The sequence below is a fragment of the Desulfobotulus pelophilus genome (assembly GCF_026155325.1).
GTDB lineage: Bacteria > Desulfobacterota > Desulfobacteria > Desulfobacterales > ASO4-4 > Desulfobotulus > Desulfobotulus pelophilus.
This window is the reverse complement of sequence record NZ_JAPFPW010000006.1, coordinates 1-174,465: the sequence shown is the minus strand read 5'-3', so window position 1 is coordinate 174,465 and position 174,465 is coordinate 1. Positions and strand designations below refer to the sequence as shown.

At 50.1% G+C, this 174,465-nt stretch carries 145 protein-coding genes, 4 tRNA genes and 1 pseudogene; 72 read left to right on the top strand and 78 right to left on the bottom strand.

Features of this window, described 5'->3' with window-relative positions; translation table 11 throughout:
* Nucleotides 1-623 precede the first annotated feature (623 nt).
* From OOT00_RS07345 to OOT00_RS07315, 7 genes are all read right to left on the bottom strand, one after another.
* Nucleotides 624-1,118 carry a hypothetical protein gene (locus OOT00_RS07345; protein WP_265424662.1) on the bottom strand — a complete coding sequence of 165 codons (495 nt, stop codon included), beginning with the start codon at nt 1,116-1,118 and terminating at the stop codon, nt 624-626.
* The gene (locus OOT00_RS07340; RefSeq protein WP_265424661.1) at nt 1,084-1,338 is read right to left on the bottom strand and encodes a hypothetical protein; all 255 of its coding nucleotides are present in this window, start codon (nt 1,336-1,338) and stop codon (nt 1,084-1,086) included. The genes OOT00_RS07345 and OOT00_RS07340 overlap by 35 nt, the downstream gene beginning before the upstream one ends.
* Nucleotides 1,339-1,900: 562 nt before the next feature.
* Complete coding sequence (locus tag OOT00_RS07335; protein ID WP_265424660.1) at nt 1,901-3,490, bottom strand: ABC transporter ATP-binding protein; 1,590 nt, start codon at nt 3,488-3,490, stop codon at nt 1,901-1,903.
* Between the two features lie 12 nt (nt 3,491-3,502).
* Complete coding sequence (locus OOT00_RS07330) at nt 3,503-4,522, bottom strand: ABC transporter permease (protein WP_265424659.1); 1,020 nt, start codon at nt 4,520-4,522, stop codon at nt 3,503-3,505.
* Nucleotides 4,519-5,625, bottom strand: coding sequence for a microcin C ABC transporter permease YejB (locus tag OOT00_RS07325; RefSeq protein ID WP_265424658.1), 1,107 nt, complete (start codon nt 5,623-5,625; stop codon nt 4,519-4,521). Before OOT00_RS07325 ends, OOT00_RS07330 begins: the two co-directional genes overlap by 4 nt.
* A complete protein-coding gene (locus tag OOT00_RS07320) occupies nt 5,622-7,466 on the bottom strand; it encodes an extracellular solute-binding protein (protein WP_265424657.1) in 1,845 nt (614 codons plus the stop codon). Before OOT00_RS07320 ends, OOT00_RS07325 begins: the two co-directional genes overlap by 4 nt.
* Nucleotides 7,466-10,327 carry a M16 family metallopeptidase gene (locus tag OOT00_RS07315; RefSeq protein WP_265424656.1) on the bottom strand — a complete coding sequence of 954 codons (2,862 nt, stop codon included), beginning with the start codon at nt 10,325-10,327 and terminating at the stop codon, nt 7,466-7,468. The genes OOT00_RS07320 and OOT00_RS07315 overlap by 1 nt, the downstream gene beginning before the upstream one ends.
* A gap of 290 nt (nt 10,328-10,617) precedes the next feature.
* Between OOT00_RS07315 and OOT00_RS07310 the strand changes: the two genes are divergently transcribed.
* From OOT00_RS07310 to OOT00_RS07275, 8 genes are all read left to right on the top strand, one after another.
* Complete coding sequence (locus OOT00_RS07310) at nt 10,618-13,944, top strand: hypothetical protein (RefSeq protein WP_265424655.1); 3,327 nt, start codon at nt 10,618-10,620, stop codon at nt 13,942-13,944.
* 110 nt (nt 13,945-14,054) lie between these two features.
* Complete coding sequence (locus tag OOT00_RS07305; protein ID WP_265424654.1) at nt 14,055-16,520, top strand: TonB-dependent receptor plug domain-containing protein; 2,466 nt, start codon at nt 14,055-14,057, stop codon at nt 16,518-16,520.
* Nucleotides 16,521-16,573: 53 nt separating this feature from the next.
* Nucleotides 16,574-17,461 (top strand): ABC transporter ATP-binding protein, encoded by an 888-nt coding sequence (locus OOT00_RS07300; RefSeq protein WP_265424653.1) that lies wholly within the window; start codon nt 16,574-16,576, stop codon nt 17,459-17,461.
* 30 nt (nt 17,462-17,491) lie between these two features.
* Nucleotides 17,492-18,163, top strand: a complete 672-nt coding sequence (locus OOT00_RS07295; protein WP_265424652.1) for a hypothetical protein — start codon at nt 17,492-17,494, stop codon at nt 18,161-18,163.
* The gene (locus tag OOT00_RS07290; RefSeq protein ID WP_265424651.1) at nt 18,160-19,434 is read left to right on the top strand and encodes a DUF4857 domain-containing protein; all 1,275 of its coding nucleotides are present in this window, start codon (nt 18,160-18,162) and stop codon (nt 19,432-19,434) included. Before OOT00_RS07295 ends, OOT00_RS07290 begins: the two co-directional genes overlap by 4 nt.
* On the top strand, nt 19,431-20,099 hold the full coding sequence (locus OOT00_RS07285; protein WP_265424650.1) for a hypothetical protein: 669 nt from the start codon (nt 19,431-19,433) through the stop codon (nt 20,097-20,099). The genes OOT00_RS07290 and OOT00_RS07285 overlap by 4 nt, the downstream gene beginning before the upstream one ends.
* Nucleotides 20,096-21,382: a DUF4857 domain-containing protein gene (locus OOT00_RS07280; RefSeq protein ID WP_265424649.1), complete on the top strand. Its 1,287-nt coding sequence runs from the start codon at nt 20,096-20,098 to the stop codon at nt 21,380-21,382. Before OOT00_RS07285 ends, OOT00_RS07280 begins: the two co-directional genes overlap by 4 nt.
* Before the next feature lie 215 nt (nt 21,383-21,597).
* A complete protein-coding gene (locus tag OOT00_RS07275) occupies nt 21,598-23,124 on the top strand; it encodes a PAS domain-containing protein (protein ID WP_265424648.1) in 1,527 nt (508 codons plus the stop codon).
* 62 nt (nt 23,125-23,186) lie between these two features.
* On the opposite strand, the gene OOT00_RS07270 is transcribed toward OOT00_RS07275, so the two are convergent.
* The 5 genes from OOT00_RS07270 to OOT00_RS07250 all read right to left on the bottom strand — a co-directional run bounded on the left by OOT00_RS07270 (nt 23,187) and on the right by OOT00_RS07250 (nt 29,295).
* Nucleotides 23,187-23,555, bottom strand: coding sequence for a hypothetical protein (locus OOT00_RS07270; RefSeq protein ID WP_265424647.1), 369 nt, complete (start codon nt 23,553-23,555; stop codon nt 23,187-23,189).
* A 316-nt stretch (nt 23,556-23,871) separates the two neighbouring features.
* Nucleotides 23,872-25,014, bottom strand: coding sequence for an acyl-CoA dehydrogenase family protein (locus OOT00_RS07265; protein WP_265424646.1), 1,143 nt, complete (start codon nt 25,012-25,014; stop codon nt 23,872-23,874).
* A complete protein-coding gene (locus OOT00_RS07260) occupies nt 25,011-26,423 on the bottom strand; it encodes a VWA domain-containing protein (protein ID WP_265424645.1) in 1,413 nt (470 codons plus the stop codon). Before OOT00_RS07260 ends, OOT00_RS07265 begins: the two co-directional genes overlap by 4 nt.
* 21 nt (nt 26,424-26,444) lie before the next feature.
* Nucleotides 26,445-27,353 carry an AAA family ATPase gene (locus OOT00_RS07255; protein ID WP_265424644.1) on the bottom strand — a complete coding sequence of 303 codons (909 nt, stop codon included), beginning with the start codon at nt 27,351-27,353 and terminating at the stop codon, nt 26,445-26,447.
* A 289-nt stretch (nt 27,354-27,642) separates the two neighbouring features.
* Entirely contained in the window at nt 27,643-29,295 is a 1,653-nt protein-coding gene (locus tag OOT00_RS07250) for a PAS domain-containing sensor histidine kinase (RefSeq protein WP_265424643.1), read from the bottom strand.
* 230 nt (nt 29,296-29,525) lie between these two features.
* Here OOT00_RS07250 and coaBC point away from each other — a divergent pair, with 230 nt between their 5' ends.
* The 20 genes from coaBC to OOT00_RS07155 all read left to right on the top strand — a co-directional run bounded on the left by coaBC (nt 29,526) and on the right by OOT00_RS07155 (nt 49,021).
* Complete coding sequence (gene coaBC, locus OOT00_RS07245; RefSeq protein ID WP_265424642.1) at nt 29,526-30,731, top strand: bifunctional phosphopantothenoylcysteine decarboxylase/phosphopantothenate--cysteine ligase CoaBC; 1,206 nt, start codon at nt 29,526-29,528, stop codon at nt 30,729-30,731.
* The gene (locus OOT00_RS07240) at nt 30,724-31,449 is read left to right on the top strand and encodes a uracil-DNA glycosylase (RefSeq protein ID WP_265424641.1); all 726 of its coding nucleotides are present in this window, start codon (nt 30,724-30,726) and stop codon (nt 31,447-31,449) included. Before coaBC ends, OOT00_RS07240 begins: the two co-directional genes overlap by 8 nt.
* 449 nt (nt 31,450-31,898) lie before the next feature.
* Complete coding sequence (locus tag OOT00_RS07235; RefSeq protein ID WP_265424640.1) at nt 31,899-32,258, top strand: DsrE family protein; 360 nt, start codon at nt 31,899-31,901, stop codon at nt 32,256-32,258.
* 120 nt (nt 32,259-32,378) lie between these two features.
* On the top strand, nt 32,379-32,975 hold the full coding sequence (locus tag OOT00_RS07230; RefSeq protein WP_265424639.1) for a 5' nucleotidase, NT5C type: 597 nt from the start codon (nt 32,379-32,381) through the stop codon (nt 32,973-32,975).
* Nucleotides 32,972-33,910, top strand: a complete 939-nt coding sequence (locus OOT00_RS07225) for a tyrosine recombinase XerC (RefSeq protein WP_265424638.1) — start codon at nt 32,972-32,974, stop codon at nt 33,908-33,910. Before OOT00_RS07230 ends, OOT00_RS07225 begins: the two co-directional genes overlap by 4 nt.
* Before the next feature lie 2 nt (nt 33,911-33,912).
* Nucleotides 33,913-34,452: an ATP-dependent protease subunit HslV gene (gene hslV, locus OOT00_RS07220; RefSeq protein WP_265424637.1), complete on the top strand. Its 540-nt coding sequence runs from the start codon at nt 33,913-33,915 to the stop codon at nt 34,450-34,452.
* Nucleotides 34,449-35,855 (top strand): ATP-dependent protease ATPase subunit HslU, encoded by a 1,407-nt coding sequence (gene hslU, locus OOT00_RS07215; RefSeq protein WP_265424636.1) that lies wholly within the window; start codon nt 34,449-34,451, stop codon nt 35,853-35,855. Before hslV ends, hslU begins: the two co-directional genes overlap by 4 nt.
* A 530-nt stretch (nt 35,856-36,385) precedes the next feature.
* A complete protein-coding gene (gene argB, locus OOT00_RS07210; RefSeq protein WP_265424635.1) occupies nt 36,386-37,264 on the top strand; it encodes an acetylglutamate kinase in 879 nt (292 codons plus the stop codon).
* On the top strand, nt 37,261-38,445 hold the full coding sequence (locus OOT00_RS07205) for an acetylornithine transaminase (RefSeq protein WP_265424634.1): 1,185 nt from the start codon (nt 37,261-37,263) through the stop codon (nt 38,443-38,445). The genes argB and OOT00_RS07205 overlap by 4 nt, the downstream gene beginning before the upstream one ends.
* Before the next feature lie 224 nt (nt 38,446-38,669).
* On the top strand, nt 38,670-39,590 hold the full coding sequence (argF, locus tag OOT00_RS07200; RefSeq protein WP_265424633.1) for an ornithine carbamoyltransferase: 921 nt from the start codon (nt 38,670-38,672) through the stop codon (nt 39,588-39,590).
* A gap of 428 nt (nt 39,591-40,018) precedes the next feature.
* Complete coding sequence (locus OOT00_RS07195) at nt 40,019-41,218, top strand: argininosuccinate synthase (protein ID WP_265424632.1); 1,200 nt, start codon at nt 40,019-40,021, stop codon at nt 41,216-41,218.
* Nucleotides 41,219-41,354: 136 nt separating this feature from the next.
* A complete protein-coding gene (gene argH / locus OOT00_RS07190; protein WP_265424631.1) occupies nt 41,355-42,740 on the top strand; it encodes an argininosuccinate lyase in 1,386 nt (461 codons plus the stop codon).
* Between the two features lie 134 nt (nt 42,741-42,874).
* Nucleotides 42,875-44,101 (top strand): L-lactate MFS transporter, encoded by a 1,227-nt coding sequence (locus tag OOT00_RS07185; protein WP_265424630.1) that lies wholly within the window; start codon nt 42,875-42,877, stop codon nt 44,099-44,101.
* Between the two features lie 101 nt (nt 44,102-44,202).
* A complete protein-coding gene (locus OOT00_RS07180; RefSeq protein ID WP_265424629.1) occupies nt 44,203-44,637 on the top strand; it encodes a hypothetical protein in 435 nt (144 codons plus the stop codon).
* The gene (folK, locus tag OOT00_RS07175) at nt 44,634-45,146 is read left to right on the top strand and encodes a 2-amino-4-hydroxy-6-hydroxymethyldihydropteridine diphosphokinase (RefSeq protein ID WP_265424628.1); all 513 of its coding nucleotides are present in this window, start codon (nt 44,634-44,636) and stop codon (nt 45,144-45,146) included. Before OOT00_RS07180 ends, folK begins: the two co-directional genes overlap by 4 nt.
* Complete coding sequence (locus OOT00_RS16410) at nt 45,122-45,352, top strand: YHS domain-containing protein (RefSeq protein WP_368407581.1); 231 nt, start codon at nt 45,122-45,124, stop codon at nt 45,350-45,352. The genes folK and OOT00_RS16410 overlap by 25 nt, the downstream gene beginning before the upstream one ends.
* Nucleotides 45,353-45,541: 189 nt before the next feature.
* A complete protein-coding gene (locus tag OOT00_RS07170) occupies nt 45,542-46,300 on the top strand; it encodes a PaaI family thioesterase (RefSeq protein ID WP_265424627.1) in 759 nt (252 codons plus the stop codon).
* Nucleotides 46,301-46,458: 158 nt separating this feature from the next.
* Nucleotides 46,459-47,322 (top strand): hypothetical protein, encoded by an 864-nt coding sequence (locus OOT00_RS07165; RefSeq protein WP_265424626.1) that lies wholly within the window; start codon nt 46,459-46,461, stop codon nt 47,320-47,322.
* A 29-nt stretch (nt 47,323-47,351) separates the two neighbouring features.
* On the top strand, nt 47,352-48,338 hold the full coding sequence (locus tag OOT00_RS07160) for an amidoligase family protein (protein WP_265424625.1): 987 nt from the start codon (nt 47,352-47,354) through the stop codon (nt 48,336-48,338).
* A gap of 20 nt (nt 48,339-48,358) precedes the next feature.
* On the top strand, nt 48,359-49,021 hold the full coding sequence (locus OOT00_RS07155; protein ID WP_265424624.1) for a gamma-glutamyl-gamma-aminobutyrate hydrolase family protein: 663 nt from the start codon (nt 48,359-48,361) through the stop codon (nt 49,019-49,021).
* Here OOT00_RS07155 and OOT00_RS07150 read toward each other — a convergent pair.
* On the bottom strand, nt 49,018-49,857 hold the full coding sequence (locus tag OOT00_RS07150; protein WP_265424623.1) for a CvfB family protein: 840 nt from the start codon (nt 49,855-49,857) through the stop codon (nt 49,018-49,020). The two genes, OOT00_RS07155 and OOT00_RS07150, sit on opposite strands and share 4 nt — an antisense overlap.
* Before the next feature lie 259 nt (nt 49,858-50,116).
* On the opposite strand from OOT00_RS07150, the gene htpX reads away from it, so the two are divergent.
* Together htpX and OOT00_RS07140 are read left to right on the top strand one after the other, a co-directional pair.
* A complete protein-coding gene (gene htpX, locus OOT00_RS07145; protein WP_265424622.1) occupies nt 50,117-50,968 on the top strand; it encodes a zinc metalloprotease HtpX in 852 nt (283 codons plus the stop codon).
* 136 nt (nt 50,969-51,104) lie between these two features.
* Nucleotides 51,105-52,055 (top strand): annotated as a pseudogene (locus OOT00_RS07140) (IS630 family transposase); the annotation flags it as partial.
* Nucleotides 52,056-52,219: 164 nt separating this feature from the next.
* Here the strand turns inward: OOT00_RS07140 and mqnB are convergent.
* The 10 genes from mqnB to OOT00_RS07090 all read right to left on the bottom strand — a co-directional run bounded on the left by mqnB (nt 52,220) and on the right by OOT00_RS07090 (nt 60,919).
* Nucleotides 52,220-52,939 (bottom strand): futalosine hydrolase, encoded by a 720-nt coding sequence (gene mqnB / locus OOT00_RS07135; protein WP_265424621.1) that lies wholly within the window; start codon nt 52,937-52,939, stop codon nt 52,220-52,222.
* Nucleotides 52,936-53,574 (bottom strand): TetR/AcrR family transcriptional regulator, encoded by a 639-nt coding sequence (locus tag OOT00_RS07130; RefSeq protein WP_265424620.1) that lies wholly within the window; start codon nt 53,572-53,574, stop codon nt 52,936-52,938. Before OOT00_RS07130 ends, mqnB begins: the two co-directional genes overlap by 4 nt.
* The gene (aroQ, locus tag OOT00_RS07125; RefSeq protein WP_368407580.1) at nt 53,571-54,026 is read right to left on the bottom strand and encodes a type II 3-dehydroquinate dehydratase; all 456 of its coding nucleotides are present in this window, start codon (nt 54,024-54,026) and stop codon (nt 53,571-53,573) included. The genes OOT00_RS07130 and aroQ overlap by 4 nt, the downstream gene beginning before the upstream one ends.
* Nucleotides 54,023-54,703: a ribulose-phosphate 3-epimerase gene (gene rpe, locus OOT00_RS07120; RefSeq protein ID WP_265424619.1), complete on the bottom strand. Its 681-nt coding sequence runs from the start codon at nt 54,701-54,703 to the stop codon at nt 54,023-54,025. The genes aroQ and rpe overlap by 4 nt, the downstream gene beginning before the upstream one ends.
* Complete coding sequence (locus OOT00_RS07115) at nt 54,700-55,806, bottom strand: PASTA domain-containing protein (RefSeq protein WP_265424618.1); 1,107 nt, start codon at nt 55,804-55,806, stop codon at nt 54,700-54,702. Before OOT00_RS07115 ends, rpe begins: the two co-directional genes overlap by 4 nt.
* Nucleotides 55,807-55,814: 8 nt before the next feature.
* Entirely contained in the window at nt 55,815-57,197 is a 1,383-nt protein-coding gene (rsmB, locus tag OOT00_RS07110; RefSeq protein ID WP_265424617.1) for a 16S rRNA (cytosine(967)-C(5))-methyltransferase RsmB, read from the bottom strand.
* Nucleotides 57,198-57,220: 23 nt separating this feature from the next.
* Nucleotides 57,221-58,156 (bottom strand): methionyl-tRNA formyltransferase, encoded by a 936-nt coding sequence (fmt, locus tag OOT00_RS07105; protein ID WP_265424616.1) that lies wholly within the window; start codon nt 58,154-58,156, stop codon nt 57,221-57,223.
* Complete coding sequence (def, locus tag OOT00_RS07100; RefSeq protein WP_265424615.1) at nt 58,156-58,671, bottom strand: peptide deformylase; 516 nt, start codon at nt 58,669-58,671, stop codon at nt 58,156-58,158. The genes fmt and def overlap by 1 nt, the downstream gene beginning before the upstream one ends.
* 185 nt (nt 58,672-58,856) lie before the next feature.
* Nucleotides 58,857-59,966: a lysylphosphatidylglycerol synthase transmembrane domain-containing protein gene (locus OOT00_RS07095; protein ID WP_265424614.1), complete on the bottom strand. Its 1,110-nt coding sequence runs from the start codon at nt 59,964-59,966 to the stop codon at nt 58,857-58,859.
* The gene (locus tag OOT00_RS07090; RefSeq protein WP_265424613.1) at nt 59,963-60,919 is read right to left on the bottom strand and encodes a bifunctional riboflavin kinase/FAD synthetase; all 957 of its coding nucleotides are present in this window, start codon (nt 60,917-60,919) and stop codon (nt 59,963-59,965) included. Before OOT00_RS07090 ends, OOT00_RS07095 begins: the two co-directional genes overlap by 4 nt.
* A 180-nt stretch (nt 60,920-61,099) precedes the next feature.
* On the opposite strand from OOT00_RS07090, the gene OOT00_RS07085 reads away from it, so the two are divergent.
* Both OOT00_RS07085 and OOT00_RS07080 read left to right on the top strand, forming a co-directional pair.
* A tRNA-Leu gene (locus OOT00_RS07085) sits at nt 61,100-61,186 on the top strand.
* 65 nt (nt 61,187-61,251) lie between these two features.
* Nucleotides 61,252-61,338 (top strand) — tRNA-Leu (locus OOT00_RS07080).
* 501 nt (nt 61,339-61,839) lie between these two features.
* Here OOT00_RS07080 and OOT00_RS07075 read toward each other — a convergent pair.
* From OOT00_RS07075 to OOT00_RS07060, 4 genes are read right to left on the bottom strand one after another with little or no spacing between them, the layout of a single operon-like run.
* Nucleotides 61,840-63,132: a TRAP transporter large permease gene (locus tag OOT00_RS07075; RefSeq protein ID WP_265424612.1), complete on the bottom strand. Its 1,293-nt coding sequence runs from the start codon at nt 63,130-63,132 to the stop codon at nt 61,840-61,842.
* On the bottom strand, nt 63,129-63,629 hold the full coding sequence (locus tag OOT00_RS07070) for a TRAP transporter small permease (RefSeq protein WP_265424611.1): 501 nt from the start codon (nt 63,627-63,629) through the stop codon (nt 63,129-63,131). Before OOT00_RS07070 ends, OOT00_RS07075 begins: the two co-directional genes overlap by 4 nt.
* The gene (locus tag OOT00_RS07065) at nt 63,626-64,696 is read right to left on the bottom strand and encodes a TRAP transporter substrate-binding protein (RefSeq protein WP_265424610.1); all 1,071 of its coding nucleotides are present in this window, start codon (nt 64,694-64,696) and stop codon (nt 63,626-63,628) included. The genes OOT00_RS07070 and OOT00_RS07065 overlap by 4 nt, the downstream gene beginning before the upstream one ends.
* 14 nt (nt 64,697-64,710) lie before the next feature.
* A complete protein-coding gene (locus OOT00_RS07060) occupies nt 64,711-65,322 on the bottom strand; it encodes a TetR/AcrR family transcriptional regulator (RefSeq protein ID WP_265424609.1) in 612 nt (203 codons plus the stop codon).
* Between the two features lie 301 nt (nt 65,323-65,623).
* Here OOT00_RS07060 and OOT00_RS07055 point away from each other — a divergent pair, with 301 nt between their 5' ends.
* Together OOT00_RS07055 and OOT00_RS07050 are read left to right on the top strand one after the other, a co-directional pair.
* Complete coding sequence (locus tag OOT00_RS07055; protein ID WP_265424608.1) at nt 65,624-67,792, top strand: DUF3141 domain-containing protein; 2,169 nt, start codon at nt 65,624-65,626, stop codon at nt 67,790-67,792.
* Between the two features lie 92 nt (nt 67,793-67,884).
* Nucleotides 67,885-68,415: a hypothetical protein gene (locus OOT00_RS07050; RefSeq protein WP_265424607.1), complete on the top strand. Its 531-nt coding sequence runs from the start codon at nt 67,885-67,887 to the stop codon at nt 68,413-68,415.
* Between the two features lie 37 nt (nt 68,416-68,452).
* On the opposite strand, the gene OOT00_RS07045 is transcribed toward OOT00_RS07050, so the two are convergent.
* From OOT00_RS07045 to OOT00_RS07035, 3 genes are all read right to left on the bottom strand, one after another.
* Nucleotides 68,453-70,114, bottom strand: a complete 1,662-nt coding sequence (locus OOT00_RS07045; RefSeq protein ID WP_265424606.1) for a COG3014 family protein — start codon at nt 70,112-70,114, stop codon at nt 68,453-68,455.
* A gap of 111 nt (nt 70,115-70,225) precedes the next feature.
* The gene (locus tag OOT00_RS07040) at nt 70,226-71,263 is read right to left on the bottom strand and encodes an LPP20 family lipoprotein (RefSeq protein ID WP_265424605.1); all 1,038 of its coding nucleotides are present in this window, start codon (nt 71,261-71,263) and stop codon (nt 70,226-70,228) included.
* A gap of 109 nt (nt 71,264-71,372) precedes the next feature.
* Nucleotides 71,373-71,987 (bottom strand): penicillin-binding protein activator LpoB, encoded by a 615-nt coding sequence (locus OOT00_RS07035; protein WP_265424604.1) that lies wholly within the window; start codon nt 71,985-71,987, stop codon nt 71,373-71,375.
* A gap of 526 nt (nt 71,988-72,513) precedes the next feature.
* Between OOT00_RS07035 and OOT00_RS07030 the strand changes: the two genes are divergently transcribed.
* Together OOT00_RS07030 and OOT00_RS07025 are read left to right on the top strand one after the other, a co-directional pair.
* A tRNA-Leu gene (locus tag OOT00_RS07030) sits at nt 72,514-72,598 on the top strand.
* 368 nt (nt 72,599-72,966) lie between these two features.
* Entirely contained in the window at nt 72,967-73,182 is a 216-nt protein-coding gene (locus OOT00_RS07025; RefSeq protein ID WP_265424603.1) for a hypothetical protein, read from the top strand.
* A gap of 111 nt (nt 73,183-73,293) precedes the next feature.
* On the opposite strand, the gene typA is transcribed toward OOT00_RS07025, so the two are convergent.
* Complete coding sequence (gene typA / locus OOT00_RS07020; protein ID WP_265424602.1) at nt 73,294-75,120, bottom strand: translational GTPase TypA; 1,827 nt, start codon at nt 75,118-75,120, stop codon at nt 73,294-73,296.
* Between the two features lie 493 nt (nt 75,121-75,613).
* On the opposite strand from typA, the gene OOT00_RS07015 reads away from it, so the two are divergent.
* Nucleotides 75,614-76,216, top strand: a complete 603-nt coding sequence (locus OOT00_RS07015) for a recombinase family protein (protein WP_265424601.1) — start codon at nt 75,614-75,616, stop codon at nt 76,214-76,216.
* A gap of 55 nt (nt 76,217-76,271) precedes the next feature.
* A complete protein-coding gene (locus tag OOT00_RS07010) occupies nt 76,272-76,844 on the top strand; it encodes a VOC family protein (protein WP_265424600.1) in 573 nt (190 codons plus the stop codon).
* 111 nt (nt 76,845-76,955) lie between these two features.
* On the opposite strand, the gene OOT00_RS07005 is transcribed toward OOT00_RS07010, so the two are convergent.
* Complete coding sequence (locus tag OOT00_RS07005) at nt 76,956-78,155, bottom strand: aminopeptidase (RefSeq protein WP_265424599.1); 1,200 nt, start codon at nt 78,153-78,155, stop codon at nt 76,956-76,958.
* A 34-nt stretch (nt 78,156-78,189) separates the two neighbouring features.
* A complete protein-coding gene (locus OOT00_RS07000) occupies nt 78,190-78,456 on the bottom strand; it encodes a cytoplasmic protein (RefSeq protein ID WP_265424598.1) in 267 nt (88 codons plus the stop codon).
* A gap of 266 nt (nt 78,457-78,722) precedes the next feature.
* Here OOT00_RS07000 and OOT00_RS06995 point away from each other — a divergent pair, with 266 nt between their 5' ends.
* A complete protein-coding gene (locus OOT00_RS06995; RefSeq protein ID WP_265424597.1) occupies nt 78,723-79,667 on the top strand; it encodes an alpha/beta fold hydrolase in 945 nt (314 codons plus the stop codon).
* Here the strand turns inward: OOT00_RS06995 and OOT00_RS06990 are convergent.
* Nucleotides 79,654-80,508, bottom strand: a complete 855-nt coding sequence (locus OOT00_RS06990) for a formylglycine-generating enzyme family protein (RefSeq protein WP_265424596.1) — start codon at nt 80,506-80,508, stop codon at nt 79,654-79,656. The genes OOT00_RS06995 and OOT00_RS06990 overlap by 14 nt on opposite strands.
* A gap of 241 nt (nt 80,509-80,749) precedes the next feature.
* Here OOT00_RS06990 and OOT00_RS06985 point away from each other — a divergent pair, with 241 nt between their 5' ends.
* Nucleotides 80,750-81,421, top strand: coding sequence for a LysM peptidoglycan-binding domain-containing protein (locus tag OOT00_RS06985; RefSeq protein ID WP_265424595.1), 672 nt, complete (start codon nt 80,750-80,752; stop codon nt 81,419-81,421).
* Between the two features lie 177 nt (nt 81,422-81,598).
* Here the strand turns inward: OOT00_RS06985 and OOT00_RS06980 are convergent, their stop codons facing one another.
* On the bottom strand, nt 81,599-82,960 hold the full coding sequence (locus OOT00_RS06980) for a protein kinase domain-containing protein (protein WP_265424594.1): 1,362 nt from the start codon (nt 82,958-82,960) through the stop codon (nt 81,599-81,601).
* Nucleotides 82,961-82,968: 8 nt separating this feature from the next.
* The gene (locus OOT00_RS06975; RefSeq protein WP_265424593.1) at nt 82,969-83,700 is read right to left on the bottom strand and encodes a metallophosphoesterase family protein; all 732 of its coding nucleotides are present in this window, start codon (nt 83,698-83,700) and stop codon (nt 82,969-82,971) included.
* A 448-nt stretch (nt 83,701-84,148) separates the two neighbouring features.
* Here OOT00_RS06975 and OOT00_RS06970 point away from each other — a divergent pair, with 448 nt between their 5' ends.
* From OOT00_RS06970 to OOT00_RS06960, 3 genes are all read left to right on the top strand, one after another.
* Nucleotides 84,149-85,048: a poly(R)-hydroxyalkanoic acid synthase subunit PhaE gene (locus OOT00_RS06970; RefSeq protein ID WP_265424592.1), complete on the top strand. Its 900-nt coding sequence runs from the start codon at nt 84,149-84,151 to the stop codon at nt 85,046-85,048.
* A 91-nt stretch (nt 85,049-85,139) separates the two neighbouring features.
* Nucleotides 85,140-86,402: a class III poly(R)-hydroxyalkanoic acid synthase subunit PhaC gene (gene phaC / locus OOT00_RS06965; protein ID WP_265424591.1), complete on the top strand. Its 1,263-nt coding sequence runs from the start codon at nt 85,140-85,142 to the stop codon at nt 86,400-86,402.
* Nucleotides 86,403-86,481: 79 nt separating this feature from the next.
* Complete coding sequence (locus OOT00_RS06960; protein ID WP_265424590.1) at nt 86,482-86,901, top strand: MaoC family dehydratase; 420 nt, start codon at nt 86,482-86,484, stop codon at nt 86,899-86,901.
* Between the two features lie 94 nt (nt 86,902-86,995).
* Here the strand turns inward: OOT00_RS06960 and ppdK are convergent, their stop codons facing one another.
* Nucleotides 86,996-89,713: a pyruvate, phosphate dikinase gene (ppdK, locus tag OOT00_RS06955; RefSeq protein WP_265424589.1), complete on the bottom strand. Its 2,718-nt coding sequence runs from the start codon at nt 89,711-89,713 to the stop codon at nt 86,996-86,998.
* Nucleotides 89,714-90,347: 634 nt separating this feature from the next.
* On the opposite strand from ppdK, the gene OOT00_RS06950 reads away from it, so the two are divergent.
* From OOT00_RS06950 to OOT00_RS06940, 3 genes are all read left to right on the top strand, one after another.
* Nucleotides 90,348-92,228 carry an ABC-F family ATP-binding cassette domain-containing protein gene (locus OOT00_RS06950; protein WP_265424588.1) on the top strand — a complete coding sequence of 627 codons (1,881 nt, stop codon included), beginning with the start codon at nt 90,348-90,350 and terminating at the stop codon, nt 92,226-92,228.
* 52 nt (nt 92,229-92,280) lie between these two features.
* Nucleotides 92,281-92,505 carry a hypothetical protein gene (locus tag OOT00_RS06945; RefSeq protein ID WP_265424587.1) on the top strand — a complete coding sequence of 75 codons (225 nt, stop codon included), beginning with the start codon at nt 92,281-92,283 and terminating at the stop codon, nt 92,503-92,505.
* 118 nt (nt 92,506-92,623) lie between these two features.
* Nucleotides 92,624-94,921, top strand: a complete 2,298-nt coding sequence (locus OOT00_RS06940; RefSeq protein WP_265424586.1) for a GspE/PulE family protein — start codon at nt 92,624-92,626, stop codon at nt 94,919-94,921.
* Between the two features lies 1 nt (nt 94,922).
* Here the strand turns inward: OOT00_RS06940 and OOT00_RS06935 are convergent, their stop codons facing one another.
* The 7 genes from OOT00_RS06935 to OOT00_RS16215 form a co-directional block, all read right to left on the bottom strand.
* Nucleotides 94,923-96,782: a M48 family metallopeptidase gene (locus OOT00_RS06935; protein WP_265424585.1), complete on the bottom strand. Its 1,860-nt coding sequence runs from the start codon at nt 96,780-96,782 to the stop codon at nt 94,923-94,925.
* Between the two features lie 24 nt (nt 96,783-96,806).
* Complete coding sequence (locus tag OOT00_RS06930; protein WP_265424584.1) at nt 96,807-97,361, bottom strand: epoxyqueuosine reductase QueH; 555 nt, start codon at nt 97,359-97,361, stop codon at nt 96,807-96,809.
* Nucleotides 97,358-98,056: a YggS family pyridoxal phosphate-dependent enzyme gene (locus OOT00_RS06925; RefSeq protein ID WP_265424583.1), complete on the bottom strand. Its 699-nt coding sequence runs from the start codon at nt 98,054-98,056 to the stop codon at nt 97,358-97,360. The genes OOT00_RS06930 and OOT00_RS06925 overlap by 4 nt, the downstream gene beginning before the upstream one ends.
* Nucleotides 98,053-98,679 carry a Maf family protein gene (locus OOT00_RS06920; RefSeq protein WP_265424582.1) on the bottom strand — a complete coding sequence of 209 codons (627 nt, stop codon included), beginning with the start codon at nt 98,677-98,679 and terminating at the stop codon, nt 98,053-98,055. The genes OOT00_RS06925 and OOT00_RS06920 overlap by 4 nt, the downstream gene beginning before the upstream one ends.
* 144 nt (nt 98,680-98,823) lie before the next feature.
* Nucleotides 98,824-100,380, bottom strand: a complete 1,557-nt coding sequence (locus OOT00_RS06915; RefSeq protein ID WP_265424581.1) for a hypothetical protein — start codon at nt 100,378-100,380, stop codon at nt 98,824-98,826.
* Between the two features lie 176 nt (nt 100,381-100,556).
* A complete protein-coding gene (kdsB, locus tag OOT00_RS06910; protein WP_265424580.1) occupies nt 100,557-101,285 on the bottom strand; it encodes a 3-deoxy-manno-octulosonate cytidylyltransferase in 729 nt (242 codons plus the stop codon).
* Nucleotides 101,286-101,678: 393 nt separating this feature from the next.
* Complete coding sequence (locus OOT00_RS16215; RefSeq protein ID WP_303649905.1) at nt 101,679-102,815, bottom strand: A/G-specific adenine glycosylase; 1,137 nt, start codon at nt 102,813-102,815, stop codon at nt 101,679-101,681.
* A gap of 202 nt (nt 102,816-103,017) precedes the next feature.
* Here OOT00_RS16215 and OOT00_RS06895 point away from each other — a divergent pair, with 202 nt between their 5' ends.
* Together OOT00_RS06895 and OOT00_RS06890 are read left to right on the top strand one after the other, a co-directional pair.
* Nucleotides 103,018-103,374, top strand: coding sequence for a DsrE family protein (locus tag OOT00_RS06895; protein WP_265424579.1), 357 nt, complete (start codon nt 103,018-103,020; stop codon nt 103,372-103,374).
* A complete protein-coding gene (locus OOT00_RS06890) occupies nt 103,355-103,963 on the top strand; it encodes a class I SAM-dependent methyltransferase (protein WP_265424578.1) in 609 nt (202 codons plus the stop codon). Before OOT00_RS06895 ends, OOT00_RS06890 begins: the two co-directional genes overlap by 20 nt.
* Before the next feature lie 87 nt (nt 103,964-104,050).
* Here the strand turns inward: OOT00_RS06890 and OOT00_RS06885 are convergent.
* A tRNA-Ala gene (locus OOT00_RS06885) sits at nt 104,051-104,126 on the bottom strand.
* A gap of 221 nt (nt 104,127-104,347) precedes the next feature.
* On the opposite strand from OOT00_RS06885, the gene OOT00_RS06880 reads away from it, so the two are divergent.
* Entirely contained in the window at nt 104,348-106,225 is a 1,878-nt protein-coding gene (locus OOT00_RS06880) for a peptidylprolyl isomerase (protein WP_265424577.1), read from the top strand.
* A gap of 81 nt (nt 106,226-106,306) precedes the next feature.
* On the opposite strand, the gene OOT00_RS06875 is transcribed toward OOT00_RS06880, so the two are convergent.
* Nucleotides 106,307-106,975: a hypothetical protein gene (locus OOT00_RS06875; RefSeq protein ID WP_265424576.1), complete on the bottom strand. Its 669-nt coding sequence runs from the start codon at nt 106,973-106,975 to the stop codon at nt 106,307-106,309.
* 335 nt (nt 106,976-107,310) lie between these two features.
* On the opposite strand from OOT00_RS06875, the gene OOT00_RS06870 reads away from it, so the two are divergent.
* Nucleotides 107,311-108,966 (top strand): Na/Pi cotransporter family protein, encoded by a 1,656-nt coding sequence (locus OOT00_RS06870; protein WP_265424575.1) that lies wholly within the window; start codon nt 107,311-107,313, stop codon nt 108,964-108,966.
* 106 nt (nt 108,967-109,072) lie between these two features.
* On the opposite strand, the gene OOT00_RS06865 is transcribed toward OOT00_RS06870, so the two are convergent.
* Together OOT00_RS06865 and OOT00_RS06860 are read right to left on the bottom strand one after the other, a co-directional pair.
* Nucleotides 109,073-109,597, bottom strand: coding sequence for a peptidylprolyl isomerase (locus OOT00_RS06865; protein WP_265424574.1), 525 nt, complete (start codon nt 109,595-109,597; stop codon nt 109,073-109,075).
* A gap of 158 nt (nt 109,598-109,755) precedes the next feature.
* Entirely contained in the window at nt 109,756-111,468 is a 1,713-nt protein-coding gene (locus OOT00_RS06860; protein ID WP_265424573.1) for an acyl-CoA dehydrogenase family protein, read from the bottom strand.
* A 416-nt stretch (nt 111,469-111,884) separates the two neighbouring features.
* Between OOT00_RS06860 and OOT00_RS06855 the strand changes: the two genes are divergently transcribed.
* From OOT00_RS06855 to OOT00_RS06845, 3 genes are read left to right on the top strand one after another with little or no spacing between them, the layout of a single operon-like run.
* Nucleotides 111,885-112,928 (top strand): tRNA dihydrouridine synthase, encoded by a 1,044-nt coding sequence (locus tag OOT00_RS06855; RefSeq protein WP_265424572.1) that lies wholly within the window; start codon nt 111,885-111,887, stop codon nt 112,926-112,928.
* Complete coding sequence (locus OOT00_RS06850; RefSeq protein ID WP_265424571.1) at nt 112,909-113,565, top strand: lactate utilization protein; 657 nt, start codon at nt 112,909-112,911, stop codon at nt 113,563-113,565. The genes OOT00_RS06855 and OOT00_RS06850 overlap by 20 nt, the downstream gene beginning before the upstream one ends.
* A 39-nt stretch (nt 113,566-113,604) precedes the next feature.
* Nucleotides 113,605-115,305 (top strand): potassium channel family protein, encoded by a 1,701-nt coding sequence (locus tag OOT00_RS06845; RefSeq protein ID WP_265424570.1) that lies wholly within the window; start codon nt 113,605-113,607, stop codon nt 115,303-115,305.
* Between the two features lie 19 nt (nt 115,306-115,324).
* On the opposite strand, the gene OOT00_RS06840 is transcribed toward OOT00_RS06845, so the two are convergent.
* The 4 genes from OOT00_RS06840 to OOT00_RS06825 are packed head-to-tail and all read right to left on the bottom strand — an operon-like array spanning nt 115,325 to nt 120,858.
* Nucleotides 115,325-117,004: an FAD-binding oxidoreductase gene (locus OOT00_RS06840; protein ID WP_265424569.1), complete on the bottom strand. Its 1,680-nt coding sequence runs from the start codon at nt 117,002-117,004 to the stop codon at nt 115,325-115,327.
* Nucleotides 117,005-117,017: 13 nt separating this feature from the next.
* Complete coding sequence (locus OOT00_RS06835) at nt 117,018-118,577, bottom strand: FGGY-family carbohydrate kinase (RefSeq protein ID WP_265424568.1); 1,560 nt, start codon at nt 118,575-118,577, stop codon at nt 117,018-117,020.
* The gene (locus tag OOT00_RS06830; protein WP_265424567.1) at nt 118,574-120,112 is read right to left on the bottom strand and encodes a glycerol-3-phosphate dehydrogenase/oxidase; all 1,539 of its coding nucleotides are present in this window, start codon (nt 120,110-120,112) and stop codon (nt 118,574-118,576) included. The genes OOT00_RS06835 and OOT00_RS06830 overlap by 4 nt, the downstream gene beginning before the upstream one ends.
* Nucleotides 120,113-120,120: 8 nt before the next feature.
* The gene (locus OOT00_RS06825; RefSeq protein WP_265424566.1) at nt 120,121-120,858 is read right to left on the bottom strand and encodes a GntR family transcriptional regulator; all 738 of its coding nucleotides are present in this window, start codon (nt 120,856-120,858) and stop codon (nt 120,121-120,123) included.
* Nucleotides 120,859-121,791: 933 nt separating this feature from the next.
* Here OOT00_RS06825 and OOT00_RS06820 point away from each other — a divergent pair.
* From OOT00_RS06820 to OOT00_RS06810, 3 genes are all read left to right on the top strand, one after another.
* Nucleotides 121,792-122,778, top strand: coding sequence for a type I phosphoribosyltransferase (locus OOT00_RS06820; RefSeq protein WP_265424565.1), 987 nt, complete (start codon nt 121,792-121,794; stop codon nt 122,776-122,778).
* A 65-nt stretch (nt 122,779-122,843) separates the two neighbouring features.
* On the top strand, nt 122,844-124,103 hold the full coding sequence (codB, locus tag OOT00_RS06815) for a cytosine permease (RefSeq protein WP_265424564.1): 1,260 nt from the start codon (nt 122,844-122,846) through the stop codon (nt 124,101-124,103).
* 10 nt (nt 124,104-124,113) lie between these two features.
* The gene (locus OOT00_RS06810) at nt 124,114-125,886 is read left to right on the top strand and encodes an ARMT1-like domain-containing protein (RefSeq protein ID WP_265424563.1); all 1,773 of its coding nucleotides are present in this window, start codon (nt 124,114-124,116) and stop codon (nt 125,884-125,886) included.
* 7 nt (nt 125,887-125,893) lie between these two features.
* On the opposite strand, the gene OOT00_RS06805 is transcribed toward OOT00_RS06810, so the two are convergent.
* Nucleotides 125,894-126,571 (bottom strand): response regulator, encoded by a 678-nt coding sequence (locus OOT00_RS06805; protein ID WP_265424562.1) that lies wholly within the window; start codon nt 126,569-126,571, stop codon nt 125,894-125,896.
* Between the two features lie 420 nt (nt 126,572-126,991).
* Here OOT00_RS06805 and OOT00_RS06800 point away from each other — a divergent pair, with 420 nt between their 5' ends.
* The 5 genes from OOT00_RS06800 to uvrC all read left to right on the top strand — a co-directional run bounded on the left by OOT00_RS06800 (nt 126,992) and on the right by uvrC (nt 133,361).
* Nucleotides 126,992-127,270, top strand: a complete 279-nt coding sequence (locus tag OOT00_RS06800) for a hypothetical protein (protein ID WP_265424561.1) — start codon at nt 126,992-126,994, stop codon at nt 127,268-127,270.
* 167 nt (nt 127,271-127,437) lie between these two features.
* Complete coding sequence (gene ispF, locus OOT00_RS06795; protein ID WP_265424560.1) at nt 127,438-127,953, top strand: 2-C-methyl-D-erythritol 2,4-cyclodiphosphate synthase; 516 nt, start codon at nt 127,438-127,440, stop codon at nt 127,951-127,953.
* Nucleotides 127,954-128,027: 74 nt separating this feature from the next.
* Nucleotides 128,028-129,443: a cysteine--tRNA ligase gene (gene cysS / locus OOT00_RS06790; RefSeq protein WP_265424559.1), complete on the top strand. Its 1,416-nt coding sequence runs from the start codon at nt 128,028-128,030 to the stop codon at nt 129,441-129,443.
* Complete coding sequence (uvrB, locus tag OOT00_RS06785) at nt 129,440-131,470, top strand: excinuclease ABC subunit UvrB (protein WP_265424558.1); 2,031 nt, start codon at nt 129,440-129,442, stop codon at nt 131,468-131,470. Before cysS ends, uvrB begins: the two co-directional genes overlap by 4 nt.
* Before the next feature lie 13 nt (nt 131,471-131,483).
* Nucleotides 131,484-133,361, top strand: coding sequence for an excinuclease ABC subunit UvrC (gene uvrC / locus OOT00_RS06780; RefSeq protein ID WP_265424557.1), 1,878 nt, complete (start codon nt 131,484-131,486; stop codon nt 133,359-133,361).
* 134 nt (nt 133,362-133,495) lie between these two features.
* Here the strand turns inward: uvrC and OOT00_RS06775 are convergent, their stop codons facing one another.
* From OOT00_RS06775 to OOT00_RS06755, 5 genes are read right to left on the bottom strand one after another with little or no spacing between them, the layout of a single operon-like run.
* Nucleotides 133,496-134,257 carry an SDR family oxidoreductase gene (locus OOT00_RS06775; RefSeq protein ID WP_265424556.1) on the bottom strand — a complete coding sequence of 254 codons (762 nt, stop codon included), beginning with the start codon at nt 134,255-134,257 and terminating at the stop codon, nt 133,496-133,498.
* A 58-nt stretch (nt 134,258-134,315) separates the two neighbouring features.
* Nucleotides 134,316-135,380 (bottom strand): phosphotransferase family protein, encoded by a 1,065-nt coding sequence (locus tag OOT00_RS06770; protein ID WP_265424555.1) that lies wholly within the window; start codon nt 135,378-135,380, stop codon nt 134,316-134,318.
* Nucleotides 135,377-136,132 (bottom strand): TetR/AcrR family transcriptional regulator, encoded by a 756-nt coding sequence (locus OOT00_RS06765; RefSeq protein WP_265424554.1) that lies wholly within the window; start codon nt 136,130-136,132, stop codon nt 135,377-135,379. The genes OOT00_RS06770 and OOT00_RS06765 overlap by 4 nt, the downstream gene beginning before the upstream one ends.
* Nucleotides 136,125-137,318 (bottom strand): acyl-CoA dehydrogenase family protein, encoded by a 1,194-nt coding sequence (locus OOT00_RS06760; protein WP_265424553.1) that lies wholly within the window; start codon nt 137,316-137,318, stop codon nt 136,125-136,127. Before OOT00_RS06760 ends, OOT00_RS06765 begins: the two co-directional genes overlap by 8 nt.
* A gap of 45 nt (nt 137,319-137,363) precedes the next feature.
* Nucleotides 137,364-138,065, bottom strand: a complete 702-nt coding sequence (locus tag OOT00_RS06755) for a histidine phosphatase family protein (RefSeq protein ID WP_265424552.1) — start codon at nt 138,063-138,065, stop codon at nt 137,364-137,366.
* Nucleotides 138,066-138,377: 312 nt separating this feature from the next.
* Between OOT00_RS06755 and OOT00_RS06750 the strand changes: the two genes are divergently transcribed.
* From OOT00_RS06750 to OOT00_RS06740, 3 genes are all read left to right on the top strand, one after another.
* Complete coding sequence (locus OOT00_RS06750) at nt 138,378-138,737, top strand: flagellar brake protein (RefSeq protein ID WP_265424551.1); 360 nt, start codon at nt 138,378-138,380, stop codon at nt 138,735-138,737.
* 153 nt (nt 138,738-138,890) lie between these two features.
* Nucleotides 138,891-139,664, top strand: a complete 774-nt coding sequence (locus tag OOT00_RS06745; RefSeq protein WP_265424550.1) for an electron transfer flavoprotein subunit beta/FixA family protein — start codon at nt 138,891-138,893, stop codon at nt 139,662-139,664.
* Nucleotides 139,661-140,614 (top strand): electron transfer flavoprotein subunit alpha/FixB family protein, encoded by a 954-nt coding sequence (locus OOT00_RS06740; protein ID WP_265424549.1) that lies wholly within the window; start codon nt 139,661-139,663, stop codon nt 140,612-140,614. Before OOT00_RS06745 ends, OOT00_RS06740 begins: the two co-directional genes overlap by 4 nt.
* A 52-nt stretch (nt 140,615-140,666) precedes the next feature.
* On the opposite strand, the gene OOT00_RS06735 is transcribed toward OOT00_RS06740, so the two are convergent.
* From OOT00_RS06735 to OOT00_RS06655, 17 genes are all read right to left on the bottom strand, one after another.
* Entirely contained in the window at nt 140,667-141,338 is a 672-nt protein-coding gene (locus OOT00_RS06735; RefSeq protein WP_265424548.1) for a protein phosphatase CheZ, read from the bottom strand.
* Between the two features lie 121 nt (nt 141,339-141,459).
* Entirely contained in the window at nt 141,460-142,311 is an 852-nt protein-coding gene (locus tag OOT00_RS06730; RefSeq protein WP_303649901.1) for a GGDEF domain-containing protein, read from the bottom strand.
* Nucleotides 142,312-142,333: 22 nt separating this feature from the next.
* Complete coding sequence (locus OOT00_RS06725; protein WP_265424547.1) at nt 142,334-142,657, bottom strand: hypothetical protein; 324 nt, start codon at nt 142,655-142,657, stop codon at nt 142,334-142,336.
* 78 nt (nt 142,658-142,735) lie between these two features.
* Nucleotides 142,736-143,563, bottom strand: a complete 828-nt coding sequence (locus OOT00_RS06720) for a transporter substrate-binding domain-containing protein (RefSeq protein WP_265424546.1) — start codon at nt 143,561-143,563, stop codon at nt 142,736-142,738.
* Nucleotides 143,564-143,718: 155 nt separating this feature from the next.
* On the bottom strand, nt 143,719-147,447 hold the full coding sequence (locus OOT00_RS06715) for an SIS domain-containing protein (RefSeq protein WP_265424545.1): 3,729 nt from the start codon (nt 147,445-147,447) through the stop codon (nt 143,719-143,721).
* A gap of 190 nt (nt 147,448-147,637) precedes the next feature.
* On the bottom strand, nt 147,638-148,717 hold the full coding sequence (locus tag OOT00_RS06710) for an iron-containing alcohol dehydrogenase family protein (RefSeq protein WP_265424544.1): 1,080 nt from the start codon (nt 148,715-148,717) through the stop codon (nt 147,638-147,640).
* Between the two features lie 120 nt (nt 148,718-148,837).
* On the bottom strand, nt 148,838-150,028 hold the full coding sequence (locus tag OOT00_RS06705) for a DegT/DnrJ/EryC1/StrS family aminotransferase (RefSeq protein WP_265424543.1): 1,191 nt from the start codon (nt 150,026-150,028) through the stop codon (nt 148,838-148,840).
* A gap of 80 nt (nt 150,029-150,108) precedes the next feature.
* Nucleotides 150,109-151,479: a penicillin-binding transpeptidase domain-containing protein gene (locus OOT00_RS06700; protein WP_265424542.1), complete on the bottom strand. Its 1,371-nt coding sequence runs from the start codon at nt 151,477-151,479 to the stop codon at nt 150,109-150,111.
* A 148-nt stretch (nt 151,480-151,627) separates the two neighbouring features.
* Nucleotides 151,628-153,544 (bottom strand): methionine--tRNA ligase, encoded by a 1,917-nt coding sequence (gene metG, locus OOT00_RS06695; protein ID WP_265424541.1) that lies wholly within the window; start codon nt 153,542-153,544, stop codon nt 151,628-151,630.
* A gap of 91 nt (nt 153,545-153,635) precedes the next feature.
* A complete protein-coding gene (locus OOT00_RS06690; RefSeq protein WP_265424540.1) occupies nt 153,636-154,508 on the bottom strand; it encodes a PSP1 domain-containing protein in 873 nt (290 codons plus the stop codon).
* An 87-nt stretch (nt 154,509-154,595) separates the two neighbouring features.
* Nucleotides 154,596-155,618, bottom strand: a complete 1,023-nt coding sequence (gene holB, locus OOT00_RS06685; protein ID WP_265424539.1) for a DNA polymerase III subunit delta' — start codon at nt 155,616-155,618, stop codon at nt 154,596-154,598.
* Between the two features lie 6 nt (nt 155,619-155,624).
* Complete coding sequence (locus OOT00_RS06680; protein WP_265424538.1) at nt 155,625-155,924, bottom strand: HU family DNA-binding protein; 300 nt, start codon at nt 155,922-155,924, stop codon at nt 155,625-155,627.
* 257 nt (nt 155,925-156,181) lie between these two features.
* On the bottom strand, nt 156,182-156,760 hold the full coding sequence (locus OOT00_RS06675) for a D-sedoheptulose-7-phosphate isomerase (protein ID WP_265424537.1): 579 nt from the start codon (nt 156,758-156,760) through the stop codon (nt 156,182-156,184).
* Between the two features lie 9 nt (nt 156,761-156,769).
* Nucleotides 156,770-157,489 carry a nucleotidyltransferase family protein gene (locus tag OOT00_RS06670; RefSeq protein ID WP_265424536.1) on the bottom strand — a complete coding sequence of 240 codons (720 nt, stop codon included), beginning with the start codon at nt 157,487-157,489 and terminating at the stop codon, nt 156,770-156,772.
* Complete coding sequence (locus OOT00_RS06665; protein ID WP_265424535.1) at nt 157,486-158,607, bottom strand: NAD-dependent epimerase/dehydratase family protein; 1,122 nt, start codon at nt 158,605-158,607, stop codon at nt 157,486-157,488. The genes OOT00_RS06670 and OOT00_RS06665 overlap by 4 nt, the downstream gene beginning before the upstream one ends.
* Nucleotides 158,608-158,625: 18 nt before the next feature.
* The gene (locus tag OOT00_RS06660) at nt 158,626-159,621 is read right to left on the bottom strand and encodes a GHMP family kinase ATP-binding protein (RefSeq protein WP_265424534.1); all 996 of its coding nucleotides are present in this window, start codon (nt 159,619-159,621) and stop codon (nt 158,626-158,628) included.
* Between the two features lie 57 nt (nt 159,622-159,678).
* A complete protein-coding gene (locus OOT00_RS06655) occupies nt 159,679-161,826 on the bottom strand; it encodes an LPS-assembly protein LptD (protein WP_265424533.1) in 2,148 nt (715 codons plus the stop codon).
* Nucleotides 161,827-161,983: 157 nt separating this feature from the next.
* On the opposite strand from OOT00_RS06655, the gene tmk reads away from it, so the two are divergent.
* From tmk to OOT00_RS06625, 6 genes are all read left to right on the top strand, one after another.
* Nucleotides 161,984-162,628 (top strand): dTMP kinase, encoded by a 645-nt coding sequence (gene tmk, locus OOT00_RS06650; RefSeq protein WP_265424532.1) that lies wholly within the window; start codon nt 161,984-161,986, stop codon nt 162,626-162,628.
* An 80-nt stretch (nt 162,629-162,708) separates the two neighbouring features.
* The gene (locus OOT00_RS06645; RefSeq protein ID WP_265424531.1) at nt 162,709-162,987 is read left to right on the top strand and encodes a hypothetical protein; all 279 of its coding nucleotides are present in this window, start codon (nt 162,709-162,711) and stop codon (nt 162,985-162,987) included.
* Between the two features lies 1 nt (nt 162,988).
* Complete coding sequence (locus OOT00_RS06640) at nt 162,989-164,386, top strand: deoxyribodipyrimidine photo-lyase (RefSeq protein ID WP_265424530.1); 1,398 nt, start codon at nt 162,989-162,991, stop codon at nt 164,384-164,386.
* A 40-nt stretch (nt 164,387-164,426) separates the two neighbouring features.
* Nucleotides 164,427-166,703, top strand: coding sequence for a cysteine synthase (locus tag OOT00_RS06635; RefSeq protein WP_265424529.1), 2,277 nt, complete (start codon nt 164,427-164,429; stop codon nt 166,701-166,703).
* A gap of 88 nt (nt 166,704-166,791) precedes the next feature.
* The gene (locus tag OOT00_RS06630; RefSeq protein ID WP_265424528.1) at nt 166,792-167,616 is read left to right on the top strand and encodes a hypothetical protein; all 825 of its coding nucleotides are present in this window, start codon (nt 166,792-166,794) and stop codon (nt 167,614-167,616) included.
* Between the two features lie 440 nt (nt 167,617-168,056).
* Complete coding sequence (locus tag OOT00_RS06625; RefSeq protein WP_265424527.1) at nt 168,057-168,248, top strand: 4Fe-4S binding protein; 192 nt, start codon at nt 168,057-168,059, stop codon at nt 168,246-168,248.
* Between the two features lie 107 nt (nt 168,249-168,355).
* On the opposite strand, the gene OOT00_RS06620 is transcribed toward OOT00_RS06625, so the two are convergent.
* The gene (locus OOT00_RS06620; RefSeq protein WP_265424526.1) at nt 168,356-169,552 is read right to left on the bottom strand and encodes an RtcB family protein; all 1,197 of its coding nucleotides are present in this window, start codon (nt 169,550-169,552) and stop codon (nt 168,356-168,358) included.
* Nucleotides 169,553-169,610: 58 nt separating this feature from the next.
* Nucleotides 169,611-170,480, bottom strand: a complete 870-nt coding sequence (locus OOT00_RS06615) for an HD domain-containing protein (RefSeq protein WP_265424525.1) — start codon at nt 170,478-170,480, stop codon at nt 169,611-169,613.
* Nucleotides 170,481-170,703: 223 nt separating this feature from the next.
* On the opposite strand from OOT00_RS06615, the gene OOT00_RS06610 reads away from it, so the two are divergent.
* Nucleotides 170,704-172,176 (top strand): DUF2868 domain-containing protein, encoded by a 1,473-nt coding sequence (locus OOT00_RS06610; protein ID WP_265424524.1) that lies wholly within the window; start codon nt 170,704-170,706, stop codon nt 172,174-172,176.
* On the top strand, nt 172,163-173,572 hold the full coding sequence (locus tag OOT00_RS06605) for a GTPase/DUF3482 domain-containing protein (protein WP_265424523.1): 1,410 nt from the start codon (nt 172,163-172,165) through the stop codon (nt 173,570-173,572). The genes OOT00_RS06610 and OOT00_RS06605 overlap by 14 nt, the downstream gene beginning before the upstream one ends.
* On the opposite strand, the gene OOT00_RS06600 is transcribed toward OOT00_RS06605, so the two are convergent.
* Nucleotides 173,557-174,450, bottom strand: coding sequence for a sulfite exporter TauE/SafE family protein (locus OOT00_RS06600; RefSeq protein ID WP_303649900.1), 894 nt, complete (start codon nt 174,448-174,450; stop codon nt 173,557-173,559). The genes OOT00_RS06605 and OOT00_RS06600 overlap by 16 nt on opposite strands.
* Between the last annotated feature and the right edge of the window lie 15 nt (nt 174,451-174,465).

The following is a 174,465-nucleotide window of genomic DNA, read 5'->3' as shown; positions in this document are numbered from 1 at the left end:
GTAAAAAACTGCGCATGGAAAACCCCGTTGATGAAGAATAAATAAATAAGGTATATTTTTCATACCATTCTTGTCAGAATGTTGGCTCTATACTAATTCATTTTCAGAGGGTTTCAAGGTCTTTTTAGCTTGAAAACAATGTTAATTTTTATATTCGCTGGATTGTTTTTTGCTGTCATGTTGTTGATATTGTAAATTCGTTTTTATTTGTTTGATTGTGTTCTCATTAATCGAACGCGGGTCCGGCCTGAAACGGGTGCCCGCCAGAGGAATGTGGGTTTTTGCAGTGTGAACGACCGTCTGCCTGTACGGGGAGACTGTTTGCCTGTGTTTTCGATCCCATGGTCTAAAACACAGAAAGTCGAACAGAAGGGGATAAAGGTGGCTGTCTGGTTTGAGCAAGATTCCGAAGTTGGTACTGTCTGTAAGGGGATTCGATCGCGTTTATGCACGGACGCTGCGAGTGCAGGTGCAGCCCGCAGGTTAAAGATTCAGGGACAGGGGGTCTTCATACAATCCATGAGGCACACGGACAGAGCGTTTTCCTTTTTTGGCTAATTTTTTGCAGAGCTCTACCGTAAGCACCCATCCAGGTTGTCCGGCTTGGCAAAAACATAATCTGCTCAGTTGCTCAGTGTCGTCATCCCATATTGATCAATGGCCTGACGACATCCACTCTTTGAACAGCTAAAAGCCAAACGCACCCAAGCGGTGCCTTTAAAACCTTCGAGACTTATTCCGGTCTTTGATTGAGCTATTGTGAAGATGAAGTTGCCGGGAAGGGATTCGATCTTGGCCCCAGTCTCCGGACGTGTGGTCATGCCCATTTGATTGAGAGCCTGAGGAGTGCCATTAACAGCCTTGGTAAGGTTCAATTTTTGCCATGCGCATCCGTCTTTACACGTAAGCTGGATCTTTTTATCTGTTGTTTCGATGACAATAGTGAATGAGGAGAGTTCTGCTCCAGTATTTTGAGCGGTACTTAGGTCTGAAAAGATACCTGTGGAAACCAGGAGTACAAAAAGCATGCGGCTGAAATGAAAAGTTTTCTCATTTTTGTTTTTTATGGTTATGTATCCGATTTCACAGGAAAATAGTGGTGGGTAATTCGCAGGCATCCTTGCCGTGCCATCCCATTACTTCGCTGGTACGTATAATCCTCATTTTTATTTTGAATCCGATAATACAGAACCGCTCAACAAGAATTGTTCCAGCCAGAGAATCCGTAATGGGGCATGGTAATCTGACAACCCCGTATCTTGGATTCTCAGTTCCTGTAAGGACGTTTCTTCCAAAAATTCTGGATCCAACGGCAGCCCAAAATGATTTTGTTTTCATAGGCTGTCCAGCTCCTTATGGCAAGTTTTTTTGCCTCAGTATTCAAAACTGTGTTCATTACCGTATGTATTTGATCTGGCGCAGTGACAATCTTGGATATCAGGAGATTTTTGTTTGTAGATTACAGCGTATCTGGGTCAGGCAGCCATTGCCCGGAGGCCGGTGTCTTCCCAAAAAAGAACGCTCATCAGGTAGTCAAATGATTTCGTTTTCATATGATACCCCGTGCATTATTGCCAGTCCTATGACAGTTATTTTGCCATGCTCAGTACGACAATCCTGCGACCGTAGCAGCCGATGTAACATCTGTTCCTCCATCCATAACCATCCCGTTTCCCCCGTTTCTGGTCGTCATTTTTATGAAAGTGCGACGTAGTATGGACTGGAGAGGGGGAAAGGGGCTGGGTATGGGATTTTTACTCGCTTTAGCCCTCACCCCGGCACTAGGCAACGTTGTACCGGGATTAAACAGGAGGTTTATAGTCTGTGTGCCGGGCAGGCCCCGGTCCCTCGTTTCGAAAGCCTCCGCTACCTCCCCTGAGGGAGAGGAAAGAGACCTTTTTCATGCTGCCAGGGCGGCGGCAAGAAGTTCTCTGGTGTAGGGATGCTCAGGCCTTGTAAAGAGCTGTTCTGCAGGTCCGGTTTCTACAATATCTCCGTCCTTCATTACGGCGATTCTGTGGCTGATGCGTCGTACAACGGCAAGATCATGGCTGATGAAAAGATAGCTCAGTCCCCGTTCTTCCTGGAGATGCCGCAGAAGCTCCAGAACCTGGAACTGTACGGAACGGTCCAGCGAAGAGGTGGGTTCATCCAGCACGAGGAGATCTGGCTTGAGGATCAGTGCCCTTGCTATGGCAATGCGCTGGCGTTGCCCGCCGGAAAACTCGTGGGGATAGCGGTCCGCCATGGATGGATCCATGCCCACGGCCTCAAGGCTTTGGGCAATCTGTACGTCCCTTTCTTTTGTTTTCATATGGGAGTGCACCTCAAGGCCCTCTCCTACAATTTCGCCCACGGTCATTCTGGGGCTTAAGCTGTCAAAGGGATCCTGAAACACCATCTGCATTCTGGGGCGTAATTTGCGGAATTCCCCGGAAGAAAGCCCGTCTATGCGCTTATTGTCGAGGAGAATTTCTCCTTCTGTATGAATCAGGCGTAAAAGGGCATGGGCGAGGCTGGTTTTGCCGGAGCCGGATTCCCCCACCACACCCAGGGTTTCTCCTTTACGGATCACAAGATCCGCCCCCCGCACCGCATGAACATGCCCTTTGACCCTCTGGAGAAGGCCCTCTTTGATGGGAAAGCGTACCGCCAGCCCCCTTGTCAGTAAGAGGGCCGGATTTTCTGTGGGGGCGCGGGGAGGAGGGGGCTGGGTTGTCCGGACGAGTTCTCTGGTCCAGGGATGAACAGGATGGGTAAACAGGGTGTCTTTGGCTGCGGTTTCGAGAATGCGGCCGTCCTTCATGACGGCAATGCGGTCCGCCATGCGTCGCACCACGCCGAGGTCGTGGGTGATGAAGAGCATGGCCATGTTCCGTTCCCTGCGAAGATCTTCCAGCAGGCGCAGTATTTTGTCCTGCACGGTCACATCCAGGGCTGTAGTGGGTTCGTCTGCAATGAGAAGATCCGGATTGTTGGCAATGGCCATGGCAATCATTACACGCTGGCGCTGACCTCCGGAAAGTTCATGGGGATAGGATTTTCTGCGACGGCTGGCATCGGGAATGCCTACCCGGTCCAGAAGGGCTGTCACTTCCTTTTCCGAACGGTGCAGGGGAAGGCCCTGATGCAGATAGAGGGCTTCTGCTATCTGTTTGCCCACGGGGTGCAGGGGGTTCAGAGCGGAAAGGGGCTCCTGAAAAATCATGGCAATACGTCCGCCCCGCAGTTTTCTTAGTCTGCTTTCCTCCATGCTGGTTATTTCCATGCCGTTGAAGGCAATGCTGCCGTCAATGTGGCATCCCGAAGGAAGGATCCGCAGGAGGCTTTTGGCGGTTACGGATTTACCGGAGCCGGATTCTCCCACAAGGGCAAGGCACTCTCCGGCATGAATATGAAAATCAATGCCATGGACCACCGGAGAAAGGGCTCCGCCGGTTTTGGAAAAGGCAATGGACAGCTTGCTAACGGTGACAAGAGGTGCATGCATGTCAAAAATCCTTTACAGACCTTCCAGTCTGGGATCAAAGGCGTCCCGCACAGCCTCTCCCACAAAGATGAGGAGGGTGAGCATGATGGAAAGAACGCAGAAAGCGGTAATCCCCAGCCAGGGGGCGTGGAGGTTGGTTTTACCCTGGGAGAGCAGTTCTCCGAGGGAAGGAGAGCCCGGTGGAAGGCCGAATCCCAGAAAATCAAGGGCCGTAAGTGTTGTGATGGCACCATTGAGAATGAAGGGAAAAAAGGTGAGGGCCGCCACCATGGCATTGGGCAGAATATGCCGGAACATGATGCGCCTGTCTGTCATGCCCATGACCCTTGCGGCCTTGACATAGCCGAGGTTGCGTCCCCTCAGAAATTCAGCCCTGACAACGCCTACCAGGGACATCCACCCGAAAAGGAGCATGAGCCCGAGAAGCCAGAAAAAACTGGGTGTCACCACACTGGAGAGGATCATGATGAGGTAGAGCACCGGCAATCCGGACCAGATTTCCATGAAACGCTGGCCGACAAGATCCACCTTGCCCCCGTAATAACCCTGCAGGGCTCCGGCAAAGGTACCGATCACAGCACCTCCGAAGGCAAGGCAGAGTCCGAAGAGAACCGAGACCCGGTAGCCGTAGATAACCCGTGCCAGAACATCCCTGCCCTGATCGTCCGTGCCGAGCAGGTTGGTTCTGTCCGGACGGGAAGGTGCCGGTTCGGGGAGATCCATACGAATGGTGTTGTAGGAAAAACGGATGGGTGGCCAGATCATGAATCCATGGGCATCCACATTTTCACGGATATAAGGATCTCTGTAATCACAGAGCGTTGCAAAGTCTCCGCCGAAAACAGTTTCATTATAATCTTTGAGTACGGGAAAATAGGTTTCTCCCTGATACCGGATCATAAGGGGCCTGTCATTGGCAATGAATTCCGCAAAAAGACTTACGAAAAAAAGTATGATGAAGAGGATGAGGGAGATGAGGCCCTTGCGGTTGGCAAGGAATCGTTCCCATCTGCGTCGGGTGGCAGCTTTCATGACCCCTCCCTTGTACCGAAATGAATGCGGGGATCCACAAATGTATAGGTGAGATCACTGATAATACTGAGCAGAAGTCCCATGAGGGTAAAAATGTAAAGGGTTGCGAACATCACCGGATAGTCCCGGCCCATGGTGGCCTCAAAGCCGAGAAGTCCCAGGCCATCAAGGGAGAAGATCACCTCAATGAGCAGGGATCCTGTGAAGAACATGGAAACAAAGGCGGAAGGAAAACCTGCAATGACAATGAGCATGGCATTGCGGAACACATGGCCGAAAAGAACCCGCTTTTCATCCGCTCCCTTGGCTCTGGCGGTTTCCACATACTGTTTGTGAATTTCATCCAGAAAGCTGTTGCGGGTAAGCATGGTGAGGGAGGCAAAGCCGCCGATGACCATGGCTGTGATGGGAAGAGCCAGATGGTGAAAATAATCCAGAATTTTTCCAGCCGTGGAAAGCTGTTCAAACCCCGGAGAAGTAAGGCCCCGCAGTGGGAACCACTGAAAATAGGAGCCTCCCGCAAAGAGAATGACAAGGGCAATGGCAAACAGGAAGACCGGTATGGCGTGGGCCACACTGATGACGGTGGTGGTCCATCCGTCAAAACGGGTTCCATGATGTACCGCCTTGCGGATGCCAAGGGGAATGCAGACCATATAAATGATGAGGGTGGACCAGAGGCCTAAGGAAATGGATACGGGCATTTTCTGGGCAATGAGGGAAAGAACGGTTTCATTTTTATAGAAGCTTTCACCAAAATCCCAGAAAAAATAATCTTTGAGGAGTTTGAAGTAGCGTTCGTGCATGGGACGGTCAAAACCGAACATTTTTTCCAGTTCCGCTATGAACTCTGGATCAAGGCCCTCTGCACCCCTGTAGCGGATACCGGCTTCGCTTTCCATGGCGTTGTCGTTTTCAAAAAAATCGTCAGCACCGGAGCCGGAAATCCGTTCTGTCAGATCTCCGCTGGTTCCGGAAATTCGGGCTATCATCTGCTCAACGGGGCCCCCCGGAGCGGCCTGAATGACAAAAAAGTTTACCGTGAGAATTCCCAGCAAGGTGGGAACAATCAAAAGAAGGCGGCGCAGCAGGTAGGCACTCATTTTTTATCTTCTCCCGGGTCTGTGTGCATGAGGGCTCCGGGTGTGAGGCGAGCTTCGGCTTCGGTGTCAATCCACCAGGTATAAATGCCAAGGCCATGCTCAGGCGATTTTTCCGGATGGCGGAGTTTGTCCCAGTAGGCGATGCGGTAGCTGGCATTGAACCATTGGGGAATCACATAGTGGCTGGCCCGAAGTACCCTGTCCAGCGCCCTGCATGCGGTAATGAGTTCTTCTCTGTTTTCTGCATTGAGAATGTGTTCCACAAGGGCATCCACCACTGGGTCTGCAATGCCGATGGTATTGCGGCCTCCGGGTACGGATGCCGCTTCTGAGCCCCAGAAATCCCTCTGCTCGGAGCCGGGGGAGTGGCTTTGACGGAAATTCCCCACGATCATGTCATAGTTGAAATCCTGCAGCTGACGCACATAGCGGGTGCGGTCCACCACGCGGACCGAGGCATCCACGCCCAGCCGGGCAAGATTCTGGCGAAAGGGCATGGCAATGCGCTGAAAGGAAGGCGATGCCAGAAGAATTTCAAAGGAAAGGGGGCGTCCCGTTTCTTTGTGAATGCGTTTTCCACCCTTGAGAATCCATCCGGCTTCATTGAGAATGCGGTCCGCCTCCCTGAGCAGGGGCCGGATATTGCCCGATCCGTCCATGACAGGCGGTACTATGGCAGTACCGAAGGCAGATTCCGGCAGGAGATGGCGAAAGGGTTCCAGCAGGACAAGTTCTTCTTCCGAAGGAAGCCCTTCGGCTGCCATGGGGGAGTTTTGGAAAAAACTGTGAGTGCGGCTATATTGGCCATAAAAGAGGTGGGTGTTGGCCCATTCAAAATCAAAAACCTGAGACAGGGCTTTACGTACCGCCCTGTCCCGGAAAACGGGTTTGCGGATATTGAAAACAAAACCCTGCATGCCCTGAGGACGTTCATGGGGTATGGTTTCCTTACGGATGCGCCCGTCCCGGAAGGCCGGACCTTCGTAGAGGGTCGCCCATGTTTTGGCGGTGTTTTCCAGTCTGTAGTCAAAAACCCCGGCTTTGAAGGCTTCCAGACTGACCGTGTCATCCCGGAAGTACTCCCACGAGATAAAATCAAAGTTAAAATGTCCCTGATTCACAGGAAGATGCCTACCCCAGTAATCCGGATCTCGTATATAGGTGATTCGTCTGCCTGTATCAAAGGAATGGATGCGGTAGGGGCCGGAACCCACGGGCGTTTCCAGAGAAGAGCGGGAAAATTCCCTCTCCTTCCATACATGGGCGGGAAGAACGGGGAGCTGTCCTACTATATACGGTGTTTCCATGGCAGAACCGGGCCGGATATCAAAGCGCACGGTATGTTCGTCCGGGGCATGCACTCCGGTGATATCTTCGTAATATTTACGATAGTGGGGAGAGCCTTCCCGGATAAGAATCTGAAAGGAAAAAACCACATCTTCCGCCCGTACGGGGTGACCGTCATGAAAGCGTGCTTCCGGTCTCAGCCGGAACGTTACGGAAGTACGGTCTTCCGACACGCTAACAGACCCGGCAATGAGTCCATAGCTGGAAGAGGGTTCGTCAAGGGAGGCAGTCATGAGGGTTTCATAAAGAAGTCCCACCCCTGCCGCTGCTGTTCCCCGGATGGTGAAGGGGTGAAAGCTGTCAAAGCTTCCTGTGGCGGCCATGCGCAGATGTCCGCCTTTGGGTGCGTCCGGTCTGGCATAGGCAAAATGGGTGAAATCAGGGCCATACTGCGGCTCTCCCCACAGGGCGATGCCGTGGGAAGGAGCCGCCAGTACCGGTGTGATGAAGTACAGCCCCTGTATCAGCAGCATACATATCAGATTCAGGCGCATTACAGTCCTTCTTCTCCAACGGGCAGTATGGTGATCGAAGAGGCTCTGTACGGCTGGAGCCATTTCTCAGCCAGTCTGGTCAGGTCCTTTGCCGTAATCTCCAGATAACCGCTTTCAAGGGTACGTACCCGATCCAGCTGGCGGGGATCTTCCACAGATCCTGCCATCACCCCGGCAAGCCAGAAGTTATTGTTCCGGAACCTCTCCTTCAGGCCGGTCATGAGCGGGTCTCTGGCTCTGCGGAGTTCCTCCTCAGAGACACCTTCCTTTTTCAGTTTTCCGGCAACATCCATCAGAGCCTTACGCACCATGGCGGCCTGATCCGGCCTTGCGCCGGTCTGCATGTAAAGTCCGCCGTAATCCTTGTATACGGAACTGGCCTGATGGAAGCTCCGGGGCGAATAGGCAAGTCCTTGTTTTTCTCTGATTTCTGTACGTAATCGGTCCGACAGCACCCGGGCCAGAAGCGTCAGTCCTCTGGACTCTTCCATCGGCTCAAGTCCCGTTGTGGGAAAGCCTATGCGGATCTGGGCAGAGGGAATTTGTGTTCCCACCCAGTAGGTGGCTCTGGCCCCCTGATTAAAATCCAGAGGCCGTATGGTTTTTTCTTTACGGCTGCTGCGGGCAAGATCTCCGAAATAACGTCCCACTTCCTCAATGACAAGGTCAGGATTCACATTACCCACTACGGTAATTTCAAGGGCGGCATTTTTGAAGGCAGGTGCCAGCCAGTTTTCGGCGGCAAGTCTCATGGCTTCATTCATTGCAGAGGCTTTGGGCCTTGAAAATCTCGGGTCAAAGGAGGCAAAGAAAGAAGGGGCCAGGTGTTGCATGGTGGTACTGATGTCAGAATCCATACGCCTGTCCTCCTGCTCTGCCCATCTGCGGGCAAGATCCCAGGCTTCCGTCCGGAAAGCTGGATCCAGCAGACGATGACGCAGAAGGTTCATCAGTTCAGAAAAATCTTCCGGTCTTGCGGATGCGGAGAAACGGAAATTTTCCTGGGCCACGGAGAATTCTACGCTCATTCCTTTACCGGCAAGGGCCCTCGCCAGGGCGGGTCGGTCCAGAGTACCGGTTCCTGATAAATTGACAAGGGCCGGAGCTGCAAGGGAAAGGCCGGGCCAGTCTTCGGGTTCGTGGGCTCTGCCGGGACCAAAGGTAAGAAGAACCCGGACGGTGTCCGCCTCAAAATCCGTCTGCTTTACATGGAGGGTGATGTGGTTGGCAAAACGGGCGGTGAAAAATTCCAGATCATCGATGGAGATCACCTCAAGGGGCTGGACGGTCCTTTCCGGTTCCGGGAGATAGGGGAAGATAGCGGCTTCTGCCATGTCCGGAGCCGTAACGGGTATGGCGGCACTTTTTTCCCACACGGACCGCATACGGGAAAGGGCGGTGTGATCGTCAAGGCCCGTATTGCCCGTGATGGCAATAAGCCTGTGGTCATCCCCCCAGGCCTTCCTCATGACCTCCAGAACAGCATCTGCTTGAATTTCCTCTATGAAACCGGCAAAAAGAGCTTTGTCATCCTCCGGGGAGGTGAAGACCCGGGGGGTATTCATGGCCTGAATGATCTCATCGGCGATTTTACGGCTGGGTGTGGTGGAAAAGCCCGCAATACGCCGGTCAAGGTAGGAGAGGGTCTCCCTGCGAACCCTGTCCATTTCCTCTTCGCTGAAGCCATGGGTCATTGCTTTACGCAGCTCCTGTTCCATGGATGAAAGGGATGCTTCCCATTTATCCTGAGGAGCGATGGCCACAAGGCGGGTGGATAAAATGGTTTCATGCTGGATGTCTGCCATGGCCACAGCCCGGGTATAGGGAGTATCCGGCTCACTGAGTCTGTCGGAAAGGCGGTGACGGAGAAGCATGCTGCCCAGCTGCAGGGTGAGGCTTTCTTTCCGGCTTTCCATACTGTCTTTTCGGGGAGAGACCATGCGGGATGTGGCCATGATAACGGATACATCTCCGGATTCGGGTTCTGCGTAATGAAAAAAGGCATTCCCTTTATGCTGAAACTCTCCCATTTCCGGAACCTGTCGTTCTGGGGATCTGGCTTTGATGGGGGCAAAGTGTTTGGCTATCAGGGATTCTGCTTCAACCGGTTCTACGTCTCCTACGAGAATGACCATCATGCGTTCGGGCCGGTACCAGGTATTGTAATAGTCCAGAAGCTCGGCTCTGTCTCCCTTTTCGATTACTGCTTTTTTTCCGATGGGGGTTCGCTCGTTGCTGCGTATGCCGGGGAGAAGAAAACGGCGCAGGGCCTGCCCGGTGCGGTACCGCGCGGAATCTCTGGCCCTTTTTTCAGCCAGGATCACACCTTTTTCCCTTTCTATTTCATTTTCATTAAAGAGAAGGCCATGGGCATAGTCCGAAAGGACCAGAAGTCCTTTTTCAAGCCCCTGAGCGTCAGCCTGGGGAAGGAGAATATGGTAGACCGTTTCGCCAAGGCCTGTATGGGCATTGGTATCGCCACCAAAACTCATACCGATGCTTTGAAAATAATGGATCAGCGTACCCGGAGGAAAGTGGGTGGAACCGTTGAAGGCCATGTGTTCCACAAAATGGGCTAGACCCTGTTGGGAATCGGTTTCATGGAAGGAGCCTGCCTGTACATTGAGGTGAAGACTGGCCCGGTTTCGTGGGGTATGGTGGGGCAGAATCACATAACGAAGTCCGTTGTCAAGGGTTCCCGTGATCAGTTCCGGATGAAGGGGAAGGTCGCTTTTTTCATGAATCCAGCCCCGTGTGTCCGGAAGGGCGAAAAGGTTGCCCGCAAAAAGAAAGAGGCAGGTCACTGCTATGACAGGAATACGGCTTAGCCGGACTCTGGAACCAATACCATGGTAAGACATGCAAATTCCTTTCGGTGCATTTCCCCCGGTCTATGGAAAGACGGGGTGGAAGCTGGTGAACATTACGCTTTGGCTGCTGACTCTGATTGTATGAAATCGAAGCCGCTTTGGGAATGCCTTGTAGTCGGCAATGGTTTGAGTGTCAATATTTTTTAGCAATAGCAAACTATGTATGGTTTTGTTTTTTTGTTTGATACAGCTTAAAAGCTGTTGACAAGTCGTATTGGCAGGCTGTAGGAAGCTAAACATTTTTTCGGCTTGTCAAAGTATGGATCGGATGGAGGTTTTCAATGAAGGTAGAAAGAGTAATAGGGCTCATGGGTGCTGGACTTGGCTTGTTGTTTTTACTGCCAGGATGCTGGGATCTGTCTTCCAGCACATGGGAGACGGGCTCCACCACGCCTGGGGTTTCCACTCAAGCTCTTGCCGGCTACGTGGAAGATCCTGGTATTCAAGGGGCCAGAGTTGAGCTCTGGGACAGAAACGGTGCCATGCGCGAGTGCGGAACTTCAGGACGGGATCTCTGCCGAACCGTATCGGAACATGACGGATATTTTCGTTTCTATACCAGCCGCGAGAGTCGGAGTGGGCTTCGGGTGGTGGCTGCGGGTGGTCGGGATGTGGAAACGGGAACCAGCTTCGGAGATCTTGAACTGCAAGCCTTTGCCGAAGGAACTTTTTCACGGAACAGCCTGGCCGTGACCCCTGTTACGACCCTTGTGGTTCGTATGTATGATACGGGAAAAAATGTACAGGAGGCAGAAGAAGCCGTACGGATTTTCCTTGGACTGGATACGGCAGCCGATCTTTCACTGCGGCCCATGGGGCCTGGAGGCGGGCAGCTTCTTCAGCGCAGTATGGTGATTACAAAAATTATTACGGATCTTGTCTCTGCCGGTGAAGAGAATCCTTTTGCTAAGCTGGTACATTTGATGGCATCCGGACAGAAGCTGATTCATCAGGGAAATATGGATGAAACAACTTTACAGAATACGGGCCTTTCGCCTGACAGCATAAGGGAAGTTCGTGCCTTGCATGCAGCTGTCCGTTCGGCGGATGGACAGAGTCCGGAAGATATTGTTGCAGAGGCCAAAAAGTCTCTGCTGGCAGATTCTTTACTGAAAAGCATGGAACGTCTGTTTGCGGATGCTGATGGAGATTTTGAGGCACATCGCGATTTTTACAGGCAAAATGCGGCTGTTCTTTCGGAAAACCTCCTGCACCACAGAGAGATGCCCGTCAGGGGATTGCCCGTGGAACGAATTTTTCGGTATCTGATTGATGCCTATGATCTTGTGGATATGGAACTGAATCAGGAAGGAACAGCCTATGTGGTAACGGGAAAGCTGGTAAGCGTTCTGTTGCAGCCCCAGGACCTCATAAAAGATGGCGTTGCCCTTTCCGCAGATCCCAGGATACGGGAACTCTCAGGGGCAGCTTATATATATGATGTGGCGGAGGCTCTGCTTCCGGGTGAGCTCCCGGGCAATGACAATGCCAAACGGATTCACTATTACTATCATTCCAATGTTTCCCGTTTGTATAAAGCCGAAACCATGCTGGATACGGTACTGGATGATACGGTAAATGATACCATCCGGGCAGAGATTGTACGAGGCAAGGCCAAGGTGGGTTTTTTTGACGAAGCCAAATCCATTATCCGGGAGCAGATGTATCTGGATTCCCAGAAGGCCAGTGCCTGGGTGGCGGTTGCCGAGAATTATGTCCCCTTCGCCATGTTTAGCGAAGCGAAAGATTGTCTGGATGAAGCTTTCCGGATTCAGAAGTCGCTTCTTGCGGCTAAGGGATATCACAATCTTACATCGGCCGATACGGGGCTTCTGCAGACCATTGCCAAGTGGTACAGAAAAGCGCAGCACCCGGATGAGGCAGGGGAAGTTGCAAGATATATGCATGAAGAGCTGGGTCCCCATCTTCCTGCAGGATCCTATGCCCGTATTCTGCAGGCCATGCGGGATCTGGCCGATGATTTTCTGTCCATGGATGAGCCGGATCAGAGGGATGCTGCTGCTGCGAGGTCAGCTCTGGATGGTCTGTACCGCTATGCTCAGGATTGCCCACCCACGGAGCTGGCCAATGGCAGAAAGCACTATATGCTGAAGGTTATGTATCTGGCGGATGCCGCATTGCGCTATGCATGGCTGGGAGACGGGCCAAGGGCCTTTGCTGTTGTGCAGGAAGTAGAGGCAATCCGGGCCAATGACGGCCTTCTTTCCTTTTCACCGCCGAATCAACAGTACGGCAATTTTACGGGGGAGCTTACATGGGTGTATGTGCCGACAATGGTGGAGGCCCTTTCCCTGTCTGGCTACAGGGATGAATCCGAAAATCTGCTGAAAACTCTGCCACCGGCTCGTGCAACCCAGAAGGCCAGAGCCTATGGTGATTTTGCCGCAGGCCTTGCCCGCCACGGCGCCATGGCTCAGGATATCATAGATGAGCTGGAAGGTCTGGTTGATGGCCGGAATGCTTCGGAAACGGCGGAAATGCACATACGGGCCCTGACCTATTTTAACGAAGCCGTGCCCCATGCGGGCATGGTGATGATTGAGGAAGGAAGATACCAGGAAGCGGCACTTCTGGCGGATCAGGCACTGAAATACATCAATGCCATCCACAAGCCCGGTGCGGCTCCTAAGGATATCAGTTTGTCAAAGGTTTTTCAGGGATACCTACGTTGTGCCAGAATTTATAACAGGGCAGGTTATGACAGTGATGCCACAAAGGCTATGGAGCTGGCGGAAACCGTTCTTTTCGGGGGGGGATTTTCCGCCGAAAAAATAGATACGCAGGGCCGTCTCGTCCGGGATGCCTCCGGAAATTATGATAGGGAATGGGTTGAGTATGGCAGGATGCAGGATAATGAACAGCTTCTGTTTGGTATCGGTTACATTGCCCTCATGTGGAAGGAGATCGGTGATGCCACCCGCAGCCGTGATTTTCTGGAGAGGGGCAGGAATCATCTCCGTGACATTTCCCAGACCGCCGGCAATGTTTTTGTTGCCAAAGAATACAATAAACTGATCCGGCGTGCTCTGGATAGTGATGACAGAGAGATGGCCCTTTTTCTGATCCATGAGGGTGAGGTTGTTGCGGAAATGATTCATACGGCTGGTATCCCCGAAAATCAGAGGGAGAAAGCCTTGCAGGATGAATCACAGCAGCTTCGGGGGCTGGGTGAACAGGCCTGGGATGCCGCGGCCCTTTCCCTTGCGGACAGACTTTTTCGCAAGGCTTATGCCGCAGCAGAAATGTTGGCCAGTCTGAAGAATAAATCCACAGAAATGGGGAATATCGCCCAGTCTGCGGGCGATGCCGGGCTGGTGGATTTTGCCATGGAGACAGCCCTTGCCATTCCCCTGATTTCGGACAGGTATGGGATTATCGGTAAGGTGTCTGAGAGAGTAGCCAAGTACGATGCATTCAAAGGTATTTCCATAGCATGGGTGGATACGGACAGGGATGGACGGCCGGATTTCTTCCACCCACTGGCGACTCAGGAGATGATTGACGCTTCCGGGCTTGTTCTGGATGATGACTGCAATGGCAATGGTATTCCTGACACAGAGGATCCAAGACCCCTGTACATGCCCTGAAAACAGTGCCTTTGTCCTGTACATGAAAATGGCCAAGCGGCGGCACCGGGTTCAGGTGCCGCCCGTTTTTTCGTTCAGAAATGAGAACACTTATGAATCAGGAATCTTCCATGTATAAAAAAATAATGACTGTACTGGTCATGGGATGTGCTGGGTTCATCATTCCGGCTCTGTCCGTGGCTGAAAAGGCAGATCAGGACTCCGTTTATCTCATGCAGGAAATACTGGTGAAAGATACGGCGGATATCAGGGCTACGGGCCAGTCTGTCATTTCCGGAACGGTGCTGGAAAATTTGCCCGCAGGCAATGCTACCCTCACGGATATGCTGAAGGTGCTTCCGGGCGTTCAGTTCGATGAAGCCTATGGATCGGCGGCCACAGGCGGAGAGATTCTGCCCCCTGAGGTGTCCATTTCCGGTGGTCGTTTTTACGATAATTACTTTTCCGTGGATGGCACGGGGAACAACAGTTTTCTGGATCCAACCCAGAAGTCAGCCAACAGCCTGCATGAAGTTCCGGGGCATTCCATGGAACTGAGTCCTTCTCCCGATGTGCTGGAATCCCTGACGGTGTATGACAGCAACGTGCCTGCCAGCTACGGTGGATTTACGGGCGGTGTGGTGGATGCGAAAACCCGGTTGCCGGATTCGGAGTTTTCCGGTTCTGTTTTTTACCGAACTACCCGGGATTCATGGACGCGTTTTCACCTGAATGCGGAAGAAGAACACCAGATGCAGCATTCCACGTCCTCAAGGTGGCAGCCGAAATTCCGTAAGGAAAATTACGGGCTCAGGCTGGATGTACCTGTTACGGATACCACAGGTGTTCTGATTTCTTTCCGGGAAGACCGGTCCACCATTCCTCTTAACAACCTTGGGGGTACCCGGGATCAGACACGTAGGGGCCAGCATTTTTTCATGAAGGGCAGTGCTCTTGTATCGGATTCGGACTCGCTGGATATTTCCTTTACTCATGCGCCTTATGAAGGAGAATATTTTCATAGTGATGCCATCAATAATGCCTATAGGATTGAGGGAGGAGGCTCTGCTCTCAGGGCCAGGCATCTGAGGGAAAAGGGATGGGGGAGTCTTGATACCAGCCTTTCATGGCGCTACAGTGAAAACAATCGTTATTCCCAAAGGGCCACTTGGTATCGCTGGGCTATTACGGACTCCAGAGACTGGGGAAATGCCAGTCGTGTCGGCTCCTCCAGCATGGAGGGGGGCTATGGGAACCTCGAAAGGGAGCAGGATACTCTGGAAGCCAACACCTCTCTCACCCTGTCTCCTTTTTTCCTGGCAGGCATGACCCATACCATTGAAACGGGTGTTTCTTTTTCAAGGGTGAAGGGCAGGGAAAAAAGGCCTGAGGATGTGCTGATCTATACCTCACCTGTAACAGATAATCCTAATTTTACATCAGATCCCAATGACTTCTCCCTGGTGCCGGGTGAACAGTATTTTGCCAGACGGCAGGTGCTTTCAGCCTATGACACGGAGGCTGAAATTCAGTCTGCTGCTCTCTATCTTTCCAATACCATGAACTGGAAACGACTTACTCTCCGTCCTGGACTGCGTATAAGCCGGGATGATTATCTGGAGAATACGGATGTCGCTCCCCGTTTTTCTGCGGACTATGACCTTCTGGGAACGGGCGCAACGGTCCTGACCGGTGGTCTGAACCGGTACTACGGTCATGCCTTTCTCAGCCATAAACTCAAAGAAGGCAGGGGAACAGGCACCCGTTATGAGTGGCGTACTACCTACAGAAATCATGTGACCGAATGGCGTGACGCCGGGGGAAGTGAAACGGCCTGGCGGTTTTCCGATCTGGACACCCCCTATAGCGACGAGTGGACAGTGGGGCTGGATCAGCGTCTGATGGGAGGGCGGCTGACCCTGCGCTATGTGGAACGGGAAAACAAAAATGAGTTTGCCCGGGAAAGGGGCAGTTATGAGCTGGATGGCGTACGCTACGATACCTTTACCAATAAAGGGGAAAGTGACTATCGGTCCGTCCGTGCCAGCTGGGGAAGACGCTGGGAGGACACGGAGGTACTGGCCAACATCAGCTGGCAGGAAAGCCATACCCGAGCCGTAGACTTTAACGATATCCTGGGAGATGAAGCCAATGCCAGCCGGGTCTGGTATCAGAACAGGCTTTATTATCTGGATGAACTTCCCAAGGGTAATTATGCCAGACCCTGGGTGGGCAACCTGACCGTGATTCAGAAGCTGCCATGGAACCTTTCGGCTACGGCCTTTCTTTCCTGGAAATCGGATTTTGATGAAATCCGTGACAGCAAGGAAGACATGGAACTCCCTGAGAGTGAAAAGGAAAGGGATCCCGTTACAGGAGAAGTGTTGCAGGAAAGCGTTCCCATCTATGAGAAGGTGGTTCGTAAGGCATTCTGGCAGCTGGATCTGCGACTGAAAGGAAAGGTCCCTTTCGGAAGCCGTTTTGCCGCAACCTGGGATCTGGAGGTCATGAACCTTTTTGATACGGAGATCCGTACTTCCGATGATACGCCCCTCATGGGCCGGCAGTTCTGGGCAGGGATTTCCCTTGAGTTCTGAATGAATACCAGCTGCTGAAATATGCGCTGTCCGTACTTTTGAAAGGAAACTTCATGTCTTATGCGATTGAATGCCGGAATCTCTGTCACAGTTACGGCAGAAAAGAAGTTCTCCGGAATTTGAATTTCACGGTGGAACCGGGGCGGATTTTTGGACTTCTGGGTAAAAACGGAGTTGGCAAAAGTACCACCATCAATATCCTGATGGGTTTTCTTCAGCCAACCTCGGGGGAATGTAGAATTTTGGGAGAGCCTTCCCATGCCATTCGTCCGGCTACCCGCCGGAGGATCGGTCTTCTCCACGAAGGCCATCTGCAATATGGCTACATGAGTATCGAAGAGGTGGAAAAGTTTTATTCTGCTTTTTACCCGAAATGGAAGCGGGAACTGTATTACGATCTCATGGACAGGCTGGGGCTGCCCTATACCCACCGGATTTTCCGAATGAGCTGTGGCCAGCGATCCCAGGTGACCCTCGGCCTGATTCTGGCTCAGGATGCGGACCTCATGATCCTTGACGATTATTCTCTGGGGCTGGATGCCAACTACCGGAGGCTTTTTATTGATTTTTTGAAAGATTATGTGGATCGCAGGGAGAAGACTATCCTTGTCACTTCCCACATAGTGCAGGATCTGGAGCGTTTTGTAGATGATATCATCATCCTCGACCGGTGCGGTGTTATATGTCAGTCCACCCTGAAAGGATTCATGGATAAAGTGAAATGTTTCCGGTTCAGGGGGGCTGATGCCGCCGCCATGCTGCGCAGGGAAGGTGCCATTGTTCACTTTGATGTTGTGGGAGAAAGGGCGGACATCTTTACCTTCGAAGACAGGGATGCGGTGATGGCAAGTCTTTCCGCGCTGGGGCTGGAGGACCTGAAACCCCAAGAGGTGCCCATGAGCCTTGAAGATGCCTTTATAGGGGTTACGGGAAAGTACTGAAGAACCACGATGTTGGAAAAAGGAGAAAAAATGCTGCGCGCATTGTTTTATAAAGAATGGATCAAGCTCCGGTGGCCCGTTGCCGTTCTTGGTCTGCTGGGGCTTGCATCCCTTCTACAGGCGGGGCTCAGTCTCCGTTACCTTGCAACCATGAGGGAAGGTGTTGATCTCTGGGAAGGTCTTATTCTCAAGCAGCAGATGCCCTATGGAGGGCATCTGGTTTTTCCCATGGTTTGCGGTCTGGTAATGGGGGCTTTTCAGTGGTTTCCGGAAACACGCAAACGAAGACTCCGGCTGCTTCTCCATCTTCCGCTGGCGGAAACGGTTCTGATTCCAGTCGTTGTGGCAACGGGTCTGCTGTTTGTTTTTTTCGTAGCCGGGCTGCATGGCCTGGGGCTTATGATGGTCTACGCGCTGCGGTTCCCCCATGAAATTGTTGCGGGCCTTGCCTGGGCATGGTTGCCCCATATGCTGGCGGGTATGGTTTTTTACTGTGGTGCTGCCATGGTGCTGATGGAAACGTCATGGTGGCGGAGAATCATGGGCGCATGTCTGGTTTACGGTTTGGTTACCATGCTGACATCAGGGACCCAGCCGGCAGCCTATGCTCAGTCTGCCGGAGCCTATGTTTTGGTGACCCTCACCCTTGCGCTTATGCTGTTTCTTCCTGTCATGAGGGCAAAACGGGGAGGGGGGGTATGACAGTGCTTTCGCGGTATGCGGCTGTGGTGTTTGCCGTGCTGATTCTTTCCACCTTTCTGCCTCGTTTTTTCTGGCAGGCCATGGAGGGGCAGCGAAACCGGGTAGATATGTTCTACAGTCCTGTCAATGGAGAGTTTCTGTTTCAGGAACAGGATCGCTATGGTCGGGTCTTTTATCGTACAGAGCATGGGCAGGAGCTGGATCAGAAGGCATTTGCTCTCCTTCTTCCCTTCCGCTATGCCAGAGACCTGATGCGCTGGGGTGAAATGCCCGGAGAGCTGCACGGCGTTGCCATTGATGCGGATCAGTTGCAGCGGGATGTGCAGCAGGTTCGCATGCGACCGACCAGCATGGATGGACCTGAGATACCCCTGTACTTTGTTATGGAGGCGGCATCGGGTTTTGTAGATCTGGAAATGCCCGATGAGGTGATGCGGATTTCGGGCAGTCGGGCGGAGTTTGTCCGGGTACCGGACAACACCATCCATGAAGAAAAATCACTGTTGTTTACCGAATCCCTTGCCAAGGCAGGGTTTCGTTTCCCGGCAGAAAGAGCCTGGGCCAATACATCAACCCGCAAACCCTTTGACTGGGGCTGGTTTCTTCTGGACGCAGAAGGTACGCTCTTTCACCTCATGCAGGTGCGGGGACAGGCAAGGGTACGGCCTGTCCGGAAGGATTTTACCCCGGGTGTTCGGTATGTGCAGGTGGAAGAACATCCGGGCCGCCATGTCTTCGGCCTTCTGGTGGACAGAGAGGGGAGGGCCTATCGCATGAATTTCCCGGATTATGACCTCAGGCCCCTTCCCATGCAGGATTTCAACCCCTCAACCATGCGGTTGACCTGGAGGAGGGATCCTCTGGTGCACCAGTACACGGTGGAGGAAAAAGATGCGCTGACCATGACCATTACGGACCATGAGGATCGGGTTATACGGCATATGCGCATGGATCTTTCTCCCCTGCGAAGCGGGTTTGCCCGTCAGAGTGAAGCCTTTTTCTTCCCTTTCCGGGTTTTTCAGAGTGTTCCTGATTCTTCTTATCTGACCCTGCGTATGGTCTGGAATAATGATTTTCTGATGGCACGGATCATGGGCGTTCTGGTGGGACTTGGCTTTTTTGTCCTGTGGCGCTGGAGACAGGGAATAGCGTGGTCCAACAGTCCCGTTGACTGGCTTGTCATAATCGCCTGTGGTTTTCCGGGACTGATGGCCCTGATCTGGGCTGGTTCTGTTCCGGGTCAGGTGAAAAGACCAGGGAGGGCTGTATGATCCGGGCTCTTATGTTCAAAGAATGGCTGAAACTTCGCTGGGCTTTTCTGGGACTCGTTTTGACAGGAGGTGCCCTTCTTTTCCTCATGAACCATGGCCTCTACAGAGAGTTCAGTGCAGGGCCCGCCGTACCGGTATGGCAGAATCTTGTGGAACGCCAGACCATGTTTTTTTCCGGTCTCAAATATTTTGGGCTGCTCGCAGGCCTGGTAACGGCACTGGTTCAGTGGCTGCCGGATACACCGAAGAGAGGGTTGAGACTTCAGTTTCATCTTCCCTTTCCCCAGATGCAGGGTATGGGTGTTTCTGTCATCTGCGGCAGTCTGGTTGTGGTGGGGGTCTGTGGTCTTGTGGCATCCATGCTTGTTTTCATTGCACAAATCTATTTTCCGTGGCCCGTGGTGCGCGCTGTCTGGTTTACGGTTCTGCCATGGTTGCTGGCCGGTCTGCCTGTTTATGCCATGACGAGTGCGGCCCTGATTGAGCCTGGCAATGTGCGCAAGATTGTTTACGGACTGATCGGATGGCAGGCAGCCTCATTTTATCTTGCCGGTTGTGGATACGCTGGTTTTGAGGATGTGATAGCCGGATATGGTCTGATGGCAGTGCTGATGCTCTTTGCACCTTTTATTCCTGCGGAACGTTTTAAGAGAGGAAGGCCATGACTTTGGAAACTACATTACAAACTCTTTCCCGCTGGGTACTCTGCCTGTCTGCCCTGCTGGTGATGGCTTCCGTTTTGCCCCGCATGTTTGATCTCGCTTTTCGGCAGGCAACTCCGGTTCCTTTTGTACTCTTTAGTCCTGTGGATAACCTGTTTTTCATGTCGGGTACACTGGCGGACGGGCAGAGGATTTACCGGGATGAAACAGGAAGAGAGTACGACAGAAAAACATTTATGGCAAAGACGCCCCTGTTCTGGTTCAGGGATGTTTTTGCCTGGGGTATGATGCCCCGGTTGATAGAGGATGTTCCCATTACAAGGAAAACGGTGGAAGAGGGCTCGCAGATATTCCGGTATCGGCCGGGAGACCTGCCGAGTGTATCCATTCCGCTGTGGCCGCTTCTGGAGTCGGCTTCGGATTTTTCCAATCTCAGACTCCCGGAAACCATGTTCTGGAATGACGGCGCCCTTGTTTTTGAAAATGGTATTACCCGTAAGAGAGATGAGTCCATGACCCGGAAGGTCGGTCAGTCTTTATCCGATGCGGGTTTTAGCTTTCCCGTACAGGCGGTATGGGGCAATCCAACAACAAGAAAATCCCATGATGACGGTTATTTTTTGAAAGATGGAAAGGGGAGGCTCTTTCATCTTCAGCAGATAAAAGGCGAGCCTGTTTGTCTGGATACGGGTGTCTCAGGGATCGGGGCCATACGGTATCTGGTTGTCAGTGAGGATGAGCGCAGGGAGCTCTATGGTTATTTTATAACGGATGACGGCAGGTTCCATCTTCTGATGCAGGAAGATTACCGGGTTATAAGCCCTGATCTTATGTCTTTTGACCCGGAGACCATGGGCCTTCTGTTTATGGCCGATATGCTTGGGCGAACCGTTGTCTATGGGAATGCGGAGCAGTGGTATGCCCTGCGCCTCTCCCTGGATTATGACATTCTTCACAGTTATGGTGAAAAGGTGGCTCCGGCCCTTTCGCCTTCCATACGTTTTTTTAAAACCACGCTTTTTCCCTTTATTTTTCAGACAAAGGCAGAGTATGGCAAAGGCGCGGCCTTGTCCATTCAGTTTTCTGGTTTAGCAGCCATGTATGGGACTCTGTTTTTTTCTTCCCTGTTTCTGGCAATCCGAAAACGGGTAACGGGATCTTTTCGTGTACGCCTTTATGAAGCGGTACTGCTTCTCAGTTGCGGGCTTTATGGATTTGTCGTTTTATTCATGGAAAAAAGTTCTTCAGTAATTCCTGCACCTGCAAAGAAAGAACCTGAGTTCTGACAACCGGAAGAGTGAAGCCGGGTAACAGGAATGGCTACGTACATTTTGGAGTGATAACTCCAGTTATCAATGGGCAGCGGCGTTGCGGTATATCCGTTCCGCCGCTGTTTCTTTTTCCCTTTCCCAATTGACATAATCTTTATTTGAACTGAATATGGTCCCCATACGGTACAATAAAAAATGCAGTAGAACAGGGCAGCTGACAGGAGGAAGGAATGCCGTTTTATCAAAAAAGCAGGGACGAACTCATGGAAGAGCTGCGTCTTGCCCGTGAGGAAGTGGCGGCACTCAAACTCTCTGAATCTGCATGGAAAGAGCGGAGCCTTCTTCTGGATGCCAGCCAGTCCATGGCAAAAATAGGTGGCTGGCAATGGGATAATGAACGAAGGGTTATGTTGTGGACAAGGGAGGTGTACCGGATTCATGGCATGGACCCGGATGCCGTTTCTGCCGGTTCTCAGGAGTTTGTGGAGCAAGGTTTTGATTGTTATGCGGAGAAAGACAGGGGGCGTATCCGGTCTCTTTTTGACCGGTGTGTACAGCATGGTGAAGCCTATGACGAGATTTTTCCATTCACACCCTTGAACGGAGGTTTCATATGGATTCGGACTACAGCCGTGCCGGTAGTGAAAAAAGGTCGGATTGTCAGGGTGCTTGGCAATATTATGGATGTGAGCGATCTGAAGAAAATGGAGATGGAACTTCAGAAAATGCAGCGTTCCGTAGAAGACAGTCCGGTCAGTATTGTTATTACGGATACCCATGGGACCATTGAGTATGTGAATCCTGCTTTTACGGACGTAACGGGTTATTCCTTTTCAGAAGCTGTGGGGCAGAATCCGCGCATCATGAAGTCAGGAATGCATGATACGCACTTTTATACGGAATTGTGGAATACCCTCGTGCGGGGGGATATCTGGAAAGGAGAGATCTGTAACCGTAGAAAAGATGGGGCTTTATTCTGGGAGCAGGTTTCCATAGCGCCTGTTAAAAGTCCGGAAGGTGACATTACCCATTTTCTGGGTGTTAAAGATGATATCAGTGATAAAAAAGAGCTGGATCGTATCAAGGAAGACATGGAAAGGGTGATGCATCATGATTTGAAAACACCCTTGAATGGTATTATCGGTTTACCCCAGATTCTTCTTATGGATGACAATCTAACTGAAGAGCAGACTGAAATTATTCGTCTTATAGAGGATTCAGGCAGAAAGATGCTGGATTTTATTGATCAGTCTATGGATTTTTATAAAATGGAAACCGGTACCTATGTCTGCAATAAATGTGCTGTGGATGCTTTTTTACTCATGCGGCAGCTGGTACGGAAGCAGGCGAGGATTCTGGAACAGAAAAAACTGATGATTTCCCTGCTTGTGGATGGAAAAAAGGGCGGGAAAGAAGACCGGTTTGTAGTGGAGGCAGAAGAAAAATTACTGTATTTTCTCTTCTCCAATCTTTTCATGAACGCTGTCGAAGCCTCACCGGAAGGCGAATCCATTGAGATTGATTTTATCAGCACCCGTCCAAAGTGTATTGCCATGTGCAATAAGGGTGAGGTCCCCAGAGAAATCCGGGACTTTTTTTTTGAAAAATATAAGACCTATGGAAAAACCAGAGGTACGGGACTGGGGACCTATTCCGCATGGCTGATGGCAAGGGCCATGGGATATGGTATTGATATGCACACATCGGATGAAAAACAGAATACCCGTATTCGAATCCTGATTCCATGTGAAATCTGACATTATTCGGTTCCCCCTTAGGGCAGACAAATGGCCGGCATGGACCAGCACAGGCGTTTCAGCTACAGGGCATCAAGCCTGATTTCTGCTTCTTCAGGGCTTTGAACCGGTATAATCTCGTAACCCGGCCAGACCGCTGATTTTTTTTCAAAAAGGAAGTGTCCTTTGCACTGGCTGATGGGGCTGATCCGAGCTACGGCCTTGACTCCGCTATCCCATAGAATTTCCTGTATTTCCTGCATGAAATTGTCGTTGAGATTTTCTTTCATACAGAACTGGCGGAGATCACTGACACAGGTGAAACCCTGGCGAAGTCGTTTGACATGCTGCAGGACGCTGACTTCAATGGTCTGTATTTCATCTTTGCTGGTGATGGGACCAAGGGTAAGGTAAAGACGATTTTTTGGAGTATCAATGCGAATCCGATGCACCCCGTCTCCTCTCCGGTCTCTGGTTTTTTGTCAGAAAAAGGGAAATGGTATTTCGGCACCTTATGCCGTGGCAGACGCCGGAATCAGTGATGAGACATTTGTTCACAGATCAAAAAAAAGAATAGTCCTGCTTGTGACGGATTTTTGACCCTTTGTCAAAGGCAGGACTGAACTTTAGTTGTCTTTTGATATTTTATTGTAAAAAAAGCAGGTGTTTATTTTTTTAAAAAAGAGAGAATAAAGACACAAAAACGGGCTTATGGCTGAAAAAGGTCTTATGGCAGGCCTTGTGGATATGCGGTGTCAGCCTTGGGGGTCATGAAAATTGAAAAAGTCGTTCTCCAGCCTGATGCTGGCGGACGGCTGCTGCGCCCGCTGCAATAGTTCCGGATTTTTCCAGATCCATAAAAAGGGTTTTTGTGTCCTGACGGAGGGTACGGTCTTTGGTGATTGTACGAAGATCTTCAAGGATTCGCCGGGAAAGGTCCCGGATCGCCCGGTTTATCCGTTCGGATATGGCCGAAGGCGGAGAAGATGCGGCGGCTCTGGAGGCAAGGGAGGCTAGGGCAGCAATTCGGGCTTCGTTCAAGCCTGCGATGTCAGTTGTACCGGGAAAATCTGCAGGGTCCTTTCCTATATCACGACAGCATCGCTGAAGCAGGGCCGCCAGTCCTCCAGCCACAGCTCCGGCCATCAGAGCGTCTTCAAGGCCGCGGAAAGGTTTGGCCATATCATTGAGAGCGTAACCCGGTTTGCCCAGTAAAGCGGAGTCGGAAACGGATACAGCCCCAAGGGAGATTTCTCCATGGGGGGCAGGCCGCAAAAAGGGAAGCGGACCCATATCTTTTACACAGAGGCCCTTGCTTTGTCGGGGAATCAGGAAAGTTGAAAATTCTTTCCTGCCCTTGTTTTCGCCCGTAATGACCATCACTGCAAACAGATCGGCCAGGGCTGCATTGGTGATGAAGGTTTTATTTCCGGAAATCTGCCATCCCTCAGGTGTTTTTTCTGCAAGACTGCGGATACCTTTGGGGCTGGCTCCGGTACCGGGCTCGGAAATGGCCAGGGAAATGCATATTTCTCCCCTTGCCATGGGTGGCAACAGAGTCTGCTGCTGCTTTTTTGTGCCGAAATCCTTGATGATAAAGGCACCGATCATGTGGTGCAGGAGTATGGAAAGGGCGAGGCCGGGGCATGCAGCAGAAAAACTGATTTCAGCAGCTGCCGCACTGATGTCATGGAAACTACCGCCCTGACCGCCGAAAATTGTTGGCAGGCCGATTCCCAAAATGCCTTTTTCTCCGGCATTTTTCCAGACTTCACGGGGGAAGGGATGGGAAGAGGCAATATCCGGAAAAGCCTTGAGGGTTTCTTTGCCAAAGTCGGCTGCCATATGACGGATTTGGGGAAGGGTTTCCGGAAAATCCAGCAGGGTATGAAAGGGATCCTGTTGGCTCACAGCACAAGCTCCTCAATAAAGGTAACAAGCTGATTTAAATTTCTGCAGGGCCGGATTTCATTGCAGTGGGCTCTGTAGGTGAACATTTCAGAATCACCGCTGTTCCAGGTGTTCATGGGTTCGGGATTGAGCCAAATTACTCTGCGGCAGCGATCCCGCATTTCTTCAAGAATTTCCTGATGGGGGTTCTGATAATTGCTTCGGGCATCACCGATGATGAGCAGGGTTGTTTTGGTGGAAAGTTCCTGCATATGGCGTTCCCGGAAGCGGACAAAACTGGAGCCATAATCCGTGAGCATGCGGGTATCAATGCCCGATTCTGAGAAAACCTTTTCAATGGCATCGTTCACCGGGTTATCCCTGAAAAGAGGAGTGATTTCTGCCACATCAGAAACAAAGGCAAAGCTTTTAATGCCATTGAAACATTCCTGAAGCGAATACAGAATGGCCAGCATGAAGCGGGCTACGGACCAGACGGAACCGGAAACATCGCAGAGGGCTACGATTTTACCTTTGCGCAGGGGTTTGTTTTTGAAATGCAGTTCCAGGGGAACACCTTGAAAGCGTCCGGCCCTTCGCAGGGTTTTTCGGATATCCAGAACACCTTTGTTTCTGGCAGCATAACGTCTTGTGGCAAGATCCTTGAGCTTCCGCACCAGACGGTCCGTTACCTCTTTTGTTCTTTCCATTTCAAAGGGAGTAAGGGTGGCAAAGGGCTTCTCGCCGATATCGAGAAAGCGGGGGTCCGTACGGGATACTTCTTTTAATGCCACATTGTCCGGCCTTTTATCCCGGGTCAGAAGATCAAAGGATCTGTCCAGCATGGTACCGAAATAGGCTTCAATCTCCTTGCGGGTAAAGGTATCTCCCGGTGCATCCAGTTCTCCTGCGAGCTGAAGAGCCTTCTGTCGGATCTGGTTAATTTTGAGCATAACGGAAAGACGGTTGGAAAGCTGCCCCATATTCGATTTTACTTTGATGGCAAGGGAGCGCTGTTCCACCATATTGTGAATTTCCTGCACTTCGCTGAGGAAGTCTTCCGGGTCTCCACCCAGATAATCGAGAAGATTGTCGAGTGCTTCGGCTTCCATTCCCAGATCTTCCCGGATTCTTTCGATGATTTCCTTTACTCTTTTCTGCTTCGGAGTATCAGGGTCGTCGGTGGTTTCTTCGTTGTGATCCTGAAAACTGGTCCGGAGCTCATGAAAGAAGAGCTTGTAGATTTCGAGAAATCTTGGCTGGTCCCTGCGGCTTTTTACGAAATTAGCCATGAGCAGTGTGCGGAAAGCAGCCTCGTCTGTGGCATCAACATGACGCAGCTGGGACATGCAGTCAATGACCTCAAGGGGAGAGACCTTAAGCCCCGCAGCTTTGCAGCAGGCGGAAAATTTGGTGATCATGTCAAGCATGGCGGCAGCCCTTTTCTCTGATCATGCAATGATCGTTTCGAGGCGTTCTTTCACCAGTTCGGCGTCACTTTTAAATTTGATTAGCATATTCAGTGTCGATGCCAGCAGCGCCGGTGTAATGCTGTCTGCCTGCAGCACCATAAGGGATTGAGCCCAGTCCAGGGTCTCGGAGATGCAGGGGCGTTTTTTCAGGTCCAGTGCCCTCATGTTGGATACGGTGCGTACGAGTTTGTCTAGAAGAGCCTCTTCAATACCGGGTATTTTCAGGCGAACAATTTCTTTTTCCGTCTCAATGGCGGGGTAGTCTATATAAAGATGAATGCAGCGCCGTTTCAGTGCATCACTCATGTCACGGTAGTTGTTGGATGTCAGCAGGACAAAAGGAATGGTTTTTGCCTTGATGGTGCCAATTTCCGGAATGGAAACCTGAAAGTCACTTAAGAGTTCCAGAAGAAAGGCTTCAAACTCCGGGTCGGATTTGTCTACTTCGTCGATGAGGAGCACGACGGGTTTTTCCGATTGTATGGCTTTCAGCAGGGGACGCGGCTGGAGAAAACGCTCGGAAAAAAAAGCATCCTCCTGTTCGGATATTTTTTCAACGGCTTCAGAGAGGGTATCCGCCGAATCCACAACGGAATGAATTTTATCCCGTACCATCTGGGTGTACAGAAGCTGCTTGGCGTATTCCCACTCATAAAGTGCCTTTGCTTCATCAAGACCTTCGTAGCACTGCATGCGGATGAGGGGCCTGTCCATACAAAGAGAAATGGATTTGGCAAGTTCCGTTTTCCCGACACCCGCCGGACCTTCCACAAGGATGGGTTTCTGGGTAACGGCCGCAAGATACACCACGGTAGCAATTTCCGTGGAAGGAATGTAGCGGGATGCGGATAATGCCTCAATAACGTGTTCGACGTTGCGGAATTCCATGAAGCTTCCTTCTGTAGAGGTTCAGAGGGTATATAGGTTGGCGGAGCGGGATAAACACAATCCGTTTCCCGAACAGCCTTTATTTCAGGCAAAGGCATTTCATAGCAGGGGAGAGACAAAAGGGCAAGGATACCGGAAAGATTGGCACTTTTTTCAAGGTCATGGAAAATGGGCATAGTATTTTTGGCAACGGGTATTCTCTGTGCTGTACATCTCGCTTGCGGCAAGGGGACTCTGTGGTGCTGCACAGTGGGCAGGTGTGGGTGCGGGGCTGTGGTGAAAAGAATGGTCAGGGGAGAGGGAGATAAACCATAATCTGGGCGCCTTTTGCCCCTTCTTTCTGAGGCCGTGCAACAATGTGCCCTCCGTGCTGTTTGATTACAGCATAGGCAAGGGAAAGACCCAGCCCGGTCCCCTTGCGGGAATCCCTTGTTTTGGTGGAAAAATAGGGGTCAAAGATACGATGAAGATGGCTTTCCTGAATCCCGGTGCCCGTATCCCTGAAAATGATGGAAAGATAATCTCCGGTTCCGAGAACACCCTGAGGAGCCGGATTGTTTGCATCTACACGAAAACAGATGACTTCAATGAAAAGCCGACCTTCCTTTGGCATGGCATCCAGGCTGTTTTCCATGATGGAGGCAAAGGCTTCGGAAAGCCCTTTTTTGTCCATGGGCAGCGCTGGAAGAATGACAGGGACATTCATGTCCACCCGAATTCCCGGAGGTATGGGCTTCAGCATCTCCCAGGCCTGGTCCAGACAGGAACGGACTTGACCGGATACCCTGAGCCCGGTATCCGCATCCGCAAGAATCAACATTTTCCGGGTAATGTTTTTCAGATGGGCGGTTGCCGTCTCTATACGATTCAGGATAGTAGCTATGCCGGGAGGCAGCTCCTGTTCAAAGCCAGCCAGAGAAAGATTGCCTGTAATAACGGAAAGCATATTGTTCACATCATGTACGAGGCCCCCTGCCAAGGTTTTGATCATGTCAAATTTTTCTGATTTGCTGCGTTCTGCCTCCAGCTGCTTCTGAACGGATATATCACGGACAACGGCCTGAATCATGGGCAGGCCTGTGCTGAAGACCGGCCTTGCATTGATATCCACATTCAGCGTTTGATCCTGTTTTTTTAGAAAAGTTTCTACGCGAATGTTTTTACCCGCATCCATATGCTCTCGGATTGAAAGAATTTCTGCCTGTTGTCCTGAAGAGAAAAGATCGCAGGCCCGTTTACCTGTCAGGGTATCCTGAGAAAGGCCGGTGAGTTCTTCGGCTCTGTGGTTGGCCTTGATGATGCGTCCGTTCGCATGGAGAAGAAGGATGGCGTCATTGCTCTGATCAAAAAGATCCCTGAACTGTTTTTCGCTCTGGCTTAAGGCTTTTTCTGCCTTGCGGAGTGCCTCTTCCGCTGTCATTTCGCGGGAAACGGGAGTGAGCACTCCGATGGACAGGGTGATGCTGTCCTGGTGGAATATTTCAAGGCGGGCCTGGTCCTTGAGCCATATGGATGAGGTGTCCGGCAGGCGGATTTTATAAATAGCTTCAGAGGTTCCATCTGCTGTACTTCGGTTCCTGAGGAGCTGGCGTTCCAGATTCAGGGCTGGAGCCTCCATCATGTGCACATGTTCCGGATCATGCTTATCTTCCAGAGGGTAGACTTTTTGTTCCAGAACAGACCGCCGGAAAACACCGGCCAGATTATGGGGGTCGGTTTTCAGCAGATGGCAGAAACGCGGGTCGGCAAATTCATACCATATGTCAGTTTTACTGTCCTTCCATGCAGCAACATAATGAAGAACAGGCAATGCCAGTGAAACCATCATGGAAGTCGTGTCAAGGAGGGCGTTGAGGCGATCCCTGAGCTCACGGGAACATGGCTGATGGAGAATTCTGCCCGCATAGAAGCCAGCTGTGTTTTCCGATGGATGCATGGTCATGGGGGGCTCCTGTGCCTGAAGAGGACTTTACAGCTGAGCAGGATGGCAGTCTACCATAGGGTGACAGATATGCCTGTTTTTCTGGCTGATTTAACTATAGTGCAAGGATTTCCGGAGGGCAAGAAATCTTCCTTTCTGTTTTTACGTAAAAGCTTCAGGGGCAAGGTCATTGACATCCAAAGACCCATCCCATAGAACCCTGTGAGACTGTTTTTTAACATGGAGGCCGTATGGGAGTTCTTCAAAATAAAAAAATATTGCTGGGTGTAACGGGCGGTATTGCTGCCTATAAATCAGTGGAGCTGTTGCGTCTCCTGCAGAAGGCCGGTGCCTTTGTCCGGGTGGTGATGACGGATAAGGCTGCAGCGTTTGTGGGCCCCCTGACTTTTCGGGCCATTTCCGGTTTTCCTGTTTATATGGATGTAATGGAGGAGAATGAGGGAGGGGGCATTCGCCACATTGACTGGGCGGAATGGGCCGATGCCGTAGTCATCGCACCGGCAACGGCTAATTGTGTAGCCAAGCTAGCCCATGGTTTTGCCGATGATGCCCTTTCAACCCTGATGTTGGCCGTTCGCGCTCCGGTTCTGATCTGCCCTGCCATGAATACCCATATGTATGAATCCCTTGCTGTGCAGCGTAACCTTGACCTTTTGGAAACGTCGGGTATGACAGTGCTGGAGCCGGACTGCGGTGATTTGGCCTGTGGAGTAACGGGGCCTGGGCGTTTGCCGGATCCTTCTTTTATTGCAGACCGGTTGGAAAAGTTGCTCCGCCCGAAAGATTTAAAGGGGCTGCGTGTTCTCATGACGGCAGGTCCTACGGTGGAAGCCATTGATCCTGTAAGATATATTTCCAATCATTCTTCCGGTAAAATGGGCTATGCCATTGCCAGGGCGGCGGAATACAGGGGGGCTGAGGTCTGTCTGGTGACCGGGCCCGTAAACCTGCCCCTTCCCCACGGGGTGGAAGGAATTGCTGTGCAATCCGCAAAAGAAATGCTGGTGGCCATGACGGATCGCATGGATAGTTTTGATATTATTATTAAAGTTGCTGCTGTGGCGGATTTCTGTGTTCGGAATACTTCCGACCATAAGATTAAGAAAAACGAAAGCACACCTGTTATAGAGCTTGCACATAACCCGGATATTCTGGCAAGCCTGGGACAGAGAAAAAGGCAACAGTTTCTGGTGGGTTTTGCGGCAGAAACAAAGGATCTTGCCCGTTACGCAAAAGACAAAATGGCAAGGAAAAATCTTGATATGATTGTGGGGAATCTTGTGGCAGGTACGGAATCTGCTTTTGGTTCGGATCAGAATAAGGTTACTTTTTTTTATCCCGACGGTAACGAAGATGCACTGGAAGCCATGCCCAAAGATAAGGTGGCGGATCAGCTCCTGGATGCCATTCTCCTAAGGAGAGCTTCCCATGTCTGAGGTGGATTCCTCTGCCGTAGCAAGGCGTCAAGCCCTGTATACCCTGCTTCGCTCAGGGCTGGATCAGGTGAGGGGCATGGTGGAGGATCTGCGTAGCCTGGGCCTTGATGGTGTGTATGCTTCACCCGAAAGTCTTGAGACTATGAATAGCTGGGGAAGTGAAGACCCCATAGTTTATTTTGAGGAACTGATCAGAAAAGTGGCAGACTGCAGACACTGCGGTTTTTCTCCATCGGTGAAGGGCAGACTGCTGAACCCGCCACCTGGAAAAGTTCGTCTGCTTTTTGTAGACGAGATGCCGGATCGTACGGCGCTGAGAGAAGGCAGTGCCATGGGCGGAGAAGCCGGAGCACTGCTCTGGAAAATTGTAGGTGCCATGAAATTGAGGCCGGATGCGGTTTATGTTACCCATACACGGATGTGTCGTGTTGCACCGGGCCAGTCTTCCCAGCCATTTGCCGCCTTACCCTGCCGATCTCACATGGAAGATGCTGTCCGTCTTCTCCGGCCAGAAATGATCTGTGCCCTTGGGGAAAGGACGGCCCAGCTGCTTACCGGTGAGAAGGCAGCTCTTCATGGGCTGCGGGGTCGTTTTTTTTCTTTCATGTCCCTGCCTCTGATGGTCACCCACCATCCTTCGGATATGCTGAAAGATCCGGGGCTGAAGCGGGAGACATGGGAGGATGTGCGTAAGGTGATGGAAAAACTGGATCTTTAGAGCTTGTCCGGAAAACAGTACTTTCACCCAATAACACGCAATAACGAGCTGTCATTGGTTGAAGGCCGGACAGAGTATTGGGTATCCGGTTGTTTTAACAGAGATCTTCGGATAGCCATCTTTAAGACGGTCTGATGATCCGGTTTTTCAGCCATACGAACCTGAGTCAGATAAGTTTCCGGGCCTTTTTCTGGGCCCCCGTGAAGGGTACCCCGGCAACTCAGGTCTGTGAAAAGGTTTCGCAGGGCAGGTCTTGCGCTTGCCCGCATCCATGCCTCTGGTTCGCTCATGGTCTGACAACAACCGGTCCAGAAAATGGCGGCTGAGCCAGGGTAGTAATCGGATTTGGTTTTATGTCTGCAACTATGCACCAGTCTGGCAGGTATCCCCGGTACCAGGCGAAAGTGGTACGGAACAGTTACCTGCATTGTCCCACCAAGGAGGTTTTTATGTCAGAAAAAGTCCTGATTGTTATTTCATGCGGCCTCGACAACCCTAACCGTGCCACCCGAGGCCTGCATCTGGCCACCGTAGCGCAGAAAAAAGGCAAGGATGTGGCTGTTTTTTTGCTGGATGATGCTGTTTTTATCGCCAAAGAAGGCCTTGCGGACAACCTGAGGGCTGCTACCGGTGACATTGCCCAGGATCTCATTGCCCATCTTCAGGCCTTTGAGGTTCCTATTCTGGCGTGCACGCCATGCGCCAAAGCCCGCCGTATCGGTGAGGATGAACTCATTGAGGGTGCCCGTTACGCCACAGCCATGGAGCTTATAGACCTTTCCTGTGAAAGTGCGGTGATCAGTCTTTAGCGTGCAATTGGAAAAAAGTCAGTTCTGATCACACGGGCTATTTTTTGGCCTTTATTGACAGCCTTTCTTTGTCTGGGATAAAGTTCCAGCTTGTTTTTTATGGGATCGGGGAGGATGTCCATGGTGGTGTCGTTAAATAAAAAGTCATACATTGCAAATCAGTCTTTTGCCTTTGATTTTGACGGAGTTGTGGCTGATACCATGAGTCTGTTTACCGCCATTGGCAGGGAAGAGTTCGGATTGACAGATTTTTATCCGGAAAAGATAACCGATTATGATCTGACCCGATGTCTGGATGTGGAACTGGATACCCTGATGCAGATAGTTACCCGTGTGGTCAGCACGAAGTATAATCATCGCCTTGAGCCCATGCCCGGTGCCGGAGAGATTCTTCAGAAACTTGCACAAATAAGCGGTCCCCTTCTTTTCGTAACGGCCCGTCCCGATGCAGAGTCCGTGGAAGACTGGCTGAAAGACACTTTGGACATGGGGAAAGATTCCTGTGAAGTGATTGCCACGGGAAGCTTTGATGCCAAGGCTGGAGTCCTGCAGAGCCGTGGAAAGAAAGTTTTTGTGGAAGACAGGCTGGAAACCTGTTTTTATTTGAAGGAGGCGGGCATTGAGCCTGTTCTCTTTGTTCAGCCCTGGAACCGCAGACCCCATTCCTTTCACGAAGTCAGAGGCTGGTCGGACCTGGCGGATTTTTTTGGTGTATGACCATGGAAAATAGACTCTTAAGGGATATACTGCCTGTTTTTCTGGAAAGCCTGAAGGCCGAACGCAATGCAAGTACCCATACCCTTACCGCCTATGAAGGGGATATTTCGGATTTTCTCAATGTCCTGGAGAAAAAAAGAAACAATCAGCTTGCCATTGTCGAGCTGGATAAAGACATGGTACGGCTCTGGCTTACCGATCTTTTTCGGAGGAAAATGGCCAGAACCACCATGGGCAGACGGCTTTCGGCACTACGCAGTTTCTGTGCCTGGCTGATCCGCCAGAATTTGCGTGAAACGGACCCAACGGCAGGCATTGCCACGCCGAAAATGGAAAAGCACCTGCCCCGATGGCTTACGGTGGATGAAACGTTTCAGTTGCTGGATGGTCTTCCCGCATCGGACTGGAAGGATCTGCGCAACCGGGCTCTTTTTGAAACTCTTTACAGTACAGGATTGAGGGTTTCCGAACTGGCCGGGCTGGATGATTCGGACATTGATGAAGAACGGGAGCTGGTGCGGGTCCGGTCCGGGAAGGGGAAAAAGGACAGGCTGGTGCCTCTTGGGATTCCTGCGTTGAAGGCCCTTACGGCTTACCGGGAAGCCCTTTCGGGGATAGCTGCCTTCCGTTTGCTGGACGAAGAGCGGGGGCCATTATTCCGCAATACACGCATGGGAAGGCTCGGTGTACGCAGTATCCGCACAGTATTGGAAAAGGCGGCCCGCGGTACGGGACTGGCTTCTCGGGTTTCTCCCCATGATATCCGGCACAGTTTTGCCACGCACATGCTGGATGGTGGTGCCGATCTCCGATCCGTGCAGGAGCTTTTAGGCCATGAAAGCCTTTCCACAACCCAGCGTTACACACACATGACCCTTGACAGGATGATGGCGGTTTATGACAAGGCCCATCCGAGAAGCGGTACAAAGGATTGATTATGGAAAATTTTCACGGCACAACCATTATCGCCGTATGCCGGGACAAAAAAACTGTGGTGGCCGGAGATGGTCAGGTTACCCTTGGCAGTGCAGTGGTGAAACACGGAGCCCGTAAGGTCCGACGTATTTATAAAAATAAAATTGTAGTGGGTTTTGCCGGGGCCACCGCCGATGCCCTCACCCTGTCGGAAAAGCTGGAGGCCAAGCTGGAATCCTATGGCGGTAATCTGACACGTGCCGCGGTTGAGCTGGCCCGTGACTGGCGTACGGACCGTATGTTGCGTCGCCTGGAGGCCATGATGATTGCCGCTTCTGATGAGAACATTTACCTCCTTTCCGGTACTGGGGATATCATTGAGCCAGACAGCGGCGTCATTGCCATTGGTTCCGGGTCCGTAGCGGCTCAGGCAGCCGGAGAAGCGCTTTTCCGCCATACGGATAAAAGCGCCAGAGAGATTGCCGAAGGAGCCATGGAAATTGCATCCGGCCTTTGCGTTTATACAAACTCCCAGTTTACCATAGAGGAGATCGGGTCATGATAAACGAGATTGCCCTCACAGAAGAAAAAAATCCGGGCATCACAGGCACGGACAATCTGACACCGGCGCGTATCGTTGAGGCGCTGGATGCCTATATCATCGGTCAGAAGGCAGCCAAGCGTTCCGTAGCCATTGCCATGCGCAACCGCTGGCGCAGGCAGCAGGTCCCCGAACACTTAAGGGATGAGATCGCACCTAAAAATATTATTCTTATCGGCCCCACCGGTGTGGGTAAAACAGAAATTTCCCGCAGACTGGCCAAGCTTGCGGATGCCCCGTTTATTAAAGTGGAGGCTTCCAAGTTTACGGAGGTTGGTTATGTGGGCCGGGACGTAGAATCCATGATCCGGGATTTGACAGAAATTGCCGTTTCCATGGTTAAGGTGAAGGAGGAAGAAGCCGTGGCGGAAAAGGCTCTCCGCCTTGCTGAAGAGCGGGTGCTTGATGCCCTGCTGCCGCCGGGCCGTACCTCCAGTCCGGTTCTGGACGGTAGCATTGACATGGTAGGCTCCGGTGATGCGGGCAGTACGCGGGAAAAACTGCGCACCCTTCTGCGCAAGGGGAAGCTCGATAAGCGGGAGGTGGAAATTGAAATGACGGAAAAGCCCAAAGGCATGGTCATGGACATGTTTTCCGGCACTGGCATGGAAGATGTGGGGAATAACTTCAGAGATATGATGGCAGCTTTTATTCCCAAACAGACCCGTCGCAGAAAAATGACCGTCAAGGAGGCCCTTGAGGCCATGGCCACGGAAGAGGCCCAGCGCCTTGTGGACATGGAAAGGGTGGGGCGTTCAGCGGTCAGCCTTGTGGAAAATTCAGGTATTGTTTTTCTGGATGAAATCGATAAAGTAGCTGCCCGCAGTGGCGGAAAAGGACCGGATGTGTCCCGGGAAGGAGTACAGCGGGATCTTCTTCCCATTGTGGAAGGAAGTACGGTCAATACCAAATACGGGCCGGTAAAAACCGACCATATTCTTTTCATTGCAGCGGGTGCCTTTCACATCTGCCGACCTTCGGATCTCATACCGGAGCTGCAGGGCCGTTTTCCCATACGGGTTACCCTGGACAGCCTTGAAAAGGAAGATTTTATCCGTATTCTGACGGAACCCCAGAACCGGCTTCCTCTGCAGTACGCGGCCCTTTTGGAGACCGAGGGACTTGCCCTTGAATTTACGGAAGATGCCATTGAAGAGATTGCTTCCATTGCGGAAGATGTAAATCGCAGAACGGAGAATATCGGAGCCCGCAGACTGCATACCCTGATGGAACGACTGCTGGAGGATCCGCTTTTTGATGGCCCCGATGTGAAGGAAAAAAATATTTTTGTGGATGCGGCGTATGTGCGGGAAAAACTCTCAGAGCTGAAATCCGATGAGGACCTGAGCCGGTTCATTCTCTGATTTTTTTACTTATTCAGAATCGTTTTTATTTGGTAACAGCTTATGCCTGCCAGACTGGTTCACAGGCAGTTTGCCCGTGGCGCAATCCGGCCTCAAGTTGAAAAACTCAAGCCCATTACGGGAGCCAAAGTGCCTATGGATCTTGAGTGCCGGATTCGGGAGTTTCCTTTTTTTTGCGGAAGCGGTAAAAACTCTTCGTCACCCAAGCGAAAAGTATGGTTGTTACCGTAGCAGGCTTGATTGGCAGCTTGAGTGAAGGATCAGGCAGTTTGCCGTTTCTTTTGAGCACTCCGCACTCAAGCCTGCCAAAGCACATGGTTTTCATCACAGGCTTTGGGTTTATGGTTTGAGTGCCAGAATCCGAAGAGATGGCAACGTCACTTGCAAACAGCCGGGGTGCTTTGCACTGTAAAACAGGACGCAGAATTTATGGCACTGAAATATCAGAATAAATTTGCTGAAAAAATACATTTTTTCTGAATGTTGCGGTACAGCTTATTCGACACTTTACTATTTGCGGACAAAACACCATGCCATCACAGAACGTAGCCGATATTCTCATTGAGGCCCTGCCCTATATCCGCCAGTTTGCCGGAAGCACCATCGTTGTGAAATATGGTGGCCATGCCATGGTGGACGAGCAGCTTAAAATGGATTTTGCCAGAGATATAACCCTTCTTAAATACATAGGTATCAATCCTGTGGTGGTGCATGGCGGTGGCCCTCAGATCAATGAGGTCATGGACCGCATGGGGATAAAAACCCAGTTTGTGCGGGGCATGCGCCTTACGGATGCCGATACCATGGATGTGGTGGAAATGGTTCTGGGCGGCAAGGTCAATAAGTCCATTGTGGCCCAGATTGCTCAGGCAGGGGGTCGAGCCGTGGGTATCACGGGCAAGGACGGAGGCATGGTCTCTGCACGGAAAATGACCATCATGAAGGAGGGAGTAGGGGACGCACCTCCTGAAATCATTGATCCGGGTCTTGTGGGAGAAGTGACCCATGTAAATCCCGATATTCTGAAAACCCTCACGGACAGAGGTTTCATCCCTGTGGTGGCACCCATTGGTGTTGGGGTAAACGGGGAAACCTACAATATCAATGCCGATGTGGTGGCCTGCCGCATTGCAGCGGCTCTGAGCGCTTTCCGCCTGATTCTTCTCACCGATGTGGATGGTGTGCTGGACAGGGATAAAAAGCTGATTCATTCCATTGATACAGTAGAAGTTCGGCGTATGATCAGCGATGAAAGCATTGTGGGCGGGATGATTCCCAAGCTTGAGTATGCCCTTTCCGCCCTTTCCGGTGGTGTGGGCAAATGTCATATCATCAATGGAACCCGGCGGCATTCTCTGCTGCTGGAACTGTTTACGGACCAGGGAATTGGAACGGAAGTGCTTCTATGACGGATAATTTGCAGGAAAGGGCCGATGCGGTCATGGCCCATACCTATGCCCGCTACCCTCTGACCCTTATGAAGGGGAAGGGAACACGGCTCTGGGATGAAGCGGGCCGTGAGTATATTGATTTCATCAGCGGCATTGCCGTCTGCAGCCTTGGCCACAGCCATCCTGCTCTGGTAAAGGCCATGGCAGCACAGGCAGCAGAGCTTGTGCATGTGTCCAACCTTTTTTATACAGAGCCTCAGGTGAAGCTGGCCGAATGGCTGACCGCCAGAAGCTTTGCCGACAAGGTCTTTTTCTGTAATTCCGGTGCCGAGGCCAACGAGGCCGCCATCAAGCTGGCCCGCAGATATGGCCACCAGCACAAAGGGGCAGACTGCCACCGCATCATCGCCATGGATAAATCCTTCCACGGCCGTACCATGGCCACCCTTTCGGCCACGGGGCAGGAAAAAATCCGGGAGGGTTTTGCCCCTGTCCTTGAAGGTTTTGACCATATACCCTATGGCGACCTCATAAGCCTTGAAAAGACGATCACGGATCAGACCTGTGCCATTATGCTGGAGCCTGTTCAGGGAGAAGGCGGTGTGCGCGTACCGGAGGCTGGCTATCTCGAGGCTGTTCGCCGCATCTGCGATGAGTTGGGGCTTCTTCTGATATTTGATGAAATCCAGACGGGTATCGGGCGTACGGGAACTCTCTTTGCCTATGAGCACAGCGGTGTCAGACCCGATATCATGACTCTTGCCAAAGCCCTTGGCAACGGCCTGCCCATTGGTGCCATGCTGGCAGAAGACAGGGTGATGGCCAGCTTCACGCCCGGTTCCCATGGCAGTACCTTTGGAGGCACACCCCTTGTGACCGCCGGTGCTCTGGCTGTGCTGGAGACGCTGGAACAGGAAAATCTGGTGCACCGCTGTTTTGAGACGGGGCAGTATTTTAAGAAAAAACTGGAAGGGCTGCTTTCCTTCGCCGTGGCAAAGGAGGTCCGGGGGCTGGGTCTTCTTCTGGGCATTGAGCTTGAGTGTGAGGGGGCTCCTCTGGTGAAAGCCATGATGGAAAAAGGGTTTATTATCAATTGTGTGCAGGGCAACACCCTTCGTTTTGCACCGCCCTTTATCATTGCAAGGGAAGAAATTAATGAAATGACAGAGGCTCTGGCGGGGCTGTTGTCTGAAATTTGAAATTTCAATATTGTTATTGCCGTGATTTATTTTCGATATAAGGCACCTTGGCTGTTTGCAAGTGACATTGCAATGGTTTCGTCACGGGTAAACAGCCTGGGTGTTTATGAATCAGCATAACAAGTACAGTTACCAACGGAATGGATACCGAATATTTACATGTGACATTTTTATACGGCAGCATTTTTTTCACTGTGCTGCTTTTCTAGGGAGGAACAGGACTGGTGAAAAAGGATCTGCTGCATCTTGGAGAACTGAGCCGGGAAGATTTCCGCATGCTCATGGACAGAGCTTTGGAAATGAAGGCCCGCAGGCGTCTGGGTATCATTGACAGACCCTTTGCCGGTAAGGTTATGGGGATGGTCTTTGACAAGGCTTCCACCCGGACAAGGGTTTCCTTTGAATCCGCCTGGGCCCGTCTGGGGGGGCATCCCATGTTCCTGTCCACCGGAGCCACACAGATGAGCAGATCCGAGCCTGTGAAAGATACGGCACGGGTTCTGTCCCGCTATATAGATGTTCTGGTGATCCGTACCTATGCTCAGGATCTTATAGAAGAGTTTGCCAAATGGTCTTCCATTCCCGTAATAAACGCCCTGAGCGACCGCTTTCATCCCTGCCAGATCTTAAGCGATCTGCTGACGGTGGTGGAGCTGAAGGGGGGCTTTGATAAACTTGTGGATCTGAAATTTGCCTGGGTGGGAGACGGTAACAATGTGGCCCAGTCCTGGATCAATGCCGCAGGTGTTCTGGGTTTTTCTCTCATGCTGGCCTGTCCCGAAGGCTATGACCCCGATGGGGATGTACTGGCTCTGGCGGAAGAAAGATTTCCCGGCCGGGTCAAGGTGGTGCGAAGCCCCGAGGAGGCCATGGATGGGGCAGATGTGGTTTACACGGATGTTTGGGCCAGCATGGGGCAGGAAGAAGAACAGAAAAAACGGGAAAATGATTTTAAAGGTTTCTGTGTGGATGAGACCCGCATGAAACTGGCGGCAAAGGATGCCCTTGTGCTGCATTGTCTGCCTGCCCACAGGGGGGAGGAAATTTCGGACGGGGTGATGGAATCCCATCCTGAACTATGGGATCAGGCGGAAAACAAGATGCACATGCATGCGGCTCTGCTGGATTGCTTAGTAAATAAATAAATGTAATTATTTAGCACAATTTTACTTTGGTAAATCGAATGCCTATAATCAGGTGCATAGACAACCGGACCATTTGTTCGTGACCCAATCTTATTCGTAGAGCTTCTTGCCCTGTTCGGAAGCGGCACAAACTCCCCGCCACAGGCAGGATAAGCTTTTTTATTACCATGGCAGGCGTAAGCACGCTGCCTTTATGGCGGTTCAGACGGTTTTCCGTTTCTTTCGCACAGGCCTTCAAAGCTCTGATCCGAAACGATTGCAATGTCACTTACAAACAGCCCGATTGTCTTTTGCTGGAACCAATGCTTTGAAATTAAAGCACCATCTTGCATGAAAAAATGTTCTGAATAGTTACCAAATAAATAAAGATAATTTCATAAACCATCAGGCATCCAAGGGGCCTGTATCCGATGGGGGAGAAACAATTTATGAGTGGTGTTAAAAAGGTGGTACTTGCCTATTCCGGTGGTCTGGATACTTCCGTTATCCTTAAATGGCTGATTGAAACCTATGGCTGTGAGGTGATAGCATTTTCTGCCGATGTGGGGCAGGAGGAAGAACTGGATTTCATTGAGCCGAAGGCTCTGAAAACCGGTGCATCCAAGGTCTACATAGATGATCTGCGGGAGGAGTTTGTACGGGATTATGTTTTTCCGGCATTTCGGGCCAATGCCATGTATGAGGGAGAATATCTTCTGGGAACCTCCCTGGCACGGCCCCTTATTGCCAAACGTCAGATGGAAATTGCCAAGCTTGAAGGGGCGGATGCCGTCAGCCACGGAGCCACGGGTAAGGGCAATGATCAGGTACGATTTGAGCTGAGCTATTTCTCCATTGATCCCCACATCCGTATCATAGCACCCTGGCGGGAATGGGATCTCACATCCCGCACGGCCCTCATGGAGTTTGCCGGAAAGCATGATATCTCTGTGCCCAATACTCCTAAAAAACCCTACAGTACAGATCGCAACATGCTGCATATCAGCTATGAAGGCGGTGTGCTGGAAGACCCATGGCAGGAAGCCACGGATGAGATGTACACCATGAGTGTGGCTCCGGAAAAAGCACCGGATACACCTGAAATCATAGAAATCACCTTCCGTGCCGGAAATCCGGTGGCGGTCAATGGTGAGGAGCTGAGCCCCGCCCGTATGCTGAAAATCCTGAACACTCTGGGTGGGCGCAACGGTATTGGCCGCATTGACCTTGTGGAAAATCGTTTTGTCGGCATGAAGTCCAGAGGGGTTTATGAAACACCCGGCGGCACGGTACTGCGCAAGGCCCACATGGCCATGGAATCCATAACTTTGGACAGGGAAGTGGCCCATCTGCGTGACAGCCTTATCCCCAAATATGCGGAGCTGGTTTATAACGGCTTCTGGTTTTCTCCGGAAATGCGTCTTTTGCAGCATATGATTGACGAAACCCAGACCGTGGTAAATGGTGTAGTCCGGCTCAAACTGTACAAGGGCCAATGCTATGTGCTGGGCCGGAAGTCCGATAACTCCATTTACTCCGAAGCCTTTGCCACCTTTGAAGATGACAGTGTATACCAGCAGCGGGATGCGGAAGGCTTTATCCGGCTCAATGCCCTGCGCCTACGTATTCAGCGGCTGATGCAGAAATAAAGCCAGCTCCTGGAATGAAGATATCTTTTGCCCTTCTCCCTCCTGGTGTTGGCTGAGGCTTTCGAAGCGAGGAGCGGGGTGATGGTTCAATTTTCGGGTACATTTAATCTCGGAAGTAGCCTAAGGAAAAATAATCATGGCGGAAAAATTATGGGACGGGCGTTTTGATATCCCCACGGACAAGAGCGTGGAGCGCTTTACCTCGTCCATTGCCACGGATTCCCGTCTGTACCGGGAAGATATAGAAGGCTCCATTGCCCATTCCCGCATGCTGGTTTCTGCGGGTATTCTTTCATCCGAAGAAGCCGATGCCATTGAAAAGGGCTTACAGGAAATTGAAAGAGACATCGAAGAGGGCCGTTTTGTGCACGATGACAGTCTTGAAGACATCCACATGCACATCGAGTCGGCCCTTACGGGAAAAATAGGGGATACGGCAAGAAAACTCCATACGGCCCGCAGCCGTAACGATCAGGTGGCACTGGATGTCAGGCTCTGGCTGCGCAGGGAAACAGACGAGATCATCACAGGGCTGCATACCCTGCGCAGGGCCTTTGTGGATCTGGCCGAAACCCATATGGGAGTACCCATGCCGGGGTACACCCATATGCAGCGGGCACAGCCCGTGCTTTTTTCCCACCACATGATGGCTTATTATGAGATGTTCACAAGGGATGCGGAACGCTTTCAGGATGCCCTGAAGCGCATCAATATTCTGCCTCTGGGAGCTGCCGCACTGGCAGGGACTCCCCATCCCATAGACAGGGATATGACGCGTAAGCTATTAAATTTCCCTCGAGTATCCGCTAATAGCATGGACACGGTGGCGGACCGTGATTTTGTGGCGGAGTTTCTAGCCTGTGCTTCCATCTGCATGATGCATTTTTCAAGGATTTCCGAAGAGCTGATTTTATGGTCATCTTCGGAATTCGCCTTTATTCAGCTTTCCGATTCCTTCACCACCGGCTCTTCCATCATGCCCCAGAAAAAAAATCCCGATATCCCTGAATTGGTGCGAGGCAAAACGGGCAGGGTTTATGGGCATCTGATGAATATTCTCACCCTAATGAAGTCCCTGCCCATGGCCTACAACCGGGATATGCAGGAAGACAAATTCCCCCTCTTTGACGGCGTGGATACCCTGAAGTCCGTCGTGGATATCTATATCCGTATGCTGCCCAACATGAAGGTGCTTTCGGAACGGATGCGGACTTCCTGTGAAAAGGGCTTTCTTAATGCAACGGATATGGCAGATTACCTTGTGGCCAAAGGGCTGCCCTTTAGAAAATGTCACAGCGTTGTGGGTAAGGCCGTTGCCTATGCCCTTTCCCTCGGAAAGGAACTTCAGGATCTCTCTCTGGAAGAGCTGAAGGGTTTTTCCGGGCTTGTGGAAGAGGATCTTTTTGAGGCTCTTTCCGTAGAAAACATGATTAATCGAAGAAAATCTGCAGGAGGAACGGCCATGGACAATGTCAATGAGGCCATAGATATGGCGAAAAAAGTTCTTCTGAAAGAAAAATAGCTTTGTATTATTTTGTCTGTACGGATTCAGAAGTCCATGGGAAAATTTGACGGGGGCCTTTTTTGAGGAAAATCAAAAGGCCGTGGCATCCGATAAAGACTTACCAGATATACCGTGCCTGAGGAGGGCACCCCATGACCGTGTCGTCTGCTGATAAGAAGATCCCCAACCGCTGGTTTGTTGTGGCTGGCTCCCTGTTAATGCAGCTCAGCCTGGGTGCCATCTATACCTGGAGTCTTTTCAATCAGCCATTGGTAGATACCTTCGGATGGTCCCCGGGAGATACGGTTTTTACCTTTTCTCTGACCCTTGCTTTTTTTTCCGTTGCCGTAATTGTGGCAGGAAGAATTCAGGACAGGGTCGGACCCCGGAAAGTTGCCATTGCAGGTGGAATCCTAACGGGAACGGGTGTGGCTATGGCGAGTTTTGCCACCAGCATCTACACCCTGTATCTCACCTATGGGGTGCTGGCTGGTCTGGGCATAGGGGCCGCCTATGTTACGCCTCTGGCTACCTGCTCCAAGTGGTTCCCGGATAAAAGGGGAATGGTCACTGGTCTGATTCTGGCAGCCCTTGGGGTCGGGGGGATGCTGTTTAAGCCAATCATTCTCTATTTTATTGAAAACGCAGGTGTTTCCCAGGCTTTTCTCTATCTTGGAATTATGTACGGTTCTTTGTTGTTGATCGGTTCCATGGCACTGATTGCACCACCTGAGGGCTACACTCCAGAGGGATGGGAACCTGCCCCTGCCCAGGGAAAGGGTACTGCGTTGTCCATAAGGAATTACACAACCCTGCAAGCTATGGCCACTCCGCAGTTTTATATGCTGGTTATCTGGATGTTTTTCGGGGTTTCTGCAGGGCTGATGGTAATCAGTGTGGCCGCAGGTATGGGAAGGGATATGGTGGGACTCACCCTCAGGGAAGCCGGCAATGCCGTTGTCACCATCTCTCTTTTTAATGCCTTCGGTCGTTTGGCATGGGGATGGATTTCCGATCACTATGGAAGAAAGTTTTCCTTGACGGGTATTTTTACCCTGTTCAGCCTGTCCATGTTTTATATGGCCCTTGTACCCATGGGGTATGTAGGATTTCTTATGGCAACCTGCATTGTGGGTGTTAGTTTTGGTGGACTCGCCGCCATGATGCCCACCCTCACCGCCGAATGGTTCGGGCTCGGAAATATAGGCAATAACTATGGAGCTGTTTTTATTTTCTATGGGCTTGCTGCTCTGGTAGCCCCGGGATTTGCCATTGCCATCGGTTTTGAAAAAGCCCTGCTTGTTGCAGGCTGTGCCTGTGTGGGAGGTGTTTTTCTGGTGTTGTTTGCCAAGCCGCCAACGGGTGTTGGCACAGACTGAAAGATTGACCTTCTTCGGGAGTGCCCCTTCTGTTTTGTCTTGCGGGATTGATTCTGACTAACTTCCGGCAGAATGACGATCTGCTTTCTAAAAAGAGGTATATGAACTTGAAAGACATGGTTTCCTGCAAGGAAAAGATCATTTCCCTGCTCCTGTACCTGATGGTTTGTGTTCTGGGGCTGACAGCATGTGGACTGAAAGGCCCCCCCGTCCCTCCGGGCAAAAGCCTGCCCAGCATGCCTCTGTCCTTTGAGGCACGGCCTGAAACCAATGGGTTTGTTCTGGCGTGGGAGGTGGAAGGCGAAAAACCTGCTGGGTTTCGCATTTACCGGGCTTCTTTTGGAGAGGGTGCCTGCACTGATTGTCCCCTTTCTTTTACGCTTCTTGCCGTTCTGGGGTCGGAAGCCCGGACTTACAGAGACCGAATTGATCCCCTGCGCTCCTTAGTCTATGAAATAAGACCCTTTATAAAGGGTGGGGCGGAAGGCCCTCCCGCACGAGTGACAACATGGGATGCTGGAGAAGGTGTCCATTGAAACGAGCGTGGATATCCATGGGGGCCAACCTTGGGAACCCTGAAAAAAGTCTGACCAGGGTGCTTGAAAAGCTGCATATGGTTCCGGATATCATTCTGGAGGCCGTTTCTCCCTTTTACCGGACCGCCCCTGTTGATTACGAAAACCAGCCGTTTTTTGTGAACGCAGCTGTTCGTGTTCGCACCACCCTTATTCCGGAAGATCTTCTGGCCTGCCTTCTCCGTCTGCAGGCAGAAGCTGGCCAGAAGGAAAAGGTTTTCCGATATGGCCCTCGTATGCTGGATCTGGATCTGCTTCTCTATGAAAGCAGTGTCCATTGTTCGGATACACTGATATTGCCCCACCCGCGGTTTCATCGGAGACGTTTTGTTCTGAGGCCCCTTTGTGATATAGATCCGGATATGATCCATCCCTTGCTTCATGAAAGCATGCAGGAACTTTTGCAACAACTTCCGGCGAACTCCCAGTGGGTGGAAAGGATACTATGCCCGGCATCATTGTTACCCTGATTCTGATTTATATTTTATGGCGGCTTATTGTTGGGCCATCCCGAAAAGCCGGAAATGAAATTCATGAAGAGCTTGTTCAGGATCCTGTATGCGGCCTGTATATTCCCAAAAGTGAAGCTCTGAAAGGCTTGAGAGAAGGCCAGGAATTGTATTTTTGTAGTGAAAAGTGTAAAGATACATATTTCTTGGAAGATAAAAGCGTGTAACGGCAGCTTCGCTGCTAGATTCTGCTGCAGATCCTATCGGTTTTTCTTCTGTGTTCAATCCTCCGTGTTCCCCTGCAGGTGCCTGCGCAGTTTGTAAGAAGTTGGTTTTTTACCCATAGTAAAATCCATGAACAAAGCATACGGCAGGCAGGTTTTCTGAAAAACTACACGAAAAGGAAAGGAAACCGGATGATAAGGGAAACCCTCACCATTCTGCCACGCTTCTGTGGTCCGTCAAATTCAGGTAACGGAGGATATGTATGCGGCTGCATTGCCCGGCATATTCCGGGAGTCACGTCCGTCCGTTTACGCATGCCTCCCCCTTTGAATGTTCCCCTGCAACTGGAATCCCATGACACGGGGGCCAGATTATTTTTCGGAGATAAGCTTGTGGGAGAAGGCAGGCCAGCATTATTGGAAATGGAGAAGCCGGAATTTATTTCTTTCGACAGAGCCATGGACGCTGCCAGGTCTTATGCGGGTTTTCGTTATCACAGTTTTCCAAGGTGTTTTGTTTGCGGCCCTTTACGTGAAAAAGGGGATGGACTTCAAATCTTTGCAGGCCCTGTTTGTCAGGAAAGTGTGGTTGCCTCTCCATGGGTTGTGGATGCCTCCCTTGCCCGTGATGGTGTTGTGCCGGACGCTTTTTTATGGGCAGCTCTCGACTGCCCGGGAGCTTTTGCTGTGGCTCCCTCTGTCGGAAAGGGCATGACCGTGGTACTGGGAGAGCTTACCGCCAGCATAAATGGAAAAGTCAAGCCCGGCGACCGCTGTGTTGCCATGGGCTGGCCCCTTGAAACAGATGGCAGAAGGCATGCAGCTGGAACGGCGGTTTTTTCTGAATCCGGGAAGCTTATCGGACTCGCTCGGGCCACATGGGTTGAAATATCTGAGAACCTGTTTCCTCCTGAAAATCCTAAACAGAATTCCCATACATCCACTGTTTGATTTGCTGTTATTTGGCGAAGAAGACTCTGCCATGGGAACCGGCAATGAGAACGAGGTGCAGCTTCGTATGCCTATGACAGGCAGATTACGTCATCCACGGTGGAGAAGTCGGGGGCGTTTGTCGGGTTGTACCCACCCCTTTTTATGATGGAGGTTACATGAAGATTCCGCCTTATTGGGTAAAAACCCGGTACGAAGGACAGGATGATCGTGGACAGACGCATCGCATTGTTGCTTCGGGCTGGTCCTTTGTGTCTCTGAATGAGGCCAGAGAAGAGGCAGTGGCAAGGGCAAAGAGGATTTTTGAACGTCTGATGGGGGGCGAAAGACTGGATCGTTATGAATACCATGATGTGCCCGTAAAAGAAGAAATTCTGCGCCAGATTACCCATGATGGGAAGACCATTGCCCTTATTACAAGGAACCGGTACGGTGCTGAAGTGCTGAACTGTAATCAGGTTCTTTTTGTGGATGTGGATTTTCCCAAGGCGAGGCCGCTTGGCTTTTGGGCCGCCTTAGGGGGCTTATTCCGAAAACAGAAAAACCGGAATTCCCATGATGCCCTGATTCATGAAACCACTCAGGGTGTTATCTCCTGGTCTGATCGAAATTCTGATCACGGTTTTCGTCTTTACCGGACAAAGGAAGGTTTGCGTCTTCTGTTTACGGACAGACTGCATGATCCCATATCTCCCCAGACCGAAGCCCTTTTGAAGGAGTTGCATGCCGATCCTCTTTATGGTGTTTTAACCCGGAAGCAGCAATGTTTTCGGGCGCGTCTTACTTCCAAGCCATGGCGTTGTAACTGTCCTAATCCTCCTTCCGCCTTCCCCTGGGAGGATAAGGAGAAGGAAAAGGAGTACAGAGACTGGCAGTTAATTTATGAGAAAAAAAACACCGGTTTCAGGACCTGCGAGTTTGTGGGAGAATTTGGGAAAAAAAATATGGTTTCCCAAGCCCGCAGTATTATGGAAATCCATGACCGGGAAACAGGGGTAAGAAAGAAGTGTCCTCTGGCCTGACCCCAAACCTGTTTGCAGAGGGAAAGCTCATGAAAACCCTGACACCTCCCATTTCCCGTACCGCAAAGGGGCATTTGAGAAAGGTGGGAGTAGAAATTGAGTTGGCAGGTATGGCAAGTTTGGATGCCGCTCGCATTGTGGCACAGGTTTTTGATGGCATACCGGCACGTGTCAGTGCACACAGAGCAGAGGTGACCCGCACAAAGTGGGGAACTTTCCGCGTGGAGCTGGATACCCAGTATGCCCATCCGGAAAAAAAGGGTGGGGCTGGACCGGAAGGGGAGCCGGGCAGTGTTAGTATCAGCCTGGAAACCAAGGCCAGAGAATGGATCGGGGATGTTGCCATGGCTGTGGTTCCAACGGAAATTACCTGTCCTCCTGTCCCATGGGATGAACTGCACCAGCTGGATCGGCTTGTGAAGGCTTTGCGGGATGCCGGTGCTAAAGGTACCGGAGACAGTGTTTTTTACGGGTTTGGTCTCCATCTCAACCCTGAGGTGCCGGATTTTAGCCTGAGGAGCATATGTAATCATATGAAGGCCTATCTGCTTCTGTCGGACTGGCTTCGCGAAAAGTCCATGCGGGATAGTACAAGAGAGATTCTGCCCCATGCCAATCCATTCCCTGAATCTTACCGGAAGAAGGTCTTACATCCTGGCTATTATCCAGAACTGAACCGGATGATTGCTGATTATATTCTGGACAATCCATCCCGCAACAGGGAGTTGGATTGTTATCCTCTCTTTGCCCATCTTTGTCCCGACTATCCCCATGAAATTTTTCGAAGCCGTCTGATCCGGCCCCGGCCTGCGTTCCATTACCGTTTGCCGGACGCGAACCTGTCTGATCCGGAATGGCGTATTGTGAGGGAATGGCAGCGCTGGCTGCTTGTGGAGCACCTTGCTGCTGATGAAAAAAAACTTGCCCGTATATCTTCCGAATATCTGCAGAGGGCATCCTCTGGAAGGATGGACCGATGGATGGAGCACTTCCGTACCTGGATGCGTGACCTGTAAAGAAAGGAAGACGCTGTGCAATGGCACGTCCTCTGATTGGTATCACGACATCGGACGATAAGAGTCAGCTTTCCTGGTTTTTTGACTGGTTTGCTGTATGGAGACAGGGGGGCCAGCCCCTACGTCTTTCTCCGTCCCGGTCTTTTCCGGTGCGGCTGGATGGCCTGATCATCGGGGGGGGCGATGATATCCATGCCTCCCTTTACGGCGGTGATGTTGTCCCTGATGTCCGGCTGGACCCGGCAAGGGACAGGCTTGAGCTGGCTCTCCTCCAGCAGTTCATACCCCGAAATTGTCCTGTGCTTGGAATCTGCCGGGGAGCTCAGATGATCAATGTCTTTTTCGGGGGAACGCTGTATGGAGATATCTATATCAGCCATGAAGGATTGATACCGAGACGGACCGTGCTGCCCCGTAAGTATGTGGGCATTTGTTCGGGCAGCAGACTGCGCAGGATTCTGGGTGTTACCTGGTGCCGGGTGAACAGTCTGCATCATCAGGCGGTTCAGGAAACAGGGCGGGGCATTGCTGTTGTCGCCCGTGATCGGCACGGGCTGGTGCAGGCCATTGAGTCACTGGATCACCAGTTTATCCTGGGAGTACAGTGGCATCCGGAATGGCTGGTTTGGAACCGGCCCCAGCAACGCCTGATCCGTGCCCTCATCCGCGCTTCATCCTCTTAAGATGGAGGTGTTTTCAGTGAGATACCTTTATCCGTCATAAGGATTTTTCCGGTTTTAAGAAGATTGCCAGCCGCACGTTTGAATTCTTTTTTACTCATGGAGAAAAAATTATATATTTCTTCTGGCACCGTTTTGTCCGTGCAGGGCATGAATCCACCTGCGTTTTCGAGAGCTGTGATAATTTTTTCCGCTGACACGGAAATGGACGTGTATCCTGGTTTTTTCAGGACAAGGTCAATTTTACCGTCCTCACGTATTTTAGAAATGTAACCGGTAATTTGATCACCAATGGTAATCTCCGTGAAGATTTCGTTTTTATGCACCATCCCGTCGTAGCACTGGTTGATTACCGCCTGATAGCCCAGCCTGGTAATATTATAAATCAGCAGATGCACTTCCTGACCGGGAAGGAGTTCGTTGGTGTGTTGTTTACAAGAACGGCTGATACGGGTGGTGCCGTAAACCCGCCGTGTTGTTTCATCCAGACAGAGCCGGACCACATGCCTCTGTCCGATGGCCATGTTGTGGCGCTGCTGATTCAGGGGAACCAGCAGATCCTTTTCCAGCCCCCAGTCAAAAAATGTACCAAAATCCGTGACATCTTTTACCTTCAGCAAGGCATAGTCTCCCACCATGGCCTTTGGCGTAAGGGTTGTGGCAAGGAGCCGGTCTTCAGAATCCGTGTACACAAAAACCCGGATGGAATCTCCGATACTAAGATCTCCCGGTACATATTTATTGGGAAGGAGAACTTCTTCTTCACCGCAGGTGAGGTAAAATCCGAATTCAAGACGCCGTTCGGCTACCAGTTCGTTCATTTCTCCGATTTTCAGCATGGTCTGCCTTTGCACATGTCAGGTGGATGAAATAGGATCCTTAATGAATCCGGACGGGCCAGCCATATGGACCCAGCAGCTCATTTACCATGACCTGCTGCTGCTGGGAAGCAGCCTTTTCAGATGAATCTTTATTCATATCTTGACTTGTATGGAATATTTCTTATTTTTTCCATTACATTATGATCAAATCTTCTTTCGTATTCAGTATAATACCGAAAAAACAAGCTTTACATAAGGAAAAGAGACGGAGGTTTCCATGAACAGTCTGAAAACCGGGTTTTTGCTCACTTTGTTAACCCTCCTGATGGTGGGTATGGGCAGTGCCATAGGAGGCAGTTCCGGTGCAATGATTGCTTTTGCCATAGCAGCGGGGATGAATTTTTTCACCTACTGGAACTCCGATAAAATTGTGCTTCGTATGTACAAGGCGGAAGAGGCAGAGCCTGGAACGGCACTCTATGAAATTGTGGAAAAACTCGCCCGGAGGGGAGGCCTGCCCATGCCGAAGGTGTATGTGATCCCATCGGACAGCCCCAATGCCTTTGCCACAGGCAGAAATCCGGAGAATGCAGCTGTGGCCGCCACAAGGGGTATCCTCAACCTGCTTTCCCGGGAAGAACTGGAAGGGGTGATGGCCCATGAACTTGCCCATGTTGCCAATCGGGATACTCTGGTGGGTACCGTGGCCGCAACCTTTGCAGGAGCTATTTCAATGATAGCCAGCATGATGCAGTGGGCGGCCATTTTCGGTGGACGGGGTGGCGATGGTCAAAGGGGTAATGTGGTTGGAGGTTTGCTGATAGCTTTTCTTGCGCCTGTGGCCGCAAGTCTGATACAGATGGCAGTCTCAAGGTCCCGTGAGTTCATGGCGGATGCAAAGGGGGCTGAGCTCTGTGGCAATCCCCTGTCTCTTGCCGGTGCGCTGAATAAGCTGCAGCAGGGCGTTGCAAGAAGACCCATGGATGATGCAAGGCCAGCTACGGCTCATATGTTTATTGTCAATCCGCTTTCCGGAGGCTCTTCCATGGCAAAGCTTTTCTCCACCCATCCTCCCATGGAAGAGCGTATTGCCAGACTGAGGAATATGGCAGGCAGGCAAAGGGGTTGACCTGAACGGAGCCGTTACCCGTTCTTGAATTCTGCCGACCTGTGGTTTTCCTGTTGCAGGCACAGGTCCTTCTATGGAACAGGTTTCTCTTACTAAAAAGTTCAAAACCCACTCGACATGATGTATATTGCTGCTTATGAAAAAACAAGACGCTAGAAAACTCGATCATAAGACCCGTGAGGCTATCCGCATACGCGCCGTGCAGCAGATCGAATCGGGTGAAAGCCCAGAGGTTATCGCCAGGGCTCTGGGTTACCATCGATCCGCAATTTACCAGTGGATAGCCAAATACCGCAAAGGCGGCCTTGACGCTTTAAAGACGAAACCGATCTCAGGTCGGCCCGTTAAGTTCCAGACCAAAGATTTTGATGAGCTTTTCTGGAAGATAGCGGATAAAAATCCTATGGACTACGGATTCCCATTTGCGCTGTGGACCCGTGAAATGATTCGGGAGTTTATCAAAAAGGAGTTCGATGTTTCCATAAGTAATGCCACTGTCGGTCGTCTTTTGAAAAAAGTTGGTTTTTCGCCGCAGAAGCCTTTAAAAAAAGCCTGGCAGAGGGACGAAGACCGGGTAAAGGAATGGGTTCAAAACAAATTCCCGGAAATCAAGAAGCAAGCTGAAAAAGAGAATGCAAAAATCTTTTTTGCCGATGAATCAACCGTAAGATCAGACTACCACAGTGGGACGACCTGGGCTCCCACAGGAGTCACCCCCGTCGTTGAAAAAACGGGGGCTCGCTTTGGTATCAACATGGTTTCGGCTATCACTCCCTCGGGGGAACTCCGGTTCATGACCATTGATGGAAAAATGGATTCCGATAAGTTCATCTCATTTTTGAAACGTCTGATTTACAAAGCTGATTCTCCTGTCTTTCTCATTGTGGACGGGCATCCCGTCCATAAATCAGGCAAGGTCAATAAATTTGTTGAAGAAACGGCTGGAAGGCTCCGTTTATTCTTCCTGCCTCCATACTCACCCCATTTGAACCCGGATGAAATGGTATGGGGATACCTGAAACATCACAAGATTGGAAAGATGGTTGTTTCAGGACCGGAAGATCTCAAAAAAAAGGCCTTTTCTATATTGAGATCATTGCAAAAGCAAACCATAAAAGTTGCCAGTTTTTTAGAGAACAAGACACTCAGTATATTTTGGCTTAATGTCGAGTGCGTTATGAGCCAATTAGTATGTGTAATAAGAGAAACCTGTGGCCTGATCTGGCGGCGAAAAATTCCAAGCCAACCCCTTCAGGGCTGGATAGCCGCTTTAAGGAGAGAGCCAACTCCTTCTGCTGCCCTGAGAAAGGCCGTTTTCAGATCCCAGTCTTCTTTTCTGCGTGTCCCAGCGGGATTGCTGACACTGCGGAGCTCCAGAATGGGAATATGATACAGGGCGGCTGTATGAAATGCAGCCGCTCCCTCCATGTTTTCGATGATGGCACCCGTTTCTTCCCTTATGGCAGTGGCCCTTTCTCCCGATGTACTGACACAGCTCAGTGTGACAAAAGGTCCGGAGACCGGGTTCAGGTTCTCGTTACGGAGAATAGCCATGGCAGATCGCACAAGGCTTTCGTGCGCAGGATAGAGCCCGGGGCGGTGAGGGCCGTTATCCAGAAGAGAAAAGGGCAGGGGAGAGGGGAGTACGGATGGGCTTTCCAGTCCTGTATGAAGATCAAGCTCCATGGTTGCCACTGCCAGGCCACCCATGACAAGACCGCTGCCGGGGTACATGCCTCCGCAACCAGCCTGGAGTATCAGTTTCGGGTGTATGCGGGAAAGGAGTACAGAAAGTCTGGCGGCTGTATTGAAGGTGCCAGGACCGGAAGTGAAGAGGTAGACCCTTTGGCCCGCGCAGTAACCCCGGATTACGGGAAGGCCGGCCACTTGCATGCTCTTCGTACCATACAGCAGGCTCTGTATGGGGCGGGCTTCGCCATCAACAGCTGTGAGTATGAGAATGGGTTTCATGGTTTTTCCGGGGCCATTCCATGCCGGAGGATGCGGATGAAGCCCCGAACCCGGTCTTTTGGCGAACTTTCGTGAAGGAAGTCTGACTCCAGACAGGGCATCACCGTTGCCATCAGAAAACGGTCCATCACGGCCTCCAGCAGAAAGAGTGCTTCATCCATGGGGAGATCGGATCGGATTTCTCCTCTCTCCATGGCGGCCTGAAGGATTTCTCCTAGAAAAAATTTGCCTTCACTGCGGAGGCTCGATAAAAGTAGGTCCCTCTGGGGGATATCCGAAGCCGTGATCAGATGGGTGTACAGCCTGTACACAAGGGGGTGATTTTGAGTAAAAGCTAGGCCTGTGTGAAAAACTCGTTCGATCCGGTTAAAAATATCCGTATCATCCGCATCATCCCGAATTCTTCTCAGCGCGTTTTTTACTTGATGGAGACTGTGGCTGAAAACCGCTGCGAATATGCCTTCTTTGTCTCCGAAATACTGGAATACAGATCCTTTGGCTATACCAGCCCTTTCCACCATACGATTGATGCTGGCTCCACCATAGCCATGCTGGGCAAATTCATGCAGAGCTGCCTCCAGAACGCGTTCCTTTTTTGCCAGCGGCAGCCGCTCAAAGGTCTTTCTGGGGCTCACTTCAGAGAATCCTCCTTGGAAAGTATGGACATTATGGCGGAGAGGGCAAGGATATATCCCCTTGCGCCCAGGCCCACAATCTGACCTGTGGCAATATCCGAAACAAAGGAGTGCCTTCGGAATTCTTCGCGTTTATGAATATTGGAGATGTGAACTTCAATGATAGGCAGATTCAGAATAAGAAGTGCATCCCGTATGGCGACACTGGTGTGGGTAAAGGCGCCGGGATTGATGATCAGACCGTCTGTATGACCAAAGGCTTTCTGGATGCGGTCCACCAGCTCTCCTTCATGGTTGGATTGAAAGGATTCAAGGAGGAAGCCCTCCTGATTCGCCTTTTCCATGAGAGCTGCGTTAATATCATCAAGGGAGAGACTTCCGTAAATATGCGGTTCCCTCTTACCAAGCATGTTCAGATTCGGACCATGGATGACAAGAATGCTTCCCATCATTCTTCGATCCTTTCGGGGCCTTGCTGGGCAACATTGCGAAGCTGCTGGATGGTTCGGCCATAATCTCCGGTCCCGAAAACAGCGGAACCCGCAACGAGAATATCCGCTCCGGCCATGGTAACCTGGCGGATGGTTTTCTGATTGATGCCTCCGTCTACCTGCAGATGAATGGTCCGCCCGCTTCGGACTATCCTTTCACGGATACGGGCAATTTTGTCCAGACACTGGGGAATAAACTGCTGACCCCCGAAACCCGGATTGACGGTCATCACAAGGATGAAGTCAACATCATCTATCACATAATCCAGTACATCCGGTGGGGTACCCGGGTTGAGCGCAACACCGGCCTTTGCACCCAGGCTGCGGATCAGCTGCAGGCTGCGATGCAGATGGGGGCAGGCTTCCGCATGTACGGAAATCCATGAGGCACCAGCCTTGACAAAGGCCGGAATCATGGAATCGGGTTCCACAATCATCAGATGCACGTCAAGGGGAAGAGTTGTGCATTTTCTGGCAGCTTCAACGATGATGGGACCATAGCTGATGTTCGGTACAAAACGGCCATCCATGACATCAACATGAATCCAGTCTGCTCCGGCAGTTTCCACAGCCCGTATTTCATCTCCAAGGCGTGTGAAATCAGCGGAGAGAATGGAAGGAGCAATAAGGGTTTTCATGGCGTTACGCTTTCATCGGAATTTTCGGTTACTGGCTTTCTGTCTTTGTAAAGAAAAGAGGGAGGGATCAGGGACATCCCATACTGTCCTGCATCGTAAAGAATCTGTGATCGGGTGCTAAAGGGATCCAGTCTGGCTTCATAAACCGGAAAACCATTTTCTTCAATCCGGATATGGGCCTCCGTTGTACCGGGTATGAGTAAGGAGATTTCCCTGTTTCCATCAAAGACATCATTTACAAAATCAAATTCGGTACCCCAAGCAGAGATCGTTCCACGGATATGGGAGCGAATAAGGGTGTGGGGAAGACGATAACGGATGAGTCTCATTCCTGACAGGATATCAAGACTGTCGCGCTTATGGTCCGGGTCACGGTTAATGTATACGGTGATACCGGATCTGGCGGTGACCTGTGTCCCGGGAGTCGGGTGCTGATCCATTACCCGGTTCAGCGGCATATCCGGCACCCAGGTACTCTGGATGTCCGTAATCCGGAGGAGACTTTTTTCCACGATGGCCAGCATTTCGTCGGCATGCATACCGCCGAGATCCGGCATGCGGATCATTACGGGCCGTTTACCGGAACTCACAAGAAGATGGATGGATGTTCCGTTTGCAGCAAGGCTTCCCGACGGAGGGTCGCTTGCAACCACATGACCCTGAGGCAGGGCCTCATGAAAGACTGTTGTGATATGTCCGGGTTGAAAATGCATGTTTCTGAAACGACTCAGAGCTTCTTCCTTCCGGAGTCCACGGGTATCCGGTATGGCAAATTTCTGTACCCCCCTTGAAAGAAATACCCGTACTTCTCTGCCTTCCTTGAGAACATGGCCGGGAAGAGGATCCTGGCGGAGTACATAGTTCTGGGGAAGAGCACCAGAAAATTCAAAACCTGCAACCCGCACGCCGATACGGGCTGCTTCCATGCGTTCCAGAACCTCTACGATGTCTTTTTCCCTAAGGTCCGGCACCACTATTTCTGAAGTGCTGCGAAGCAGAAACGAAAGGCTGAAATAGGCACCCAAAGCTGCAAGGCCGCAGAACAGCATCAGTCCTGTCAGCCCTTTTGCAATTTTTATTACAGTGGCAGATTTTTTCATCATCGGGGCCTTCAGGATGTGACAACCTTGCGGCGTCCGGATTTACGGAACGCTGTGGCAAAAAAACCATCCAGCTCAAAGGTTTCCTGCCATGGCATAAAATCATTCTGCTCCGTAATGAGAGCTCGTGCTTCCTGGGGAAATTTAGTTCCGGGAGCCTCTTTTTTCATCTCAGGGTGGCGCTCAAGAAAGGCATTCACCACCTCTGTGGTTTCTTCCGGTTCCGTGGAACATACGGCATACACCATAAGCCCCCCCGGTTTGAGAAGACCTGCTAGGGTATCCAGCAATTCGGCCTGGCGGCGGGAAAAATGTTCAAGGCTTTTTTCATCCCGGTTCCATTTGATATCCGGATTTCTACGGATGACGCCCATACCGGAACATGGTGCATCCAGAAGGATACGGTCGAAACGGCCAAGATTCATGGCGGCATCGCCGCGGGTGAGGTCAAGGGTCCGGGTTTTGACAATATGAACTCCCAGCCGTTCCATTTCATGGGAAAGACGCATGAGCTTGGAGCCGTTGATGTCTGCAGCGGTAATGTCACCTTTATTTTGCATGAGCAGAGCCATATGACCAGTTTTCCCGCCATATCCGGCACAGGCATCAAGAATGCGCTCTCCCGGCCTTGGGGCAAGCATGAAGGTGGCAAGCTGAGCTGCCGCATCCTGAATCTGAAAAAAGCCGTCCTTGAATCCGGGAAGCCGGTCAATGGAACCTTCAGGATGGGAAAAATCAAGGGCATCGGGAACCCAGGGGTTCGGTGTGATTTCCTTAACCTTGTCATCAAGCAGAGCCTTGAGACTTTCCGTATCCGTACGCAGACGGTTCACCCGGAGCGTCATGGCAGGAATGCGGTTGACGTACTGGGAAAGGAGGGCTGTTTTTGTTTCGCCAAAGCGTGCGGTCCAACGTAGCAGCATCCATTCCGGAATGGCATGTTTCCAGGCCATGCGCGCAGTAAATGGCTCGTTTTCTGGTGGATCGTAAACTTCTTTCCAGCTTTTCTGCGCGTTGCGCAGAACTCCGTTTACAAAACCCGGTGCCCCCCTGGTTGTGCTGATATGTTTTGTGAGTTCAACCGCAGTATGAATAGCAGCCGATTCGGGGACTCTGTCAAGATAGATCAGCTGAAATATGGCAATACGCAGGATATCTCGTATTTTGGGCTCAATTTTTTGGATGGGAGTGCGTGAGCTTGCTCCTATGACCCGGTCCAGGCGGCTGCGCCATCGAAGCACGCCATAGACAATGGCGTTCATGAGACGCCTGTCTTTGGGGTCCATCGCGTTGATGGTAGACTGAAAATCTTCGATTACAAGATCCAGCGGCAGGTGTTTGGCCTGGATTTTAATCAGAACCTGCAGGGCAGTTTTTCTGGCGTCGCTTTGCATGGAAGTCCTTGGTTTGAAAAAGATTATGAAAAAAGAGTGCCTGCGGTAATGGGTTTTCCCCGGAGATAGTCGCTGGTTGCCATCCGTTTGCCTGATGATCCCTGCAGAACGGTGATGGCAATGGCATTCTCTCCCGCGGCCACGATCAGGCTTTCCTTGGGAGATGGCAGGACGGTTCCCGGTACCTGTGTATGGTGCAGCGCCAGAGGTTGTGTTTCAAAAATTTTCAGGTGGCTGTTGTCGTACAGGGTATAGGCACCCGGCCATGGTGTCATGCCCCTTACATGGGAACAGATGGCTTCCGCAGAAAGCGACCAGTTGATATGTCCATGTGATTTTTTCAGAAGAGGGGCGTAGGAGGCTTCTTCCTCCTTCTGAGGTACGGGAGTGATATGGCCGTTATCAAGTCCGGAGAGCGTTTCTGTGATCATAGCTGCTCCGAGAAGGGAAAGTCTGTCATGCATATCGGCGGCCGTATCTCTTTTCCCGATGGGAAGGCTTCGCTGAAGCAGAATGGCACCTGTATCCATCCCGGCATCCATGAGCATGGTGGTGATGCCGGTATGACTTTCCCCCTGCGCAACAGCCCATTGAATGGGAGCCGCACCCCGATAGCGGGGCAGAAGGGAGGCATGGATGTTCACTGGTCCGAGACGGGGGATGGCCAGAATCCGTGGAGGGAGAATATGTCCATAGGCCACAACCACAAAAGCATCGGGCCTGAGAGCGGACAGCTCCTGATATACTCCATCCTGCTTCATGGATAAGGGTTGATGGACAGGCAGACCCAGGCGAAGGGCAGCTTCCTTGACGGGCGGGGCCTGAATTGTTTTCCCCCGGCCTTTGGGTTTGTCCGGCTGGGTATACACGGCCAGTATTTTGTGCCCGGCATCCACAAGGGCATGGAGGGGGGGCAGAGCAAATTCAGGCGTTCCCATGAAAACCAGATTCAACGGCATCAGGCTGTCTCCCTGCGAAGCTGTTTCGCCACACGACGTGTGTACAGGTTGCGTTTGAGCGGGCTGATGCGGTCAATGAAAAGAAGGCCGTGAAGGTGGTCCATTTCATGTTGCACTATAACGGCTGGGAAGCCTTCGAGGTCAAGGCATATGGGTTCACCATTTTCATTTTTGGCCTCAACCCTGATTCGGTTATATCGTTTTACCGTAGCCCTGAAGTCCGGCACGCTGAGGCATCCCTCGTCTTCGGAAATAAAGGTGCCGTCACTTTCAATAATTACTGGATTGGCAAGCACCCTGTAATTTCGTTTTTCAGGATCCGGATCGGGGTCGAATATGAGGATACTTGCATTGACTCCTATTTGATTGGCGGCAAGGCCAACCCCCGGAGCTTCATACATGGTATCGGCCATGTCGCTAAGAAGTCGCTGGAGACTGTCACCAAAATTTTTAACTGCAGATGCCGGTTGTTTTAAAAAAGGATCCGGATATGTGAGAATGGAACGTAGGGCCATGGTATGCCTTCCTGAAAAAACGGCTCTAGCGGCAAAAGTCCACCGCTATGGAGATTGTTGCTGTATGAAAAAATAAAATGCAGGCGTCCTGCAGGCATTCGCCCACCCCTCGAACCATTTCAGGAGTGAGAGCAAACAGTAATTATAGTGAATGCACGGTAAATGGGAAGAAAAAGTTGCTCTCTTCAGCGTTTTTTGAGGTTGTCACAATCGTTCAGATCTTTCTGGCAGGCCTCCGGATCATGGTTGGCCGAAAAACGAAATCCTGTAAGAAGGGCGGAACCCAGTCCCACAAAGATTACTGGAAACATGAGGACAGCATGGGTAAGCAGTGCGTAGCCTGCGGCATCGGCTCCCCGTATACCAAAGAGAGCCAGGCTGAAAACAATACCTGCTTCCCATATTCCCCAGAATCCCGGAACAGAAGGGATGGCTATGAAAAAGTTTACCAGTACCATGACGGCTGTCAGCTGAACCATGGTGGCCGGGATCCCTGTCCCTGCCTGTGCAAGGAACCAGAATGGCAGCACTTGTATCAGCCATACCCCAAGGGAAAACACCAGGCAGAGGAGAAGTCTTGACGGCTTCCGGAGGCCATCAAAACCGGAGGCAATCTGATCCAGCAGTTTTTCCATTGACGGAAGAACTCGGTTTTCCATGGTTTTCCGATTTCCTGCAGACAGGCCGGGGAGATGGGAAACCAATTTGCGGAGTATGGCTTTTCCATGATTTCTGAGGGTGTTGATCTGAAGGCAGATGATAATGCCTATAAGGGCCAGGCAGAGCAAGGCCATGTTTTTTGCTATAAGAGCAAGGGTATCCGTGCTTAATCTGTAATCCCCGAAAGAGTGAACCTCAGCGGAAGTCATGTCGGCGAAACCAAAAATCAGTGCGAGGAGGCTGAGAAGAATCGCAAGGTCGAGAACACGCTCTGCCGCAATGGTGGAAAAAGCTGTGGGAAAGGGAATCTTTTCCTTTCTGGCCAGAAGTGCCGGTCGGACTACTTCCCCTACACGGCCGGGAAGGATGCTGTTGAGCATAAAACCGATCATCATGGGATGAAAGGCCGGGAGAAACCGCAGTTGCCTTTTATGCCGAAGCAGCAGTTGCCAGCGCAATGCTCGGAGCACATAGCCCAAAAGACAGAAAAGGATGGCGGGCAGCAGCCAGACGTAGTTCAGGCTGGTGAAGTAAGCAGTCAGCTCCACCATGGGTACATGGCGGAAGGCGAGATACAGAGCTCCCAAGGAAAGGGGAAGTGCTATGATCATGCCCGTTTGCTGTGCTTTATTCATGGTTTTTCTTTCAGTTCTTTTTGGTTGAATATTTCCCTGGCTTTCTCAATATCATAGTGAATCTGCTGAGACAGAGCCTCTATACCGGAAAATTTTTTTTCTCCCCTTAATCTCTGAATAAAGTTGATCCTGATTTGTTTTCCGTAAATATTTTCTGAAAAATCCAGAATGTGAACTTCCACGGTAAAGATGTTGTCATCAAAAGTAGGGCTGTATCCGATATTGGCAACGCCAAGATGGGTACCCTGATGGGTCTCTGCGGTAACGGCATAGACACCGGCGGCAGGGCAGAGTTCGTCCTGAAGCCCTATATTTGCCGTTGGGAAGCCCAGAAGTCGTCCGCCTCTCTGCCGTCCGCTCTCAACCCGGCCCCGTACCTGATAGTAGCGGCCCAGCATGGGAACGGCAGCTTCTACATTCCCCAGGGCTACAACCTCCCGAATTTTTGTGCTGCTGATCCGCTCATGTCTGTTTTCGGATGTGATCCACTGGGGAACGGTAACATCAAAATCAAGTTCTGCTCCCAGCCTTTCAAGAAGCTCAATGCTTCCTTCGCGATTGCGGCCAAAGGCGTAGTCCGGTCCCACTATAATACCCTGCATTCCTATGGTCTGGATCAGAAATTTCCGGATGAAATCTTCTGCAGGTATGGTAGCAAATTTTTTGTCAAAAGGCAGCACCAGCAGAACGTCCAGCATCCCTGTTGCGGTGATGAGTTCAATTTTCTGTTCTTTCATGGTAATGAGGGGAGGTCTGTGATCGGGCCGGATCACCACAAGAGGGTGGGGGTCAAAGGTGATACCGATGGCTGTTCCGCCAATGGCATCTGCCTTTTCGCGGACCCTCTGGAAAAGAGCTGTGTGACCTTTATGGACACCATCAAAATTGCCGATGCTGACAACAGCCTTATGAAAAGGTTGCAGGATTTCTGAAATATGCTCAATGACTTGCATGATCTGACTGTTTCCTGTTCTGAAAGTATCCACGGGCAGGCAAGGTATTTTTCTACCCGGATACCGGTTTAAGATTTTTTTCTTCTTGACACCACAGGCTGCGGGCTATATAAAACTTCGCGTTGCTGAGGTCAATAGTCTTTAATTTTTCTCAAAAGCTCTTGAAAATTTTAGCAATATGCCGAAGTGGTGGAATTGGTAGACACGCTAGGTTCAGGGTCTAGTGGACTTACGTCCGTGGGAGTTCGAGTCTCCCCTTCGGTACCATAGGAAAAAGAGTTGACAAGACACTGGGAAGCATGTAGTTGCTGAAAAATAATTGTTGTTTTTGTGCCGAAGTGGTGGAATTGGTAGACACGCTAGGTTCAGGGTCTAGTGGACTTACGTCCGTGGGAGTTCGAGTCTCCCCTTCGGTACCACCCCCTTTAATGAAGGGGTACAGGCTGGCATTGGTTTTGGATCATTCAGGTCAGGTGCTCAGGCATCACTTGGGTTCATTTCTATGAATTCGAAAGACTTGTTTTTGACATAAGCCAACCGGCTTTTGTTATGAAAATTTGGAACGAACAAACAACCTGTTTTTTCAGGCCAATGTCCGGGCCAGGAAGTTGATATGAAAGCAAAATCATCATCACCCACATTGCATCGTACACGGCACTATCCTTGGACTCCTTTTTTATTCCCGACATGCAACAGCTGCAGCACATCCTTCCGCATTCCCAGAAATTCTGCTAAATCCCTAACCGGGCTTCGGGAGTACGGCTCCAGGCACAGTAAATGGGATGCGCCTGATTTCCCATTGCCTTATTTCTGCTGGTAGGCTGCAACCGTTTATCCTGTCAGGGTGAATGGCAGATGGCGACATGGATTGTATGGCACAGTAGTAAAGGTTTTCTCCACTATGGAGAAAACCTTTTTTTTTACGGAATATAACCCAGCAGCCGGGGCAGCCAGAGTACCACGCTGGGAACATAAGTGAGAAAAAGAAGCACAATAATCTGTATGATCAGAAAAGGCATGACAGCCTTTGACATGAAAAGAAGGTTTTTACGAGCCACGGAGCCTGTAATGAACAGACTGACTCCCACGGGGGGGGTGCAGTATCCCAGTGCCAGATTGATGGTGAGAATAAGTCCGAAATGCATGGGATCAATGCCGTAATGGATGATAATGGGTACGAGAACTGGGCCAAGGATGAGTGTGGCGGAAATAATATCCATGAACATGCCCACACAAAGAAGCATTATGTTTAACAGGAGAAGCAGCATTTCCGGAGAGCTGACCCCCGTAAGAACAGCGTCCGTAATACGACCGGGTATGTTCTGCAGGGTCATGTACCGGCCAAAAACCGTAGCTCCTGCCACAATAATCAAGAGGCTTGCCGACGTAATGGCAGAATCCACCACTACTTCTTTCAGCCGTTTGAGGCCCATGGACTTGTGGATAAGCATTTCTACAAGAATGGCATAGAGCGAAGCCACCACAGCAGCCTCGTTAGCTGTAAAAATCCCAGAAAAAATACCTCCAAAAATGATTACGGGCAGAAGAAGTGCCCATACGCCATCCTTTATGGAAGCCAGCATTTCCTTTCCGTTCAGCTGGGTGGTATGCAGGTCTTTGTTGTTACGGAATATCCATGCCGTATAGAGACAAGTGGCAAGGACAATGAGTATTCCGGGAATAAATCCCGTGAGAAACAGTCCTTCCAGCGACACATTGCTGATCATACTGTAAAGGATCATGCCGATGCTGGGAGGAATGATGACTCCCAGATTGGGTGCTGTGGTCATAACTCCTGCGGCATAGCTTTCCGGGTAGCCGTGGGCTTTTAATGCGGGAATCATAAATCCGCCTATGGCCACAACCGTAGCGACTGTGGATCCTGAAATGGCACCGAAAAAGGCACAGGCAAGCACGCCAGCCATTCCAAGGCCTCCGGGCAGAAAACCAACAAAAGCCTGGGCGACCCGTATGAGTTTTTCCACTATTTTCCCGGAAGTCATGACGTTGCCGCAGAGTATGAAAAATAAAACAACCACCAGGGCAAAGTTATCAAGACTGCGAAGCAATGTCTGGAATACCAGCAGAACGGGCATATCCGTAAACAGCAGAAATCCTGCAAGGCCAGTGAAGACAAGACAGATAAAAACGGGAATATACGCTGCCATTGCGCCAAGAAGAATAAGAAGAAGGATCATATCGGGTGTTGTCATGGGGCTTCCCGTTCCCGGTCAGGGCTGTTTGGACGCTGGCACAGCAGTTTCCATAGCTCTTCAGCCGTTCGTATGGCCATCAGTACGCCGGAAACGGGAAGGATGGCGTACAGAATCCATAGGGGCATATTCCATATGATGGTGTTCTGGCCGGTCTGATGCATCATGATGACGAGCTCCATACCAAAACGGATGAGCAGACCGGCAAATAACATGACCGCGCCCTGACTGATCAGGGTGAGTATGAAACGAAGACCCGGAAACAGCTGAGCCATGGCATCGACACGGATAAGCCTGTCTTTCCGGATGGCTGCGGAAAGGCCGATGAAGGTGGTAAGAATAATGGTATTGCGTACCAGCTCATCGGCACCGGCAAAGGTAATATGGAAGCAGTATCTCAGCACAACGGATACAAAAAGACCAAGAAGAGCCGTCATTACAGCGATAAAAAGAGTCCATTCCTCGATGCGGCGGACCATGAGAAAAAGAATTTTCACGGCACATAGTCCAAAAGGTTCTGCATTTCGAGCAGATAATTTTCCGGCCTGTATTCATCATGTCTGTAGAGGCGGTTGATCTGATTTCTGTAGCGGTCGTGCACCCTGACGGACCGGGCCCTCAATTCACTCATGTCCGCATCGGAAAGCCTGTGGAATGTCACGCCGGCTTCTTTAGCCTTTCTGATCTCATCTTCTTCCTGATCCTTTGCCTGTTGCCGTATTTCTGAAGCAACTTCGCGCACTGTTTCCTGAAAAAGCACTTTCAGGTCATCGGGAAGACTGTCCAGCCATGCTTTGTTGAAAATCCAGATAAAGAGTCCCTGAGCATAGTTCACCTCTGTGAAGTGACGGGCAACCTCAAATTTCCGGGTGATGTTGCACACAGTGGGTGTATGGTCCAGGCTGTTGATGACACCCTGACGGAGGGCTACGGGAACATCAGGCCACGGCATAACCACAGGCCGGAGACCCCATTCACGGTAGATGAGTTGATTGACTGCTGCCTCCGCTATGCGAAGTCTCATGGTACGGGCTTCTGCAAGACTTTGAATAGGCTGGGTGCTGGCCCATCCGTAGTTTCCGTAGGCAGTTATATCCAGACCGATGATGCCCTGATGCTCCATTGCTCTGAGAAAATGGTCGAAAAGGGGGCCGGAATTAACAAAACGTTCGAGCTTGTCAAAGGAATCTACCAGGAAGGGCAGGTTGACAACACCGAAGCGGGGTCCAAGGTTGGTGGCGGCTACGGAGCTGACTCCCATTCCTTGTATGGCGCCCATCTGAAGAAGATTCAGCACTTCCACTTCGCCGCCGAGCATGGACAGAGGCTTGAAGTCCACGTAGATTTGACCATTGCTTTTTTCCCATATCCGGTCACGGAGAACAAAACCGGCAGAAACGCCTTGAATGACCGGATGAGAGACATTGGAAACTATGCAGCGATAAGGGGCCTCGGATGAATCAAAATCAGCGGTAAAGGCTTCCAGGGCATTGTTGGCCATGGCAGCCGTACAGAGCAGCAGCAAGGGGAACAGGTAAATTGTTCCTCGCAGAAAACAGGGCATGCAACCTCCCGGGATTAAGACCGCCTGGGTTTTTCAGGCGGTGGATAAAAAAGAGGGCGACCCAGTTCGAGGATGGCTGCACGAAGATCTCTCTGGTCGAGAACCGTGCTGCCCATCCGGCGCTGAATCAGGTAGCCCTCAAAAAGAGCGGTAACCAGTGCCCCAAGTTTCCGGAGCTTTTCGTAATCTTTTGCATATGGCAGCAATATATCAGCAAAGAGCTCGCTGGAAAGCCGATATATGTGGGTATTGAGTTTCTCCCGGACTTCCTGGTCTCCTGAAGCCTGCACAGTGAATTCCAGAAAAATTTTTGGCCATTCATCATCGGCTATCAGGGCTTCCAGAAAATCTACCAGTACGGCCAGAGCTTCTTCTCCTGTGGAGGCAGCTTTCAGTGGCAGTTTTCTTTCTTCTCTGTGGAGCTGCATTCTTGCCTGCATGATATCAAGAAAGAGTTCATCTTTACTTTTCCAGTATCTGTAGAAATTTCCTTTGGCATAACCGGCTGCTTCCGTAATTTCGGCTATGGTTGCAGCTGTATAGCCTTTTTTACCGAAAACGAGGATGGCGGCTGCCATCAGTTCTTCCTGGGTCTGTCTGGATTTAAGCTGTTGTTTTGTGATCATTCTGACCCCTGTTCATTCTTTGACCATTGGTCATTAATCGACCGCAAATAGCACCTTTATCATGCATTTGTCAACGAATCTGCAATAGTGATAGGAATAAAGATCCTTATTTATGCTGTGTTTTTAATTTTTTTCTTTAAAAAACAAATTGTTTACCTTAAAAAAAGTTGCAATGCAAAAAAAACAGCCTATAGTTCTACGTGCTAAGGAAAGTTTCTGTAGAGCTATCTATACAATAGAAATGAAGAGGAAAAAAATGAAAATTTCTTCGTATTTCACTCCCGGACAAGGAACCCAAGTCATGGAGGATTTTGCCGCCTATATAACGGATTCCATGCAGCGGCAGGTTCTTTTCTGGGATATTTTGCGAAAGCGGGGCAATATTTATCTTGAACATCTTGAAGAAGGACAGCCCCCTGTGCTGGTTTTCGATTATGAGATGGTTCTCGATGGACGAAAGTTTGAAAGACCGGTTAACTTTTCTCTGGTCCGGATTCTGGAAAGGCGGGAAGCTAATGCAGATCCTCTGCCGGATAAACAGGAACGGAGAGAAGATGCGGAGACAGCACCAAGAAAGGAAAGACCCCGAAGGCCCATTCTTATCATTGATCCCCGAGCCGGTCATGGTCCGGGTATAGGCGGATCCAAGCAGGATTCAGAGATAGGCATGGCCTTGAAAAATGGCCATCCTGTTTACTTCATGCTTTTTTATACGGAACCGTTTAAAGGGCAGACTCTTGTGGATGTGCAGCAGGCTCAGGTCCGCTTTCTCGAAGAGGTACGGCGCAGGCACCCGGACACGGAAAAGCCGGCCATTATCGGTAACTGCCAGGCTGGCTGGGCTGCGGCTCTTGTTGCCGCAGACAGGCCGGATGTTGCAGGACCTCTGGTACTCAATGGTTCTCCCCTTTCTTATTGGTCCGGTGTGGAGGGAGCCAATCCCATGCGGTATAAGGGGGGCATTCTCGGGGGGGTATGGATCAATTCTCTTTTAAGCGATCTGGGTAACGGTCTCTTTGATGGCGCCAATCTGGTGTCCAATTTTGAGAACCTTAATCCGTCGAATACCTACTGGACCAAATTGTACAACGTATACGACAAGGTCGATACGGAAGAACACCGTTTTTTGGATTTTGAAAAGTGGTGGGGTGGTTTTTTCATGATGACCCGTGATGAAATTCATTTCATTGTCGAAAATCTTTTTGTGGGCAACCGATTGGAACGGGGCAAGCTGTGGCTGCAGGAAGGCCAGGTGCTGGACCTTAAAAAACTGGAGGATCCCATTGTCATATTTGCTTCCAGTGGTGACAATATCACGCCTCCTCAGCAGGCTTTAAACTGGATTCCACGGGTCTATGAAACAACGGAGGACCTGAAGCGGCATAAGCAGGTTATTATCTATATTGTGCATGAGGATATCGGTCATCTGGGAATTTTTGTTTCCGCCAAGGTTGCCCAAAAGGAGCATAACCAGATTATCGGATCTGTGGAGATGATACCCTATCTGGCACCGGGTCTTTATGAGATGGTGATAGAAGAAGAGCCCTCCAAACCCTGGATGAATGATTATAAGGTGAGTTTTGTGGAGCGTACCGTTGAACAGATACAGGAATATGATGACGGTATAGAGGATGAAGAGGCATTTGTTCCGGTTTCCACCTTTTCCCAGGCCAATGATGCCGCCTATAAAATTTTTGTCAGTCCTTTTATTCAAAAAATAACAAACCGGTACACGGCGGAAATTCTAAAGCAGCTCCATCCTTTGCGGGTTCAGCGTTATGCTATATCCGATCTGAACCCTTTCATGCTGCCTTTCAAAACCATGGGCAGGTTTGTGCGTAAAAACCGGAAACCCATTGACAGAAACACCAATTTTTTTGCAAAAATAGAAAAAAATCTGTCCTCACTTATAGAAGAAAGTCTTGACCTGAAAAGAGATATGAATGACAGGAAAGACGAGTTCGTTTTCAAGCTGATTTATGATAATCCGGTCACTAAATATTTCTTTACACCGGCCATTGAAGGGCTTGTCTACGGGAAAAAACCTGAGGAAGAGATTCTGGCGAAGGAAGAACGAAGAAAAACGGATAGGGAGTTATGGCTTTCCCGAATGGAAGAGGGGGGCTTTGAGGAAGGACTGGCGCGGATCATGGTTGCCATGATGAATGCAGATGCCATTCTGGACCGTAGTGAACTGATCATGGCACAACAGATTATCCGGGAGCATCCAAGGTTACGAACCATGGAGCCGTCTCAGCTGAGAAAACTGGCCGTGGAGCAATCCCGTATTTTGCAGGTGGACAGGGAGCAGGCTCTGAATGCGCTGCCTAAACTGATTCATCTGAAAAAAGACAGGGAAGAAGCTTTAAAAATAGCTGAGCGCATTGCCCGTGCGGATGAACAGATTCAGGATCCTGAACGCATTCTTCTGGACAGATTGCGTTCAGCCATGAATATTGCCGATTTGTAAGGTTACTGTCGCAATAACGCCTGCCGGAATTTTCAGGCAGATATCAGAACGTCGGGTGGCAGACATCCGGCGTTTTTTCATAGGGGGCAACCGTGTTTCTTGCGGGTGTGCAGGAGGATGCAGACAGCGGGCTATGGGTCTGTATCATGGAGATGAACCGCCGGAGTGTGGTCAAAAAGTATGGTTTACAAAAGCTCTATGGGGTTTTGAATCAGGGAGATAGCCGGTTTCGTCTGCATACGGTCAGTCAGATTTACCGGAACCCGGAATATAGAACTATAAAAAAACAGTTCAGCCAGATCGGTAGGCCTCCCAAGTTCAAACAGGTAATGCCCCGCATTCTTTTCAGGCCTTCCGGAGGCAGGTTCTGCAAGGATCACAAAACTTCTCTGTTCCCGGGTCATGCGGATATTCCTCTGGTTCTTGTTGGTGAGTCAGGCCCTGATTCTTTTGAAATCATAGCTGAAACAGCTCTGAAAGAACTGGTGGTACAGGTAATAGCGGAGGAGAGAATAAAAGGCGTGAATGGCTTGGCGAATGAAAATACTTCAGCCCTTCTGAGCGTAGGGCTGGCTTTGTGGGGCGGTGAAAAGATGTGGCGAATGGTCCGTTACGGAGGCTGAACCAAGAGAGCCCCCATCATAAGGGGGCTCTCTTGGTTCAGGGTTTATAAACACTGCGCTTGCGGATGATCCTGATTTCTCCCGAATGAAGATCCGTACGGCTTTCATCCCGGTGCAGCCAGCCGTTGTTGCGGTTGACGATTTGTATCTGGTAGCTCCCTTCCGGCAGTGCCACCCGCTGTATGCGGATGGTGTGGGGCAGGGTAAGCCAGGATCGGGTGTCTGCCATGCAGGTGGCGGCAGCGGTAAGGGAACAGGCATAAGAAGGCATGCCCGTCAGCAGGCAGGAGGAAAGACGCAGAGCTTCCACAGCCATGGCCTGTGTGAGCTCACCCTGGGCACGTACAAGGGTGTTGGCCATATTCAGCCCTGCTATGCTATCGGCATCCAGCATGGGACCGATTTTTTTACCATCAATTTCAAGATGGCTGGTAAAGGGAGGATCATCGTAATAGAAGAGGGGAACGGCAAGTCTCACACCGGTTTCCAGTGCCTGGATAAGGCCTGGAATTTCTTCCATAACAGACCTCAAAGGGGTCATATTGATGGTTTTTGGTCTCACCTCGTTGGGATTATAGTAACTTTCCTGCTGGATACGTTGTATGGCATTGATGATGCCCTTGGGAGCATATAGGTAGTAAAACCAGGAAAGCTGATAGATTTGCTCTTCGCGGGAACCGATGAGTAATGGCTTGATCTCCAGCAGATTGGTTTCCGAATTCAGGGTCATAATCAGGTTCAGTTCCCCTTTGGAAGAGGTGAGATCTACCTCCTGAATCACGAGAAGGTCCGCATTTTGACCGGCCCTGTACTCATTCAGCTGACGTTTTAGATCCTGACTGCGGATATTCATACCCACTCGTTGCCATCTCTGGTCTCTTTGTATTTTTAAAATACGGGCAGCATCAAAACGTGCCTGATCCACCATGGCAGGACTCAGCCCGTATTGTTTGACATACCCCTTGTCATAAATATTGGCAGCCCTTTCGTAGCTGATACGGGCATTGTCCAGCTCGCCGTATTTTTCATACATGACGGCCATAATATAATGCATGAAGGCATTATCTCGGAATGTCAGTTCTCTGGGATTAATGACTTCACCATTCAGTTTGGCAAAAAAACCCATTAACTGGTTGAGCAGTTTTTCCTTCTCTTCTTCCGCTTCCTCATAGGTCCCAGTCCGGAAAACATGATCGTCTAGAATAATCTGTGCCCTTCGGCCCTCTATGCGGACAGCATCGAGCAGCTGATATTTTTCTTCTGGCGAGATATCGGACTGAGCCATATAAATGTAGTTCAGCATTTTATAGTAGTGAATGTAAATTTTTTCAAATACCTCGCTTTTATAGGGAAGCATACCCGCATTGGTGCTGGCCCGTGTCATGAGTTCCCGGATACTGGTTCCGTAATACCCTTCTGCCATGTGGTAGGCCTGTTCAAAAAACTCGTTGCTTGCCCTGTAATCACCCTGTTCATGACGTATGGTACCCAGTTCCATATGCCGGAGCAGGCTGTTACGCTCTGCCTTCAGCACTTCCTGAATTTTCTGCTCGGCCGTCGGATAATCTCCGTCCCGGAAGGCCAGTGTAGCCTCGTCAATTTTTTTGGAGTAACTGGCACAGCCCGTTATGAGGAGTAAGAGAGCACCCAGAAAAAAACATAGAACCTGTTGGCTTGTTCGTTTCAACCGTGTTGGCATACAATCTCCCCATTCTTGAATCAGCTTGCAGGTGTACAGGAATTAGAAAGCCTGCAGGAATCGTTGTTTGAAAAGCATCTGCGGGATGCCTGGATGTTTTGTGATTTTTTTTTAAAGATGCTGAAAAAGGCCGGAAGCCAGTGCATCCGCAAGTTTCAGAGCCATGTCTTCAACGGCCTTGTTCCGCGCAATCTGCGGATCACTGGAAGATGAACGGCCTGATTCACGCAGGGCGTAGAGGGTTCTCCCTTCGGGTGTCTGGACCTGACCTTCTGCCTGGGTGACCACATGAAAAATCTGATTCCGACTCACTGGCGTCATGGAAATGGAAAGGCGGATGCGAAGATCTGCACCTTCATCATGGAGGTTAAACCCCATGCGGGTAAGGGTCTGCGCCATAATTCCCAGCATTTTTATGGCGTCGTCGTTCTGGGGTTCAAGACGGATGGTAAGGCTTGCCAGCAGATTTCGTATTTCTGCCTGTAAGGCATCCACACGGCGGCCTTTTTCCCTGTCAGGGATCTGGCTGCCTGCGGCAAGGAAGGTAAGCTGGTTGAGGATCTGCCTCCGCTCCTCAAGGTCCGTAAGACTCGGTATGATGTGACGGATACGGTCCAGGGTGCTGCCGGTTCCCGTTCCCCGATTCAAGAGGGTATCTTCCAGATCTTCCAGGCCAAATAGAAGTTCACTCTCCGTCTTTGCCCTGTTGAGTCTTGCCAGTGCCCAGGCTTCGGTTTCGGCAGGGTTCAGCCAGGTCTCTGTTATTTCAATACCCGTCATTTCAATTTCCTGCACACGGGAGCTGGTTTCCTGCTGTACCACTTTGTGGATACTGGCGAATCTTTCATCATCGCCTTCGACACGTATGCTGGTCTGCATAGTGCCGCTGACCGTTACCCTCAGCTGGGATAAAAGATCAACTCTGGCTGCTTCCTGGGCCCGCTGAATGGCCGTTCGTGCGTTGCCATAGGTTTCCACACTGCCGACGCCAAAAATATATCCTGCCTGCCGCGGAGGTTCCGTCGTCCACTTAGGCCGGGGAGCGTCGGTTTTGTGGGAGGAATGAACACCCGTTCCTGTCGTTCCCATGCAGGCGGTGAGCAGAAAAATTCCAAGTACAGCTAGCATTCTGTTGTTTAGGCTGAACATGGGAAGGTCTCCTTGTTTCTGTAGATGGGGAGCGGCCCTGATTTGGAAGGTATGCCGCTCCCCATTTTTGGGATTTTCTCAGCGGGCATGAACCGTATTCATACCTGATTTAGAATCTCAGGCGACTTTTCTGCTGGAATTTCTGAATTTTTTTCTGGCCGGACCAGACCTCACGATTGGTCGTCATGTCAATAAGCCGGAGGTCTATCTGGTAGCTTGTTACTCTGCGACCATCCACCTGATCTACGAAAGAGTCAATGGAACCGGATAGGGCAAAGTTGGCACCAGTTTCCTGGGCGATGGCTGCCGCTGTTTCCGGCGTTGCCTGGAATTCCTGGTCCAGTCTTTCCGCACGAATGGCATCACGCATGTCTCCTCCGGCAACAAAATCGACTTTTCCGGAACGGATCATGGCGCGACGGAGGTCGTTGACAAAGGTGTCTACGGCAATGTGCTCATGGGAACGGTTGCGTACGCCCATCACAAGAACAGTAGGCTGTGGATTTCTCGGGTTTCCGGTTTGCCACCTAGAAATCCATGGGAAGGAGAGCATGTCATCAATCATTTCTTCGGAAACAAGGCGTGAGTCTGTTGCATTCCAGCGGTCGGTCAGGGCAATTTCTTCGGTGGGATCAACCCGCTGAACAGTTGTGCCGGCGCAGCCCGCAGTAAAAAGCGCCCATGCCACAAGAAGGGTTACGGGAAAAAAAAACGAACGGATCATCAGATACCTCCTTCACAAACATTTGAGTGGAATACATAAAAATGGAGCATTGTCACAGGGTGACGGTAAGAATATGGTTATCGTAAGTCCGGCAGAAGGAGAAAAAGCGGGTGCTTGATGCTCCGAAGCCTATGCCACTTTTTTTCCTTACCCGTACATGAAGTATAGTAGGAAAAAATACGCGGGAAAACCAGAGCCGTGCCATCCGTGCCAGCCATGCTTTTTGTAATCCGGATATCTTTTTTTAAAATACCCATCCTTAAAAGTCAATGCATAAGCAGCAAAAAGCGGGGTTATCACAAGTAATTTTTTTACCTCATTCGAACGTCATGTTGTACGGATAGTCTGGTATGCTAGTTTTGTTTTTTTGCTATCCTTTCCGTCAGGTACTCTGAATGGTTTCCTCGGCTGGCCGATAGCTGTTATCAGCCTAACCGCGTTTTGCATGCGGCTGGCCTGCTTGGAAGGCGTATTTTTTTCTTCCTCTTGACCTTGGGGTAAAAATTACGTACAAACTTTGCGTAAAGCCGAAGTGGTGGAATTGGCAGACACGCCAGACTTAGGATCTGGTGCCTTCGGGCGTGGGAGTTCGAGTCTCCCCTTCGGTACCAGAAAGAACTGTGGAGGAGGCATATCTGCCTGCCTCCATTTTTTGTATGGCGCTATGAGCTTTTTCGAGAAGACATGGTGGGCTCTGATGAGGCGCTTTATATTGATTGCTGGCAGGGTTTTGTTCGTAAGGGGAGAGATGTATAATGCGTTACCAGCAAACATGATGGCTACCGTCGGATTGAAAGGGCTGACGGGTCGGCTGATCAGGCTTTTGATCTGTGATGCGGAATGCTGATCTGGTTCTATTGACCTACTCTCTGGATTGAATGTTTTGACGCAGGTAAGGAGGAGCCTCATATCCGGCAGGCACTTGAGAGCATGGTGGAAAAACAGCGATTTTTTTTGATTAGCCGTGAAAGGAAGCCCCATGACATCAGTGACAGTTCATGCGAGAATTCAGGTCAGTGCAGAGACCTTGGCAAGCGTGGTTAGAAACGCCAAAAAAGCGGCAAAGGAAAGAGGGGGAAAGGCAGATCCCGCTGAAACCCTCAATGATATGATAACCCGTTTTCTTGATGTAAAGGGGTTTGAAGCCTTTGTGGAAGAGGCTGATAACTATGGGACAGAGACGGAAAGATCCTGAATCAAAACAGGATAGCCTTGTAACGGATAAAAAAAATATCCCGCACTGGTTCTGTTTTGCTGAACAGAAGAACAGGCGCGGGATATGTTTTTATCTCAGGAATGGAATGGATCAGCTGGTTTTCTGTTTTTTATTTTTTTGTCTGTCGTGGTAATTGAGGTAGGTTTTTCGTAAGCGTATGCTTAAGGGCGTCACCTCAACCAGCTCATCTTCTGCAATAAACTGAAGCGCGGCTTCAAGGGTCATGGGTTTTACAGGGCGCAGAGTGACATTGTCATCTTTGCCGGAAGCACGCATGTTGGTCAGCTTCTTTTCCTTGCAGGGATTGACATCAAGATCGTTATCCTTGGCATGAATGCCAATGACCATTCCGGTATAAACGGGAGATCCCGGTGTAATGAAAAGTACACCCCTTGGTTCCAGATTAAAGAGGGCGTAAGGTATGGCCACGCCGGACCGATCCGATACCAGAGAGCCTGTAAAGCGGCTGGGGAAATCACCTCTGTAAGGTTCATATCCTGCAAAAAGAGCGTTAAGAATACCTGTCCCTCTTGTGTCCGTGAGGAATTCATCCCTGTATCCGATGAGTGCCCGGGATGGAGCAATAAAGTGCATCCTGACCCTGCCGGAACCATTGTTGACAAGGGACTCCATGCGGCTTTTACGAATGGACATTTTTTCGGTGACAACACCCATAAAGGTTTCGTCACAGTCTATGTATACATCTTCCATGGGTTCCAGCCGGACACCGTTTTCTTCCCGAAAAATAACCTCAGGGCGTCCCACACAGAGCTCAAAACCCTCCCTGCGCATGGTTTCTATGAGAATGGCCATCTGGAATTCCCCACGGCCTTTTACCAGAAAGGTGTCTTTATCATCCGTGTTCTCGATCTGGATGGCAACATTGCGTAAGGTCTCCTTTTCCAGTCTTTCCCGGATTTTTCGGGATTGAACAAGGGTCCCTTCCCGACCAGACAGAGGGGAGTTATTGATGGTGAAACGCATGGCAACAGTAGGCTCATCCACACGGATTCTGGGCTGAATCAATGGGGTGTCGGCAAGGGTGAGCGTATCTCCTATTTCCACATCTTCGTTGCCGGAAAGCACCACGATTTCACCGGCCGAAGCCATATCGCTTTTAGTCAGCTGGGTCCCCTCATAAACCTGCATGGTGGAGAGCCGGAAGGGAATCAGTTGACCTTTTGCATTGGCACGGACAATGGGCATGCGACTTTTCAGCGTCCCACTGCGGATCATGCCGATGGCAAGGCGTCCCAGATAATCGGAGTAGCCAATGTCAGATACCAGAAGGGAAAAAGGTCCGTCGGGATTCACCTTGGGAGGGGGAATGTGGGAGAGTATGGTTTCAAAAAGAAGGCTGAGATCATCTCCCAGTTTATCTGGTTCCGGGCCTGATCGACCATCACGCCCTATGGTATAGAGGCATGGAAATTCTATTTGTGTTTCTGTGGCTTCCAGATCGATGAAGAGGTCATAGATTTCATTGAGAACTTCCTGTGGTCTCGCATCCTGACGATCCACTTTGTTGATGGCAACAATGACAGGTATGTGTGCTTCAAAGGTTTTTTTAAGAACAAAGCGGGTTTGGGGAAGGGGGCCTTCCGCGGCGTCGACCAGCAGAATGGCTCCATCAACCATGGAGAGGGCGCGTTCCACCTCCGCTCCGAAATCGGCATGACCGGGGGTGTCAAGAATATTGATCTTTGTGTCTCCATATCGAACGGAGCAGTTTTTAGCAGCAATGGTAATGCCGCGCTCCCTTTCAATATCCATGCTGTCCATGATTCTTTCAGCCACTTCCTGGTCCGGGCGAAAAACGCCACTCTGGCGAAACATGGTATCAACAAGGGTGGTTTTTCCGTGGTCAACATGGGCAATAATGGCAATGTTTCGCAAATGTAATGATTCAAATGACATGGTAGTCCTAAGATTATCCCCGTCTGTGGCGGGTTAAGGGTACATAAAATAACATGAAACTGCCGGCAGCAATCTATGGGCGGTGCGGAGAATGCGAAGATTCTTGTATGCTGCAGGCATGGCGGCCCGGATTTTTATACCGGCAATAAAATCCGGTTTGATCTGGAAAGATGTATTCTTTCAAAACCGGTTGTTTTTTATTTTTTGATAATTCAAAAAACAAAACCGTTTCTTATAGCTGAAAAATTATGGAATTGACAATTCCTATTTTTATAATGTATTCTTTTTTTATCCAAAATCAATATCAGTCCTTATATCCTTGTTTTATCTTTGGGTCTACCCTCACAGGGTATACCGTACGTATTGTATCCGGGGATGACAGTAACGCTGTTCTTCCCGGCTTCGTTGCATCGGGACCTTATACATTTGTTTGATCCATATGGATGAATGACGCCTCTTGCTCCAGACGATATTCCACAGGCAAGGAGACCGTATGAATGATTTTTTAAAGAATCTCCGCTCCACCCATAAAGACCGAATGCAGGGAAGGGGAACCCATGAGGCCAGTTATCCTCACCCTGAGCGGCGGGGAGGATACGACCGCCGGACACCCCAGTCACGGAAACCGTCCCATCTGGCAAGCACGGAAGTCCTGCAGAATATCAGTGAAGCCCTTCTGGGGATTCATGGTCTGCTTCAGGGCCTGAGCGATACTGCCGAACGCATCGCAGAAGCCCGTGAGCGTCATGCCGATGCAGAAGAGCGAAAGCTTAGCATACTTGAAGGGCTTCTGCCCATCGCTCAGGATTTTTTTCATGTATCTGCCGCACCCTCTGCTATATTTCCCGAGAAAACAGGATCTGATACTGTGGGAAAAGTAGCCCGTGAAAAAGGAACGGAAGGGGAGGAGCCCATTGTCCGTAAGATGTCCCGTGCGGAGAAAAAACATATTATTACGAAAATCAAGGATCTTCGTCAGGAAGGCGCCACTTATGAGCAGATAGCTGAATATCTGGAAAGAAATAATGTACCGACATTTTCCAACAAGGGCAAATGGCACGCCCAGACCATCCATCGGCTGTGCCGTACAGACTGAAGATTCAGGAACATACAGGGCAGCGATCTTTCATGACAGACAGGAATTTTTTTCAATGAACGGTTCTTTGCGGTTTACGGGTATTCATCACCTGGCCATGGCAACCTGTGATCTGAATGGGACCATTGTATTCTGGCGGGATCTTGTGGGGTTACCCCTTTTTCTGGGCTTTGGAAGACAGGGATACCGGCAGTATTTTTTTTCCATATCAGACAACTGTGCACTGTCATTTTTTGAGTGGCCGGATACGAAACCCTTGATAGAAAAGGATCATGGTGTTCCGGTTGCAGGTCCCTTTGCCTTTGATCATGTGGCCATAGGTCTTGAAGGCAGCAGGGATCTGGCCCTTATCAAAGCACGTTTTGAAGCAGCTGGTATCTGGATGTCGGAAGCTGTAGACCATGGCTTTGTACACTCCGTCTACACGTTTGATCCGAACAATATTGCAGTAGAATTTTCTGTTTCCATAATGGACAGTGAGCTGAGGTGTGCACCTGTGCTGGTTGAAAAAAATCCTCCGTCGGAAGTCCTTCGGGGGCCCTTTTTGCAGCCAGAGCGCTATCCTGAGCCATCCAGCATTCCGGATCCTGTTCTGTATCCTGGAGAAGGAAAGGATATTCTGCCCTGAGTTCCATTTCCTGAGCCTGCCATAGAGAGGCTGGGAGAGGACCTTTGTTGTAATAGTCTGTCGGCCCCGTTGTCACAGGCCTGTTGTACGGTGACGATCAGGCGGGATCTGTCATGGTGTGAGAAACATGCCGTCTTTATAGATCTCTATTCTTTTCCCTGAAGGCAAAACGGCTTCTACCGTTTTGGGTTGTGTATTGACAAGATCCCAGTGAAGGGCTGAATCATTGAATCCCAGCTGTTTTTTTTCTTCTGCTCCAAAAGAGGCAAGATCGCCGGTGAAACTGTCTGCATAGGCTGACCCTATGGCAATATGACAGTTTCCCCATCTGCCGCCGTAGTTTTCATCGAAAAGAGTATTGGCCATAAAACGGCTGATCCGGGAAAAACGCCTGTCGGTCAGCGAAAACTCCCCGATTCTCCGTGCTCCCTCATCCGTATCCAGCTGCTGATGCAAAAAACGTTCTCCTTCTTCTGCACTGGCTTTGACCACCCTGCCTTTAGAAAACTCCAGGCGAACGCCCGAAATTCTATGGCCGCTGCGAAAAGAGATTTGATCTGCATGGAAAAAACCTTCCGTTCCCCGCCAGTCCGGTGATATGAAAAGCTCAAAGCTAGGGATATTATGGCCGGAAAGCCCCAGCCATTTCCTTTGTTTTCCAACACGTATTTTCAGGTTACAGCTCTCGGACCGGACATGAAAGTATTCTGCACCAATCGTGTTCAGCCATAATTTAATGGCTTCTGCCTTTCGGAGGATTTCCTGCCAGTGTGCTACTGGATTTTCCATGTCCAGAAAACATGCCTGGACAAGTTGCTCCGTATAAGTATCCATATCCATACCAGCCTGACAGGCCAGCTCCTGGGTGGGATAAATGCACAGTGTCCATCCAAAAAGCCCCTGTGCATCCCGTTTATCCAGTATCTTTTTAAACGGTTTGCGGCTTCGTGCAAAACAGGCAATGCGTGAAGGGTCCGTTTGGGCCAGATGGGTTAGGGATTCCGGCGCATGGAGATAGATGCTGCCGTTGAGTGAAGAAAAAAGTTCCTCTTCACCGGGTGCATGAAAGCTGATTTGAGAATCAGACCCCCTGCCGTAAAAAGCTTTTTCCATTGCCGGTGACATGGCTGTTCTGACAAGGGGATGGCCGCCCTTTGCCAGAATTTTTTCAAAAAGGATATCCGCAAGGGGAAGGGCCGGTGTGTGATAGCGGAGCAGGATTATGTCTTCCGGGCAAAGAGTGGTTCCCCTTGCCCTGTCCAGTGCCCAGAGAAGAACATCTGCATACCGTTCAAGTATGACTGTTTCCATGGAATGACTTTCCTTGAGGGATGGTGTTGACCGTTTATCCGTGATGGTGATTGTCTTTAAGAAAGATTGAGTGATACTCATCTTCGGAAAAATGCCGTTTCAGGAGGGTATAGATCAGGTTGTGGAGATTCTCAATCTCACTTTCCTGAAGACGGGGCAGAAGAGCGGAGAGGCAGGTATCATCACTGAATTTCTGAAGAAGAAAGGCTATGGTTTCCTCATCGGATGCGCGGTCAAGGCCGAACGCACCAATACCTTCATAAGTTTCAATAAAGCGATGGGAATGTTTATTGTTGTCCACAGGTATGTTCCTTTCAGATTGACTGTGCGTAATGCGGAGATGGCGCATTCTGCCGGTGAGCAGGCAAAGGATCAGAGGTCTCTTGTCTTGACATGGTCCGGAACTTCTGGTGGCATGCTCCCTCCGGCCGGAAGAAAGGGTACCCGTTATCCGGGAACCGGAGCTGAAAATGGGCCATGGTTGCTCCAGACCATGCTGTATTCCTCGCCACGGATTCAGGTGAGGGATACAGAAAGACTATCCTTTATGGCAGGACTGGGCAAGAGATGAAAAACGATTCTTTGGTGTTTGTTACGGATGCTTCTTTTCTGAAAGCAAAAGACGGTGTTTTTCTTCGGTACCACATTCATTTGCCTGCGGGATGGTACAAAGGAGATCCCCTTGTTCTGATTTTGACGGGCAGGGCTGAATGCCTGGATAAGTACGACAGGATGGCAGCTTTATTTTCTGAAAAAAAAGTTGCGGTTGTAAGGAAAGACTGGAGGGGGCAGGGCGGATCCGGCCGCATGCTTAGGGACCCGCAAAAAGGGCATGTGGAAAATTTTGAGTTGTATCGTATGGATTTATTACAGATTATGGAACAGGTTGTTGCTCCGCTGCAACCGGGCAGGGTTCTTCTGCTCGGGCATTCCATGGGCTCACACCTTGCCTTACAGTGCATCCTGCAAGGTTGCCGGAATATCCATGCTGCTGTGCTAGGATCCCCCATGTTTTCCATAGATACCGGCCCTTTGCCATGGCCAGTCGTTTCGGAAATCTGCCGGGCTGCTGTTCGGCTGGGTCAGGGAGGCGCGTATATACCTGGCGGGGGTCCTTTTAACCCCCGGGCTGCTTTTGTCGGCAACAACCTTACCCATGATGAGGAACATTTTTACAGATTTCAGAATTTTTTGAAAAAACACAGATCTTTTCAAATGGGAGCTCCTACTCTGGGCTGGGTCCATGCCGCTGATGTTTCCATGCAGAGTTTGTGGGATGCGCTGGCCGGAAAAAGGAAAACCCTTCCCCTGCTGATCCTTTCCGGTGGGGAAGACCGTGTGGTCCATCCAGAAATGCACCGTAAAGCAGTCCGTTTACTGCCGGGAGCGCGTCATGTTATTTTTCCGGGAGGACGCCATGAAATTTACATGGAAACAAGATCCATACGGGAAAAGGTATGGCAGCAGATAGAGGTGTTTCTGATGAGTATCGGTTTTTTCAAGGAACCCTGACCACGCGGAAACCGATATAGCTTCTACGGGTTTCGGGATGAAACGCCATACGGTTGGCACTGCGGCTGTGTTCCGGACTTTGGAAAAAGGCTCCCCCACGAACCACGCGACGACTTCCTTTCAGCGAAAGGGGGTCCCTTATGCCTTCTTTGTATGTATCCGTAAAAACGCCTGCCCTTCGGGATAAAACGGAACGGTTCTCACAGGCATCCAGGCACCATTCCATAACATTACCATGGGTATCGTACAGCCCGAAAGCATTGGGTTCTTTTCGGGCAACCGGCTGTAGCCTGAAGTGATAAGCGGGTTTTTGAACTCCGGTATTTCCGCAGTACCAGCCGGATAGATTCAAAACCGGATCCATGGGAGTACAGGTTGTTTCATGTATGGGCCCATTGAAAAAAGCTGAGCTGCTTCCTGCCCGACAGGCGTATTCCCATTCCGCTTCCGTTGGAAGACGATAACTGCGCGTTCCCTCCCTTGCATTCAGCTTGTCAATGAATTGAAGGGCATCGGACCATGAAATGTTCTCAACGGGACAATCAGAGCCGCATTCCGATGCGGAAGAAGGGGTGGTACCCATTATATCAAACCATTGCTGCTGGGTTACAACAGTGGTTGAGATATAAAAGGGGCGCGTGATATGAACAGTGTGGAGGGTTTCGTCCCAGCGCCGCCCCTTCTCCGAAGCCGGACTCCCCATCTGAAACGAACCTGCCGGAATTAGAGAAAACGGCATCTCAATACTGTTGATAAAAGTGGGTGGGGCAGCGGCAGCCAGGGATGCTGAAAAAGCAGACAGGAGGAAGATGTAAAGATAATATCGGCGAAAAGGGCTCATGTTTTGTCTCCTTGCTTTTCCTGTTTTGTGGTGGCATGCTTTCAGCCTGAAACGATGTGACTTTTTTACGCAGAATCCGTATGTAACCCTGTTTTTGTAACGGAAGTATTCCGGTATAATAATGACCGAACCATGACGACAATGCTCTGTATCGGAGGTGAGCTGCCAGAACGGTAGTGTACACCTGATGGAGCAGTGTGGCAAAAACTATTGATTATTCAGATTTATCACAGGAGGTCGTATGGATCCGAGAATCCGGTCAGGCATGGACTCACCCGAAGAAGAACCCGCGTTTGCTCCACCCGGAGGGAAAAAAGTCTGGTATCGTTCCGTAGAAATGCCCTTTGTCTGGCTCGGCGCAGGGCTTGTCATGGTTCTTATCCTCTTTCTTCTCTTTTTCCCCGGGCGTTCTTCGGAACCTGTTTTTTCTACTGGTTCTATTGAACCAACAGACCTTGCAGGTATTTCAGACCGTCTGGATAAGCTGGCCAGCAGTGTGGAATCCATGAGAATGCAGCGAATGTTTTCTGAACCCGGTCCCGGTGATCAGGAAGAGCTTCTTACGGCTATCCGCAAACTGAATGCGGATCTTTCCATGCAGATAGCCGCCCTTTCCAAAAAGATGGATGGACTGGAAGCGCCAGCGGTGTCAGCTGTTTCAGCACCCCAGAAAGTTCGCCCTACCGCAGGCTCCACTGAGCGGCCGTCTGTTACGGAGTCTCAGGCACCCCTTAAGTCACGGACAACTCAGACACCATCCTCTGCTGATGTTACGGAGTATCGCATACAGCAGGGAGATACTCTCTACAGTATTGCATTGAAGCACAAGGTGCCCCTTGCCAAACTGCTGGAAGCCAACAACATGACAGCCAATGACCCCATTCACCCCGGGCAGCGTCTCAAGATTCCCTGATAAGGTGAAGCTTGGGTACAAAGTCTGACAAAAACTCAGGAGAAATGTCTCCCGATGAAACCCGAGGCTCTGTGTTCCGGATCTCAGATGTCAGCATGGCTTGGCGTGGAGGATATGGCTATCTCCATGGATGCCGGAATGGTTTAAGGGGAGAGGTACAACTCGCCGCAGATTCCGTCAAAATGGTTTGGCCGGTTCGCTGAAAGGTCCGCAAACTCCCTTTACATAGCAGTGGCCATCTCTGTCCATCGGCGCTGTAAAACCACGGAGAATATCCACAAACCAACTGCTGACATAGCTTCGGTCATCGGCCGTCCACACCCATGCCTGGCGAGGATTAAAGGGGTACTCCATGCAGTATTCGGAAGGGGTCATGGTCCGGCGGGTGATGGAAAAAAGTTCCGGAACCGTTGGCAAGCGCCAGCATCCGCCATGCTTGTCTGATTTTTTATTCAGCATTTCTATCCATTGATCAGCATCCCGCCGGTTCAGGGGAAATGGACTTCCGGACTTTTCCCACAAAAGACCTGTGGCGGCATCGTAAATGAGGCCGGTGTCTGGTTCTGATCGAAATTGATTATGCGTCATTCGGACCGGGCGATAAAGAGCATCGGCTCCCAGCATATGGTGCAGGGGCCCCCGAACCCCTGTGCGAAGGGGCTTTTGCCTGAGTTCAGCAGACAGTTGTCTTGTGGTTTCTTCTGAATGAAAATAAATGGAACATTCTTTTTCCCGAAAGCGCCTCCATGATAATCCCAGAACATCCAGAGCCTCCAGCATCTTTTCCACATTTGGAAATCGAAGGGACGGATCGCAGGCAAGCCCTTTTTCCAGAAAGGCCTGCCAGAGTTCTGTGGGAGCAGGAAGGAGGTCGGATGACGATTTTTCCAGCGGAAAAACTCCGGTCAGCATGCGGTAAAAAACCATGGAAGCTGCATATATGTCAGATCGTTCATCAGCACTGTCCGCATTCTCCTCCTGCTCAGGAGGTGCATACCATGGTGAGCCGACCTTGATGTTTTCCGGTGTTCCCGTGGTTTCTCCGCGCAGGCGGCTCAGGCCGAAATCGCCCAGAATGAGCCTGTCCTCATCATCCAGAAGAAGATTCCACGGTTTGATATCTCTGTGTATGATGCGGTGAAAATGCAAACAATGCAGCCCCGTAAGGAGTTGATGCAAAAAATGCAGGGCGGAACCAGGGTCCAGCGACCTGCAGGGTGCCTCCATTTCGGCGTTTTCTCCCATTACCATACCAAGACTTCTTGAGTAGCAGGGCATGGTATAAAAGGTGGTTTCTCCACAGTGGAGATCTTCCACGCCAGCAATATTAGGATGGGACAGCGTGGCCATTTTACGGGCTTCCTCAATAAACATGGAGTGCAGCCGTTTTTCCCCCACAGAAGAGATAAGAAAAGGATGGGGGGCAAATACTTTTGCAGCAAGGATTCGGAAAATTTCCGGGTGACGAACCTTTAAAACCCGGCCCATGCCTCCCCGTCCCAGCTCTCCAGTGATCTGATATTTCCCGATTTTTCGCACGTATTCTCCTACCATAGTCTGTCGGCATATACCTTCGGGAGTCCGGCTTTGAGGATAGCAGAGACAGTTTTTTGGATGTCGTAGGGAACCTTCCGGATAAGAAAGCATCGTTCAAGGGGATCATATATGATATATTTTGCTCTGTTGTCTCCATCTCTGGGCTGCCCTACGCTGCCGCAGTTAATGATGGCCCGTTCATGTTTTTTCAGACAATGGATTGACTCCGCAGACATATTTCGGTGAAGAGTGGTTCCGTCCCAGAGTATTCGATCCAGATCATGGGTGTGTCCAACAAAGCAAATGCTTTCCTCAAAAAAGCCGAACAGCTGAACCATTTCCTCGTCATCTTTTTCAAAAAGATAGGTGCGTATATCTGCGGGGGGGCATCCATGGACAAAACGGCAGTCGCAGAAGGAGTCATATCTGGGGTACTTGCGAATGTGGTCCATGGTTGCCGGGGTGAGCAGTTCCTGTGTTCGCATCAGGGCCTGTCTGGCTGAAGAGTTGAACCATGCCTGTTCCGACAGGGTAAGAATCCCGGATTCATGATTCCCCAGAACCGAAGGAATGTTGTTGGCAAGAAGAGTGGCAACAACTTCATTGGGGCAGGGACCATATCCAATGTTGTCACCCAGGCTTATGCCTTTCATAATACCCATGGACTTCATGTCTTTGAGCACCTGCATAAGGGCTTCGAGATTGCCGTGAATGTCGGATAAAATTGCAAAGGAAGCAGTCATGATCCTCCCTGAAGCAGTATGCGGACACATGCTGGCAAGAAAAAGCGGGAAAAATTCCTGCAGAATTGTGATATTTTCCTATGGACCTTAACCATCTTTTTCGTTAGAATAAAAAAGTATGTATATAATAATCAAACCATCCTGCGCATGTAAACAGTTTTGACAAGTTAGCACAACACACCATACTTTCAAACCATACCTGCAGTTTGACCTTATTTTTACCATTTTTACAAGGGTTCGGGACATAATTCTATAGCTTGGGATATGGATCCCTTCAGGCTGGGATCTGTACCGTTTCAGGCACAATGGCGAAGTATTTCGTGTCAACGGGCTTGACTATTCATAAAACAAATCAATTTTCAACGAAGATGTTTTTTCTGCTGTCCCATCAAGGGAAACCCTTAATGTCTGCCACCATGATAAGTTCTGGAAACGTTCAGGAGGTCCAATGACAAACAATCAGGATTCTTTCCCTTTTTCTCAGTCCATGCAGAACTGGGCTGAAAACACAGGTCTTTTTTTGCGTTCTTTGTCAGGTGCATGGAATAACGCCTCCAGGGATTTTCCCAGACAGGCAGAAACCATGCAGCAGAATATGGCACGAACCATGGCAGAAGGCTGGGAAGGAATGCGTAAAACCATGGAAAACTGGGGGCAGGGTATGCCAAAAGATGGCCACAATGCGTTTGAACCGTCTGATATCGCAGGACAGCTAGAGGCCGCAAATCGTTTTATGCAGTTATTCCAGAAGCAAACGGATTTCATTCAAAAGCGTTTTATGGAAAACGCAGGAAAAATCGGCGAGGTTTTTGAAACCATGGAGACCAGCGGTTCGGGAAGCGAGCTTTTTCATGCGTGGCAGGAAATTTATGAAAAGGAAATCCGTAAAGTATTTCATATCCCACAGGTGGGCCTGGGGCGTGAATATCAGGAAAGAATGATGGCGGCGCTGGATCGTTTCAGTCTTTTTCACGGGAACGCCATTGAGCTGCTCCACTTTCTGTATGTTCCGATGGAGCAGAGCTTTCTTCAGTTGCAGAAGGACATGGAACAGATGGTTGCCGAAGGACGTATACCCGAAGATCAGGAAGACTACTATAAGTTATGGCTGCAGAAGCTTGAGTCCCATTACATGGAGCTCTTTCGGTCTCCGGAATACACTTCCGTTTTGGGAAAAACCCTTTCAGCCATGGGAGAATTCAAATCCGCAAGGGATGCCATGATGGAAGATAGCCTGCAGTCCATTCCGGTGCCCACCAGGTCTGAAATGGATGAGCTGTATAAAGAGCTGTATACCCTGAAGAAGCGGGTCCGCGAGCTGGAAAAAAGTTCCGTTCCGGTGACCTGAATAAGCGAAAGACCTGGCTCTGAGCCTATCGGCTTTTTTCTGTATGACGTTTTTTTTCGGAAACAGGCAGCAGCAAATACGGGGGATGTATATGATGGATATAGGCAAGTTAACGGATAAATTTCTCACAGATCTGGAAAACAACACGGAAAAATCTCAGGCTTACCTCAAAGACGCTGTTGATGTGCTGCTCAGCTCCCTTGATGACAGGATTGCAGCCACTCCCTATGAAATCGTCTGGCAGGAAGATCGTGTTCGCCTGAAACATTACAGGTCAACCGCTAAAGACAAGAGCCGTAGAAAAACTCCTTTGCTTGTGGTCTATGCCCTTATCAACCGTGAAACCATGCTGGACCTTCAACCCGGCCGCAGTGTTGTGGAAAAATTTCTTGCCGATGGTGTGGATGTGTACATGCTTGACTGGGGGTATCCTACCCAGAAGGACAAATATCTGAGTATTGATGATCATGTAAATATTTACATGAGTGATGCCATTGATTTTGTATGTAAGCAGGAAAAGGTTGCGGCTCTTAATCTGATGGGTATCTGTATGGGAGGTACATTCTGTACCATATATGCGGCCATTCACCCGGAAAAAGTAAAAAATCTTGTGCTAACGGTTACACCCACCAGCTTCGGTCATGAGCAGGGACTGCTCCATGTATGGATGAGGGATCTGGATGCGGATTCTATCCTGAAAAATTACGGCAATATGCCGGGAGATCTCATGAATTTTGGGTTTCTTCTTTTGAATCCTGCCCGTCTTATGATCGATAAGTACAGATCTTTTCTCCAGAATCTTGGTGATAAGGCCTTTGTGGAAAATTTCATCCGCATGGAAAAGTGGATCTACGACAGCCCGGATGTTCCCGGTGAAACCTTTCGTCAGTTCATAGAAGATCTCTATAAAAAAGACCTTTTAATTCAGAATAAATTACAGATAGGTGCCCACAGGATAGACCTCGGCAGGGTGACGATGCCTGTTTTGAATATTTATGCACGCTTTGACCATCTGGTGCCGCCTGCTGCCAGTGATCAGATTACCAGCCGGGTAGGCAGCAGCGATACGCGTGATGTCTGTCTGGATACGGGTCATATCGGTATTTATGTCAGCTCTAAGTACCAGAAAGAGTTTGTGCCGACCATTTCGCAATGGCTTCTGGAGAGGGACGCCCCGGCGGACCAGATGACCCTGGCCGAAGCGTTGCAGCAGTCCAGACCGGAAAGTGCTGTGGATGATAAAAAAACAACTGAAAAAAACAAAAGTTCCTCTACCTCCAGAAAAAAAGCCGCTGCCGGTAAAAAGAATCTAAGCCCTGACGCAAAGCAGAAAACAGTCGCAGGCCAGGTTTAATATCATTGTCTGTTGTGTCAGCACAGCGGATTGCCCTTTACAAGACGAAATTATTTAAGGTCAGGAGGAATGAGCAGAAATGAAAGGACTTAGCATCGATCAGATCTCCATGGGAGACAGCGCAACTTTCGCTAAAACTATTTCAGAATCAGATGTGTATCAGTTTGCTGGAATAACGGGTGATCTTAACCCTGCCCACATCAACGAAGAATACGCCAAGGGAACGGTTTTTAAAAGTCGCATTGCCCACGGTATGCTGAGTGCCGGTCTGATATCCGCCGTCCTCGGTAACCGCCTGCCAGGTCCTGGAACCATATATCTTAAGCAGGAACTGAAATTTCTTGCACCGGTTCGCATAGGAGATACAATTACTGCCAAAGTGGAAGTGACTGGAATTCTTATGGAAAAAAATCGTGTGACCTTGCGTACTACCTGTACCAATCAGGATGGAACCCTTGTGGTGGATGGAGAAGCGTTCATGAGTCCTCCTAAAGCATAGGGAAAAGACTGCCTGTGTTTTTGAAGGGGAGAAACAAATAAAAAAGAGAGAGGGGTATGCCATGGAAAAGGGTACCCCTCTCTCTTTTTATTATTTACAGCTCTTCACTTTTGAGGGCTGCCTGTGCTGCGGCCAGCCTTGCAATGGGAATGCGGAAGGGAGAGCAGCTGACATAGGTCAGGTTATTCGCATAGCAGAAAGCAACGGAAGCAGGATCACCACCATGCTCACCGCAGATGCCGATTTTGAGGTCCGGGCGGGTTTTTCTGCCTCTTTCAACGGAGTACTCAATGAGTTGTCCCATTCCATCCTGGTCAATGGTCTGGAAAGGATCCGCGTCAAGGATGCCGGCATCCAGATATTCCGACATGAATCCGCCTGTGTCATCACGGCTGAAGCCGAAGGTCATCTGGGTGAGATCGTTGGTACCGAAAGAAAAGAATTCGGCAACTTCTGCCATTTTGTTGGCGAGGAGAGCGGCTCTGGGTATTTCAATCATGGTACCGTACTTATAATCTATGGATTCAAGATCAAAAGCTTTCAGGATATCCGCATAAACCCTGTCGGTAATTTTTTTAGCAAAAACAAGTTCTTTTACATCGCAGGTAACGGGAACCATAATTTCCGGCATGGGGTTTTTACCCTGACGGATCAGCTCTGCAGCGGCTTCAAGAATGGCCCTGACCTGCATTTCCGTAATTTCAGGGTAGGTAATGCCAAGCCGAACACCGCGGTGGCCCATCATGGGATTACTTTCCTGAAGCTCCTCTCCCCTGCGGATAACATCATGGGTGGTAATATCAAGGGCTGCAGCGAGTTCTTTCTGATGGCTTTCTCCGTGGGGAACGAACTCATGCAGGGGAGGATCCAGGAGGCGTATGGTGACGGGCATGCCATCCATGGTGGCAAGGGTACTCTGGATATCCCGTTTCATGAAGGGAAAGAGTTCTTCCAGGGCCTGTCGGCGTTCATCTTCCGTATCGCTGAGGATCATTTTGCGCAGCAAAAAGAGCGGGTGATCGGAATCGCCCCCGTAGAACATATGTTCCGTACGGAAGAGACCGATGCCCTCAGCACCATATTCAAGGGCGATCAGAGTATCCTGAGTACTGTCCGCATTGGTTCGTACCCCCATGGTCCGGAATTTGTCCACTATGGACATAAAAGCTTTAAAACGGGGATTTTCCGTGGCATCCATCATTTTTAGGGCTCCTTCATACACAAGCCCTTTGGATCCGTTGAGGGTGACCACGTCTCCCTCTTTATATACCTTGCCACCAACACGCATTTCCCTGGTGCGGAAATCAAGCTTGATCATGGCTGCACCCACAATACAGCACTTACCCCATCCTCTTGCCACAAGGGCTGCATGGCTGGTCATGCCGCCACGGGCCGTGAGGATGCCCTCTGCCGCACGCATACCCTCCACATCTTCAGGGTTGGTTTCCTCACGGACGAGAATGACCTGTTTGCCTTTTTTCTGCCAGTTTACGGCGTCCTGAGCGGTAAAGACAATCTGACCGAATGCACCTCCGGGTCCTGCAGGTAGCCCTTTGGCTACAATGCAGGCTTTTCTTTCTTCATCCGGGTCCACTATGGGATGGAGAAGCTCATCCAGCTGGGAAGGCTTCACGCGCATGACGCACTGTTTTTCAGTGATAAGGCCCTCTTCCAGCATATCCATGGCCATGTTGAGGGCCGCAGGTCCCGTTCTTTTGCCTACCCGGCACTGGAGCATGTACAGACGTTCTTCCTGGATGGTGAACTCGATATCCAGCATGTCGTGGTAGTGTTTTTCCAGTTTTTCCCTGATATCATAGAGGTCTTTGTATACAACGGGCATTTCCTCTTCAAGGGAGGGCAGGTGGGCATTCTGATCATTTTTGGTGTCATTGTTCAAGGGATTGGGTGTTCGGATACCTGCCACCACGTCTTCACCCTGGGCATCGGGCAACCATTCTCCGTAGAAACGGTTTTCACCATTGGCAGGATTTCGGGTGAAGGCAACACCTGTGGCTGAGCTGGCACCCATATTACCAAAAACCATACTCTGAACCGTACATGCGGTTCCCCATTGATCGGGAATGCCTTCAATGCGGCGGTAGGCAATGGCACGGCGGCCATTCCAGCTCTTGAATACGGCTCCGATGGCTCCCCAAAGCTGATCTTCCGGGTTGTCGGGAAAGGCTATGCCAAGGATTTCCTGAACTTGAGCTTTAAAAAGTTCACATAATTTTTTCAGATCGTCTGCAGGAATATCTGTGTCATTGACGTAGTTTTTTTCTTCTTTGAGTTCTTCCATAATACGGTCAAGCTGGGAACGGATTCCCATACCATCTATGGGTTCAATGCCTTCTGCTTTTTCCATGACTACATCCGCATACATCATGATCAGACGGCGGTAGGCATCGTAGACAAAACGTTCATTGCCGGTTTTCCGGATGAGGCCGGGAATGGTGTCCGGACAAAGCCCTACATTCAGTACGGTTTCCATCATACCCGGCATGGATTGTCGGGCACCGGAGCGGCAGGAGACGAGAAGGGGATTTTCACGGTCTCCAAACTTCATTCCCATACTCTCTTCAACAGCTGTAAGGGCTGAGCGGACCTGTTCCCAAAGTTCCGGCGGGTAGCTTCCCCCTGAAGACAGAAAATCGTTGCAACAGTCCGTGCTCAAGGTGAAGCCAGCTGGCACGGGAAGCCCTAACTGGGACATTTCCGCAAGGTTGGCGCCTTTTCCGCCCAGAAGATCGGCCTGGGTTGCATCGCCATCTGCCATTCCATTACCGAAACTGTAAACGTAGGTCGTCATTCTTTTTCCTTCCTTTCCAAAATGCGGCAAGCCTGATAAAAATAATTTTTTAGCGGGGTGATCCCCTGTTGGTAAGGCCCACAGCCAAGATGGCGATGGTGTGGACAGGAACTTCAAGTATTTCCGGTCTAATGCTCTTTACCAGATTGTTGCCTGAAACATAAGTTCTTATGGTCCCGGTTAGAGGATGTAAGAACTATTTGTTTGTATATTCAATATTTTATAATATACATTCAGCAATCATGGTTTTATGGGTAAAAAAAACCGACACCGTTTTCTTCTTTATCAGCCAAAACATATGACGTGAAGTGGTGTTTGGCGGGCCAGTGCGTAGAGACCAGAAATCATCGTCTCTCTAAGGATTTTTAAAGGTGAAGTCAAGAAAAAACAAGGTTTTGATGGGAAGGCCTTCCGTCAAAAATTTAATTGGGATTTCTGGCACATCTTCCCCCCTTTGTCCGGTCATGGTATATTTTACGTTTGGGTTGTTTTCAGTTTACGGCCCTTTACCGCTGATACGGCCCAAAGAAAGACCTGTTCCCGCAGACACCGGATGGAAAAGCACGATAATGGGGAAGCTGGCTGTTGTCTTCGGAATGGGTATGCCCTCGAATTTCTTAACCATGGACCTTGTATGATACAAATTGATCGATTGAAAAAAAGTTACGGCAATAATGACCTTTTTGATAGCGTGAGTTGTAAGATTAACAGCCGTGAGCGCATTGGACTTGTGGGTCGTAACGGCCATGGAAAAACTACGCTGGTCCGCATTCTTTCCGGAGAGGAAATGCCCGATGAAGGTCAGATCCTGATTCCGAAAAATTATCGCATCGGTTCCGTCAGCCAGCATCTTGAATTCAAGTGCGCAACGATTCTGGAGGAAGTTTCCGAAGGTCTTCCGGCAGAAGAAAAAGAAGCTGTCTGGAAAGCAGAAAAAATACTGGCAGGTCTCGGTTTCTCGGAAAAGGATATGGCTGCATCTCCCCATGTCTTTTCCGGTGGTTTTCAGATTCGTATTCACCTTGCCAGAGTGATTGTGTCTGAACCGGACCTGCTTCTTCTGGATGAACCGACCAACTATCTGGACATCACCTCTATCCGATGGCTGGAGCGTTTTCTTGCGGACTGGCCAAGGGAGCTTCTGCTTATTACCCATGACAGGAGTTTTATGGACAGGGTTGTTACCCACGTGGTGGGCATACACAGAAAACACATCCGCAAGGTTGCCGGAAATACGGAGAAATATTATGCCCAAATGGCTCAGGAAGAAGAAATTTATGAGAAAACCCGGATAAACGATGAAAAAAGACGAAAGGAAATGGAGCACTTTATCCGGAGATTTCGAGCCAAAGCCAGACTGGCTGGAATGGTTCAGTCAAGAATAAAAGCACTGAACCGGATGGAGAAAAAGGACAGGCTGGAAGACCTTCGGGACCTTGAATTTTCTTTTCCTTATTTGCCTTATAAAGGGAAATATGTGCTGCAGGTCAGTGGTATTTCTTTTGGTTATGAGGATCATCCCCCTTTGATACAGAATGTATCCTTTACGCTCTCCGCAGGGGAAAGAGTTTGTATTATTGGTAAAAACGGCAGGGGTAAAACGACCTTGCTACAGCTTCTTGCTGATATTAAACGGCCATCAGCAGGCAGTATCACGTGGAGTCCGGGTGTGGAGGCAGGAATTTATGAACAGACCCATATTGCCAGACTGCATCCAGAGCGGACCGTGGAAGAAGAAATACTGGCAGCCCATGGAGACTGCGAGCGTCAGGCTGCGCGCAATGTATGTGGTGCCATGATGTTTGAGGGTGATCAGGCTTTAAAAACCGTACGGGTTCTTTCCGGTGGGGAAAAAAGCCGGGTAATGCTGGGCCGACTTCTGGTGAAGCCTCAGAATCTGCTTTTCCTTGATGAACCGACTAACCATCTGGACATGAACAGCTGTGATGCACTGCTGGAAGCCTTGGATGCCTTTGGCGGTACGGTGGTGATGGTCACCCATAATGAAATGTTTCTTCATGCCCTGGCAGACAGACTTGTTGTCTTTGGGGAAAAAGGTCCGGAGATGTTCAATGGAAGTTATCAGGACTTTCTGGATACCCGTGGCTGGGATGAAGAAAAGGAAGAGAAAAATTCCATAACGACAACCCTTGGTCAGGGGCGCAGGGATGACCTTGAGAAAACGGGTCCCCGTAAAAAAGATCTTCGAAAAATGCGTTCGGAAATTGTTCAGCGAAAATCCATGAAGCTTAAGCCCATAGAAAAGAAAATGGAGAGGCTGGAGAGGGCCATAGAGGACAGTGAAGAAAAACTGCAGGGTCTCACCCACACGATGCAGGAACTGGCTCAAAGTGGTGACGGCCTTAAAATATCTGTCATCTCAAAGGATATTGCCTGTGTTCAGGCTGAAATTGACAGTCTGTATGAGGAGCTGGAAGAAGAGACTCTGGCCCATGATGAACTGAAGGCAAAGTTTGATGCAGAAATGCAGGCCCTTGAAGGAGCGGAAGTATGAAGGAGGGGATGCTCCTCCGTATAAGAATCATAAATGAAGGGAGAAGGTAATTGTGACACAGCAGAAGGGAAATCCCCTTGATATGATCTGGGCCATGGCCTTGATAGCTGCCGGTATTGGCGTTTTTTTCAGGATTCCACAGATTATGCCCGATATTCTTGCTGTGGAATATTTTGCTGGTTCCGCATTTTTTATCCGCCTTTCATTTTATTGCATGGCTCTTATTCTTGTTGGAGGCGGTCTGAAAAAAATATGGAACCGTTTTTGGAAGGCTTGATTTATCCCTTATTGTTCCAAGGAAATGGCAGAAGGTTGTCTCCGTATTTTTGAAACAGGATGCCAGCCAGTCGTTTTTTCGCTGCTAGGGAAAATCAAAAACAGGGTGGGATAAATCTATGGGACCGGTAGAAAAACAGCAGGACATGCAGCATTTGAAGTCTGAAGTGGAGTACCGCACGCGCCTGCAGGAGATAACCAACAAGATTTATGCGGCGGCAAGGCTGGATGAAATTTTTATTGATCTGAAAGATGAAATTACTTCCCTCTTTGCCTGTGAGCGTCTTACCATTTATTATGTGGATGGCATTAAACGGGAATTGGTATCCCGGTTCAAGACCGGTGATGAAATCAGTGAAATTCGTGTCCCCATTGCGGTAAACAGCATTGCCGGTTACTCGGTGTTCAACCAGAAGCTTGTCAATGTCAGAAATGTTTATGATGATGATGAGTTACGCAGTATAGACAACTCCCTGAGTTTTGATAAAAGCTGGGATCAGCGATCTGGTTTTGTTACGCGTCAGGTTCTTGTTGTACCCATTATTTATAAAAGTTTTCTTCTGGGGGCCTTGCAACTGATCAATCGTAAAAGCGGAAACCGTTTTACCGAAAGGGATGAAGTTTATGCATCCGAGCTGGCCCAGGTGCTCGGTATCGCCCTGCATAATCAGAAGCGGCTTGCAGGCACCCAGCGTGTGACCAAGTTTGACTATCTTCTGGAAAATCATATTCTGACCCAGAAAGAATTAAATGACGCTGTTATTCTTGCAAGAAACCGCAACATAACCATCGAAACCATCTTGATGGAGGAGCTGAAGGTAGGGAAAAAGGACGTGGGAGAATCCCTTGCCCGTTTTTATAAAGTCCCCTATCAGGCATACAATGAAAATCTGCCCATTCCCGGTGAGCTGCTTCATGGACTGAAAATCGGGTTCATGAAAGCCAATTTCTGGGTCCCTCTGGGAATGGATGACAAACAGCCCTGTATTGCCATTGATAACCCCCATGATTTGCAACGCCTGTCCGAAGTCCGGGCTCTGTTTCCCGGTCATACTCCGGTTTTTTACTTCTGTTTCAGAGAAGATATTCTTCGGTTTATCGATCGTTTTACACGGAACACTCAGCCCGGTGCCTCCATTGATGAACTTTTGTCCCAGTTGAAAGATGAGGATCTTGAAGATGAGGAGGCTGACTCTGGGCTTTCCGAAGAAAGCAGTGCTGTGGTGCAGCTTGTGAACAAGGTTGTTCTGGATGCCTATGCCAAGGGGGCGTCTGATATTCATATAGAACCCTATCCCGGTAAACAGCAGACCCATATACGCATAAGAGTGGATGGTGCCTGCTCCCTGTACCAGACAATCCCTTACAACTATAGAAATGCCATAGTTTCCAGAATTAAAATTATGGCTGATCTGGATATTGCCGAGAGAAGAAAACCCCAGGACGGGAAAATCAAGTTCAGAAAATATGGCGGCAGAGATATTGAGCTGCGCGTGGCAACGGTACCAACCCAGGGCGGGCTGGAAGACGTGGTTATGCGCATTCTTGCGGCAGGGGAACCCATCCCCATGGACAAGATGGCGTTTTCCGACAGAAATTATGAAAAATTTATTCAGTCCATTGAGCAGCCCTATGGCATTATTTTTGTTTGTGGTCCCACAGGCTCCGGTAAAACAACAACCCTTCATTCGGCACTGGGATATATCAACAAACCGGAGCGAAAAATCTGGACAGCCGAGGACCCAGTGGAAATTACCCAAAAGGGCCTCCGTCAGGTTCAGGTAATGCCCAAAATCGGTTTTGATTTTGCAGCTGCCATGCGCTCTTTTCTCCGGGCAGACCCCGATGTGATCATGGTTGGTGAAATGAGGGATAAGGAAACCACTCAGATCGGCATCGAAGCCTCTCTGACAGGCCATCTGGTCTTTTCTACCCTGCATACCAACAGTGCACCGGAAAGTGTTACTCGGCTCCTCGATATGGGAATGGATCCTTTTAATTTCGCTGATGCCATCCTCTGCATTCTGGCCCAGCGCCTTGTAAGAACTTTATGCAAAAGGTGCAAAGAGGCATATCATCCTGCAAGGGAAGAATATGATGAGATTATCAGGGAGTATGGTGAAGGGAGTGCTTTTGAGGCCGGAACGGGCATGCGTTATACGGAAGACCTGATTCTGCACCGGGCCAGAGGCTGTGAGAGTTGTAATGAAACGGGCTACTCCGGGCGTATGGGCCTCCATGAACTTCTTATCGGGTCCGATGGCATTAAACGGCTGATTCAGCGTAAGGCTCCCATGGAGGATATCAGAAAACTGGCTGTTGCCGAGGGCATGACAACCCTGAAACAGGATGGCATTCTAAAAATCTTCAGTGGGTACACGGACCTTCTGCAGGTACGTAAGGTCTGTATCAAGTAGGTCATGGCTGTCCGGCAGCCTGACTGCGTTCTTTTTGTCTGAATTTTTCAAGCTGATCCCGATAGTACTCTGTATTGCCACCCTCCGCTCTTTGCAGAAAAAGCGCTTTTTCCGCAAGACCGATGGCGCGTCCCACTTGACCTGTTCTGTAATAGCCCTCTGCAAGAGTATCCAGAATATGAGGGCTTTCAGGCTGTATGTGAGCTGCCTGTTCCGCCAGTGCGGTTCCTGTTACCGGATCTGCAATGGCAGTTCCTTCTGCCGTAATATAAAGCCAGGCAAGGTTGTTGAGAAGATCTGGATCCCTGCTGCCAGCGTCCAGTGCCCTGCGATAACTGGCAAGAGCCTTTTCGTAACGCTTGGTTTCCTGATAAAGATCTCCAAGATATCTTAGCAGAAGAGGGTTTTCCTGACCCCGGGCTATTTTTGTTTCAAGGTTGCGGATGATGAGTTGAGACGGCAGTTTCCCTCCCCAGTCCTTTGTGTGCATATGCCAGCCAGCCGCTCCCGTTAGTAGCAGACATGCCGAATAAAATATGAGAGCAAGACGGACCTTGTTGTCATGTTGCTGGGCTGTATGGGGATTCTCTTCGCAGGCTTGCAGGAAGTGAATACGCTGCGTCAGGCTGAAGTGATGCCAGTTCGGTTTATCCGGATTCTGACCTGTCATCTGGCCTAAGGTTCGGAAAGTCTGAATAAGATGGCGGGCTGTTCCTTGGGTTTTGAAGGCAAAGCTATCCGCCTGACGTTCAAAATTTCGCATAAAAAAACCAAAAAGAAACCGAAAGTAAACAAAAAAAAGAAGAAGGCTCAGTGATACGGCTAAGAAGCTTGCCACGGCTGACGGAGTCAGAAAGGAAAAGCGGGAAAGCATCGCAGAGCCGCCACTCAGAAGAAGCAGCTGGTAAAGGAAGTCCAGAAACAACCATGAAACAAGCAGGAAGCCTGCAAGAATAAGAAGGTAGAGAAAAAGGTGACGATGCCGTGCATGGCCTGCCTCATGGGCGATGACTGCCTCCAGCTCTTCAGGATACAGGGTTCGCAGCAGTGCGGGAGTAACAAGAATGTACCGGAAGCGGGCAAGGGGACCCATGATGCCTGCGGTAAGCATACGTCCTCCGAAGAGGGGCCAGACGAGAATATCCCGAAACCCTGTTCTGGTATGGGTAAGCATCGCTTCAATGCGGTGGCGCTCCGGTCCCTGCGGCAGGGGATAGCAGCCCCAGAATTTTTGTATGCAGAGAGGGGCAAAAATAAAAACACCTGTAAAAATAATAAAAAAATAAATTGCCTGACCTGTGGTACTCGTAAAAAAGTTCCTGAATTCAGAGAAGGGCATCAGCATGATGAGGTCATGCAGGCCAGAGAGAATAAGCCATGGCAAAAGGGCTGGGAGGGTAAGGCCTGTCTGTTCTCGTATAAAATTTTTTCGGCTTTCGGCCTTGGCGCTATCCGCAGGTAGAAAGGTGTCCGCCGTGAGATACCAGAGACAGGAAAGAAGCAGAAAATAGAAAAAAAGAGAAAAAAGATCCCCAAGGAATGGAAAGTATTGTGCGGCAGCCCCGGGGGATACGAAAATCGGAAGGTGGAAAACATGCACAAGAAATCCGAAAAACAGCAGCAGAATAAGATTCTGTACCTGCAGGCGGGTATGGCAGATTTCCGCAATTCCTGACGGGGAAATCTGGTGGCTTCTCTGAAGAAAAAATTTGTTCCATTGTCGTATAGCCAGGATAAAAGTCATACTCGCCATAAGGATATACAACCAGCCGGAGACGGCGCTAAAAGGAGCCTCCGGCGGTGGCATGTGAGAGGTGACAAGAATCAGAGCGGCAATGGTGAAAAAAAAATGATAAAACATAATGTTGGTTGCGCAGCAGAAATTTCAGTCTGGTTGGGAACCGTGCTGTGCACTGCGCAGATACCGCTCCTTTTCACTGTAAATACAACCACAGTAGGGTTGACGATACATGCCTTCTGTTTTGGATTCTTCAATACCTTCCTGCCATCCTTCACGGAAATCTCTGTAAAAAAAAGGGACCCCGGCTTTTTTCCCTGCTGCGCTCCCGGTTTCATGGATCAATGCATGGTTCTGAAAACGGCTGTAGAGAAGGGTGGTGGAAAAAGCATCAAATTTACCGCGCTTTGCAAGCAAGGCAGTGGCTGTCAGGCGTTTATGATAGCAGATCCGGCAGCGTTCCGCTTCTCTGAAGACCGTGGACTGAAGAAATTCTTCGAGTTCATATCCTTGCTGCCAGATAACCTTGAAATGATTTTTTTCCGCATAGATCCGGAGGGTTTCTTCCCGGTGGAGGCACTCCGTAAGGGGGTGAATATTGTGGCGGTAAAAAAAGCCCATCACGCTGCAGCCCTCTTCTCTGAGTTTTTTCAGGGGATAGATGGTACAGGGGCCGCAGCAGGTATGAAGGAGAATTTTCATGTTTTGGGGGTCCTCGGACCAAAGACAGCCGTCCCGATGCGAATCAGGGTAGCTCCTTCTTCAATGGCCACCTCAAAGTCATCGCTCATGCCCATGGAAAGAGTTGTCATGGGGTAGTTCAGGATGGCTTGCTGATTGCAAGCATTCATGAGTTCACGAAGATGGCGGAAATGGGGGCGGTTGTCTTCCGGATGCTCTGCGGGCGGAGGAATCGTCATGAGTCCCTGAACAGAAAGGTTGGGCATAGAAGCTGTTTTTTGCAGTAGCTCTGGCAGGGCTTCCGGCAGTATGCCGTTTTTGGTTTCTTCGCCGCCCATATGTATCTGGAGAAGAATGCCCTGGACTTTGTTCTGCCGGTCTGCCTGCCGGTTGATTTCATCCGCCAGTCTCAGAGAATCTATGGAGTGAATAAGTTCACAATGTTGAACGACTAAGCGGGCTTTGTTCCGTTGCAGATGACCGATAAAATGCCATGACAGGGCAAGCTCTTTCAGGTTTTCTGATTTGGCAACGAGCTCCTGCACGTAGTTTTCACCAAAAACCTGCTGACCTGCCTCACTGGCTTCCCGAATCTGACTTTCTGTTTTGGTTTTGCTTACGGCAACGAGGGAGACAGGTTGGGACTCTCTTCCACATCTGCGGCAGCAGTCACTCATGCGCTGCAGAATATTGGCCAGTCTTTGGGATGTGTTCACAGTGCATGCACTCCATTCTGGTTCTGCACATAGCTGGGAACAATACCTGCGAGGGAAAGACTTTCCATGACTTCGCAGATGGGCAGACCCACCACATTGGTATAGGAACCACAGATATGGCGTATAAAATGAGCTGCCAGTCCCTGGATTGCGTATGCACCGGCTTTGTCATAGGGTTCGGGTGTGGCTGTATACCAGGCAATTTCCTGGGCCGTGAGTTCTTTGAAAGATACATCCGTTGTGACAGCGTAAGAACGTAGTTTTTTTTGGGCCGTACAGCAAAGAGCCACCCCGGTAATGACCTGATGACTGATTCCGCTGAGTCTTTTGAGCATGGATACGGCCTCTTCCGGATTAGCGGGTTTGCCAAGAACCTGGTCTCCTGCCACAACCAGAGTGTCTGCTGCCAGGATCCAGTTTTCAGGATGCAGGGTTGCCACCTCCCGGGCCTTGGCCTGTGCAATGGCAGCGGCAAGAATCCTTGGGGTGTCTGCGAGGATACTCTCCTCATCAATATCACTTGTGATAATCTGGAACTGGAGCCCTGCCTGAGAAAGCAGTTCCTGGCGCCTTGGCGAAGCTGAGGCAAGAATGAGGCCCTGTGGACTGTTGCTCTGATGCATTCCTGAATCCTTACCGTAAAAAAAAAGACAGTGAATAAAGGGAAAAAGGAGATACTTTACACTCTATTCATGTAAAGCATCTCCTTATGAAAGGAACAGGAAAAAATCCTGCTGTCAAGTTGTTTAGTCTCCCTGCGTGAACACTCAGAATCCAATTACCAGAGACATGGCGAATTCCGAGGCTTTTTCCATGGAAAAATTTTTAGCGTAGAAGCATCGAATGCCCAAGTGTTTGTTCACGGGAACCTGCAGGCCCGCAGTGGTTCTCAGAAGACCATGATCCCGGAAGAAATCATTTTTTTCTGATGCAACGGAGGTAGGAAAGCTGTCCGTGCTTTGCCTGGTGCGAGTGTTGTAAATATCGTGGTAGCCAAGTCCCACATCAAGCCCTGCAAAGGGTATAATCGGGAAAAATCCGAAAAAGTGCAGGGGCCTTTCTCTGCCTCCCAGCTCTGAAAGCTGCAAAATCATGCTCAGCCATGCATCCACGGTGAAAGATTCATCAATGGTATCTCCTCTGCCATAGGCTGCCCCCAGCCCGAATCGGAAAAAAGCGTGGTTTTTGTAATAAGCCAGGCTGATTTTATGAACATTATGCAGGTCACTGAAGTCAGACCCGGGAACGGAAAAAATGTAGCCCAGCTCAAGGCTCGTTCCTGTGGTAAATACAGAGGACATTTCTTTGAGTCTCTGTACTTCTTTATCTGTGAAAAGGTAGGCCTTATCGCTGGCCTTCACCCCGGGACTCAGACGGAAACTTCCGGTTTTAGTTTCGCCTCCATAGCTGACGACATATGGCACACTTCCCTCGCAGCGCTCCATAACCTTTTCCTTGCCCAGGGGCCATGGAGCACCACTTATCTGGAGGGATGCACCTGGCTGATTGGATGTCACCGTGACCGTTGGATACGGTTTCGGATGAATTCGGAGTGTCTGGTCTTTATATTGCTGAAGATCAGCCGTGCCGGAGACTTCACAATGTCCGGATGCCGTAACAAGATATTTGTGCACACCTTCGGGCAGAAATATTTTTTCTCCTATATCCGCAGGACTTCCGTTCAGAATAAGGACTGCGTCAGGAATTGTACTCGTGATCGTGAGAGATTGTTCATACAGATCAGCACTAAGATCTTTCAACTCTTTTTCCTGTTTCAGAAGTCTCCCATGGGGAGCTTTTTCCCTCAGGCTGTTTCCGAAAATGGTGGCAAGGCTTTTGGCTGTTTCAATATCACCTATCCAGGTATTCAGGGTCTGTTTTTTTAGCCGCTCATCCGCGGGGAGGTTATGGGGCTGATAGGTTTTTGTTTTTTCGATCAGTTCATCGGTGTAAGCAATAAGATCTTCCCGACAGACCTGCAGGCATACACCCTGATCGCTTTCTTGCTGTGTGATCACGCGGGCATTGACCAGTGTCATATTTACCTGCTGCCGGGATTCGAAGCTGGCTTCGGATTGTACTTCAGAAGAAGAAAACCATCCTGAAAGAAAAGAAATACCTTTGTCTGTATCCCTCTTACTCTGCCGGATAAACGTGGCACTCTGAACGTTGACAAAAATTTGAGAGGCTATGGACTCCCTGGCTTCCTCCATGGTTGGAGCACAGGATTCCCAGCATTCATTCCGGGCAGCATCGGTACTCTGACTCAGCACGACAAGGAACATGCCGGACAAGATCAGGCAGAAAAAGGATTTTCTGAACATTCAAGCCCCCCTGTGGATGCAGGTTTTTGTGCCGTTCCTTGGATGCATGGAAAGCTCCGCGCTTGCAGACCGGCACATGTGCAGAAAAGACTCTGCACCTGATTTTAATCACGATGAATGTATACAGATATGACAAAGCCTTTTTTTTATGTCAACAGGAGTTTAAAAAAGAAAGATCACATCATTTTGTTTTCAATACGTCCAATGTCTTCCGGCAGATCGACTTCAGGAGAGTCATGTTCTGTCATGACAACCCGTACGCTGTATCCATGCTCTAAAGCCCTGAGCTGCTCAAGTTTTTCGATTTCTTCCAGTGTACCGGTGGGAAGGCTCATAAAAATATTCAGAAAGTGAACGCTATAGGCATATATGCCGAGGTGCTTAATATAGGAACAGGCAGTCCCGTCATCCCGTGGGAAGGGGATGGCTGCGCGGGAGAAGTACAGGGCATTGCCCTTACTATCCAGTACAACTTTTACATCTTTGGGGTCACTGATTTCTCTCGGATCCTGAATGATGAAGCCCAGCGTGCTCATGGACAGGGATGGATCCAGCTCCAGGGGTCGTGTGACCTCATTGATACAGGAAGGATGCAGAAGAGGCTGGTCTCCCTGTACATTCACAAGAATATCGCCGGGATCAAGGCCTAGGATCCGCGCGGCATCCGCGACTCTGTCCGTTCCGGACCTGTTGTCGGCAGAAGTGATGACAGCCCTGCCACCAAAATCTTTCACTGCTTTTGCGATCCTGGTATCGTCCGTTGCTACCACAACGGCATCTACAGCAGCAGCACGGCAGCGTTCGTACACATGCTGGATCATGGGACGCCCTTTGATGGGCATCAGGGGTTTTCCTTCCAGTCTGCTGGAACCCCATCGGGCGGGGATTATTACAATTTTTTTCATCAATCCTCCGGATTGTAAGGGTAGGGAACAACATGGCAGAGGGGTGTAGCACAGGGCTGGAGAATCCTCAAGCAAAGCCTGAGTGGCAACAAAAAGCCGTGGTTTTCTTAAGGGGATATCAGCCCTTCCGCTGATATCAGTAATCACTGAACGGCATGCTTTCTTTCAGGAGAATGAACTGTTTCGTGTTTCAATGGTGGTTTGCAAGATACGAAAGAGTTCAAAACTTGTCTCGACAAAACCATCTCGTTTTCAATTCCCATAAAAGGAACCGGGGCTTTATCTATGTCGAGTGGGAAAGGAACTCATTAGTAGGAAGGATCTGTCGGCTTGCCAGTGCGCTTACCTCGGACAGGCGCACTGGCAGCCCTGCGGGTTGAATCCGCTTGTCTTTTAATCGGACTGTCTGCATGGGGGAGAAAAGAAGTTGTCCGGTTGATTCTGGAGCCATCTGAGCAGGGCAGGCATGCATTTGCGATTGGCTGCTGGAAAGGCCAGTGTTTTCATCTCGGCACTGGGAATCCAGCGAAAATCAACCGCGTGGGTCAGGCGGACTTCCAAGCCTGGTGCAGGGCAGCCAAAAAGGGCCAGACGGATCCGGAAATGGCTATAGGCATGGTCAATGGTGCACAGGTGGTGCAGGTTTGTCACAGTCAGTCCCGTTTCTTCATAAACTTCCCGGATACAGGCCACTTCATTGCTTTCTCCTTTTTCACATTTTCCGCCGGGAAATTCCCAGAATCCTGGCAACATACCCGAATCCGGTCGTTTGGTTACAAGAATGTTTCCCATAACATCCACAACAGCCGCACAGGCAATATGATAAAGTGGCACTTTCTTTTTTGTATTTCGGACAGGAAACAGCCCTGTTGTTCCCTGATCGAAAGCTTTGCAGAAAAACGAGACAGGGCAGATAGGGCATTGAGGTTTTGCCGGTGTGCAGACCAGAGCTCCCAGTTCCATGATGGCCTGGTTGGCATCTCCGGGATTCAATGGATCCAGCAGCAGGTCGGCATAGGGCTGGTAATGCCGGTGGCTGGAGCCATTAGCAGGAAACGGATCGGTAAACAGTCGCGCCATAACCCTTTTTACATTCCCGTCCACCACAGCGTCCCTATGGCCGTAGGCTATGGAGCAAACGGCGGAGGCAATATAGCTTCCTATACCCGGGAGCTGAAGCAGGCTGTTTCTGCTCTCAGGCAGTGAGGTTTCTCCTCGTTCCGTGAGGAGAATGGCAGTTTTTTTTGCATTCAGGAGTCTCCTGTAATAGCCGAGTCCCTCCCAGGCTTTGAGAAGCCTTTCCGGGTCCGCCGTGGCCAAGGCCTCAAGGGTAGGGTATAGGCGTATAAATGAGGTAAAATAGGGAATGACCGTGGCTACGCGGGTCTGCTGCAGCATGACCTCTGAAATCCATATGGCATAAGAGTCCCGGGTTCTGCGCCATGGCAGATCCCTTTTGTTCTGGTGAAACCATTCAAGAAGGGCTGCCCGGAAGAGGGATATTTCGTTTTCTGACGGAGGAAAACCCATTTGTTTTCTTTCAAAAAAGGTGGCAGCAGGAGTGCATTCCGGCGGATGCCGGTTATGTTTTTTCAATTGTAGCATGTTTTTACTGGCAGAAGCGTCGCTTTTTGATGGATTTTTTCTGTTTTTCTTTTACTCTGCAAGTATATGGGCACTGCTTGGAAATCGGGGCCTGACACGGTAACAGTTAATCCAATAAGGAGGTAATATGGCAGAACTCCATGTGGTTTTACATCTTGATGATCCTGAAGAAAAACGACTTGGTATCGGTTTGACGAACCTTGAAAATCTTATCCGTGCCGCAGGTGGTCCTGCCCATGTGAACGCACATTTTGTGGTAAATGGCCCTGGGGTAAAGCTGTTCAAAGAACTGAAGCAGGAGTTTTCACAAAGGTTGTTGGCGCTTGCAGAAGCCGGTATTCATTTTGTGGCCTGCCAGAATGCCCTGAAAGCCAATGCGATGGATCCTTCGGAATTACCGGAAGGGATGCGAACCGTTCCAGCAGGTATACTGGAGCTTGTCCGGTTGCAGCAGGAGGAAGGGTGTGCTTATATCAAACCCTGATAAAAAAAAGGCGGCCGTCATTCGGTACTATCGGGAAAAGGCAGACGTATTTACCCGAAAAGCCATGGCTGCAGACCCGTTGTCCTTTCTGATGCCCTTTGTCCGTCAGCTTTCTCCGGCTGCACGAGTTTTTGATTTTGGATGTGGGTGCGGACGGGATCTTAAATTCTTGAAAGAGATGGGCTTTCATCCGGAGGGGATCGAAAGATCGCCAGAGCTGGCAGCCATAGCACGCAGCTATTCGAATTGTCCGGTGCATGAACTGGATTTTGAACATGGGAACCTGGCAGATCGGAGGGCTGAAGCCCTGCTTTTTTCAGGCTCTCTTGTTCACCTGACCCCTGATGAAGTACAGTATGTCCTGGGTCTGGCCCTTCCATCCCTTACGCCCAAAGGAAAAGTGTATGTTTCGCTCAAAGAGGGGGAAGGGATAGCGGAAGACAGCCATGGCCGGTGTTTTTTTCTGTGGACGGAAAAAAGGGGGAGTGAGTTGTGGGACAGAACAGGATTGCGGAATCTGTCTTTTTCACGCGATGTTTCCATACATGGTACCGTATGGCTGGCCTGGGTGCTGGAGTGCGGAGAATGAACCAGAATGCTCTCCCAAAAGCATTTTTTTCAGAGAAAAATTTGAAAAAAAAAGCCTCTGCATAAGCAGAGGCTTTACGGTATGATTTGGTGGAGCAGAGGGGGTTCGAACCCCTGACCTCATGGCTGCCAGCCATGCGCTCTCCCAGCTGAGCTACAACCCCACGGCATGTACGGACGATGAATTACAAAATACTGCAGATCATGTCAATGAAAAAATAAAGAAGAAAAACTGTCTGGGTCAGCAGTTTTGATGAGAAGGCCCGTTGTACGGAAAAAAATATTGAAAATCCGGCTGAATTCGATATTCTTCTTTATTGGTGCATAAAGTTTATAATGGCATTTACATTGTCTTCACTTCTTTTAGAAAGAAAAGGATTCTTCTATGCTGGCACGGATACGGGCGAAGGCGTCCTCCTGGATGGTCAAGTTTATTCTGGGTATTATCGTCCTTGTTTTTGTTTTTCTGGGCGTTGAGTCCTATCACATGGGACAGCAGAGCAAGGTTGTCACTGTTAACGGCACAGTCATCGATATAGAAGTTTACCGTGCGGAGTATCAGTCCCTTGTGGACCAGATCCGAAGGCAGTTTGGAGGGAACGTATCTCACGAAATTCTTGAACTCTTTCGAGTGGAAGAGCAGGCTCTGCAGCGTCTGATTGAACGGGAGCTCTTGCTTCAGGAGGCAGCCAGACAGAACCTGCAGGTCACGGATGGTGAAGTGGCTGCATCCATCGCATCCATTCCAGCCTTTCAGTCCAAGGGTGCTTTTGATCCGGCTCTTTATCGGTCTTTGCTGGAGCGAAGCGGTATGGGTGTTGCTTTTTTTGAAGCCAGGCAAAGGGAAGATCTTCTTCTTGGTAAGCTTCAGAACCTTATCTTCGGAGGTATCCATGTGTCTGAAATGGAGGTGCGGGATTTTTTTAATGCCCGCCACCGAAAAATTGCCATGGAAGCGGCTGTGTTCCGCCCGGCAGACTTTACCCCGGAGCCTGTAACAGAAGAAGTTTTACTGGCACGTTACGAGACCCATAAAGAGGTCTATCGTACGGAACCCATGAGGAAAGCGGTTTTTTTGCGTTTTGCCATGGATGATTTCATTGACAGAATTGAAGTTCAGGAAGAAGAAGTCCACCATGAGTATGAGGTACGTCTGGAAAGTTTCCGTGACCCGGAAAAGATTACGGCCCGTCATATTTTGATTCAGGTGGACGAAGATGCGGAAGCGGAACGCCTGAGTGCCGCAAGGGAAGACATAGAGCGCATTCGCAAAGAGATTCTTAGCGGAGCAGATTTTTCTGAAATGGCCCGCCAGTATTCCCATTGTCCCAGTGCATCGGAAGGAGGAAGTTTAGGCACTTTCCCCAAAGAAGCCATGGTCGCTCCCTTCTCCGCGGCAGCTTTTGCTCTGAAAGAGGGTGAAATCAGCGAACCTGTTCAAACCCGGTTCGGCTGGCACCTTATTCTTGTGGATGAAAAACGGAAGGAAAGCATCAAGCCTTTGGAGGAAGTAGCCGCTGGTATCCGCCGGGAACTGCGGGAAGAAAAGGCGCGCCACAAGGTCTATGATGCTGCGGATGCAGCCTATGACGCTACTCTTTCCGGTGCCGATCTCAGGGAAGTCTCCGGAATCTGGGAGCTGCCCCTCCATACGACCTCTTTTTTTGGACGAAGAGGCCCTTCATCGGGTGTGACAGACGGCAGAGCCTTTGCTGAAGCTGCCTTCTCTCTTTCTGATAGCGAGGTGAGTGAGCTTGTGGAGATCGATGATGCCCTCTATCTTATTTCCGTAACAGAGCGAGTCGAATCCCGCATCCCTTCCTTTGAAGAAACGAAAGACCGCCTCGAGGCTGATATCCGTAAAGAGATGGCTTCTGATATGGCACGTGCCAAAGCAGAAGAGGTGCTGACTCTAATACAGAAGGGCGAAGCAGGTGCCAGCCCATTAACGGTAACAGGTCTTTTTGGCAAAAACGACCCCATCCCGCAAATTGGCCGCCTTCCTGCTCTGAACCGTGCCGTCTTTTCTCTGGAAAATGATAAAACCATGCCAGATGAACCTGTGAATCTTGAAGAAGGGTTTGCCGTATTCCGTATCCTTGAAAGAGTTCTGCCCGATGAAGGCTTTTTTATGGCTGCCCGGAAAGAGATGGAGGCAGAGCTCAGGGGACAGAAACAAAACCGGATGTATGGACAATGGATTAATGGTTTAAAAAGCGGAGCCAAGATAAAGGTGGAACCCGCTTTCCAGAGGCAGGGCTAATTTGCAAGCTGCCCTCTCTTCGCTGAAAGAGGGGGCAGCTTGATCGTTGGTACGTGTTACCGGAAACAGAATGGAATTGGATCAGGAGTTGTTGATTACAAAAAAAACAATTCTTGCAATTTCATCAGAATCATCGGCAATCCTCTCAATCAGGCCAGCCAGCTCCATAAGGTGTGCCATTGAAACGGCACTGACACTTCCTTCCAGAATTTTTCTTTTTGTCCTGCGTGCAATGACCTGAGCATTATCAGTTTTATCCAGAATTACCTCAGCGGCTGCAATGACGTTTTTTTTGTTTTTAGCATTTTTTTTCTGGAGCCATCTGCCAGCCGACAAGGAAAGTTTTTCCAGCTCTTCCACGGTTTCACCGGCGGCATCCGCCAAAAGAAACAGCTCTGTTTCCAAAGGATCTTCTACCGGATCTTCACGGACCAGTACCCATTCCAGAACCTGCTCCATATGGAGAGCAATGCGGGCGTGGGCACGAATATAACGGTAACAGAGAGTCGGGCGTATGGTCAGGCGTTTAAAGAAGCGGAAAGAGAATACCCCATCGCATTCAAGTCTTTGAATTTCCTTACGAAGTCGGAACACGTCTTCTTTGAAAGGCTGAGCCATATCGGTTTTTTTGGAAATGATGCATTCCATAGCCTGCTGAAAGGCAAAAGCGCATTCTTTGAGATGGCGGGTTACATGACGCGTCTGTGAAAATGGATTTTCAACAAAAAATGTGATTCCAGGTAGAAACATGGGATTGTCCGATTTTTTTTGATGGAAAATTTTCTGCACCGCAAGGCCGTAATTGTGCAGAGCCCTTTTTCTTCCGCAGGCCATAACACCATTGGAGGAGTATAATCAAGTCCGGCATGAGGGTTCATGGTCCGAATTCGCATTGACAGCAAAGTCATGTGGTGTATAAAAACTCCGACAGACTGCAAAACCATAAAGGAATCCTTGCGGAACCGGATGGTTTTGTTTTTTTTAGAATCCGGAACATCCTGCCCCTCAGGGGCCATGATGTTGACTCTGGAAAGGTAAACTTGCGTCCGAACGAGGGAAGTCCGTAAGGATGGGGGGGAAAAGGGATGCACGAAATTGACTGGCTAGGCTTTACCTGCCAGCTTCTTGGTGGTTTGGGGCTTTTTCTTTTCGGTATGCGGATGATGTCGGACGGCTTGCAGAAATCGGCAGGAGACTCTCTGCGCAGTATCCTGGAAAAGCTGACATCAAACCGTTTTATCGGTGCTTTTGTGGGAATCATTGTGACGGCAATGGTTCAGAGCAGTTCGGCAACTTCGGTCATGGTTGTGGGGTTTGTGAACGCCGGCCTTATGAATCTTACCCAGGCATTGAGTGTGGTTCTGGGTGCAAATGTGGGGACAACGGTAACAGCCCAGCTGATTGCATTTAAAATTTCTGCACTGGCACTCCCGGCCATCGGTCTGGGAGTTTTTTTGCGTCTTTTTTCAAAAGTTCCAAAGAGACAGTATTGGGGAGAGATCCTTGTAGGTTTTGGCCTCCTTTTTCTTGGCCTTCAGGTGATGACGCAGGGTTTTGTTCCCCTGCGTCAGAGTGAAATGTTCCGGGAAGCTTTTGTTTATTTTTCTGTCAACCCTCTGGTGGCCGCCCTTGCCGGTGCTCTTTTGACCATGCTGGTACAGAGCAGTTCTGCCACCATGGGTATTACCATCGCCCTTGCCAGCACCGGTCTTATCGATTTTTATGCTGCCGCAGCCTTTGTAATGGGTGAAAATATCGGGACAACAATTACGGCCAACATTGCTGCCATCGGTGCTAATAAAACGGCTAAAAGAGCTGCTTTGGGGCACTTTCTTTTTAATGCCATTGGTGTCTGCTATATGTTGATTCTATTGAATTTTTTTACAGGTTTTGTGGATATGATCACACCGGGTGATCCTGCTTTTGTCAATGCGGAAGGCTTTCACCCCTATGCAGCCCGTCACATTGCCAATATTCATACCTTGTTCAATATAATTAATATAATAGTCTTTCTGCCCATGATCGGTTTTTTGGCCCTATTGTGTGAACGCATTATTCCCGGCAGGGATATTCCGGATGCCAATGCCACTCTGCTTGATGAAAAACTCATTGATACACCAGATATGGCCGTGCGCCAGGCGAGGAAAGAAGTACAGCGCATGAGTGGCTATGCCCTTGAAATGCTGATCATGGCACGAAAAGCCATGTTTGAGCAGGATCATAAGCTGATCAATCGCATCTATGAGCTGGAAAGCTCGGTTGACAGAATGGAAAAAGAGATCGGCACCTATCTGGTCAAGCTGTATCAGACGCCCATGACAGAGCGTAATTCCCGCTATATTAACAGCATGATGCACGTAATTCATGATATTGAGAAAATTGGGGACTACAGTGAATCCATTGCCCGTTATGCGGAAAAAATGATTCAGGATAAAATGAGTTTTTCCGATGCTGCGCGGGAAGAAATGGCAGAAATTTTTGATGTGGCCATTCGTTTTTGCAGCCATGTCTTTGAGGGGTATAATACGGGTAAGTTTGGCATATGGGTGGATACTGCCGATGAGAATCTTATTGACCAGATGAAAATTCAGTTTAAAAATAATCATATGGATCGCTTAAGCTCGGGCGTGTGCAGTGTGGCCATGGGTATTCTTTTTGTTGATATTTTAAATAAGCTGGAAAAAGTGGGGGACAATGCTTTTAATATAGCTCAGGTACTGGTGCAGCGGGAGCTGGGTTAAACGGTGTCCCTTGGTAAAAGCTGGATGAATAGAAACAGGACAGCTCCTTGCACAAGGAGAATGTCCTGTTTTAGTTTGTGAAAATTATTTTACAGCGGTTCCCCGATCAGGCCCTCTGAATGGTAACCTTCTGGAGGATTACGGGTTCAACGGGTTTGTCCTGCCGGTCAACAGATACCTTTCCGATACTCATCACAACATCCAGTCCCTTTGTTACCACACCGAAAACCGTATGGCGGTTGTTCAGATGGGGAGTGGGGGCGAGGGTGATGAAAAACTGGCTGCCATTGGTTCCGGGGCCTGCGTTGGCCATGGAAAGGATGCCGGGGGCATTGTGCCGGAGCTCTTTATTGAACTCATCTTTAAACCGGTACCCCGGATCTCCCGTGCCGTTACCCATGGGGCAGCCGCCCTGAATCATAAAATCATCGATCACTCTGTGAAAGGTGAGGCCGTCATAAAAATTCCCCTGACGGATGGTTCTCTGGCGGCCTTCGGCGAGATTGACAAAATTCCATACGGTTTCCGGGGCTTCTTTGACAAAAAGTTCCACTTCAAAATTTCCCATGCTGGTTTCAAATGAGGCGGAGAGGCCGTTCACCTCTTCTTTGTAGTCGGATTTTTTTAACATGGTTTCTCCTTGGATGAGTCGATGTCGTTGTTCCTCTGTAAGTACAGAATCTGGGTCTTTTACCAGCTCGCTTGGGAAGGGGAAAGAAAAAAAGCTCCCCCCATGGGGGGAGCTTCGGAAAAAAGGTGATTTGCCTGCCCGTATTCAGGGGGCAGAAATCAGGGGTTCATATGGTAGGCATCCACCAGACTGTAAATTTCATCCTGGATGATGCGGTTGAAACGATCCAGGTTAACCACAGGTTTTTTATACATTTTAGTACAGAGTTCCTGTTGTTTTTCACTGGTGGCCTGCTTCATGGCCAGATCCATGGCATAGCGGGACATGTCCCTTACAAAGACATCAAAAAGAGAATCCATAATATCATCGGAAATATTTTCGATCTTTGCTGACTCACAGATGAGCTGAGCATAGGGTACCATGGCAAAGCACTCACCAAGGGCATAAAGGAAATCGAAGTTTTTCATCTGTTCCATCAGATCCATACCGGAACCCATGAGGAATTCCTTGAAAGCCTCAATCTGTTCCATAAAGACTACGGCGTTGGGCAGATGGGAAAGAGCCTTGAAGGTTGGCATGTAATCATGGAATTGGATTTTGCCGTAACCCTTGGTGGGACCCTGCTGGAAGAGGAAGTCATCGTTCTCTCCACCATTCATGCGGGGAATTTCGGGGTATCCTTTGGGATTGAAGATGTAATTGGGAATAAGCTTGGCAATGAGTGCCATGTTGACATGCTTGGTGCCTTCCAGCTTGGGCATGCCTTTGATTTCCACGGCAGCCTGCTCGAAATACATATCCTTTTCAAAACCCCTTGCAGCCAGGATGTCCCAGAGAAGTTCCATGACCTGTTCACCCTGGATGGCTGTTTTCATTTTCATGAGTGGATTAAAGAGAAGGTAGCGGCGGTCTTCGGGATTGGCGGCCCGCAGATAGTCCGTAGCACGCAGGCCAAAAAGTTTCATACCCACAATGCGGCACCAGGAGTCAAAAAAGAGCTGCTGGATATGGGCGAACTCCGTTACATATTTGCCAAAGAGGTTCCGTTTGGCGGCATGGTTCAGGGTTTCGTAAAGGGAATGCTCGCAAATTCCGATGGAAGCAGAGCCAATATTGAACTTGCAGATATTGATGGTGTTCAGCATGTCATCCCAGGCCTTCTGGCCCCGGGAGAGAATTTCCGCTTCCGTAATGGGGTAATCATGGAGGGCAAATTCAGCCACATACATCTGATTCTGGGCGATGACATTTTGAATGCATTCATATTTTTCATGGCTGGAGTCCACCACAAAGAAGACATAGTCATCTGTGTCCGCCATCTTACCGAATACCGTAACCGTGCCGGCCAGATTGCCGTTACCTATATAATACTTGGACCCCTGGGCCAGATAGGTCCCGTCTGCCTGAGGGTAGAGCTTCACTTCACTGGAGTAGATGTCTGCACCGTGGGCGCGTTCGGAAAGGCCGAAGGCACACAGGGGATTTTCCTTGAGCTTGGCGGCAGCTTTATGCTTGGCTTCCTCGTTGTCACCGAGAAGTACGGGATCAAGACCAAGGGTGGATACATGGAACATGTACCAGTAAGCGGACCCGTAGAAGCCCAGAATTTCAGAGAATTCAAACATCCGGTAGGTTGAATAGTACTGATTCGGATCTTCTCCGTAACCTTTGGGCAGGAAAAGGGTTTCAAAAATTCTTTCTTTTTTTACAAATTCCGCAAAATCATAGGTGAATTCCCGACTGTGAAAATCCTCCTTAAGTTTCGCCAGTCCTTTGTTCTCAAAGAACTCGATGGTTTTTTTCATTACTTCTGCAGATCTTGCGTCCGGATAATTGCGGTCTTTGTACTGTTTGGGATTAAAAAGAACCATGGTGCCTCCTCGGAATGTGTTGTACTGTGTCAAGCGACCTTCCTTTGGGAAGGATTGGATTGCCTGTGTTCATGGGTGCACGGACTGCGGCGGATGATGGAATGACCTTTACCGGGGCAGCCTGTCGCTGTTCCGGAAAATCCGCACTATTGGATTCCAACAGGTTTCATAAATCCGGCAGTGTTCTGATGGACCATCTTGCCAGTGATAGCACTCGCCCCAGGTTCCTGCAACGGAATTTGGGGTAGTTTTTTGTAAATAATGCAGGTGTTTCTCTATGCTGAATGCCAAGGCTTGAAGGGCCTCTCTGGGAGGCTTTTTTGTCACGTTTGTACAAAAGTGTTTTTCATTATCGAACAACTCGTTACTTTTTTTTCACTCTCTTGCCACATAGTGAAAGGGTTTCAGGCCGTATCATGAATCATGAACATAAAAGGGACCAGTTCATCATGGCTCCCATGAGGGGCTATACGGATGCTGTTTTCCGTGACATATGGGCGAAACATTTTTCAGGCATGGATGAGGCCGTTGCTCCGTTCATTTCTCTGCAACAGGCTAAAGATCTTTCATCAAAAATTCTTGCCGATGTAGCACAGAAAGGGGAGCGCTCCATTCCCGTTATACCCCAGATTCTTGGAAACAGCTCACAGGCCTTTGTGGCTCTGGCCTGCCGCCTTGCCGATCTTGGCTTTCAAGAACTTAACTGGAATCTTGGATGCCCCTTTCCCATGGTTGCCAAAAAGACAAAGGGATCAGGTCTTCTCTGTTTTCCCGAAAGGATTGATGCGTTTCTGGAGGAGGCCTGTGCCTTGTCTCCCCTTGGTGTTTCCGTAAAAATGCGTCTCGGCCGTCATGACAGCCGGGAAACGACGGCCTTACTCGAAGTTTTGAACCGCTATCCCCTTGAACGGATTATTCTTCATCCACGGGTTGGTGTTCAGATGTATGAAGGCAGGCCGGATCTTGAAGCTTTCCGGTCTTTTCTTCGTGATTCCAATCATCAGGTGATCTATAATGGAGACATATGGTCAAAGGATGACTTCATGGCTCTTTCCACAGAATTTCCCGGTGTGAAGGGGTGGATGCTTGGCAGAGGCCTGCTGGCTGATCCCTTTTTAGCAGAACGCCTGCGGGGAACTTTTCATTCGGGAGATCAGACGGAACTCATCCGGTTCAGATCTTTTTATGATGATCTTGAAAATGCCTATGGAAAACGTCTTTCAGGAGATTCCCATCTCCTTTCCAGAATGAAAGGTTGGTGGCTTTGCTTTCAGGAAAGCTTTGAAAATGGAACAAGCTTTTTTAAAAGCCTCAGGAAACTGAATCGAATGGAAGTCTTCCGCAGGGAGGTAACAGGTTTTCTGGACAGTAAACCACGCTGGCGTATGCCGGAAGCCGCTGGCTGGGTGAAGGGTTCTTCACTATTTCAGGGAGGAAAAGATGACACAGACAGCCATTGATGCATACTGGAAAAAAAAACTGGAAGATCTGGCGGAAAAGCTGACTGAAAATGGTTTTGTTTCCCATGTGGTGGGAGATACACGGGCAGCATGCAATCTGGTTACAGAACAGCTGATTCCTGCCATGCATCCTGCCTCCATTGCATGGGGAGGTTCGCGCACCTTTATTGATACAGGCCTTTACGATATTCTGCGTCAGCGTAGTGACATCAAAATTCTGGATACATTTGATAAGAGCATTGACAGAGAATCCGCCATGGAAAGACGACGGCAGGCCCTTCTCTGCGACCTGTTTTTTACGGGTACCAATGCCATAACGGAAAAAGGTGTTCTGGTAAACCTTGACATGATCGGTAACCGTGTGGCAGCCATTACCTTCGGTCCGCGGAAGGTGGTGATTCTTGCCGGACGGAACAAGGTTGTCAGGGATGTGGCCGCAGGCATGGAGCGAACCCGTGGATATGCCGCACTGGTTAATATCCGCCGTCTGGGAAAGCAGACACCCTGTGCCAGTGCCAGCCGTTGTATGAACTGCAGCAGCGAAGACCGCATTTGCAATGTCTGGACCCTCACGGAGAAGTGTTTCCCCAAAGGTCGAATCCATGTGGTGCTGATCAACGAGGATTTGGGCTTTTAGCCGTTTTCTGTTCCAGTGTCTACTAAACAAGGAAGTTGCATGAAATTTCTTCCCTCCCAGCTGATGTATCTTCTTCAGGACCGGACAGCGCGTCGTAATATACGCCTGCTATCACGGTTCATTGTGATTCTTGCGGGTGTGATCGCCCTTTACAGTATGATCTTCCATTTTTTTATGCTCATGGAAGGCCAAACCCATTCCTGGGCCACGGGTGTGTACTGGACGCTCACCGTAATGTCTACTCTTGGTTTTGGCGACATAACCTTTCAAAGTGACATTGGTCGGATTTTTTCCATTGTTGTACTGATATCCGGCGTGGTGTTTCTTCTTGTCATGCTTCCTTTTACCTTTATCCAGTTTTTTTACGCTCCATGGCTGGAAGCACAGACTCAGTCCAGAGCCCGGCAGAGTCTTCCGGATGATATGGGAAATCATGTTATCATTGTTGGCTTTGAACCCGTAGCCACAAGCTTTATAGCCAGGCTGGTTAAATATGACAGAAATTATGCGCTGCTGGTCCCAGATGTGAATCAGGCATTAAGTCTCCGAGATCAGGGATATAAGGCACTGGCCGGTGATCCCGATGATCCGGATACCTACATGAGGTTGAACATTCAAAAGGCCTCCATGTTGCTGGCCCTCACCGATGACATGAAAAATACCAATATCGCTTTTACGGTAAGGGAGCTTTCTAAAGATATCCCCATCGTTGTTACTTCCGATAAGGATGAATCCGTCGACATCCTGAAACTTGCCGGAGCAACCCGGGTTTTTCAGTTTCGCAAAATGCTGGGTGGTTTTCTGGCACGGCGCATTGTTGGTCCCGGTCTTCAGTCCGCCATTATCGGTCGCTTTGAAAAACTCATGATTGTGGAAGCTCCGGTCATGCGGTCCCGCCTGGTGGGAAAAACCATTTTAGATTGCGGAATCCGTGAAGCCACGGGACTGAATGTTGTAGGACTCTGGGAAAGGGGAATTTTTAAACTTCCGAAGCCTGACAGTTCCATTCTCTCGGAGACGGTACTGGTGCTGGCCGGTTCCATGGAACAGGTTCTGGCCTACGAGGACTTTGTGGGAAAACAGCCGATATCACCGGATCCCGTTCTTATCCTTGGTGGCGGAAGGGTGGGGCAGGCGGCCGCGGAAACTCTGGATTCACGGGGTGTTGCTTATAAAATTGTTGAAAAAAACAGCAAGGTTGCCACAGGGAAAAAAAATATGGTTGTGGGCAGTGCCGCGGATCTGGATGTGCTGATGGAAGCGGGCATTCAAAAAGCACCTTCGGTTTTCATTACCACACACTCCGACGACATGAATATCTACCTGACCCTTTACTGCCGAAAACTTCGTCCCGATATTCAGATTATCAGCCGGGCCACCCTGGACCGGAATGTGGGGATTCTCCATACCGCTGGGGCCGACCTTGTCATGTCCTATGCCGCTCTTGCAGGGAATACCCTTTTTAATCTTCTCAGCCCCGGCAAGGTTCAGATGCTCACGGAAGGATTGAATATTTTTCGTATCCGAAGCCATAAAAATCTTGTGGGCAAGTCCCTGTTTGAGAGCGAGATTCGTAACCAGACAGGGTGCAGTGTTGTGGCCATGGTGCGTGGAGAGCATATGGATATCAATCCTCACCCCTCAAGCATCATAGAGCAGGATACGGAGCTGATTCTTGTGGGTACGGCAGAGGCTGAAACGGAATTCATGCATCGCTTTCCAGAAAAAAAACACAGGTAAGTAGCCGGTGAAGCGTTTTTTATAAACCCATGATGCCCGGTCCCATAATTCCCTTCGGGTCCAGATGACGCTTCACCGCTTTCAGCAGATCCATGCTTTCCTTGCCCAGCTGTTCTTCCATGAAAGGGGCCATCATCCGGCCGACACCGTGATGATGGGAGAGGGTGCCGCCTGCATCCAGGATTCTGCGGATAATTGTTCTGTGAAAAGTCCGGTAGGCTTCTGTATTCATCATCCGACTAATAAAAATGAAATAGAGATTGGTGCCCTGGGGATAAAAATGGGAAGCATGGGACATGCAGATGATTTCCGGATTCTGCTTGATGAAAGCACGTACGTTCCGATGGACCTCATGAAGCCTGGACCATGGGACTCCCGTTTCAAGGGTGTCGATAATTATGCCAAAATCAAGAAGATCCTCACGCATATATGGATCCATGTAACGGCTGTGCTCCCATTTTCGTACCGGGTAAGCTGTCAAGGACATGCCGCCCTGCTGCCTGGCAATACGCCGTACCATAGCGGCTACCTCACGGGCATGAATGCGCTCACCCTCTGCCGTCCCCAGCATCAGGCAACGGGCCATGGGTTTGAATCCCATCCATCGCATCCAGTGATCCAGTGGGCCGGATTCCACGCCGTAGAGTTTCAAAGCCACATCCGTTTCTTCTTCATCTGATATGCGCAACACCGCCGGCATGCCACCGTCTGCCTGACTGATTTCCCGTGCGGCGGTTACGGCGCAAGACCAGTCATGGAAGATGAAGGAAAAAGATTGTCGATTTTGGGGCATAAATCTGAAAATTTTCATGGTGACACTGACCAGCACTCCGAAAGCACCTTCGCTGCCCTTGAAAAAATCCTGGATCCTGGGTCCTGTTGCGGTGGCGGCAATGGAAGAGGTCCGGATGGTTCCCCGGGGCGTAACCATCTCAACGGCAAGCAGAAGGTCGGCTGCATCTCCGTAATGGGAAGAGGCCTGACCGGACCCCAGAGTCAGCACCCATCCCCCCACACTGCTGTACTCAAAGGACTGGGGGAAATGTCCGCCGGTATAGGCCCGTACGGCTCCCATGCGGGAAGGTGCCTCATTGAGGATCTTTTCGTACTCCGCTCCCATCATGCCGGCCTCTACGGTTACGCACAGATCCGTTTCATTCAGGGAGTGAATGCGGTTCATGTGAGTTCCCATAACCAGTGTAATACCTCCCTTATCCATACGATGACCAAGGGTAACGGAAGATCCTCCACCGTAAACCGACAGAGGAACACCATGGGCATGGCAGAGAGTAACAAGGGCCTGCACATCATTTCTATGCCGGGGATGGACCACCAGATCCGTAAGTCCTCTGACCCTATGCTGGCGAAGATCCATGGATTCTTCCGTCGTTTGTCCGGTGCTGTACCGGAGACGGCTGTAAACATCCCTCTCCACCTGATCCTTCCCCACAGCCTGTTCCACGGCGTTCATAAAATCTTCTGACAGTTGAGGTGCCAGGTCCATGCCTACTACCCTTGTTTCACCCGTGAACTGCCTTTCCCTGAAGTCTGCATTATCAAGCCCGAAATTTTGTTTCAGCATGCGGAACAGTCTGGGGCTGGGATGCTTAAAGGCAGCAGGATTTCCCCATTTGAAAATACTACGATAGCTTTTTTCCGGGGGTGGCGTTTGTATCCATGGGGGCAGAAAAATTTTCATGGGTGGTTCCTTTTTAATGGAAATGTGAGTCCTCAGGATATCCTGTGATATCCCTGATTTTACGGTAAAGCGGTGCCAGTGCCGTGTACATGCGCTGATACACTTCCGTATACAGCCTGTGGTAGAGTTTTACATTGTCAGGGTCCGGAAGAAAATGGCCCTGAACTCTGACCATGCGGGAAAGGGCGGTAGAAAAGTCCGGATGGATACCCAGCCCAACAGCTGTTACCAGGGCGGCTCCCAGGCCTGAGGTTTCACTGGTTTCCCCACGGATCAGGGGCCGGTTGAAAATGTCGGCAGAAATCTGGCAGATGGCATCACTCTGGGATGCGCCTCCGGATACGGCAAGGGTCTGAATGCCAGACCCTCCTTTTTTTTCTATGCGATGAAGACCATCCAGAAGCCCGTAAGCCAGCCCTTCAATGACAGATCTGTACACATGGGCACGGGTGTGCACATCGCCAAACCCGATGAGGCTGCCTTTGGCATCTGGGTGATGCAGGCCGGGGCTCCAGAACGGTTGCAGTATGAGGCCCATGGCCCCGGGAGGCGTACGGGCCAGGAGGCGATCCAGCAGAATCTCTGCAGCCATGGAGCATTTTTCTGCTTCCTGTATTTCCGGATGACCGAACTCATTCTTGAACCAGGCGATCATCCAGTAGCCCCTGAAAATTTCTACTTCCGGATTGTAGTGGCCGGGAATGGGGGCCGGATAGGCAGGCATGAAACGGAGGGGTTCAAAATACCGGGGGGTGGTTGTCTGAACCGTAGCGGTGGTACCGAAGCTGAGGCTGGCCATGGTAGGACCGGACACCCCGGCCCCAAGGGTTTCGCAGCCTTTGTCCGAACCGCAGGCAATGACCGGTGTCCCGGCACGAATACCGGTAGCGGCGGAGGCTTTTTGGGTTACACGGCCAAGTGTCTCTCCAGGGTTCAATAATTCCGGGAGTTTGCTGGGATCAACGGGGAATATCCGGTGACTGACGGACCAAGGGCCGCTCCACTTCTGCCTTCGATAATCAAAGGGCAGATGGCCTATCTGAGAGGCTCTGGAATCAGCAAAACGCCCGGTAAGTCGGTGGTTCAGAAAGCCTGAAACCTGTACGTAGCAAGCTGTTTGCTTCCAGATCTCCGGCTCATTCTGTTGGACCCAGTTGCCTTTGGCATCGGTCTGAGCTTTATGAATCAGACGGGCCGCACCGGCAAGATGCAGAAAAGGGGTAAGAATGCCGGGCTTCCACAGGGGCTGAGCCTTGCGCTGGTCCAGCCAGGTAATGGAAGGGCGAAGGGGATTGCCGTCTCCGTCAAGGCAGACCATGGTTGCCCGCTGGGTCGTTACCCCCAAACCGCTGATCTTTGAAAAAGCGTTCGGCTCTTTTTCTTTCAGGGAAGTGCAGACTTGGCAAAGACTGTCCCAAAACAGATCCGCATCCTGCTCCGCCCATCCGGGTTTGGGACTGTGGTAGGGCTCATAACACCGTCTTTCACTGGCAAGCAAGCGGCCCTCAGTGGAAAAAAGATGGGCACGGAGGCTCTGGGTGCCGCAGTCAATGGCAAGAAGTACTTCATTCATGGCAGATTTCCGTTTGGACAGTGTTCTTTTTGCCATATGGCACCATAGCGGATAATTTCATTGTTCCACTTATCATCGGACCATCCCAGTTCACTGCTGGCCAGTTCGCGAATTTCCGGGATCAGACCCATGGCCCCATTTTTTAGAAGAATTCCCAGGCGCAGTCGTCGCAGGAGCAGATCGTCCAGGTGGCGTACACTGCTGTCTGCGGCGGCAAGGAGAATTTCAGCCCGGATATGGTGGGTGCCTGTAATGGGCTGGACCATGCTTTGATTACGGAAATTTATTTTGAGAATATCCTCTCCGTATCGTCCGCATAGGCGCTGCCAGCAAGCCGGATTCAGAAGAGGAGGGCAGGGGAGATGCCGTGTATTCACCACAGGCGTACGGAAGTCCGGGAGCTTCATTTTTTTTTGTCGGCAGGCCAGCTTCAGGGTATCTCTGGCCAGCTTTCGAAAGGTGGTCAGTTTTCCTCCTGTTACGCTGATTAACCCCGGAGACTGCCATGTAATATGTTCTCTTGACTCATCGGAAGGAGAACGATCTCTGTCCATTGAAAGGACAGGGCGTATTCCGGAAAAGGTGCTCAGAATGCTGTCCCGATGGAAAGCAATGCCGGGAAAGACACGCTGGACGGCTGTGAGCAGGTAGCTGATTTCTTCCGATCGGATGCGGGGCGTATGCATATCACTGGCATGGGCATCCCTGTCCGTTGTCCCCAGCAGCAGGACTCCTTCCCACGGAAGTAAAAATACGGGCCTGTGATCTTCCGGATGGAGAAAGCTGACAGCTGTTCTGAGGGGCAGGAGGCTTGCCGGAAAAACAAGATGACTGCCTCTCAAAGGACGCATATGCTGTTTTCTGGAAGGAAGAGGATGAATCAGGGCAGCATCGGCTCCCGTGGCATTGATGACCAGCGCACTCCCGTATGCGTTGTTTTCTCCAATTTCCCCGTCCCGGGTACGGACACCTGTCACACGACCGTCAGGTCTGCGGACAAGTCCCGTTACTTCTGTGTAGTTCAGCGCTTCTGCCCCGGGGTACAGGCAGCCTTCCCGTATCAGCCTCAGGACCAGAGCGGCATCATCCACCTGGGCATCTTCAAACAGAAAACCGCCTTTGAGCCAAAGAGGGTTCATTTGTGGAAAGGTAGCACTGAGCTCGCTGGGTAGCAGGAATCGGTGTCTGCTTTTGCCTGCCATGAGATCATAGAGAAAGAGTCCTGTTTTCATCTGCAGAGCGGATGGTCCGGTATCTTGATAAACTGGCATCACGAAGGAAAGGGGGGTGACCAGTCCGGGAAGTTCCCTCAGCAGTCGTTCCCTGTGGCGGACGGAATCCATTGTAAGGTGGAGAGCACCCTGCCGGAGGTAACGAAGTCCGCCGTGTACCAGTTTGGAAGAGCGGCTGGATGTGCCTGAGCAGAAGTCATGCCGTTCCAGCAACAGGACGGAATGACCGGATGCGGCTGCTTCCCTGAAAATTCCGGCTCCGGTAATGCCGCCACCTATTATGATCAGATCATAGCTTTTCATGAATTTCCTCATGGGACAAAATTCGGGTCTTTGATTTCGGCTGTGTCGAAATCGGGTACCGGAGTGTTAGAGGGGAAGAGGGTCTGCCAGTAGAGAAGGCTATTCTCCATGGCGGCCGATACGCATTTTTCCACAGCCTCCGGGTCGTGAGGGAACAGGGATCGTAATGTTGCATAATACCGCAAGGACTGGTTCCGGATATCAGGGGCTTCGAAATAAAGGGTGCCTCCAGTGCGGAACAGATCCCTGAAGTCATTGTAGACCAGAAGGGTTGTGCGTTTCCCGGAAGCACGGATCAGGATTTCCTGAATTTTCCAGTCAAATTCAGAAAAGGTTTTGGGGCCATCCGAAGGAAGTGCCTCGGTGGAAAGAAGGATGTCCAGGCATTTGGGGGAACGCTGGGCTGCGATACGGGCACAGGGTGGCAGAATCTGCCTGCGCAGTTCAAGAAGTTCCGTAATCAGGGAAAGGGGGATAAAGTCAGGATAGCGGGCAAGGGTGCTGAGGATGCCCAGTCCACCTTTTTCCCAGATATCATTAACTACGGAACTTTTTCCATGACGAATGGTGATCCACCCCTGATATTCGAGAAACTTCAGAATTTCTCTGAGTGTTGGTCGGGTAACTTCCAGAATGGTTGCCAGCTCCCGTTCGGGAGGGAGTGGAGTGCCTGCTGGCCATGACCCGGAAAGGATGTTATGCAAAATGGTATGCTTTGTATGAAGGGATGCTGCGATGGGCACCATGAACCTCCCTGGATGCAGGTTGCCTGGGGTAGAGGAGACGCGTAATGGATTCTGCTGTTTACCAGCCGATCGTCACCCCATGGATGCGGAGCTGAAAATGTATCCTGCCGAGGAAAAAAGCAGAAAGACGTGCCCTGTGCCAGCCTTTGATTTCATCTGCCATGAAAACAAACCTTTTTGGGTTCCATGCATCGAACCTGCACTGTTTCCCTGTCTGTGACCATGATTGTTGTATGACGATGTCTGGTAAGAGGTCATACCAGTTTTGTCGGAAAGATCAAGCCTTACCTACAACCGTCATGCCACCAATGGCGACGAAACGAACAGGCTGCTCAATTGGATTGACGGGAATCGGTGAAAAAAAATGTATGATGGACTGGCAAAAACCAGAAAACCGTCCGCCTCACAAACCCACCATACGGATATTTTTGAACGGAACCTCCCCATGGCAAACGTCAGGGGGGGTATAAGACGACTTTCGGTAAAACTCCTTAAAATGAGAACTGACGAGGGCATCAATTTATCGGACGGGGCCATGAGGCTGACCGGAATAGGGTAAAAAAATCTGGATCATGGGTACCCTTTTTAGTGCAATGTATCTGTTACTTTCAGCAATGTCTTTTTGTGTGTTTGTTGTGAGGTCTCTGGCATAGGGTGTTTCCGGCACAGGCAGGTTCCGGATGTTGCACGTGGTTGGTTGTAACTGGAGTGACGAAGAAAAATGGCCTGGGTTCCTTTGTCAGGCAGCTGCGGTCATTGCCAAAGCTAAACTGTACGGAAGGTGTTCCTTCTATGTGCTTTCAAAACAAATGGCAGGGCTTGACAGTGAAGTTTCCTCCCATTAAAAGACATAAGTTTTTCGGGCAAAGCCCGGACAGATGGTTAATCATCCCGCCTTTGCGGGTTTTTTTGTGTCTTGCCAAGGAGAAATCCATGAGTTACCCCAAGAGTGAATTGCCGGACTGTGTATTGTATCCCCTGGAAGCGGAGCAGAGTACCGGCTTTCAGAAACTGATTGCATCCACTCCTGAAACCCGATCCATCTGCAATGATACGGCTGTCATGGGAATCCGATATACCCGCAACCTGGAAAAAGCCTGTTCCCGCATTCTCACGGCTTTACAGGCTCAAAAGGAACTCCGCATTGAGGAAAATGAAACACTGGTTCTCCATATCCTCCGTGGCGGGCTGAATTTTGGACTCAGAGAGGCCCTTTTTTCTGCCTTCGGATGGAATCGCCATGGTGCTTCTTTCATTAGTGCCCAGCGGGCGAGGGTGGATGATGACCCTGAGCATTGGCATATTATTGAAAGTGAATACAGCAAGGTGTACATGCCCAGGGTTGCCAGCATTGTGATCGGAGATGTGGTTGCCACGGGAACGAGCCTTGAACATGCCATGCAGGCTCTCATTCAGGAAGCCATCAAGCAGGGGACCTGTCTCCGTTCCATTTTGTTTTTTACCTTTGGCGGCGTGCGTGCGGAGGAAATTCTGGAAAAAACCCACCGCATGTGTCGTGACCGGTTTCAAGATTATGAAAAAACCACGCTTATCTATCTGGAAGGCCGGTTTACGGTCCCTTCGGCCGAAACGCCTCTTTCCATCAAGCTGACAGGAACGGATCTTTTGCGGTGGCAGGCTCAGATGGCCCCTGAATTTATTGCTTCCCAGTATGAGCATCCGGCCTTTCCGCTTCAGCGCTGCGCTATTTATGATGCCGGATCCAGAGCTTTCTGGACGCCAGAATATGTGGAAGACGTGAAGGGATACTGGAAAGCCTGTCTGAACCTTGCCCAATCCGGAAAAACGTTCAATGATTTTCTGGAAGAACGCTTTCCAGGGCTGGATGCGGAACCTTTTGGGAATGTTGATATTGTTTCTTTGTGCCGTGAAGAGATGAGGCGTATGGAAGCCTTATAGGCTGACTGCGGGGGCTGGCCCTGACAGGCATGCCATTCAGATAATGCGAAAATATGGAAGAGTCCATGGAAAATCCTATGCAGAAAGATAACGATTTTGCCCTCGCCCATGTGGCCGATTCCCACAGGAAAGGCTTCTGGTCCATGCTTGTGGTCATGATGGGCTTCACCTTTTTTTCCGCCAGCATGTGGGCTGGAGGAAAGCTGGGCACAGGCCTTGGCGCATGGGAGTTTTTTCTTGCCGTGATGACGGGCAACCTCCTTCTCGGAGCCTATACTGCCCTGCTGGCTGCCATTGCCGCCCGCACGGGGCTATCCACCCACCTTCTTGCCCGTTATTCTTTTGGAGAAAAAGGTTCCTTTCTGCCGTCCTTTCTGCTTGCCGTCACTCAGGTCGGATGGTTTGGGGTAGGGGTTGCCATGTTTGCCCTTCCTGTCCAGAAAGTGACGGGGTGGAATCTTCATCTCATTATTCTTGTTTCCGGCATGATTATGACCTTTACCGCATGGTTTGGCATGCGTGCGCTGACAGTTTTGAGCTTCGTGGCCGTGCCGGCCATTGCCGTCCTCGGCTTTTTTTCCGTTGGAAAAGCCTTTACGGATTTCGGTGGCATGGAAGGATGGCTGGGACTCGTGCCTGCCGAACCCATGACTCTTTTTGCGGCCATTGGAATCTGTGTGGCTTCTTTTATCAGCGGAGGAACCCTGACACCGGACTTCACCCGTTTTGCCCGATCAACCAAAATAGCTGTGATCACAACCCTGATCGCTTTTTTTCTTGGCAACAGCCTGATGTTTCTTTTCGGAGCCGTTGGTGCGGCCTTCTACCAGCAAGCCGACATAGCCGATGTGCTGATGCAGCAGGGAATGATTGTCTGGGCGATGGTAATCCTTGGCCTCAATATCTGGACGACCAATGACAATGCCCTTTATGCTTCAGGGCTGGGTTTATCCAATATCACCCGTTGGCCCAAAAAAATACTTGTTCTGATCAATGGAGCCGTGGGTACTCTCATGGCTCTTTATCTTTACAATAATTTTGTTGGCTGGCTGTCGTTTCTGAATACCATGCTGCCCGCCATAGGTGGGGTTCTCATTGCAGATTATTATATGGTAAGAAAAGCGAGCTACGAAAGGCTCGAAAAAAGCTCCTTTGTCACTATCCGGCCCGTAGCTGTTCTGGCTTGGACAGCGGGTGTTCTGGCTGCCCGCTATATTCCCGGTATAGCACCTCTGAACAGTGTGGTCTGCGCCATGGCCGTTTATGTGGCGGGGACATCCATGATTGCAGCCTTTTCTCCATCCACTCAACCCAAAAGTCTATAGGTAATTCCCGATGATTCCTCCAAACAGGCAAAATAACGTAGATGCCGTAGAAAGCGGAGAAAAAAAGGCGTGGGAAGCAGCCTTTTACATTGAAAATCACTTGGATCATGCTGCCTATCCGGAAGAAGTGGCCGCGCCGGAACAGGTCGGGTTCATGGTCCACCTTCTCCCGGATCAGCGTTACTACCCCTGCTCTGAGGAGATGTATCAGGCTATCATGGGCAAACAGCAGTCCGTTTTTTTGCAACAGCGTTACCGTGAGGTGCTGGATCGGATACTGGAAGTGGTGGATGTCTTCATTGAAAATGAATCAGACAGAGAATTTCTCAAAGCCCTCCTTCAGATTAAGTTTCGCCATGAAACCCGTGATGAACTGATGATTCCCTCCCGTCTGGAAAAACGTCTCTTCCGGATTTTTCTCAACCAGACCAATATCGTTGATCCCTATCTGCACGAAAAACGACAGCGCAATGACAAAGCAGCTCAAGCTCTGAAGTCCCAGGCCTTTCGAGATGCCTTTGACTATGTTGATCTTTCTTCCATGAAAAAAGTGCCGGTTTCCCTTGGCAAAATCCGTGACAACCTGAACACACTGGAACTGCAACGGCTCTTTCTCCTCACGGGGGCAAAGGATTTATGGCTGAACAGTGGGGACTTGCTGCCGGATTGCCATGCCTTTCTTGATATTTTTTCCCAAAGTCTCAGAGGGGATGTGGAGGCTCTTTTCTGTTTTCTGGGAATTCGGGGAGAACCCTTTCGCTGTTCTGACGGTGAGGAGCGAAAAAAAATTCTCTGGCTGGCGGATGAAGCCGGAGAGGTTCTGATGGATCTGAAAATTATTCGATATCTTGCCCGTCTGGGTCATAAAATTGTGGTCAGTTTTAAAGGCGAACCGATTTTTACCAAGGTGGATTTTGCGGATGTGATGGAAGACAGTACTCTGCAGGAGGCCTTGGATGGTGCCCGCATCGTGGCCGACCCGGAGATCAGCAAAAATGCCCTGGTTGAAATTTTACGAAAAGAAGAAAATATTGTTGTCATTTCCGATGGTACCCGGGAAAATGTCAACCTTCTGCTGGCCTGCACTACCTTTGCCAGGGTTTTTAAAGAAACGGATGCGGTTATTTCCAGGGGGGCAGAGCAGAAACGTCGTTTTTTTGATACCCGCTTTGAGTTTACAAGACCCGTTTTCAATATATCGACCCAGGAAGACGGGAGCGTTGAGATTCTCCATAAGCCAGCCCATCCTGATGTCATCCGATTTTCCCACTTTGATCTGGAGCGCAAAGCGAAAAAAATCATTGCCCAGATGAAAAAAGCCCGTGAAAACGGCATGGCTGTGATGTTTTACAGCGGGATTATCGGTTCCATACCCGGTAAAATTGATGAAGCCAAGCGCATTATGACAGTTTTTATTGATTATCTCCGCAGTCGTTTTGCCCGCACCTTTATCATCAATCCGTCACAGTATTACGAGCCCGGCATGGACGCCGATGATCTCATGTATATGTGGGAAATTGTACAGCGTTGTGGATATATTGACATCTGGCGGTTTCAGACCTACGAGGACATAGCCGAAACCTTCACCATTTTAGGTGAAAAAGTACCTCCGGAGTGGGTAGGTAAGGATGCTACGTATTCTACGGGCTGTACAAAAGAAATGCAGATTGCCATGGATGTTCTTGCCGCTGACCCGGAAATGCAGCTGATCGGTCCGCCAGCGGAAAAATTTATGCGGAGAAGGGATTACGGGGTAGGGAAAATGCATGATAAAAATCTATGATTACAGCCTATTCCTTCCAGAGATCCACGTCAATCAGGCCCAGGCGGGCCGCATAACGAACTAAATCCATTGTGGAGTGGACATTCAGTTTTTTCATTATGTTGGCCCGGTGATTCTCCACGGTTTTCGGGCTGATATAAAGGCGGTCCCCAATATCTCTTGGACTGCTCCCCTCGGCCAGAAGCCGCATGACTTCCTGTTCTCTTGGAGTGAGGGAACCGTATTCAGAATCGGTAATTTTGGCTTCTTTGACGGGAAACTGCATCAGTTTTTCCACCACCTGATGGGAAATCGCGCTGTCGAGGTAATAATCCCCCCGCATGGCTGTTTCAATACCCTGAAGCAGACGATCCGATGCGGAATCTTTTGCTATATAGCCAATGGCTCCAGCCTGAAAGGCCTCTGCGATATAATCAATTTTGGCATGCATGGATACGATAATAATACGGAGGGAAAGGGAGGCTGCTGTCAGATCTCGGGTGAGTTGAATACCGTTAATGTCGGGCAGGGATATATCGACAATAACCAGATCAGGCTTCAGTTCCCTTGCCATGCGCAATCCGTCCTTGCCAGAACCGGCTTCGCCGACAAGCTCAAAAGCCTTGTTTTTTACTATAATGGATTTAAGCCCCTCTCTGAAAAGAGGATGGTCATCAATGATCAGAATACGAATATTTTCTTTCAAAAAAAACTCCCCATTTGTTGCTATTCAGATCCAGGCCCCGGGAAAAAAGTCCAGATACCATTGCTTTCCCCGGGGAGGGAGAACAGTCGCAGCAGTCATTGGTATTGCACAATGTGCATTTGATGTAACACAACTGGCTGCCTTTTCAATATTAAATCTTGATCATTTGTGTTTTTTCTGCTTTTGTGTGCCGGTTTCTGCAGCGGTCATGTCTTCATGCTGCATTTGAAACCATTCTTTTTCCCCTGTGCTCGATGCGAAACGGGAAAATATCCCGGGAAAATAAAGTTGTTTCCCTATGGACATCCTGGAACACTTCTGAAATATGAAACCATAGAGCATGAAATGTTTTTTTGAATAAACAGCGTTTCAAACCGAGTGCCGCGATAGAGTGGCCATATTACCGAAGGGAGGTTGCCTGTGATTTCTCCTGCTGTTGCCAATTCTGCTGACATTTGTGCCACCCTCCTCATGCGCCTGACTGGCCAGGGGCTGGAACCCGGAGATGTGCACCGCCTTGTGAAGGATGTATACAATATCCTTCGGGGAGGTGGTGCGTTTACCCTTGCGGGAATCAACGATGCCCTGACCCGCATAGGATGGCATCCCCACATCATGGACACCGTATCTCTTGAACTCCTTATGGTCCTTCTGCAGAACGAATTTTCCATGAGTATCGAAACCCACACCGTGCATTGATTGCTGCTTTCCTGCTTTTTTTTGCTTCTGCTCTCAGAGAGTCTCTGATCGGTACTTTCCGGCATACCCTACAGTATAATTCATTTATTCCGTCTTTACGCCCTGTCACAGGAAAGGTATAAGCTACCTCCGTAGCAGGAACTCTAACCCTGTATATGGAGAAATGTATGCACCCGATGAATTTCCGAACAGGAATTGGTCATGATACTCACCGTTTTGTCGCTGGACGCCCCCTGATTCTCGGTGGTGAACACCTGGATTACCCCCTTGGCCTGCTGGGCCATTCCGATGCCGATGTGCTGACCCATGCCATATGTGACGCCTTGCTGGGCGCTGCGGGACTGGGAGATATAGGTGAACTGTTTCCCGATTCCGACCCGGCTTATGAAAATGTCTGCAGCATGGAGCTTCTTGAACAGACAGGAAATCTTCTTTTCAGGAAAAAGTTCCGTATTATCAATATTGATGCCATTCTTTTTGCCCAGGAACCTAAAATTTCTCCCCATAAAATAAAGATGAAGCGCAATCTGGCGAAAGCCCTTGGTCTTCATCCGGACAGAATCAATATTAAAGCAACGACAACCGAGGGCCTTGATGCCATTGGTAGAAAGGAAGGTATGGCCGCTACGGCCATGGTTCTTCTCTGGCGCGAAGTGGAAAGGATGGTTTGCAAGGCAGACTGAAATGATTATAATACGGCTTCCACAAAAGCTGAAGATGGCTTTTGATTACCAAATCCGCCGGAGAAAGAGTTTTTATGAGCTTACGCATATACAATACCCTGCACCGGAAAAAAGAAATTTTCACGCCCATGGAAAAGGGCAGGGTGCGTCTCTATGTATGTGGCCCGACTGTTTATGACTACAGCCATATCGGCCATGCCCGTTCCGTCATTTTTTTTGATGTGGTGGTACGGTATTTCCGCGTGAAAGGATATGAGGTTACCTATGTCCGCAATTTTACGGATGTGGACGACAAGATTATTCAGAAAGCCAATGAAACGGGATCGGATTCCGCCACCGTTTCCGAAACGTTTATACGGGCTTTCCATGAAGACATGGACCGTCTTCATGTCCTGAGACCGGATCTTGAGCCCAGAGCCACGGCACATATGTCGGACATTATTGATGTTGTGACTCTGCTGATCGAAAAAGGCCATGCCTATCCCGTGGACGGTGACGTGTACTTTTCCGTGGAAACCTTTGCGGACTACGGAAAACTATCCGGACGAAAACTGGAGGATATGGAAGCGGGTTCCCGTATTGCCGTGGATACCCGTAAAAAAAATCCCCACGATTTTGCCCTCTGGAAGGCCGCCAAGCCGGATGAACCCTTCTGGCAGAGCCCCTGGGGACCGGGCCGTCCGGGATGGCACATTGAGTGTACAGCCATGAGCTGCGTTCTGCTGGGTGCTTCTTTTGATATTCATGGCGGAGGTAAGGACCTTATTTTTCCCCATCATGAAAACGAGATTGCCCAGAGCGAGGCAGCCACGGGGCAGCCATTTGCAAGCTATTGGGTACACAATGGTTTTGTGAATATCAATCAGGAAAAAATGTCTAAATCCCTTGGTAACTTTCTTCGGGTCAGGGATGTGATTGAAACCTGGCATCCGGAAAGCGTCCGGCTTTTTCTCCTATCCAGTCATTACCGAAGTCCCATTGATTTTACGGACCAGTACCTGGATGAGGCGGCTCAAAACCTCGATAAACTCTATGCCCTTTTTCTGAGGGCCCATGCGTCCAATCTGACTCTACCGGATGGCCGGGGAGAATTGTGGCAGTCTTTCTGCGCAGCCATGGATGACGATTTTAATACGGCAAAAGCCATGGGGCTGATGTACGATGCCATCCGTTCCGCAAACCGGCTGATGGATGAAGGCAGCCCGAAATCTAACAGGCAGGCGGCTGCCCTGATAGCAGATTGCTACTCCATGGCAGATGTTTTCGGACTGGGGAATGAAGAAGCATCTGTTTATTTTGAGACCAAGAAAAAAAATGCCCTTTCTTCCACGGGCCTTGATGCCTCTGAGATAGATGCGCTGGTTCGGGAAAGAACAGAAGCGCGGAAGCATAAGGACTTCCATAAGGCCGATGCTGTGCGTCAGCAGCTGTTGGACATGGGCGTGGTTCTTGAGGATAAGCCGGAAGGGACCTTGTGGCGATTGGAATGAAAAAGGCAGAGGCAGCAGATTACGGAGACAGTGAATTTCGGCTTGTTTCTACTTTTGAACCCAAGGGAGATCAGCCTGCAGCCATTGACGTTTTGGTGAAGGGGATAGAAGAACAGGCCGCCCACCAGGTTTTACTGGGTGTTACCGGGTCGGGCAAAACCTTTACCATGGCCCATGTTATCGCCCGTATCGGTCGACCCGCCCTGATCATTGCGCCCAACAAAACTCTAGCAGCGCAGCTCTTTAATGAGTTCAGACAGCTTTTTCCTCACAATGCGGTAGAATATTTTGTCAGCTATTATGATTATTACCAGCCGGAAGCCTATATTCCATCCAGCGATACCTATATTGCCAAGGACTCGGCCATCAATGAGATGATCGATAAAATGCGCCATTCTGCCACCCGTTCCGTATTAACCCGGAGGGATGTCATTGTAGTAGCCAGTGTCTCCTGCATTTATGGTCTCGGTGCTCCGGAAGATTATCTGGCATTACGGGTTGAGCTGAGTGTTGGTGAGGAAAAGGGCCGGGATCGCCTCCTCCGGGATCTGACGGCCATGCAGTATTCCCGCAGTGATCTTGATTTCCACAGGGGTACCTTCCGGGTCAGGGGAGACAGGGTGGAAATTTTTCCTGCCTATGAGGAAGACCGGGCTGTCAGAGTGGAATTTTTCGGAGACGAGATTGAAGGGCTTTCAGAAATTGACCCCCTACGTGGTGAAATACTTCGGAAGATGAAAAAGACGGCCATTTTCCCAGGCAGCCATTATGTGACAGAAAAAACCACCCGCAAACGAGCCATGAAGGCTATTGAAGGGGAGCTGAAGGATCGGATTGAATTTTTTCGCCATGAAAACAAGTTGATCGAAGCCCAGCGAATTGAAGAAAGAACCCTCTACGACCTGGAAATGCTCTGTGAAATCGGCTACTGCAATGGGATAGAAAATTATTCCCGTCATCTGACAGGGCGCAATGCGGGTGAACCGCCGCCTACCCTTTTTGATTATTTTCCCGATGATATGCTGATTTTTTTTGATGAGTCTCACATAGCCGTACCTCAGGTAGGAGGCATGTATAAGGGAGATCGTTCCCGTAAGGAGACCCTGGTAAATTTCGGTTTCCGGCTTCCATCGGCTCTGGATAACCGGCCTTTGAAGTTCCATGAGTTTGAACAGAAGGCTGAACGGGTAATTTATGTTTCCGCCACTCCCGCAGACTATGAAATGGCAAAATCCGATGGAAGAGTGGTGGAACAGATTGTCCGTCCAACGGGACTGGTAGATCCCCTGATTGAGGTTCGCCCCGCAGCCCATCAGGTGGATGATCTGTATGATGAAATCCGGGACTGCCTGCAACGGGGAGCGAAGGTCCTTGTCACGACCCTGACCAAGCGTATGTCCGAGGATCTGACGGATTATTATACGGAGATGGGCCTGCGTGTCCGCTATCTTCACTCCGATATTTCTACCCTTGAGAGAATTGAAATTATTCAAGATCTTCGAATGGATCGTTTTGATGTTCTGGTGGGGATCAACCTTCTTCGGGAAGGACTGGATATACCGGAAGTGGCTCTGGTGGCTATTCTGGATGCGGATAAGGAAGGCTTCCTGCGTTCAGCCCGATCTCTCATTCAGACCTGCGGCAGAGCAGCCCGCAATGCCTTGGGCAAGGTGATTATGTATGCGGATCACCGGACTCGCTCCATGGAAAAATGCATTGAGGAAACCCAAAGACGCCGAGCCATCCAGCTGGCTTTCAACGAAGCCAATGGCATTACACCGAAAACCATTTCCAAGGCCATTGGATCCTTACTGATTTTTGGTGTGGCCGATGAAGATAATCCGGATATGGCCGCAGTAGCGGAAAAAGAACTTCCTTTTGAAGCAGGCAGAAAAGGGGCTGACCTTGCCGCTGTCATTGCAGGCATGGAGGCGGAAATGCAGGCAGCTTCCGAAGAGCTGGCCTTTGAAAGGGCTGCCAGACTGCGGGACAGAATCCGGGAGCTGAAGGGGATTCAGGATGTATAGGAAGCTTTAGCCCATGGATGAAAGTCAAAGTACCGAAGCAGACAGCCCTTCCTGGCAGATCCGTGAGAAGCTGGACCGCGTGGCTACCGGTCCGGGTGTCTATCTCATGAAGGATACGGACAAACGGATTCTCTATGTGGGAAAGGCGAAAAACCTGAAACGTAGGCTGGCATCCTATTTTCAGCGCATGGATCAGCATCCCGTAAAAACCGGGGTTCTTGTCCGTAAAATAACTGATTTTGATACCATCCTTACGGAGAGCGAGAATGAAGCACTGCTGCTCGAATCCACTCTGATCAAGCAGTATCGCCCCCGGTATAATATCATCCTGAAGGATGACAAACAGTATCCTTTTCTGAGACTGGACGTCTCTCACCCCTACCCAGGTCTTACCATAGTACGCAGAATGAAAAAGGATCATGCCCGCTACTTCGGCCCTTTTTCTTCGGGCAGTGCGGTACGGGAGACCCTGAAACTTGTGAACCGGACCTTTCGCCTCCGTACATGTAAAGATTCGGCCATGCGCAATCGTACCCGACCCTGTCTGAATTATCAGATGGGAGTCTGTCTCGGCGTTTGCTGTCACCCTCCGGATCCGCAGGTTTATGCAAAAAATGTGAAAGAAGCCATTTGGGTGCTGTTAGGCAAAGCACCGATTCTGGCAGCACGCTTGCGTAAACAGATGAAAGAAGCGGCAGCTGTACAGGATTTTGAAAGGGCTGCGGAAATACGGGATAAGCTGTTTGCTCTGGAAAAAACCATCAAGCGTCAGGTGGTGGTGGGAACGGATATGGTAGACCGGGATATTCTGGCACGGGCGGAAAAACCGGGAATGAGTCTTTTCACCTTGCTACAGGTTCGGGCTGGTCTTCTTGTGCATACGCGCCATTTCCCGTTCCGGGAAACCCTTGCCAGCCCTGCTGACCAGGTCAGCTCCTTTATCCGTCAGTACTATGCGGATATGCCTTACTTGCCCCGCGAGATCCTCATTCCGGAAGAAATCGAGGACAGGGATCTTCTGACAGAGGAACTGAGTACCGGAGGAGGTTCAAGACTGCGTATCATCAAACCCCTGCGTGGTGAAAAAGTCCGTATGCTGGAATGGGCGCAAAGTAATGCTGAAAAGGAACTGGAAGAACGAGTGGCCTTGCAACAGGGAGATGAAGCCGTTCTGCAGCGCCTCGGGGTACGGCTCGGAATGACCGTTCCTCCCCGGCGTATCGAGTGCTTCGATAATGCCAATATATCAGGTAAAAACCCCGTTACGGGAATGGTCGTTTTTGTGAATGGTAAAGCGGATCGGAGTCTGTACCGGAGGTATCGGATTCGCCATGTTCCGGAACAGGATGACTATGCCTATATGGATGAGACCCTGAGAAGACGCTTTGCTCCGGACAAGCTGGAGGGAGATCTTCCTGACCTCCTTCTTCTGGACGGAGGCAAGGGCCAGTTGAATGTGGCTGTTGACGTATTAAAGGACATGGGTATTTTCCATCGTTTTACCGTTGCTGCCATTGCTAAAATGGACCCGGAAAAAGGGGAAACCGAAGATAAGATTTTCCTTCCGGGTCGTATGAACTCCCTTTCATTTGCTAAAGATCCTGAGTCCCTGTTTCTCCTGATGCGGATTCGGGATGAGGCCCACAGAACAGCGGTTTCGTTTCATAGAAAGCAAAGAAAAAAAACCACCCTTCATTCCCGGATGGATGGGATTCCTGGAGTTGGTCCCAGACGAAAATCAGCCCTCCTTCAGCACTTTGGCAGCTTCCGGAAGCTAAGGACCGCTTCTTCGGAGGAGATTGCCGCTGTCCCCGGTTTCAGCCATGAAAGTGCGGCACGGGTGCATGCCTTTCTGCACAGTACGGATTTTATGGAAAACCGGATTTCCTGAACCATGGCAGGAAAGGTTTCTGGCATGGTTCATCAGGCCGGGTAAGGCACAGGGGATGAGACGAACAGCCCTGTGCCGCAAAAAAAGAACAGGACTGCTGATTGGGGTCTCTGGTGGCAGAACCAGCTTTGTGATCAGGCCAGCTGCCCTCCGTCACAGATGAGGGTTGTTCCCGTGGTAAAGCTTGAAGCTTCACTGACAAGATACAGCACGGCACCGGCCATTTCCTGGGGCTGAGCATATCGGCCCATGGGAATCTGTTTGACAGCATATTCACGAATGTCATCGTTCTGGATCAGAGCACCGGCGAATTTAGTGTCCGTAAGGCCTGGGAGAAGGGAATTGACCCGGATATTTCTTGCCGCCAGTTCCTTGGCAAAGGCCTTGGTCATGGAAATGACCGCTGCCTTGGAAATGGAATAGGCTCCCTGAAACAGGGCCGGGCTGACACCATTGACGGAAGCCACCGTGACCATCGTACCACCGCCATTTTTATCCATAATTTTTGCGGCAGCCTGCATAAGGAAAAAAGGCCCTTTCACGTTCACTTCCATAATTTTATCCCAGGCACCTTCATCCACACCAAAGAGATCCCCGAAATATGGGTTGGTTGCGGCATTGGCAACAAGGATATCCAGGCGTCCCATCTCTTTGTCAATGCGGTCCACGAGCTCACGGACGGCAGGAATCTGACCCATATGACAGGCCATGACCGTTGCCTGACCTCCTGCACTACGTATGTCGGCAGCAACTTCCTCCAGGGCTTCTGCTTTCCGGCTGGAAAGTACAACATGGGCACCATGGGCAGCCAGAGTTCTGGCTATGGATGCACCAATGCCCCGGCTTGCACCGGTAATCAGGGCAACTTTTTTTTCCAGGGAAAAAAGATTCTGCATGGGAACTCCTTCCGTGTAAAGTGGGTTGAAACAGGTTACAGGTTCAATGGCAGCTGAATTATGAATTTGTACCAATCATTTTTTGGCAGGCTTCCTCAAAAAAACCTACGGCATGAACAAGGAAAGCAAACCGTTGATCCTTTGTCTGTCCGTGATAGAAGCGATAATAGATCTGTTGAGCAATGACGGCGAGGCGGAAAAGACCGAAAACATAATAGAAATCAAAATTATCCACATTACGGCCCGTTTTACGGGCATAGGCGGCGACTACCTCCTCGCGGCTCATCATCCCGGGTAGATTGGTGGGCATGAGTCGCGTGTGTTGCAGAGATTCCGGATCATTCCCATTGATCCAGTATGCCATGGAGGCTCCAAGGTCCATGAGCGGATCGCCTATGGTTGCCATTTCCCAGTCCAGAATGCCAATGATACGGGTGGGATCTGCAGGGTCCAGTACCACATTGTCAAATTTAAAATCATTATGGATGATGGCGGGCTGCTTCGTATCTTCCGGCTGCTGCCGAAACAGCCATTTCATTACGGTCTCAAAGTCGGGCACATCGGGCGTCCGGGCATCCCTGAATCTTCTGGACCATCCTTCCACCTGTCTTTTGACATACCCTTCGGGCTTACCAAATTTTTCCAGACCAGCATCACGAATTGGAAGATTGTGAAGATCGGCGTGCACGGAGATCAGATTATCGCAGAGACTGTAGGCCTGTTCAGCAGATAAGCTCAGGCCGACGGGGAGTTCTTTCCGCAGAATGATGCCCTGAATTCTTTCCATTACATAGAAATCACAGCCCATGACTTCCGGATCGTTGCAAAAACAAAGGGGCTCAGGGCAATAAGGGAAAAGGGGACGCAGTGCTTGTAAAATCCGGAATTCCCTTCCCATGTCGTGGGCTGTTTTTGCTTTTTTGCCAAAGGGGGGACGTCTCAGGACCATTTCCTGATTTCCACAACGGAGCAAATAGGTGAGATTGGAAAAACCACTGGGAAACTGCTGAATGTCAATGCTGCCACTAAGGCCCGGTACTTCTTTTTCAAGGTAGGCAGAAAGCCGCGGCAGGTCAAGTTCCTCGCCGGAACGTACCTGAGAGGCCTCATCCTCAATACTCATATCTGCTCTCCTCCTGCTGATGAATGGTTCGGGCTTGCCGTACCCGACATAAGGTCGGAAGGGAAGTGCCCCAGAGCCTTCCCGGTGAATGTAATGAGAAAAGCTGCGTATTCTTCTACGCCTATTTGCCTTTTCTTGTATTTCCAGCGCTTCAGATACCAATCCTGCAGCATGGCTTTGATGATGGCTGCCACAAGCCTGGCATCAGTAAAGAAAAAAACGCCTTTTTGTTTCCCCTCATCCAGAATATCCACAAAAATTGCTTCCGTAAGAAGCTCACTTTCAATGGCTTTTCGGGCTTCTTCCCGGCCTAGATTTTTTGTTTCCATGTAGGAGAAATAAAACCACTTGTGCATGCGTTCACTGAGGTAAAGATGGGCACGGATGGCAATTTCCAGCTTGTTCTGGGGTATGGCTTCATCCTTCAGGACTTCGTGCAATACATCACGTACCAGGTTCCGGCCCTGATACTGCATCAGATGGAGCAGGGCTTCTTTTCCGGAAAAGTATGAGTAAAGACAGCCCATGCTCAGTCCTGACCGTGACTGGAGGTCCCGCAGTGTCATGGCATCAAAACCTTTTTCTACGGAAAGGTTCAGGGCCGCATCCAGAATGAGCGTCAGATTTTTTACGGCTGTCTCTTCTTTTTTTATCCGTATTGTTTTGTCCCTGGACCGGAAAATGTCTCTGCAGATTCGTTCCAGGGAAATATCGTACCGTTTTGTAAATGTTTGGAAATCCATCTTATGCATATCGTTTCAGAATCCGTCTGGCCATGGAGGTTTTATGAACCTCATCAGCTCCGTCATAAATTCTCGCTGCCCGTTCATGGCGGAAGAAATAGGCAAGAATGGTGTCATCTGTCATGCCGAGACCACCATGAACCTGAAGGGCACGGTCAATAACTTTTTGCATAATTCCTGCCACATAGAATTTAATGGCAGAAATTTCATCCCGAGCCTTAGCCGCTCCCACCTGATCGATGGACCATGCGGCATGAAGAGTCATCAGCCGCGCGGCCTGAATTTCAGCAGCGGATTCCGCAACCCACTGCTGAATAATATGACGGGAGGCCAGTGTTTGTCCGTCGCGGGTTATTTTCCGGAAATTGGCCCGACTGCACATCAGATCAAAGGAACGGTGGCAGATGCCCAGCCAGCGCATGCAGTGGTGAATACGGCCGGGTCCCAGTCTGTCCTGGGCCATGACAAAACCCTGTCCTTCCGAACCCAGGAGATTGCTCCGGGGGACCCTGCAGTTTTCCAGAATAATTTCTCCATGGCTGGCATAATCTGTTCCTTCATGACCCATAACCGGAATATTGCGTACGAGATGAAAGCCTGGGGTATCAGTCGGTACAATGATCATGCTGGCTTGGCCATAGACCGGGGCATCGGGATCCGTTACGGCCATAACAATGCAGAACTGAGAACCATCTGCGGCAGTAGTGTACCACTTATGGCCGTTGATAATGTAGTCATTGCCATCTTTGACCGCCGTTGTACCGAGAAGTACGGGATTGGATCCGGGCATATCGGGCTCTGTCATGCCAAAGCAGCTACGGATATCACCACTAACCATAGGCGCAAGCCATTGTTTTTTTTGGTCTTCTGATCCATGCATATGCAGAATTTCCGCATTGCCAGCATCGGGAGCCTGGCACCAGAAAACAAAGTGCCCCAAAGGAGACCGACCGAGGGCTTCAGAAACCATGGCATGCTCAACCATGGAAAGGCCCATGCCTCCCAGCTCCGGAGGATAGATGGGTGCCCAGAGTTCCATGTCCTTTACCATCTTCTGCTTTTCTCGGATCTGCGGAAGCAGTTCGTGGAAATCTTTTTTAACAAATTCCATTTCAAGAGGTAAAAGTTCCCTGTCTACAAATTCATTGATCATGCCTAGAATGGTTTTCATTTTGTCGGAAACGGTGAAATCCATGTCCACTCCTTTTCTTGGTTTGGTACTGAATTGATTAGGCTGTCATTATCTATATGTGATCATGTCCGGGTTGCCACACAACTCCAGATGGGGGGCGAGATTCCAGGCATACAGGCGAAGGCCCTTTTTTCCGGTAAGCCATATGGTCATGGAACTGTTCAGGCATTGCCATGAAAGGGCCATGGCACGTCTGGGCGGAACATCCAGAAAAAGATGCATGCAAGCAGCAATAACACCACCGGAAGTAACGGCGGCAACTTTTTTTTTACCGCTGAGATCGAGATTTTCTATGGCCCGCAGTACCCGTTTTTTAAAAGTATCCCAGCTTTCCACTTCATACTCACCGGGCTCCATTCCCATCCACCGATCCAGAACCCGGTCAAGGGTACGTTGAAAGGCTTTTCCATCTTTCATCATGTGGTAGCCGTCATAGGATGCCCTGATATCATTGGCCATAATTGACGGAAGGATTTCCCGGAAAACTCCTTCGGAATCATACTCATTGAATTCGGTGAGAAGGCGCAGATCCGAAGAAAGAATATGGCTTCCCATGGTTGCCATGAGAGTGGCGGCAGTGTGATGCTGGCGTTCAAGAGTTCCTGAAACCATATATTCAAAGTTCGTATTTGTTTGAATGAGGTAGTCACCGAGAAGTTCTGCCTGTTTTGTTCCCCTATCGGAGAGTTTGTCGTAGGATATCTCTCCAAAGGAAGCCTGGCCATGGCGGATAAGGTAGAGCATACCCATTCTACTGTCCATTTTGTTTGAATTGGAATCATTCAGGAAAGGGTTGGCTGAAAAAGCAGTTTTCCATACAGAACATCCGCTCCCATTCTTTTTGCTGCAGATATATTGCAAGGATACGTGGCCAAAACAGATCGGTCAATAAAAAAAAGAACGAGCGTTCGATTTAATGACATCCTCTTATTTTCGGTAACAGGCCGTCTCACGATGCCGGGATGGTTACGTTTTCGCATTGCCTATGCAGGATGACTGTTGTAAGAATAAGGCCGAGTGAAACCTTTTTTGTAACAACATATGCAGATGAAGGATCCTGTAATGACAGAAGATAAAACAGCGGCAGGGCCTGGCTTTGTGCACTCCGTTCCCACGGGTGCCTCTCTTACACTGAAGATCGAAGGGATCGATATCCCCCTCCGTATTCAGAGTCAGGTGGTCGGGATGATACAAGATGAATATATTCTCATTACGCACCCAACTCCCTTTGCCACAACCAAGCCCAAGCTGTTTGAAGGAAACCGCATTATCGCCCAGTATCAGGACAAGGATTTTGTCTATGTTTTTGGCGTTAAAATTTTGGCATTTCTGGTGAAACCCATACGAATTGTTGTACTGGAATATCCGGATAAAATTCTGACGCGCAGAATCAAAACAGAAACAGGCACAGCGGAGGGCTAAGAGAGGGGGGCTGGCCGGAAGTCCCTGATCAGAGGTTGGCAGGACGTTTTATGCGGACAGGGAGCAGGCCTGTGTCCATATGTTCCGCAAGGACCCATCTCCATGAAGAATGATCCAATAGGCGGAACCGGATATCCGGAAAGGAAATTGTACATGCACATTGCCGTTTGTGTGAAGGCTACTTCAGACCGACTGCCGGATCCGGGGCCTGAATCAGAGATAGGGAAAGAGGATGCTCTGCGCATGAGCGACTGGGACAGTGTAGCCATGGAGGCAGGACTCCGGCTCAGGGATGCCCGCGGATCAGGAAAAGTGACCATAATCACAGCAGGCCCTGAATCATGGAATTGTGTTCTCCAACGAGGAATGGGAATGGGTGCGGATGCAGCCCTGCGTGTTCATCATTTTCCCTCCATGACAGGACCCGGTGAAACTGCCGGAGCACTGGCCTTTGCCATAGGATCCATTCAGCCGGATCTTGTAATTTGTGGAGCTATGGGAGAGGAGGGCATGCAGGCGGCGATTGGCCCCATGCTGGCGGCTGCATGCGATCTGCCTTTTGCTGCCATGGTCGTTGCCGTTGACTGCAGAACAAACGGAATCTGTGTTTCATCCGAAGGGTCCGGAGGCAGACGACTGCGCTATTCCCTTCCATTCCCCTGTCTGGTTACGGTACAAACAGGATTGTATACGCCCAGATATCCGAAACTGTCCTTAATGCTGAAAGCGGATCAATCTGTTATCCCTGTGATGACTCCTTCCATGAACGAATATCCTTCGGCCTCTCTGCAGGAAATATCCCTTCCGTCTCCCAGCCGTTCAGTCCATTTTCTTACCGGAGATACACGGGCTAAGGCTGCGTCATTGAAGGCCATTCTGAAAGAACGGGGATGGTTGGCTGTCTCCCCGGCACGAGGGGATCAATGAGAACCGTAGATATAGTTCTGGGCAGGGATGATACCGCTGCCCATGGAAAAGAAATGCTGGGGCTGGCAAAGCAGCTTGCAGGAGATCATGAAAAAATCCGCATTCTTTTTCCTGTCGGCTGCAATGCAGATATACAGGAGCAACTGGCTCCCCTTAGCTCTGAACTGGTTTTTTTTACCCATACACAAGTCTCTGCTTATTCCTATGAAGGTATCCTGTCCATGCTGTGGGATTTCTGGGCAAAGGAGACTCCGGGAACCGTACTGATGCCCGATTCAGGATTCTGGAGGAGTGTGGCACCTGCTCTCGCCTTCAAACTGAAGGGAGTGTATGGAGCGGCCATACGGGATATCCGTCAGGACGGAAAAGGCACAAGTTTTGGACGTCATGCCTGGAGCGGACGTCGGATGGTATGGCTGCGCATGGAAATTTCACCCGTGGTACTTACGATCCCAGCGGGATGTTTTGCCTCCGCCAGCCCTATGAATGATCCGGCGAGCATCCGGTTTTTTTCTCCCCGTCCGCCAGCCGAAAAGGTTTCCTTTGAAGGAGAAGAAGCCGGGGGGGGGGCAGCCGTCGGCCTCAGGGATGCCCGCATTGTACTCGCAGCCGGAAGGGGAATAGAAAAGCCGGCTACCCTTGATGTCGTGAGACAGCTGGGGGAATGGCTTCCCGGAAGTTTGATTGCGGGAAGCAGGCCTGTCTGTGATAATGGCTGGATTCCCTACGACCGCCAGATAGGCGAAACGGGAGCGGATGTAGCTCCGGAACTGTACATGGCTCTTGGTGTTTCCGGTGCCTCCCAGCATCTTTCAGGTATGAAGAGATCCGGTTTTGTGGTCGTCATTAATAGGGAAAAAACGGCACCTTTTTTCCAGCATGCAGATATAGGTATAGTGGAAGATCTGAACCTTTTTCTGGCGGTGCTGCTGGAGCAGCTGGACGGATAATGTTTCTCACCGCCGGGGAGGGAGGAATAAGGGGTGTTTTAAAAAATTAGGTTTAGTCAATGCCATGTTCGGAGAGCAGGGCATCAATGTTTTCCTGGGAAATTTTGTTCTGTACTTCCTCACGGATTTCCCGGCTGTTTTTTTCCGGGTGAGCTTTTTTATCCTGCAGCATCAAATTATGAGATACATAGAGACGGTTGATAATTTCTTCAACCTTCCTGATAAAAATAATTACCTTATGCATCTTCTGGCCAATCAGATCCTGAAAACTCAAAGCTGTGAGAATGTGGACCAGATCTTCCTGCAGCCCATCCATAAAGGCTGTTGCCACAGTTCCGTTGCCATCATGCTGTGCTGTACGCTGAACTTCCAGGGCATCCATCTGTCTTTCAACGATATCCATAACAGAAAGAGTAGCACTTTCCGTTCGCTTATGAATATCTTCCAGCTGTATGGCCGTCAGATTAAAGGCTTCTCCAGGTGCATCTTCGGGGCACAGCCCACCTGAGGTCTCTCTCCGCAGACGCCGCATCTCCTTGACAAGGTCTTCCAGCCCTTCCTTGATATCCGTGGAAATACTCTGGTAAAATTCCCCGTCATTGATTGCCCGGGAAAGGGCTTTCTGTACTTCAATGGCAACGGACTTTTCAAGAGTTTCCTTAATGGTTCTGGAAACATCTGCATTAAGGCGTTCGGCCAGCCGTGAGAGAATTTCTTCTTCCATAGGTACCTGTAACTTTTGCTGTTATAAATTTCGTTATGACCGGGCAGGAACATGTTTTAGAATTACTTCATAAGAGTATCAGAGAAGAAAAAAAATGTCAGTCTTTTTGACAGGAGTGTTATCAGGAGGAAGGCAGCGAAGTTTCCGGTGTAGAAAAAAAAGCATAACCAAGCCCCCGGGTTTTGGCCTGGTACATGGCTTCATCTGCATAGCGAATCAGTGTCGGTAAATCCGTTGCATCCTGTGGGTATATGGATATTCCAAAACTACCGGAAACGCTGACCTGCCTGTTTCCAATGTCAATGGGTTCACTTACGGCCTTCATAAGGCGGCGTACACCCAGTGAAGCATGAATTCCTGCCTTTAAATCGGACAGGGCCAGTACAAATTCATCACCACCGTAGCGTGCAAGGGCATCGGTTTTTCGTATGGTAGTCTGAAGACGCTGGGCCACAAGTTTCAGGACAACATCTCCAGCTTTATGACCATAGGTGTCGTTAATGGGCTTAAAACCGTTCAGGTCCATAAATACAATGGCAATCCCTGTCTGATGCCGCTTTGCATGGTGAAAAAGCTGTTCGCCCCGTTCAAGAAAAGATGCCCTGGCAGGTAATCCTGTCAGGGCATCCCTGTTTTCTATGGAAGGTTTACAGGACTCCCGCAGCAGAACCGCATAAAAAGTGTGGGTCTCGGGATGGTAGCGAAGGATAAGTTCACGGTCTTCACCGCCAATCAGACCTTCTGCTCTGTAGCGGATCTCACGATTATCCCGGCGGGCTTTGCCCAGAAGAATCTGAAGGGTTCCCACGCGATTCTCCGGTATGAGGCTTTTGATATTTCTATTTGAGAAATCATGGATGCCCGTACTTTTTGTCAAAGCCTCATTGGCATAAACAAGGGTCATATTTTCATCCAGGATACACATTTCAAGGGGTATCATATCGTGAAAATAGGCAAGACATTCAGGATCCATGGTTGCAAACCTCTGTAAGGATTCAGGGAAGCAGACATTCTGGCGATCGGGTACGGTATGCCTGACAATTGGCCCATTTGCCTATACATGAAGGAGAAATCACACAGGCTACCTGCTGGTTTTCAATGAGGATAACAAGGTCTGGATAGCGCCATTCCGTTCGGGTAATGTTGCGGGGCATGCCCAGAAGATTCCGGACTTCACTCAGGGGCATGCCCTCATATATCCCCTTTTCATTTTTCTCAGGTATTTTTTCGCTTTCCTGACAGAGGGCAGTTGTTGAAGCAGCCAGCAAAAACAACAAGGCCATAGGCAGAAATCTCAGCCTGGTAACGAAAAAACTCATGACCACTCCTCTCAGGACGGTAAACAATTACCAGCGACTCTTCAGCCCAAGGTAAATGAACGGGGTTATCACACAATATTACAGCCTTTGAAACCAGCCCGTCTGTATGAACCAGCGGTCATACAGGGTATCGTAGGTGCCATCGGCCTGAATCTGACGGGTAAAGTTGTTGATCAGATTCAAGAGCTCATGATCCGTGAACCGGAGGCCCATTCCAATGGGTTCAAAGGTCAGGGGCTGATCAATAAAGTGGAAAACATTTTTTCCTTCCTTGGCAACCAGCGTTGCAAAGGCTGGGAGGTCATAGACAAAGGCATCTGCTCTGCCCTCACGAACCATGGCAACACCTTCCTGCTGTGTTGATACGGCAATCCTCCGTGCCCTTGGCAGGAATCTGTCAACGGCTGCCGCACCGGTCGTTCCCTCAAGATAAACCACAAGGTAGTTGGTGCTGTTGAGATCATCAGCATTCCGTATCGTATTCCGGTGTCTGTTGTTGGCAAGGATGGCCTGACCAACGGTTATATAGGGATCGGAGAACATGATTTTCAGGTTTCGCTGCGGTGTAATGGTCATGCCGCTGATGATGATATCAAAACGGTTTGCCTTAAGGTCATCCAGCATGGTTGCATAGGATCCGGAAGGAGGGATGAATTCCACTCGAACGCCCATGGTATCACCCAGCAGATAGGCCAGATCCACGTCAAAACCCATCAGCTCTCCCTGCCGGTCTTTCATTTCAAAGGGGAGATAGCCCGGATCCATGCCAATGCGGAGAACTCCCTTGGATAAAATCCTGTCCACGGCAGATTCAGGCGCTTTCTGTTGCTCATCGCATGCAAAAAAAGAAAAGGCCAGAACAAGGGTCAAGGAGAGTAGCAAAAAACGGAACCAGTTGTTTTTCATGGGAAGAGCCTTTCACTGATGTCAATTCTGCTTTATTATTTTTTTAATAAATATAGCTTCTGATGATTTTTAGCAAGAGCATCCGTTCCTGTCCACGGATTCTTTCATTTTACCCAATCAGATCTTTGGGAGAGACGGAGATTCCCCTGATCCGTTCAGCGTCGGATCAGAATTTCTTCTACAATTTTATCTGCCGTAAAACCAAAAAGTTCTTCTGTGGTAAAGAGGTCAAGATAGGCATCCTGCCAGGGTATGGAATATTCATTCACATTGTTACGGATACGTTCGAGTTTTCCACCCAGTGCTTTCATACGGGCAAAGAGTGGAACATCAGACTCAAAACTAATATCCAGTGAAAGCAGGTATTCCAGAACTTTAGGGCCCTCGGTTCTATTGGAAAAAGCGGGTATTATGAGAATACGACGGCCATCTTTTTTACCCCTGCCAATAAATACGTTGCCTTCCTGAACAATAATCCGCTTACTGCCGCGAAGGGTCGGATCTGATTCTGTGCGGGAAGACAAATTGATGAGGCTTCCGGTTTTTCTTTCAAGAGATATGGTTGTATGTCCATTGACCTCACCAAGAAGGTTGAGACCCTGCACTCTGTAGAGAAAGGCTCCGTTCACTTTGGATATGACGGCCTGCAGATTGCGCAGAACAAGAATATTGCGGCTGTTCAACTGGGTTGCCTTGATATCATGGAATTCCAGAGCATCAAAGAGAATACCTTCGGTTCTTTCTGCCAGTCGGCTGGTACCCACCGTAACGGTTTTTGCCTGATGTTTGATGGCATCAATGGGTCGTGCCAGGAGATTGATGGCCATACTGAGAACGGTAAAAAAGCGGTCCAGAATACCCTGAATACTTTCTCCCTTACCAAAATCCATTTCAATGTCACTGATGGGCAGACGGCCAGAGAGATACTTTGTGAGCAGAAGAAGATCAGTGGCTTGCCCCGCATCGAGAAGGCAGGTTAAAGGCCCTTCTGAGAGAGACTTGCGGAAAAGAGCCCCAAAAACGGCCATTTCCTCACGGAAACGTTTTTCAAGAACTATTTCGTGAATATCCATGCCTTTGCGTGTGTATTCCTGAAGAATACCGGAAATATTGCGACGGTGGTTATACAGGAAACGGGATCCGTCGTGGATGGCCAGTGCTGCATAATATCCCCATATATGTCCGGCAAGGGTAGAAAGCAGAGGGGAAAGATGTTCGGGAAGATCAGGCACGGGAATGGTCTGGGCCGCATAGGGGTCAAAACGGTGGTCACCTTCTGCCACCACAACTACGGGCAGAGCTTTATGGGCATGAAAAATGGCCGTATCCTTGATGATGTCACCGATGACCGAAGTTCTGGTTCCTGCAGCGCAGATAAAAATCAGAGGTTCTGCCGACAGATCAATATGTTTTTTATCCTCCACATAATCGGAAGAGATGGTTCGGTAACAAAGCTCACTGAGCTTAATGCGAATCTCATCGGCTGCACTTTTATTGGGTCCGGAGCCCACCGTTGCCCAGTATGTTCTGGAAACAGCCAGTTTTTCAGCTCCTTTTCCAATGGTTTCCCGATTCATGAGCACCCGGTTCATTTTGTCTGGAAGTGCCAGAAGCTCTCTGATTTCAGAACTGATGAAGTCCGGGCTTCTTCTATTCATCATCTGGGCAAGCTGCAGACCCAGAAGAGCACCAGCTACCACCTGAGAGTAAAATGCTTTAGTGGAGGCTACAGACATTTCTATATCCCTGCCGGAACTGGTATAGAGAACTCCTTCCACCTTGAACGTCAGGTCCGAATCCCTGCGGTTGACAATACCGATAGTGCGGGCTCCCCGGTTCCGGACCATATCCACGCTGCGGTTTGTATCCGTTGTTGTTCCGGACTGGCTGATGGCTACCACGAGTGCATCGGCCATGGTATCCGGTCCATCACTGTCTTCCAGAAAAAATCCGCTGAGTTCCGAAGCTTTCAGAGCCTGAATCTGCAGGGATGGGTCTGCCATATAGTACCGTAAAAGGTCAGCGGAAGCCTGGGCGGCAATGGAAGCCGTGCCCTGGCCTATGAAAAAAACTCTTCTGATTTTGTTCTCACTGAAAACCTGATGCAGAGATTCTGGCAAGGCCGAAGTTTCAAGGTTTACGGTGTATCCGCCTTTTTCCGGGTCCTCGAGGTGAAAGCGGCCCTGAAGGGTTCGGTTGACAGACTGGGGTGCCTCGCTGATTTCTTTAATAAAATAATGGGGGAAATGCTGACGGTCGATATCCCTTGATGTGATGTCCGTCTGTCTCACCTGTTCTTTGGAAAGGATAACAGGCGTACCGTCATACCGGAATGCCTGAATATCACCAAGGGGATCAGCTGGATTTTCATCCAGTATAAAAATCTGTCCCTGAACAGGACCATCAGGAGTGTCAAAAAATTTTTCGCCATCAATTTTGACATAATAGGGGGTGCTTTCCACAAATCCATAGACTTCAGAAGCAGCCAGATAATAATCGCTGCCTATTCCCACAAAAATGGCCTGGCCGGAGCCTTTCTGAGCAAGAAAAAGTTTTCCCGGAGCAAGGTCCGTCTGCATCCATATGGCATGGGATCCCTCAAAATCCGATACGGCACAGCGAAAAGCTTCCTGAATGTTTTTTCCTTCCCGGAGATAGTGTTCAATACGGAGAGGGATGATTTTGGTGTCCGTAGAAATTTCGGAAGGTATGAAATCCCATCGGTTTTCATACTGTTTCTTGAGTTCAAGATAATTGTCTATATCACCGTTGAGAGCCACCTGAATAATACCCGATCGGATGCTGGATGGATCATCTGTCTGGTTATCCACAGGATGACAGTTGGCAACGGAAATTTCACCCACAGATGCCCATCGGGTATGGGCTGCAACGGAAAAATGCCGGTGGGGCAGGGGGCTGAGAAGATGCAGCAGAGGATCGTTTTTTATCTGGCTTCTCAGGAAATCACCATTATCACCCAGAGAACCGATTTCGGCAGCCACTTTGTAGGCAAAACTGATCCCTACGGTATGTCTGCCTTTCATAATCTGATGCTGAATGGTGACAGACTGATTGACCAGAACCCTTGGGTTGCTTCGTTCTGCCAGCTGGGCAGTAAGGCCTTCTTTTTCCACAAGAGACTGAAAACGCATGAAAAGTTCAGGATCCAGAACAAAAAAAATGGAAATCCCTGCAGAGTCTCTGCCACGGACTTCAAGAATCTCAATACTGTTTACAATGGTATTAATTCTGTGAAAAATTCTGATGGCAGTACCGGAAGGCTGAATGGAGTGTGTCCCTATCAGTTGTTTAATTTTTCTCATATTGTTTAAAAGATCACGGGACAGATGCCAGTGGATGTCCTTCAGTTTTTCAAGCCGGTCGGTAAGAATGGCCAAATTTTTCCGCGAAAGCCGAGCCTCTTTTTCCTGCAGTGCTTTTTTCTGATCAAGGATCATCACAGACATTGTTTCTGCCATGGCAAGAAGTTTTTCCTGCATGGCATCATCATTGAACAAGCCTGCCATGGCAGGTTCGCTTCGGAAAACTTCTACCTTCTCCGCAAGTTGATGGATGCGGTCTTTTCCACCCATAAAAGCTGTATGGATTTCAGACTCATTGAGATCATGGATATTCACCTTGCTGATTTCTTGCAGGATATGCTCGATTTCCTGCAGGGAAAAATCAAAATCGATGGGTGTCGGTTTTTTCTTAAAAGCAATCAGTCCTGCAAGACCGCAACCGAACACCCTATGGGAAACAGGAAAAAGGACCAGTGCCCCCTGTGGTACCGAAGCCAGGCAACGGCCCCAGTAAACTCGTTTAAGGGGCGATACAAGAGAGGCCAGAGAGGCCAGAGAGGGGAAGAGAAGGGGAAAAGCCATGAACACCTCGTTTATATTCCGGTCAATATGCCATGCGCATTGATGTCGTCTCAGGATCAGATGGATGGATTGTACACCACGAAATACAGATATGTCAAAGAGCTCGCGCAGATATGCGGGAGCTCTTTGACATAATACAGACAATGCCGGTCTGCCGGAATGCTTTGACTCTTCCCGGCAGGTAAAAAGGCTACATTTTATTGAACAGCTTCCGCATGCGTTCTTTAGGCATTTTTTCCTGCCATTCTTTGCCAAGGCAGTTTTCCCATAGGGGTACCATTCCCGTAGAAACCTCCACCATTTTTTCCATCTGAGCCTCGCTGAGTCCGGATGTCAGATTGCGCGGAATCGTAATATTGTTTCTTTCCGCCATGGCCCGGAACTCTTTCACGCCTTCGGGATAAATATCTTCCAGGTAATCAAAAACGATGGAGTTGGCTATTCCATGGTGCAAGCCCAGCACATAACTTAACCCATAGGAAAGGGCATGGCAGGCTCCTACCTGAGAGTAAGCAATGCTCATACCACCAAAATAAGAAGCCATCATGAGTTTTTCATCGGATTCCGGATGGTGGTCAAGAAAAACTTCTCTGCACAGCACCTGAGACTGCTCACCAAAGGCTCTGGCATATTCGTTGACAAAAGTACCGCACAGTGCTTCCACATTATGGATATAACAGTCCATGCCGGTCCAGAACCACTGCTCTGGAATGTTTTTTTGCACACCTTCCAGCAGATCGGGATCGAGAATAACCTGATCAAAGACCGTATGGTCGGAGTTGAGGCCAAGTTTCCGTACCGGTCCGGTGAGTACCGCTGTGCGGGATACTTCCGCACCGGTTCCGGCAAGGGTAGGAATCCCCACATGGTATATTGCGGGAAACTGAATAAGATCCCATCCCTGATACTCATGGGCTTCACCAGGGTTGGTCAGCATAAGGGATACGGCCTTTGCCGTGTCCAGAACAGAGCCTCCCCCGATGCCGATCACACCATCCGGGAGCCTTCCATTGCCGCAGAACTGACGGATCTGTTCGCAAAGGGCATCAATTCCTTTGGTTTTCGGTTCATCATCCACATTCATCCGGAGAAACAGATCCCCATCCCGAAGGGGTAGGCGCTTTTCCAGGGGCTTGCCTTCAAAAAAATCATCAAGAATAAAAACCATGATGCCGGAACCGGTTCTTTGGGGTTCAAGAATACCGTCCAGCTGATCAAAACAGCCTCGTCCAAAAACTACACGGGGAACAACCTTTAAATTGCGGTACATGATGTGTCCTTTCTCATCATTCCAGCATAGCAAACCATAAGAATATTAGAATAACCCGTGCCGGATACCTCCTCATTTCTTCGTATACCCGACGGATTGAATGGAATTCTCACTGTGGCATCAGAGCGATGCAAATGCTTTTTTAATTCCGTTGATGCGTTTTTCCATGTCTGCGTCTGTCCACCCGAGCCGTATCTGCATGGACAGTGTTCTGCCCATGATGGCATCGGAAACCGGCAGGTACAGTCCGCTGTAGTCCGGTGTATCATGACGCAATCCAAGGGGCAGACCAGCCAGACTGGTCATATTGCGAATGTGGTCCCATCGCCTTATGTAGTGCCAGTTATTATCGAACCAGTAAAAGACGCCGTCCACCCCATGGGCGGGTAAAGCTTTGGCCATGGCGCGGGCTTTATCTTCTGTTTCCATAAAAAAACTGAGGTGGGTAGCAGAGTCACCTGCAGGATCCGGAAGATCACGGAAACGAATGCCCGGTATGGAGGCCAGAGCATCTTTCAGGATGGCCTTATTGGTTCGCTGCGTGGTAAGAATCCTGTCTAATTTACGAAGTTGAGCCAGTCCCACAGCGGCATTCAGTTCGCTGATGCGAAAATTCAGGCCAATAAAGGGGTGATCTTCCGCTCCACGATCCTGTCCTATATGATCATGTCCATGGTCGGAAAAAGCCTGTGCCTTGAAGTAGAGATCTGCATCATCGGTGATAATACCTCCACCCTCGCCGCAGGTGATGGTCTTAACATAGTCAAAGGAAAAGCACCCCATCCTGCCGAACAGTCCCAGTGCCTTTCCTTTGTAGCTGGCGCCGAGAGCCTGACAGGCATCTTCCAGAAGCATCAGGCCTTTTTCTTTACAGAGCATCTCCAGTTCATCTATACGGCCCATGGAACCACACATATGAACTGGCATAATGGCTTTCGTACGGGGAGTCAAAGCTTTGGCTGCGGCCTTGGGACAAAGGCAAAGGGTTTCATCAATATCAGCAAAAACAGGAGCCGCTCCAGCCGCAACAATGGCTTCTATGGTGGCCACAAAGGTAAAAGAAGGGACAATGACTTCATCACCGGCTCCCACACCGCAGGAGGCCAGCATTACCTGAAGAGCTGCCGTACCACTTGAAACCAGATGGGCATGCCGTGCACCCAGGCGACGGGCGAGAGTTTCCTCAAAATCCTTTGCCTTGAAAATACCTTTACGGGGTCCATCAAAATTGTAACGCATGAGAACGCCGGTACCAAGGACTTCCTGTACTTCGCTGCGTTCCTCTTCACCAAAAATTTCAAAGCCAGGCATAGCTTTCTCCTGAAAGAAGTAGAGAATAGTAGGTTGTGGAATAAGGGAAATCGGTAAAAAACGTGTCAGGCTCCGGAAGGTTATGATTCTGCAGGCAGACGGGATGGGTCGAACCAGAAGGAAAAAATACTCTTGGCGTATTCACCCGCCCGTCTTCCGATGTAAGCACCATGGCCCACCATGACGGAAACCACTATTTTGCGGCCATCGGGATGGACAGCGTACCCCACAAACCAGTCATAACGGATATCCCGGCTATGATTGGAAATGGAGCCGGTTTTCCCACCTATTTCAAGATTTTTCAAAATGCGGTCTCTTTGCTGACCCCGAAAAATCCGGCTGGATGTTCCCGAAGAAACGGTGCGGTTCATGAGCACCCGCATGGCATCAGCCGTTTCTTTTTTCATGGCCTGCTGCACGCTCTCTCCGTATCCTTGATAGCGGATCCTGTTATCCGCGTCCATGACTTTTTCGATTATGTGAGGTGGAGGCATGCGGCCATCAGATACCACGGCTGCCGCGATGGAAGCCCCATGCAAGGGAGAAATCAGGGTTCTTCTGTTAAAACCCGATGCAATTTCTGCCCAGCTATATGGGGTATCACTGAGGTGTATTTGATTTTGCGGAACGGGGAGGGTTCCTTTGGGGGCGGGACCACTGAAACCGAAGCGTGTTGCGTATTCACGCAGGCCTGATTTTTTCAGATCATGATAGCCCAGCTTGCCGAATACGGGGTTGACACTCTGGGCAAAAGCATCCTTGAAACTGATGCGGTTGGTATGACGGTGCTCCTGCTGGCTCATCTGTCGCTTATAAAGGGTATACATGTCTCCGTTAAAAAAAAGGGGGCTGTCCGGTGTCAGACCTTGCAGTTCCATGGCAGCTACGGCGGCAACAATCTTAAATATACTGGCGGCAGGATGTACGGTGAAAGGGACGGAAGGATCCCCACCCTGCGCACCTCCCCTGGTTCCTGCAAGGCCTCTGATTTTCCCCGTTTCAGGCTCCATAACCACAAGAGCGAGCAGCTCGGGCATCCCCCTGCCTGCCGTTTCTGCTTGAAGCACAAAGCGCTGCAGGCGTGCCTGCAGGCCCAGATCCAGCGTGGTTTCAACCGTAAAAGGTTGGCCCATAATGTGAAGAGGAAAGTCAGAAGCAAGCAGACCGCTGTGCGGCATGTCTTCCAAAGCCTGTCGGATCAAATGATCCGTAAGTTGTTCCGGCAGCCGGACGGTTTCCTCTTCTCTGGCATCCTGGACGGAGGGGGCCCGGTCTTTTGTAAAAAAGGAGACCAGATAGAATAAGAGCCCTGTCACAAGGAGAAGGGAAAGAAAATATCCGAGGATCCGGATACCGGGCAAAGCAGGAGTCTTCAGGTGCAATGGCCGGTCCTCCCGGATCCTGCGGATCTGCTCCCTGCGCCATGAAGGTTCCGGCTTATATGAAGACATAGACAAAAAACCCTTAGAAAAACCTTCCCACTCAGGGGAAAGATAAAAACAGCTTTTTTCCCCAGCCCCGTCTTTTCGCTGCCAAACGACCGTTAGTCTTCAAAATATTACAGGGCAGAGCACGTTTTTTTCGTGGATAGGGCCAGAGTTACTTCACCACAGAGCCGGGCATCACAGGGCGGTCAAAGGTTGCAAGACAAAGACCCTGATCACTGTTAGCTGCAAGTATCATCCCTTCGGATCGAACTCCCATCAGCTTGGCTGGCTTCAGGTTGGCAAGCAGCATAACCTGAAGGCCAGGCAGGGCACCCACTTCATAGTCCTGAGCAATACCGGCAACCACTTGCCGGGTTTCATCTCCCAGATCCACTTTCAGCTTTAAGAGTCTGTCTGATTTGGGAATAATTTCTGCTTCAAGTATGATACCGGTCCGCAGGTCAAGACGCCCCACTTCTTCTATCGATACGGATGGTTTGGAACCTTTCAGCCCTTTGGGGACAGTCGTTTCATCCTTGTGGTTTTCTTTGGAAGGTACGTCAATACGGGGAAAAAGACGAACCGCTTTGGGCAGGACAGCCCCCGGGTGTACTAACCCCCACTGGCAGAGCGTATCAATGGCATCAATATCCGAATTTTCAAGAGCCAGATGCTGTTGCATGCGCCGGGATGTTTCAGGCATGACAGGAGCGACAAGACCCGTTACAACCCTCAGGCCTTCAAGGAGATTATAGATCACCGTGGCCAGTTCTTTTTCCTGGGCGTTTTTCTGCAGCTCCCATGGAGCTGTGGCATCAATATATTTATTCAGTTGCCCAATGAAAGACCAGACCGCCATCAATGCCTTGTGGAAGGCAAAATCAGACATATGGTGCACAAAGGAAGTGACGGTTTCCAGCGCTCCAGCTTGTAATCCGAAATCCATCAGGGCAGTTTTTGCGCCATCGGGTGAAGGTACTGTTCCATTATAATATTTATGGGTCATGGCAATGACACGGCTGAAGAGATTGCCAATGTCATTGGCAAGATCGGCATTGATCCTGCCAATGACAGCTTCTTCGGAAAAAGAGGCATCCAGCCCGAAAACCATCTCACGCATCAGAAAATACCGGAATGCATCAGATCCGTAGCGATTTTTCATATCAAGAGGATCCACAACATTACCGAGACTTTTGGACATCTTTGTTTCGGAAATATTCCAGTATCCATGAACGTTCAGATGATGATAAACTGGTATTCCTGCTGCCTTCAGCATAGTGGGCCAGTAAATGCCGTGGGGTTTAATAATATCTTTTGCCACAATATGCTGAACTCCCGGCCAAAGACGCTGAAAGGCTTCTCCATCCGGATATCCGAGGGCGGATACATAGTTGGTCAGTGCATCAAACCATACATAGGTGACAAAACGATCATCAAAGGGCAGGGGAATGCCCCATTGAAGCCGGGAGGTTGGTCTGGAAATACAGAGATCCTCAAGGGGCTCACGGAGAAAGGAAAGAATTTCATTTTTGTAGCGTTCGGGGCGTATGAAGTCCGGGTTATTGTGAATGTGATCAATCAGCCACTGCTGGTAACGGCCCATGCGGAAGAAATAGTTGGCTTCCCTGATTTTTTCCGGTTCTGTCAGATGATCCGGACATTTTCCGTCCACCAGCTCTTTTTCCGTGTAAAAACGTTCGCATCCGTAGCAGTAGAGACCTTCGTATTCGCTGAAATAAATATCACCCGAGTCATAAATTTTCTGCAGCAAATGCTGTACAACGCGGATGTGAGCCGGATCCGTTGTCCGGATAAACTGATCGTTGGTGATGGATAATTCCGGCCACAGGTTCCGGAACAGGGAACTGATTGCATCCGCATAGGTACGGGGACTCTGATTTTCCTTTGCCGCTGCTTTGACAATTTTGTCCCCATGTTCATCCGTGCCCGTAAGAAAGTAGGTGTCCTTACCCTGCATGCGTGCAAATCTAGCAGATACGTCCGCTGCAATGGTGGTGTAGGCATGGCCCAGATGGGGGCGGGCGTTCACATAATAAATGGGCGTTGTAATATAAAAAACATCGGACATGATAGTTTTCCCGAAAGCCTTTTGAATGGTATACGACAGTATCGTCTGTTCAAGAAACAAAAGAGGTGCAGCCTGCCAGCATACGGTTTTTTTAAATGGAATCCTCTTCCGTGCCTTCCTTGGCCGGTCCCGGCGACGGCGTTACCCCGGACGGCGGAGTCACGATATTCTGCAGAATTACTTCATCTGCAGGAAATTCCAGTTCAATTCCGTCTTCCATACGCACGGAAAGGCGGCCCGCAATGACATTGTGACGGGTTACTCTTCCTTTACCCCGAGGGGTGGTGACCAGCTTGCCAATTTTTGGGACACCACTTTTCAGATCTTTGTAGGTGCTGTTTTCATAGGTAAGGCAACACATGAGGCGACCACAGAGTCCGGAAATTTTTGTCGGATTCAGGGATAAACCCTGCTCCTTAGCCATTCGGATGGATACGGGATCAAATTTTTCAATAAAAGCACTGCAGCAGGTCTGGCGACCGCACCGGCCGATTCCTCCGCACATTTTTGCCTGATGGCGGATGCCGACCTGTCTCATTTCGATACGGACTCGGAATTCACGCACCAGGTTTTTGACCAGCTGACGAAAGTCCACCCTGCCTTCCGACGTAAAGAAAAAGGTCAGCTTGGATGCATCAAAGGTACTTTCGACGGAAAAAAGATTCATGGACAGCTCAAGGCTCTCCACTTCCTGTTTGCAGAAATGATAAGCCGCCTCTTCAATGCGTTGGTTTTCTTCCACCCGAAGATAGTCTTCCGATCCTGCAGGCCGCAAAATTGCCTTCAGAGGCGGACCGGTACGCGGTTTTTCCAACTCGCGGACAGCCGTGGCAAGGGTAGCAAACCCCAGCCCCTGCTCCGTTTCTACAATAACGGCATCTCCAAGAATAAGCTCCAGATCGCCGGCATTAAAATCATAAATTTTACCGGCGGATTTAAAGCGAACACCTGCAATTCGGACCATAATACTCCCAAAAAAAGTCGGACCGCCGGTCGCAGTGATACGGATACCGACGGTCGGCTTTCTATCAAATGAAATGGATCAGAGACCTTAACCCGTGTATCCACAGGGAGAAGGGTACTGTAAATCCAGAAGAATCGCATCCAGCGCCAACCTAGGCAGAATATTTTGTGCCATGCCCCGTCGGACTTCACGGATACGACGGATAATGGCCAGAGATTCTTCATGGAGAATTTTTTTCCCAGCGGCCAGGATGGCCTCTCGGCAATCCAAGGAAAACCCATGAATGCATAGCACGTCAGGGTCCAGGGCTGCAAGACAGATATCCCTGAAAAGACTTTCCAGAATGCTGAGACCTGTTTCCGCATGGACCCTGTCCGGTGCCAGCCATTCGGAAAGGGTCAGAGCTGTGCCCGGTGCCAGGGGCAGGCCTGCTGCAAGGATTGTGGCAAGAGTGCGGCGTTTATGGCTTTCTCTTGCCAAGGCAAAAGCCAGGTCAAGATTCCCACAGGCTATTTTAGCTGCTGCTTCAGCGGCTTCACGATCCGGTGCGGAACCATGAACTGTATCCGTCAGATGGTGCAGGGACAGAGGCTGAAAGCGGATTTCCTGACAGCGGGACCGGACCGTTGCGGGAAGCCGGTGGGGGTCCTCGCTCAGCAGGATGAAGCAGGTGGCTTCGGGGGGTTCTTCCAGTACCTTGAGCAGTGCATTGGCTGCCTCAAGGTTCATGGATTCTGCCTGTTCCAGCACCACCAGACGTCTTCGGGCTTCATGGGGCTTACGGATCAGCCGTTCAAGAAGACTCCGTATGCTGTCGACGCGAACGACACCGTTGGTAGCCGTCACCCTGATAAAATCGGGATGCTGACCGTTACGAATTCGGGTACAGGAACGGCACGCACCACAGGGCACAGAAGGTGAGGCACAGTTTTCATGCATCATAAGTGTCCGTGCAGCCCTGTCCCTGCCTGTGCCCGGCATTCCAGAAAAAAGAAGGCCCTGAGGCAGGCGATCTGCATCCAGCATACCTTTCAGGGTACGCACCACAGACGGTTGCTCCTGTAAAGATCGGAAACCGTATTCAGTTTGGGAGTCAGAATCCACAAGCATTCTTTTTTATGCTCTTTTTTCCGCTTTTTCCGGATAGTCAACCCTTTCCTTAAGCTCTTTGCCGCATTTGAAAAAGGGGAGTTTCTTGGGTTGAATAAGTACCTTTTCACCGGTTTTGGGGTTTCTGCCCGTATAGCTTTTATACTCTTTGATAAAAAAGCTGCACAGCCCACGGATTTCAACCCTTTCTCCGCGCGCCAGGGCTTCTGTCATGGAATCAAAAAAAATCTGAACCACTTCCGCAGCTTCCGCTTTGGAAATGTCGGCTTCATTTTTGAGCGTTGCAATCAGCTCCAGTTTGTTCATTTTTGCCTCCTCACCGGCGAATAGAATTCAAGCGAAGTACATAGAAAGAAAATTGTCCTAAGTCAAGGGCTTATGCCCGTAATGCCGCCTGCTGGAAGCAGAAGGCATAGAAAGATCAGCCATGACCGGCTTGACATGTGAACCCATTTGGATTCACAAACGGAGCTGGATCCCGTTTTGTGCATGTCCACGGGCGACAGGTGCCGGACATGCAGCACATAGCAGGCCTTTGCCCCTTCTGTCGAATATAATTTTTATCAGCACAGCCGAAGGCCCAGAATCTGCCGCAAAGACTGCATCAGCATATGGAGCACCATCATCTGTCCATCTTCGACCTTCTGCATATCATGAACAGGTATATGGATATGAATATGGCTTTTCTCTGCCAGACGACCGCCGTCAAAACCCGAAATGCCGACAACGGTATTGCCAGACTTGTGGGCATAACTAACTGCTTTTATAATATTTTCCGAGTTCCCGCTTCCTGAAATGGCAAGAAGGATGTCTCCGGGTGAAAGCAGGTTTTTCAGCTGCTCCACAAAGATCATACTGTAATCCAGATCATTGGCTATGGCGGTTATGGTAGGGATATTGTCGCATAATGAAATCATCCGGAATTTTTTGTCAAGTTCCAGACAGACGCCTTTATTGATATCGCACATTCCATGGGAGGCAGTGGCCGCACTGCCTCCATTGCCCAGAACGAATATGGTTTTTTCCTCTTCATAAGCTTTCAGCATGACTTGACAGAAGGATTCGAAGGGAACCTTGTCCATGGCTGTCATGGCCTGATAAAATTCTTCAATATAGCGGGAAGCAAAAGCTTGACAATTCATAAAGCTCCTTTACACAAAATAGGGCCACTCCCTGCAGGCTGTTTCCAGTGAAACCGGTGTGCCGATATCCCGGAGGTAACCCTGCATGGGAAAGCCGAAAAGGCGGTTTGGAATGGCCGGTAGCAGATGCCGACCCAGGTCATAAGGATAACAGCCCGGAAAGCAGGTTTCCAGCAGAGAAAACAGTTCCGTATCTGCTGCGTATATCCCCGCATTGGCAAGGTTGGAAACCGGGTTGATCGGTTTTTCCTCAAAAACGGTGATTCTGCCATCCATATCCAGATCAACAATGCCGCAGGCAGCAGGATTCTCAGCCCTGAAAAGAGCCATGGTCAGAACCCCGCCTTTTGTTCGGTTCACTTCATGGGCAGTTACCAGATCCGATAATCTGTAATTTGTCAGATTATCGGCATAGAGAATCAGAAAGGTTTCTCCAGGTGGCACAAAATCCCTGTTGGCCAGAAGGGTTCCCGCACTTCCCAGAAGTTGTGATTCATGTATGCTGTGAACCAGAAGATCGGATTCAACCTGTTTTTTGAGAAAAGCTTCCACCTGATCTGCCAGATAGTGGGTATTTATACAGACTTCTTTCACACCGCATGATGCCAGATGATCCAGCCAGATCCCCAGCAGAGGACGACCATGAATGGGAATCAGGCATTTGGGAATCCTGTGGGTCAGGGGTTGCAGCCGCGTGCCCAGCCCGGCTGCCAGAAGAAAGGCTTTCATCCCTTTGCCTCCCGGATGACGTTCAGTTTTTTCATGTGAGCATCGGCATAGGCAAGAATGTCTTCCTGTGCCTGGCTTTCATGAAGATGCTGCCAGTAGGCAAGAATACTTTCTTCTATCCCCCGTCCGGGTTGCCACCCAAGGCTCTGCAATGCTGTTATGTCAGAGAAAATATGACGGGTATCGCCATATCGATAGTGGCTTGATTTCTCGGGTGCAATTCTTTTGCCCGTGATATTCTGCATGGTTTCATAAAAAGTGTTGACTGTGTATGCCCTGCCACCACCTACATTCAAAATACGTCCCTTTGCTTCGGGGTGCTCCAGCACCAGCAGGTTCGCATCCACCACATCATGAATATTGACAAAATCCCTGATTTGCAGGCCGTCTTCAAATATAAGGGGGCTTCTTCCGCAGTAAAGGCAAAGGGAAAAAATCCGCATGGCACCAGAATAGGCATTAAAAAAAGACTGTCTCGGTCCCTGAACAATGGAATAACGTAGCACGGTGGTATCAATATCTTCCCTCCTTCCCAGGCGCAGGGCCGCTTTTTCCTGGGCATCCTTGGAGAGGGCATAGGGGTTACACGGATTGGCAATGGACTCAGATGAAGCCTGCCAATCAAGATTGTGGCCGCAAAGTGGACAGGGGTGTTCCCAGTATTTTTGCTTTAGTCGACTTTCATCCCTGATATCGGGAACTCCTTCCCAGCTACAGGAAGGACAGTGGTAAAGTCCTTCACCCATCACGGCCTGACTTGTCGCGACAATTACCTTTGTAACTCTGCGCCTGTCTCCCTGTTCCGCCAGTATTTCATACAAAAGGGCGGTTCCCACGGCATTGACATGATAAAAAGTTGAAAAATCCGTAAGATAGTCCTGATAGGCGGCAAAATGATAGACGGCATCCACACCGTCCAGAGCAAGAACCCAGTCTGCCTTAGATCGGACATCACCGCGAATAAACTCGATATCGGGAGAGAGGTAGGAGGGCAGCCCCATGGGATGAACCGTTGGCTGCAGGCAGTCCAGCACCCGCACCCTGTGTCCCTGAGCCAGGAGGGCGTCTGCTGTGTGGGAACCGATAAATCCCGCACCACCTGTAATGAGAATATGCATAGGATGGGTCACCTTTTTTTATTTGGCTGAATAGGATCGGCCGTCAAAAATAATACGGCTTCCGGACTCGCTGAGAAGGAAGGGGAATTCCCTGAAACCGGATAGTTTTTCCCGTACGGCAGGCTGGTTTCCCGGTGGTGTGAAAAAGAACATGAACCCTCCGCCACCGGCTCCGGCAATTTTACCACCCACAGCTCCGGAATTCCGTGCCGCATCATACATCGAGCGGGTGTCGGCACTGGAAATGCCGGTGGCCAGGCTTTGTTTTAAAAGCCAGTTACGGTGGAGAAGACGACCGCAGGTTTCCACGTCTCCTTTGACAAGGGCATCGATAAACGGTTGAACCAGATCTACCATGGAAGCAAGGCTTTCCATTTTATCCTGTTCTTTCAGGTTTTTTTGCTGTTCGGAGAGAATACTGTCAGCGCTGCGGGTTATTCCCGTGAAAAAAAGCTGCATACTTTCGGAAATTCTCCGGCGCAGGGCAGGGGGGAGATGCACGGGACTGCGCAGTACTCTGTCATTTTTTTGAAAAATAAAATGGTGCAGGCCACCATAGGCAGCGGCATACTGATCCTGCCTGCCGATGGGTTTTTTCAGTCTGTCGATTTCAATGTGGCAGGCTTCCTCAGCCAGCTGTTCCGCCGTAACGAGCTCATTACGATAGGTATGCAGAGCATGGAGCAGGGCAACGGTGATGGCACTGGAGCTTCCAAGACCTGAACCGGAAGAGGGAATATCTGCCAGAGTCGTAATTTCCACCCCCGCATTCACCCCTGTTAATTTCATGGCTTCGCGCACAAGGTCATGACGGATGTCATCCACTTTGGAAACCCGTTCTTTTTCAGAATAGTTCAGGTAGATTTCCTCATCAAAACGCTCTTTTATGATGGCATAAACATATTTGTCTATGGCGGTACAGATCACAGCCCCGTCCCGTTGACTATAAAACGCTTTCATGTCCGATCCACCTCCCACAAAGCTCAGGCGAAGTGGCGTTTGTGCAATAATCATAACATTCTTTCCTTTATCTATGGAGAACCTTGCCGTCATCCCGGCAGACGGATACGGCTATGGAAGCCTCTCCTCTCCCAGGCTGTGTTCAAACACGCCCAGTCCCGTAAGAGTCCAGAAAAATCCGAGTTTGCGGTCATCCTTATCATCCGAATAAATCAGATCAAGCTGCCAGCACCCCCTGTTGTAACGAATGCCGTAATCCTGCCGGTTGATGATGTCGTCTTTCATATTGCGTGCGTAATTCCAGAGAAAGCCCACGTTGTCCGTCAGGCCGAGATACCCTCTGAGGTGCATGGATGCGGAAACATCCTTAGAGTAGCGGTGTTCTGCATAAAAACGATGAGAGCCATGGCGCAGATCCATACCTGCGCTGTACGTGTTCCAGTCTGCTTCTTCGGGTGACCATGAAATGTCTCCAAACAGGCGAACACCATCTGCGGGGAAAAGGGAGAGCTCCGCCTTGGCGTCGGAGAATGCCGTTTCGCCATCCTCTTTCGCTTTGTCAATGTCATAGCTCTGGGAAACCTTAAGTCGGAGAAACTCCCTGTATTCCGGCAAACGATCCCTGTCATCCACATCCTGTCCCGGAAAACGGGCGGTCAGGCTTTGGGTAAGGCTGTAGGTTACAAGACGTCGCTTCCCGATGCGGTCAAGATCATCAAAGTCGGGGAGGGTATCCTGATCTTTGTGCGGAACAAATTCAAAGGTCAGCCTTGGCTGAATGCTGTGACGGATTTTATCGGCAGCGGTTCTTTCAAGGTCAAAAACCCGGTAGATTTCCGTAAAAAGATCAAAGCGTGCATCATAGAGGGTCCGGTCATCCATGCTAAGCCCCTTGTCGTCCGGGTCCAGGGGGTTCTCGGTGTACCAGTAGGTCTGGCGTAGCCCAACGGAGGGTTCAGCAGAAAAAGGCCCCATACGGAAAGGGGCATACATGCGGGGCGCCAGGTCCATACGGGAGCCCCGCTCACCGTCAATGCGGTGAAAGTACGTGCCTTCTGCTTCAAAATCGTGGTACAGGGGCAGCCAGGCCATGGCCTGTCTCCGGGTTGATACGCGGATCTGCGGAAGGCGCTGTACGGTGCTGTCCTTCAGGTCCAGACTGCGCCTTCTGACATCATCTTCCCACACAAACTCGCCTTCCATTCGAAAAACTTCACCGCTTCCGGTCAGCAGAAAACGGTTGGTCCGGGTCCGCTCCTTTTCCGCATCCAGATCCCTTCCGAATTCTCCCTGGAAAAGGGCGTTGGACTTTGCGTACCCAAGGGTGCCATCCTTGAAATCATCCATATAGTCCGGGTCACTGAGCAGGTCCAGATCGACAAACCCCATGGCAGAAGATCCAAAGGAAACATTCTGTTTCATGCGAAACCAGTAGCGGTCGCCGCTGTAATCCGGCGCTTTTTCAGTTTCAGGAGTCCTGCTGTCCTTGAGGCCATCCACCCTCATGGTAAGACGGTCTTCCGTACTCCATACCTTACGGTATTCCAGCCCCATCCGATCTCTGCCCTTTTCCATGAAGTGATAATAGAAGGTCGCATCAGAGCTGTCGCTGAGCACAAGGTAGAGGGGTTGCACATGCTCATATCCATAGCGGTCGGAGAGGGAAAAATCCGGAATGAGAAGTCCGCTCTGCCTTTGGGTTTTTGCGGGAAAAAGTACCCATGGCGCATAGAGGACAGGAAAACCCTTGATGCGGAAAGCTCCGTGCTGGAGAGTTCCGTACCCCTCCAGTGTAACATGGATCCGTGAAGCCGTAATTTCCCAGTCCGGGACATCACCCTCGCAGGCCGTCAGCCCGGCTCCTTCGGCAATATAGGTATGCTCTCCTGTCCGTTCAATACGACGGCCCCTGAGCCGGAACTGGGACTCTGTGACAAAAATATATCCTTTTTCAACGGTACCCGTATCTTCTTCCATATTGTAATGGATCCGTTCGCCCGTCATGCGGTCCCCACCGGTTTCGAGGACCACATTACCCTCGCCGGTAAAGGTATTGGCTTCTGGATTATATATGGCCCTGTCCGCCGTGAGGATTGTACCTTCCCTCTCTATACGGACCTTACCCATGGCCCTGTACTGTCCGGATACGGGATCATAGCCCAGCCGTTCTGCATGAATCACATAAGGGGAAGGGGGTTGCGCACTGGCCAGCAGGGGAAGCAGAAGGAGAAAAAAAAGGAATCGGAAAGTAAGCCCCATAGATTTGGTCGTCCTGTAATGTAAAGAAAAAATCCAGCCCGGCTTTCGCTTGAACCTCTGAAACTTATGGACTATACATGCACTTCAGTATCCGGACAAGGGCAGCCCATGTACCCCGGTAAAAAATCTGGTCACACTTCATAAAAGGGAACATAGTATGCTGATTACACTCTGCGGCGGTGAAGGTGCAGGGAAAAGCACTCAGGTGCGGCGGCTTTCAGAAAAACTGGAACAGAAGGGATACAGGGTTGTTGTTACCCGGGAACCGGGCGGTACTGCCATTGGCCGTAAAATCCGCGCCCTTCTTCTGGACCCTGCCAACAGAGCCATGGTTGCTGATACGGAACTTTTTCTCTACGCTGCTGACAGGGCACAGCACCTCGCAGAGGTTGTGAGACCTGCCCTCAAGGAAGGGAAAATAGTCATCAGCGATCGTTTCGCAGACAGCACAACCGTATATCAGGGAGTTGCCCGGGGCCTGGATCCGGAACGGATTCAGCGTGTTCATGAGCTGGTTCTGCAGGGTTTACTTCCGGATATTACCTTTCTGCTGGATCTCTTACCCGAAGAGGGCCTGTCAAGGGCATTGTCCCAGGCCAACCAGGGTACGAGAAGTCTTGATGAAATGCGGTTTGAGCAGGAATCTCTGGATTTCCACAGGCGGATCCGTCAGGGTTTCCTTGCCCTTGCGGCAAAGGAGACAAACCGTTTTTGCTGTCTGGATGCCATGCAGCCCCAGGAAACTCTGACGGACACCATGCTGCTTGTCATCGAGGAAAGAATGCAAAGCCGAAAAAACTGAGGCCGTCAGGTATCGAATCGTATGCCGGAATATCTCCGGGTATTATCAGACCGTTTTTTGAACGGATAAGGAGTATCGCCATGAATGACAGCAAGGATGCAACGGAAAAATGGCGCGAAAATCTTTTTGAGGAAACCTTTGACCGTACCTTTATGGAACTGACACGGCAGGGGGAAATGCATTCCGGCCTGCCCATCACCGAAATTGAGGCAAGGCTTAACGACAGGTATCTGCGCTATGGCCACGGATGGGACGGAGGCAGCCCCGTGCAGGAAGTCATGCTATCTGCAGAAATTGCTGCCCTGGAAGCAGTGCTGGCCCAGTGGCGGGGAGAGCTGTCTCCCCTGAAACGGATTTAAAATGACAGGAAGTTTTTCAGCCGTACCGCCGGAAAGACTCAGACGGATGAATTCCCAGCCCTTTCGCCCGGAAGGCCGTTATGTTCTGTACTGGATGCAGCAGTCCCAGAGGATTGAAGGCAATCATGCACTGGCCTTTGCCGTAGAAACCGCTCTTTTTCTCAAAAAACCGGTGCTGGTGGCTTTTATCCTTATGGGAGACTATCCGGAAGCACGAAGCTTTCACTTTTTTTTCATGCTGCAGGGACTCCAGAGCCTTTCCGTAAAACTGCGGGACAGGGGGATGGGCTTTGTTCTTCGTATCGGGACCCCCGAATCCATACTGCCCGATCTGTACAACAATGCGGCTGCCATGATTTGTGATGTGGGGTATCTGAGGCATCAGCGATCATGGCGTGAATTTGCGGGTAGCCATGCCCCCTGTTCCGTAACGGCAGTGGAAGGGGATGTCGTTGTCCCCGTGGCAGAGGCCTATCATAAAAGAGCCTATGCAGCCTATGTGCTCCGGCCGCAAATTCTGAAAAAAACGGGTTGTTTCCTGTCGCCAGTCCCCCAGATCACACCTCCGCCCATCACGGGGAAAACCCCGGCCGGAGAAAGCCTGAAAGATCTGGAAAAACTGCTGCGTCAGGCAAAGATTTTTCCTTCTTCCACGCCCGTTGTCTGGCGATACGGAGGCGGAGAAGATGCGGCAGCTCTTTGCCTTGACAACTTTATGCAGGAGAGGGCGGAGAGATATGTCATGGATCGGCGTATTCCCCATCGCTACGGGGTGTCATTTCTTTCTCCCTTTCTTCATTTTGGCATGATCAGCCCGGCAGTTGTGGTCCGCAGGATCCTGGACTCCGAGCTGGATGAGGAGATCAAAAAGGCTTTCCTGGAACAGCTTGTGGTACGGAGGGAACTGGCCGTCAATTTTGTGCACCACACGCCAGATTATGACAGCTATTCTTCCCTGCCTGCCTGGGCACAGGAAACCCTTGATCTGCACAGGCAGGACCGGCGTCCCTTTTTGTATGACATGGAAACCCTGCAATCTGCTGCCACCCATGACAGCTACTGGAATGCCGCCATGGAAGAAATGAGGCGCACGGGATATATGCACAATGTCATGCGTATGTACTGGGGGAAAAAAATTCTGGAGTGGTCCGCTTCTCCGGAGGAAGCCTTTGAGCGTCTTCTGTACCTTACCAACACAGGCTTTCTCGATGGAAGGGATCCGTCTTCTTATGCGGGTTGTGGCTGGATTTTCGGTCTTCACGACAGACCATGGCCCAAAAGACCTGTCTTTGGAAGTGTCCGTTATATGGCTGCTTCCGGCCTTGAGCGGAAAAGTCATATCCGCGAATATGTCCATCATGTGAACAGTCTGCCAGGCTGTAACAAAGTGCCCTGCTGATACGGGGCCTTAATTGATTCTGCAATTATCAGGATAGATTATGTCATATTCCCTTCTGGACTTTATCGGCAATACCCCTATGGTTGAAATTCGTCGGATGAATCCCAATCCTTCCGTACGGATTCTTGCCAAACTTGAATACATGAATCCCGGCGGCTCCGTAAAGGATCGGGCCGCTCTTTACATGATCCGCATGGCCGAAGAAGCGGGTATCCTGACCAGAGACAAGGTCGTTATAGAGGCGACCAGTGGCAATACAGGCATTGGCCTCGCTATGGTCTGTGCTGTAAAAGGATACAGGCTCATGCTGGCCATGAGTGAAGCTGTGAGCCTCGAACGACGTCGCATTCTTAAGGCAAGGGGAGCCGACATACTCCTCACTCCCGGCCATCTGGGAACGGATGGGGCCATAGAGGCTGTTTACCGGTTGGTGCGGGAACATCCTGACCGGTATTTTATGACGGATCAGTACAACACCGAAGCCAACTGGCGAGCCCATGCCGACGGAACGAGCCGGGAAATATGGGAGCAGACCGGCGGAAAGGTCCAGGCCGTTGTGGCCACCATGGGTACCACGGGTACCCTTATGGGACTATCCAGGGGCCTGAAGTGCCTGAACAGTGACATCCGTATCATCGGAGTGGAGCCTTACCTCGGGCACCGGATTCAGGGTCTGAAAAACATGAAGGAAGCATATCAGCCGGAACTGTACGAAAAACAGCGGTTGGATGCAAAAATCAATATCCAGGATGGCCGGGCTTTTGAAATGGCCAGAAAGCTGGCCAGAGAAGAAGGTCTTCTTGTGGGAATGAGCAGCGGTGCAGCCATGGCTGTTGCCCATGACATGGCCGCTTCCATGGAATCGGGCACGCTGGTGGTCATCTTTCCGGATAGTGGAGAACGCTACCTCTCCACAGAACTGTTTGCCAGCAAAACTCCGGAAAGCCTGAAGTTTCACAACACACTTTCACGGACTAAAGAAAATTTCCGCCCTCTGCACGAAGGTAAGGCCTCCATTTATTCCTGCGGCCCCACCGTTCATGACCGCATGCACCTCGGAGGTTGCCGCAGAGCTGTTTTCAGTGACCTTCTGTGCCGATATCTGAAGTTCCGGGGCCTTGATGTAACCCACGTGATGAACATTACGGACATGGATGACAAAACCATTGCAGGATCCGAAGCGGCAGGCCTTCCTCTGGCCCAGTTTACGGAGCAGTGGATCCGGATTTTTCATGAAGATCTGGCAAGGCTCAAGGTTTTGCCGGCTAAGCATTATCCTAAAGTCAGCGAACACCTTGAAGATATGGTTTCTCTTACGCGGAAGCTGGTCAGTTCCGGTGTCGCCTATGAAAAGCATCACTCCATTTACTTCAACATATCTGCTTTTCCAGAGTACGGGTCCCTTTCCGGTGTGGATTTGGATAAAATTCGCCTGGGAGCCACCGTGGATCTGGAGGAATATGAAAAGGACAACCCCCGGGATTTCACCCTGCTGAAGAGAATCCGCCTCTCTGAGCTGAAACGGGGGATCTATGCCAGTACGGAATGGGGTAATGTGAGGCCCTCACTGCACCTGCAGTGTGCGGCCATGTCCATGAAATACCTTGGACAAACATTTGATATTCATACAAGTTCCAGAGACCTTCTTTTCCCTCACCATGAAAATGAAATAGCCATTGCCACAGCAGCTACGGGAGCCCCCATGGCCCGGTTCTGGATGCACTGTGACAGGGTTTTTGTGAACGGGCGAGCCGTTGGTCAGGATTACCGGTTGACCCTGAAGGATCTGGATGAAGACGGGATGACGGACAGAGAAGTCCGTTTCTGGCTTCTGTCTGCCCACTACCGCAAGCCGGCTCTTCTTACGGCGGAGGTCCGGCTTGCCGTGCGCAGATCCCTTTTGCGAATTGACAGCTGCCTGCACCGCCTGGCCTGTATCACAACGGGAAATGAAACCGGGGAGCTGGAAACCCTTGCCACGGAACTGATGACAAATTTTATCAGGGACATGGACGATGATCTCAATATTTCCGCAGCCATGGGGGGAATCTTCAACCAGATCCGCAACCTGAATCGACTGCTTGCGGATGGTGGTGTGGGGCCTCTGGGTGCATCCAGAGTTCTGGAAATTTTCCGGCAAATGGACAGTGTTCTGGGAATTTTCGAATTTACTGATCCCAGCAGTAATCCGGAAATAGCCCTGAAGCTGGCGGAAAGGGAAGCAGCACGTAGCAGAGGAGACTGGGAGGCGTCGGACCGTTTGCGGGAAGAGCTTTCCCATATGGGCATCATTATGCAGGATGGAAAAAAAAGCTGACTACATGAACCTTCCAAAAGGATACCTGCAGACAAGGTAGGGTCGGTTTGTCTCCCCTTACATGAAACGGTACAAGGAGCCTTGCATCATGGATATGCTTTACTTCCCTTTTCTGGATATGCCTGCTGCATCCATCGGATATCTTCGTTCCCTTTTTCCCCGCCTGTTCATTCTCCATACCGGTGGCTCGGAAATGGGGCCGGATGCTGCCGCCGCAGTGCAGGAAGGATGGTTGGTACCCTTACGGATCAAAGAAATAGACCCCTCCTTCATGGTGCTGATGAAAAAAGATCTGGAACAGAGGGCGGCTCAGCTCGGAAAGGAAGCCGTGCTTGACCTGTTCTCTCCCAAAGAAGAACCGGAGCCCAGTCCATGGGCCCTTAGCCGTGAAATGCGGGGCGAGGTAAGAGTTGAGTCCCCGGAATTCCGCAAAGGTACAGACTCTCTTGCCCTGTCAGCTTTTTTTCTGATGCAGGCGGAAGCCTTTGACAGGGCAGAATTGGAGCTTGCCCGGGAAATGCGGAAGGTGGATGATGCGCATCGCCATATGATGGCAGCTCTCGCAGGAGGTGTGGGGGATACGCCGGGAAATGCCAGCAGGTTTTTTTCTTCACCATGCAGGCCGGAGCAACGGATGCGGGCATGGCTCCGGCTTTTTCAAAGTTGTAATCAGCCTCCTTTTTTCTGGGTAACGGATTTTCCTGATGCGGCAGAAATACTTATAAAACTTTTTCCGTCATGTGCAGAAATAATCCTGCCGGATGATGCCTCTGTCCCATACCCAGATCTGCCCGAAAACGGCATTCTTCTGCGGTTGAATCTCAATAATGACCCTTTGCTCAAAACAAAGCCCTCAGAGCTGCCTGAAGTTGTATGGGTTTATTGTCTGGGTTCTTCCGGCAAGGAGGGCTAAATATGGTTGCATTCTTCGCATGCCAAAATCCTGAATTCGTCTTGTTTTATCCTTAATTAATTAAGACCGGAACCCACTCGGCAAAGCATCCGTTGTTTCAGATTTGATCACAACGATCAGGTATTTTTATCTGCGTCGAGTGAGAAATGAGCTTTTGAGTACCTATAAACAGACAGGACATGCGGACATAATGGCTTATGGCAAATGATCAGAGGGGTGTTTTTGTCGGAGGAAGGTCGAGAATATTATGGCATGCCAAATCCCATAAAAAGGATTGACAGAGGCTTTGGGAAGTCCTTATAGATCATCCTGATAATTAAAAACTTTGGGAAAAACGGGTTGAGGGACGGGCATTTTCTGGCATGAATTACCCGCCTATACCCATAAAGATGCTTGGCATCCTTAATTCATTTTTTACTTAATTTATAAGGAGCAGGAAAGTGAGCACCAATACCCCCATCGTGGATGATACCAAGTGCGTTGGCTGCGAAGAGTGCGTGGAAGTTTGCCCCGAGAATGTTTTTGTTTTAAAGGATGGCAAATCCGTCCCCGTGAACGCAGACGAGTGCATTGGCTGCGGAATCTGCCTCGACGTATGTTTCACTCTTGCCATTGCCATTGAAATTATTTAATTGCCTCTGCAGCAGCATAAGGTCAGCCGGAATGCCTGTGTTTTTCTGGGCAGATACAGTATCAACAGTAACCTCGGTATGGACCCTGTCGGGGTTACTGTTTTTCATCAGCCTTTTACCACTGCCAGTGGCTGCAGGCGTGTTAGAACAGTGACCAGATCGGACTGGCAGGCCATAACTGTATCAATGTCTTTGTATGCACCGGGTGCTTCCCCAAAATCATACATGCCCTTCAGAGGGCCTTTCCGGATCTTGGGGAAATCTCCATGCACAATACCTTGCATGGAACGGGCAACGTCGGCAGCATCGAGTTTTCGGCAGGCCTCATTACGACCCATAACACGGCCTGCCCCGTGGGCGCAGGAGCAAAAGGAATCCGGATTACCAAGACCCTCCACAATATAGGAAGGGCTGCCCATGGATCCCGGAATGATGCCCCTGATTCCTTTGTGAGCGGCAGTGGCTCCTTTACGGTGCACCCATACCCGGTATCCGAAATGGGTTTCTTCTGCAGCATAATTGTGGTGAATATTTACCTCGTTCTCAAAACCGCACCCCAGAGTATCGGCAAGAATTGCTTTCAGGGTATGCATCATGCGTCTTCGGTTTTCTCCGGCAAAGGCAAGGGCAAAGGACATGTCGCGAATATAATCCTTTCCCTTTGCACAGTGAACATCCAAAAAGGCCAGATCCTCAGAGGGCAGGACAATTGTCTCTTTCCGATTCTGCTTCAGAGCTTCTCTGTGATAATATTCTGCAATGGTTTTGCCAAGATTGCGGGATCCTGAATGGATCATGGCCCAGACACGGTCTTCTCTGTCCACCTGAATTTCGATAAAATGATTTCCACCACCCAGAGTCCCGAGACTTTGAGCGGCTATGAGGAGACTTTCCTTGCCCATCCAGCCGGGCTTTCTGGAGAGTTTTTCCCTGTATTCTTCCAGGCCATCCCAGTGCTGCGCGCTTTTATGTCGGTTAAAACCCGTTGGAATCCTTTTTTGAATCCGCGCAATCATGTGCTGCAACAAGGTTTTATCCGGTTTCCCCTTACTGTCTGTTGCCAGCGCGCACATACCGCATCCGATATCCACACCCACGGCATTAGGAACAACGGCATCTCTGAACGCTGCCACTCCACCGATGGGCATACCGTAACCGGGATGACAGTCTGGCATCAGGGCAACATGGCTGAAAATTCTCGGGTGACGAGCAAGATTTTCAGCCTGAGTCATGGTAAGGGGGCCGGGATCCTGACACCATGACCGGATGGGAACTCCTGACATATTTTTTAAATTCTGCTTCATGGGATCACCTCTGACAGTATGCTGTTGCATCCGTAAGCAAGAGGGAGTGCGGATGTGCTTATTCCCGTTCTTGTGGCTGAGGCAGCCCTTTGGCAAGTATGGCGGCCAAACGGGATCGAGGCATATGATAGAGATCCTTAAGGGCCAGTGCCAGTGCCAGCCACATGCGAATAACATCTGTATGGGCCATATCCGGAATCAGGGGCATGATATGCTCCTTCATTTCCATAATGGCTTCCGAACGGTAACTGTAATTATAGTGCTGCATGGACGTCAACATCTCAAGGAAGTCCCGGATTTGTTTATCTTCTGCCATATCCACCCTTTCACGGTATAAAAAACCACAGGTGACTCGCTTAAGGATGCGGGCAACCATTTGCCTGTCCAGCCAAGGTAGGCCTTTGTCGTTAAAACGCAGGGCCTTTAAACCCCAGGCATTCCAAATCCACTCGGGCACTATCCGGCGGGAAGCCCTCTCCGTTGCCCATGCAATGGTTTCCGGATGTTTGGCCGCTTCTGTGCAGAGACGGGCCGGGTCTGGAATTTTTCCCACACGCCCGAGATCCAGCCTGTCCGCATCCCAGCAGGTTTGAATAGTGATATGGGCTTTTGTTCTGCCTTTGGTGTGGTCCCTGCAGGCCAGTACCAGAAGTTCAAGCTGAGTATCATTCAGCCTGATAAAATCCCGCCGCAGACGTCGCGCCAGATTAGCACCCCGGAGGCCATGGTTAAAATCCAAGCCCTCATTTCTTCTGCACGAATCGTGAAAAAGAGCAAAATAACGGATAACATCCTGGTCCGCACCATTTTCAAGACAGAGACGCAGCCCATTTTCCATTACCCTTGCCCAGTGGGATACACCATGGGTTCCAAAGGGGTTCAGCCTGTACTGACTGAGAATTTTTGCAGCTAGTTTTTCTTCATTCATTCCCTGACTCCCTGAAGAGTTCTTGAATAAAGCGTTTTTCACCTTTAAAGTAGCAAACTGGTACGGTGAAGAAAATATAAAGTCTGTCATGCAGCCGGAATGCAGGCTTTCAAACCGGCATTGAACAGTTGCTTCCTTCCATTGCCATTCAGGCCACAGGGCGGACCACAAGCCATCATGGACAGATACAGACCCCATATAGGATCGGGCATAGTCATCAATCATGAAACAACATCATACAATAGCTTCCCTTGTGGATACAGAGTGGTTTCTTGAGCTGGACGCAGGAAGCAGGGAAGCGGATCTGCGCAACCAGCGCATAGCCGCATTCATATCTCCTGAAATGACGGATGGGGAATGCCTCACCATATGGTTGGATCACCGCCGCAGAGAAGCCGGTTCTGAGGCTGGCAGGCCCATGCCCGGAGTGAGAGTACTGGCTGCCCTGCGCCTTGCCATTGCCCTGCTGGGGATTGCCGGTTTTTTGACAGGATTTTTTATGGCACTGGCCACTCTGCGCTATGATGGCATAACACCTGTCAATCTTCTTTATGCTCTTACTGTTTTTGTTGCACTGCCCCTGCTTACTGTGATCTTCAGCCTTGGGCTGGTTTTATTCCGGAAAAAAAAGCTCCCCGTAACCTATAAGCTTTTTTTTTCCGTTTTACAGTGGCTCTTTAGCCGCATGCTGCTTGGTACAGAAAAAAGAATCCCGTCCCATGCCCGGGATTTTCTCAAATCCAGAAACAGTCGTATACAAGAATTGTACGCCCGATACCAGCCGCTGATTTTTTCCCTTGCCTTTTACGCATTTCAAATGGCAGGCCTTTTTTTTGTATTCGGTCTTTTTTCCGGATTTCTTATCAAAGTGGTGGGCAGCGATCTTGCCTTTGCCTGGCAAAGTACCCTGAACCTTCCTCCTGAAACTTTTTCACGTATGGTTCGCATGGTATCCGCCCCCTGGAGCATCCTGCTGCCCCATACCCTTCCTGATCCAGCACAGATTGAAGGTTCCCGTATTATTCTAAAGGATGGAATAGGGGGACTGACCCATGATCATCTCACATCCTGGTGGACTTTTTTGTCCATGGCCCTTCTCGTTTATGGTCTTCTGCCCAGGCTTTTTCTTTTTCTTCTGGCGCGAAAGCTGTTTCATAGACGCATTGATCAGGTAGAGGTGGTGGACAGTCGTGTGCACAACCTCTGCTTTTTTCTCCGGAGGGAAGCTCTTTTCACGGCCTCTCCGGAAAGAGGAAGTGGATTGTCTGCTTCCGTTTGCCCAGTTTCTCATGTCGAATCTGTACCAATCCGGGAATGGGAGCTTTGGATCAACGATGAAATACCCGAAAGTCTGCATGGACTGATCCTTGAAGAAACAAGCGGGGTAATGGGTTGCAAACCGGAAAATTGTCTTTTTATTAACCTTGAGACTCTCCATGAAAAAACAGCGTATTCTGACCGACCGAGGGTACTGGCCATGGAAGTGTTCATGCCTCCGGTTCATGAAGATGTTCAGATTCTTAAAAAAGCAGCGGAAGCAATCAGGGGGCCGTTGTGGATTTGGCCCGTAGGTCGTGTGGACAGGAAAGGGGGTAGGGCAGAGAAGACGGATATACTCATCTGGTCCAGACGCCTGGAAGGACTGAGAGAACCACGGCCCATTATGCAGCTGGAGACCTCCCATGACATTGGATAAGCTGAAGCTCGAATTCGCCGTTGTGGGCCACCCCAATGAAGGAAAATCATCGGTTGTTGCCACCCTTGTGGAGGACGACACTATCCGTATCAGCCCATGGCCCGGAGAAACCCTTGAAAGCCGTGCCTATCCTGTTCAATCCGGGGATGTGATAAGACTCTTATTCACCGATACGCCGGGGTTTCAGTCTCCCCGGCGTGCCCTGGAGTGGATCCGGGCCCATGAACCGCTTTACACGGGAAAAAATCTGGCCCGGGCATTTTTTGAAAGTCATTCGGGTGATCCTGATTTCAGGGATGAATGCCAGATTTTTTCCGCCCTTGCCCGGGGAGCAGGCATTCTTTATGTTGTGGATGCTGCACGCCCTGTCCGCAAAAGTGATCTTGCGGAAATGGAAATTCTCAGACTGGTTGGGCTGCCACGGATGGCTATCATCAATCCAAAAAATACAGCAGAGGATGTGGAGGAATGGAAAACAGCTCTGAGAAAAACATTTAATGCTGTTCATGTATTCAATGCCCTGACCGCTGGATTCCGGGAACGCATGCGCCTTCTTGGAGCCCTGCGTGCCATGGATCCCGATGTTGAGCCGGTGCTGCATCCTGTCATACGGGAGCTGGAGCAGGACTGGGAAAAACGTATTGCTGAGTCGGCAGCAAGAATCAGTGATCTGCTGGCAGGGGTCGCCTCTTTTTCATTGAAAAGGGAAGCCCCGGATGCAGCGGGCGTGGAAGAACTTTCCCGTAAAATGACAGGGCAGTGGCAAGAAGGTATCCGGAAGCTGGAGGAACGATGCTGGAACAGCCTGAGGGATACTTTCAGGCACCGTTTTTTTGCACCGTCTCCTGACCTTCTTGCTTTGGTGGAGACGGATCTTCTTTCCAAAGAAGCCTTTCACATGTTCGGACTTTCCCGCAGGCAGCTGGCCGCTCTTGGTGGTGGAGCCGGTGCTGCCGTTGCAGCCGGTGTGGACCTTGCCCTTGGAGGTGCAGCTCTGGGGCTGGTGACGGCAGCAGGCGGAGTGGCCGGTGCCGCCTGGAGTTACTTCGGAACCCGCAGCGGAGATGCAAGGCGCATGGCAGGTGTCCGCATCAGTGGCGTTGAAATATGTATCGGCCCTGTAAAGGATACAAGAATTCCCTGGATGGTGCTGGACCGGAGCCTGCTTCTTTTTCATGCCCTGATTACAAGGCCCCATGCCACGCGGGAGAAAGAGAGGCATCCCGTAGAAACAAGTCTTCTGTACCTGCTGGAAGGGGATGAACGAAAACGCCTGGCTGCTTTTATCCGCGATGCAGCCAGGCGAAAACTTCAGGAAAATATAAGAAAGGAGACGGATGACACCATTGCTTCTGTTCTGAGTCGGCTTGCTTCTGGTTCTCACCCGAAGAAATAACCCAGAATATAGTGACCTGCGGTCCAGGCAATCACAAGACAGAGTCCCCACTTTATCCAACGCTCAGGAACAAATTTCTGTGTTCTTGCTCCACAGTACATACCGATAAAACCGCCGATACCAAAGAGAATCCCCAGAAGCCAGTCCGGGGATATGGCCTGCTCGGGATACAGGAGAGCCAGCCCCTGATAAAAAATAACGCCGGCAACGCTGGTGATGAAGGTCCCCATGAGAGCGGCACCTGCAACGGTATATACGGGAAGTCCGAAAACCGATACAAAGAATGGTGCTATAATCGCCCCTCCGCCAATTCCGTAAATTCCTCCTATAATGCCCACAACACCGCTTAAAGCCATAATACCCCAGGCGCCAACATAATATTCCTGACCCTGAAAGAGAAAGCGTATTTCCAGATAACCAGAAGGCAACACCTCCACACGGCCGGTGCCCTGGCCGGGGGCTACGCTGCTTTTTTTCTTTCCCAGAAGATCCCGGACCATGCGGATGCCAATATACAGGAGAACACACCCCACAAACAGTTTAAACATAGATGCATCAGGCATATAGGTAATGCGTACAAAGGCTCCTATGAAAACACCAGGGAGGGTGCCGATAACCACGGCACGGACCAGAGGGGTTATGAGACGGCCTTCCTTATAAAAACGCCATACTCCACTGGGTATGGCGACAATATTATAAAGTTGATTGGTGGCGCTGACAGAGGGCGTTGTAAAACCAAGAAAACTCATCTGAACGGGAAGAAGAAGAAAGGCTCCGGATATGCCCCCCATGGAGCAAAAAAATGAGAGGACAAAACCTATCAGAACCGGGATCAAAGGGTTCAGGCTGAGGCCGGATACGGGGAAAAAAATTTCCATATCAATCTCCTATTA

Bases quoted from the DNA above. Each gene is read 5' to 3' on its own strand.
- OOT00_RS07345 (WP_265424662.1), bottom strand. From the start codon at position 1,118: ATGCCTGCGAATTACCCACCACTATTTTCCTGTGAAATCGGATACATA.
- OOT00_RS07340 (WP_265424661.1), bottom strand. From the start codon at position 1,338: ATGAAAACAAAATCATTTTGGGCTGCCGTTGGATCCAGAATTTTTGGA.
- OOT00_RS07335 (WP_265424660.1), bottom strand. From the start codon at position 3,490: ATGCATGCACCTCTTGTCACCGTTAGCAAGCTGTCCATTGCCTTTTCC.
- OOT00_RS07330 (WP_265424659.1), bottom strand. From the start codon at position 4,522: ATGAAAGCTGCCACCCGACGCAGATGGGAACGATTCCTTGCCAACCGC.
- OOT00_RS07325 (WP_265424658.1), bottom strand. From the start codon at position 5,625: ATGAGTGCCTACCTGCTGCGCCGCCTTCTTTTGATTGTTCCCACCTTG.
- OOT00_RS07320 (WP_265424657.1), bottom strand. From the start codon at position 7,466: ATGCGCCTGAATCTGATATGTATGCTGCTGATACAGGGGCTGTACTTC.
- OOT00_RS07315 (WP_265424656.1), bottom strand. From the start codon at position 10,327: ATGTCTTACCATGGTATTGGTTCCAGAGTCCGGCTAAGCCGTATTCCT.
- OOT00_RS07310 (WP_265424655.1), top strand. From the start codon at position 10,618: ATGAAGGTAGAAAGAGTAATAGGGCTCATGGGTGCTGGACTTGGCTTG.
- OOT00_RS07305 (WP_265424654.1), top strand. From the start codon at position 14,055: ATGTATAAAAAAATAATGACTGTACTGGTCATGGGATGTGCTGGGTTC.
- OOT00_RS07300 (WP_265424653.1), top strand. From the start codon at position 16,574: ATGTCTTATGCGATTGAATGCCGGAATCTCTGTCACAGTTACGGCAGA.
- OOT00_RS07295 (WP_265424652.1), top strand. From the start codon at position 17,492: ATGCTGCGCGCATTGTTTTATAAAGAATGGATCAAGCTCCGGTGGCCC.
- OOT00_RS07290 (WP_265424651.1), top strand. From the start codon at position 18,160: ATGACAGTGCTTTCGCGGTATGCGGCTGTGGTGTTTGCCGTGCTGATT.
- OOT00_RS07285 (WP_265424650.1), top strand. From the start codon at position 19,431: ATGATCCGGGCTCTTATGTTCAAAGAATGGCTGAAACTTCGCTGGGCT.
- OOT00_RS07280 (WP_265424649.1), top strand. From the start codon at position 20,096: ATGACTTTGGAAACTACATTACAAACTCTTTCCCGCTGGGTACTCTGC.
- OOT00_RS07275 (WP_265424648.1), top strand. From the start codon at position 21,598: ATGCCGTTTTATCAAAAAAGCAGGGACGAACTCATGGAAGAGCTGCGT.
- OOT00_RS07260 (WP_265424645.1), bottom strand. From the start codon at position 26,423: ATGCTTGACATGATCACCAAATTTTCCGCCTGCTGCAAAGCTGCGGGG.
- OOT00_RS07255 (WP_265424644.1), bottom strand. From the start codon at position 27,353: ATGGAATTCCGCAACGTCGAACACGTTATTGAGGCATTATCCGCATCC.
- OOT00_RS07250 (WP_265424643.1), bottom strand. From the start codon at position 29,295: ATGACCATGCATCCATCGGAAAACACAGCTGGCTTCTATGCGGGCAGA.
- coaBC (WP_265424642.1), top strand. From the start codon at position 29,526: ATGGGAGTTCTTCAAAATAAAAAAATATTGCTGGGTGTAACGGGCGGT.
- OOT00_RS07240 (WP_265424641.1), top strand. From the start codon at position 30,724: ATGTCTGAGGTGGATTCCTCTGCCGTAGCAAGGCGTCAAGCCCTGTAT.
- OOT00_RS07235 (WP_265424640.1), top strand. From the start codon at position 31,899: ATGTCAGAAAAAGTCCTGATTGTTATTTCATGCGGCCTCGACAACCCT.
- OOT00_RS07230 (WP_265424639.1), top strand. From the start codon at position 32,379: ATGGTGGTGTCGTTAAATAAAAAGTCATACATTGCAAATCAGTCTTTT.
- OOT00_RS07225 (WP_265424638.1), top strand. From the start codon at position 32,972: ATGACCATGGAAAATAGACTCTTAAGGGATATACTGCCTGTTTTTCTG.
- hslV (WP_265424637.1), top strand. From the start codon at position 33,913: ATGGAAAATTTTCACGGCACAACCATTATCGCCGTATGCCGGGACAAA.
- hslU (WP_265424636.1), top strand. From the start codon at position 34,449: ATGATAAACGAGATTGCCCTCACAGAAGAAAAAAATCCGGGCATCACA.
- argB (WP_265424635.1), top strand. From the start codon at position 36,386: ATGCCATCACAGAACGTAGCCGATATTCTCATTGAGGCCCTGCCCTAT.
- OOT00_RS07205 (WP_265424634.1), top strand. From the start codon at position 37,261: ATGACGGATAATTTGCAGGAAAGGGCCGATGCGGTCATGGCCCATACC.
- OOT00_RS07195 (WP_265424632.1), top strand. From the start codon at position 40,019: ATGAGTGGTGTTAAAAAGGTGGTACTTGCCTATTCCGGTGGTCTGGAT.
- argH (WP_265424631.1), top strand. From the start codon at position 41,355: ATGGCGGAAAAATTATGGGACGGGCGTTTTGATATCCCCACGGACAAG.
- OOT00_RS07185 (WP_265424630.1), top strand. From the start codon at position 42,875: ATGACCGTGTCGTCTGCTGATAAGAAGATCCCCAACCGCTGGTTTGTT.
- OOT00_RS07180 (WP_265424629.1), top strand. From the start codon at position 44,203: ATGAACTTGAAAGACATGGTTTCCTGCAAGGAAAAGATCATTTCCCTG.
- OOT00_RS16410 (WP_368407581.1), top strand. From the start codon at position 45,122: ATGCCCGGCATCATTGTTACCCTGATTCTGATTTATATTTTATGGCGG.
- OOT00_RS07170 (WP_265424627.1), top strand. From the start codon at position 45,542: ATGATAAGGGAAACCCTCACCATTCTGCCACGCTTCTGTGGTCCGTCA.
- OOT00_RS07165 (WP_265424626.1), top strand. From the start codon at position 46,459: ATGAAGATTCCGCCTTATTGGGTAAAAACCCGGTACGAAGGACAGGAT.
- OOT00_RS07160 (WP_265424625.1), top strand. From the start codon at position 47,352: ATGAAAACCCTGACACCTCCCATTTCCCGTACCGCAAAGGGGCATTTG.
- OOT00_RS07155 (WP_265424624.1), top strand. From the start codon at position 48,359: ATGGCACGTCCTCTGATTGGTATCACGACATCGGACGATAAGAGTCAG.
- OOT00_RS07150 (WP_265424623.1), bottom strand. From the start codon at position 49,857: ATGCTGAAAATCGGAGAAATGAACGAACTGGTAGCCGAACGGCGTCTT.
- htpX (WP_265424622.1), top strand. From the start codon at position 50,117: ATGAACAGTCTGAAAACCGGGTTTTTGCTCACTTTGTTAACCCTCCTG.
- mqnB (WP_265424621.1), bottom strand. From the start codon at position 52,939: ATGAAACCCATTCTCATACTCACAGCTGTTGATGGCGAAGCCCGCCCC.
- aroQ (WP_368407580.1), bottom strand. From the start codon at position 54,026: ATGATGGGAAGCATTCTTGTCATCCATGGTCCGAATCTGAACATGCTT.
- rpe (WP_265424619.1), bottom strand. From the start codon at position 54,703: ATGAAAACCCTTATTGCTCCTTCCATTCTCTCCGCTGATTTCACACGC.
- OOT00_RS07115 (WP_265424618.1), bottom strand. From the start codon at position 55,806: ATGATGAAAAAATCTGCCACTGTAATAAAAATTGCAAAAGGGCTGACA.
- rsmB (WP_265424617.1), bottom strand. From the start codon at position 57,197: ATGCAAAGCGACGCCAGAAAAACTGCCCTGCAGGTTCTGATTAAAATC.
- fmt (WP_265424616.1), bottom strand. From the start codon at position 58,156: ATGCCGTTGAATCTGGTTTTCATGGGAACGCCTGAATTTGCTCTGCCC.
- def (WP_265424615.1), bottom strand. From the start codon at position 58,671: ATGGCCCTACGTTCCATTCTCACATATCCGGATCCTTTTTTAAAACAA.
- OOT00_RS07095 (WP_265424614.1), bottom strand. From the start codon at position 59,966: ATGAATAAAGCACAGCAAACGGGCATGATCATAGCACTTCCCCTTTCC.
- OOT00_RS07090 (WP_265424613.1), bottom strand. From the start codon at position 60,919: ATGCAAGTCATTGAGCATATTTCAGAAATCCTGCAACCTTTTCATAAG.
- OOT00_RS07075 (WP_265424612.1), bottom strand. From the start codon at position 63,132: ATGACAACACCCGATATGATCCTTCTTCTTATTCTTCTTGGCGCAATG.
- OOT00_RS07065 (WP_265424610.1), bottom strand. From the start codon at position 64,696: ATGCCCTGTTTTCTGCGAGGAACAATTTACCTGTTCCCCTTGCTGCTG.
- OOT00_RS07060 (WP_265424609.1), bottom strand. From the start codon at position 65,322: ATGATCACAAAACAACAGCTTAAATCCAGACAGACCCAGGAAGAACTG.
- OOT00_RS07055 (WP_265424608.1), top strand. From the start codon at position 65,624: ATGGAGGATTTTGCCGCCTATATAACGGATTCCATGCAGCGGCAGGTT.
- OOT00_RS07045 (WP_265424606.1), bottom strand. From the start codon at position 70,114: ATGCCAACACGGTTGAAACGAACAAGCCAACAGGTTCTATGTTTTTTT.
- OOT00_RS07040 (WP_265424605.1), bottom strand. From the start codon at position 71,263: ATGTTCAGCCTAAACAACAGAATGCTAGCTGTACTTGGAATTTTTCTG.
- OOT00_RS07035 (WP_265424604.1), bottom strand. From the start codon at position 71,987: ATGATCCGTTCGTTTTTTTTTCCCGTAACCCTTCTTGTGGCATGGGCG.
- OOT00_RS07025 (WP_265424603.1), top strand. From the start codon at position 72,967: ATGACATCAGTGACAGTTCATGCGAGAATTCAGGTCAGTGCAGAGACC.
- typA (WP_265424602.1), bottom strand. From the start codon at position 75,120: ATGTCATTTGAATCATTACATTTGCGAAACATTGCCATTATTGCCCAT.
- OOT00_RS07015 (WP_265424601.1), top strand. From the start codon at position 75,614: ATGAATGATTTTTTAAAGAATCTCCGCTCCACCCATAAAGACCGAATG.
- OOT00_RS07010 (WP_265424600.1), top strand. From the start codon at position 76,272: ATGAACGGTTCTTTGCGGTTTACGGGTATTCATCACCTGGCCATGGCA.
- OOT00_RS07005 (WP_265424599.1), bottom strand. From the start codon at position 78,155: ATGGAAACAGTCATACTTGAACGGTATGCAGATGTTCTTCTCTGGGCA.
- OOT00_RS06995 (WP_265424597.1), top strand. From the start codon at position 78,723: ATGAAAAACGATTCTTTGGTGTTTGTTACGGATGCTTCTTTTCTGAAA.
- OOT00_RS06990 (WP_265424596.1), bottom strand. From the start codon at position 80,508: ATGAGCCCTTTTCGCCGATATTATCTTTACATCTTCCTCCTGTCTGCT.
- OOT00_RS06985 (WP_265424595.1), top strand. From the start codon at position 80,750: ATGGATCCGAGAATCCGGTCAGGCATGGACTCACCCGAAGAAGAACCC.
- OOT00_RS06975 (WP_265424593.1), bottom strand. From the start codon at position 83,700: ATGACTGCTTCCTTTGCAATTTTATCCGACATTCACGGCAATCTCGAA.
- OOT00_RS06970 (WP_265424592.1), top strand. From the start codon at position 84,149: ATGACAAACAATCAGGATTCTTTCCCTTTTTCTCAGTCCATGCAGAAC.
- phaC (WP_265424591.1), top strand. From the start codon at position 85,140: ATGATGGATATAGGCAAGTTAACGGATAAATTTCTCACAGATCTGGAA.
- OOT00_RS06960 (WP_265424590.1), top strand. From the start codon at position 86,482: ATGAAAGGACTTAGCATCGATCAGATCTCCATGGGAGACAGCGCAACT.
- ppdK (WP_265424589.1), bottom strand. From the start codon at position 89,713: ATGACGACCTACGTTTACAGTTTCGGTAATGGAATGGCAGATGGCGAT.
- OOT00_RS06950 (WP_265424588.1), top strand. From the start codon at position 90,348: ATGATACAAATTGATCGATTGAAAAAAAGTTACGGCAATAATGACCTT.
- OOT00_RS06940 (WP_265424586.1), top strand. From the start codon at position 92,624: ATGGGACCGGTAGAAAAACAGCAGGACATGCAGCATTTGAAGTCTGAA.
- OOT00_RS06935 (WP_265424585.1), bottom strand. From the start codon at position 96,782: ATGTTTTATCATTTTTTTTTCACCATTGCCGCTCTGATTCTTGTCACC.
- OOT00_RS06930 (WP_265424584.1), bottom strand. From the start codon at position 97,361: ATGAAAATTCTCCTTCATACCTGCTGCGGCCCCTGTACCATCTATCCC.
- OOT00_RS06920 (WP_265424582.1), bottom strand. From the start codon at position 98,679: ATGCATCAGAGCAACAGTCCACAGGGCCTCATTCTTGCCTCAGCTTCG.
- OOT00_RS06915 (WP_265424581.1), bottom strand. From the start codon at position 100,380: ATGTTCAGAAAATCCTTTTTCTGCCTGATCTTGTCCGGCATGTTCCTT.
- kdsB (WP_265424580.1), bottom strand. From the start codon at position 101,285: ATGAAAAAAATTGTAATAATCCCCGCCCGATGGGGTTCCAGCAGACTG.
- OOT00_RS16215 (WP_303649905.1), bottom strand. From the start codon at position 102,815: ATGGGTTTTCCTCCGTCAGAAAACGAAATATCCCTCTTCCGGGCAGCC.
- OOT00_RS06895 (WP_265424579.1), top strand. From the start codon at position 103,018: ATGGCAGAACTCCATGTGGTTTTACATCTTGATGATCCTGAAGAAAAA.
- OOT00_RS06880 (WP_265424577.1), top strand. From the start codon at position 104,348: ATGCTGGCACGGATACGGGCGAAGGCGTCCTCCTGGATGGTCAAGTTT.
- OOT00_RS06875 (WP_265424576.1), bottom strand. From the start codon at position 106,975: ATGTTTCTACCTGGAATCACATTTTTTGTTGAAAATCCATTTTCACAG.
- OOT00_RS06870 (WP_265424575.1), top strand. From the start codon at position 107,311: ATGCACGAAATTGACTGGCTAGGCTTTACCTGCCAGCTTCTTGGTGGT.
- OOT00_RS06865 (WP_265424574.1), bottom strand. From the start codon at position 109,597: ATGTTAAAAAAATCCGACTACAAAGAAGAGGTGAACGGCCTCTCCGCC.
- OOT00_RS06860 (WP_265424573.1), bottom strand. From the start codon at position 111,468: ATGGTTCTTTTTAATCCCAAACAGTACAAAGACCGCAATTATCCGGAC.
- OOT00_RS06855 (WP_265424572.1), top strand. From the start codon at position 111,885: ATGAATCATGAACATAAAAGGGACCAGTTCATCATGGCTCCCATGAGG.
- OOT00_RS06850 (WP_265424571.1), top strand. From the start codon at position 112,909: ATGACACAGACAGCCATTGATGCATACTGGAAAAAAAAACTGGAAGAT.
- OOT00_RS06845 (WP_265424570.1), top strand. From the start codon at position 113,605: ATGAAATTTCTTCCCTCCCAGCTGATGTATCTTCTTCAGGACCGGACA.
- OOT00_RS06840 (WP_265424569.1), bottom strand. From the start codon at position 117,004: ATGAAAATTTTTCTGCCCCCATGGATACAAACGCCACCCCCGGAAAAA.
- OOT00_RS06835 (WP_265424568.1), bottom strand. From the start codon at position 118,577: ATGAATGAAGTACTTCTTGCCATTGACTGCGGCACCCAGAGCCTCCGT.
- OOT00_RS06830 (WP_265424567.1), bottom strand. From the start codon at position 120,112: ATGAAAAGCTATGATCTGATCATAATAGGTGGCGGCATTACCGGAGCC.
- OOT00_RS06825 (WP_265424566.1), bottom strand. From the start codon at position 120,858: ATGGTGCCCATCGCAGCATCCCTTCATACAAAGCATACCATTTTGCAT.
- OOT00_RS06820 (WP_265424565.1), top strand. From the start codon at position 121,792: ATGAGTTACCCCAAGAGTGAATTGCCGGACTGTGTATTGTATCCCCTG.
- codB (WP_265424564.1), top strand. From the start codon at position 122,844: ATGGAAAATCCTATGCAGAAAGATAACGATTTTGCCCTCGCCCATGTG.
- OOT00_RS06810 (WP_265424563.1), top strand. From the start codon at position 124,114: ATGATTCCTCCAAACAGGCAAAATAACGTAGATGCCGTAGAAAGCGGA.
- ispF (WP_265424560.1), top strand. From the start codon at position 127,438: ATGCACCCGATGAATTTCCGAACAGGAATTGGTCATGATACTCACCGT.
- cysS (WP_265424559.1), top strand. From the start codon at position 128,028: ATGAGCTTACGCATATACAATACCCTGCACCGGAAAAAAGAAATTTTC.
- uvrB (WP_265424558.1), top strand. From the start codon at position 129,440: ATGAAAAAGGCAGAGGCAGCAGATTACGGAGACAGTGAATTTCGGCTT.
- uvrC (WP_265424557.1), top strand. From the start codon at position 131,484: ATGGATGAAAGTCAAAGTACCGAAGCAGACAGCCCTTCCTGGCAGATC.
- OOT00_RS06775 (WP_265424556.1), bottom strand. From the start codon at position 134,257: ATGCAGAATCTTTTTTCCCTGGAAAAAAAAGTTGCCCTGATTACCGGT.
- OOT00_RS06770 (WP_265424555.1), bottom strand. From the start codon at position 135,380: ATGAGTATTGAGGATGAGGCCTCTCAGGTACGTTCCGGCGAGGAACTT.
- OOT00_RS06765 (WP_265424554.1), bottom strand. From the start codon at position 136,132: ATGCATAAGATGGATTTCCAAACATTTACAAAACGGTACGATATTTCC.
- OOT00_RS06760 (WP_265424553.1), bottom strand. From the start codon at position 137,318: ATGGATTTCACCGTTTCCGACAAAATGAAAACCATTCTAGGCATGATC.
- OOT00_RS06755 (WP_265424552.1), bottom strand. From the start codon at position 138,065: ATGGGTATGCTCTACCTTATCCGCCATGGCCAGGCTTCCTTTGGAGAG.
- OOT00_RS06750 (WP_265424551.1), top strand. From the start codon at position 138,378: ATGACAGAAGATAAAACAGCGGCAGGGCCTGGCTTTGTGCACTCCGTT.
- OOT00_RS06745 (WP_265424550.1), top strand. From the start codon at position 138,891: ATGCACATTGCCGTTTGTGTGAAGGCTACTTCAGACCGACTGCCGGAT.
- OOT00_RS06740 (WP_265424549.1), top strand. From the start codon at position 139,661: ATGAGAACCGTAGATATAGTTCTGGGCAGGGATGATACCGCTGCCCAT.
- OOT00_RS06735 (WP_265424548.1), bottom strand. From the start codon at position 141,338: ATGGAAGAAGAAATTCTCTCACGGCTGGCCGAACGCCTTAATGCAGAT.
- OOT00_RS06730 (WP_303649901.1), bottom strand. From the start codon at position 142,311: ATGGATCCTGAATGTCTTGCCTATTTTCACGATATGATACCCCTTGAA.
- OOT00_RS06725 (WP_265424547.1), bottom strand. From the start codon at position 142,657: ATGAGTTTTTTCGTTACCAGGCTGAGATTTCTGCCTATGGCCTTGTTG.
- OOT00_RS06720 (WP_265424546.1), bottom strand. From the start codon at position 143,563: ATGAAAAACAACTGGTTCCGTTTTTTGCTACTCTCCTTGACCCTTGTT.
- OOT00_RS06715 (WP_265424545.1), bottom strand. From the start codon at position 147,447: ATGGCTTTTCCCCTTCTCTTCCCCTCTCTGGCCTCTCTGGCCTCTCTT.
- OOT00_RS06710 (WP_265424544.1), bottom strand. From the start codon at position 148,717: ATGTACCGCAATTTAAAGGTTGTTCCCCGTGTAGTTTTTGGACGAGGC.
- OOT00_RS06705 (WP_265424543.1), bottom strand. From the start codon at position 150,028: ATGCCTGGCTTTGAAATTTTTGGTGAAGAGGAACGCAGCGAAGTACAG.
- OOT00_RS06700 (WP_265424542.1), bottom strand. From the start codon at position 151,479: ATGTCTTCATATAAGCCGGAACCTTCATGGCGCAGGGAGCAGATCCGC.
- metG (WP_265424541.1), bottom strand. From the start codon at position 153,544: ATGTCCGATGTTTTTTATATTACAACGCCCATTTATTATGTGAACGCC.
- OOT00_RS06690 (WP_265424540.1), bottom strand. From the start codon at position 154,508: ATGGTCCGAATTGCAGGTGTTCGCTTTAAATCCGCCGGTAAAATTTAT.
- holB (WP_265424539.1), bottom strand. From the start codon at position 155,618: ATGCTTGTGGATTCTGACTCCCAAACTGAATACGGTTTCCGATCTTTA.
- OOT00_RS06680 (WP_265424538.1), bottom strand. From the start codon at position 155,924: ATGAACAAACTGGAGCTGATTGCAACGCTCAAAAATGAAGCCGACATT.
- OOT00_RS06675 (WP_265424537.1), bottom strand. From the start codon at position 156,760: ATGAATTGTCAAGCTTTTGCTTCCCGCTATATTGAAGAATTTTATCAG.
- OOT00_RS06670 (WP_265424536.1), bottom strand. From the start codon at position 157,489: ATGAAAGCCTTTCTTCTGGCAGCCGGGCTGGGCACGCGGCTGCAACCC.
- OOT00_RS06665 (WP_265424535.1), bottom strand. From the start codon at position 158,607: ATGCATATTCTCATTACAGGTGGTGCGGGATTTATCGGTTCCCACACA.
- OOT00_RS06660 (WP_265424534.1), bottom strand. From the start codon at position 159,621: ATGATTATTGCACAAACGCCACTTCGCCTGAGCTTTGTGGGAGGTGGA.
- OOT00_RS06655 (WP_265424533.1), bottom strand. From the start codon at position 161,826: ATGGGGCTTACTTTCCGATTCCTTTTTTTTCTCCTTCTGCTTCCCCTG.
- tmk (WP_265424532.1), top strand. From the start codon at position 161,984: ATGCTGATTACACTCTGCGGCGGTGAAGGTGCAGGGAAAAGCACTCAG.
- OOT00_RS06645 (WP_265424531.1), top strand. From the start codon at position 162,709: ATGAATGACAGCAAGGATGCAACGGAAAAATGGCGCGAAAATCTTTTT.
- OOT00_RS06640 (WP_265424530.1), top strand. From the start codon at position 162,989: ATGACAGGAAGTTTTTCAGCCGTACCGCCGGAAAGACTCAGACGGATG.
- OOT00_RS06635 (WP_265424529.1), top strand. From the start codon at position 164,427: ATGTCATATTCCCTTCTGGACTTTATCGGCAATACCCCTATGGTTGAA.
- OOT00_RS06630 (WP_265424528.1), top strand. From the start codon at position 166,792: ATGGATATGCTTTACTTCCCTTTTCTGGATATGCCTGCTGCATCCATC.
- OOT00_RS06620 (WP_265424526.1), bottom strand. From the start codon at position 169,552: ATGAAGCAGAATTTAAAAAATATGTCAGGAGTTCCCATCCGGTCATGG.
- OOT00_RS06615 (WP_265424525.1), bottom strand. From the start codon at position 170,480: ATGAATGAAGAAAAACTAGCTGCAAAAATTCTCAGTCAGTACAGGCTG.
- OOT00_RS06610 (WP_265424524.1), top strand. From the start codon at position 170,704: ATGAAACAACATCATACAATAGCTTCCCTTGTGGATACAGAGTGGTTT.
- OOT00_RS06605 (WP_265424523.1), top strand. From the start codon at position 172,163: ATGACATTGGATAAGCTGAAGCTCGAATTCGCCGTTGTGGGCCACCCC.
- OOT00_RS06600 (WP_303649900.1), bottom strand. From the start codon at position 174,450: ATGGAAATTTTTTTCCCCGTATCCGGCCTCAGCCTGAACCCTTTGATC.